177 protein-coding genes, 4 tRNA genes, 3 rRNA genes, 2 pseudogenes and 2 riboswitches (1 of these 188 only partly in view) are annotated in these 201708 nt (G+C 36.4%); of the genes and pseudogenes, 111 read left to right on the top strand and 75 right to left on the bottom strand.

Translation table 11 applies throughout. The features are described 5' to 3' along the window. Nucleotides 1-956: 956 nt before the first annotated feature. From CHSO_RS24800 to CHSO_RS24770, 7 genes are all read left to right on the top strand, one after another. Nucleotides 957-2473 (top strand): 16S ribosomal RNA (locus CHSO_RS24800). A gap of 213 nt (nucleotides 2474-2686) precedes the next feature. Further along, nucleotides 2687-2760: transfer RNA gene (locus CHSO_RS24795), tRNA-Ile, on the top strand. 92 nt (nucleotides 2761-2852) lie between these two features. Next, a tRNA-Ala gene (locus tag CHSO_RS24790) sits at nucleotides 2853-2926 on the top strand. Between the two features lie 205 nt (nucleotides 2927-3131). After that, nucleotides 3132-5889, top strand: a 23S ribosomal RNA gene (locus tag CHSO_RS24785). Nucleotides 5890-6034: 145 nt separating this feature from the next. Then, nucleotides 6035-6142: ribosomal RNA gene (gene rrf, locus CHSO_RS24780) — 5S ribosomal RNA — on the top strand. Together the 16S, 23S and 5S rRNA genes with 2 tRNA genes alongside form the textbook arrangement of a ribosomal RNA operon. A 912-nt stretch (nucleotides 6143-7054) precedes the next feature. Next, nucleotides 7055-7444 (top strand): hypothetical protein, encoded by a 390-nt coding sequence (locus CHSO_RS24775; protein WP_045501608.1) that lies wholly within the window; start codon nucleotides 7055-7057, stop codon nucleotides 7442-7444. Between the two features lie 26 nt (nucleotides 7445-7470). Further along, nucleotides 7471-7752, top strand: a complete 282-nt coding sequence (locus CHSO_RS24770; protein WP_045501606.1) for a transposase — start codon at nucleotides 7471-7473, stop codon at nucleotides 7750-7752. 32 nt (nucleotides 7753-7784) lie between these two features. Here CHSO_RS24770 and CHSO_RS24765 read toward each other — a convergent pair. Then, nucleotides 7785-7858 (bottom strand) — tRNA-Asn (locus tag CHSO_RS24765). Between the two features lie 1107 nt (nucleotides 7859-8965). Next, entirely contained in the window at nucleotides 8966-9343 is a 378-nt protein-coding gene (locus CHSO_RS24755) for a hypothetical protein (RefSeq protein ID WP_045501600.1), read from the bottom strand. A gap of 485 nt (nucleotides 9344-9828) precedes the next feature. Here CHSO_RS24755 and CHSO_RS26705 point away from each other — a divergent pair, with 485 nt between their 5' ends. After that, nucleotides 9829-9996: a transposase gene (locus CHSO_RS26705; RefSeq protein ID WP_185114279.1), complete on the top strand. Its 168-nt coding sequence runs from the start codon at nucleotides 9829-9831 to the stop codon at nucleotides 9994-9996. 26 nt (nucleotides 9997-10022) lie between these two features. Continuing rightward, nucleotides 10023-10229: a transposase gene (locus CHSO_RS26485; protein WP_171817688.1), complete on the top strand. Its 207-nt coding sequence runs from the start codon at nucleotides 10023-10025 to the stop codon at nucleotides 10227-10229. Between the two features lie 189 nt (nucleotides 10230-10418). Here the strand turns inward: CHSO_RS26485 and CHSO_RS24740 are convergent. The 3 genes from CHSO_RS24740 to CHSO_RS24730 form a co-directional block, all read right to left on the bottom strand. After that, nucleotides 10419-10492, bottom strand: a tRNA-Asn gene (locus CHSO_RS24740). A gap of 80 nt (nucleotides 10493-10572) precedes the next feature. After that, the gene (rseP, locus tag CHSO_RS24735) at nucleotides 10573-12054 is read right to left on the bottom strand and encodes an RIP metalloprotease RseP (RefSeq protein ID WP_045501596.1); all 1482 of its coding nucleotides are present in this window, start codon (nucleotides 12052-12054) and stop codon (nucleotides 10573-10575) included. 106 nt (nucleotides 12055-12160) lie between these two features. Continuing rightward, nucleotides 12161-12601 (bottom strand): DUF6646 family protein, encoded by a 441-nt coding sequence (locus tag CHSO_RS24730; protein ID WP_045501594.1) that lies wholly within the window; start codon nucleotides 12599-12601, stop codon nucleotides 12161-12163. A 187-nt stretch (nucleotides 12602-12788) separates the two neighbouring features. Between CHSO_RS24730 and CHSO_RS24725 the strand changes: the two genes are divergently transcribed. Beyond that, a complete protein-coding gene (locus tag CHSO_RS24725) occupies nucleotides 12789-13541 on the top strand; it encodes a nitrilase family protein (RefSeq protein WP_045503389.1) in 753 nt (250 codons plus the stop codon). A gap of 43 nt (nucleotides 13542-13584) precedes the next feature. On the opposite strand, the gene CHSO_RS24720 is transcribed toward CHSO_RS24725, so the two are convergent. From CHSO_RS24720 to CHSO_RS24710, 3 genes are read right to left on the bottom strand one after another with little or no spacing between them, the layout of a single operon-like run. Further along, on the bottom strand, nucleotides 13585-13884 hold the full coding sequence (locus tag CHSO_RS24720) for a thioredoxin family protein (protein ID WP_045501585.1): 300 nt from the start codon (nucleotides 13882-13884) through the stop codon (nucleotides 13585-13587). Between the two features lie 17 nt (nucleotides 13885-13901). Further along, a complete protein-coding gene (locus CHSO_RS24715; protein WP_052480720.1) occupies nucleotides 13902-14273 on the bottom strand; it encodes a rhodanese-like domain-containing protein in 372 nt (123 codons plus the stop codon). A gap of 4 nt (nucleotides 14274-14277) precedes the next feature. Next, nucleotides 14278-15687: an MBL fold metallo-hydrolase gene (locus CHSO_RS24710; protein ID WP_045501583.1), complete on the bottom strand. Its 1410-nt coding sequence runs from the start codon at nucleotides 15685-15687 to the stop codon at nucleotides 14278-14280. A 359-nt stretch (nucleotides 15688-16046) separates the two neighbouring features. Between CHSO_RS24710 and CHSO_RS24705 the strand changes: the two genes are divergently transcribed. The 15 genes from CHSO_RS24705 (at nucleotide 16047) to CHSO_RS25250 (ending at nucleotide 35192) form a co-directional block, all read left to right on the top strand. Next, nucleotides 16047-17573, top strand: coding sequence for a helicase HerA-like domain-containing protein (locus tag CHSO_RS24705; RefSeq protein WP_045501581.1), 1527 nt, complete (start codon nucleotides 16047-16049; stop codon nucleotides 17571-17573). 70 nt (nucleotides 17574-17643) lie between these two features. Beyond that, entirely contained in the window at nucleotides 17644-19182 is a 1539-nt protein-coding gene (locus tag CHSO_RS24700) for a T9SS type A sorting domain-containing protein (protein WP_144429033.1), read from the top strand. A gap of 6 nt (nucleotides 19183-19188) precedes the next feature. Beyond that, the gene (locus CHSO_RS24695; RefSeq protein WP_045501576.1) at nucleotides 19189-21621 is read left to right on the top strand and encodes a delta-60 repeat domain-containing protein; all 2433 of its coding nucleotides are present in this window, start codon (nucleotides 19189-19191) and stop codon (nucleotides 21619-21621) included. 152 nt (nucleotides 21622-21773) lie between these two features. Beyond that, nucleotides 21774-22997 (top strand): PolC-type DNA polymerase III, encoded by a 1224-nt coding sequence (locus tag CHSO_RS24690; protein WP_045501574.1) that lies wholly within the window; start codon nucleotides 21774-21776, stop codon nucleotides 22995-22997. A 259-nt stretch (nucleotides 22998-23256) separates the two neighbouring features. Next, nucleotides 23257-24459: a diaminopimelate decarboxylase gene (gene lysA / locus CHSO_RS24685; RefSeq protein ID WP_171817687.1), complete on the top strand. Its 1203-nt coding sequence runs from the start codon at nucleotides 23257-23259 to the stop codon at nucleotides 24457-24459. A 330-nt stretch (nucleotides 24460-24789) separates the two neighbouring features. Beyond that, nucleotides 24790-26523 (top strand): thiamine pyrophosphate-dependent enzyme, encoded by a 1734-nt coding sequence (locus CHSO_RS24680; protein ID WP_045501563.1) that lies wholly within the window; start codon nucleotides 24790-24792, stop codon nucleotides 26521-26523. Nucleotides 26524-26659: 136 nt separating this feature from the next. Further along, nucleotides 26660-27139 carry an energy transducer TonB gene (locus tag CHSO_RS24675; protein ID WP_045501561.1) on the top strand — a complete coding sequence of 160 codons (480 nt, stop codon included), beginning with the start codon at nucleotides 26660-26662 and terminating at the stop codon, nucleotides 27137-27139. Nucleotides 27140-27185: 46 nt separating this feature from the next. Further along, nucleotides 27186-27599, top strand: coding sequence for an energy transducer TonB (locus tag CHSO_RS24670; protein ID WP_045501559.1), 414 nt, complete (start codon nucleotides 27186-27188; stop codon nucleotides 27597-27599). A 171-nt stretch (nucleotides 27600-27770) separates the two neighbouring features. Further along, nucleotides 27771-29207, top strand: coding sequence for a tRNA (N6-isopentenyl adenosine(37)-C2)-methylthiotransferase MiaB (miaB, locus tag CHSO_RS24665; protein WP_045501557.1), 1437 nt, complete (start codon nucleotides 27771-27773; stop codon nucleotides 29205-29207). A gap of 9 nt (nucleotides 29208-29216) precedes the next feature. Beyond that, on the top strand, nucleotides 29217-29732 hold the full coding sequence (locus CHSO_RS24660) for a hypothetical protein (protein ID WP_045501555.1): 516 nt from the start codon (nucleotides 29217-29219) through the stop codon (nucleotides 29730-29732). Continuing rightward, nucleotides 29704-30501, top strand: coding sequence for a tetratricopeptide repeat protein (locus CHSO_RS24655; RefSeq protein WP_045501553.1), 798 nt, complete (start codon nucleotides 29704-29706; stop codon nucleotides 30499-30501). The genes CHSO_RS24660 and CHSO_RS24655 overlap by 29 nt, the downstream gene beginning before the upstream one ends. Before the next feature lie 36 nt (nucleotides 30502-30537). Continuing rightward, a complete protein-coding gene (locus CHSO_RS24650; RefSeq protein WP_045501551.1) occupies nucleotides 30538-31824 on the top strand; it encodes a sigma-54 interaction domain-containing protein in 1287 nt (428 codons plus the stop codon). Nucleotides 31825-31839: 15 nt separating this feature from the next. Further along, nucleotides 31840-32544, top strand: coding sequence for a hypothetical protein (locus tag CHSO_RS24645; RefSeq protein WP_045501549.1), 705 nt, complete (start codon nucleotides 31840-31842; stop codon nucleotides 32542-32544). Continuing rightward, the gene (locus CHSO_RS24640) at nucleotides 32534-33085 is read left to right on the top strand and encodes an LptE family protein (RefSeq protein ID WP_045503382.1); all 552 of its coding nucleotides are present in this window, start codon (nucleotides 32534-32536) and stop codon (nucleotides 33083-33085) included. The genes CHSO_RS24645 and CHSO_RS24640 overlap by 11 nt, the downstream gene beginning before the upstream one ends. Nucleotide 33086: 1 nt before the next feature. Next, nucleotides 33087-35192: a tetratricopeptide repeat protein gene (locus CHSO_RS25250; RefSeq protein ID WP_052480719.1), complete on the top strand. Its 2106-nt coding sequence runs from the start codon at nucleotides 33087-33089 to the stop codon at nucleotides 35190-35192. 48 nt (nucleotides 35193-35240) lie between these two features. On the opposite strand, the gene CHSO_RS24630 is transcribed toward CHSO_RS25250, so the two are convergent. The 4 genes from CHSO_RS24630 to CHSO_RS24615 form a co-directional block, all read right to left on the bottom strand. After that, nucleotides 35241-35846: a DUF4126 domain-containing protein gene (locus CHSO_RS24630; RefSeq protein ID WP_045501548.1), complete on the bottom strand. Its 606-nt coding sequence runs from the start codon at nucleotides 35844-35846 to the stop codon at nucleotides 35241-35243. Between the two features lie 367 nt (nucleotides 35847-36213). Continuing rightward, nucleotides 36214-36585, bottom strand: a complete 372-nt coding sequence (gene rnpA, locus CHSO_RS24625; protein WP_045501546.1) for a ribonuclease P protein component — start codon at nucleotides 36583-36585, stop codon at nucleotides 36214-36216. Then, entirely contained in the window at nucleotides 36585-37310 is a 726-nt protein-coding gene (locus CHSO_RS24620) for a ThiF family adenylyltransferase (protein ID WP_045501544.1), read from the bottom strand. The genes rnpA and CHSO_RS24620 overlap by 1 nt, the downstream gene beginning before the upstream one ends. Next, nucleotides 37303-37929 carry a TatD family hydrolase gene (locus CHSO_RS24615; protein ID WP_045501542.1) on the bottom strand — a complete coding sequence of 209 codons (627 nt, stop codon included), beginning with the start codon at nucleotides 37927-37929 and terminating at the stop codon, nucleotides 37303-37305. The genes CHSO_RS24620 and CHSO_RS24615 overlap by 8 nt, the downstream gene beginning before the upstream one ends. Nucleotides 37930-38025: 96 nt before the next feature. On the opposite strand from CHSO_RS24615, the gene CHSO_RS24610 reads away from it, so the two are divergent. From CHSO_RS24610 to CHSO_RS24570, 9 genes are all read left to right on the top strand, one after another. Then, nucleotides 38026-38655, top strand: a complete 630-nt coding sequence (locus tag CHSO_RS24610) for a TetR/AcrR family transcriptional regulator (protein WP_045501540.1) — start codon at nucleotides 38026-38028, stop codon at nucleotides 38653-38655. A 103-nt stretch (nucleotides 38656-38758) separates the two neighbouring features. Then, on the top strand, nucleotides 38759-39754 hold the full coding sequence (locus CHSO_RS24605) for an outer membrane protein assembly factor BamD (RefSeq protein WP_045501538.1): 996 nt from the start codon (nucleotides 38759-38761) through the stop codon (nucleotides 39752-39754). A gap of 42 nt (nucleotides 39755-39796) precedes the next feature. Continuing rightward, nucleotides 39797-40120 carry a DNA-directed RNA polymerase subunit omega gene (locus tag CHSO_RS24600; protein WP_002983982.1) on the top strand — a complete coding sequence of 108 codons (324 nt, stop codon included), beginning with the start codon at nucleotides 39797-39799 and terminating at the stop codon, nucleotides 40118-40120. A gap of 123 nt (nucleotides 40121-40243) precedes the next feature. Further along, complete coding sequence (gene coaBC / locus CHSO_RS24595) at nucleotides 40244-41449, top strand: bifunctional phosphopantothenoylcysteine decarboxylase/phosphopantothenate--cysteine ligase CoaBC (protein WP_045501536.1); 1206 nt, start codon at nucleotides 40244-40246, stop codon at nucleotides 41447-41449. Nucleotides 41450-41485: 36 nt separating this feature from the next. Beyond that, nucleotides 41486-42391, top strand: coding sequence for a DUF4835 family protein (locus CHSO_RS24590; RefSeq protein WP_045501534.1), 906 nt, complete (start codon nucleotides 41486-41488; stop codon nucleotides 42389-42391). Further along, on the top strand, nucleotides 42379-42912 hold the full coding sequence (locus CHSO_RS24585; RefSeq protein ID WP_045501533.1) for an SMI1/KNR4 family protein: 534 nt from the start codon (nucleotides 42379-42381) through the stop codon (nucleotides 42910-42912). Before CHSO_RS24590 ends, CHSO_RS24585 begins: the two co-directional genes overlap by 13 nt. A 97-nt stretch (nucleotides 42913-43009) precedes the next feature. Further along, entirely contained in the window at nucleotides 43010-44659 is a 1650-nt protein-coding gene (locus tag CHSO_RS24580; RefSeq protein WP_045501531.1) for a DNA repair protein RecN, read from the top strand. 50 nt (nucleotides 44660-44709) lie between these two features. Then, nucleotides 44710-46176, top strand: a complete 1467-nt coding sequence (locus CHSO_RS24575) for a DUF5687 family protein (protein ID WP_045501529.1) — start codon at nucleotides 44710-44712, stop codon at nucleotides 46174-46176. 3 nt (nucleotides 46177-46179) lie between these two features. Further along, entirely contained in the window at nucleotides 46180-46896 is a 717-nt protein-coding gene (locus CHSO_RS24570) for an ABC transporter ATP-binding protein (RefSeq protein WP_045501527.1), read from the top strand. A gap of 101 nt (nucleotides 46897-46997) precedes the next feature. Here the strand turns inward: CHSO_RS24570 and CHSO_RS24565 are convergent, their stop codons facing one another. Then, the gene (locus tag CHSO_RS24565) at nucleotides 46998-48980 is read right to left on the bottom strand and encodes a T9SS type A sorting domain-containing protein (RefSeq protein WP_045501525.1); all 1983 of its coding nucleotides are present in this window, start codon (nucleotides 48978-48980) and stop codon (nucleotides 46998-47000) included. A gap of 194 nt (nucleotides 48981-49174) precedes the next feature. Beyond that, entirely contained in the window at nucleotides 49175-50569 is a 1395-nt protein-coding gene (fumC, locus tag CHSO_RS24560) for a class II fumarate hydratase (protein ID WP_045501522.1), read from the bottom strand. Between the two features lie 198 nt (nucleotides 50570-50767). Between fumC and CHSO_RS24555 the strand changes: the two genes are divergently transcribed. Together CHSO_RS24555 and CHSO_RS24550 are read left to right on the top strand one after the other, a co-directional pair. Next, a complete protein-coding gene (locus tag CHSO_RS24555) occupies nucleotides 50768-52375 on the top strand; it encodes a fumarate hydratase (protein WP_045501520.1) in 1608 nt (535 codons plus the stop codon). A gap of 172 nt (nucleotides 52376-52547) precedes the next feature. Further along, entirely contained in the window at nucleotides 52548-52832 is a 285-nt protein-coding gene (locus CHSO_RS24550) for a hypothetical protein (protein ID WP_171817686.1), read from the top strand. 93 nt (nucleotides 52833-52925) lie between these two features. Here the strand turns inward: CHSO_RS24550 and CHSO_RS24545 are convergent, their stop codons facing one another. Continuing rightward, nucleotides 52926-53798 (bottom strand): helix-turn-helix transcriptional regulator, encoded by an 873-nt coding sequence (locus CHSO_RS24545; RefSeq protein WP_045501518.1) that lies wholly within the window; start codon nucleotides 53796-53798, stop codon nucleotides 52926-52928. A 143-nt stretch (nucleotides 53799-53941) separates the two neighbouring features. Between CHSO_RS24545 and CHSO_RS24540 the strand changes: the two genes are divergently transcribed. The 10 genes from CHSO_RS24540 to CHSO_RS24495 all read left to right on the top strand — a co-directional run bounded on the left by CHSO_RS24540 (nucleotide 53942) and on the right by CHSO_RS24495 (nucleotide 72730). Continuing rightward, complete coding sequence (locus CHSO_RS24540; RefSeq protein ID WP_045501516.1) at nucleotides 53942-54973, top strand: T9SS type A sorting domain-containing protein; 1032 nt, start codon at nucleotides 53942-53944, stop codon at nucleotides 54971-54973. 196 nt (nucleotides 54974-55169) lie between these two features. Further along, the gene (locus CHSO_RS24535; RefSeq protein WP_045501514.1) at nucleotides 55170-58004 is read left to right on the top strand and encodes an alpha-amylase family glycosyl hydrolase; all 2835 of its coding nucleotides are present in this window, start codon (nucleotides 55170-55172) and stop codon (nucleotides 58002-58004) included. 99 nt (nucleotides 58005-58103) lie between these two features. Then, nucleotides 58104-58209, top strand: a riboswitch (SAM riboswitch). A gap of 94 nt (nucleotides 58210-58303) precedes the next feature. After that, nucleotides 58304-60757, top strand: a complete 2454-nt coding sequence (locus CHSO_RS24530) for a TonB-dependent receptor plug domain-containing protein (RefSeq protein ID WP_045501512.1) — start codon at nucleotides 58304-58306, stop codon at nucleotides 60755-60757. A 7-nt stretch (nucleotides 60758-60764) separates the two neighbouring features. Beyond that, nucleotides 60765-62063 carry an APC family permease gene (locus CHSO_RS24525; RefSeq protein WP_045501510.1) on the top strand — a complete coding sequence of 433 codons (1299 nt, stop codon included), beginning with the start codon at nucleotides 60765-60767 and terminating at the stop codon, nucleotides 62061-62063. Nucleotides 62064-62211: 148 nt separating this feature from the next. Next, a complete protein-coding gene (gene prfA, locus CHSO_RS24520) occupies nucleotides 62212-63297 on the top strand; it encodes a peptide chain release factor 1 (protein ID WP_045501508.1) in 1086 nt (361 codons plus the stop codon). Between the two features lie 81 nt (nucleotides 63298-63378). Continuing rightward, complete coding sequence (locus CHSO_RS24515) at nucleotides 63379-64041, top strand: hypothetical protein (RefSeq protein WP_045501506.1); 663 nt, start codon at nucleotides 63379-63381, stop codon at nucleotides 64039-64041. Between the two features lie 104 nt (nucleotides 64042-64145). Continuing rightward, a complete protein-coding gene (locus CHSO_RS24510) occupies nucleotides 64146-66248 on the top strand; it encodes a prolyl oligopeptidase family serine peptidase (protein ID WP_045501504.1) in 2103 nt (700 codons plus the stop codon). Nucleotides 66249-66386: 138 nt separating this feature from the next. After that, nucleotides 66387-69440 (top strand): reprolysin-like metallopeptidase, encoded by a 3054-nt coding sequence (locus CHSO_RS24505; protein ID WP_045501502.1) that lies wholly within the window; start codon nucleotides 66387-66389, stop codon nucleotides 69438-69440. Between the two features lie 138 nt (nucleotides 69441-69578). Then, on the top strand, nucleotides 69579-71699 hold the full coding sequence (scpA, locus tag CHSO_RS24500) for a methylmalonyl-CoA mutase (RefSeq protein WP_045501500.1): 2121 nt from the start codon (nucleotides 69579-69581) through the stop codon (nucleotides 71697-71699). A 44-nt stretch (nucleotides 71700-71743) separates the two neighbouring features. After that, nucleotides 71744-72730 carry a M28 family peptidase gene (locus CHSO_RS24495; RefSeq protein WP_084221103.1) on the top strand — a complete coding sequence of 329 codons (987 nt, stop codon included), beginning with the start codon at nucleotides 71744-71746 and terminating at the stop codon, nucleotides 72728-72730. Nucleotides 72731-72770: 40 nt separating this feature from the next. Here the strand turns inward: CHSO_RS24495 and CHSO_RS25245 are convergent, their stop codons facing one another. Continuing rightward, entirely contained in the window at nucleotides 72771-73613 is an 843-nt protein-coding gene (locus CHSO_RS25245) for a hypothetical protein (protein ID WP_052480718.1), read from the bottom strand. A gap of 438 nt (nucleotides 73614-74051) precedes the next feature. On the opposite strand from CHSO_RS25245, the gene CHSO_RS24485 reads away from it, so the two are divergent. From CHSO_RS24485 to CHSO_RS24465, 5 genes are all read left to right on the top strand, one after another. Next, entirely contained in the window at nucleotides 74052-74801 is a 750-nt protein-coding gene (locus CHSO_RS24485; RefSeq protein ID WP_045501498.1) for a hypothetical protein, read from the top strand. Nucleotides 74802-74812: 11 nt separating this feature from the next. Then, nucleotides 74813-76204 (top strand): RtcB family protein, encoded by a 1392-nt coding sequence (locus CHSO_RS24480; protein WP_045501495.1) that lies wholly within the window; start codon nucleotides 74813-74815, stop codon nucleotides 76202-76204. A 233-nt stretch (nucleotides 76205-76437) separates the two neighbouring features. Beyond that, entirely contained in the window at nucleotides 76438-76983 is a 546-nt protein-coding gene (locus CHSO_RS24475; protein WP_045503367.1) for a hypothetical protein, read from the top strand. A gap of 2 nt (nucleotides 76984-76985) precedes the next feature. Next, entirely contained in the window at nucleotides 76986-77684 is a 699-nt protein-coding gene (gene prfH / locus CHSO_RS24470) for a peptide chain release factor H (protein WP_045501493.1), read from the top strand. Continuing rightward, nucleotides 77671-78186 (top strand): tetratricopeptide repeat protein, encoded by a 516-nt coding sequence (locus CHSO_RS24465; RefSeq protein WP_045501491.1) that lies wholly within the window; start codon nucleotides 77671-77673, stop codon nucleotides 78184-78186. Before prfH ends, CHSO_RS24465 begins: the two co-directional genes overlap by 14 nt. A 194-nt stretch (nucleotides 78187-78380) precedes the next feature. On the opposite strand, the gene CHSO_RS24460 is transcribed toward CHSO_RS24465, so the two are convergent. Beyond that, nucleotides 78381-79262: a DMT family transporter gene (locus CHSO_RS24460; protein WP_045501489.1), complete on the bottom strand. Its 882-nt coding sequence runs from the start codon at nucleotides 79260-79262 to the stop codon at nucleotides 78381-78383. A gap of 96 nt (nucleotides 79263-79358) precedes the next feature. Between CHSO_RS24460 and CHSO_RS24455 the strand changes: the two genes are divergently transcribed. Continuing rightward, a complete protein-coding gene (locus CHSO_RS24455) occupies nucleotides 79359-79805 on the top strand; it encodes an Lrp/AsnC family transcriptional regulator (RefSeq protein WP_045501487.1) in 447 nt (148 codons plus the stop codon). Nucleotides 79806-79870: 65 nt separating this feature from the next. On the opposite strand, the gene CHSO_RS24450 is transcribed toward CHSO_RS24455, so the two are convergent. Continuing rightward, nucleotides 79871-80158, bottom strand: a complete 288-nt coding sequence (locus tag CHSO_RS24450; protein ID WP_045501485.1) for a c-type cytochrome — start codon at nucleotides 80156-80158, stop codon at nucleotides 79871-79873. Nucleotides 80159-80182: 24 nt separating this feature from the next. Next, entirely contained in the window at nucleotides 80183-80476 is a 294-nt protein-coding gene (locus CHSO_RS24445) for a c-type cytochrome (RefSeq protein ID WP_045501483.1), read from the bottom strand. 197 nt (nucleotides 80477-80673) lie between these two features. Here CHSO_RS24445 and meaB point away from each other — a divergent pair, with 197 nt between their 5' ends. Further along, nucleotides 80674-81666: a methylmalonyl Co-A mutase-associated GTPase MeaB gene (gene meaB, locus CHSO_RS24440; RefSeq protein ID WP_045501481.1), complete on the top strand. Its 993-nt coding sequence runs from the start codon at nucleotides 80674-80676 to the stop codon at nucleotides 81664-81666. On the opposite strand, the gene CHSO_RS24435 is transcribed toward meaB, so the two are convergent. Then, nucleotides 81663-82214 (bottom strand): DUF4251 domain-containing protein, encoded by a 552-nt coding sequence (locus CHSO_RS24435; RefSeq protein ID WP_045501479.1) that lies wholly within the window; start codon nucleotides 82212-82214, stop codon nucleotides 81663-81665. The two genes, meaB and CHSO_RS24435, sit on opposite strands and share 4 nt — an antisense overlap. A 106-nt stretch (nucleotides 82215-82320) precedes the next feature. Here CHSO_RS24435 and CHSO_RS24430 point away from each other — a divergent pair, with 106 nt between their 5' ends. Both CHSO_RS24430 and CHSO_RS24425 read left to right on the top strand, forming a co-directional pair. Further along, on the top strand, nucleotides 82321-83127 hold the full coding sequence (locus CHSO_RS24430) for a M48 family metallopeptidase (protein ID WP_045501477.1): 807 nt from the start codon (nucleotides 82321-82323) through the stop codon (nucleotides 83125-83127). Nucleotides 83128-83342: 215 nt separating this feature from the next. Then, nucleotides 83343-83654 carry a hypothetical protein gene (locus tag CHSO_RS24425; protein WP_045501475.1) on the top strand — a complete coding sequence of 104 codons (312 nt, stop codon included), beginning with the start codon at nucleotides 83343-83345 and terminating at the stop codon, nucleotides 83652-83654. 37 nt (nucleotides 83655-83691) lie between these two features. Here CHSO_RS24425 and CHSO_RS24420 read toward each other — a convergent pair whose 3' ends face one another. From CHSO_RS24420 to CHSO_RS24365, 12 genes are all read right to left on the bottom strand, one after another. After that, a complete protein-coding gene (locus CHSO_RS24420; RefSeq protein ID WP_045501473.1) occupies nucleotides 83692-84303 on the bottom strand; it encodes an outer membrane beta-barrel protein in 612 nt (203 codons plus the stop codon). Further along, nucleotides 84287-85096 (bottom strand): ABC transporter ATP-binding protein, encoded by an 810-nt coding sequence (locus CHSO_RS24415; protein WP_045501470.1) that lies wholly within the window; start codon nucleotides 85094-85096, stop codon nucleotides 84287-84289. Before CHSO_RS24415 ends, CHSO_RS24420 begins: the two co-directional genes overlap by 17 nt. Continuing rightward, complete coding sequence (locus CHSO_RS24410; RefSeq protein ID WP_045501468.1) at nucleotides 85096-85848, bottom strand: MlaE family ABC transporter permease; 753 nt, start codon at nucleotides 85846-85848, stop codon at nucleotides 85096-85098. The genes CHSO_RS24415 and CHSO_RS24410 overlap by 1 nt, the downstream gene beginning before the upstream one ends. Nucleotides 85849-85944: 96 nt before the next feature. Next, nucleotides 85945-87315: an exopolysaccharide biosynthesis polyprenyl glycosylphosphotransferase gene (locus tag CHSO_RS24405; RefSeq protein WP_045501466.1), complete on the bottom strand. Its 1371-nt coding sequence runs from the start codon at nucleotides 87313-87315 to the stop codon at nucleotides 85945-85947. 43 nt (nucleotides 87316-87358) lie between these two features. After that, nucleotides 87359-87988, bottom strand: a complete 630-nt coding sequence (locus CHSO_RS24400) for a 7-carboxy-7-deazaguanine synthase QueE (RefSeq protein ID WP_045501465.1) — start codon at nucleotides 87986-87988, stop codon at nucleotides 87359-87361. Between the two features lie 7 nt (nucleotides 87989-87995). After that, entirely contained in the window at nucleotides 87996-88880 is an 885-nt protein-coding gene (locus CHSO_RS24395) for a bifunctional 5,10-methylenetetrahydrofolate dehydrogenase/5,10-methenyltetrahydrofolate cyclohydrolase (RefSeq protein WP_045501463.1), read from the bottom strand. 25 nt (nucleotides 88881-88905) lie between these two features. After that, a complete protein-coding gene (locus CHSO_RS25240) occupies nucleotides 88906-89730 on the bottom strand; it encodes a class I SAM-dependent methyltransferase (protein ID WP_052480717.1) in 825 nt (274 codons plus the stop codon). A gap of 3 nt (nucleotides 89731-89733) precedes the next feature. Then, nucleotides 89734-91374: a glucose-6-phosphate isomerase gene (gene pgi / locus CHSO_RS24385; RefSeq protein WP_045501461.1), complete on the bottom strand. Its 1641-nt coding sequence runs from the start codon at nucleotides 91372-91374 to the stop codon at nucleotides 89734-89736. A 206-nt stretch (nucleotides 91375-91580) separates the two neighbouring features. After that, a complete protein-coding gene (locus CHSO_RS24380; RefSeq protein ID WP_045501459.1) occupies nucleotides 91581-92186 on the bottom strand; it encodes a hypothetical protein in 606 nt (201 codons plus the stop codon). Next, the gene (locus tag CHSO_RS24375; protein WP_410493413.1) at nucleotides 92176-92610 is read right to left on the bottom strand and encodes an RNA polymerase sigma factor; all 435 of its coding nucleotides are present in this window, start codon (nucleotides 92608-92610) and stop codon (nucleotides 92176-92178) included. Before CHSO_RS24375 ends, CHSO_RS24380 begins: the two co-directional genes overlap by 11 nt. A 98-nt stretch (nucleotides 92611-92708) precedes the next feature. Beyond that, the gene (locus CHSO_RS24370; RefSeq protein WP_052480716.1) at nucleotides 92709-93584 is read right to left on the bottom strand and encodes a TraB/GumN family protein; all 876 of its coding nucleotides are present in this window, start codon (nucleotides 93582-93584) and stop codon (nucleotides 92709-92711) included. Nucleotides 93585-93725: 141 nt separating this feature from the next. Next, a complete protein-coding gene (locus tag CHSO_RS24365) occupies nucleotides 93726-94646 on the bottom strand; it encodes a DUF4349 domain-containing protein (protein ID WP_045501455.1) in 921 nt (306 codons plus the stop codon). 210 nt (nucleotides 94647-94856) lie between these two features. On the opposite strand from CHSO_RS24365, the gene CHSO_RS24360 reads away from it, so the two are divergent. Further along, nucleotides 94857-96215: an acyl-CoA dehydrogenase family protein gene (locus tag CHSO_RS24360; RefSeq protein WP_045501453.1), complete on the top strand. Its 1359-nt coding sequence runs from the start codon at nucleotides 94857-94859 to the stop codon at nucleotides 96213-96215. A gap of 54 nt (nucleotides 96216-96269) precedes the next feature. On the opposite strand, the gene CHSO_RS24355 is transcribed toward CHSO_RS24360, so the two are convergent. Beyond that, nucleotides 96270-96647, bottom strand: coding sequence for a MauE/DoxX family redox-associated membrane protein (locus tag CHSO_RS24355; protein ID WP_045501451.1), 378 nt, complete (start codon nucleotides 96645-96647; stop codon nucleotides 96270-96272). Between the two features lie 153 nt (nucleotides 96648-96800). On the opposite strand from CHSO_RS24355, the gene CHSO_RS24350 reads away from it, so the two are divergent. Continuing rightward, the gene (locus CHSO_RS24350; RefSeq protein ID WP_045501449.1) at nucleotides 96801-97043 is read left to right on the top strand and encodes a bacteriocin-like protein; all 243 of its coding nucleotides are present in this window, start codon (nucleotides 96801-96803) and stop codon (nucleotides 97041-97043) included. Between the two features lie 82 nt (nucleotides 97044-97125). On the opposite strand, the gene CHSO_RS24345 is transcribed toward CHSO_RS24350, so the two are convergent. Together CHSO_RS24345 and lon are read right to left on the bottom strand one after the other, a co-directional pair. Beyond that, nucleotides 97126-98238 (bottom strand): AI-2E family transporter, encoded by a 1113-nt coding sequence (locus tag CHSO_RS24345; RefSeq protein ID WP_045501447.1) that lies wholly within the window; start codon nucleotides 98236-98238, stop codon nucleotides 97126-97128. 191 nt (nucleotides 98239-98429) lie between these two features. Then, nucleotides 98430-100835, bottom strand: a complete 2406-nt coding sequence (gene lon / locus CHSO_RS24340; RefSeq protein ID WP_045501445.1) for an endopeptidase La — start codon at nucleotides 100833-100835, stop codon at nucleotides 98430-98432. 260 nt (nucleotides 100836-101095) lie between these two features. On the opposite strand from lon, the gene CHSO_RS24335 reads away from it, so the two are divergent. From CHSO_RS24335 to serS, 11 genes are all read left to right on the top strand, one after another. Next, nucleotides 101096-103249, top strand: coding sequence for a peptidylprolyl isomerase (locus CHSO_RS24335; RefSeq protein WP_045501443.1), 2154 nt, complete (start codon nucleotides 101096-101098; stop codon nucleotides 103247-103249). A 130-nt stretch (nucleotides 103250-103379) separates the two neighbouring features. Beyond that, nucleotides 103380-104330: an MlaD family protein gene (locus CHSO_RS24330; RefSeq protein ID WP_045501441.1), complete on the top strand. Its 951-nt coding sequence runs from the start codon at nucleotides 103380-103382 to the stop codon at nucleotides 104328-104330. An 8-nt stretch (nucleotides 104331-104338) separates the two neighbouring features. After that, nucleotides 104339-105667 (top strand): (Fe-S)-binding protein, encoded by a 1329-nt coding sequence (locus CHSO_RS24325; RefSeq protein ID WP_045501439.1) that lies wholly within the window; start codon nucleotides 104339-104341, stop codon nucleotides 105665-105667. Nucleotides 105668-105757: 90 nt separating this feature from the next. After that, nucleotides 105758-106543: a (Fe-S)-binding protein gene (locus tag CHSO_RS24320; protein ID WP_045501437.1), complete on the top strand. Its 786-nt coding sequence runs from the start codon at nucleotides 105758-105760 to the stop codon at nucleotides 106541-106543. Nucleotides 106544-106602: 59 nt separating this feature from the next. After that, nucleotides 106603-107712, top strand: a complete 1110-nt coding sequence (locus CHSO_RS24315) for a hypothetical protein (RefSeq protein WP_144429032.1) — start codon at nucleotides 106603-106605, stop codon at nucleotides 107710-107712. Between the two features lie 146 nt (nucleotides 107713-107858). After that, nucleotides 107859-108674 carry an FkbM family methyltransferase gene (locus tag CHSO_RS24310; RefSeq protein ID WP_045501433.1) on the top strand — a complete coding sequence of 272 codons (816 nt, stop codon included), beginning with the start codon at nucleotides 107859-107861 and terminating at the stop codon, nucleotides 108672-108674. Nucleotides 108675-108756: 82 nt separating this feature from the next. After that, complete coding sequence (locus tag CHSO_RS24305) at nucleotides 108757-109245, top strand: hypothetical protein (RefSeq protein ID WP_045501431.1); 489 nt, start codon at nucleotides 108757-108759, stop codon at nucleotides 109243-109245. Nucleotides 109246-109429: 184 nt separating this feature from the next. Beyond that, nucleotides 109430-110578, top strand: coding sequence for a glycosyltransferase (locus CHSO_RS24300; protein ID WP_144429031.1), 1149 nt, complete (start codon nucleotides 109430-109432; stop codon nucleotides 110576-110578). Further along, nucleotides 110575-111819, top strand: coding sequence for an oligosaccharide flippase family protein (locus CHSO_RS24295; protein WP_045501428.1), 1245 nt, complete (start codon nucleotides 110575-110577; stop codon nucleotides 111817-111819). Before CHSO_RS24300 ends, CHSO_RS24295 begins: the two co-directional genes overlap by 4 nt. 27 nt (nucleotides 111820-111846) lie before the next feature. Next, entirely contained in the window at nucleotides 111847-112350 is a 504-nt protein-coding gene (locus tag CHSO_RS24290; RefSeq protein ID WP_045501426.1) for a hypothetical protein, read from the top strand. Nucleotides 112351-112413: 63 nt separating this feature from the next. Further along, nucleotides 112414-113682, top strand: a complete 1269-nt coding sequence (gene serS, locus CHSO_RS24285) for a serine--tRNA ligase (protein WP_045501424.1) — start codon at nucleotides 112414-112416, stop codon at nucleotides 113680-113682. A gap of 52 nt (nucleotides 113683-113734) precedes the next feature. On the opposite strand, the gene CHSO_RS24280 is transcribed toward serS, so the two are convergent. The 9 genes and pseudogenes from CHSO_RS24280 to CHSO_RS24240 form a co-directional block, all read right to left on the bottom strand. Further along, nucleotides 113735-114478, bottom strand: a complete 744-nt coding sequence (locus CHSO_RS24280) for a hypothetical protein (RefSeq protein WP_045501422.1) — start codon at nucleotides 114476-114478, stop codon at nucleotides 113735-113737. Between the two features lie 19 nt (nucleotides 114479-114497). Then, nucleotides 114498-115223, bottom strand: a complete 726-nt coding sequence (locus tag CHSO_RS24275; RefSeq protein ID WP_045501417.1) for a sulfite exporter TauE/SafE family protein — start codon at nucleotides 115221-115223, stop codon at nucleotides 114498-114500. Next, nucleotides 115214-115666, bottom strand: coding sequence for a FixH family protein (locus tag CHSO_RS24270; protein ID WP_045501416.1), 453 nt, complete (start codon nucleotides 115664-115666; stop codon nucleotides 115214-115216). The genes CHSO_RS24275 and CHSO_RS24270 overlap by 10 nt, the downstream gene beginning before the upstream one ends. 9 nt (nucleotides 115667-115675) lie before the next feature. Further along, entirely contained in the window at nucleotides 115676-117130 is a 1455-nt protein-coding gene (gene ccoG, locus CHSO_RS24265; RefSeq protein ID WP_045501415.1) for a cytochrome c oxidase accessory protein CcoG, read from the bottom strand. 95 nt (nucleotides 117131-117225) lie between these two features. Further along, entirely contained in the window at nucleotides 117226-118107 is an 882-nt protein-coding gene (locus CHSO_RS24260; protein WP_045501413.1) for a cbb3-type cytochrome c oxidase N-terminal domain-containing protein, read from the bottom strand. 10 nt (nucleotides 118108-118117) lie between these two features. After that, nucleotides 118118-118318, bottom strand: a complete 201-nt coding sequence (locus tag CHSO_RS24255; RefSeq protein ID WP_045501410.1) for a cbb3-type cytochrome oxidase subunit 3 — start codon at nucleotides 118316-118318, stop codon at nucleotides 118118-118120. Nucleotides 118319-118336: 18 nt separating this feature from the next. Then, a pseudogene (gene ccoN / locus CHSO_RS24250) lies at nucleotides 118337-120599 on the bottom strand (cytochrome-c oxidase, cbb3-type subunit I). Nucleotides 120600-120630: 31 nt separating this feature from the next. Beyond that, the gene (gene ccoS / locus CHSO_RS24245; RefSeq protein ID WP_045501408.1) at nucleotides 120631-120822 is read right to left on the bottom strand and encodes a cbb3-type cytochrome oxidase assembly protein CcoS; all 192 of its coding nucleotides are present in this window, start codon (nucleotides 120820-120822) and stop codon (nucleotides 120631-120633) included. Between the two features lie 109 nt (nucleotides 120823-120931). Next, nucleotides 120932-123310 (bottom strand): heavy metal translocating P-type ATPase, encoded by a 2379-nt coding sequence (locus tag CHSO_RS24240; RefSeq protein WP_045501405.1) that lies wholly within the window; start codon nucleotides 123308-123310, stop codon nucleotides 120932-120934. A gap of 89 nt (nucleotides 123311-123399) precedes the next feature. Between CHSO_RS24240 and CHSO_RS24235 the strand changes: the two genes are divergently transcribed. The 11 genes from CHSO_RS24235 (at nucleotide 123400) to CHSO_RS24185 (ending at nucleotide 132250) form a co-directional block, all read left to right on the top strand. After that, entirely contained in the window at nucleotides 123400-124113 is a 714-nt protein-coding gene (locus tag CHSO_RS24235; protein ID WP_045501403.1) for a Crp/Fnr family transcriptional regulator, read from the top strand. A 62-nt stretch (nucleotides 124114-124175) separates the two neighbouring features. Beyond that, the gene (gene panB, locus CHSO_RS24230) at nucleotides 124176-124991 is read left to right on the top strand and encodes a 3-methyl-2-oxobutanoate hydroxymethyltransferase (protein ID WP_045501401.1); all 816 of its coding nucleotides are present in this window, start codon (nucleotides 124176-124178) and stop codon (nucleotides 124989-124991) included. 3 nt (nucleotides 124992-124994) lie between these two features. After that, the gene (locus CHSO_RS24225) at nucleotides 124995-125318 is read left to right on the top strand and encodes a hypothetical protein (RefSeq protein WP_045501399.1); all 324 of its coding nucleotides are present in this window, start codon (nucleotides 124995-124997) and stop codon (nucleotides 125316-125318) included. 5 nt (nucleotides 125319-125323) lie between these two features. Then, a complete protein-coding gene (locus CHSO_RS24220; protein ID WP_045501397.1) occupies nucleotides 125324-126001 on the top strand; it encodes an RluA family pseudouridine synthase in 678 nt (225 codons plus the stop codon). An 82-nt stretch (nucleotides 126002-126083) separates the two neighbouring features. After that, a riboswitch (TPP riboswitch) is annotated at nucleotides 126084-126179 on the top strand. Between the two features lie 57 nt (nucleotides 126180-126236). After that, nucleotides 126237-126443 (top strand): sulfur carrier protein ThiS, encoded by a 207-nt coding sequence (thiS, locus tag CHSO_RS24215; protein WP_045501395.1) that lies wholly within the window; start codon nucleotides 126237-126239, stop codon nucleotides 126441-126443. 24 nt (nucleotides 126444-126467) lie between these two features. After that, complete coding sequence (gene thiC, locus CHSO_RS24210; RefSeq protein WP_045501392.1) at nucleotides 126468-128279, top strand: phosphomethylpyrimidine synthase ThiC; 1812 nt, start codon at nucleotides 126468-126470, stop codon at nucleotides 128277-128279. After that, complete coding sequence (locus tag CHSO_RS24205; protein ID WP_045501388.1) at nucleotides 128276-128863, top strand: thiamine phosphate synthase; 588 nt, start codon at nucleotides 128276-128278, stop codon at nucleotides 128861-128863. The genes thiC and CHSO_RS24205 overlap by 4 nt, the downstream gene beginning before the upstream one ends. Nucleotides 128864-128956: 93 nt before the next feature. Then, nucleotides 128957-129574, top strand: a complete 618-nt coding sequence (locus CHSO_RS24200) for a thiamine phosphate synthase (protein WP_045501386.1) — start codon at nucleotides 128957-128959, stop codon at nucleotides 129572-129574. A gap of 49 nt (nucleotides 129575-129623) precedes the next feature. Further along, on the top strand, nucleotides 129624-130400 hold the full coding sequence (locus CHSO_RS24195) for a thiazole synthase (protein WP_045501384.1): 777 nt from the start codon (nucleotides 129624-129626) through the stop codon (nucleotides 130398-130400). Between the two features lie 11 nt (nucleotides 130401-130411). Continuing rightward, a complete protein-coding gene (gene thiH, locus CHSO_RS24190) occupies nucleotides 130412-131530 on the top strand; it encodes a 2-iminoacetate synthase ThiH (RefSeq protein ID WP_045501383.1) in 1119 nt (372 codons plus the stop codon). 9 nt (nucleotides 131531-131539) lie between these two features. Next, nucleotides 131540-132250, top strand: a complete 711-nt coding sequence (locus tag CHSO_RS24185) for a HesA/MoeB/ThiF family protein (protein WP_045503358.1) — start codon at nucleotides 131540-131542, stop codon at nucleotides 132248-132250. A gap of 200 nt (nucleotides 132251-132450) precedes the next feature. Here CHSO_RS24185 and CHSO_RS24180 read toward each other — a convergent pair whose 3' ends face one another. Together CHSO_RS24180 and CHSO_RS24175 are read right to left on the bottom strand one after the other, a co-directional pair. Then, nucleotides 132451-134694 (bottom strand): TonB-dependent receptor domain-containing protein, encoded by a 2244-nt coding sequence (locus CHSO_RS24180; RefSeq protein ID WP_045501381.1) that lies wholly within the window; start codon nucleotides 134692-134694, stop codon nucleotides 132451-132453. Nucleotides 134695-135075: 381 nt separating this feature from the next. Then, the gene (locus tag CHSO_RS24175; RefSeq protein WP_045501379.1) at nucleotides 135076-137202 is read right to left on the bottom strand and encodes an outer membrane beta-barrel family protein; all 2127 of its coding nucleotides are present in this window, start codon (nucleotides 137200-137202) and stop codon (nucleotides 135076-135078) included. A gap of 179 nt (nucleotides 137203-137381) precedes the next feature. On the opposite strand from CHSO_RS24175, the gene CHSO_RS24170 reads away from it, so the two are divergent. Beyond that, entirely contained in the window at nucleotides 137382-138389 is a 1008-nt protein-coding gene (locus CHSO_RS24170) for a sensor histidine kinase (RefSeq protein ID WP_045501377.1), read from the top strand. Next, nucleotides 138379-139056, top strand: coding sequence for a LytR/AlgR family response regulator transcription factor (locus tag CHSO_RS24165; RefSeq protein ID WP_232509127.1), 678 nt, complete (start codon nucleotides 138379-138381; stop codon nucleotides 139054-139056). Before CHSO_RS24170 ends, CHSO_RS24165 begins: the two co-directional genes overlap by 11 nt. A gap of 303 nt (nucleotides 139057-139359) precedes the next feature. Here CHSO_RS24165 and CHSO_RS24160 read toward each other — a convergent pair whose 3' ends face one another. Both CHSO_RS24160 and CHSO_RS24155 read right to left on the bottom strand, forming a co-directional pair. Then, entirely contained in the window at nucleotides 139360-141627 is a 2268-nt protein-coding gene (locus CHSO_RS24160; protein WP_045501373.1) for an aconitate hydratase, read from the bottom strand. 316 nt (nucleotides 141628-141943) lie between these two features. Beyond that, a complete protein-coding gene (locus CHSO_RS24155) occupies nucleotides 141944-144727 on the bottom strand; it encodes a bifunctional aconitate hydratase 2/2-methylisocitrate dehydratase (RefSeq protein ID WP_045503355.1) in 2784 nt (927 codons plus the stop codon). A 289-nt stretch (nucleotides 144728-145016) separates the two neighbouring features. Here CHSO_RS24155 and CHSO_RS24150 point away from each other — a divergent pair, with 289 nt between their 5' ends. From CHSO_RS24150 to CHSO_RS24125, 6 genes are all read left to right on the top strand, one after another. Beyond that, nucleotides 145017-145790 carry a WG repeat-containing protein gene (locus CHSO_RS24150; RefSeq protein WP_232509126.1) on the top strand — a complete coding sequence of 258 codons (774 nt, stop codon included), beginning with the start codon at nucleotides 145017-145019 and terminating at the stop codon, nucleotides 145788-145790. Between the two features lie 461 nt (nucleotides 145791-146251). Continuing rightward, nucleotides 146252-148369, top strand: a complete 2118-nt coding sequence (locus CHSO_RS24145; RefSeq protein WP_045503349.1) for a TonB-dependent receptor — start codon at nucleotides 146252-146254, stop codon at nucleotides 148367-148369. Between the two features lie 179 nt (nucleotides 148370-148548). Further along, nucleotides 148549-149301 carry a hypothetical protein gene (locus CHSO_RS24140; RefSeq protein WP_045501372.1) on the top strand — a complete coding sequence of 251 codons (753 nt, stop codon included), beginning with the start codon at nucleotides 148549-148551 and terminating at the stop codon, nucleotides 149299-149301. Next, on the top strand, nucleotides 149289-149840 hold the full coding sequence (locus CHSO_RS24135) for an acyl-CoA thioesterase (RefSeq protein WP_045501370.1): 552 nt from the start codon (nucleotides 149289-149291) through the stop codon (nucleotides 149838-149840). Before CHSO_RS24140 ends, CHSO_RS24135 begins: the two co-directional genes overlap by 13 nt. Nucleotides 149841-149923: 83 nt before the next feature. Beyond that, a complete protein-coding gene (locus CHSO_RS24130; protein ID WP_316932460.1) occupies nucleotides 149924-150310 on the top strand; it encodes a GxxExxY protein in 387 nt (128 codons plus the stop codon). 45 nt (nucleotides 150311-150355) lie between these two features. Continuing rightward, on the top strand, nucleotides 150356-151288 hold the full coding sequence (locus tag CHSO_RS24125) for a 2-hydroxyacid dehydrogenase (protein ID WP_045501368.1): 933 nt from the start codon (nucleotides 150356-150358) through the stop codon (nucleotides 151286-151288). 210 nt (nucleotides 151289-151498) lie between these two features. Here CHSO_RS24125 and CHSO_RS25235 read toward each other — a convergent pair whose 3' ends face one another. After that, on the bottom strand, nucleotides 151499-152917 hold the full coding sequence (locus CHSO_RS25235) for a BspA family leucine-rich repeat surface protein (protein ID WP_052480714.1): 1419 nt from the start codon (nucleotides 152915-152917) through the stop codon (nucleotides 151499-151501). A 339-nt stretch (nucleotides 152918-153256) separates the two neighbouring features. Here CHSO_RS25235 and CHSO_RS24115 point away from each other — a divergent pair, with 339 nt between their 5' ends. Genes CHSO_RS24115 through CHSO_RS24105 form a run of 3 tightly spaced genes read left to right on the top strand, consistent with a single transcriptional unit; the run spans nucleotide 153257 to nucleotide 156786 of the window. Then, entirely contained in the window at nucleotides 153257-154519 is a 1263-nt protein-coding gene (locus CHSO_RS24115; protein WP_045501366.1) for a serine hydrolase domain-containing protein, read from the top strand. A 25-nt stretch (nucleotides 154520-154544) separates the two neighbouring features. Further along, entirely contained in the window at nucleotides 154545-156323 is a 1779-nt protein-coding gene (locus CHSO_RS24110) for an Ig-like domain-containing protein (RefSeq protein WP_045503340.1), read from the top strand. A gap of 4 nt (nucleotides 156324-156327) precedes the next feature. Further along, nucleotides 156328-156786: a heme-binding domain-containing protein gene (locus CHSO_RS24105; protein WP_045501363.1), complete on the top strand. Its 459-nt coding sequence runs from the start codon at nucleotides 156328-156330 to the stop codon at nucleotides 156784-156786. Between the two features lie 192 nt (nucleotides 156787-156978). On the opposite strand, the gene CHSO_RS24100 is transcribed toward CHSO_RS24105, so the two are convergent. The 5 genes from CHSO_RS24100 to CHSO_RS24080 form a co-directional block, all read right to left on the bottom strand. Further along, nucleotides 156979-157491 (bottom strand): NUDIX hydrolase, encoded by a 513-nt coding sequence (locus CHSO_RS24100; RefSeq protein WP_045501360.1) that lies wholly within the window; start codon nucleotides 157489-157491, stop codon nucleotides 156979-156981. 35 nt (nucleotides 157492-157526) lie between these two features. Next, nucleotides 157527-158447 carry a site-specific tyrosine recombinase XerD gene (gene xerD / locus CHSO_RS24095; RefSeq protein ID WP_045501358.1) on the bottom strand — a complete coding sequence of 307 codons (921 nt, stop codon included), beginning with the start codon at nucleotides 158445-158447 and terminating at the stop codon, nucleotides 157527-157529. A 6-nt stretch (nucleotides 158448-158453) separates the two neighbouring features. Continuing rightward, nucleotides 158454-158876, bottom strand: coding sequence for a deoxycytidylate deaminase (locus tag CHSO_RS24090; protein ID WP_045501356.1), 423 nt, complete (start codon nucleotides 158874-158876; stop codon nucleotides 158454-158456). A 50-nt stretch (nucleotides 158877-158926) separates the two neighbouring features. Beyond that, on the bottom strand, nucleotides 158927-159694 hold the full coding sequence (locus CHSO_RS24085; RefSeq protein ID WP_045501354.1) for an enoyl-CoA hydratase/isomerase family protein: 768 nt from the start codon (nucleotides 159692-159694) through the stop codon (nucleotides 158927-158929). A gap of 104 nt (nucleotides 159695-159798) precedes the next feature. Continuing rightward, the gene (locus tag CHSO_RS24080; protein WP_045501352.1) at nucleotides 159799-161286 is read right to left on the bottom strand and encodes a catalase; all 1488 of its coding nucleotides are present in this window, start codon (nucleotides 161284-161286) and stop codon (nucleotides 159799-159801) included. Nucleotides 161287-161419: 133 nt separating this feature from the next. Between CHSO_RS24080 and CHSO_RS24075 the strand changes: the two genes are divergently transcribed. From CHSO_RS24075 to CHSO_RS24035, 9 genes are all read left to right on the top strand, one after another. Then, nucleotides 161420-162370, top strand: coding sequence for a LysR substrate-binding domain-containing protein (locus CHSO_RS24075; protein WP_045501350.1), 951 nt, complete (start codon nucleotides 161420-161422; stop codon nucleotides 162368-162370). A 236-nt stretch (nucleotides 162371-162606) separates the two neighbouring features. Then, complete coding sequence (metK, locus tag CHSO_RS24070) at nucleotides 162607-163887, top strand: methionine adenosyltransferase (RefSeq protein WP_045501347.1); 1281 nt, start codon at nucleotides 162607-162609, stop codon at nucleotides 163885-163887. 85 nt (nucleotides 163888-163972) lie between these two features. Then, complete coding sequence (locus tag CHSO_RS24065; RefSeq protein WP_045501345.1) at nucleotides 163973-164464, top strand: hypothetical protein; 492 nt, start codon at nucleotides 163973-163975, stop codon at nucleotides 164462-164464. A gap of 195 nt (nucleotides 164465-164659) precedes the next feature. Next, nucleotides 164660-165250 carry an RNA polymerase sigma factor gene (locus CHSO_RS24060; protein WP_045503337.1) on the top strand — a complete coding sequence of 197 codons (591 nt, stop codon included), beginning with the start codon at nucleotides 164660-164662 and terminating at the stop codon, nucleotides 165248-165250. Between the two features lie 203 nt (nucleotides 165251-165453). Next, entirely contained in the window at nucleotides 165454-166149 is a 696-nt protein-coding gene (locus tag CHSO_RS24055; RefSeq protein ID WP_045501343.1) for a YjjG family noncanonical pyrimidine nucleotidase, read from the top strand. A 371-nt stretch (nucleotides 166150-166520) separates the two neighbouring features. Continuing rightward, nucleotides 166521-166970: a PepSY-like domain-containing protein gene (locus CHSO_RS24050; RefSeq protein WP_045501340.1), complete on the top strand. Its 450-nt coding sequence runs from the start codon at nucleotides 166521-166523 to the stop codon at nucleotides 166968-166970. 34 nt (nucleotides 166971-167004) lie between these two features. Beyond that, nucleotides 167005-167211, top strand: a complete 207-nt coding sequence (locus CHSO_RS24045) for a PepSY-like domain-containing protein (RefSeq protein ID WP_045501338.1) — start codon at nucleotides 167005-167007, stop codon at nucleotides 167209-167211. Between the two features lie 181 nt (nucleotides 167212-167392). After that, a complete protein-coding gene (locus CHSO_RS24040; RefSeq protein WP_045501336.1) occupies nucleotides 167393-168064 on the top strand; it encodes a response regulator transcription factor in 672 nt (223 codons plus the stop codon). Further along, entirely contained in the window at nucleotides 168064-169350 is a 1287-nt protein-coding gene (locus CHSO_RS24035) for a sensor histidine kinase (RefSeq protein WP_045501330.1), read from the top strand. The genes CHSO_RS24040 and CHSO_RS24035 overlap by 1 nt, the downstream gene beginning before the upstream one ends. A 58-nt stretch (nucleotides 169351-169408) precedes the next feature. Here the strand turns inward: CHSO_RS24035 and trpS are convergent, their stop codons facing one another. The 7 genes from trpS to ileS all read right to left on the bottom strand — a co-directional run bounded on the left by trpS (nucleotide 169409) and on the right by ileS (nucleotide 176338). Next, nucleotides 169409-170377 carry a tryptophan--tRNA ligase gene (gene trpS, locus CHSO_RS24030; RefSeq protein WP_045501328.1) on the bottom strand — a complete coding sequence of 323 codons (969 nt, stop codon included), beginning with the start codon at nucleotides 170375-170377 and terminating at the stop codon, nucleotides 169409-169411. A 286-nt stretch (nucleotides 170378-170663) separates the two neighbouring features. Then, entirely contained in the window at nucleotides 170664-171308 is a 645-nt protein-coding gene (locus CHSO_RS24025; RefSeq protein WP_045501326.1) for a vancomycin high temperature exclusion protein, read from the bottom strand. Between the two features lie 14 nt (nucleotides 171309-171322). Next, complete coding sequence (locus CHSO_RS24020; RefSeq protein ID WP_045501324.1) at nucleotides 171323-171964, bottom strand: lipoprotein signal peptidase; 642 nt, start codon at nucleotides 171962-171964, stop codon at nucleotides 171323-171325. Further along, complete coding sequence (locus CHSO_RS24015) at nucleotides 171964-172161, bottom strand: DUF2683 family protein (protein WP_045501322.1); 198 nt, start codon at nucleotides 172159-172161, stop codon at nucleotides 171964-171966. Before CHSO_RS24015 ends, CHSO_RS24020 begins: the two co-directional genes overlap by 1 nt. Nucleotides 172162-172178: 17 nt before the next feature. Further along, nucleotides 172179-172424, bottom strand: a complete 246-nt coding sequence (locus CHSO_RS24010; protein WP_045501320.1) for a DUF6576 domain-containing protein — start codon at nucleotides 172422-172424, stop codon at nucleotides 172179-172181. A 78-nt stretch (nucleotides 172425-172502) separates the two neighbouring features. Then, nucleotides 172503-172883, bottom strand: coding sequence for a TraR/DksA family transcriptional regulator (locus CHSO_RS24005; RefSeq protein WP_045501318.1), 381 nt, complete (start codon nucleotides 172881-172883; stop codon nucleotides 172503-172505). A gap of 59 nt (nucleotides 172884-172942) precedes the next feature. After that, nucleotides 172943-176338, bottom strand: a complete 3396-nt coding sequence (gene ileS, locus CHSO_RS24000) for an isoleucine--tRNA ligase (protein ID WP_045501311.1) — start codon at nucleotides 176336-176338, stop codon at nucleotides 172943-172945. A 433-nt stretch (nucleotides 176339-176771) separates the two neighbouring features. Here ileS and CHSO_RS26550 point away from each other — a divergent pair, with 433 nt between their 5' ends. The 3 genes from CHSO_RS26550 to CHSO_RS23985 all read left to right on the top strand — a co-directional run bounded on the left by CHSO_RS26550 (nucleotide 176772) and on the right by CHSO_RS23985 (nucleotide 180518). Further along, a complete protein-coding gene (locus tag CHSO_RS26550) occupies nucleotides 176772-178460 on the top strand; it encodes a M23 family metallopeptidase (protein WP_045501309.1) in 1689 nt (562 codons plus the stop codon). Nucleotides 178461-178545: 85 nt separating this feature from the next. Then, on the top strand, nucleotides 178546-179838 hold the full coding sequence (locus CHSO_RS23990; RefSeq protein WP_045501307.1) for a phenylacetate--CoA ligase family protein: 1293 nt from the start codon (nucleotides 178546-178548) through the stop codon (nucleotides 179836-179838). A 77-nt stretch (nucleotides 179839-179915) separates the two neighbouring features. Beyond that, the gene (locus CHSO_RS23985) at nucleotides 179916-180518 is read left to right on the top strand and encodes a hypothetical protein (RefSeq protein ID WP_045501305.1); all 603 of its coding nucleotides are present in this window, start codon (nucleotides 179916-179918) and stop codon (nucleotides 180516-180518) included. A gap of 36 nt (nucleotides 180519-180554) precedes the next feature. Here CHSO_RS23985 and CHSO_RS23980 read toward each other — a convergent pair whose 3' ends face one another. Then, the gene (locus CHSO_RS23980) at nucleotides 180555-181805 is read right to left on the bottom strand and encodes an NAD(P)/FAD-dependent oxidoreductase (protein WP_045501303.1); all 1251 of its coding nucleotides are present in this window, start codon (nucleotides 181803-181805) and stop codon (nucleotides 180555-180557) included. A gap of 98 nt (nucleotides 181806-181903) precedes the next feature. Between CHSO_RS23980 and hutH the strand changes: the two genes are divergently transcribed. The 9 genes and pseudogenes from hutH (at nucleotide 181904) to CHSO_RS23935 (ending at nucleotide 191831) form a co-directional block, all read left to right on the top strand. After that, on the top strand, nucleotides 181904-183424 hold the full coding sequence (hutH, locus tag CHSO_RS23975) for a histidine ammonia-lyase (RefSeq protein ID WP_045501302.1): 1521 nt from the start codon (nucleotides 181904-181906) through the stop codon (nucleotides 183422-183424). Between the two features lie 79 nt (nucleotides 183425-183503). Beyond that, a complete protein-coding gene (gene fabG, locus CHSO_RS23970) occupies nucleotides 183504-184235 on the top strand; it encodes a 3-oxoacyl-ACP reductase FabG (RefSeq protein WP_045501301.1) in 732 nt (243 codons plus the stop codon). 107 nt (nucleotides 184236-184342) lie between these two features. Further along, nucleotides 184343-185563, top strand: a complete 1221-nt coding sequence (locus CHSO_RS23965) for a beta-ketoacyl-[acyl-carrier-protein] synthase family protein (protein ID WP_045501299.1) — start codon at nucleotides 184343-184345, stop codon at nucleotides 185561-185563. Between the two features lie 4 nt (nucleotides 185564-185567). Then, nucleotides 185568-185822 (top strand): acyl carrier protein, encoded by a 255-nt coding sequence (locus CHSO_RS23960; RefSeq protein WP_045503334.1) that lies wholly within the window; start codon nucleotides 185568-185570, stop codon nucleotides 185820-185822. Nucleotides 185823-185927: 105 nt separating this feature from the next. Then, a pseudogene (locus CHSO_RS23955) lies at nucleotides 185928-186813 on the top strand (lipid A biosynthesis acyltransferase). A 178-nt stretch (nucleotides 186814-186991) separates the two neighbouring features. Beyond that, nucleotides 186992-188509: a phytoene desaturase family protein gene (locus tag CHSO_RS23950; RefSeq protein WP_045501298.1), complete on the top strand. Its 1518-nt coding sequence runs from the start codon at nucleotides 186992-186994 to the stop codon at nucleotides 188507-188509. A gap of 95 nt (nucleotides 188510-188604) precedes the next feature. Continuing rightward, nucleotides 188605-190209 carry a C45 family autoproteolytic acyltransferase/hydolase gene (locus tag CHSO_RS23945; RefSeq protein WP_232509125.1) on the top strand — a complete coding sequence of 535 codons (1605 nt, stop codon included), beginning with the start codon at nucleotides 188605-188607 and terminating at the stop codon, nucleotides 190207-190209. Further along, nucleotides 190206-190571: a hypothetical protein gene (locus CHSO_RS23940; protein ID WP_045501296.1), complete on the top strand. Its 366-nt coding sequence runs from the start codon at nucleotides 190206-190208 to the stop codon at nucleotides 190569-190571. The genes CHSO_RS23945 and CHSO_RS23940 overlap by 4 nt, the downstream gene beginning before the upstream one ends. A gap of 6 nt (nucleotides 190572-190577) precedes the next feature. Next, on the top strand, nucleotides 190578-191831 hold the full coding sequence (locus CHSO_RS23935) for a DUF3887 domain-containing protein (RefSeq protein WP_232509124.1): 1254 nt from the start codon (nucleotides 190578-190580) through the stop codon (nucleotides 191829-191831). A gap of 51 nt (nucleotides 191832-191882) precedes the next feature. On the opposite strand, the gene CHSO_RS23930 is transcribed toward CHSO_RS23935, so the two are convergent. The 13 genes from CHSO_RS23930 to CHSO_RS23870 all read right to left on the bottom strand — a co-directional run. Further along, nucleotides 191883-193055, bottom strand: coding sequence for a DUF2062 domain-containing protein (locus tag CHSO_RS23930; protein WP_045501294.1), 1173 nt, complete (start codon nucleotides 193053-193055; stop codon nucleotides 191883-191885). A 4-nt stretch (nucleotides 193056-193059) separates the two neighbouring features. Continuing rightward, the gene (locus tag CHSO_RS23925; protein ID WP_045501293.1) at nucleotides 193060-193536 is read right to left on the bottom strand and encodes a hypothetical protein; all 477 of its coding nucleotides are present in this window, start codon (nucleotides 193534-193536) and stop codon (nucleotides 193060-193062) included. Further along, a complete protein-coding gene (locus CHSO_RS23920) occupies nucleotides 193533-193913 on the bottom strand; it encodes a 3-hydroxyacyl-ACP dehydratase (RefSeq protein ID WP_084221059.1) in 381 nt (126 codons plus the stop codon). Before CHSO_RS23920 ends, CHSO_RS23925 begins: the two co-directional genes overlap by 4 nt. Nucleotides 193914-193989: 76 nt before the next feature. Continuing rightward, on the bottom strand, nucleotides 193990-194625 hold the full coding sequence (locus CHSO_RS23915; RefSeq protein WP_052480713.1) for a hypothetical protein: 636 nt from the start codon (nucleotides 194623-194625) through the stop codon (nucleotides 193990-193992). Next, on the bottom strand, nucleotides 194591-195217 hold the full coding sequence (locus CHSO_RS23910) for a LolA family protein (RefSeq protein WP_045501292.1): 627 nt from the start codon (nucleotides 195215-195217) through the stop codon (nucleotides 194591-194593). The genes CHSO_RS23915 and CHSO_RS23910 overlap by 35 nt, the downstream gene beginning before the upstream one ends. After that, the gene (locus CHSO_RS23905; protein ID WP_052480712.1) at nucleotides 195210-195965 is read right to left on the bottom strand and encodes a polysaccharide deacetylase family protein; all 756 of its coding nucleotides are present in this window, start codon (nucleotides 195963-195965) and stop codon (nucleotides 195210-195212) included. Before CHSO_RS23905 ends, CHSO_RS23910 begins: the two co-directional genes overlap by 8 nt. 204 nt (nucleotides 195966-196169) lie before the next feature. After that, nucleotides 196170-197231: a beta-ketoacyl synthase N-terminal-like domain-containing protein gene (locus CHSO_RS23900; protein ID WP_045501291.1), complete on the bottom strand. Its 1062-nt coding sequence runs from the start codon at nucleotides 197229-197231 to the stop codon at nucleotides 196170-196172. After that, the gene (locus CHSO_RS23895; RefSeq protein ID WP_045501290.1) at nucleotides 197228-198427 is read right to left on the bottom strand and encodes a beta-ketoacyl-[acyl-carrier-protein] synthase family protein; all 1200 of its coding nucleotides are present in this window, start codon (nucleotides 198425-198427) and stop codon (nucleotides 197228-197230) included. The genes CHSO_RS23900 and CHSO_RS23895 overlap by 4 nt, the downstream gene beginning before the upstream one ends. Before the next feature lie 192 nt (nucleotides 198428-198619). Continuing rightward, complete coding sequence (locus tag CHSO_RS23890) at nucleotides 198620-198877, bottom strand: phosphopantetheine-binding protein (protein ID WP_034692439.1); 258 nt, start codon at nucleotides 198875-198877, stop codon at nucleotides 198620-198622. 86 nt (nucleotides 198878-198963) lie between these two features. After that, nucleotides 198964-199503, bottom strand: coding sequence for a 3-oxoacyl-ACP synthase (locus tag CHSO_RS23885; RefSeq protein WP_084221102.1), 540 nt, complete (start codon nucleotides 199501-199503; stop codon nucleotides 198964-198966). Between the two features lie 10 nt (nucleotides 199504-199513). Then, entirely contained in the window at nucleotides 199514-200674 is a 1161-nt protein-coding gene (locus CHSO_RS23880; RefSeq protein ID WP_045501289.1) for a beta-ketoacyl synthase N-terminal-like domain-containing protein, read from the bottom strand. Continuing rightward, nucleotides 200671-201099 carry an acyl-CoA thioesterase gene (locus CHSO_RS23875; protein ID WP_045501288.1) on the bottom strand — a complete coding sequence of 143 codons (429 nt, stop codon included), beginning with the start codon at nucleotides 201097-201099 and terminating at the stop codon, nucleotides 200671-200673. The genes CHSO_RS23880 and CHSO_RS23875 overlap by 4 nt, the downstream gene beginning before the upstream one ends. Nucleotides 201100-201169: 70 nt before the next feature. Next, nucleotides 201170-201708, bottom strand: the 3' end of a protein-coding gene (locus CHSO_RS23870; protein ID WP_045501287.1) for an ABC transporter permease. The gene runs 730 nt beyond the window's last position; the window shows 539 of its 1269 coding nt (coding positions 731-1269); the start codon falls outside the window, past its right edge; it ends in the stop codon at nucleotides 201170-201172.

Below are 201708 nucleotides of genomic sequence, written 5' to 3'. Positions count from 1 at the left end.
ACATTTTATAACTATCCTTCCATGCTGTAATCTCCCATAATAAACATTGTATAGACTATTGATATTATATAGTCCCTTTATTTCTCATTCTGCTCTGCACCATCCTTGTCATCCTGTAAGGATCTCAACAACGCTTAGGGCAATGTATTATTAAAAAAGCCTTTCATCATTATTTATAAACCACTAGAAGTACATCAGTAGGAGTGGGCTATAATCCTGAGCTTAGTCGAAGGGAGCCCGCTCAAACAAATTAAGCCCCTTCCACTGGCTTTAGCCAAAACCTATACAGCCTAAAGACTCACATCATATCTATTATATAGGAGCGTATCTATTATATATATGTATAAAAACCCCTTTATCTCCCCCTCAAAACAATATTCCAGACCTTTTAAAAAACAATTCCACCATTGTGGATAAGTGTTAATAACCGTGTAAATATAAAACTATCAATAAGTTAAGATGTCTATTTACCCACAATTGCTATAGTAATGTAAACTTTATGTTAAATAGATTTGTGTGGTATGGTATAAGTCTCTATCTTTGCCCCACTGAAAAACGAAAGAGATTCAGTAAGCGCAGAAGAGCTTTTAGATAAGCATTAAACATTTATTCTACTTAATGAAACGAACGGAAAAAGCTTTTAAATTTTAGTAAATAAAATTTGCTGGTTAAAATAAAGTTAGTATCTTTGCAATCCCAATTAAGGGAGCGCAGGAGTAGAGAGATTGAGTGTTTAGGAAGAATTAAGGTTACTTAAAAAACTTTAAAATTTCTTTCAAAAACATTTGGTCAAATGAAAATAAATTTTTACTTTTGCACTCGCAAATATGGAGTACCACTGACAGAGAAGAGTGCTTCATTAAAAAGCGAAAGATATAAAGATCATTGACATACAATATAACAACCAAGTAAGGAAAAACTAAAGCGTTAAAACTTTGAGTGAGTCAGACAAACATACAATGGAGAGTTTGATCCTGGCTCAGGATGAACGCTAGCGGGAGGCCTAACACATGCAAGCCGAGCGGTAGAGTCTCTTCGGAGACTTGAGAGCGGCGCACGGGTGCGGAACACGTGTGCAACCTGCCTTTATCTGGGGGATAGCCTTTCGAAAGGGAGATTAATACCCCATAATATATCAGATGGCATCATTTGATATTGAAAACTCCGGTGGATAGAGATGGGCACGCGCAAGATTAGATAGTTGGTGAGGTAACGGCTCACCAAGTCTGCGATCTTTAGGGGGCCTGAGAGGGTGATCCCCCACACTGGTACTGAGACACGGACCAGACTCCTACGGGAGGCAGCAGTGAGGAATATTGGACAATGGGTGAGAGCCTGATCCAGCCATCCCGCGTGAAGGACGACGGCCCTATGGGTTGTAAACTTCTTTTGTATAGGGATAAACCTAGATACGTGTATCTAGCTGAAGGTACTATACGAATAAGCACCGGCTAACTCCGTGCCAGCAGCCGCGGTAATACGGAGGGTGCAAGCGTTATCCGGATTTATTGGGTTTAAAGGGTCCGTAGGCGGATCTGTAAGTCAGTGGTGAAATCTCACAGCTTAACTGTGAAACTGCCATTGATACTGCAGGTCTTGAGTGTTGTTGAAGTAGCTGGAATAAGTAGTGTAGCGGTGAAATGCATAGATATTACTTAGAACACCAATTGCGAAGGCAGGTTACTAAGCAACAACTGACGCTGATGGACGAAAGCGTGGGGAGCGAACAGGATTAGATACCCTGGTAGTCCACGCCGTAAACGATGCTAACTCGTTTTTGGTTTTTCGGAATCAGAGACTAAGCGAAAGTGATAAGTTAGCCACCTGGGGAGTACGTTCGCAAGAATGAAACTCAAAGGAATTGACGGGGGCCCGCACAAGCGGTGGATTATGTGGTTTAATTCGATGATACGCGAGGAACCTTACCAAGGCTTAAATGGGAAATGACAGGTTTAGAAATAGACTTTTCTTCGGACATTTTTCAAGGTGCTGCATGGTTGTCGTCAGCTCGTGCCGTGAGGTGTTAGGTTAAGTCCTGCAACGAGCGCAACCCCTGTCACTAGTTGCCATCATTAAGTTGGGGACTCTAGTGAGACTGCCTACGCAAGTAGAGAGGAAGGTGGGGATGACGTCAAATCATCACGGCCCTTACGCCTTGGGCCACACACGTAATACAATGGCCGGTACAGAGGGCAGCTACACAGCGATGTGATGCAAATCTCGAAAGCCGGTCTCAGTTCGGATTGGAGTCTGCAACTCGACTCTATGAAGCTGGAATCGCTAGTAATCGCGCATCAGCCATGGCGCGGTGAATACGTTCCCGGGCCTTGTACACACCGCCCGTCAAGCCATGGAAGTCTGGGGTACCTGAAGTCGGTGACCGTAACAGGAGCTGCCTAGGGTAAAACAGGTAACTAGGGCTAAGTCGTAACAAGGTAGCCGTACCGGAAGGTGCGGCTGGAACATCTCATTTTAGAGCGTCTTTTGACGATAAAAAAAACAGTACGCAAGTACAAAATACTTACTTAAAGTATAGCTTTAGTTTTTTGTTTGGTTGCTTATATTAAAAATACAACACCCACTAGAAATTAGTAAAGGGATAGAGAGATTTTAGATTATAAATTATAGATTTTAGATTTAAATAATCATTTAAAATTTTCAATTTAAAATTTAAAATTAATAATGAAGTCTCGTAGCTCAGCTGGTTAGAGCGCTACACTGATAATGTAGAGGTCGGCAGTTCGAGCCTGCCCGAGACTACTAATTATAGGGAATTATAGATTATGAATTATAGATTTTAGATTAAAAATAATTTAAAATTTATAATCTAAAATTTAAAATTTCTACTAGAGGGGGAATTAGCTCAGCTGGCTAGAGCGCCTGCCTTGCACGCAGGAGGTCAAGGGTTCGACTCCCTTATTCTCCACAGTTTTGGAAGACTGATTTAAAAGTTACGGATGGAGCCAAAAACAACATCTGTTCATCAGTTGGACAAGAAGACATTAAGATCATTGACATTAACGGTAAAGACATCACAAAGAGATAACCGAGCACTTTCGAGTGCCGAGTTTATAAAAATATCGATAGACGAGAGTTTATCAAAAAAATACTGAACTAATATAATTATTAGGAAAGAAATCGTTAAGGGCGTATGGCGGATGCCTAGGCTTTCAGAGGCGACGAAGGACGTGGTAAGCTGCGAAAAGCTGCGGGGATTGGCACACACGAATTGATCCGCAGATGTCCGAATGGGGCAACCCGGCTGGTTGAAGACCAGTCACCTCTTAGGAGGAGCAAACCCGGAGAACTGAAACATCTAAGTACCCGGAGGAAAAGAAATCGAAGAGATTCCGTAAGTAGTGGCGAGCGAAAGCGGATTAGCCCAAAAGTCTTTATATATTTAGAAGAACGTTCTGGAAAGAACGGCCGTAGACGGTGATAGCCCGGTATTCGAAAGGTATATTAAGATGATAAATGAGTAGGGCGGGACACGTGAAATCCTGTCTGAATATGGGGGGACCATCCTCCAAGGCTAAATACTCCTGAAAGACCGATAGTGAACAAGTACTGTGAAGGAAAGGTGAAAAGCACTTCGAATAGAAGGGTGAAATAGAACCTGAAACCGTACGCCTACAAGCGGTCGGAGCCCACATGTTGGGTGACGGCGTGCCTTTTGCATAATGAGCCTACGAGTTAATTTTACTAGCGAGGTTAAGGTATTAAGTACCGGAGCCGGAGCGAAAGCGAGTCTGAATAGGGCGTATAGTTAGTAGGATTAGACGCGAAACCTTGTGATCTACCCATGGGCAGGTTGAAGCTCTGGTAACACAGAGTGGAGGACCGAACCGGTTGACGTTGAAAAGTCTTCGGATGACCTGTGGGTAGGGGTGAAAGGCCAATCAAACTGGGAGATAGCTCGTACTCTCCGAAATGCATTTAGGTGCAGCGTCGTATATAAGTTTATTAGAGGTAGAGCTACTGATTGGATGCGGGGGTTTCATCGCCTACCAATTCCTGACAAACTCCGAATGCTAATAAATGTTCTACGGCAGTGAGGGCATGGGTGCTAAGGTCCATGTCCGAGAGGGAAAGAACCCAGACCAACAGCTAAGGTCCCAAAATATATGTTAAGTTGAAGCAACGCGGTTGGACTGCATTGACAGCTAGGATGTTGGCTTGGAAGCAGCCATTCATTTAAAGAGTGCGTAACAGCTCACTAGTCGAGCGGTCCGGCATGGATAATAATCGGGCATAAACATATTACCGAAGCTATGGATTTGTACTTTATGTACATCTGGTAGGAGAGCATTCTATTTGCGCCGAAGCAGTACTGTGAGGTATTGTGGAGCGGATAGAAAAGAAAATGTAGGCATAAGTAACGATAAAGCGGGCGAGAAACCCGCTCACCGAAAGACTAAGGTTTCCTCAGCCATGCTAATCAGCTGAGGGTTAGTCGGGACCTAACGCGAACCCGAAAGGGGTAGTGGATGGACAATGGGTTAATATTCCCATACTTGCTCACACTAAAAAGGGGACGGAGTGCCGTACTTACTGGAGACTGACGGAATAGTCAAGGCCTAGCCTTCGGGCGAAGCTGCTGTAGGGAAAGTGCTTCCAAGAAAAGCCGAAGTGAAGCAACCCGTACCAAAACCGACACAGGTAGTCGAGGAGAGAATCCTAAGGTGCTAGAGTGAATCATGGTTAAGGAACTAGGCAAAATAGTCTCGTAACTTCGGGAGAAGAGACGCCATCAGCAATGGTGGCCGCAGTAAAGAGGCCCAGGCGACTGTTTATCAAAAACACAGGACTCTGCAAAATCGAAAGATGCAGTATAGGGTCTGACACCTGCCCGGTGCTGGAAGGTTAAGGAAGGTGCTTAGGGTTAAACCGAAGGCATTAACTGAAGCCCCAGTAAACGGCGGCCGTAACTATAACGGTCCTAAGGTAGCGAAATTCCTTGTCGGGTAAGTTCCGACCTGCACGAATGGTGTAACGATCTGGGCACTGTCTCAACCATGAGCTCTGTGAAATTGTAGTCTCGGTGAAGATGCCGAGTACCCGCAATGGGACGAAAAGACCCTGTGAACCTTTACTATAACTTCGTATTGACTTTGAGTAAGTAATGTGTAGGATAGGTGGGAGGCTTTGAAGCTTGCACGCTAGTGTAGGTGGAGCCAACGTTGAAATACCACCCTTTACTTACTTGGAGCCTAACTTCTTTTAGAAGGACATTGCGTGGTGGGTAGTTTGACTGGGGTGGTCGCCTCCAAAAGAGTAACGGAGGCTTTCAAAGGTACCCTCAGCACGCTTGGTAACCGTGCGTAGAGTGTAATGGCATAAGGGTGCTTGACTGTGAGACCAACAAGTCGATCAGGTGCGAAAGCAGGACATAGTGATCCGGTGGTTCCGTATGGAAGGGCCATCGCTCATAGGATAAAAGGTACTCCGGGGATAACAGGCTAGTCTCCCCCAAGAGCTCACATCGACGGGGAGGTTCGGCACCTCGATGTCGGCTCGTCACATCCTGGGGCTGGAGAAGGTCCCAAGGGTTGGGCTGTTCGCCCATTAAAGTGGCACGCGAGCTGGGTTCAGAACGTCGTGAGACAGTTCGGTCTCTATCTATTGCGGGCGTTAGATGTTTGAGAGGGCTTGATTCTAGTACGAGAGGACCGAATTGAACAAACCTCTGGTGTATCAGTTGTACCGCCAGGTGCACTGCTGAGTAGCTACGTTTGGAAGAGATAAGCACTGAAAGCATATAAGTGCGAAACTCGCCTCAAGATGAGACATCTTTTAAGGGTCGTGGGAGATGACCACGTTGATAGGCTATAGGTGTAAAGACAGTAATGTCATAGCCGAGTAGTACTAATTACCCGTAGATTTATAGCCTAATATGGCGCACGGAAGTGCAGCAAGGTTAGCTCTTTGTGAAAGTTTTTATCGCTTAAAACAGATGTCAGCTGTAAGACATTAGATAACAGACGAATACGTCTGAACTCTGATATCTATAGACTGATATCTTATATACAACCTTTAGGGTGGTTTTAGCGGTGGGGCTCACCTGTTCCCATTCCGAACACAGAAGTTAAGCCCACCAGCGCCGATGGTACTGCTAACGCGGGAGAGTAGGCCGCCGCCAGTTTTTATTTTATTTTTAAAAATCCTTTATCGAAAGATAAAGGATTTTTTTTGCGTTATACCCAACGAATAAAGCAGACCTAATCCACAACTCAAGGATACTCAATCCAACGACAACCCTAACCACTTATTCTTAAGTTTTGGCTAAAGTCACTGGATTATTCTTTTTTATTTGAACGGGCTCCCTTCGACTAAGCTCAGGACTACTGCCCGTCCCTATTGAATATTAGCTATATCAATACCTTTGTTTTTATCACGGAGATTCCTTGGGGTATCATTACTATTCTTTTTCCTATAGTCTATTGTCATTGACTACATCTCATCTTGGATTTCTGGAAGGATCCTTAGCAATTATAAGGCTATGCGGTAAGCAATCCATAATCAGTAGAATAAGATTACGAATCCCATTGTCTGGATCTCTACGGAATGACAAAGTGTTAGGATTACTGGCACATTAAAGGATCATACAATGATCTTCATGGTAAATTACTTATTGCTCATTTTCCAATATAAAGAGTATTCATTTATTTTATAAGAAAAGAGTCATTTGCCATCCATTATTCTTAAGCTTTTTTAGGCCATGAAAAATGGGTTATCATGTAATTTATGGGTTTATAGTTTCGTGATTTGAATTGTAATAAAAATAAGGCTTATTTGAAGTTATAGAGAAGAATATTTAATTTGTTTAGCCGTTTTGAAGAAGCAGAGCACTTCATAGAGGGATACGAAATGTGTGACAGATTTTGATTTTTTATCAGGTTTGAATAAAGACTTTGTTAAAATAGAATTTAGAATGATAGAATATTTATAATAGTTTGAAGTAAGATTGCTTGAATTCACCAATTATTGACCTTGGATTTAGAATGGGCCAGTCTTAAAAGTTTTGGAGAATGTTTAGTGGTTGTATCTTTGTATAATGGTAAGGGATCACGAACTTCTTAAATTATTACTTCCGGAATTTTTAATTGAACACTTTGATATCTTCAAAGCAGAAGAGTATCGTGACGAACTTCATATTTATTTTGAAGAAAAAGGTAGTATTCCTGATGAATTCAAGGCAAGGCTATTGGAATCTAAAGGCTTTTTACCTGAAATTACTGTAGATGACTATCCATTATGGAGTAAAATCGTAAAGCTTCAGGTGAAAAGAAGAAACGGTAAATTCTCAGGAGAAATCCTTCAAAGAGACTGGCATCTTGTATCTAAAGGTACCCGCATGACACAGGAATTTGCAGGTTTTTTAAAAAAATTAGCAGACACTAAAGCGCTCCCCCCAAAAAATTATAGCAGAGTTTTTCGGAATTAAAGACAATATTTTCCAAAGACAGTGCCATGACCAAGCTTGCTCATTGGTTCAGAGAAGTGGAAGAATCAGATTTACGATCATTTAATATGTTAAAAAAAACCTTCATGGTACATTACAACGACATTCTCAATTATTTTAACAGCAGAAGCACCCATGCTTCTGCTGAGTCTTTCAATGTTAAAGTTAAAAACTTCAGATTGCAGTTTCGAGGAGTAAAAGACAAAACTTTCTTTCTATTCAGATTAACTCAACTTTTGGAACTGATCCCAAAAAAAGGGCTTGAAGATGCTAATTTTTTACGTAAATAAAAAAAGACCTACATTTCTGTAAGTCTTTTTTGCTCCTCCTGCTGGGCTCGAACCAGCGACCCTCTGATTAACAGTCAGATGCTCTAACCAACTGAGCTAAGGAGGAATTTCCTTTGTTTTAAGTGGTGCAAATATAATATGAAAATCCGTACCAAGCAAGTTTTTATCCTTTAAAATTTAACAAAAAATGCTATTGTTTTATTTTTCAATAAATTAAATTTCATAAAATAATTAAAATTTGAGATACAAATAGCAAAAGCTGTTTTTAAAGATACTATTTCTAGGGAAAAGATATCTTTTATTTCAATAAAATGGAGGCTGTAAACTTGTTAATGAGTATCGGACAGTCAAAGCCTTCCGATCTATTTTTAGGACTAAACTCATCTGGTTTACTCATGAAGCCTGTGATTCTGAAGTCTAATTCTTCAATAAACCATTTCAATTTTTCTTTATTTTCCTTCTTTATTTTCTTGATCTCAAGGATAAAATAAGGTTCGTTAACGGAATTCAGAAAGTATTTATAAGTTCTTGTATATGGTTCTGGTGTATCATAAGCTGTTAGCCCATTTTCTCCTTTTTACAGTATATTGATTTGAATGAAAGGCAAAGCCTATTGCTGTATAATCTTTACCTAATTGTTCAGATAGGTATTTTCTCATACAGGCAGAGGTTTCTTATTGATGAGCCCAAAGAACCATCTTTGAATTCGGATTATGGATCTATTTATCCATAAAACATTTTCAGTCATGAATTGGTCTCTCGTTAAGATATTTAATTCAGTGTTTTGCTCTAAAAGACAAATGCATTGATTGAGCCATATTAGATCCGTTTCAACAGACTTGGCAGCACCAGTCTCTTTTTTAATAGTTGTAATAATTGAGTTTTCAGTAGCTTTACCCTTCTTATCCATTACTGCTATACTGCTCTTTTTTTTTATCTCTGAATTTGGCTAATAGACAGCTCAATTTGTTATTTTTTTAATGATTGAAGAGTTGGGCCTTACATTCTTTTTTAAGCTTATTTATGGCGATATAAAAACCATGCATGTCAATCCTGTAAAATATTTCTATTGTTCAATTCATTGTATTTTTTCATCCATTTTTCCATACGTAAAACCTCTTGGGATTTCCATGTTCAGAGGTTCATCTTAATGTAATTACTGAGCTGAAAGGATTCCGGTTTTCTTGCCTCAATAGAAAAGAAATTGAAATTGTTATTTTGTGCCAGATATCTGTTGATATGATCTTCCATTTTTGAAAATCTCCGAAGATCCACGGGGGAATTCTCCCAAGTCAAGGATTTTTGAATTTCTGATAAGTTTGTTCAATATTTCAAGATCATGGGTATTGCCAATACTAGGATCATGAGTTTTTAAAGGATAAATATATTTTTTAACAGGGTGATTTTTTCTTTTTTTGAATGTATTTTCAATTAGTTGATGATCTGGAGTTATCCTGAAATCATCAAACCATACAATACCTACTCCTTCAAAAATACCTTCAACTATAATTTTTTCAGCATCTGGGCTTATTTTCATACTAAGAGATAGCTCTTTCCAGTCTGTAGTTCCCTTAATTCTTGTGTTTTTCATATTGTTGAAAGAAATGATAGCTTTTTTGCATCAGTCCCTTTGATCCAAAGTCCTGCATTTCCACCTGATGGGATTGTACTTTGATTTTGGCTGTAAGATTTAATAATTCTTTCCCTTTGAAAAGATGAACCGAAAGAAGTGTGTAAATTGATGAGAAATTAGAACTGTCAGCAGAATGACTGTCAATCTGCGTACTTTTTCCCGATAAATTTGGTATTACGATCAATTTGATAATAATAGCGACTGTTCTTAAAGTCTCATTTCAAGGATAAGTTATTTGAATTGGTTTCTTCAAAATCAAAATTCAGAAAATTTTGTGCAAAAATTATTTAGAAAAAGAATATACGAATTACAGGCAGATATTTTCTTAGAATCATCTTAAAATGGTTATAGTTTTGTAAAATAAAGCCATCGAGGAATCAGCAGAAGGAAAATATAGAGGGTGTATAGAAGTTTTTGAAAACGGAGATTCCCTGAAATAGCTTCTGGTAAGAAACAGGTCTCTGGTTTATAAAAAGCGCAGTAAATGGAGTAAAGTTCAAAGGAAGAGAGTCGATATTCTTTTCAGGGAATATCCTGACCTTGAAAAAGCGTATCAGTTATCTGATGACTTAAGAAAAATTTATAATCAGTCTATTAATCTGTTGCTATAACTAAGCTTGCTCATTGGTTCAGAGAAGTGGAAGAATCAGATTTACGATCATTTAATACGTTAAAAAGAACCATCATGGTACATTACAACGACATTCTCAATTATTTTAACAACAGAAGTACCAATGCTGCTGCAGAATCTTTCAATGCGAAAATCAAAAACTTCAGATTGCAGCTTCGTGGAGTAACAGACAAAACTTTCTTTCTATTCAGATTAACAAAACTTTTTGCTTAGCCCCCAACTTTTGCACTTGATCCATTTTTTGCCTAGTCCACAACTTTTGGAACTGATCCTTATCCATATTCAAATTAGAATTTTTGATTTTGTACAAAGGCTATACAAAGTGAATACAAAAAAGGGGATTGAAGATGCTAATTTTTTGCGTAAATAAAAAAAGACCTACATTTCTGTAAGTCTTTTTTGCTCCTCCTGCTGGGCTCGAACCAGCGACCCTCTGATTAACAGTCAGATGCTCTAACCAACTGAGCTAAGGAGGAATGTCCTTTGTTTTAAGTGGTGCAAATATAGGACGAATATTTATACCCTGCAAATATTTTTAATAAAAATTTTCAAAAAATTATAAAGTTCCTGTAATGGCTTTAATAATGTCGCTTCCAAAAATAAGAGCCATTAATCCTAAAAGGAAGATAACTCCCACCATTTGGGCATTTTCCAATACTTTTTGAGGAACGGGTTTTCCTACAATCATCTCGTATAGTGTAAATATAACATGGCCACCATCAAGTCCAGGAATAGGAATAAGGTTAAGGAATGCCAGCCATACAGAGAACATTGCTGTAAAGCCCCAGAATGCAGTCCAGTCAATAGAAACACCTCCTTGGGCATCCTTACTTACCGGCATGTTCTTTACAATAGCAAGCGGACCACCTACTTTTTTATACCCCTGGATTTTCTTGTTAAAGATTAATTTGAACTGCTTAATCTGATAGGTTAAGCTCTCAATAGTTAATGTAAATCCTCTTTTTATAGAGCCAAAGAAGCCATATTCGCTATGAACCATAAATTTCTCTGCTTCCTTGAAAGAAAGAATTCCAATGGTTCCTTCTTTAGATACCGGGATTTTAAGATCTGTAAGCTGATTGTTTCTTGATACTTGGAAATCTACTACTTTTCCTGCATTAGGAACAACTAAAGGTTTTACTTCATCATAATAAGAAACAGGTTTCCCATTGATGGCAACAATTTTATCCCCTAATTTTAAACCTGCATCCATTGTGGATTGACTAACAATAGTATCAATAATAGGAGACATTCTTGGTGTCAGGAATGATCTTGGCTCCGGATCATGAAATGCCATTACCTTTCCGTCATCGCTGGTTGGGAAAGTAACTTCTTTTCCATTTCTGGAAACTGTTATTTCGTCGCTTAATAAAACGTCTAATGCCAGTTTTTTGAAATCTTTCTGAACTTTTCCGTCTACCTTCAATATTTTATCTCCATCCTGGAAGCCCATTTTCTTAGCTGCAGCAGTATAATGAAGCGGTGTATTGATTTTATCTGCATCAAAAATGGTCTCTCCGTTTTTTCCAACTAAAGCTGAGAATATAATCCATGCCAAGAAGAAGTTTACGGTAACCCCACCCAACATGATGATCAGTCTCTGCCATGCTGGTTTAGACCTGAATTCCCAGGATTCAGCCGGTTTTTTCATTTGGGCTGTATCCATACTTTCATCTACCATTCCGGCAATTTTCACATAACCTCCAAAAGGAAGCCATCCGATCCCGTATTTGGTTTGCTCCGGATATTTTCTCCAATCGTCGTCAGAAAGTTTTGATATATCGATAGGAACTTCTTCCTTTTTTCCGTTTACCTCTATCACTTCAGTATCTGGCAGATTCTGAGATAAGAATTTATACCTCCATTTTCCGTTAACTTTCTTCATAGAGAATATGGAGAAGTAAGGATCAAAAAACAGGAAGAATTTCTCTGCTCTGGTCTTGAACCATTTTGCCGGTAAGAAGTGCCCAAGCTCATGAAGAACTACAAGTATAGAGATACTCAGAATGAACTGGAAGAGTTTGATTGCTATTTCCATTAATAAATTTTAGATTTTAATTTGCAAAGGTAACAATTATCAAAACTATGCCAAATAAAAAAGCCCCTCTAAATGAGAAGCTTTGTCATATTTTAGGACTATTTGATTATAAATTGAATGAAACTCCAAGACTGCCGTTGTTACCCACCTCTGCAAATACACCAATTCTTTCTGTAAAGAAGTAACGAGCGCCAATGTGAGCACCTATTCCAAAGTCTTTCCCAACCACTCCTATATCAACACCGGGATAAATATCCAACTTGGGTGGAAGGCTTAAAGCTTCCTGCAGGTGGAAATTCAGTCTTCCGAAAACAAATACCCGGTTATCCTTATCATTGTTCTTGTAATTACTGAAATACCCGTTAAGGCCGGCTCCCACAGATATAAGTTTATTCAACCCGTAGTCGTAAGTTCCCGTTATTCCGGTTCCATATCCCCAGGCACTAAGTCCCAATTGAACCTTTTGATCTCCCTTTCCAGTCCATGCTTGAGCATTAGCCGTGATTCCGAAAAAGAACATCATCATCATAAAAACCAATTTCTTCATAAAGTTTATAATGTTTAATGATATTAATAAAAATTACCTGCATCAAAAATGAAACCGAAAGAGACTGAATACTACAAAAATAGCAGACTTTAATAAATATTAAGAATTATAACTCTCTTTTCCTTATTCAACATAAAAGCTGTATTTTTATATTTCAGATATGGAAATAATTAAAAAAGTAAAAAAGATGAAGATTGTAGGGCTCAATTTGGATATCATCTGGAAAAATAAAGCTGAAAATTTTAAAATAATAGAACGGGAGCTTCAAAATCTTGAAGCAGATTTATTTCTGCTTCCTGAAATGTTTTCAACAGGCTTCTGTATGGATGCATCAGAAGTTTCTGACAGAAATGGAGAATCTCTGGAATTTTTGAAGAAGATTTCAAAAGAAAAAAATGCTGCATTCTGTGGAAGTGCACCAGTAGAGGAAAATGGTAATTTTTATAACAGGATGTATTTTGTACAGCCGAATGGAGAAGTTACTTTTTATGATAAAAGACACTTGTTTTCCTTTTCTGGAGAAGATAAAGTATATACTCCAGGTAAAAAGAGAGTTATTGTAGAGTATAAAGGAATCCGTTTTTTACTTCAGGTTTGCTATGATCTTCGTTTTCCTGTATTTGCAAGAAATAATGATGATTATGATGCCATTTTATATGTAGCGAATTGGCCCGAAAAGAGAGTTGGAGCCTGGGAGCATCTTTTAAAAGCCAGAGCCATTGAAAATCTTTCTTTTGTGTTTGGGCTTAACAGAATAGGAACAGATGGAAATAATCTGTTCTATCAGGAAAGTTCTCATTGTTTCTTTGCTGATGGAAGGGAAATTTCAAATAAGAATGAAAATATTGCATCAGCAGAGCTGGATATGAATGTACTGAAGGATTTCAGAACTCATTTCCAATTTTTAAATGACCGAGATCATTTTTCAATGGATTTATAAAAAATAAGGCTGAGTTCATGTAAACTCAACCTTATTTTTAGTCTTATATATATTGTTGCAGAAGTTGCGTTAATGTATTTACATCATGCACTCCGCTTTCTTTCCAAAGAAGTTCTCCATTTTTAAAAACAGCTAAAGTAGGTACTCCTCTTACTCCGTATTGTGCTGCGATAGCAGGGTATTGGTCTACATCTACTTTGATGATTCTGGCTCCTTCGCCTATATTTTCTTTTACCGTGGTTAAAACCGAAGACTGAACCTTGCAAGGCTGGCACCACGTGGCAAAAAAGTCAATAAGTACCGGTCTTTCGGAATTGATGATTTCCTGAAATTTTTGTGACATAGTTTGAATTTATTAGTTTACTTTTTATCTGCTTCGTCCTGGATTCCTTTTACATTTTTCCAACTCGTTCCATCGTAGGCTTCCACTCCGTTTTTCTTTAAAATTTCCATTGCCTGATCTGCCTGTACTCCTTTATTACAGAAAACAACTACTTTTTTGCCCTTCAGGGTTTCAATATTGTTCTGAATTTCTGCCAATGGAATGTTAATCGCATTTTTAGCTGTTCCGGCAGCATATTGTTCCGGAATTCTTACATCTACCAATGTTACATCTGAACTGGTTACCACTTCTTTAATGTTAGCTTTGGGAGCCTTCATAGAATGCGTTGTTTTACAGCTGCTTAGTGCTAAAATAGAAGTTAAAGCTATTCCAAAAAAACTAAGTTTCATGATATTATGATGTTTTGGATTGACATACAAAGTCCGTTGTCGGAAGTTTTTCTGTTTTTTTTATGCCGTTAAATCCTCCTTCTATTTCAGTGAAGTTTCTGATTCCGTGTGAATTAAGTATGCTTGCGGCAATCATACTTCTATATCCGCCGGCGCAATGTAGGAAGAAATGTTCAGAGTCATCAAGATTACGGGCCCAATCACTGATGGAGTCCAAAGGTCGGTTGTATGCATTGTCAATATGTTCTGCAGAATATTCTGTTAGTTTTCTAACGTCAATTATTTTTGCATCTGCTGTGAACTGATCTGCGAACTCAGCTGGAGTGATTCTTTTCACTTCATCAATTTCTTTCCCTGCATTTTTCCAGGCTTCAAAACCTCCTTTCAGGTAGCCCACCACATTATCAAACCCTACTCGGCTTAATCTGATGATAACTTCTTCTTCGGTTCCTTCATCCGCTATCAATAATAAAGGATGCTTTACATCTACGATTAAGGTTCCAACCCAAGGCGCAAAATCGCCTTTTAAACCAATATTAACGGAATTAGGAACAAAACCTTTATGGAAATCTGCTGCTCCTCTTGTATCAAGAATTAGAGCGCCTGTTTCTTCTGCCATTGCTTCAAAATCTTCAGGGGAAACAGGCTGCAATCCTTTATCCATCACTATATCCAGACTTTCATAACCCCCTTTGTTCATAGCTACGTTCATTCCGAAATATTTTGGAGGTGCAGTAAGCCCGTCAAGTACTTCTCTGATGAAAGAGGCCTTATCCGGTTGGTTAAGTGCATAGTTCGTTCTTTTTTGATTTCCCAGAATATCTACTGTTTCTTTCTGCATATTTTTTCCACAAGCAGAGCCTGCTCCGTGAGCCGGATAAACAGTGATACTGTCGTCCAACGGCATAATTTTGTTTTGAAGACTGTCATACAGAATTCCTGCAAGATCTTCCTGAGTAAGGTTCGTAGCCTTCTGGGCAAGATCTGGTCTTCCTACGTCTCCTAAAAACAGAGTATCCCCTGTAAAGATGGCTGTTTCCTTCCCATTTTCATCAATTAAAAGATAAGTAGTACTCTCCATCGTATGTCCGGGAGTATGAAGTACCTTTATTTTTATTTTTCCAATCTCAAAAACCTGATTGTCTTCAGCAATAATGGCTTCAAATTCAGGAGCTGCCGTAGGCCCGTATACAATCGGAGCATCGGTTTTTTTGCTTAGGTCTAAGTGCCCTGACACAAAATCAGCATGGAAGTGAGTTTCAAAAATATATTTTAAAGTGACATTGTCTTTTTCCAGACGATCCAGATACGGCCTTACCTCTCTTAAAGGATCAATAATGACAGCTTCATTTTCTGATACAATATAATAGGCACCCTGAGCCAGACAGCCCGTATATATTTGTTCAATTTTCATTGGGTATTTTTTTAATAGTTAAAGATACAAAGTATTAGATAAATTCTAAATCAAATGTTAAATTCAATCGATAGTTTCTTTCAATACCTTTGTTAAACATATGTTTAATGTTCTTTGCTTTTTCAGCAAAAAGAATGCCTTACATAATGTTGATGGGTAAATGCTGTTTTTTATCATGTTTTGCTTCTTAGAGAACAGTTTTTTAACAATATAGTTTTTTTATTTCAGATACCATGGTTTGAATTTTGCTTAAATAGCCGCAAAGCTGTTTCCTCAGGCTATTAATAAAAGTTAGAGAGGAAATATTACAAAATATTTTACAGAAAATTTTATATTTATAAGTTTAAAAAAGCAATCAGATGGCAGACAAAGCACAATTTATTGAAGAATTAAATGCTAGATACACTCCAAAAGGAGAACATATTATATTAGGAAAAGGAATGCTGGACGGAGAGGTGGTTCCGGAAGTGAATGTAACCATTCCTTTAAAAACAATTAACCGTCACGGGCTTATTGCCGGAGCAACGGGAACGGGAAAGACCAAGACTTTACAGGTATTTGCAGAGCAGCTTTCTCATCAAGGAATTCCGTCATTAGTTTTGGATATCAAAGGTGACTTTTCCGGAATTGCAGAAGCTGGTCAGATGAATTCCATCATTGAAGAAAGGTATGCAAAAACTCAGCTTCCTTATACCCCACAAGGGTTTCCTGTAGAATTGATGAGCATTTCCGGAGGAAAAGGAATAAAGCTAAGAGCTACCGTAACAGAATTCGGTCCTGTTTTATTAAGTAAAATTCTTGAGCTTAATGATACACAGCAAAGTATCATGTCTATTGTCTTTAAATATTGTGATGACAAAGGACTTCCTTTGATTGATCTTAAAGATTTAAAGAAAGTTCTTCAGTATGTAACAGATAACGCTCAGGGAAAAGCTGAACTTGCGGCCAATTATGGATCAATAGCACCGGCTTCATTGGGAGCTATTTTAAGATCTATTGTAGCATTGGAGCAGCAGGGAGCGGGAGACTTCTTTGGAGAGTTGAGTTTTGATGTTCAGGATTTGCTGGAAATCAGAGATGGAAAAGGAGTTGTTAATATTTTAAGAGTATCAGACATTCAGAATAAGCCACAGCTGTTTTCTACCTTTATGCTTTCTCTTTTTGCCGAAATCTATATGACTTTCCCCGAGGAAGGAGATAGTGGAAAACCAAAGTTGGTGCTGTTTATAGATGAAGCACATTTACTTTTTGATGAAGCTTCAAAAACACTTCTTTCACAGATTGAAACGATGGTAAAACTTATCCGATCAAAAGGGGTAGGGATTTATTTTATTACCCAGATTCCTGGTGATGTGCCGGAAAGCGTTTTATCTCAATTAGGATTAAAAATACAGCATGCTCTGAGAGGGTTTACAGCAAAAGATAAAAAAGAAATTTCCAAAGCTGTTGAAAATTATCCAACTACAGAGTTTTATAACGCTTCCAATCTGATTCAGAATTTAGGAATCGGTGAAGCATTTGTAACTGCTTTGGATGAAAAAGGGATTCCAACACCATTGGTTCATACTTATCTTATTTCTCCTGAGTCAAGAATGGATGTTCTGAGTGAGGCTGAAATTACAGAATTAACGTCCAGCTCAGCCATGGTAGCTAAATATGAACAGGCGATAGATAGAGAGTCTGCTTATGAAATGTTAACCAACAGAATGGAGCAGGCAGCTCAGAACCCAACAGCTAATCAAAGAACAAAACCGGTAAAGGAAGAACCGGGAATGTTTGAACAGGTATTGCAAAGCCAGGCGGGTAGAACCTTTACCAATACATTAATGCGGGAAGGCGCGAAAGCTATTCTTGGTATGTTTGGTTTGGGAGGTAGAAGAAGATAATAAAAATAAAATAGGGAAAAGAAATTTTCCCTATTTTTATATATCTATAGTAACACAAATTAAAACGCATATGAGAATACAATTATTTATTGTGCTTATGTCGCTATCCCTATCAAAAGCGCATGGGCAGAGTCAGTATCTAGACTCAAATTTTAACGATGCCGGTTTTTTGCAAACCGATTATAAATCTAAAAGTTACGATGAACTTTCCAATATTAAGCTTTCTAACAATGCCCTGTATGCATTCGGGAGAGTGGCAATAGAAGATTACAAGTACTATGAAAGTGGTGTGGGAGTTCTGAAACATAATTTTACTTCTGGGTTGAATTCTACATTTGGAAATCAGGGAAAAGCCCATTATTATTTTGATTCTTATCATTACACTAGTGCAAGCAAAGATGTCTACGCCTATGCCGATGGATCATTTTTGATTCTATCTGAATTAGGATTAACTAAAATAGATCAAAATGGAATTTTAGATCCCAATTTTGCTTTTCATGGAAATCAGGAATTTGAATACGGTCAAAAAACATACACGAAGTTATTGGTTTTACCAGACCATAAAATTTATGTTTTCGGACAGAATGGAGATGACCTTTATATTGAAAAATACAATTCAGATGGGTTTTTTGATTTTTCGTTCGGTAATCAAGGAACCCTCACTATAAATATAGGTTCACTTGATATTATTAATGATGCTAAGCTTTTGAATGATGGTAAAATTCTGATTACAGGATACAGCCAAAAGCAGGTTAATAATAACTCTTCAGGAAATACAAGGTACAATTTTATAAAAAAGATCAATCAAGATGGCACACTTGATCCTAGTTTCAATTATGATGATATTCCAAGTATGTATGATAATCCGGGATATTTCAAAAAAATGCTCGTAGATGATTCCAATACCTATGCTTATATTATTAATAAGGTCACGGAATGTAATCAAAGAGTTTTAAAAATTAACTTACAGACATTGACTGCCTCCAACGTTTTTGTAAACCCAATCGGAGCTCCATGGTTGTGCAGTAATCTAACTCCTAAGTATATTATTAATGATATTGTTCTTGATGGAAATAAGATATACATTGCCGGAACTGAAAAAATAGGTGCAGATAATACGATGTGGGTCACTCGTTATAGTCTTGATGGAGTGATGGATACAACGTTTGCTAATCTGGGGAAGTTCAATTATTTTACTTATTCAGGAAACCCGAACTCTCCTTCAGATGATATTGTGAATCTGGAAAGTATATTGTTGGCTCCAGACGGAAGCCTTTATGGCGGAGGACGATTAAATAATGATTTTCTGGTTTTTAAAATTTTAAAAACACTTACGCTGGATGTAAATGAATCAAAATCTAATAAAACCAACATTCTTAATGTGTATCCTAATCCTGTAAAAGATCTTTTGTTTGCTGAGAATAAGAATCTTACAGGGATTATTCAGGTCTCAGTGTATGATATGTCCGAAAAACTGGTGAAAAAACAAAGTTCCGATTCTCGCAATGCTAAAGTGTCAACTGATCTTTCTGATCTGATGTTAGGAAATTACGTAATAAAGTATGAAGCTAAAGACTTTTCTCAGTCTGTAAGGATTATAAAAAAATAACACAAAATGAAAAGAAATCTACAATTATTCCTTTTTTTAGGGATTTCTCAGCTGGCTTTTTCTCAGCAGGGAATCCTTGATTCTAGTTTTGGACTTGGGCAGTTCAGCTATGTTGAAAATGATAATGAAAAGCAGATTCTGACTGCCATTGAATATACTAATGACACTGTTTTTGCCGCAGGATACGCAGGGCCAGGAGCAGATGTTTCTTTCCCTAATGCAGAAGGACGTTTTGTCTATAAAGACCGTTTCTTTTACTATAATGGCAAAAATCATAATAAAGCTTTTGTTTCTATTGGCGATGAAGGTTCTAGAGCTAATGCAATCAAGCATTATGGAGCATATGTTTATCTGGCGGGGTACTCAAAGGATAAAAAAAATAAAAGTATTGCTGTAGTAAAAATTCTTGCAAAAGAAGCAAAGCTAGATCCGTCACAAAAGTTTAACAGAGACAGTAAGGTGATTACCGATTTTACAGACGATGACGAAGCCCATACCATTGATATCAAGAATAACAAAATCTGGGTAGGAGGTAAGGCCGGAAATAAATCTGTAATTGTACGCTATAATCTTGCTAATGGATATGTAGACAAAACTTTTAATCAAAAAGGGTTTATATTTTATCCGATAGGAACCCAGTCTGAAATTAAAAGCCTCAAAATTCTTTCAGATGATAAAATATTAATTGCCGGAACAACAAATAATGGAAGCCAAACTGATTTCTTTATTGCAAGACTGAATCCTGATGGAACTTATGATGCTTCTTTTGGGACTAATGGCATTAAAACTATAGATTTCTTTGGCCAAAATGACCAGTTGAATGTGATGAAAATTCTATATAATGGTAAAATTATGCTGGGAGGCTCCTGTACAAGAACACTCTCTAATATTGATGCGGCTTTGGTAAGGCTAAATGCAGATGGTAGTTTTGATACCTCTTTTGGTGGAGCAGGAAAAGTTACTTATGATGAAGGAACTAAAGAAGATGTAATAAATCATGTAGATGCTAAGGTAAACTTAAGCAATCAGGAAATTATTTATGCAATAGGATATAAAAGGCCGGGGATATATAAAGATGTTTTATATCGGGAATTTGATTCTGATGGGAGCACTTTTGCTAATGGCCCGGCGGTTAATACCTTAAGTTATTATGATGATTATCTGATTGGTGGAGCTTTTGATGTTTTGCCGGCAGGGAACTTTACGAGTCCAATGACAATGTATGGCAATTGGTTTTGCAGAGAAGCAACCGGAAATTATACTCAGTTTAATAAGCTGGGAGATGGTATGACTGCAATTCCTTCTGAATGTGGCTCTTCTTATGCCACAGAGATAAAAAACATTAAAGTAAGACAAGATGGGAAAATCTATGTATTGTACCAGAACCAGCTGAAAAGATACCTGAGCAACGGCACGCCTGATGTATCTTTCGGAATTAATGGAACTTTTACCGGAATGGGGACAAGTGAATTTGATATATTGCCCAACAACAAAGTTGTAGCCAATGTTTTTGTGTATGGAACCAATACTCAGCGTTACAGTGTTATTTTAGATGATAATGGAAAAATTATAGATAATTTTCAATTTGAGAACCTGACAGGTGCGGATCAGAGGTATATCAATAAAATTATTTATTCCCCTTCAAAGAATAAAATGTATGCCTATTATTCCTCATATGGTACTCAGTTTTCAAGTCCTGCAATGTGCAAATATAACTTAGACGGAACCATTGATGGTTCATTTGCTAATAATAACAAATATATCCCTGTTATTTCAGAATACGGTTCATATGATGCTGATTTGACTAAAGTAGACATAAGCACTCAAAGAATTGTAACCATTGATTTTACAACGGATAAAAAAATCATTAAACAATACAATCTTGATGGGAATCCGGTAGCAGGCTTCGGAAATATGGGAACTGTAGAAATTCTTTCTCCAAATTCAGCTTCTGGTTTTAAGAAAGTTGTTCTGGATAATTTAAATAATGTCTATATTATTAGAGAAAAAAATGAAAATTTCAATACTACTTTGCTCGTAGAAAAATATAACTCAACAGGTGTTTTAGATACATCATATGGCAATGGAGGTATTTTCGAATATGCTTACAATTCTGCAGATTCAGATACGAAATTTTATTCTGTTACAGTTCAGGGTGATAATAAACTGTTGATTGCAGGAAAGCGTAGAAAGTTATTCATAGATAACGACGGATATGTTATAAGATTAAATATGAATGGTACTTTAGATACCAGTTTCAGTATCCAGAATGACGGCGTATTCTCCGATATGGAAGATGATAATCCTAATGACTTTTTTGAAAATATAAGCGCTATGGGAATCACTCCAAATAACGAAATAATTATTGGTGGACTTAATAAGAATAGAAGTACTGGAAATGCAATAACTTATACCGCAAAAATCAAAAAATTGAAATAAATTTATATATTAGTGCCTAAGTGGTAAGCTTTTTGGGTACTTGTTTTGATATATTTTTTACTATTTTAGCAGGTTATCTTACTGATGGGAAAAGAATATCGGATTAAAGAGCTAAAACTTTTAATAATAAACACAGCAGTTAATAGAAATCAATGTATTCAATTATAGACATAGAAAGTAATGGTGCAGGTTATAGAAATGAATGCATTATAGATATCGCCATTTACAGATATGACGGGCAGAAAATTACAGATCAGTTTATATCCCTTGTCAATCCGGAAGGAGACATTACTCCTTTTGTACAAAAGCTGACCAGTATCACACCAAAAATGGTGAAAACGGCTCCTAAATTTCATGAAATAGCCAAAAGAGTTATTGAAATTACCCAAAACACAACATTGGTAGGGCATAATATTGATTTCGACTACAGAATGCTTCGCCAATCGTTTAAAAGGCTTGGTTATGATTTTAACATCAATACTTTAGATACAATTCCTCTAGCTAAAAAACTAATTCCTGATGAAGTAAGTTATTCTTTGGGTAAATTGGTGAAATCACTGGGGATTCCTTTGACTAATCATCATAGAGCCGACGGAGATGCCAGAGCAACGCTGGAGCTGTTTAAACTTTTAGTATCAAAAGATACTGAGAACGAGATTATTCAAAAACAGCACGATGAAACCAATGCGAAAACCTATATCAATAAGATCAAGCTCCTGACACAGGATCTTCCGAACGATAAAGGATTTGTGTATTTTCAGGATGAGAGCGGAAGGATCATCTTCTCAGATTATGTTCAGGATATCAATAAGTTTTCCAAAAAAGTATTCAATTCCAAGTCCAAAAAATGGGAACAGGTTCAAAAGGGTGTTGAGCAAATCAATTTCGAGCTTGCCGGAACGGATATTATTGCTAAGCTGATCCTGAATTCTAAAAATGTTAAGAAAAAAGAAGTTTTGCCATTCGGTCTTTATTTCAGAAACAATAAATACGTTGTTGAAAAAAACAAACTGAATAAAACTGAAAAACCGATCCTGAAATTCAGATCATTTACTCAAGGGACAAAAGCGGTTCAGTTTATTGGTGCTCAGGAAGAATACAATGATGTAGAGGTATTGAAACAAACAATAGAATTCAGAAAAAGAAATGAACTTTGGTTGGGAACCGGAAGAAGATTAGGTGAGAAATTATTTTTAATTATTGAAAACGGAAAGGTAATGTCGTTTGGTTTTTATGAACTGTTTACGCAGATACAGACACTAAGTAAACTTGCCAAATTAAAAATAGATCTTCAGCTGTCTTCAACAGATTTGAACAATGAACTGCAGCTAGCACTTCTGCGTGGTGATTTTGAGACGTTGCCACTGCCTAAATAATTAAAAATTTTGATCTTAAATTTTGATTAGAAAGAAGATACTTTTCAAATCAATTTTCTCAGAATAAAAAATAAATAGTATTTTTGCAAAAAATAAATAGAAGCAATGCAAATTTTTAAACAAATAAAAACTGGAAAAAAGGGAGCTGTTAAGTTCTCTAAGGTTTGGAATATTTGAAAGACTTGTCTTGCATAAAAAATAATCAATGTGGCAGGCTCTTTTTCTAAGAATCTGCCTTTTTTTATGTTAAAATGAAATTATGAATTCACAAGAATTATTAAAGATCGCCAATGAGTTTGGCACACCAGTGTACGTTTACGATGCTGAATCCATCAAAGTTCAATACGAAAAACTTACATCTTCTTTTTTAAAACATACTAAGTTCTTCTATGCAGCGAAGGCGTTGACAAACATCAATATCCTTAAATATGTCAAGAAGCTGGGTGCATCTTTGGATTGTGTATCTATTAATGAAGTCAAATTAGGATTAAAGGCAGGATTTCCAAAAGAAAAAATATTATTTACGCCCAATTGTGTTGACTTAGCTGAAATAGAGGAAGCAATGACATTCGGAGTTCATATTAACATTGATAACATTTCCATTCTTGAGCAATTCGGAAATAAATACGGAAATTCTTATCCTATTTTTGTTAGAATCAACCCACATATCTTTGCTGGAGGGAACTATAAAATTTCAACAGGTCACATCGACAGTAAGTTTGGAATTTCTATTCATCAGCTTCGTCATATTGAAAGAGTGATGAAGAGTACCAACCTTAATGTTGAAGGGCTTCATATGCATACAGGAAGTGAGATTAAAGATCCTGAGGTTTTTCTTCAGGCACTGGATATCATGCTTGAACTTTCTGAGCATTTTCCTAACCTGAAATATCTGGATATGGGAAGTGGTTTCAAAATTCCTTATCAGGATAGTGAAGAAGAAACTGATGTTAAAACATTAGGAAGAAAAGTAGAAAAAGTTTTAGGTGAGTTTGCAAAAACAACGGGTAGAAAATTCGAACTATGGTTCGAACCGGGAAAATTCTTAGTAGGAAAAAGCGGATATCTATTAGTAAAAGCTAATGTAATCAAACAAACTACGGCTACCGTTTTTGTTGGGGTAAATTCAGGATTTAACCACCTGATTCGTCCAATGTTCTACGATTCTTACCACGCTATTGAAAATCTATCCAATCCAAAAGGAGCAGAAAGAATTTATACTGTGGTAGGAAACATCTGCGAGACAGATACCTTTGCATGGGATAGAAAATTACATGAAGTAAGAGAGGGGGATATTCTTGCATTCCACAATGCAGGAGCTTATGGTTTTGAAATGAGTTCAAACTTCAATTCAAGATTAAAGCCCGCTGAGGTTCTATTCCTTGATGGAAAAGCTCATCTGATCCGTAAAAGAGATGAATTTGAAGACTTACTAAGAAACCAGATTGAAGTGGTTATCTAGTCAATAGAAAATAATATGTGAGCGGCTGTCCCTTGGGATGGCCGTTTTTATTTTTAATACAAAGATTGTAATGTTTTGTATCGATATGCTTTTTGAGTTACAAAGAAACTTCTCTTTGCCAAGGAAAAGAGCTTTGTGCTCTCTTTTAAATCGTGTATTTTTAAAGGATCTTGTGAACTCTGTGTTAAAATCTGGAACATTATGAAAGATTTACGAGTTTTTTAATACTGAATCCCCTTCAGTTCTGCTATTAATTAGCTAAATTTGATAGGCTTGGGATAGATGCATTCCAAGCACTATAAAGAAAAATAACTACCAAATCTATAAATTATGGCTAAAAATATAGCAGAGCAAATTGTTGAAATGCTCGAAAATGCCAATGTGAAAAGAATTTATGCAGTAACAGGAGACAGCCTCAATCACCTAAATGTTGCGGTGAAGAAAAGCAGCATTCAATGGATACATGTACGGCATGAAGAAGTAGGAGCTTATGCCGCCGCCGCAGAAGCCGAGCTTGATGGCTTTGCCGTATGTGCAGGAAGCTGTGGCCCGGGACACGTTCATTTGATTAATGGAGTATATGAAGCACACAAATCTCATGTTCCAATGCTGGTGATTGCTTCTACGATTCCCAGTGACGAAATGGGAATGGATTACTTTCAGGAGACCAATACCATAAAGCTCTTTGATGATTGCAGTTATTATAATCAAATGATTACACGTCCCGAGCAGGTACAGAGAACCATTCAAACAGCTATTCAGCACGCTATTTCCAAAAAAGGAGTAGCAGTAATCGGTCTTCCGGGTGATGTTTCAGAACTTGATGCACAGGAAGCAACAACTTCCACCCAGATTTTTAGAACCAATCCTGTAATAAGACCATCAGATAATGAACTGAATAATCTGGCAACACTCATCAATGAAAGTAAAAAAGTAACCCTTTACTGTGGGATAGGAGCTGCTGAAGCCAGTGCTGAGGTAATAAAGTTATCTCATTTATTAAAAGCTCCTGTTGGCTATTCATTCCGGGGAAAAATGGCCATTCAGCCTAATAATCCTAATGAGATCGGGCTTACTGGTTTACTAGGTTTTCCCTCTGCCTATCATGCAATGCACGAAGCCGATCTTGTCATCCTTCTGGGAACCGATTTTCCTTATCAGAAATTTATGCCTGTAAAAAATAAAATTGTTCAGATTGATGAAAGTCCGGAAAGGCTGGGAAGAAGAGCAAAACTTGAATTAGGTCTTACAGGAGATATTAAAGACACCATTATGGCCTTGCTTCCTCTGCTGGATGAGAAAACAGATGTAGACTTTCTCAATGAGCAGCTGGCCTTTTATGATAAAGTAAAAGAAAATCAACTGGAATATGTGAAGGACTCGGGAAAAGAAGATGCTATTCAGCCGGAGTATGTTGCCCATACGTTGGATAGGTTAGCTAAAAAAGATGCCATATTTACTGTAGATACCGGGATGTGCTGCGTTTGGGGAGCAAGATTTATTACTGGAACCGGAGAACGAAAGATGCTGGGATCCTTTAACCACGGATCAATGGCCAACGCTATGCCTATGGCTATTGGGGCTTCTTTATCACATCCGGATAAGCAGATTATTGCCATGTGTGGGGATGGTGGCTTATCCATGTTGTTAGGAGACATGGCTACCATTTTCCAATATAAGCTTCCTGTAAAGCTGATTGTATTCAATAACAGAACCCTGGGAATGGTAAAACTGGAAATGGAAGTAGGAGGAATGCCAGATAATGAAACAGATATGATTAACCCGGATTTTGCATTAGTGGCCCAGGCCATGGGGTATCCCGGAAAAAATGTACATCAACCTGAAGAAGTAGAAAATGCCATTAAAGAATGCCTGGAGCATAACGGACCTTATCTTCTCAATATCTTTACCAATCCTAATGCATTGGCTCTTCCTCCAAAAATTGAACTGGATCAGGTGTTGGGAATGACCAAATCTATGGCTCAGTTAATGCTGGGTGGAAAAATGGATGAGGTGCTAGAAACCGTTAAAAGTAATTATAAACACATTAAAGGCTTGTTATAAAGGCGGTTTTGAGAATTTTCGTAAACAAAATATGAAACCTCTTTTATAAAACTTCATACATTGTGTGAAGTTTTTCTTTTTGGTAAGACCGCTAAATATTTACCTTTGTTTATTAATTTAATGAACAGATCAAGCTATGAGAACGATACTTTTATTTTTTGCCTTATGTTTTGCCCACTTTTCTTTTGCACAGGAGCTTGAAGACAGAGATGATTCCTTTATTGTAGAAAATAATAAAAATCTTTTTAAAATAGATATTAAAGAACCTTTTCTACAAGTTGCTGTAAAGTGTAATGATTTTAAGCCTGCAGCTTTTGAAGGAGGAGCTTCAGCATACAGAGACATTCTTAATAAATATATGTATACCTATTTGAATGCAGATTTCTATACATTGAGCGGAGATTTTACATTTACCTTAATAATCGATGAATCAGGAAAGGTAAAAGATGCTGTTGGGGCACCAAAAGTCTTACACAGTGAAGCTTTCTTTGATGATATGCAATATGTAGTGAGAAGAATTAAAAGAAATTGGAAACCTGCAACTTGCAATGGACAACCGGTAAAATCAGAAATGAAAGTAAAAATGAATTTCTCTTCATTATCAATAGATATGTAAAGCTATTACTGTAGAGATATTTTGGATTAATAACTATATCATAACCATGAAAAAAAACATTGTAATCCTGTTCCTGTTCTTTGGGTTTATAGGATATTCACAACAATCACCAGCTTCAAAAGAAGATGTGATGACTTCACAAAATGCAGAATTTCCGGGAGGAGATGATGCTTTTACCAAAGAATTTTTACAGATGATCCATGCCTATATTGATTTGAAAAAATATGCAGTAAACGGAAAATTTGTTTTTGTTTTTGATGTGAATACGAGTGGTAAAGTAGAAAATCTTGATGTATTACCCAAAGTGAAGAATAGCGAGATGTTTATTGATGACATGAAGTTTGCCATTAAAAAAGTAAAGAAGAAATGGAAACCTGCAATGAAGGATGGGCAGCCGGTAATTTCTAAGAAGATTATCAAAATTAACTTTACTTCAGACCATTTTGACCACGGAGATTAATACCTAATTTTGAGAAAGGAAAATAATTGCTCTTCATGAGTTTAACAGATCATAATAATCCTCCTGCCATTCTGTCACAATATTTTGTATCTTTGCAGACTCATCTGTTCGTAGTTTAAAATTCACGGAAAGAATTCCTGTGTTTTAACCCCGAACCTTAAATTGATTATCGTGCAGGAAAAATATATAGACGAAACAAAACAGGGCGAAGCATTTGCTATTGCCGAAAGACCCGAGAATTCTAAAAAACTGTTTTTAGAAAGCTATGGCTGTCAGATGAACTTCTCGGATTCCGAAATTGTTGCTTCTATTCTTAATGAACAAGGATATAACACAACAATGAAAGTTGAAGAAGCTGATTTGATTCTGTTAAATACCTGTTCTATCCGAGAGAAAGCAGAGCAGACGGTTAGAATGCGTCTTTCCCAGTTCAAAAATCTTAAGAAAGAAAAACCGAACATGACGGTAGGTGTTTTGGGGTGTATGGCGGAAAGATTAAAAACCAAATTCTTAGAAGAAGAGCAATTGGTGGATCTTGTCGTGGGACCAGATGCTTATAGAGATTTGCCAAACCTATTAAAGGAAACAGACGATGGTAGAGATGCCATCAATGTAATTCTTTCCAAAGAAGAAACCTATGCAGATATTAATCCGGTTCGTTTAGGCGGAAACGGAGTTACAGCTTTTGTTACTATAACGAGAGGTTGTGATAACATGTGTACATTCTGCGTAGTCCCATTTACCAGAGGAAGAGAAAGAAGCCGTGATCCACACTCCATTATCGACGAATGTAAAGACCTTGCAAATAACGGTTATAAAGAAATTACTCTTTTAGGACAGAACGTAGACTCTTACCTGTGGTATGGTGGTGGTCCTAAAAAAGACTTTGCCAAAGCATCTGAAATGCAGAAAGCAACAGCCGTTAATTTTGCTCAGTTATTAGATTTGGTTGCTAAGGCAGTTCCGGAAATGAGAATCAGATTCTCTACATCAAATCCTCAGGATATGAGCCTAGATGTATTCAAAATGATGGCAAAGCACGATAACATCTGTAAATATGTACACCTTCCTGTTCAGAGTGGAAGCAACAACATGCTTGAAGCAATGAACAGACAGCATACCCGTGAAGAATATCTTGAACTGATCAGAAAAGCTAAGGAAATTGTTCCTGAAGTAGCCTTCTCTCAGGATATGATTGTTGGATTCTGTAATGAAACAGAAGAAGATCACCAGGATACATTAAGCCTGATGAGAGAAGTGGAATATGATTACGGTTATATGTTCGCTTACTCAGAAAGACCGGGAACTCCGGCTCATAAAAAAATGGAAGATAACATTCCGGCTGATGTAAAGCAGAGACGTCTTGCTGAGGTGATTGCGCTTCAGGGAGAGCTTTCCAGAATGAGAATGGAGTCTTATGTAGGAAGAGTTCATCAGATTTTGATCGAAGGAACTTCCAAAAAGAATCAGAACCAATGGAAAGGAAGAAACTCTCAGAATGCAGTTTGTGTCTTCGATAAGCTTGAAGGGCAGCAAATAGGTGACATTGTGGACGTTTTTGTATATGATAACACCCAAGGCACACTTTTAGGGAAAATCACAGAATAAATATAAGTTTTGAAAGCGGTTTATCTTTTTACCTTATTTTCTTTTGCTCTGTTTTCATGTCAGGCAGAAAAAAAAACAAGTAAATATCCGGATACCGTGGGTGATATAGCTTTTGATGATAGGCTGGATGAAGCAGGCTTTAAGAAATGTGGAGCAGGAAAAGACAGACCTTTCAGTTTTCAATATTATCATGGACCCAAGATGTTCGATTATAAAGGAGAAAAAATTGCTGTCAAAGAAAAACTTAAAAAAGAAAATATATATTCAGAAAAGAAAGTCAACGGGTATATTACCGTTAGATTTTTAGTAAATTGTGAAGGAAAAACAGGCCTGTTCAGACTCAAGCATATGGATTCAGATTTGAAAGATGTTGTTTTGGATGAAGAACTGGAAAATAAGCTGTTGGAGTTCACAAAATCATTAAATGGCTGGATGCCGAAAGAGATAGAAGGTTTAAAAGTAGATTACTATCAGTATTTAACCTATAAAATTGAAGATGGAAAAGTTTCAGAGGTATTACCTTAGCTTTTTGTTACTTATAGTGTACACCAATACTATTGCACAGGTTAACTGTAACGCAATAGAGGGTGAGGACTGCAAAAAAGCCTGTGAACTTTACAACACAGCTTCAGATTTACAAGGCTTTAAGGCATCTCAGGAAGGCTTTGATAAAGCAATAGAGCTGTGCCCGGATTTCTCCAGTGCTTATATGGAGAAAGCAGTCCCTTATCTCAAAAACGGAGATTTTGCAACCTGGAAAATTCTGATTGATAAAGCCGTTGCTTTAGATCCCAAAAAACATCTGGGGTATAGAGGTTGGTGCAAGTTTCAGTTTTTAAGAGACTATAAAGGAGCTATTCTGGATCTGGAAGAGCTTAAAAAATATTATCCGGAAGACTTAGGAAGGTCGCAGAACGGAGATTATAATCTGGATGTAGTAAAAGCTATGTCCTACAGTGCTTTAGGGCAGAAGGAAAAAGCAACCGGAATTATTGAACGGCTGCTGGCCACAAGAGGATATGTAAAAGGCATGTTCGATCATTACCAGCTTGGCGTCACTTATTTTGAGCTGGGTAAATATGATAAAGCCCTTGAAAATTTTGAAAAACAAAGCAAAGAATACAATTTTGCTGAGAATATATACTTTAAAAGTAAAGTTTCTAAAATTAGAAACAAAGATTATTTGGATTTGAAAATGTTAGCCTTAAAAACGTATGATGAAGGAAAGACTATGAAAGATGTCTATACTCATCATTTTAACAAAGTCTACAGACAGCAGATGGAAGAACTGTAGAATAGTAACATTTAATCAATAATCAAAAATTTACTTATGAGCAACGAGTTACAAAACATAAAAAACCGCTTCGGAATTATCGGGAACTTTCCGGCACTCAACAGGGCCCTGGAAAAATCGATACAGGTTGCCCCTACAGACATTTCCGTCCTTGTTATCGGAGAAAGTGGAGTAGGGAAAGAATTTATTCCGAAGATCATCCATTCGGAATCCAGAAGAAAGCATCAACCCTATATTGTTGTCAATTGTGGAGCTATTCCGGAAGGAACAATAGACTCAGAATTATTTGGGCACGAAAAAGGGGCTTTTACGGGAGCTACTGCCACCAGAAAAGGATATTTTGAGGTAGCAGACGGCGGAACCATCTTCTTGGATGAGGTAGGAGAACTTCCTTTACAGACGCAGGTTCGTCTTTTAAGAGTACTGGAGAGTGGCGAATTTATGAAAGTAGGATCTTCACAGGTGCAAAAAACCAATGTAAGAATTGTAGCAGCTACTAACGTTAACATGATGAAGGCCATCCATGACGGAAGATTCCGTGAAGACCTGTTTTACCGTTTGAATACCGTTCAGATTGATATGCCGCCTTTAAGAGAAAGAAAAGGAGATATCCATTTGCTGTTCAGAAAATTTGCAATAGATTTTGCAGAAAAATACAGAATGCCTGAACTGGAACTGGAGCAAAGTGCCGTTCATTATATAGAAAATTACGCTTTCCCGGGTAACGTCCGCCAATTAAGGAATCTTGTTGAGCAGATGACCGTTGTGGAAAGAAACAGAAATATCACTGCAGAAAAGCTTGCAGAATATATTCCGATGGAAACCCACCTTCCCATGGTGGTAAATAATCAGAATAGCCCAAAACAAAATGATTTCGGAAGCGAAAGAGAAATCATGTATAAGATCCTCTTCGATATGAGAAACGATATTAATGATTTAAAATCCTTAACTTCGGAATTGATAAAGAACAGAGGAACAGCAGATCTAAGTAATCATGAGAAAAATCTGATTAACAGAATTTATACTCCTGAAACTCAGCCGCAAATAAACTCAGGCTCTTTACTGTATTTTGAGAATAATGACGCGCCGGCAGTACAGACGCCTACCATTATTTCTAGCCCGGATGACAGCTACGAAGATATTGAGGATATTGAAGTAGAAGAAAACAGACCGGAATCACTCTCTCTTCAGAATAATGAAAAGGATTTGATTATCAAAGCACTGGAAAAGCATAAAGGAAGAAGGAACAGAGCTGCAGACGAGCTTGGAATTTCACAGAGAACTTTATATAGAAAAATAAAACAGTATAATCTGGAAGATTAGTAAAGCACAATAAGTATGAATGTAAATTTAAAACCTAAGCCGATTAATTTTAAATTCGGACCATATATTAACAGTGGGTTCGAATTCTTAAAAAAAGATTTTGGAAATATTTTTGTTGCATTTTTAGTGTGCATTATCATGTCAATCATCCCTTTTTGTGGAATGCTGGCCATGGGCAACATGTACAAATATCTTCAAAAATTGAATAAAAACCAGGTTGCTAGCCCCGGAGATATTTTCGACTTTAAAGACTTTATGCCTTATTTTATTTTGCAGCTCATTATTTTTGGAGCCGTTTTAATCATTTACATTCCGCTGATTATTGTATTGGCATTAACAGGAGCATTGTCTGGTAATGATGATCCTAACCCGATGGCAGCGTTTTTTATGTTTCCCTATATACTTGTAGTAATGATAGCGATCTATTATTTTGCGTTAAAAGCGTTCTACATTACCCCTTTAATCAGTCTTAAAGGAATTAAAGATTTAAAAACAGCCTGGAATATTTCAAAGGTAATGACCAAAGGAAATCTTATATCAATTCTTCTTTTCTCATTTGTAATCGGCCTTTTAGCTCAGATCGGTGTTCTTGCTTGTGGGATCGGAATTTTTCTTACCATTCCATTTGTATATACTGCTAATTATTTTGCTTACGAAGATGCTATTCAACAAATTGAATTTGATGAAATCACTGAAATTGGATCTAAAAATGAATTTTAAAATTAAAAATATCAGTCCGAAACAGCCATTGCGAATGATGGTGCTCTTTGTTTTGCTGGGAGTATTAAACTCATGCTATAGCTTTACCGGATCATCTCTTACAGACGAAAAAACAGTTCAGATCAATGAGTTCCCGAACAATGCATCTCTTGTAAACCCAACATTGTCCCAACAGTTTTCAACAGATATTCAGAACAGGTTTGTACAGAGAACCACTCTGAAAGGAACAAAAACAAATCCTGATATTCTGATAGAAGGAGAAATTTCAGATTATGCCATTACGCCTACTACCATCAGCTCCAATACGCAGACAAACCCTGCCGGGGGAGTGGTACAGCAGGCTCAGAATAAACTTACAATTACTGTAAAAGTACATTATGAAAATAAAGTACATCCAGACTCAAGTTTTGACAGAACGTATTCGGATGAAGCAGCTTTTAACAGTAGCTTATCACAGAATGAGATCGAAAGTTCTCAGGTTAAGATTGTGACAGAAAGAATTATTAATAAGATTTTTAACGACATTGTAGCGAATTGGTAAGATGAATCCCAGAGTTTTAGAATTAATAAAAAATCCGAAAAATATTCAGTCAGAAGACCTTGGCCTTTTGAAGGAAGAGATTCATGCATTTCCCTATATTCAAAATATCAGGGCACTTCATCTGTATGGAGTACACTTGTATGAAAAGGAAAACTATCAGAAAGAACTTTCGATAACAGCAGCTTATACCACTGATAAAAAAATTCTTTATCAGCTGATAAATGGGAAAATTCAGCAGGAAATAAAAAAGGAATTACCTGAAGATAAGCCATCTGTAATAGCAGCTGAAAAGCCTGTAAAATACAACTATAATGTTAAAGGCTTCCCGATAAAAAGAGAAGAAACGGCTCCTGCTCCTGAAAAAGAAGAGGCAGAAGACAAAGAAATATGCATATTACAAACAGCACAGGAAGTTAAACATCTCTATGTAAATGGAGAACGTAATAGAATTCTTTTTGAAGGCGAAGAGAACTTCCTGAATGAAAAAAATTCTGAAACGATAGATTTTGAATCTACATTAGAATCAGGAACGCTTGTAACCCAGAAATCTGAACCGGAAACGGCGGTGTCGGTTCAAGAAGAAATAGAAGAAAGTACTGGAGAAAACTTTACCCCGGAGACTGTTATTAATGAAGATCAGATTACTTCAGAAGTGGTAGAGGAAAAAGTTGAAGAAGAGGAAAATCTGAGTTTTGAAGGAACCGAGGCTTTATTACCAGAAGCGGGCGTAGAAGAAAATACTGTGGAAGTTCCAATAGAAGATGATGAAGCCAGTGCTGATGAAGAAGTTCCTGTTTCTGAAACTAAAGAAGATAAAGACCTGAATTTTGAGGAGGCAGAGCCCTTATTACCGGAAGCAGTTGTTGAAGAAAGCATAGCTGATGTTCTAACAGAAGATGCTGAAGCGATTGCTGATGAAGAAGCTCCTGTTTCTGAAGTTGAAGAACAAATCGCTGATGAGACGAATGCAGAGTTAAGTTTCCATGGAACAGAGGCCTTCTTGCCAGATGTTAAAATTCAGGCTAATAATGATAAGGTTACTGAAGGTATTGAAACTCCTGTACTCAATGTAAATAAGCATGAGGATGAAATGAGGCGTCTGATCGAAGAGGTTGAGAAAAAGATGAAGGAAACTAAATCTGCTCAACAAGAAGAACAGGTAGAGCCGGAAGCTGTTGAAGATCATGAGATAAGCTTCGCAGAGACACAAAGTTTCCATTTCTGGTCAACTGATCAGGAAAGCTCAGAAGAAACGGACGAGATAAAAGAAGAGAAGGTACTGGCAGAAGTGGCTGTGCATATAGAGCCGGAAGTAGACGTTACAAAAGAAGAAGTTGTAGAAGAACCTGTTCGTGAAGTTCAGGCAGCATGGAAGCCTATGAGCCTTGAATCTAATGTACCAGATTCTTTAATTAATAAACCGGCAGAAACCGTTGTTCCTGTAGTAAATATTCCTGAAGTATTGGAAGTGCCTTCTACAGAGACAAAAGCTGAAAATATAGAGGTTGTTGAAGAACCTGAAACACTAACAGAACTTTCTGTGGAAGACGTTTCTGTAGAAAAAGAGGAAGAACAACCTGAAACTCCTGAAGCCGTTCCTCAGAAGGATGGAGAAGTTCCGGTAATGAATGTTTCATTCTTTGGTACAGATATTTCGAGTTTGAAAGTAGGAGAATCAAAGGAAACTAAAGAAGAGCCTATAAAAGAAGAACCAATGAAGGAAGCAGTAGTAGAAAGTATTCCCCAGTCTCCAATTAACAGCAACGTTCCAGGATTTATCAATACATGGCAGAGCTGGCTGAAAATCGGCAGAACAGACGAGGTTGAAAAAGAGAAAGAGGAGGTCAAAGAAAAAGCGATTGAAGCCTTTATTGAAAACAATCCTAGGATCAGTCAGCTGAGAGAGGAAAGTACCTATGTTGTCAAAGAAAAGAATGATGATATTTCCCATTTGATGACTGAAACATTGGCTAATCTTTATTTCGAACAGAAACTATATGCTAAAGCAATTAAAGCATTTGGAATACTGATTAAAAAACATCCGGAAAAGAAAGAATATTTCGAAACCAGAATTAAAGAGATCAAAGATTTTAGAAGTAAAAACTAAGATATAAAATAAAAGGTACAGCTCTATGGGACTGTACCTTTTATTTTTTTATTCAGTGGAAGCGGTTTTTTTACCCCTGAGCTTCCTCCATGCTTTTCGTCCATATACAACTACCACAACCAATAAGATAATGGCTAGAATAGCTGCAATAATAGGTGCTACCATTGCAAGTACAGTCATAATACCGGCTCCTGCTGTTTCAGTAGTTCCCACGACAGAGTTTCCCAATCCTCCTGTGGTGGCAGTAGAAGCGGCCCGTATTCCTGCAAAACCGGAGCTTATGGTCGCAGCCGTTCCTCCGCCTGCAATTAAAGCCAGTGCCCATTGCGGAAAGGTTCCTAATTCGGCAAACTGGCTGGCGAATAAGATAGAGCCTGCTACAGTGGCCATAGGAACAGAAACAGTATCCAGTAAATGATCTACGAATGGAATATAATAAGCTAAAATTTCAACAACCGTTGCGATTCCTGTAGTGATGAGCGCAGGCAAGCCCGCCAGCCATTCAAAACTTTCACTCATTGGAATCCAATGAAAATAAGACGCAAGACTTACGGCGAACAGAGGAAGAAAAACCCTGAAGCCGGTAGCAGCAGATAGTCCAATGCCAATAAAGGCACTGATGACATACGAAAAATAGGGAACTTGATCCAACATATTAATTTTCAGATTTATTGTTTCCTATAAAACTACAAAAAGTATGCGAGATTTGAAATCAGTAAGTTGTGAGGTTCAGGGCTTAGGTTATGAGATACATAGTTTAGTGTTATCAACAAATATAAAAACCTATAAAATATAGACTTTATAGAAGCTTATATACGCAATCATTAGTGTCCATCTGTATAATCTGTGGTAAAAAATATAACGTATGAAAAATAGAATCTGTGAAGAAATAGCAACCACAGATTATCGCGCATTTTCACAGATATTTAGGAATGTTTTTAAAGTATGATTTGTGCTAATCTGTGTTGTCTGTGGGAGAAAATTAAATATTATCCTAACCGTTAGGCTTCTCTATAAAAAATTATTTTTTCTGAGTCTCGCAAAGCTTGATAAATTGTGCTTCCACATCCTGAAATTTTTGTGGCATTTCTGAAGAAACCCAAAATAGCATGGCTATAGTTTTTTCCCCAAAAGATTCTTTGAATAAACCTTTATTTAATCGATAGCACTCTCTTAACAACCTTTTAATACGGTTTCTGTGAACCGCTTTTTTGAAATATCTTTTAGAAACAGAAACTCCAAACTTTCCGCTTTCAATTGGGGTGGTGGGTTTATCTTTCAGAATAATGATTCTCAGATTTCCAGAAGTCCGCCATTTACCTTTTTCAAAAAGTAAACCGATCTCTGTATTTTTTTTGAGTTTTTCCGCTTTCGGATATTTGGTATTTTGCATTAATCTTGTTTCACTAGAGAGTTGATAACTTCAGCAGCAGCATACAAACCGAAAATTGCAGGCATATAGCTTATTGTTCCATAAAAAGACCTTTTATAATTGGTTCCGTCAGTCATTTTCAAACTTTCTTCATCCTGAATATCATTAGCAAAAACACAACGAACCCCTTTGTCAATTTTTACTTTTTTCAACCTTTTTCTTACTTGTCTTGCAAGGTGGCAATGTTCGGTTTTGCTAATGTCTCTCACCAATACTTTGCTTGGGTCGGTTTTTCCACCGGCTCCCATTGAACTTACAATTTTTATCCTTCTTCTTTTGGCTGCTATAATCAAACAAAGTTTTGGAGTAACACTGTCAATGCAGTCCAAAACATAATCAAATTTTGCAGAATCCAAAACTTCATCCATTCTTTCAGGATTCAGAAACTCATTAATTTTAGTTAAATTAAGATCGGGGTTAATATCTAAAAGTCTTTCTGCAACAACTTCTACTTTATGTTTTCCGACAGTAGACCGTAATGCTGGTAACTGTCTGTTTACATTGGTGATATCTACTGTGTCACCATCTACGATCGTCATGGTTCCTACCCCGGCTCTTGCCAGAAATTCAGCAGCAAAAGAACCTACACCACCTAAACCAACAACCAAAACAGTGGCTTTATTCAATTTTTCCAAACCTTCTTCTTTTACCAAAAGTTCCGTTCTTTCCAACCAGTATTTATCCATTTCTTATCGTGTGTAAATTTTCTAAAATGTGTTCATTGAGTTCTTCCAAAGAAATTCCTTTTATTTCCGAAACCTTCAGATACAATTCTTCGATCTTAAAATCTTCATTGTCAGTTTCTAAAAAGAATTTGTCTAAGGGAGTATTTTTTAAAATATCCTGCAAAGATAAATTATACAAAACAGCTTTTCCAAAACTCAGATAAAAATTATTGGCCAGAAGATCTTCTGCAATTTTCTGTTTTTTATTAAAACCATGAATAATCATAGGCTGTTCCGCCCTTTTTTTAAGAGAAATTACCTCGTAAAATTTTCTAACGCAGTGAACGATAACAGGCTTTTTTACTTCATTGGAAATATTGATCTGCCTTAAAAAAATTTCCTGCTGGATTTTTTGGTCAATAGAAACAAGAGAATCTAAACCACATTCTCCTATGGCAAAACAGTTCTGAAACATCATGCTTTTCATCCAGTTCAACTGGTGATCTATGTTATTAATATCAATATTATTGGGATGTATTCCTATTGAATAAGGGGAATCCGGCGGAATTTGTCCAATATCCAAATTGTAAATTCCGTCTCGGATGTATTTTTTATGATGATGAAAATCAAAAAATTCCATAGTCAAAAATACTACTATTTGGAATTAATATAAAATTATTAAACGATCGTTTACAAATGTGTTAAAAATTTCTTAACTTTACTCAAAGTACACTTTATGAAAAAAAAATTTACTGAAAAACAGATTCACATACTGGATATTGCAGAAGAATTAATTGCAAGGAAAGGGTACGAAGGAACTTCTGTGAGAGATATTTGCTCGAAAGCCAATATCAATGTTGCGATGATCTCTTATTACTTCGGTTCTAAGGAGAAAATGATGTCTTATCTTTATCAATATAGAGTATTAAAGACCAGGGAAAATTTTTCAGAATTTGCTGATACCATTAAAGAGGGAAAGCCAGAAATGCAGATGCGCGAAATGATAAAATATATTGTTTCCCAACTGTTCAAATACAATTATTTCCATGGGTTTGTTACCCAGGAACTCCGTCATACAGAGAATTTAAAGGATGAATTGCTGGATTTTTACCAGCTGTTTGTCAAAAAACTGGATGAAGTCATCAAAAAAGGAGTGGCTTCAGGAGTATTTACCTTTACCCCCAAGCCGGAAGATATTCTTACGATGATTATCGGTTCTACTTTATTTGTGATCCGGAATAAAAATTTTTATGAACTTTACGTACCAAGTAAAAACGAAGAAGCCTATACTAAAGAGGCTGAAAAGAAAGTGAGAATGAATCTTTTATTAAGTGTTTTTGCAATTTTAGGATATGCTGCAGACTAAAATTACGTTAAATATTCATAAAAAAAAATCTATTGACAAAAAAGTTATATTTTTGCAAATTAGTAAATCGGCTGTATAATCCGAAAACTGTTGAATTTTTTATATGAAAAAATATATTTTAGGTCTTTTTGCTGTAGCAGTGATGGCATCATGTGTTAGCCAGCAAGAAAGAGCAATGAAGAGTGCTGATAAAGATTTTATCTTAAAAGCTGCCAATGAAAACTTCGCTAAGAAAAAGTGGAAAAATGCATTGGCTCTTTATGACAGACTAGCGAACCTTGTAGCGGGAACGGATGACTTTCCTAACGTTGGTTTCAATACAGCTTATGCCAATTACTACGATAAAAGTTATAAACTGGCGGGGCATCAGTTTAAAAACTTTGCGGTAAACTTTCCAAAAGATCCAAGAGCAGAAGAAGCAGCTTATATGTCTGCATTATGTTACTATGAAGGATCTATGGATTACAACCTGGATCAGTCAAGTACAGAATTAGCGGTTAATGAGCTTCAGGACTTCCTGAACAATTATCCAAATTCAGAAAGATCAAAAAATATTAGTCAACTTATTGACGAACTTTCTTATAAGCTGGAGTTTAAAGCTTATGAAAACGGAAGACAGTACTTTAAAATGGGTGAGTACAAAGCGGCTAACGTAGCTTTAGAAAATGTATTGGAAGATTTCCCAAGTACAAAACTTCGTCCGAAAATTTATGATTATATCATGAAATCTCGTTATGAATTAGCCATAAAGTCTATTTATAGCCTTAAAGACGAACGTATTGAAAGCGCTTTAACCTATGTGAAAATGGTTGAAAAGGAGCTTCCTAATACAGAATATTCTAAAACAGCATCTGATCTAAGAGCAAAGCTGGAAAAAGAAAAAGAACATTTTGTAATTGTTAAAAAAGAAACAGAAGCAAAAATTGCTGCGTTAACAGCCAGACAAAAGAAAGAAGCTGAAAAGCTTGCCAGCCAGGATAAAAAAGAACAGCAGATTAAAGATCAAATCAGTAACGAAAAGCAGGCAAAGCAGATGCAGAGGGATAGTGCGGCACTTAAGACCCCTCCGCCAGCAGCGACTTTCAAAATTAAAAGATAATTCGTAAATTTGCCATCTTAAAATAAAAATAAATTTCTCAAAATGAGTGTAAAAGATACAAAAGCAGAAGTAAATACTATTACTTACGACAAAGATAAGATTGAAGATAAAGTAGGTTCAATCTACGAAGCTATTGTTATCATGGGAAAGAGAGCAGAGCAAATTAATGCGGAGATCCGTACGGAACTCCACAACAAATTAGATGAATTTGCTGTTCACAATTCTACATTGGAAGAGGTTTTCGAAAACAGAGAACAAATTGAGATCTCTAAACATTACGAAAAACTTCCAAAGCCAACTTCAATTGCTATTGAAGAATGGTTAAACGATGATGTATATTTTAGAAAAACAGAAGAAAGAAAGTAATCATCTGTGTTTTTTATAAACAAAGGTCATAAAGGAACTAAGTTCTTTTATGACCTTTGCTGTTTTAAACCCTGATTGTGGGAAAAAATAAGTATTTTAGTATTTCAAAAAAATTAAAGCTAAATGAGTGTTTCCGGTAAAAAGATCCTTATTGCTGTTTCTGGCGGAATTGCAGCCTATAAAGTTCACTTTTTGATAAGAGATTTTATAAAGCAAGGAGCCGAAGTACAGGCGATTATGACCCCCGATGCAGAACATTTTGTAACCCAATTAAGTTTGGCCACGCTATCGAAGAAGCCAGTTTATTCTGATTTTTATGGTGATAACGGAACCTGGAACAGCCACGTGGAACTTGCTTTATGGGCAGACGTGATGATTGTGGCCCCATGTACAGCCAATACCTTGTCTAAAATGATCCACGGAATGTGTGATAATCTCGTGATCGCAACTTATATGTCTGCAAAATGTCCGGTATTTATTGCTCCGGCAATGGATTTGGATATGTATGCACACCCTTCCACGAAAAGAAATCTAGAACTGGCAGAAAGCTATGGGCATATTATCATTCCTGCTGAAAACGGAGAACTTGCAAGTGGTCTGATCGGGCAGGGAAGAATGTCTGAACCGGCAACCATTTTTAATACCGTTGAAAATTATTTTACAGATCATATTATTGAAAAAAGTCTTGAAGGAAAAACAGTCTTAATTACAGCAGGACCTACCTATGAGGCGATTGATCCGGTAAGATTCATAGGAAATCATTCCTCAGGAAAAATGGGGTTTTCCTTGGCTGAAGAAGCTTCAAAAAGAGGGGCTAAGGTGATTCTGATCTCAGGACCAAGTTCCCAAACCCTTACCGATAAAAATGTAGAGCTGCATAAGGTAACTTCTGCAAAAGAAATGCTGGCTAAAGTATTTGAGTTTTATGATAGAATAGATATTGGGATTGCAAGTGCTGCCGTGGCAGATTATGCACCAAAGGATGTGGCTAAGGAAAAGATCAAGAAGAATGATGAAAACCTTACCATTGAGCTGGTGAAAAACCCTGATATTCTTAAAACGATGGGAGAAAAGAAAACCCATCAGTTTCTGGTAGGATTTGCTTTGGAAACTCAGAATGAAGAAGAAAATGCCAAAGGAAAACTGGAAAAGAAAAACCTTGATATGATTGTTTTGAATTCTTTACGTGATGAAGGAGCAGGATTTAAAAATGATACCAACAAGATCAAGATATTCACCAGAACAGAGAAAAGAGAATTTGATCTGAAGTCCAAAGATGATGTAGCAAAAGATATTCTCAATTTTGTTGAATCTCAGCTTTTAAAATAATTTTAATAAATTTCCGTTCTCAATTTTTAATAGACAATGAAAAAAATTATAAGTTTATTTTTTCTGTTATTTATCTTTAATCTTGGTTTTTCCCAGGAGTTGCTGGCAACTGTTCAGGTAAACTCCCAGCAGATAGGAGGAAGTAATCAGCAGGCTTTTAAAGCTTTGGAGAAAAGTCTTAGAGACTTCATTAACAATACCAGCTGGACGGGGAAGAAGTTACAGAATTTTGAAAAGATCAAATGTGGTTTTTCCATTGTTATTGCTGAAAGAGATGTCAATAAATTTAAAGGAACCATTGTAGTTCAGGCAGTACGTCCTGTCTATAATACCACGTATGAATCTCCTTTGCTGAATCTTCAGGACCAAAGATTCAGCTTTGAATATATTGAGAACGAAAACCTTATTTTCAACGAGAGACAATTTTCCGGGAAAAACCTTACCGATGTAATCAGTTTCTACATTTATCTTATTTTAGGCTATGATGCTGATAGTTTCCAGTCAATGGGAGGAACTCAGTGGTTCACAAAAGCACAACAGATTGCTCAAAACTCTCAAAACAGAAACTATGACGGTTGGAATACCATCAACGAACCGAGAAGCCGCACCATATTGATTAACGAAATTATGAATCCAAACTGGAGCCAGTTGAGATCTACGATGTATACTTATCATAGATCCGGGATGGATAATCTTTTTAATCCGGACCAGACACCAGGGAAAAAAGTGATTTTTGATGCCCTGATGCAGCTTAAAATGTATGAGAATTCTTTCCAGCAAGGCTTTTTCTTCAACCTTTTCATGGATACTAAAAGTGATGAGATCTTTAACGTCTTTAATTCCGGAAATAATGGCGGGCTTATCCTTAATGATCTGAAGCAGACCATGATTATTCTTTCTCCAAAAAATATTGATAACAAGTGGAATAAATGGAAGAATTAAATCATGAGGAAATAAAAATTAAAGAAATAGTTGACAGAACGCTTAACTTTTGGGTTGAGAATGAACTCAATCAACTTCCTTGTGATATTGAAAAAGAAATGCTTGCCCAGGACCAGCCCGATGAAGAATGGAAATTCTGGCTTCCTGTTACAAGTACGGTTACCGATACTGAACTTCAGGAATTTGAAGCAGAGACCGGGTTTGTTTTTCCAGACAATTTTAAAATATTCCTGAAACATAAACATTTTTATGAGCTTCAGATCTCGGAAGTTTCCTTTTGTTCACTTCCTGTCAGTTCGTGGAGAGCCTCTCTTCGTGAAATGATGTTCGAGACCTACTCAAGAGAATTCCTTTTTGATAAGGGGTATATTCCTTTTGCTGTATATAGTGACTGGGGACTGTTGTGTTTTGATAGCCATAACAATAATGCTGTTGTTCTTTGGGATCATGAAGATGAAAATTCTTTTCAGTATCAATACTCAAACTTTTATGAACTGCTAACAGAAATTTCAAAAGCATAAGACTTGCCTATTTAATCATTATCTGCCATTTCTGTTTTCATTAAAAAACCCTATTTTTACAACCAATATTAATATCTGATAAAAACACGGATTATCCATGCTTTCAAGAATTTACATTAAGAATTTCGCCCTGATTGATACCCTTGAAGTATCATTAAATAACGGTCTTCAGGTAATTACCGGAGAAACCGGAGCAGGGAAATCCATTATTTTGGGTGCATTGCGTCTTATTTTGGGCGAAAGGGCAGATGTAAAATCCATTTCAAAAGCAGAAGAAAAGAGCGTTGTAGAAACAGAGTTTGCATTAAACAATCAATTCAAGAAATTTTTTATTGAAAACGATCTTGATTATGAATTGCAGACCATTATCAGAAGAGAAATATTACCATCCGGAAAATCAAGAGCATTCATCAATGATGTTCCGGTAACATTAGATATCTTGAAAGAGCTTTCTTCTCAGTTAATTGATATCCATTCTCAATTTGAAACATCCAATCTTTTTACCTCAGAATATCAGTTTAAAATTATTGATGGCCTTTCTGAAAATAAAAAAATCATTGAAGACTATCAGCAGGAGTTTTCAACTTTTCAGAATCTGAAAACATTGCTAAAAAAGTTGAAAATACAACTTTCGGAAGCCAATAAAGAAAGTGATTATAAAGATTTCTTACTTACTGAGCTTGAAGAATTGAACCTGGATGATGTAGATTACGAAGATATTCAAAACCAGTTATCTATTCAGGAAAATGCAGGTATGATCTCTGAAAACGTTGGTCAGATTCTGTCCAGATTTCATCAGGAAGAGATTGGAATCCTTTCATTCTTTAATGAAGCAAAGACTAAGCTTTCCAAAATTTCAGGTGTTTCAACCAGTTTCGCAGAGCTGGATCAAAGATTTGATACTTCATTTGTAGAGTTGAAAGATATTATTTCTGAGCTTGAACATGAAGCTGAGAAGCTGGAGATTAATCCGGAAAGCCTTCTTGTTCTTACAGAACTGAATAATAAGATTAATGCGTTATTTCTCAAACATAATGTTTCAGAGCTTAAAGAGCTGATAGAGATCAGAAATGATCTGGCGGGAGATCAGAAGGGTGCATCAGAACTTGAGACACAAATTATTGAAACTGAAGAGAATATTGCTGAAAAAGAAAAATCTCTTCAGGTTCTGGCGGAAAAGCTTTCCAAAAACAGAAAAAAGAATATTCCTGTTTTCATTAAAAAGGCAGAAGGACTTCTTAAAAAACTGGGGCTGGAAAAAGCCAGAGTAGATATAGAATTGCAGGATGTGGAAGAGTTTAATCAATTCGGAAAAGAAAATATCCAGCTTTTATTCCAGGCTAATTCAGGATTTCCTTTGAAGCCAATCCAAACAGCCATTTCAGGCGGTGAAAGATCAAGAGTTATGCTTGCGGTAAAAAAGATTATTGCTGAAAGTGATGAATTGCCAACGTTGATTTTAGACGAAATTGATACAGGAGTTTCAGGAAAAGTAGCCGAGGAAATTGGAAACCTGATGCGCGAAATGTCTGAAGATATGCAGCTGATTGTTATTTCTCACCTTGCACAGGTTGCCGCCAAAGGAAATGATAATTATAAAGTGGTAAAACAGGATATTGCCGGGAAAACCCAATCTACCATCATTCCTTTAAGCGATGAAGAAAAACTCAATGAAATCGCCCAATTGCTATCAGGAAGTAAAATTACTGAAGCAGCACTCGCTCAGGCGAAAGAACTTATTGGCTAAGAAGCTGTAATGTTTTTTACGTTATATTTACTAATGTAAAAAACTAAACTATGTTTCTAAAGTTCCTTAATCTTGAAATTAAAAGCTTTTTCCGTGGTACCTCTTTAGGGGTTAATCTTACCATGAAAATTTTAAGATTCATTGCGATTCTTTATTTTATGGGATGCCTTGTAGGTGGAGCTTTTCTGGTCTTTATGTATGTGAAGAATGAAATACATCAGGATCCTTTAAAGATTGTTTCCACATTTTTACTCATAGGCTGGGTTGCAGATTTAGCGATCAAATACCTCTGGCAGGAAATTCCAACACAAAATATCAAGCCTTTCCTTACTTTGAATATTAAAAAGAGGACATTGGTCAATTATCTGTTGGTAAAAACTTTTTTTTCTGCCTTTAGCTGGCTTAATTCTCTGTTTTTCATTACATTTTCGGGGATTGCCCTGTTTTACGGATATAGTTTTCCAGGAGTTTTATCATGGTTAATAGGAATCTCTGCTTTATTTTATCTAAATAGCTTTCTCAACATTTTTCTCAACAGCACAGAAAAGGTTGCTATTGTTGTAGCTGTAGTTATTGCAATAGTAGCAGCGTTGGGCTATTATAATATTATCCCAATATTTTCTTACTCAAACATGGCTTTCTATGGCCTATATGAGAAACCATATCTTTCCCTAATTCCTGTTTTCATATTTGTTGTAATGTGGGCGTTTTGTTTTAGATATATCCGTAAAGAATTCTATCTGGATCAAGGCCTTGAAGCAAAAAAATCAGTAGGTAAAACAGAAAATATTGCTTTTCTAAATAAATATGGAGTCATAGGAGCATTCATTAACAATGATATAAAGATGCTGAAACGTAATAAAGTAAACAGAGGTATTCTTTTGGGAAGCTTTATGTTTCTTTTCTATGGATTGCTGATGTATACTTCTAAAACGTACAAAACTCCTGCAATGACAATGTTCATGGGGCTTTTTGTAACGGGAGGATTTCAGTTTCTGTTTGGACAAAGAGTTCCTGCCTTTGACAGCTCTTATTATCCTCTGATGATGACTCTGAATGTTCCCTACAAAGAATATTTAAAGGCCAAATGGTGGCTGATGAATATTGTAACTGGGGTGTCAATCATTATAGCTGCATTGTATAGCTATTTTGGCTGGGAAATTTATGTTACTTTTTTTGCGGCCGGGCTTTATAATATCGGAGTGAATTCACAATTTACACTTTGGTCTGGAGCATTCAATAAAACTCAGATTGACCTTAATTCAAAAGAAAAAAGATTCGGGCAGAAAAATAGTTTCAATTTGAAATCGATGCTGTTGATGGTTCCTAAAATGCTGCTTCCTATGGCTGTATTTGCCGGTGCAAAATCTCTTTTTGGAATTACTGCAGGGGTGATAAGTATCGCCATCTTGGGGCTGATAGGGTTTTTACTGCGGGAGAAAATCTTTGATATCATTGTGAAACACTATAAAAAAGAGAAATACAGCACACTGGATGCATTTAAAAATAAAGACTAAGCTATGATTACTATAAATAATTTATCTAAAACATACGGAACGGCAACCGTTCTTAATATTGAACATCTTGAAATTTCTAATGGTGAAACTTTTGGTCTGGTGGGAAATAACGGAGCCGGAAAGACCACTCTTTTTAGTCTGATGTTAGATCTTATTCAGGCAAGTACTGGGTTTGTAAGCGTTGATGGGATTAAAGTAAATGAATCCGAGGTTTGGAAAAACAAAGTTTCAGCGTTTGTAGACGATTCTTTTCTTATTGGCTATCTGACTCCTGAAGAATACTTTTACTTCATTGGTGAATTGAGAGGCCAGAATAAGGCATCTGTAGACGAATTTTTAAAACCTTTTTATGATTTTTTCAATGGTGAAATCCTTAAATCCAATAAATATATCCGGGATCTTTCGAAAGGAAATCAAAAAAAAGTAGGCATTGTAGGAGCCATTATTGGAAACCCACAAATCATCATTCTGGATGAGCCTTTTGCTAACCTGGACCCGTCTACACAGATTAAACTTAAAAATCTAATCAAGGAATTATCAAAGCAGGATGGGGTAACTTTTCTTATTTCCAGCCACGATCTTTCACATACTACAGAAGTTTGCAACAGAATAGTAGTGGTGAACAAAGGACAGCTTGTAAAAGATATTCAAACAACACCTGAGACATTGAAAGATCTTGAGCAATATTTTGCGGATCAGGTTTCTGATCCGATAGTGTAATCATACAATGGATTTAGGTGAAAAATAAATATACTATAAAATAAACCTGCCTTATATAAAGGCAGGTTTATTTATTATAGGGATAAAAAGTTATGCTTCTTTTATCTTGTTAGATAAATCTTTTGACTGTATACTTTATTGTTGCTGGTTTGTAGTGTAAGAATATAGACCCCGTTTGATAGTGTTGCAGGCAAATCAATCATGTTAGATTTCGCTTTGGAGCGGTAAACTTCAGTTCCAAAGGTGTTTCTTACAGATATATTTGCATTTTCCAAAGGAATATTCCCTTTTAATGTAACCTGTCCTCTTGTTGGGTTAGGAAATACAGTGAATATTTCTTCTTGAGGATTGGCTTTAACTTTATTGGATGCCAGAAGCTGAGGTTGTTTTGTGAATGTTGTGTTCGTAATAGCGCTATAAGAGTGGGCTAGCAGACGTATTTCACTTTCACTAAGGGCTCTGTTATAAATTATCAGTTCGTCAATATCTGCCCGGTCAAGAGCAAGTTTAATCTTTTTATGGTTACTTCTTTCCTGCTGAGTCCAGGATGTGCAAGTTCCATTTTCATCCGTAGAACCACCCCCTGGTATTCCGTTAATATAAATACAGGCGTTGTCGAAGTTAGAATTATCAGCTTGTAATACGAGTACATAATGAGCATAACCTCCCGATTGGGAAATTTGCCCGCCATCAAAATCTTCACCAATCATAAGGCTTCTGGGGGTCATGTGAAACTTCTCTCCAAAAGCTTCCAGTTGAAGAAAAGGTTGTGGTTTTGTAGGTGGAAGATATTCTTCAGGGTCATTCGGATCTGGAATAAGTGGATCGCCGGGCCTTATATTAGCCCAGAATGAAACGGTAATGTCACCGGTATAAAGAGAAGGTGAAATATCTGAGCTTTCAAGGGTGTATGATGAAGTTGTTGAAGTAAGCCCTTGCTGGCAGGCTATATTATTTTTGAATTCAGGAAAAAGGACTGACGGATGAAGATTAAATCCAAATTTTGTGCTGCTGGTATTTCCATTAAAGGAAAAATAATAAAATGGATCATAAGGAACATTTTTGCATGCGTCAAGACTGATTTCTTCCTGGTAAGCGTAGTAGATTTTCAAGTCAACAGTGGGCGCCATACTGGAATTGGCACCGCGTAATCTAAGATTGATTCCCTTATATGGTACAGTTGTGATAAGTTCTATTGTTCCGCGGTTGGGATTTTGAGGATCTTTTTTAATTTCATGGAAACGTTCTGCAGTCATATCGTCATCTTTAATTGTTTGAATATAAACCCTATCTTTTATCATTTGGTCTATAGGCATACTATCGCTACCAACGCCCACTATAAGTTTAGTAAATGTTCTGATTTTTGGGAATAAGAGTGTTTGCTGAATATCTGTTTCATTCATGTAGAAACCTGTTGTTAAGGTGGAATAGTCATTTTCATTTGGGCCAACTGCATTCTGTGGATTTATAAGACTACAGTTATTGCAGCCGAATGAAGAAGCGATGTGGGTTTCACTACTTGCATAAACTCTGTTATCCAGTTGATAGGCATAATATAAATTCAGTCCTCCATTGAGGTTTAATAATCCCGCATTTAAACTTATCCGTATTCGGTCGTAAGGCTTTGTTGTGAAAAACTCAATAGTTCCTTTTTCTGAATTAGTGCCTATTAATCCGATTTTGAGTATTTCGTTATTAACAATCTTATAATCGTTATTGGATACATTTCCGTTAAAGGTTTCTACAGAAACCCCTGCAAGTAGTTGAACTGATAAACCGGAAATATTGGTTCCTATGCCAATAACAGCTTTTGTATGGGTTTTTACAGAAGGGAAAATAAGATCTTGCTCAATTCTTGAGCCCAGTCCCAGAGGAATTACTAAGGAGGTGTAATCACTTTCATCAGGCCCTACAACATTTTGAGGATTCAGAACAGAGCAGTTACCACATGGCCCATACTTTTGTGAGCTCTGGCTGCTTATGTAAACTTTCTGTGCATATAATAAAGTGTTCATCATGAACATAAAGAGGGGCAGATACATGGCTTTTCTAAGAACAGACCATGCTGGTAAATAAATTTTCATATCTTGAGATTTAGGTTTTTAGTTTTGATATAAATTTATAAATAATTTTATTATGTTATTTATTTTATTTTTTAAAGTATTGTTTTTTGATTTTTTTACATTGCCTTTTTTACGTAGATACAACTAAATGCAAAAAAAGAGATTGCTCTTAGAACAATCTCTTTTTATCATTTAATTCAGAGAGGAAATCAAAACTATTTTAGGCTACCCACCATATCTTCCGGTTTTACCCATTCATCAAACTGTTCTGCGGTTAACAATCCAAGATTAATTGCTTCCTCTTTCAACGTTGTCCCGTTTTTATGAGCAGTTTTTGCAATTTTGGCAGCATTTTCATACCCGATATGAGTATTTAAAGCCGTTACAAGCATTAAAGATTTAGCTACAAGCTCTTTAATTCTCTCATGGTTCGGTTCAATACCTACAGCACAGTGGTCATTGAATGAAATACATGCATCAGCAATAAGTTGTGCAGATTGCAGGAAGTTGTAAGCCATCACCGGTTTGAAAACATTCAGTTCATAATTCCCTTGAGTTCCGGCAAATGAAATAGTAGTGTCATTTCCAAGAACCTGAGCGCAGACCATTGTCAGAGCTTCGTTTTGAGTAGGATTTACTTTTCCAGGCATGATGGATGATCCCGGTTCATTTTCAGGGATGTGGATCTCTCCGATTCCGGAACGAGGTCCGGAAGCCAGTAATCTGATATCCTGAGCAATTTTGTATAGAGAAACAGCAAGTTGCTTTAATGCTCCATGGCTTTCAACAATAGCATCGTGTGCTGCTAATGCTTCAAACTTATTTTCAGCGGTGATGAACGGATGGTTGGTGAATTCTGCAATGTATTCAGCTACTTTTACATCATAACCATTTGGAGTATTCAATCCTGTTCCTACTGCGGTACCTCCCAATGCAAGCTCAGAAAGATGAGGTAAGGTATTTTTTAAAGCTCTTAGTCCGAATTCCAGTTGAGCAACATAACCTGAGAACTCCTGTCCTAAAGTCAATGGAGTAGCATCCATCAGGTGGGTCCTTCCGATTTTCACTACATCTTTGAAGGCTTTGGCTTTTTCAGCAATGGTATTTTTCAGCTTTTCAACAGCAGGAATAGTCACTTCCACTACTTTTTTATAGGCTGCAATATGCATTGCTGTTGGATAAGTATCATTGGATGACTGAGATTTATTCACATCATCATTTGGATGAATTTCAGATTTTTCACCTAAAGTTCCGCCATTATTAACATGGGCACGATTAGAAACCACTTCATTAACGTTCATGTTGGATTGAGTTCCGGAACCGGTTTGCCAGATCACTAAAGGGAACTGATCATTTAATTTGCCCTCAAGAATTTCATCACAAACCTTAGCGATCATATCTCTTTTTTCAGCCGAAAGTACTCCTAAATCTGTATTGGTGTAAGCTGCAGCCTTCTTTAAATAAGCAAAGGCTTCAATGATCTCATGAGGCATAGAACCTTCAGGACCAATTTTGAAATTATTTCTTGAACGTTCGGTCTGTGCACCCCAAAGTTTATCTGCAGGGACCTGCACTTCTCCCATGGTGTCTTTTTCAATTCTGTAATTCATTGTGGTTGAAATTTTATAGTCTTTTTAATTTTGAAGTTGCTTTTTTGCCTTTTGCCACTTCATTATTTAGTTAGTATAAAGGTACTTATAAACTCATAAACCCGCAATTTATAATCATTATAAATATCAATTTTAATGACTGATTTTACTCATCTTTTTTTAATGGAAGCCGTATTTTTGTACAAACAAAAAAATTGAATGGAATTTAGATATCAGGATCCGTATCCAATTCAGAAAGATGATACGGTGTATAAAAAGCTTACATCAGATTATGTAAAGATTGAAAAACTGGGAGACAGAGAAATTCTAACTGTTGATCCAAAAGGGTTGGAATTATTGGCTGAAGAGGCTATGGCGGACGTTTCTTTCATGCTGCGTTCTTCCCACCTTGAAAGCCTTAAAAGAATCATTGATGATCCTGAAGCTACCGACAATGACAGATTCGTTGCCTATAACTTATTACAAAATGCTGCTGTAGCGGTTGAAGGAGCTCTTCCTTCTTGCCAGGATACAGGAACGGCAATCGTAATGGGTAAAAAAGGAGAAAACGTATACACTGGAGTGGATGACGGTGAATTCTTAAGCCGTGGAATCTACAATACTTACCAAAAAAGAAACTTAAGATATTCTCAAGTCGTTCCTTTAACGATGTTTGAAGAGAAAAATTCAGGATCAAACCTTCCGGCACAGATTGATATCTATGCTAAAAAAGGAGATTATTATGAGTTCTTATTCTTAACAAAAGGAGGGGGTTCTGCTAACAAAACCTTCCTTTACCAAAAGACAAAATCTTTATTGAACGAAAAGTCTCTTGAAGAATTCGTGAAGGAAAAGATTTCTGATCTTGGAACAGCAGCTTGCCCGCCCTATCACCTGGCATTAGTCATTGGAGGAACTTCTGCTGAAGCTAATCTTGCAGCGGTGAAAAAAGCTTCTGCAAAGTATTTTGATAATCTTCCAACAGAAGGAAATGAAGCCGGACAGGCTTTCAGAGACCTTGAATGGGAAGCTAAAGTTCAGAAGATCTGTCAGGAAAGTGCTATCGGAGCACAGTTTGGTGGAAAATACCTTACTCACGATGTAAGAGTAATCAGACTTCCTAGACACGCAGCATCTTGTCCGGTAGGAATGGGAGTTTCATGTTCAGCAGATAGAAATATCAAAGGAAAAATTACAAAAGAAGGGATCTTCCTTGAGCAGTTGGAGCAAGATCCAAAAAGATTCTTACCAGCAACGCCACCACATCTAGAAGAAGCTGTTGAAGTTAATTTGAATAAGCCAATGCCAGAAATTTTAGCTGAACTTTCAAAATATCCAATCAAAACAAGACTAAAACTTAACGGGACATTAATCGTAGCAAGAGATATTGCTCACGCTAAGATCAAAGAAATTATCGACAGCGGTAAACCGATGCCGGAATACTTCAAAAATCACCCAATCTACTATGCAGGACCGGCAAAAACACCGGAAGGAATGGCTTCAGGAAGCTTCGGGCCAACAACAGCAGGAAGAATGGACGTTTATGTAGATGAATTCCAAAGCCATGGTGGAAGTATGATTATGCTGGCAAAAGGAAACAGAAGTAAAGATGTTACCAATGCTTGTAACAAATACGGAGGTTTCTATCTTGGATCTATCGGTGGGCCTGCAGCAATCTTGGCAAAGGATAATATTGTATCTGTAGATATAGTAGATTTCCCGGAATTAGGAATGGAAGCAGTAAGAAAAATTGAAGTGAAAGATTTCCCTGCATTCATTATTACGGATGACAAAGGAAACGATTTCTTTGCAGATCTTGCTCATTAATCAGATAAAAAAAGACCATGAGAATGGAGGTATGAGATCATTATATAAGTCTAAAATCTCCTTTCTCATCGCCTCAAAATCTATATAGAATTAAAATAAATTTAAAAATAGAGCCTGTATCTTTTGTGTAAAAAGGAAAAAAGCTTTATTTTTGCCTAAAATCTTTAAGAGAATGATAACTATTTTATCAGCATTTTGGCCGTTCTACCAGTTCCTTTGGACCGTATTTTTCATTACTATGTTCCTAGTAGGATTCTGGTGTATTTTTATGTTCTTCGGATTAGTAATCCCAATGTGGCTAACTGAAGGTTTGAAAGAGTACTTCGGAAAAGTGAAGCCTTTCGATCCTGAAGATATCAGAAGAAAGCTTATTACTGAGCAGGAAGGTGTAGAAATAATCTACAACCAGCCTAAAGGAAACGGACCTTTCCTACACGATCACGGACATCATCATTAATTGATTGTCATTGCTTTTTCACCTGAATTCTGAAAAAGCAATATCAAAGCAAAACAACATATATAAACCGCTTAATTTTTTTAGGCGGTTTTTCTATTTATTATTTCTCAGATGTTCCGGAGATACACCAAACTTCTTTTTAAAGGCACGGGTAAAATTCTGTAGATATTCATAGCCGCATTCAATGGCTATTTCTTTAATCATAATGTCCTTATCCGTAATAAGTTTCCTGGCTTTCAGCATTCTCAACTCAGAGATGTAATGGTTGATTGTTGTATGGAATTCTGCTTTGAACTCTTTTCTGATGAGGTTTTGATTTACTCCTATCCATTTTCCGATTTCCTCTGCTTTAATATTCCGATGATAATTTTCATCAATGAATTTTTTAATAATTTCAGGAGTCTTTGATGCTGTTTCAAAATTATTTTTTTCATTAAACTGTTCAAAAATGAGAAGCAGCAACTTGATAATATTGGCTTCAATAAACAGTTTCTGCATCACACCTTTTTTAGAATAGCTTAAAATCTCTTTTAATATAATATGCATTTCAACTGTCATGTTGGGAGGAGTGGCTTTTTGAAGAAAGACGAAGTTGTTATGGATCATATTTTCCAAAATTTCGGCTCCCTCTCCGTTCATTTCCGGATTAATAAGATTTGAAATGTACTGGTAATTGAGTTGAATATGCAGATATTTCAGAGGTTCTTCACTGTCTGTCCATAATTCAGCTTTGCTTTTCTTTGGTGAATAATGAAGGATGTATTGATTTTTTTTGAATATGAATTCTGTATCATAATCATGAGCCTTCAAATGAATGTCCGGACTTAATAAGAACAGAAGATTAAAACTAGATGAGGATTCCAGAAGGTATGATCTTGAAGCCCCTTCAAATGCTGATGAATCCTGCGTGGTAATTTCAATATTCTCCGATTTGAAAACGATCTCATTTTTTTGTTGATTCCCCATACAACACATTTTTGCAGTCATAGTATCATTTAAAGTACTCTTATAGGATAACTAAAAGGTGGGGAATGATAACCCGAATTTAATTTAGTAAGGGACTTTTGCGCAAAATTAAATTAAATTTAGAATAAATAAAAATAATATTTATGATTGGAGATTTATCTTTTGCAGTACGAAATCTGGGAATAGGGATTATGCTGATGGCTGGAAGTGCATTAAGTGCCCAACAAGGCTGCAATAATACTGATCCTGGAAATAATGTTGGTGATTGGGGATGTGTAACCTTTACCTATCGTGGGCAGCCAGTTACCTATACTACCGTAAGAGCAGCAGATGGAAATATCTGGCTTCAGCAAAACCTTGGAAGTGGAAGAGTAGCAGAGTCTTTAGATGACGAACAGTCTTATGGGGATATGTTTCAATGGGGAAGATGGGATGATGGACATCAGTTGAGAAACTCTTCCGTAATATCTCCTCCTTCTGATAATACTCCCGAAGGATTGCAAGGAACGGATTCTTTTATCACAGGGACGCCAGCATGGTGGGCATCTAACGGAGCAGACGATAAATGGACAGGTACAGGACTATCTGATGTTACAGAAACAGTGGGAATTGATCCCTGCAAAGCAGTTGGCTTGGGGTGGAAACTTCCTTCCCAAACAGATTGGGAAAATATTGCTCAGGGGGAGAATATTATTTCTCCTGCAAAGGCTTATGGTGGAAATTTAAAGCTGCCAATGGGAGGCTATCGCAGCAGTTCAGATGGTGGTTTTACATTTGTTGGAAAAAGAGGATATTTCTGGAGTTCTACTGCTGCAGGAATCGGGGGTAAATATTTGTACATTGGTGCAACAGTAGCTAATGCAGCAGCAGGAGCTTCACGAGGGCAAGGCTCATCAGTAAGATGTATTAAAACAGAGGCAGGCTTGGGTACATCAGATATTATTCTAAACAAATCGGCAGTTAATGTATATCCAAATCCAGTCAAAGGAATTCTTACACTCAAAAGTGATTCTATGATTGAAGAAGTAAAGATGATTAACGCTGTCGGAGAACGTGTAGTAGTGTTATTTTCAGATGGTCAGATTGATATGAATAGCCTTCCTTCAGGGTTATATATGATAGAGTTAAAATTAAAGAACGGAGAATCTGTAGTTAAGAAAATTATGAAAAATTAATTTTTTTAACATTTGAATCAATATATAGGCTAGATTTCCGTTACATACGGTATAGTTCATTACAATTACTTTTATTGAAAGGCTCATGAAATTTTTCATGGGTCTTTTTTTTGATTTGACTGGGTATCTATGGTTAAATAAAATAAAATCATTCACGTAAAGAAAAATTAATATTATATTCGATAAAAATAAAGATATGAAAAAGTTCTATTCTGTTGTTTTGCTATTCATTACAATGGTTGTTTGGGGGCAGATCAACTATACGATTTCTCCCAATCCATTTAATGAAACAGATGCAATTACCCTTACAATTTCCGGAGATCAGATTGATGAATCGGCTTGGGGATTAGCTGATAATTCAATTTACATCTGGTCCTGGTCTTTTGATGCTAATTATCAGAACAGTCAGAATTGTCCTACCAATGGAAACTGGAACAATTCTAATGACCTCAATAAGCTTATTTACAATCCTGTTAATGATACATATTCACTGACATTTACACCAACAACCTTTTTTGGAAGAACCGGAATTGGGAGATTTGGGTTTTTATTAAAAGATAAGACCGGATCACATCAAACTTCACCCGATATTTTTGTCAATGTAGGAATCCTGAGTTTAAACTTGACAAATCCTGTTGCAAACAGTCTTACCTCAGTTCCAGCTGGAAATTCTGTCAACATTACAGCAGCAACAAATGTAAATACTACTTTTCAGCTTAAAGCTAATGGAATTGTGGTGAACTCTAGTTCTATACCATCTCAATCTTACTCCTATAATTATACGGTTTCACAGGATTCGAACATGGAACTTATTGCGACAGAAGGAAACAATTCTAAAAGCGCAACTTTCATTCTACAGGTTCCCCGAAGTGTGGTTTCTGAAGCCATTCCGAATTGGATTAAACAAGGAATAAATTATGATCCTACAGATCCTACAAAGATTGGTCTGGCTTTGTATGCTCCCCACAAAAACTTTGTTCACGTAATCGGTAGTTTCAATAACTGGACAGTGAATGATACATATCTGATGAAAAAGGATACTGCAAATCCGGATCTTTACTGGATTGAAATGAATGGATTAACTCCGCAACAGCTGTATACCTTTCAGTACAGAACGAATGATTTGAAAAAAGTGGCTGACCCTTATTCTCCTCAGATCTTATCGTCTTATGATGATCCATGGATTTCCTCTTCTACTTATCCGAATCTTCCGGCATTTCCGGCAGGGCAGGGTTTTGAAGTTTCAACATTCAAAACAGGACAAGCTCCTTATAACTGGCAGGTGGGTAATTTTCAGAGACCCGCAAAAGAAGATCTTGTGGTATATGAGCTCTTGTTAAGAGATTTTACACAGGAAAAAAACTGGCAGTCTTTGATTAATAAAATTTCTTATTTAAAAAACCTAAAAATCAATGCCATTGAATTACTTCCTATTATGGAGTTTGATGGAAATCTTTCCTGGGGATACAATACTTCCTTTCATTATGCCTTAGATAAAGCCTATGGAACTCCGGAAAAATTTAAAGAATTTGTAGATCTATGCCATCAGAACGGGATTGCTGTGATTCTGGATGTTGCTTTTAATCACGCCACAGGACGTTCTCCTCTGGTAAGGCTTTGGAATGTAGATCCAGATGGAGACGGTTATGGTGATGTGGCCCCAAATAATCCTTATTTCAATCAGATGCCGAAACATTCATACAATGTATTTAATGATTTTAACCATTCCAGTCCTTCAACTCAATATTACGTTGAAAGATGTCTTGAACAATGGTTGAAAGAATATCATATTGACGGTTTCCGTTGGGATTTAACCAAAGGCTTTACTCAAAACTGTTCTGAGAATGACGAAAATTGTACCAATAGCTATCAGCAGGACAGAGTAGATGTTTTAAAGAATTATGCAGATAAGCAATGGGCAATTGATCCTAATTCTTATATGATCTTTGAACATCTGGGAACAGATCAGGAAGAACTGCAATGGGCCAATTACAGAGTAGCAGAAGGAAAAGGAGTGATGCTTTGGAATAAACAGACAGAGCCTTATAATCAGAATACGATGGGCTATAAGGAAAACAGCAATTATGACCGTATGAATCATAATCTTCATGGATTTACCAGTATGAGAGCAGTAGGATATGGTGAAAGCCATGATGAAGAAAGGCTGATGTTTAAAAACCTGAGTTATGGTGCTGTCAATGGAGGGTATAGTGTAAAGAACCTGAATACGGCCTTAGAAAGAATGAAAACATTTGGAGCAACATTCTTTACCATTCCCGGTCCGAAAATGATCTGGCAGTTTGGAGAATTAGGTTATGAATTCAGTATCAACAGATGTGCAGATGGAAGCATTAACAACGGATGTAGAACTGATGAAAAACCGGTAGCTTTTACATTAGGATATGATACCGATGCCAACAGAAAGGCTGTTTATGATACATGGGCGAAGATTATTAATATCAGAAATACCAATCCTATATTCAAATCAAAAACCTATAGCATAGAATCAAACAATCTGGCCAATGATCCTGATGGATTAATTACAAGAATTTATGTATATGACAACACAATTAACGGAATGAAAAACGTGGTAGTTCTTGCCAATTACTCTACGGCAGCACAAAATGTGGTTCCTTATTTCCCATATGTTGGTCAGTGGAAAAATCTGATGGATGATACCATCTCAAATATTAGCTCTACAATAGCTCCCATTACGTTACAGCCTGGAGAATTCAGGATTTTTGGAAACTATGCCGGAGCTTTATCTGTTTCAGATGTAAACGCAGGAAATAAATTGTCTCTTCAGATTGCAGATAACCCTATCAAAAGTGGATCAGCAAAATTGATTTTTAATAAAGCTAAAAATGGAGAAATTATGATCTTCGATATGACGGGTAAAAAGCTGGATTCGTTTAAACTGGAAAAAGAAAATGGGACTTATGAGCTAAAGGTAAATTATCCACCGGGAACGTATCTGGTTCATTTGAAATCAGAAACCGGAATAGCTATTCAAAAGATGATTGTAAAATAAATACAAAGGCAAACTTGCAAATCAGCAAGTTTGCCTTTTTTTCTTCAAGGGAATGAGTCACTTTTTGCATATTTGAAAAATAAGTCTACCTTTGCACTAGATTTATCAAGAAAGGTGGAGGGATTTGGCCCAATGAAACCTTAGCAACCAACACAATTCCAGAAGTGTAAAGGTGCTAATTCCAACCCGGTGGGGGAGATAAGTGAAGTCAATATTTCTTATACGAATTCCATTTCTTGAAGTCTTGTATATCTGCAGCATGATCTGCGGAAGAATATTATTAATTGGCAAGAACAAAGATGAAAAAATTAAGTACAGCTGTATTATTACTGGGAACAATTTTAGTAGCTGCTCAGGAGCAGGAGGAAAAAGGAAAACAAATTGAAGACATCATCATCGTCGGAAACCGTAACGTTAAAAGAACAAAACTGGAGACTCCGGTGCCTGTAGATGTTATCAATATCGATAAAGTTCAAAGATCATCTCCGCAAATGACGGCTCAGGATCTTCTGAACTATGTTATTCCTTCATTCAATTCCGTAAGACAATCTGCTTCTGATGGAACAGAGCATATTGATCCTGTAACCCTAAGAGGAATGGGGCCGGATCAGGTTTTAGTATTGCTTAACGGGAAAAGAAGACATACCACTTCACTGGTTAATTATCAGAATACAGTAGGAAACGGATCTGTAGGAACAGATTTAAGTACCATTCCTGTTATTGCCATAGAAAAAATTGAAGTGTTAAGAGACGGTGCGGCAGCACAATATGGTTCTGATGCCATTGCGGGAGTCATTAATATTATTTTAAAAAAGAATGCAGGCGCTTCTGCAAGTTTAACCTATGGATTAAGTGGGAGAAATGATGGTGACACTTATCAGGCAGGCGTAAACTATGGAACTTCTTTGGGTAAAAATGACGGGTTCATCAATCTTTCATTACAGTTAAGCCACAGAGGAAAAACAACGAGAACTCAAAATCATAATCTTGATATTTTCGGGAATAATTTTGCGTATGAGTTTGCTGGTGATGCTGAAGCTATACAAGCTGCCAGAGATGCAGATGATGCGAAGATTAAAGAAAGAGGATTAACGAGAGATGACTTCAATTTCCAGATTGGAGATGCACAGATCAGACAAGGACAATTGTTTTTCAACTCAGAATATCCTTTGAATGATCATTTTAAATTCTATTCTTTTGGAGGTTTCAGTATTAAAGAAGGAAAAGGATATGGCTTCAGAAGACTCCCTAATGAAGACTTCAATATTGTGAAAGCAATTTATCCTAACGGTTTTCAGGCTGTTCTGAATTCTCAGATCTATGATATTTCCTATGCCGCAGGAGCGAAATATAATGTAAACGATTGGCTGATTGACCTTAGTAATACCTTTGGAAGCAATACCTTCAATTATAACGTAAGTAATACCAATAATGCCTCTCTGGGGATCAAATCACCAACCCGTTTTTATGCAGGAGCTCATAGCTTCTTGCAAAATACAGTGAATCTTGATGTTTCAAAAAAGATAAAGAACTTCAATATTGCATTCGGGGGTGAATTCAGATTTGAACAATACCAGATCAAAGCAGGAGATGAGGCTTCTTACACTCAATATGACGAGAATGGAAATGTTGCAACAAAAGGTTCTAAAGTGATAGGAGCAGGAGGCTCACAATCTTTCATAGGTTTTTCACCGGATAATGCCTTGAAAAAAGACAGGCATTCTACAGCTGTGTATGCAGATCTCTCCTATGATTTGGATAAAAAGCTGAATATTGATGCTGCTGCCAGATTTGAAAATTACTCGGATTTTGGAAGTACCCTGAACGGAAAACTAGCCGTAAGATATGAATTTGTAAAAAATTATGCAGTAAGAGCTGCCGTTGGAACGGGATTCAGAGCACCATCCCTTCAGCAACAGTACTTTAATAACTCTTTTGCCGATATTTCAACCTCAGGTTCCGGAATTGTAAGGAAAGGAATTTTTAATAACGATAGCCAGGCTGCCCAAGTTCTGGGATTTGATAAATTAAAGCAGGAAACATCCGTTAATGGCAGCGCAGGATTTACCTTACAGCCTGTTAAAGGTCTCTTTATTACGGTAGACGGATATATCATTAAAGTGAAAGACAGAATTGTCATTACCAGCAATATCTCAGATCCAAGATTGTCTGATCCTAAAGTAGTAGGAGAAGGAAATGCAGTGGAAAGCGGCAGGTTCTTTGCTAATGCCGTTGATACCGAAACAAAAGGAGTAGATGTAGTAGTTTCCTATGACTGGAAGCTGGCTGGCGGAAATTTAAATATTAATCTTGCCGGAAATTATACGGAAACAAAAATTACAGATTTTCACTTCCCTGAAAACCTGGGAACTCCCCAAAATGAATTCTTTGGCCCGGATCAGATCAATATTATTGAAACCCTTTCTCCTAAAACAAAAGCTTCATTGGGGCTAACGTATGGAATAGGTAAATTTAATTTTTTTGTGAGAAATACCTATTTTGGCAAAGTCATAAGAGACGGTTATCCTTTCGGAGAAGTTCAGGAGTTTTCTCCAAAGGTAGTTACTGATGTTAGTGTAGGATATGATATCACAAAAAATATCAATTTTACCGTAGGAGCCAACAACGTATTTGATGTTTTCCCGGATCTTCAGAGCTATAAAAATTCATATTATGGAGTATTTAAATATGCGCCGGTTCAGATGGGAACATTGGGAAGTTATTTCTTCGGAAGACTTAATTTTAATTTTTAATGAATAAATGAGTACTGCTTCAGATCAGATCGGCTGGAAAACAGCTGCAGCCATCGTAGTTTCCAATATGATAGGAACGGGGATTTTTACAACCCTGGGATTTCAGTTATCCGATATTACCAACACCTACAGTATTTTTCTGTTATGGGTAATCGGAGGAATTCTGGCTCTCTTTGGTGCCTTTTGCTATGCGGAATTAGGATCCCATTTTAAAGGGAATGGTGGTGATTTTATCTATCTTAAAGAAACCTATCATCCTTTATTCGGATATCTGATAAGCTGGGTTTCCCTGATTATCGGATTTTCTTCACCTGTTGCATTGGCCGCACTGGCTATGTCGAAATATCTATCCGTATTTGATTACTCATTTGGAAATGGTTTTGCGATTGCGGCCATATTTTTGGTGGCTATAACGCTATCATTTAGTTTAAAGACTTCAAGCCGGTTTCATAATTTTTTCACGTTTATCAAAATCGCTTTTATCATTGTATTGGTGATTCTTGGGGTGGGATTATCGGGATCACCACAAATTGGAAACAGTCTGAATTTCAGTGACAGCTGGCAGCATGAAATTATGCTTCCTGCCTTTGCTACGTCATTAGTTTTTGTTACCTATTCCTACACCGGATGGAATTCAGCATCTTATATTGCAGGGGAAATAAAAGATGTTCAGAAGAATCTTCCTAAATCATTGATTATAGGAACTGTTTTTGTGACCATAAGCTATATTCTTGTGAATTACATCATGCTGAAACATGCTCCTGTAAATCAATTAGCAGGAAAGGAAGATGTAATGGGAGAAGCTGCAGTAAACATGCTGGGACTTTCCTTCGGGAAAATTGTAAATATTTTTATTGCATTACAGCTCATTGCAACCATCAGTGGATATTTATGGGTAGGATCAAGGCTTACACAGGCTTTTGCAAAAGACTCCCGTATCTGGAAGCCGCTTTCTGTGGGAAATAAAAAAGGAATTCCGGTAAGAGCCATCTTTGCTCATGCGGTTATCGCAACGATCATTATTTTAACAGGAAGCTTCAAGGAAATCTTTGTGTATACCGCATTTATCCTTCAGTTATTTGCCAGTTTAGCGATTTCAACCGTGTATTTTCTTAAAAAGAAGGATCGGAAAATATTTAAATCCAGCGCCTTTTATATTTTCCCGACCGTTTTCTTACTCTTCAGTATTTATATCCTGTACTTTACCTTTATTCATAACCCTAAAGAAAGTTTAATAGGACTGGGAATTATTGCGGTAGGACTTATTTTATATTGGATAGACAGAAGACTTTCCAAAGGAGTTTAAAAGAAATATTAAAAACATAAAAAAGCGGATAAGGCAATTTGTAAACGGATCTTTTTATGGTTTTGTTCCTTTGATCCCTAATGCTCAAAAATTTATACTTTAATTTTGAATTTTTAATTCTTATCTTTGCACCCACAAAAATTCGACAATGTCTAAATCATTAATTCCAAAATTAGAAGCTATAAAACAAAGATATAATGAGGTTGCAGACCTTATTATACAGCCTGATGTTATTTCAGACCAAAAAAGATATTCTTCTTTGAACAAAGAATATAGTGATTTGGGTAAAATTGTAAGAGTTTACGATCAGTATAAAGGTGCTTTAGACAGCATCGAAGAATCTGACGAAATTATTGCTGATGGCTCAGACAGAGATCTTGTAGATCTTGCAAAAGAAGAAAAATTAGAAGCTCAATCTAAACTTCCCGGATTAGAAGAAGAGCTTAAAGTTCTTTTGATTCCTAAAGATCCTGCAGACGACAAAAACGTTATCGTTGAATTACGTGCCGGAACCGGAGGTGATGAAGCAGCAATCTTTGTGGAAGATATTTACAGAATGTATACCATGTATTTTAAAACTAAAGGATGGAGACATGAGGTAACCGATTCCAATGAAGCCGCAAAAGGATATAAGGAATTGATCATGAAGGTGGAAGGAGAAGGCGTATATGGAATCATGAAATTCGAATCCGGTGTTCACCGTGTACAACGTGTACCTGAAACAGAATCTCAGGGAAGAGTTCATACATCTGCCATTACAATAGCGGTTTTACCGGAAGCAGAAGAAGTAGACTTCGAACTGAATCCAGCTGATATTGAAATGCAGACTTCCCGTTCAGGAGGTGCCGGAGGTCAGAACGTAAACAAGGTTGAAACTAAAGTACAGTTGACACACAAACCTTCAGGGTTAGTGGTAGTTTGTCAACAGGCTCGTTCTCAGCTGGCAAACCGTGAATTGGCAATGGAAATGCTAAGAACCAAGCTTTACGATATCGAATTACAAAAAGTACAGGGAGATATTGCAGCACAACGTAAATCTATGGTTTCTACAGGAGACCGTTCCGCAAAGATCAAAACGTACAACTATCCACAGGGAAGAGTAACCGATCACAGAATCAACAAATCGATGTATAATCTGGATGCTTACATGAACGGAGATATTTCTGAAATGATTGATGCCGTAATTATGGCAGAGAATGCAGAAAAAATGAAGGGAGAAGAAGAAAACTACTAAGAGTTTACAAAAATAAAACAAAGCCTCTGATTTTTTCAGGGGCTTTTCTTTTAAGCACAACAATTATTCAAATTATAAATTATGAAAAACTACAAAATTATTTTTTTGCTATTGCTTACCATGGTGGGGCAATACGTTTCTGCACAAGAGGTAAAGAAGCCTAAAGAGGTCTTTGATCTGTACTTCCGGACTTTAGTAAATAACGATGAAGCAGCTTTAAATAAGCTTAATGATTATTTAAGACCTACAGTAGAAGGACAGGATGCTTACCAGATCAATTTTAAAGAATCTTCACAGGAAATGATCAACAGCAGTGTAGAGAATTTCCTTTCTGCTTTTTCTAAAGCCACGGCTTCAGCATGTAAAAAAGAAGCGGAAGACTATTTCATGGCAATGATCGGAAACTTTAAAAAAGCAAAAGTAACCGTTAATAACGTAAAAATTACTCCTAATGAATACCTTGAAGGAGAAAAAATTGCAGAAATAAGCTATACCGTAAGTTTTCAGCTGCCTTCAAAATTGACACATGGTCCCGAAGGTGACACGAAGAAAGTAAAGGCTGAAGAGTTAAAAAAATATTTAATTCAGGTCGTTGAAGATTTTAAAAATGCAGATAAAACAGTAACCACAGACCAGAACTTTAGCCTGTATGAACTGAAAGAAGGAGGCAAAATATACTATTGGAATGGAAGCCCGGATCAAATTGTTACCAATCTTACTGATTTCTATTTTGACAGCTTTTAATTGGCTGAGAACTGATTAATAGCTTATTGAATGAGTAAAAGTCCCAAAAATAGGGGCTTTTTTTATTTCACATACTTTATGTATTTTTGAGAAAACCGTTCAGTATGAATTTTAAACCTATGTTATTAACTGCTGGAGTTCTGTTTTCAGCATCTTTTTATTCTCAAACAATGAATTATCCAAAAGCATTAAAGGGAGCTCAATCCGATACTTATTTTGGAACTGCAGTTTCTGATCCGTACAGAGATTTGGAAAATGATTCTGATGCTACCAAAAAGTGGGTAGATGAGGAAGTTGCGTACAGCCAGAATTATCTTTCGAAAATTCCATTCAGAGATAAAATTAAAGAACAATTGAAGGAGATCTGGAATTATGAAAAAATTTCTGCCCCTTTCAAAGAAGGAGAATATACATACTATTCTAAAAATGATGGCTTGCAGGCACAGTCTGTTTTATACAGAACAAACAATAAGACTAAAGCTACAGAAGTATTTTTAGATCCTAATAAATTCTCAGAAAAAGGAACCACTTCATTATCTAACCTTTCTTTCAACAAAAAAGGAACACTTGCCGCATATTCTATTTCTGAAGGCGGAAGTGACTGGAATAAGATCATCATTATTGATGCTATTACCAAAAAACAGATTGATGAGACCTTAGTAGATGTGAAATTCAGTGGAATTTCATGGCAGGGAGACGAAGGTTTCTATTATTCAAGCTACGACAAACCGAAAGAAGGAACTGTTCTTTCCGGAATGACAGATAAACATAAGGTTTATTTTCACAAACTGGGAACAAAGCAGTCTGAAGATAAACTGATCTTCGGTGGAGAAAAAACTCCAAGAAGATATCTGGGAGCTAGCGTTTCAGACGATCAGAGATATTTAATTATTTCAGCAGCCAATGCAACCAACGGAAACGAGTTGTTTATCAAAGATTTGAAAAAAGGAGGAGACTTTGTGCAGATTAATAAAGGATTTGATATCAATGCTCACATCGTAGATACACAGGGAGACGATCTTTTCATTTCTACAGATAAAGATGCTCCTAATATGCGTCTTGTAAAAACAACCATCAGCAACCCAGCTCCGGAAACATGGAAAGATGTTATTCCACAAACAGAAAACGTGTTGGGAATCTCTACAGGAGGCGGATATTTCTTCGCCACTTATATGGTGGATGCCATAGATCAGGTAAAGCAATACGATAAAACTGGAAAACTGATCAGAGAAATTACTCTTCCGGGGAAAGGAAATATTTCAGGTTTTGGCGGAAAAGAAAAAGAGAAAGAATTGTATTATTCTTTCAGCAACTATATTACACCGGGAACTACCTATAAATTCAACGTAGATTCAGGGAAGTCTGAAGTATATCAGAAACCTAAAGTGAAGTTCAATCCCGATGATTACGTTTCTGAACAGGTATTCTATACATCCAAAGATGGAACAAAAGTTCCTATGATGATTAACTACAAGAAAGGAACTAAGCTTGATGGTAAAAATCCAACCATTCTATACTCTTATGGAGGTTTCAATATCAGCCTGCAGCCATCTTTCTCGGTTGTGAATGCAATCTGGATGGAAAATGGGGGTATTTATGCTGTTCCAAACATCCGTGGAGGAGGTGAATATGGAAAAAAATGGCATGATGCGGGAACAAAAATGCAGAAAAGAAACGTTTTTGAAGACTTTATTGCCGCAGGAGAATACCTACAGAGTAAAGGGTATACTTCAAAAGAATATATGGCCCTTTCAGGAAGATCAAACGGTGGTTTATTGGTAGGTGCAACAATGACTTTACGTCCAGACTTAGCAAGAGTAGCATTCCCTGGAGTTGGGGTATTGGATATGCTAAGATATAACAAGTTTACAGCTGGTGCAGGATGGGCTTACGATTACGGAACCGCAGAAGACAACAAAGAAATGTTTGAATATCTGAAATCATATTCTCCGGTACACAATGTAAAAGCGAAAACATGTTATCCTTCTACAATGATCATTACCAGTGATCATGATGACAGGGTAGTTCCGGCTCACTCTTTTAAATTTGGAGCAGAGCTTCAGGAAAAGCAAGCTTGTAAGAACCCTATTTTGTTAAGAATTGAAAAAAATGCAGGACACGGTGCCGGAAGATCAACAGATCAGGTAATTGGTGAAAATGCAGATTTGATATCATTTGCTTTATATGAGATGGGAATAAAGAAATAGGTTTTAAAAAGTGAAATATTTAAAAAATGACTAATTTTATTTAAAATCAGTCATTTTTTTTACGTCTTGTTATGTTTATAATTCTTATTTTTATCGCGGATATTTAAAGTTTATTAATCTTAGAATGATTAAGTAATTATGAAAAAAAGAATTTTACTAGTTTGTGCATTGGCAGCAGGTTTGTCTAGCTTTAATGCACAGAGGTGGACGCCGGCCTCACAAAAAACGTCCGAAGTAAGAAAAGAAGTAGAAGTTCAGTATTCTTATAGATTGGATTTACAGTCTCTTAGAAATACTTTAAAAGACGCTGTAGAAACAGGAAAAGGAGCTCAGGCAGTGATCATTTCTTTACCTACAGCAGAAGGAAAAATTGAAAAGTTTGCTGTATATAGTGATCCTGTGATGGAAAAATCTATGGCAGACAGATATCAGTTGGGTTCTTATGTGGGAGTTGGTGTAGATGATCCTTCTAAATATTTAAGATTCAGTACTTCTCCGAATGAAATGCAATCTATGATTATTAAAGATGGAAAGTTCCAGTTTATAGAACCTATTACTGCTGATAATCAGGTGTATGGGGTTTTCTATAAGACTAAAAGAACAGAAGGAGAGCATGGGTTTGAATGTACAACAGATGAGAAAAATCTTTTGGACATAAAAGGATTAGAAGCTTACGGGAAAAAAAACCTTTCTAATATTAATGCAGGGATTACGAATAGACCTGCTAGCACAAAGTTCAGAACCTATAGACTAGCCTTGGCAGTTACAGGTGAATATACTAAAAAGTTTGACCCTAGCGGAGGGACAACAAATACTGTAGCGAAAATGAATGCTACAATGAACCGTGTAAATGGTATTTTCCAGAAAGACTTTGGAATTAAGCTGATTATTCAAGACCTTCCTAATATTATATATACAGATCCTAATACAGATTTCTATACGCCTCCGGTTGTTCAGGGTGATCCTTCACTAAACCTTCAGCTTCAGAGAATGCTTACCCAAGATGTTGGGAATGCTAATTATGATATGGGACACGTATTTAATGCAGCAGGAGGAAACGGTAACGCAGGGGGAATCGGAACAACATGTGTGAATCCTGCAAATAATAATTCTTTAGCAAAAGGATCCGGATTTACTCAGATGGAGACTCCAACAGGAGATGCTTTTGATATTGATTATGCAGCTCATGAAATGGGACACCAGCTGGGCGCAAATCATACATTCTCTCATACTTCAGAAGGATCAGGGGTAAATATTGAGCCAGGAGGAGGTACAACTATTATGGGATATGCCGGAATTACTGGTGATAATGTACAGGCTTTCACAGATGCTTATTTCCATTATTCATCCATTAACCAGGTGTTAAACAAGTTGGATAGTAAAACAACATGTGGAGTATGGCAGGATATAACAACTAACACAGCACCAGTAATTTCACCTCTTAATGCAGTGTACAGTATCCCTAAAGGAACTGCATATTATTTGGATGCTACAGCTACAGATGCTGATCCGCTTACTTATACATGGGAACAATATGATAGTGTTGATAATGTACATTCTATTTCAGGAGATACAGGTTGGGGATATAATTCTCAGGGAGCATTAACAAGATCTTATTTTGGAACGACTAGTGGAAGAAGATATTTCCCAAGTCTTCCTATTGTAATGTCTGGAAATTTAACTGATAAAGCTAAATGGGAAAGTGTATCTTATGTTCCTAGACTCTTAAACTACGCTGTAACGGTTAGAGACGGAAATGCAACAAATCCAATGTTAGTTTCTGCGGAAACAAAAGTGGATGTTAAGCAAGATGGCCCTTTTAAATTTAAAGGACTTACTGATGCTTCAGTATTATATAATAACGCTACTAATACAATTTCATGGGATGTAGTAAATACCAATAATGCACCATATAACGTAGCTAATGTAAAAATTGAATATACAACAGATCTTGTAAACGGTGCATCATGGACTGAGCTTGTAGCTTCTACTGCGAATACAGGTAGTTATACTGCTCAAATGCCCTCTTCTTTAACAGGTCCTATTAAATTAAAAATTTCTGCAATTGGAAATATATTCTACGCTGTATCACCTAAGGTAACTGTTGGTATGGCTCCAACTTCAACTACAGCTGCACCAACTGGGGTAGCTGCTACTGCTACAGACATATTGAAAAATTCTGCTGTTGTAGGTTGGAACTCGGTTCCTGGTGCTACCTATTCTGTTAAGTATAGAAAAGTGGGTGCTACAACTTGGGTAAATGCAACGAGTCCTGCTAACTCACTGTCAATAAGCTCTCTTGAAGATGAAACGAACTATGAAATTCAGGTTGCTGCAGTAGTTAATACCGTTGTAGGAGCATTCTCTCCTAGTTACACATTCAAAACAAAAGGATTGAGAACAGGAGCAGATTATTGCCTAATGAGCAGTGGAGGAAACAGTTTTGCAAGTTTTTCTCTTAACAGTGGTTTGGCTAAGCTGAATGTCGCTAATTTGGCGTATTTAGATGCTACTTATAAGAGTATTTTTAGTAGCTATTTAGATTTTAGTGAAGATGCAAGTAAATTGATCAATCTAACCAAAGGAACACAATATAATTTATCTTACATTACCATTGGTAACGAAATTGGTGATCCAAGTTATCCGGATGTTTTAGAAGTATGGATTGACTACAATAGAAATGGTGTTTTCGAAAGTACGGAGAAAATTGGTACTAAAAATGGGGTGCCTGATACGAATTCTTTACATTCCGGAACAATAACCTTTACAGTTCCAGCTGATGCTTATGAAGGAGATAAAACATTAAGAATGAGAGTGGCAAGTTCATCATTTGTTCCATTTAGTGGACCATGTGGTAGCCCAGCATACCTAGAAGGAGGAGGTTTATATTCTTATGGGTCATTTAAAGATTTCTCAGTGAAGATTGCTGCAGGAAATCTTGCTACAGATGAAGTAAGAGGTACAAAATCATCAGAAATATCTATCTATCCTAACCCTGCAGATACTTTCGTAGAGGTTAAAAATCTTAAAGGTAAAGCAGATTACAAAATCTACTCTGCAGACGGAAGATTAGTTCAGGAGGGTCAGATTGACGGACAAAGAATTAATGTTGCTTCATTAATTAAAGGTATGTATGTAGTAACTATCAAAGACGATAAAAATACTTACAATACTAAGCTTATTAAAAAATAATAAGATAAGATAATTTGCATATAGGCCAGGCATTTGCCCGGCCTTTTTCTTTAGATAAACTTCAGAAAAACTGAATGTTAACAGAAGTTTCATGTTTCGTTCAAAAAAATTAACTTTACGGGGACAAAAATTATTGGAATGCGAAAAACAATTTCTGTGAAAAAGCCCGATTTTAGTGTATCTCCTCAGGAAAGAGAAATTTACAACTTTGAAAAAGACGGGTTAGAACTTAAGTCATCCTATGAAAAAAAGGATGTAAAAGATGAATCATTAACACAGACTTCCCCAGGAATTGAACCTTACCTGAGAGGACCGTATTCCACCATGTATGTTCAAAAGCCATGGACGATCCGTCAGTATGCCGGATTCTCCACAGCTGAAGAATCCAACGCCTTTTACAGAAGAAACCTTGCTGCAGGGCAGAAAGGACTTTCCGTAGCTTTTGACCTTGCTACGCACAGAGGATATGATTCTGACCATGCAAGAGTAGTAGGAGACGTAGGAAAAGCAGGAGTGGCTATCGATTCAGTGGAAGATATGAAGATTCTTTTTAACGAAATTCCGTTAGATCAGATCTCAGTTTCCATGACAATGAATGGGGCTGTACTTCCAATTTTGTCTTTCTATATTGTAGCAGCAGAAGAACAGGGAGTAAAGCAGGAGCTACTTTCAGGAACCATTCAAAATGATATTCTGAAAGAGTTCATGGTAAGAAATACTTATATTTATCCACCTGCACCGTCCATGAAGATCATTGCAGACATTTTTGAATATACTTCGCAAAACATCCCGAAATTTAACTCTATTTCCATTTCAGGGTATCACATGCAGGAAGCAGGAGCTACTCCGGTACTGGAAATGGCATACACCCTTGCAGATGGTCTTGAATATGTAAGAACAGGAATTAAAGCGGGAATGAATGTGGATGATTTTGCTCCACGTTTATCATTCTTCTGGGCAATCGGGATGAATCACTTCATGGAAATTGCTAAAATGCGTGCGGCAAGATATATTTGGGCAACACTTTTAAAGCAGTTTAATCCTCAGAATCCAAAATCTTTAGCATTAAGAACCCACTCTCAAACTTCAGGATGGTCATTAACAGAACAGGAACCTTTCAATAATATTACAAGAACTGCCATTGAAGCATTATCTTCAGCACTAGGAGGAACACAATCATTACACACCAATGCATTGGATGAAGCTATTGCCCTTCCTACCGATTATTCAGCTAAAATTGCAAGGAACACACAGATCATTCTTCAGCAGGAAAGTGGAATATGTGATGTAGTAGATCCGATGGGAGGAAGTAACCTTGTAGAAAGCCTTACTCAGCAGATGATTGAAGAAGCGATGAGGTATATTGATGAGGTAGAACAGGAAGGCGGAATGACCAAAGCCATTGAAGCAGGGATTCCAAAAATGAGGATTGAAGAAGCTGCTGCTAAAAAGCAGGCTAAAATTGATAGCGGTGAAGAATTCATCATTGGGGTAAACTCATTCAAATCCTCATTAAAACAAGATGCCATAGAGATTCTTGATATTGATAATACAGAAGTTCGAAGAAAGCAGATCGAACGATTAAATACTATTAAAGCAGAAAGAAGTGCTGACGCAGTAACGGAAATCCTGAATGAAATCCGTGAAAGTGCGAAAACAGGAAAAGGAAACCTGCTGGCACTTTGTATTGAAGCGGCGAGAAGAAGAGTTACCCTTGGCGAAATGAGTGATGCTATGGAAGAAACCTTCGGAAGATATAAAGCCAACATTAAAACAATCTCTGGAGTATACGCTATGAATGCCGGTAAAAACGAATATTTTGAAAAAGCCCTTAATCTGACTCAAAAGTTTGAAGAAGAAGAAGGCCGTCGCCCAAGAATTATGGTGGCTAAAATGGGTCAGGATGGGCATGACAGAGGTGCAAAGGTAGTGGCAACCGCATTTGCAGATATGGGATTCGATGTTGACGTAGCTCCATTGTTCCAAACACCGGAAGAAGTAGCAAAACAGGCTGTAGAAAATGATATCCACATTCTGGGAGTATCCTCACTGGCTGCCGGACACAAAACATTAGTGCCTCAGGTAGTAGGAGAACTGAAAAAGCTGGGTGCAGATGACATTACCATTGTAGTTGGAGGTGTTATTCCACAACAGGATTATGAATTCCTTTATGCGAATGGAGCAGATTTCATTTTCGGTCCGGGAACCAATCTTCCCAAATGTGCGGTGGAGATCCTAGAAAGATTTTTAGAAAACTAATCCCAAAAAGCTTTAATTTTCAAAAAGAAAGTAAAAGCACATCTATGGGTTTAAAAAACATACTAAAGCCTACGAAGAAAAAGCTGATTTTCTTTGTAGGCTTTCTCTTTATAAGTATAGTATTGCTCTTTTCAGGAGGTAAAAAGGAGCAGACAGTACAAGTTTCTCCTGTTCCTGCAGATAGTGCACAGGTTAAAAAACATCTGGCAGCACTTACCCAGACTCCACAATTCCGGAATCATAAAAATATAGATCAATTAAATACTGTTGCAGATTATATTCATCAAACTTTCACGACTTATGCCGATAGTACAGCATTTCAGGAATATACAGTAAATGGACAGGTCTATAAAAACGTAATATGCTCTTTTGGTACGGGAAACAGCAAAAGAATCATCATAGGAGCTCATTATGATGTTTGTGGAGATCAACAGGGAGCAGACGATAATGCTACCGGAGTTACCGCACTTCTGGAGCTGGCAAGAATGCTTCAAAACCAAAAACTCAAGTATAGAGTAGATCTTGTGGCTTATACATTAGAAGAGCCTCCTTATTTTAGAACAGAAAATATGGGCAGCTATGTTCATGCTAAATATTTAAAAGACAACAATATCAATGTCTATGGAATGGGCAGTGTAGAAATGATTGGTTATTTTAAAGACGAAAAAGGATCTCAGGATTTTCCTATAGGTGCTCTTTCCTGGATTTATGGTGACAAAGGTGATTTTATTACTTTAGTGAAAAAGTTCAGCGGAGCAGGGTCATTCGTAGGAAACTTTATAGAACAATTTAAAAAATCAAATCAGATAAAAGCAGAAACATTTCCAGCTCCGAAATTTGTTGGTGGTGTAGACTATTCCGATCATTTGAATTATTGGAAGTTTGGCTTTCCAGCACTCATGATTACCGATACGTCCTTCTTTAGAAACAAAAATTATCACAAAGCTACAGATACTTTAGAAACATTGGATATCAAAAGGATGACAAAAGTTATTGATGCTATTTTTCTAAGCATTATTCACCTCAAGTAAAAAAATAAAGGCTGTTTCAAAAATTGAAACAGCCTTTATTTTATTTTTTCTGAATGATTTTACCATCATCCGTAATCTGATAATACGCTTTAGTTATCTTTTGAGAATTTCCATCAATCTGATGATCCGTTGTTACAGTAATTTCCCCTGTTTTATTGATTTCATAACTGCTGAATTCTTCTTTCTTGTCATCTTTTCCGGGATCAAACCAAATACCTTCTACATAGGCTTCACCAACGATGCTGTTATTCAATACAGTAAGCAGATAATAACGGTAATCAAAATCTCCGCAATCCATAGGGACAAGAATTAGTTCAATATTTTTGTATCGGGTTAAAGGAAAATATCGGAATGTAGGCTCTCCACAGCTGTACTTTTGTGAGCCTTCCACCGCAAAATCAGTTTCTATAAACTTTACATCTACCTGTGGAAGACTTTCAATTGGTAAGCTGTAAAGCCCTTGCTTTAATAAAGATTCCATTGGTGCAGGTTCATCTTTACCCTTTCTCCATTCCTCAATAGAAATATATTCTCCGGATATAGGTTCTAATACGGTTAACACATTACATTTATCACCTGAAGCATGAAAAATATGATAGGTTTCAAAACGATCCGGACCGTTATATCCAACAGAAATAGAATAATCCCAGCCATTATTTACTTTTGTACTGTCTACAAGAAAACCGATCTTGCCTTTTCCTTTGGTCTCTGATTCGAGAAACTTAGCTTGGTCTTTCATTTCCTCCAACGCCAGGATTTTTTCCATAAAATGAGGAGAAAAACAACCTTTCTCTACTACTTTCACCTCTTCTTTTTTTACAGGTTCCTCTTTCTTACATCCTATGAAAAGTAATGGAAGTAATGCCAATAAAAATCTATGCATAAAACTCGTTTTTCACAAAAATAAGATTTAAATAATTGATGATTAAAAAAATAATTCTATATTTGCACCTGAAAATCAAGTTTAACCATTTAAAAACAACGAAGCAATGTTCAGAACTAATCAGAATTCTACAGTTGGATTACCCCTTATGGTGGTAAGGCTTCGCGGTTTGGTACACTCTTAGAAAAATAGTACAATACATATCAAAACCCGAAGTCGTAGAGATTTCGGGTTTTTTTATTGCGCAATATTTCAAACTCATGTTTCCCCGAAATCTTTTTAAGTGTTTTTTAAGAACAAAATAGTTGAGGTTTTAGCCTTAAAACTATACCCGTTCATCATTATTAATTCATTCAACTAATATTTTAGTTGATTAGGAAAATAGACTAGGAGCAAATCCGATATTTCGGGTCTTGTATCTGATACCTTGTGTCTTACATGGAAAATGATAACCTTCTGTCTTACCGGCTGAGAAGCCTGAGAAGCAGAAAAAGAATAATAAAAAAAGATGTAGAAAAACAGATAAGAAAAAAGTATAAACGTAGTAAGGAAGTCTGGCATATAAGAAAAAATATTCCACTTATTCCTCTGGAAAATCCCTATCAATTAGGATTCGTAAGGTTCTTTGTAGTAAGGGATGATGTCATGAGAAGTAGTGATGGAGAGTTCTTTGAAGAGATTTTGAAGAAAATCAATACCTACATGTATTCCGGAAGCCGCCAATTTTTGAAAAAGAAAAGAAAATTTGGACGAAGAATATATGTAGAAAGAGAGCAGAAGCTTAACCGTGTTTCTTCATACTCCTGGGGCAGTCCGAAATTTGGGCTTACCCCAAGAGAAAGACAATATTTCCTGAAAAAGGAAGAATACTGTCCCTTCCGGAAATACAATGAAACTTACTACGAATTTACGGAACCGTGGAGATTTACCTTGAGGACAAGACCTCATATGATAACTCATTACAAGCCTATAGATGCAGAATTGAAAAAAGAGGAGGCAGAATTAGACGCGTATTTAGAACAGTACAAAGTGACTGGAATTATCAACAAAAAAATTCATGGTAAATCATACTCATGGGATTCGAAAACTGAAGATACCGATCTTATTAAAAGCAGGAAATATGTTACCTGCACAATGTCTGCAACAGAGATTGCAGAAAGTTTTTTGGACGATGCGTCCTTTATTTAAAAACAAAAACAATGGGAAATTTAAAACTAAAAGGAAAAGATATATTAAAACTGGGCTATCCAAATAATCAAAGTGTAAATGTAGCCTTGGAAGTAATGAAGAGAAATTTTGCAACCAAAAATATCCATTATGTGAAATCTCTTTTAAAGGAAATTCTGATTCATCCGGAACAATTCGAAAAAGACTTAACCTTCGGACAGATTGCAGAAACTTTAATGTCGTCCAAAAAAACAGAAAAAAGGATGTTGAATTCACAGCGTGCAGACTTTCAGATCTTCGGGAATAATATTTCAGAAGAAGCAAAAAATCAACTGTACACAGCTTTGAAACTTCCGGTTTCTGTTCAGGGCGCATTAATGCCTGATGCTCATAGCGGATATGGCCTTCCGATCGGAGGGGTTTTAGCTGTAGAAAATGCAGTGATTCCTTACGGAGTAGGAATGGATATCGGTTGTAGAATGAGCCTCAGTATTTTGGATACACCCGTTTCATATCTGAACGGAGCAAGGGATAAATATGAAAAAGCCCTTGCCGAACATACAAAATTTGGGATGTATGAGACTCACAAATCTCAAATAGACCACGAAATCTTCGAGAGAGATACATTTGATTTAATTCCAATCCTAAGAAGATTAAAAGGAAAAGCCATCAAACAGATGGGGTCTTCAGGTGGGGGAAATCACTTTGTGGAGTTTGGAGAAGTGGAAATTACCGAAGAAGATGAACAAATCGGATTACCAAAAGGAAAATACCTTGGTATTCTTTCACACAGCGGCTCAAGAGGATTGGGAGCAGAGATTGCTCAATATTATTCAAGAGTCGCAGTAGAACAATGTCCGCTGCCTAAGGAAGCACAGCAATTCGCGTGGCTGGACTTGAGTACTCACCTTGGATTGGAATATTGGACAGCAATGAACCTTGCAGGAGATTACGCTTCAGCCTGTCATGATGATATCCACAGAAGATTGGTGAAAGCAGTAGGCGGAAGAGTAAAAGCTCGAATCGAAAACCATCACAACTTTGCATGGAAAGAAATTCACAACGGGAAAGAAGTAATTGTCCACAGAAAAGGAGCTACCCCAGCCAATGAAAATGAATTGGGTATGATTCCGGGATCTATGACAGCCAAAGGGTTTATTGTCCGTGGAAAAGGAAATCCGGATTCACTGAATTCAGCTTCGCACGGAGCTGGCAGAGCACACTCAAGAGGAGAATGCAGAAGTCTTTTCACTCAGAATGACATCAAAAAAGAGTTAAAGCTTAAAGATGTTACGCTAATGGGCGGAAATACAGAAGAAGCACCAATGGCCTATAAAGATATTCATGAAGTCATGAATGCACAAAGTGAATTGGTAGATATTCTGGGAACATTCCAGCCAAGAATTGTAAGAATGGACAGATAGCCAGTTAAATATTAGGAGCTTAATCCCGCTTTCCGCACTCGCTATTTTTCTTTTTGCAAAAGAAAAATGAGCTCAGACAATTGCTGCAATCGGGGCTAGGCATAAATTCAGTCATTCTGAATTCAGTTTCAAAACGAAGCGAAGAATCCCACTGTATAAAAACAGATTCTTCCTTCGTCAGAAATTGCAGATTCAGCGTAGTAATGACAAATAAAAACCACACAAAACAAAAAATGGGAGCACCTCATAATATAAAAAGATATGGAGAACTCTGGCCGGAATTCAGAATTCGGTTAGGGCTTGAAATATTAGAAAAACTAAAGGATAAAATCATTATATCTGGTGGATGGGCATGGCATTTTATGTCTGAAACAGGGCATCAAGAATACAAGCATGCTCATGACCATAAGGATATTGATGTCTTTGTAAAGAAGGAAAACGTAGCTGAAGTTGTCATTATTCTTCAACAGGAAGGGTTTCAGAAAGTCTGGACTCGTTATGACCATCTTCCGAGTGAAGAAAACTTCAGACGCTATGAAAAAACAGTAGAATTAGAAAACGAAAAATATCACAGGATTACCATCGATTTTTTTGAAAGAAATGACCTTGAGACGATCGAAGCCAACGGATTCACGGTGGTGAAACCTGATCTTTTACTTTCATTCTACAGGAATATTCACTCCAGCGATAAATGTTGGGCAGTAATGGCTGCAAAAGAATTATTACAAAAGGGAATAGATCCTGTTGGGCATCCCTTATTAAGCAAAATGCCAAAATAACAATGGAAAAATTAATACAGATCACTTCCGGAAGAGGACCTTTAGAATGCCAATGGGTAGTATCCAAGGTATTAAAAACCTTTCTGGAAGAACTAAAAGATAATACTATAGATTACGAGATTATTCATCGCGAAAACGGAGATGTAAATATGACTTTGAAGTCGGTAACCGTGCTTTTAAAAGGAAAGAACATCAGAGAATTTCTGGAAACATGGTTGGGAACCATCTGCTGGGAAGGGAAAAGTACGTTCAGAAAACTGCATAAAAGAAGCAAATGGTTCATTGGTGTTTTTGAATTGGAAAATCAGGAAATGGCTAATTTCAATGAAAAAGATATCAGGTTTCAGACCGCGAGAAGTCAGGGAAGTGGTGGGCAGAATGTCAATAAAGTGAATACGGCTGTCCGTGCTACCCATATTCCTACCAATGAATCCGTATTTGTACAGGATACAAGATCACAACTAAACAATAAAAAGTTATCCATTATCAGATTAAAAGAAAAAGTAATGGGAACCTATATTCAACAATTGGAAAATAGAATGAAGGAAACCTGGAATCATCATCTTCAGGTAGAACGTGGAAATCCGGTCCGTACATTCTCCGGAACAGATTTTAAAAGCAACTATCAGGATAAATCCTTTAAAAAACAAAGGAATGTCCTTAAACAGAATTTAAAAAGTTACAGCAATGACCTTAACTAAAAATAAATACTATTTTGAAGCCTTGGACTACTTTCCTTACAATATGTCCGAGTGTCTGGACGCCCTGAACTATGCTCTTTCCTACGAACCGGAAGATGCAGATAGCCTGTGTCTGATGGGAAGAGTATACTCAGAAGTATTAAGAGACTATGAAACAGGGAAAAAATATTTTGAAGAAGCAATGCAGTTCAATATTGGAAATGTAAATACGCCTAAATATTATATTGAATGTCTGCTGAGCAATGAAGACTATGAAGAAGCAGAAAAACTCATTGAATATGCTCTAAAAATGAAAGGAATAGATAAAGCAGAAATTCTGAATGGTAAATCACTTTTACTGGAAAGAAAAGGAGAATATAAACAAGCTATGGAACAGCTTAAAGAGGCAAAAAAATTTAGTTTTTGCAGAAGTTCACTTGACGTTTTGGAAGATAGAGAGAAACTTCTTCAGAACAAAATGCCTAAAACAAGGCTAAGGAAAAAAACGGAGGAATCACATTGAATATACCCAATAAGATCTATAGTGCATATCCAACAGGGAGATAAAACTCAGGTCGAGAAGCTTATTGTTAGATAGTTGTAAAAGACATTTACAAACTAAAAAGTGATGGTAACTTAAAAAAGAGAGATCTTTGAAGGTCTCTCTTTTTAATGGTTTTGAATATATAAAATTGTGTTTTTTTAAAATAAATGCAGTTATTCGTAGGAAGATACAGGCTTGGCGGGTATTTGTTTGGCTCGGTATACTCCGGCTAATATTATGATGATGCCTAATATTTCTTTAATAGTTAATGTTTCTGAAAACAGGAAGTATGCATAAATTGCAGCGAAGACAGGCTGGCTCAGAATAATAACAGAAGAAAGCAGAATACTTATTTTTCCAAGACAATAGCTCAGTAATCCCTGTCCTAATATTTGAGAACATAAAGCAAGACCAAGCAATATTCCTACTTCTCTAAAGGTCTGAGGATACATAATTCCTTCAAACATTCCTGCTGTAAGAAACAACACAGGAATTGAACCAAGCCCGCTAATAAACATAATGGAAGCCGCATCCACTTTTAATCTTACCTTGTAAACACTTAATAAGAACAATCCATAAAAAACTGAGGCCAGAAAGGCGAGCAGATCCCCTTTATAACCACTACCGCCACCGGAAAGACTAAATTTTCCCCACATCAAAACAACGATCCCTATAACAGATATACTCAGACCTGTCAGAAAATTTCTCCCAGGCTTTTCTTTAAAAAGAAAATAAGATAAAGGAACTGTAGTAAAAGGGACCAAATTTACAAAAAGGTTGGCATTCGCTACAGAGGTGAACTGAAAGGAGGTGTTCCAAAGAATAAGGTCTATAGCAAGAAATACTCCACTGAACAAAATAATGATCCAGGATTTTCTGTCAATAGTTTGTATTTTTTTATAAACAAAAGGAAATAAAAAGATTAGGGAAAACAGAATTCTGTACAAAGCAGTATTGATAGGAGACAGGCTGCTCAGCTTTACAAAAATTCCGCCGGTAGCAAGACTCATAACGGCTAAAAATGCCAAAAGTATATTGATATTCGATTTCATCATATGTTTTTTTTGTGTTGCAAATCTCTATATTTGTTGAAAACAAATTACTTTTGTAACTAAAGATTTTAATCAAAAAACTTTCATTTCTAAATAATTATGCAATTAGACTCATTACATTATGCTATTTTGAATGAACTGCAGAAAAACTCCCGTCTGTCCAATACCGATATTGGACGCATAATAGGACTTACAGCACCGGCGGTAGCTGAAAGAATTAGAAAAATGGAAGAAGCTCGGGTAATAAAATCATTTACTGTAAATCTGGATTATGAGCAGCTTGGGTTTAATGAAAATGTTATTATAGGAATCGATATTCCATATTGTGATATTCCCCCGTTCTTAAAAGAAATTGAGAATATAAACGGTATTCTGAAGGTGATGAAATCTACAGGCGATTTTTGCCTTATTGTTCATCTGGTAGCTAAAAAAGTTTCCGAATTGGAAAATATAATTACCCGTTTCAGTAACCATGGAAACACTTCTACATTTCGGATATTGGCTTTCCCTTTGGAGAGAGATTCCGTATGGTTAGATAAAAGCTGATCGCAGCGTTTGAATGTCTGATAAGAATATGATATTATAGAAAAAATAAGCTTTCATTTGAAAGCTTATTTTTTATTGACAGAGATCAGATAGTCATAAACCATTTGATGCTGATCATCACTAAGTTTGGCTTTAGGGGCCATTCTGCTTAAAGTATTGATCCAGCCCTGATTGTCGTGTTTGGTAGGTTCAGGCAGCTTATGGCATTTTGCACAGGAATTCTCAAAAATGGTTTTTCCTTGAGCCAACTGCTCAGATGAGGTATACTTAGGGCCTGTTACAGCCGTACTTTTTGGTCCGCAGGATACCAGGAATGCTGATGCTGCAATACCACTTAAGATTAACTTTTTCATACCTTTATTATTTTGTTGGGTGAATTACTTTTTCGCAGAAACAATATAATCATAAACCCATTTGTGCTGTTCATCCGTTAGCTTAGCCTTAGGAGCCATGGCATTCATAATTCCTACCCATTGTACAGAATTATGTGACGCAGGGTCAGGCAGTTTATGGCACTTTCCACAAGAGTTTTCAAAAATAGTTTTTCCCTGGGCAATCTCCTCAGCTGTAGAAGTTGAAGTTCCAGCACTAGTCGCAGAAGTTGAAGCTTTAGGAGTACAGGAAACTAATAGAATCGCAGTGAATGATGCCGCAGCAATGATTTTTTTCATGTTTCTTATTTTGATCTATAACAAATGTAATAAATTCCGAAACCTCTTGATACTGCGTGTTGTAGTTTTAATTTAGAAGAAATAAAAATTAATGCAATGCCAATAATGCAATGTGAAAATTTTTATTATCATTCTTTTATTCAGTCTTTGAGTATGAACTCTTGACCATTCGCTTTTTAATTGTTAATTTTGAATCAATGAAATTTTCTACAGAAGAACTTATTGAGGGAATACAGTCAGGGAATAAACGTCTGATTGCAAAAGCTATTACTTTAGTTGAAAGTAAAAAAGCGGAGCATAGAGTACAGGCAGAGGACCTTCTGAAAAGAATTATGCCTTTCACAGGAAACTCCATAAGAGTAGGAGTAACTGGAGTACCAGGTGCCGGAAAATCTACTTTTATTGAAAGTTTCGGTAGATTGGCAATTGCTCAGGGAAAAAAGGTTGCTGTTCTTGCTATTGATCCCAGTTCTTCAATCAATAAAGGAAGTATTCTGGGAGATAAAACCCGTATGGAAGAGCTTGCAAAAGAAGAGAATGCGTTCATACGACCTTCACCAAGTTCAGGTTTTTTAGGAGGAGTAGCCAATACAACCTTTGAAACTATGATGATCTGTGAAGCTGCCGGTTATGATTATATTTTAATTGAAACTGTTGGAGTAGGGCAATCAGAGGTTTTAGTGTCAGATATTACGGACGTTTTTCTATTCCTTAAAATTATTGGTGGTGGTGATGAACTGCAGGGAATAAAACGCGGAATTATGGAAATGGTGGACATTGTTTTTATTAACAAAGTAGATCAGGATAATCTTCAGAAGGCCAAAAATACAAGACAAGAATTAAAAAGAGCATTAGATTTTATTCCTCCAAAAGAAAAAGGATGGAAAATCCCAGTATTATTAGGTTCTGCTTTACACAATGAAGGGCTTCAGGAAATCTATGACAAAATCTCAGAGTTTATTGATTTGAAAAAGAAAACCGGACGTTTTGATGAAATTCGTACCCAACAGGCAGAAAAACGCTTTGAATATTGGGTTCAGGAATATATTTTATCCTTAATGAAAAAAAGTAATGCGGTAGAAGAAGCCTATCAGTGGCACAAAAAAAATGCTTCAGAGATGGTTTCTAATCCAAGCACTGAAGCAAAATTATTTGTTGAAAAATTCTTATCGGGAGAAAACAGAAATTAAAGTTTTTCCTTTTCCTGTTTTACTTCACTTTTAGAAACATATCCGTCATAAGTGATTGGTTGCCTGTCATTGCTTTTCATAGAAACGAATGCTTTCCCATTTTTAAAGATCTCAATATTGATCTCTTCCACAGTACTCACATCCTTAGGCTGGATTTTTACAGTCCAGGTTCCTTTTTTATTCTGAGATTTATTGATGACAAAATCCTTTGAGGTAAATCTGTACCCATTTTTATCGGTATTTCCGTAACTTGGATTGAATACCCTTCCAAAATAAGGTAATACTACATCTACAGTGTTCTTACTGACATCAATAGTATAATTATCTGAATTCAGATCCAGCATTCTGGTCGAAGTAGTATTCGGAAGAGAATTCATAACATTGATAACATCATAATTGGTAGGATTAGCCTTTTGTGCATAGAAAGTAAATTCCTGAGAATCCACTAGTGCGTTTACTATTGTTGGATCTGATGAACCCTGTGATGCACAGCTCTGAAAGCTGAACAAAAACCCGAATATCATCAGAATAGAAATATACTTTTTCATGATCGAGATAATTATTAAATTTAAACAGCAAAATGTATGCAAAAATTTCAAATTAAAAATATTTTGGAATAAAAATTGTTAAGGTTGAATTATTAACACTCAAACTATGAAAGTTACACATCTATTAGGAATGGGAGCATTTGCTCTATTGGTTGCTGCCTGTACTACCAATCCAATTACAGGAAGATCGTCTTTACAGCTGGCCAATAATTCAGAAATTTTAACAATGTCTGCACAAGAATACAAAACGACATTGTCTAAAGGTAAGCTTATTACCGGAACAGCAGATGCAAAGAGAGTGGTAAATGTAGGAAACAGAATTAAAAGTGCAGCAGAGAGATATTATCAGAGTATTGGAAGATCAGCAGATCTTGCCAATTATAGCTGGGAGTTTGCTCTACTGCAAAGCAATGAATTGAATGCATGGTGTATGCCTGGAGGTAAAGTAGCTGTTTACACAGGAATTTTACCGGTTACCAAAGATGATAACGGGCTTGCTGTAGTAATGGGACATGAAGTTTCTCACGCATTGGCAGGTCATGGAAATGAAAGAATTTCTCAGGCTATGATGGCTCAGTATGGCGGAGCAATCCTTGGCGGAGCTATTTCAAATGCACAGTGGGCAAGTGTTTTCCAGAAGGTATACCCTATCGGATCACAGGTTGCTCTGCTAAAGTACGGTAGAGGTCAGGAATCAGAAGCTGATGAAATGGGATTGTATCTGATGTCTATGGCGGGATATGACCCAAGAGCAGCTATCCCTTTCTGGAACAGAATGGAAGCCGCTTCTTCAGGAGCTAGACAACCGGAATTCTTATCTACTCACCCGAGTCCGGATACAAGAATTTCAGATATTAATAAAGACTTACCGAAGGCTTTAGAATATTATAAGGCTGCTGGAGGAAAAATGTAATTAATCGAGTAGATTATTATAAAAAGGCGGACTGATTTGTAAAATAAGTTCGCTTTTTTATTTGATACTATTTTTTCTTTTCACAAAATTTGGAATAATTATGGTTGTATTCTTATTGAAAACACCATTTAAAATGTCAACCCAGAGTGAAGGCTTACTAAATTTTTAGTAAATTTGGTATAGCTTGTATCACATAATTACTTAAACACAATATTATGAAGAGTTTATCAATTACCGGACTTATCCTTTTAGCAGTTTCTGCTTTACTATTTTATCTTACCACTGATTTTGCCGTAGAACAGATCAAGATTTCTCATATCATGGGAATCATGGCTGGGGTAGGAATTGGGCTTATCATTGGAGGAATGGTTGGATACCTGAGTAAAGGAAGCGCTATAAAGGCTGAACAGAAGAAAAAAGAATTCAAGCAGCTTCAGAAAGAAAAAGAAGACTTAGAAAAGCAAGCTGCAGAAATTGCAAAACGTCAGGCTGAGCTTGAAAATCAAAATAAAAATCCTCAAATTTAATATTTGAGGATTTAAAGTTGTTATTTTCGATTGTTGATTAAAATTTATATCCCAAACCAACCATAAATAGGTTAGGTCTGTTATCATATCTGATCTCCGAACCGGAAACTTTGTTGATGAAGTTTCTTTCGTCTTTACTGAATGCCCCTTCGTATTTTGCATTTACAATAAGCTTTTTAATTTCAAGCTGGGCTCCGAACTGGTAACCTACTGTAAAGTTATTTTTTGCATTTTCTTTAAAATCGTTGTAAGTATTGTCTTTGCTTAGGTTAAAGCTTCCTACCGGACCTACGAAAACCCCTAGCATATTACCTAAAACGTTATATCCTAAAAGAACAGGAACATCAATACGGTTGCTTTTCACATCAAAAGTAGTATTCTCTGTAGTAAATTCATTCTTAAAGTGAGTGTAATACACTTCTGGCATTAAGAAAAGTGAAGTAGGTAATGCTACTTTTAATGAAAGTCCTGCATTGAAACCTACATTGTTTTTTCCTGTTCCTTCTATGGCATCATTCACTGTTCCTTTAATGTTGGACCATGAAGGTGAACCTGTAGGAAATATTAAGTTGGCTTTAGCTGCCAGTGAGATCTGTGCAGAAGCCCACATTGAAAACCCTAATAACGCTATACTAAGTACCTTTTTCATTATCTTCTAATTTTGTATTCTCAATCGTTTTATTATTCTCAAGTAAATATTCTCGCAGTTCTTTAAAGAGTTCTGAAGAATAAACGAAGTCGATCAGGTTTTTATTGCCTGCTGTAATCAGGATGTCTTTATTCCCTTCCCACTCCTTGATTCCGAGTCTTAGGTATACAATTTTCTCGCCAATCGTCATTACAGAGTTCATATCATGGGTATTGATGATTGTAGTCGTATTATATTCCTTGGTGATTTCATAAAGAAGATCATCAATAACCTTTGATGTATAGGGATCCAGCCCTGAGTTAGGCTCATCGCAGAATAAATATTTCGGATTGTTTACAATTGCTCTTGCAATGGCAACCCTTTTTTGCATCCCTCCTGAAATTTCAGAAGGATATTTTTTATCAGCTTTGTCAAGGTGTACCCTGCCTATAACCTCAAAAACTCTTTTCTTCTTTTCTCTATAAGTAAGGTTAGTAAACATATCCAGTGGAAACATAATATTTTCTTCCACTGTTAAAGAGTCAAAAAGAGCACTTCCTTGGAATACGGTTCCAATTTCTGAGCGAAGATTCTGCTTTTCATCACGGGTCATGGTATTAACATTACGACCGTCAAATAGTATTTCTCCAGAAGACGGCATATAAACATTTAACAGACTTTTCAGAAAAACTGTTTTTCCGGAACCACTTTGTCCAATAATCAGGTTTACCTTTCCTTTATCAAATGAGGTTGAAATTCCCTTAAGTACTTCAACATCACCAAAACTTTTCTTAAGATCTTTTACCTCAATCATTAGCTTAATATTAATTGGGTTAAAATTAATTCAGAGATGATAATGAATACCATTGTCCATACCACAGCCTGTGTACTGGCTCTACCTACTTCCAGTGAGCCTCCCTTTACAAAATATCCGAAATAAGACGGAACTGTTGCAATGATGAAAGCGAAAACAGTGGTTTTGGTAAATGCATAATAAATGAATAAATTAGGCATATACATTTGAATACCAGTGATATAATCGTTTGCCGTCCAGTTTCCCGTCAAAAGTCCGGCAATATAACCTCCGCAAATACCAAATACTATACTGATGGCAATCAAAAGAGGATTAAAAATCATACAGGCAATGATCTTTGGAAATATCAAAAAGTTGGGTGAATTTACTCCCATGATATCCAAAGCATCAATCTGTTCAGAAACTCTCATTGTTCCGATACTGGAGGCAATGTATGAACCTACTTTACCCGCTAAAATTAAGCTGATGATGGTAGGGGCAAATTCCAATACAAGTACAGCTTTTGTTGCATATCCTACAAATGAAGGTGGGATGGGAAACGAAGACGCATCAAAGTTGTTGAACATCTGAATAGCCACAACAGCCCCCACAAAGATTGATGTGAAGACTACAAGTCCGAAAGAATTTACTCCCAAATCATTAATTTCTCTCATGAACAGCTTCCAAAAAACCCTCATTTTCTGGGGTTTCTGCAGGGATTTTCCTAAAAGAATAATATATTCCCCTATTGCTGTGAAAAACTTTTTTAACATACCGCTAAATTAGACTTTTTTATTGAATTAGGCTAAGGTTGAAATGAAGACAGAAGTCCGGAAAATGTTAAAATTATCCTAACCTTAGCGATTGCTTTATTTTGCATTTTTGTCTCCGCCGATAACCAGTAAAACAGTTTTTAATATGATAATCAGATCCAGAACAAAACTCCAGTTCCTTACATAGAATGCATCTGCGAGAACCCTTTTTTTCATTTCTACTTCCACATCTCCTAGATCACCTCGTAATCCGCTTACCTGTGCAAGCCCTGTAATACCAGGGGTTACCATGCTTCTTAAGCTATATCTTCCGATTTTTGGCTTGTAATAATTATCAACAGCTAACATGTGAGGACGTGGTCCAACCACAGACATTTCGCCTTTCAGTACGTTGATAAATTGCGGAAGCTCATCAAGGCTGGTTTTTCTTAGAAATTTACCCACCTTGGTGATTCTTGTATCATTTTCTTTGGTTGTACTGGTTGTAGATTCATCATTTACCACCATGGTCCTGAATTTTATGCAGCTGAATACCTCTTCATGGAAACCGTATCTTTTCTGCAAGAAAAAAACAGGTCCTTTAGAACTTATCCGGATTAAAATAGCAATAATTGGGAATAGCCAGGTACAGACGAAAACCAATACGAATATGGAAAAAAAGATGTCAAAAAATCTCTTCATCAGGAAATTGGAATAATAATCCAATGGGTATCTTGCCTGATTAAGAATAGGTTGAGTTTGTATATAAGCAAGGTCATACAGAAAAAAATCACTCTGAGTAATACTCGGGATCAATGAAATATGAACCTTATTGTCTTCTGCCAGTTTGAAAATCTCCGATTCTATGTTTTCACTATAAGAGTTTTCTGTAGAAAAAAACAGGGTGTGTATTCCATTTTTTTTCCAGAAATTAACCAGCTCTGCTGTATTGGCGTCTGCATTCTCATGTTCGAATATCCTGTATCCATAATCTTTACGCTCCTTAAAAATATTTTTAAGGATCTCAGTAGAATCACCATCTCCTAAAAACATGATATTTCGGTAGTTAACCCCTAAAGACCGTAAGTATTTAATAGAGAAATAGATCAATGATTTTGCTAAAAAGATAAATATAAGCAGATAAAAAGACAGCCAATAAATATCTGAACTGAAGAATACATTATTACTGACCTTCCCAATGAGCAGAACTCCAAGTATAAAGGAGATGAAATGGATCATAAGCCTTTCCAGAAAGAGCGTATAGGTGAGGTTCCTCGGAATATTGTATATTTTTGTCCTACCGCTGAGAAGCACCCAGAACAAAAACAGCAAAACCAGAGAAAAAGTGTTCTGGTACCAGGTTTCCTTATGATACTTCAGATTTTCGTTTCTGCTTATAAAAAAGAATATGAAGATAGATGCAATAACCATGAGGTCAAGCAAAATAATGATCGATTTCAGGTATCTAGAGTATCGAATTCTCTGCATCTATCGGTATTATTACAGGAACAGCCAGCTAATGTACGTATTTTTAAGGTATATTCAGATATTTGTGGGTTTGTACTGAAGCCTGCCATTCCGGATGTTCCAGAATAAAATCTGTAATCTTAGGATACATATCATCTCTTTTGCTCCATTCACTTTGAAGATAAAGTTTACAGTTTTCAGAAACTTTGGCAGCCTGCTCCTGTGCAAACGCAAAGTCATGATTATTGAAAACGATGACCTTAAGCTCGTGAGCCTTTTGATAAATCTCTTCTTTCGGTAATCCTGTTTTCTTTGGAGAAAGGGTAATCCAGTCCAGATGTCCACTCATAGGATATGCTCCTGAAGTTTCAATGTGAATAGTACAACCAAGTTCCTTTAATTTAGACGTCAGGATTTCCAGATTCCATGTAAGAGGTTCACCTCCTGTAAGAACGATGGTTTTGCAATGCTTAGCAGCTGTTTCTGCAATTTCCACTGCATCCATTAGTGGATGAAGCTCAGGATTCCAGCTTTCCTTTACATCACACCAATGGCAACCCACATCGCAGCCTCCTAATCTGATAAAATAAGCGGCTTTTCCTGTGTGTGCTCCTTCTCCTTGTAAAGTGTAAAAATGCTCCATTACAGGGAGCATTTTACCTTCTTTTAATAAAATATCTTGTTCTTTATTCATTTTAAAATTAGTCGTTATAGACCGAAGTTTTATAGGCAATGATGGTGTTTTTCATCAACATTGCTCTTGTCATTGGGCCTACTCCTCCAGGAACTGGTGTAATCCAGCTTGCTTTTGCTGCACAGCTGTCAAAATCTACATCACCGGCAAGGTAATATCCTTTTGGAGAATCATCATCTACTCTTGTGATACCAACGTCAACAATTACAGCACCATCCTTAATCATTTCTCCTTTTAAGAAATGTGGATCACCCAAGGCTGTAATAACGATGTCTGCCTTTTTAGTATATTCTTCAATGTCTTTTGTGTATGAGTGGGTAAGAGTCACCGTTGAGTTTCCAGGGAAATCTTTTCTTCCCATTAAGATACTCATTGGTCTTCCTACAATTTTACTTCTTCCGATGATTACACAGTCTTTTCCTTTAGTCTCAATATTATATCTTTCCAATAATGTTAAGATCCCGAAAGGTGTTGCCGGTAAAAAAGTATCCATCTCAAGAGCCATTTTTCCGAAGTTTTCAGGGTGGAATCCGTCCACGTCTTTTCTTGGATCAATAGCATTGATAATTTTCTCCTGGTCAACTTGATCCGGTAAAGGTAACTGAACGATAAAACCATCAACAGCTTTAGATTTATTCAGTTCGTCAATTGTCTCCAATAGTTCAGATTCCGAAACTGTGCTAGGGAACTTGATTAAGCTGGATTGAAATCCTACTTCTTCACAGTCTTTTACTTTAGCATTTACATACGCCTTACTTGCTCCGTTGTTTCCTACAAGAATTGCTACCAAATGAGGTGCTCTTCTCTTGCTTGCAAGGATTTTTTCAACTTCAACTTTAATCTCTGCTTTAATTTCCTTGGATACTTTAAGTCCGTCAAGAATTTCTGCCATTTTTACTTTTTACTTTTATTTAGATTTAGATTTTTTCAAATACTACAATATCCTGAAATTCATCGGCACCTTCCTTTTCTACATCATTTCTCCAGAAACCTCCTTGTATTGTTTTCACTTTCAGACCTGCCTCATGAGTCATTTGATTCAGTAATGGAGCACTCACGGCAATATTGGCAGCGGTTACTTTATCATCCATTAATCTGTAGCCCTCATATTGATGTGGGAAATGCATGCTGCCTCCTTCTTTTTTAGACTCATCATAAAGAAAGAAGGTGGCCAGACATTGTCCGCCGCTTTTTAAAACCCTGCTGATCTCATTCAGGTATTGTCTGATTTCAGGAATCTGCATGTGGGTGAATACAGAAAATAGAAATACTTTATCAAACTGAGCATCATCATAAGGGAAGGTGAAATTTTCCGCTTTCTGGCTGAAAGTATTATACAGATCATTATAAATCGGTGTAAACTTAAAGTTGAAATTCGGATATTTTCTATGAACGTGTTTGTCACACCATTTAATTCCTTTTTCTACTGCATCAAAACCATCATAAGTACCTTTATCTATAAATCCGGACAGGGCAACAGCTGTTCTTCCGATTCCGCAGCCAATATCCAGAACATGGTCTGTGTTTTTAAGGGCGATATGTTTTTTCAGAACATTCATCTGACGGATCCCATGGGGAATAAAATCGCTGCTCCCCACATAAATGTCTCCTTTTTTAGGCTCATTTTTAGCTCTTTTTCCGGTGATCCCTTCATAGAGGTCTATAGGAAAATAATAGAGTTTTCTTCCTAAAAGTCTAAAACCGGGAGGCAGTTTATAATAATATGATCGTAATGCAGACATCTGCTATTTATTTCCTTTATAATAATTAATCAAGCCATTCGTAGAGCTGTCGTGTGAAGTAACAGTCTCGTTGCTTTCAAGCTCTGGTAAGATTTTGTTAGCAAGTACTTTACCTAATTCCACTCCGAACTGATCGAAGCTGAAAATATTCCAGATAACCCCCTGAACGAAGATTTTGTGTTCATACATGGCAATTAGCTGTCCTAATGAAAAAGGAGTTAATTCCTTGAATAATATTGAGTTAGTAGGGGTGTTTCCATGGAAAACCTTAAAGTTTAATAATCTATCTATTTCCTCATCAGATTTTCCAGCATTTCGAAGTTCTTCTTCCACTTCTTCTTCTGTTTTTCCGAAAGCAAGGGCTTCTGTTTGTGCAAAGAAATTGGCTAATAATTTATCCTGATGGTCAGAAACCTTATTAGAGCTTTTAGCATAAGCAATAAAGTCTGCAGGAATCAATTCTGTACCTTGGTGGATCAGTTGATAGAATGCATGCTGTCCATTCGTTCCGGGTTCACCCCAAATGATCGGTCCTGTTTCGTATTCTACAAATTCACCATTTCTATCCACACATTTTCCGTTGCTTTCCATGTCTCCCTGCTGAAGATAAGCTGCAAATCTGTCCAGATATTGGGAGTAGGGAAGAATTGCATAGCTGGTTGCTGCATAGAAGTTACGATACCAGATTCCTAAAAGTCCCATTAATACAGGAACATTTTCTGAAAAATCTTCTGTCTGGAAGTGTTGGTCTGTATCAAAAGCTCCTTTTAAAAGCTGTTCAAAGTTTTCATAGCCTACAGCCAGCACAATGCTTAATCCAATAGCGCTCCAAAGCGAGTATCTTCCGCCTACCCAGTCCCAAAACTCAAAAATGTTCTCCTCTGCAATTCCGAAGTTTTTAACAGCTTCAATATTAGTGGATAGAGCTACGAAATGTTTTGCTACATCTTCCTGTTTTCCAGCTTTAAGGAACCAGTCTTTTGCTGAATTAGCATTCGTCATTGTTTCCTGAGTGGTAAACGTTTTAGAAGCAATAATGAATAGAGTAGTTTCCGGGTTTAAGTTTTTAACAACCTCTGCAATATGATTTCCGTCCACATTGGAAACAAAATGAACATCCAGTCTTGTTTTAAAATGCTTTAAGGCCGAACAAACCATTACAGGCCCCAAATCTGAACCTCCGATTCCGATGTTTACGACATCTGTAATTTCTTTTCCGCTGAAACCTTTGTGTTCTCCTGAAATGATTTTTTCAGAAAAAGCTTTCATGTGATTCAATACTCTTTTAATCTGTGGCTTGATATTTTCACCATCCACAAGAATTTCACGATCGGAAAAATCCCTCAAAGCAGTATGTAAAACTGCTCTTCCTTCCGTTTCGTTGATTTTATCTCCAGAGAACATTTTAGAAATAGCATCTTTTAACTGACATTCTTCTGCCAATTGTAATAAAAGTGCTTTTGTTCTGGAATCAATAAGGTTTTTAGAATAATCGAAAAGGTAGTTATCCTTTTGTAGAGAAAATTCTTCAAAACGGTTTGGGTTGTACTGGAAAAGGCTTCTTAGTTCAAGATCGTTAGATGCAAAATGTTCGTCAAGGGCTTTCCAGCTGTTGGTTTGTATAGGGTTTATTTTTGATAGCATGTTGTTGAGAATTTATAATTCAGAAAATAATGTACCGGATCAAAATCTTTATAAATCCATAGCGATTTATTTCTGATCTGCAAATTTAAGGAAAAATAAAACCTCAAATAAATTTGAAGATGATAAATAACAATTTTTTAAATAACAAAACCTCAGAAATGATCTGAGGTTTACTTTTTATGGGTTTAAAAATGCTCTTTTGAATGTTATTCGTCCATTTCATTCAGAATGTTTTCCAATTGTTTAGCCTGGCGTCCATAAATATACTTTGTCCATAAAATAATGCTTATTACAACAAAAAGGGTTCCTATCAAAACAGTCAGAATTAAAGAATACTGATGAGCGTTGGTGAGTTCAGATAATGTCTTCCCTTTTTCTTCCAAAGTATTATAGATTGTCAGTACAATAGTGAGCAGGAAGTGGGGCAGGAGTAAAAATCCGAATGACTGGTATCTTTCCATATTCAACCTAAGCTCATGGAAAATTTTCCAAAGACTGCTCTTGGTGTTTCCTGTGTAGAGTTCCGTTTGCTTATAGAACTTATAAAATCCATAAAGATAATAGGTTGATATAACAACCATCAGGGTGTAGGATATATAATAAATAAGATATTGAGAAGCAGAAAAATTAAACTGAAGAGGGAAAAATCCGATAAGAATAATCGCCAGAACCTGTGCCGGGAATTCTTTTTTCATGTTTTTTTGGATTTTTTCAATAGGGTGCTTACTTTCCTTTAATTGTTCTATAGTGTCCGGAATATGAACATTGCTGTCTTCATTATTCCACTGTTCTTTTAATTGATCAAAATTCATAACCTGATTTTTTTATGATTTGCTGTATTTTTTCTTTTGTTCTGTTGAGTTTTACACGGGCATTGCCTTCGCTAAGCCCGAGGTTGTTTCCAATTTCTTTATGTGACATTCCTTCCATGAAATAAAATATAACAGCCTTTTCCAAAGCATTTAATTCCTGAACGGCACGATAGAAAATTTCCAGTTGTCTATCCTTTGTAGGATTGTAATCTTCCTGTTGCACTTCAAAATGATGGGGCGAGTCTGTATGGTTTTTTGCTCTCTGTTTTTCTTTCTTTAAATAAGTAATAGCAGTATTGATGGCAACACGATACATCCAGGTAGAAAATTCACTATTTCCTTTAAAATTTTGATAAGATTTCCACAACTGGATAAGGATTTCCTGCTGAAGGTCTTCCCGGTCTTCTAAGGAATCTGCATAGATCCGGGAAGCTTTGTATAAAATGCCTTTGTGCTGATTAACAAGCTTTAAAAAGGCTGTTTCAGTGGGATTACTCACAATAGTTTTATGGTTGGTTATTGTTATAGGCTATGTACGGGTTTTACTGTATATCCTTTTGACTGTAAAAGTGGGATAACTCCGTTTTCTCCCATTAAATGGGATCCTCCTACTGCGAAAAATGAACTTCCGGCCCTCATCATTTCTGGAATTATTTCTACCCAGTTTTTATTTCTGTCTGTAAGCATCGCTTTTTCCTGCTTAGCATTCATAAATCTTTCATCCTTAAAAAGAGTGTATAATGACTGAGCATCTTCATTTTTAAAAGCTGCGATCATACTTTTAAATAATGTTTCATATTCTTTACCTAATTTTAACTGGGCAATGGTAGCTTTGAGATCATAAGCATTATTGATTGATTTCATCTGATCATTTACTTTCTCCAAACCTTTGATATTCTTTTTTCCTTTAATAGCATTCTGAAGAAGCTCGATCTCATACATCTTCATTTCAGTTTGAGGACATGGGATCGCTTTCATACTAAGAAGTGCGTAAAGAGCCTGAGGACTGGAGTTATTTGTTTTTTCCAGATTTGTCCCATAATCTGCAAGAATTTTATCCAATTCTTTAGCTTCATTGGGTGAAAGCTGATCGGATATTTTCTTATCGTTCTGATACATTTTTTGTAAGTCAGTCATTTCGCTGGGATCTGTATAATTGATTTCCATGACAAAGTTTTCTGATTTATCTAGTGCTTTCAGTACTTTAGGTTTTATTTCAAAATCTTTACTGCATAAGATATGAAAAGTTCCGGTAATATAAGAGGGTTTAGAAAGTCCGTTTCCGGATATTTCCCAAAGCAGGCTGTTTTCATTTCCTGTGTTCTTATTCTGTGCAGTTGCTGTTGTGAAATGTATTGACAGTAATGCTGCGAATCCAAGTTTTATTAAATTTTTCATAGTATTTATTTTTTGATTTTCTTTTCTTTTAAACAGTAGGTAAGGGGTGGGTGACAATCGTTACAGTTTTTTTTAAAAAAAATAAAAACCTCCTGAAAACAGGAGGCTGTAAAATCTAAAATTATGATGATAACCCATAGGTTAGGAGTTCTGTTCCGAAGGTTTAGGAAGTTCAGGCCTTTTTGCTTTTCTTTTTCTTAACAAATAAACCACTCCGGCTGCAATTAATACAATGGGCCAGATATTGATAAGACCTACGATTATTCTCTGAATCAGATAAAACCCATAAACAAAACCGTCTTTTGCATCATATATAAAGTTGTATTTATATTTATTATCAATGCTGTCTGTATTGGTTACAGCAATTTCAGCAATGCGCAGTTTTGGCTCTTTGATGTAGATGTCAATTGTGCTGTATTTCAGGTTGTCGGCCATACTCATGGTATTCAGTTTTTGAAGATTTCCTTCAGACATATTATTGTCATCTAAGGATACTTTGTCTTTGTTGGTTTTTATCTTGTCAATATTTTCTGAAGTCTTTTGGTTTCTTTTCGCTTCCAGTTCAGAATATTTAATATTAGCAGTAACATCTTCCGCATTGATGGTTCTCGAATTAAGAAATAACTTGTTGGTATTGATGAACGTTAGAAATTCACCAAGTTTTTCAGTGGGTACACGCACCTGCATTGTGTTTTCAGTCTTGTACTTTTTGATGAGCATGGCTTCAGTGTCAGAAGTATTGTAAGTGTCTTCATAAACAACATTGCTCTGAAGATTGCTTTTGGTAACAAAACCTCCAAGATCCTGTGCCGATTTTTCAATCGCAATTGTAGCATTGTAAACATCCTTTACTTCCATGTTGACATCTGCCGTTTTGATGAATTTTTTATCCTTAACTTCCATGCTGGCAACGGATGAAACACTGTCTGCTACAACGGCAGCAGAATCTGTTGATGCTTCATAGTCTTTAAGTTCGCTGCTGGTAGCTTCTACTTTTTTACATGAATAAATTCCCAGTAAAAGAACAGCAGATAATGATAATGTAATGTAATTCGTTTTCATAGCGTAAGATTTTTGAGGTTTTGCTTGAGTCAAAGTTCAGTCAGGATTTTTTGTAATTCTTGAAAATGGGAAGTAAAAAACTTGTAAAGAGAATATTCTCGTTTAACGATTTGAATATTAATGTTTTGTAAAATAAGTGGTGAGTTGATTGTTTGCTTTCGGAGTAATTTTTGCTTATCTTTTTACAAACCAAAATCACAATATATCATTATGTCAAATACCTTTTCTAAAATCAGAAATGCAATAGGGCTATTTACGTCCATAGATTTTGAGCAGCTAAGTGCTATTTCACAAAAAGTAGATTTGCCCAAATTGATGCATAATTTTTCAAAGCTTGATGATAAACAACTCTCAGGGCTCATGAAAATGCTTGATCCTGATAAGAAAAAGAAAGAACTTCCTCCCATTGATGGTGATTTTTATGATATCTACCATACTTTATCTCCTGAACAGCGGGAAATCCAGCTGAAAGTAAAAGCCTTTATGGAGAAAGAAATAAAACCTTTGGTCAACCATTACTGGCTTAGAGATGAATTCCCTTTTGAATTGATTCCAAAATTTCAAAAGCTGGATATTTGCGGAGTAACCTATGAAGGATATGGCTGTCCGGGAATGCCTTTTCTGATGGAAGGGGTTATTGCTATGGAAATGGCAAGAATTGATGCCTCTATTGCTACCTTTTTTGGAGTGCAGTCAGGATTAGCAATGGGTTCTATCTATATCTGTGGTTCAGAAGAACAAAAACAGAAATGGCTTCCGCAGATGCAGAAGTTTGAAAAAATAGGAGCCTTTGGACTTACCGAGCCGGAAGTAGGCTCCGGAGCTGCGGGCGGACTTACCGTTACTTGTAAGAAAACGGATGAAGGCTGGGTTTTAAACGGTCAGAAAAAATGGATAGGAAACGCCACCTTTGCAGATCTTGTTATTATCTGGGCAAGAGATTTAGATAGCGGTGAAGTAAAAGGATTTATTGTTGAAAAAGACAATCCGGGATATTCTGTAGAGAAAATCAAAGGAAAAATGGCTTTGAGAATAGTCCAGAACGGATTAATTACCCTTAAAGACTGTCTGGTTACAGAAGAAAACCGCCTGCAGAACGCTAATTCATTTAAAGATACAGGAAAAGTGCTGAGAATGACAAGGGCAGGAGTAGCCTGGATGGCAACCGGATGTGCAAGAGGAGCTTATGAAAGCGCTTTGGCATATACCCGAACAAGAGAACAGTTTGGAAAACCGATTGCTTCCTTTCAGATGATTCAGGGGCATTTGGTGGAAATGTTATCCAATCTTACTGCTATGCAGACTATGGTTTTCAGGTTGTCTGAAATGCAGGATGAGGGGATTTTAAAGGATGAACATGCTTCATTGGCTAAGGTTTTCTGTACATTAAGAACCCGGGATATTGTTTCCAGAGCGAGAGAAGTGATGGGCGGAAATGGTATTCTTCTGGAATATGATGTTGCCCGTTTTGTCGCAGATGCCGAAGCTATTTATTCTTATGAAGGAACAAAAGAAATTAACTCGCTCATTGTAGGACGATCAATTACCGGATTTAGCGCTTTTATATAATGGAAGATAGCAGATGATGTTTGATGTCATCTGCTATCTTTGAAGTTCTAATTGCTATCCAACCAGATTTTTATATTTCTCTCGGTTATCAATTAATATCCAGATATTAATCAGAAATAGAATGCCGGAAATACAAATACCAGTGGTGGAGGGATCTCTGTATACGTTATGAATCAAAATTCCTGTTAAAACTGGCAGAATAATGATGGCTCCTAATGCTCTTGTTTTTGGAAAGATAAATAAAAGGCCGCCAATTACTTCTACAGTTCCTACGAGTGGCAATAGCCATCCTATTTCTCCAAATGCTGCGTATATTTTCATTTGTGCATCGGTGAGTGGAGGAACCGGGTTGTAATGAAAGAACTTGTCTAATCCCGCATTAATAAACATAACCCCAAATAAAATACAGATGATAAATTTGATGATTTTCATAATAAATATTTTATATCAAATGTAGAATAAAAATACAATTCTAATGTGATTTTTTTAATGAAAGGTTATATTGGTTGGGTTAATGGTAGGTTAATGCGAACTTTTGCATCGTTTTATTATTTATATTTGAAAACAAACTAAACTAATAATATTATGTTGAAAAATCTTAAAAAACTAAATCGAACAAACTTAAGAGAAATCCAGGGTGGAGTTGGTATTGGAAAATGTGATATTGGCCCTATAGGATGCCCATGTAAAATTCCACCTGGTGATCCTTGTTTAGGAGGTACTGGTGGTGGAGGGCAGGACTATGGATACTGTCCGGATATACAGTCTAATATTCTTTGTACAGAAACCTGTCCAAATGGAATGCACCCATATTGCGCTTTACCATAAATCGAATAATACAACGGCTGTCCTGTTTAAGGGCAGCCGTTTTTATTGAGATTGATTTTTTTATTACTCATCACTCATAATATCAGTCCATTTCTTTCAAAGTGATATTTTTTGAAATCTTATAGCTTTTCTTCTTTTTGTTAGGTTTTTCTTCTTCTCCAAGTAGTTTTCCCCAAGGTCTTAAATCTTCAACTTTTTCGCAGATAATCTTAATAATGGCAATGGCGGGAATACAAAGGAACATTCCGGCAATTCCCCAAAGGTGTTCTCCTAAAAGAATGCCTATGAAAGAAAATAAAGCATTGATTTTCACTCTGGAACCTACAACAAATGGAAGTACAATATTTCCATCTATGGCATGAATGCCAATATATCCGATGGCTACATAAATACATGTTGAAGGGCTGCCAGTAGCAAATGCGATAAAACAGGAGATCAGTAGCGATGTGAAAATACCCAAATAGGGAATTACATTTAATAACCCTGTTAAAACCGCTAAAAGGATAGCATATTTTACGCCTAAAACGGTAAGTACAATAGAGGTTAGGATAGATACAATAATAACCTGAAGACAAAGTCCGAAGATGTATTTCTTGGTCATGATACGAATTTCATTCACAGCATCTTGAACCCTTGATTTATGTCTTTCTTTAAATACAGTAATAATAAAGTTATTCAACAGTCTTCTGTAATTTAAGATAAAGATGAAAAATAGAGTAAAGAATATGATAAACCCAAATCCTGTTGAAAAAATCCCGAATGTAAAACCTAAAATGGCACCGGAAGAAGATAAAAGCTTATTCAGTGCCTGGTTGATGTAATCTACCTGCTCATCTACCTTTACATTGAAAGTTTTGGAAACCCAATGTTGGGCATTGTTAAAAACGGTAGTAAGCTGCTCTCTCAGATGAGGAAGATCCTTGCTGAAATCAGATAGCTGATTGGTGAAAAAGTAAATGATTCCTGCTAAAATTATCAACATAATGAATACGGAAGTCATTGTTGATACAGATCTCGGAAATCTTAGTGTTTTTTCCATAAAAGTGGCTGCCGGTAAAAACAGCATAGCCATCAGGAATGCAAAGAAAAAAGGGGCTAAAATGGTCTGGCCCAATGCTAAAAGATACCCGATCCCAATAATCGAGATAACAACAAGGGTAAGTTTAACAAGGAAAGGAAGTCTAAGAAAATTCATAATCTAAAATCTGCAGTAAGGAATAAAAATAAGAAAAACCCATCGAACTTAAGAGTTTTTTATTCAAACAGTGTGGATTTTTATTTCTGCATATCAAAATTCACTCTTAAAATCACCTGTAAAAACAGAAACACGCCCTGAATTTCAGAACGTGTTTCTTATTGAGAAGTTAATATGTAAATAAGTTGTTTTTATTTTTCAATGGCAATGTCTATGACTTCTTCCATTCTGTTAACGTAGTGTACTTTCAGATTCTTTAAATAATCCTTCTTAATCTCTTCTACATCTTTTCTATTGGCTTCACAAAGAATAACATCCTTTACTCCTGCTCTGGTTGCAGCAAGAAGTTTTTCCTTGATTCCTCCTACAGGAAGTACTTTTCCTCTTAAAGTAATCTCTCCTGTCATGGCAAGGTGAGGTTTGATCTTTTTATTTTTAAAAGAAGAAACCATTGAGGTCAACATAGCAATACCGGCAGATGGTCCATCTTTTGGCGTAGCCCCTTCAGGAACGTGAACGTGGATGTTTTTCTTGTCCAGATCTTCCTGAGGAATTCCCAATTCATTATGTTTAGCCTTAATGTATTCTAATGCAATAGTAGCAGATTCTTTCATAACAGTTCCCAGATTTCCGGTCATCGTTAACGCTCCTTTTCCATTGCTTAGGATGCTTTCAATATATAAAATGTCACCCCCTACACTTGTCCAGGCAAGACCTGTTACTACACCTGGGGCATCTGTAATTTCAGATAAACTTTTCGGTCTTGGAACTCCAAGAATTTCATCTACTTTTTCCAATGAAATCTTTGGATCATATTCTTTTACCAAAGCAGTTTGTAATGCTACCCATCTTGCAACAGAAGCAATTCTTTTTTCTAGGGTTCTTACGCCGCTTTCAGAAGTATGTGCCTCAATAATATGTTTAAGTTCAGCATTTCCAAGTTTGAAAGATTTGGCATCCAAACCGTTCTCTTCCTGCTGTTTTTTGATTAAGTGCCGTTTTGCAATCTCAATTTTTTCTTCCAGAGTGTATCCTGCGATCTGAATAATTTCCGTTCTGTCCAAAAGTGGAGTCTGAATGGTTGAAAGAGAGTTTGCTGTGGCAATAAACATTACTTTCGACAGATCATATCCCATTTCAAGGAAGTTGTCGTAGAACGCTTTATTTTGTTCAGGATCAAGAACTTCTAAAAGTGCAGAGCTTGGGTCTCCGTGAAGTCCCTGTCCAATTTTGTCAATCTCATCCAAAACAATTACCGGATTTGAGGTTCCCGCCTTTTTAATAGACTGAAGAATTCTTCCAGCCATTGCACCAATATAAGTCTTTCTGTGTCCACGGATTTCACTTTCATCATGAAGACCTCCTAAAGATAATCTTACGTATTTTCTGCCTAAAGCATCCGCAATAGATTTTCCTAGGGAAGTTTTACCTACTCCCGGAGGTCCCACCAACAATAGAATGGGGGATTTCATGTTGTTTTTCAATTTTAAAACAGCCATGTGTTCCAGAATTCTTTTCTTAATATCTTCAAGTCCGAAATGGGCTTTATCTAATACTTTTTCAGCCTTAGCAATGTCAAAAATATCTTTGGTGTAAGTTTCCCATGGAAGATCTGTGAAGAAATCCAGATAATTTCTCTGTACATTATAGTCCGGAGAATTAGGATTCTGTCTTTGTAATCTTCCAATTTCCTTCAGGAAGTGATCCTCAACTTCCTGGTTCCATTTTTTTGTTTTCGCCTTAGCGATAAGATCTGCAACATCACTCTCCGGTCCACCGCCTAATTCTTCCTGGATTGTTCTGATCTGTTGGTTTAGAAAATATTCTCTTTGCTGCTTATCAAGATCTTTTGAGGTTTTCTGGTGGATCTGATTTCTCAATTCCAGTTTTCTGAAGTCCTCATGCATCATTTCATAGCATTTATTAGCTCTTTCCATCATGCTTTTTTCTTCAAGCAGTCTTTGCTTTTCCAAAGACGGGAAGCTGGCATTGGTACAGATGAAATTCAGCAGATCATCGTTGTTGTTAATGTTTTTGATCGCAAAATTGGCCGCATTCGGAATGTTAGGATCCAGCTCAATAATTTTTAAAGCAAGATCTTTGATGTTTTCCAACAAAGCTTCATATTCCTCCTGATTTTTGGGTTTATTATCCTTCAGTTTGGTTATTTCAGCTCTGAAATAAGGTTGGTTTTCAACGATTCTCTTGATTTTAAATCTATGGAAACCTTTGGTGATAGCAGTAATGTTACCTTCAGGAAGTTTTATAATCTTAATAATCTTTGCTAGTGTACCGGTTGTATAGATATCCTTTTCGGTAGGTTGCTCAAGATCAGAATTCTTCTGGCTTACAATTCCGATGAAATCTCCGTTTTTCTGCGCTTCCTCAAGGAGTTGTATAGAGGTTTTTCTTCCTGCAGTAATAGGAATTACCACATTAGGGAACATAACCATATTTCTTACCGGAAGTATTGGGAATATTTTCTGTTCGGAATTTTTTTCAGTCTCCCCAAAATCGGAAAGATTGATTTCTTCAGTAACGATATCAAAACCGTCGCCGATCATTTCTTCTAAACTTATATCTTCAAATTCTGTCATAATGGAAAGAATGACAAATTGTCATTTTCGTATTTAATCGTTAAATGGATTTTTTATAATAAGCGCTGAAAACGTGTGCTATATTATAATGTTCTAGATTGCACAATACTTATGCCATTTGTTTTTTGCTAAAAAATATGGTCAAAATTTCCTTTTTTAGATAATCTTTAGGAATTAAAATGAAAATAAAGAACTTCTGCTTCTCTAATTTCTTAAAAATGTGTATTTTCGCAAACTGATAAAAAACTATAATTTATAAAATGGCAATTTTAGGACAGATTAGGAGTAAGCCTTGGCTTTTAATGGGAGTAATAGCCTTAGCGCTTTTGGCGTTCTTGGTGAACCCAGATAGTATCGACAAGGTTTTTGGTAAGAATCCTGACGTTTTAGGAAAAGTAAACGGTGAGAAAATCACCCGCGAAGAGTTTAATGATCAACTTTTCGTGCTGCAACAACAGGCTGAACAACAAGGTCGTCCAAAGAATGGTCTTGAAGAGCAGGCTTGGCAGTTACTTGTTCAATCTAAACTTATCAAGCAACAGTTTGAGAAATTGGGCTTTGAAATGACTGATGATTATTTCTGGAATCAAATCCAGTATGATCAGATGTTCGCTCAAAATCAACAGTTTTTTGATGAGAAAGGGAACTTTAAAACTCAAGACCTTAAAAAAGAAATTGAAACATTAAAGAACACTAATCCTCAGGGATATGCTCAATGGTTGAAAACTAGAAAATCAATCGAGTATAGACTGATGGCAAGACAGGTGTTTACCAATATTTCAGCAGGGATTACTACCGGTAAGAAAGAAGCTGAAGAATTGATGAAAGAAAGAGATCAGCTTGCTGACATCGACTTTGTAAAGGTAGACTATGCAGCTTACCTTCAAAAAACAAAGATCAATGTTACTACGGAAGATCTTGCGAACTACATCAAGCAGCACCCGGTAATGTTCAAAGCTGAGCCTAGCAGAAACTTAGGTATTGTGTTTTTCCCTTCTAAGCCAAGTGCAGCAGATGATGCAGCCGCTTTAAAGGAAATTACAAAATTATACTCAGGAGGGACAGATGCTAGTGGAGGTACTGAAAATTTCCAGAATACAAAGAATGACTCTATGTTTGTAATGGCAAACTCAGATTCACCTTTCAATCCTCAGTATGTTAAGCCTACACAATTGCCTGCTACGATACAAGGTCAGATCGCAACAGCTGCGGTGGGACAGACATTTGGTCCATATAAAGAACAAAATTTCTATGTAGTTTCTAAGCTGGTAGGTAAGAAGACTTCAGATTCTACATTGTCAAGACATATTCTGATTGCTTTCAAAGGAAGCCCGGCAGGAGAAGGAGTATCTAGATCTAAAGAGCAGGCTAAGAAATTAGCAGACTCTATCGGAGCTATCGTAAAAGCAACGCCGGCTAAATTTACAGAATTCCTTAAGCTTTCAAATGATCCAAACTCTGCTGCACAAGGGGGTAGCCTTGGATGGACAACTCCGGAAACACCTTTTGTTCCTGAGTTCCTTACTTATCTTGCCAACAATCCTAAAGGAGCAACAGGGGTTGTGGAAACTCAGTTTGGTTACCACATCATCAATATTGAAGATAAAAAATCTGGATCAATGGGGTATAAGGTGGCTAATCTTGTAAAAGAAATCAAGCCTTCAGATGCTACAGAAGCTGAAACAGATAAAAACGCTAGAAAATTCATTCAGCAGGTTCAAGGGAAATCTTTCAACGATTTCGTGAATATTGCTAAGAAAGGAAACTTCCAGTTCACTAATCCTAAAACGGCGAAGAGATTTGAAGGACAACTTCAGGGATTAGGTACTGAAAAAGATGGTGAAATCCTTACTTGGGCTTTTGATAAGAAAAGATCTAAAGGAGATACAGAATTATTCAATGTAGAGGGAACAGGAGACAAAATTGTTGTATTCATGAACGGAAAACAAGAAGCTGGTCTTGCTGATCCTGAATCTGTAAGAGATCAGATTGAAGTGATTGTTAAAAACAAATTGGCTGCAAAACAAATTTCTGATAAAATTGCAGGAGCGAAAGCTTCAGGTTTAGATCAGATTGCTGCATTGTTTGCTACTACAAAACAAACTGCTCAGGTGAACCTATTAAACCCTTCAGTTAATGGAGCTATGGAACCTAAAGTTGCCGGTGCAGCGTTTGGCGTTGCAAAAGGTAAACTTTCTAACCCCGTTGAAGGAGGAACAGGTGTTTATGTACTGATTAAAAAATCAGAGACTGTAAACAAACAGCCAGGTGATATTAAGCAATTTACAGAGTCTATTTCTCAAAGAAATGCAGGAATGTTCGGACAGGCTTGGTTGAAAAGTCTTCAGGATAATGCAGATATCCAGGACTACAGAATCGAGATCTGGAACAAGCTGGGAAATCAGCAACAATAAGAGATTAAATATCTATCAATATAAAAGCGACAATTTTTTTGTCGCTTTTTTTTTGTATTTAACGCAGAATAATAAAGGAAAAGATTTATTTAAAATGTATTATATTTGCTTATTAGAAAAAAATTAGCAAGTGAAGTTCAGTAAAGAATTAAAAGCGGGTGTGATTGCACTTCTAGCTATCGTAGGCTTTGTGGTGTTGTTTCAATTTATGAAAGGGAAGAGCCTTTTTACTACCGACAATATCTTTTACGCAAAATATGACAATGTAGAAGGCCTTGCGCAGTCTTCAGCAGTCTCTATTAATGGTCTTAAAGTAGGCCAGGTTGATAAGATCATTCCTCAAACAGCAAAGGATGGTAAAATCAGTTTTGTTGTAAAAATTACAGTTGATAACAAGTTCGAATTTTCAAAAAACTCATCACTGGAAATTTTCGAACCGGGATTAATGTCCGGTAAAGAAATGAGAGTAAATCTGGTTTATGGTGGAGTTACAGCAAAAGATGGAGACACTTTGAAAGGAGCTTTCAAACTGGGAATGATGGGGAGTTTGTCTTCTCAGGTAGGCCCGGTAAAAGATCAGTTACAGGTTGTTTTACATAGAGTAGACTCTTTAATGGCGAATGCCAACCTGCTTGTAGATGCTCAGAACAGAGCAGAAATCAAAGCGTTATTATCTAACCTTAATAAGACAGTAGGAGCATTGGAAACAACGGCAGGAAGTGTAAACAGCCTTGTCGGTCATAATGATCCTAAACTACAGAAAGTATTGGACGATGCGAGCCTTACTATGCAGAGTGGTAAAGTAACATTGGATAAATACGGAAATCTTGCACAAAGTATCGATACGAAGCAATTAAATGCAACAATTGCTAATCTGGATGCTACTGTAGGAAAACTGAATCAGGTAATTGGCGGAATAGACAAAGGAGAGGGAAGCTTAGGAAAGCTGATGAAGGATGATAAATTATACAACAACCTGAATTCAGCATCTTCTAACTTGAATTCATTGATTGAAGATATGAAAGCGAACCCTAAGAGATACATCAATTTCTCAGTTTTCGGTAAAAATAATAAAGACTAATACGCCTTATGCAGTACATCGATAACATTATTTTCCTGATTTTATTAGTGGCCGGATTTGGACTGTTTGCCAAAAGCCTGCTGAAGATCTATAGAAATATCAGACTTGGTCACGAGATCAACAGAAACGATAGAAAATCTGAACGCTGGAGTACCATGGCTAGAGTAGCTATGGGACAAAGCAAGATGGTGAAACGTCCTGTTGCCGGTATTTTACACCTTTTCGTGTACGTTGGTTTTGTTATTATCAATATAGAACTTATTGAAATTATTGTTGATGGACTGTTTGGAACACATCGTTTCCTGGCTTCAGTTTTTGGAAACGGATTCTATAGTTTCTTTACAGCGACATTAGAAATTCTTGCTCTTCTTGTTGTGATAGGAGTGGTGGTGTTTTTCATCAGAAGAAACTTTTATGGAGTGAAGAGATTAACCATGAAAGAACTTTTCGGATGGCCAAAACATGATGCTAACTGGATTCTTATTATTGAGTTTGCTTTAATGATGGCTTTCTTTAAAATGAACGCTGCCGATTGGGTACTGCAACAAAGAGGGGTGATGCCTGTACTGGGCAGCTTCCCGATCAGTTCAACTATTCTTGGACCTGTTTTTACTAATTTCGGAGACGGATTTTTACATTTTACAGAAAAAGGGGCCTGGTGGTTCCACTTTGTAGGAATTTTGTTCTTCATGAATTATCTGTATTATTCAAAACATTTACACATTATTTTAGCCTTCCCAAGTACTTGGTATGCTAATCTTGATAAAAAAGGAAAATTCAACAACCTTGATTCTGTAACTAAAGAGATCAAGCTGATGATGGATCCTAATGCAGATCCTTATGCTGCACCAGCAGAAGGAGCTGAAGCAGATGCCCCTTCCAAATTTGGAGCTGAAGATATTTTTGATCTTAATCAGGTGCAATTGCTGAATGCGTATTCATGTACAGAATGCGGACGTTGTACTTCTGTTTGTCCTGCCAATATTACAGGCAAAAAACTATCTCCGAGATTAATCTTAATGAAGACAAGAGACAGATTGGAAGAAGTAGGAAGAAACATTGATAAAAACGGAAAATTTGTAGACGACGGCAAAAAGCTGTTGAATGACTATATCACTAAGGAAGAACTTTGGGCTTGTACTACATGTAATGCATGTACGGATGCTTGTCCGGTATTGTTGGATCCGCTTTCTATTATCTTCGAAATGAGAAGATTCCTGGTAATGGAACAGTCAGCTGCTCCACAGGAATTGAATCTGATGATGACAAATGTGGAGAACAATGCTGCTCCTTGGCAGTATAACCAGGCAGACCGTCTGAATTGGGCCAATGATTAATAAATGTACCAATGTATCAATTTAAAAATTTACCAATAGATTGTTACATTGATATATTGCTAGATTGTTACATTATTTAATTTAAAAGAAATGGATTTCAATATAAAAACAATGGCAGAATATGCTGCCGAAGGAAAATCACCGGAAGTTTTATTTTGGGTTGGATGTGCAGGTAGTTTTGACGACCGTGCCAAAAAAATTACTAAAGCATTTTGCAAGATATTGAATAAAATAGGGGTTGAATTTGCAGTGTTGGGACAGGAAGAAAGCTGTACCGGAGATCCTGCGAAAAGAGCCGGAAACGAATTCGTTTTCCAGATGATGGCCCTTACCAATATTGAAGTTCTGAATGCTTACGAAGTGAAAAAAATTGTAACAGCATGTCCACACTGTTTCAATACTCTTAAAAATGAATATCCAAGCCTTGGAGGTCACTTTGAAGTAGTTCACCACACTCAATTCCTTAAAACCTTAATGGAAGAAGGAAGATTGAAAATTGAAGGCGGAGCATTCAAAGGTAAAAAGATTACCTTCCACGATCCTTGTTATTTAGGACGTGCGAATGATGAATATGAAGCACCAAGAATTTTACTTGAAAAGCTTGATGCAGAGCTTGTAGAGATGAAGCGTTGCAGAACAAACGGTCTTTGTTGTGGAGCTGGTGGAGCACAGATGTTTAAAGAGCCTGAAAAAGGAAATAAAGACATCAATATCGAAAGAACCGAAGAAGCTTTATCTTTTGAACCTAAAGTGATTGCTACAGGATGTCCATTCTGCAATACGATGATGACAGATGGGGTAAAGCATTTCAACAAAAATACTGAAGTGGCAGTAAAAGATATCGTTGAGCTTCTTGCTGAAGCAGACGATCTATAATCTTACCCGTCACCAGACTGTAATATTGTTATATGAGGGTTAAATGGGGTATATCCTTTTTGTTCATAATATCCATATTAGCGTTTCTGACCTATCGGAATTATAACAACAGAGTATATGATTGGGATATGCCGGGATACCTGGGGAGTATGTTCACAACTGAGTTTCCGGATTCTCCAGATAAAGTTCGTGAACTTACATTCTCACATATAAAAAAAGAGGCCCCTGCAGATCAGTATAACAACCTTATAGGGGTTAAACCCTGGGCCATAGCCAGGCAATATTTTGCAAAAAATACACAGTCTTTCACAGAACAATTACCCTATTTTCAGATAAAGATAGGGTATGTCCTCATGATTACTCTTTTTTATAAGCTGGGGCTTTCACCACCAATGTCTGTATTATTTACCGGTTTTATCTCTTACTTTATTTCAGGGGTATTACTCTTTTATATATTAAAATTACTGTTTCCAGAAAAGTATATTCTTGCAGCCCTGTTAACAGCTGGGATTATGTTTATGCCAACAATTACTTTTATGGCAGGGGAGTCTACTCCGGATATGTTTATTTTTCTGTTTATCTTAATGTTTGTGATAGGGCTTATAAAAAAATGGGGGCAATGGAGAATGTTCTTACTTCTTCTGATCATGACCTTTATACGGCCTGATTATATTACATTTGCCTTAACCTACCTTGGTGCCGTTTTTTTATTTGATTACTTTACAGAAAAGAAAATTGATATTGTTCTTATGGCACAAGGCATTGTGATCTTATCAATCTATGTATTCGTCATGAGATTTTATAATTATCCGGGTTGGGTAGATCTTTTTTATGACTCATTTATCCATAGAAGACCTATCATCTCGGCCCAGCCGGCTCATGTGAGCTTGTCTGCTTATTTACAGGTTGTTTACAGCAAAATTATTGCTTTTAAAAAAGTAACTCTTGCTGTTTCTGTCATGATAGGCTTAATTTTTTGGATGTCGAAAGAGGCTAGGGTAAGAATGATTTCGGTTCTTTTTCTTGGGAATGTGTACATCAAATTCTTTTTCTTTCCACAGTCAGCAGACTTAAGACTTTTCTTCCCGTTTATCTTCCCTATTTTTATTATGACTCTTTATGTATTGAGCCAAAAATATAATAATACTAGACTCTCAACCATTGTATAATTTTATCTTTAAGAAAAGGAGTGAAGTTATATTATTGGTTACTATTTACTGTAAAAGCAAATGTTATAATATCGAATCATAAACTTCAGAAACAATCTCAATTTTTTTATTCAAAATGCTGTATATTGCGGACAGATAAAACTAGTATGGGAAGTCTTCTAGCTTCATTTTTTAAAATTATTTTAAGCATCCCTTTTTTCAGACAAAAATATTTTACTTTTCATAAGTATATTTTCAATCCATACCATCTTTTTGATGGGGTAAAGAAAAATATTGTTTACAGAGGCTCCATCCAACTTAATTTAGATCTCGGTGACTGGATTCAACAGCAGCTTTATTTCGTAGGAGACTATGAAAAGAATGAGATAGATTATCTGTATTCTGTTTTGAAGAATGGAGATACCTTCATAGATGTGGGAGGAAATATTGGCCTATTTTCATTAAATGCATCTAAAATTGTTGGAAAAGAGGGTAGAGTGTACGCTTTTGAAGCCTTTAAGCCTAATTATGAAAAATTTTCTCAACATCTTTCCATTAATCACTTCAAAAATGTTACGCTCGAGCATCTGGCTGTTGCAGATAACAATGATTATATTGAAATTTTGTACGACGAAAGTTATGGAAATGTAGGAATGGCTTCGTCTTATCTTAAGAATTTCACTGCAAAAGAGAAGGTGAAAAGTATTATTCTGGATGAATATGTGGAAAATCAACAAATTACAAAGATTGATCTTATTAAAATAGATATTGAAGGCGGTGAGTTTTCCGCATTACAAGGGATGCAGAAAATTCTTGCTCATTATCAGCCTAAAATTATCATAGAAATAAACAATATTGCGTTGAAAAGTTCAGATCATAGTGAAGAAGAACTAATTCGTATACTCCTTGATAAGGGCTATTCTAAGACAAAAGTATTGAGTAGAAACGAGAACTCTTACAATGCCGTATTTGAATCTCTTTAACAGGGAAGAATCTCTTTACAGGATATAAGTCACGTTCTGTCTGAAGAAAAAATCGTAATTTTATCCTCTAAATTGATTAGATATGAAAATTGAAGAATCAAACGTTGTAGAAACAAACGACTACAGAGTCATTATATATCCGGCTTCAAGACCATTTGAAACTAAAGAAGCAAAGGCTATCACGGAAAAACTATTTGATTTCCTTGCCACTTGGGCTGCCCATGGAAAACCGCTTTCTTCATCATTTAAAATTGAAAAAAATCAATTCATTATTGTATGTGTTGATGAAGAGAAAGAAATGGCATCAGGATGCAGTATTGATGCTTTAGGAAAGGTGATGAGAGAGATTGATGAAGAGTATCAGTTGGGATTATTTGACAGGATGAAAGCCAGCTTTGTAGAAAACGGAGAAGTAAAAACATTAAAACTTCTTGATTTCAAGAACAAATTAAGAAATGGTGAATTGTCTAAAAACATTGAAGTTTTTGACTTTTCTAAAAATACTTATCTTGATTTTTTAAGCCATTTTCTTCTTCCATTGGAGAAAAGTTGGGCTGGAGGGATCAGTTAAGTGTTTTACAATCAAGAATAACATAAGGATGATGTATATCGTCCTTTTTTTATACCCGGAATTATAGAAATTTTGATATTCTGAACTTGTTCGGATAAAAGAGGGAAATTGATTACCTTTAACCATTGTTTGCTGTGATGTGGTTTGCATTAATAGCAAAACACAGATACAACTCAATAACATTTTGAAAAGAAAAAAGATACTCTTCATCTCGTCATGGTTTCCTAATACATTAGAACCTACCAATGGTAATTTTGTGCAGCGACACGCGGAAGCCGTTTCATTATCATGTGATGTTGAAATACTGCATGCTATAGGTAATTTTGAGCAGGAAGAGCTGTATTTTTATGATGACAGAATAATTAATGGGATCAGAACCTTAATCATTTATTATAAAAACTCAAAAAATCCGGTTCAGAACTTTTTAAGAAGAATGAGAGCTTATTTTAATGGATTTGCCAAACTGAATACACCGGATCTTGTTCATGCTAATGTTTTGCATAACAATATGTTGTTTGCTGTTTATCTGAAAAAGAAATTTAAAATTCCATTTGTAGTTACGGAACACTGGACGGCTTTACAAAAGCAAAATCTTTCCCAAACATCAGGGAATATTAAACGTATTGCAAAATATATTGCTAAACATGCCGGATATATCTTACCGGTTAGCTATAACCTGAAAGAGAGCCTGAAACAGTTGGGAATTTCCACACCAATGAAAGTTATTTCGAATGTGGTAGATACTGAAGTTTTTACCCTTAACCCTAAAACTAAGGTGTCAAATCATGTGAAGTTTCTTCATGTATCAAGTTTGATTCCCCGTAAAAGGCCTAAAGACATTATCAATGCCGTTCATCTGTTGCATCAAAACGGATATCAGGTGAGTCTGGAGATAGGAGGAGATGGTGATTCGGAATCTTTGCTGGCTTTGGTTAAAAAGCTATCAGCAGAAGAGTATATAGAGGTTTTTGATGCTATAAGTTATGCTGAAGTTGCTGGAAAAATGCAAAACTCAGATTATTTTATCTTATTCAGTGAAAATGAGACTCAGGGGTGTGTCATTCTGGAATCCTATGCATGTGGAAAACCTGTGATCTCAACTATGGTGGGCGGAGCCGCAGAATTTATTATTGAAGGGTTAGGAATTGGAGTAGAAAAAGATAATACAGATCAGCTTTATCATATTTTGGAGAAAGTTTGTAAACAGGAATATCTCTTTAAAAGTGAAGCTGAAATCAGGAATTTTTGTGTTGATAAATATTCCAGAAAGGCTATTGCCGAACAGTTTACAGCCGTTTATGATGAAGTTATTTCTAAAAACAGCATCTCATGAAAAGTCTGATAGATTTTTTAAGAAGTTTTTTCAGTAATAGTGGACATCATGTTTTCTTTTCGTTCCTTATTGCAAAAATCAGTAGTTTTTTTGGGTCTTTATTGATTATCAGATTATTGCCTGAAAATGAGTTTGGAGTTTTAAGTATTGTCCTTTCTGTTCTCACTATTTTTGCCCCTTTCACTGGTTTTGGAAGCAGCCAGAGTTTAATGCGTTTTGGATCTATTTCACCCGATAAAGAAGAGAAATTAAAGATATCGTCTTACTTTTTTTTCAAAGGATTTCTTTTTGAACTGATCCTTATTATCCTGTTTTTGAGCGCTTCTGTCTTCTATTTTCATAAGTATGAAGATATCTTCATTATTTTTACTGCCTGTGCTGTAAGACTTGGAGGGTTTTACTTTCTCAATCATATCCAGGTTTTTTATAGAATTACCGGTAGCAATCAGATATTTGCAAGAATCAACAATGTAGTGAATATTGGTGGATTATTACTGGTATTGGTTCTTACCTACTTCTTTAAATTTTACGGTTATCTTATTGCCATCAGTATTGCTCCATATTTATCTTTACTGTGGTTAAAGAAAGATATTTATTCTCATCAGGCACTCAAGCTTGAGAATTATAAAGAAATGTGGAGATATGGGATCTTTACAGCGTTTACCTCCCTTACTTCAGATGCTCTGTATTCGTTGGATATCATGTTACTTGGATTTATGATGAATGAAAATGCCGTTGCCAATTACAGAACTGCTATTCTGATTCCTTCTAATATTATTTTTTTAGCGACCAGTTTTCTGCAGAGTGACTTCCCGGTTCTTTCAAAAAATTTTAAGGATAAGAAGTTTCTGCAGTCCTATGTGGTAAATTTTAATAAATTTTTTATTCCCATTTGCCTGGGCATCCTGCTTTTCTTTTATCTATTTAAAAAGTATATTATTATTTTCTTCTTTGGAGAAGCATATGTAGAGAATACAACACTATTTATGATCTTATCAGTGGGATTCACTTTAGGAATGCTAACCAGAAATCTGTATGGAAACCTTTTGCCGGCGGTAGGGAAAGTTGAAATTAATACCTGGCTCAGCAGTGGTTCTCTTATATTTCTGGCGGTGCTTGCTTATCTATTGGTTCCTGCTTATGGTGCTATTGGGATGGGAATTGCAATGACGGCTACACTTCTTATTTCAGGGTTGGGGTTTCTGTTTTTTTTCTTTTCCTACTTAAGGAAACTGCCTTAATGGCAAAATCTTTTTATCTTTGCTGGAATGAAAAATATCTTTCTTTATATCTTATTATTAAGCGGTGTGCTTATCAGCTGCGGAAGTGATGACGATTCTTTACAAAGAATTGATCAGATTCTGAATATCTATATGAAGTCTGATACCAATCCGGATTTATTGAATGCTAAAAAGAGCGGCTCTTTTACCAGTTTTTCAGTAAATGATATGTTGGGAGCTAAGGATATCTCTCCTGTTACCTCTATTCCTCTGAGAATGAGACAGGATTCTGTTTTTTATATCGAATATATTGGAGGAGCCCAAAGAAAGAAATTTGATTCTGCCGGTACCACTTATTATTCAAGGATGGCACTTACCTTAAACAAAACCGTTAATAATACGACTCAGTCGATTACGGATATTCTTGAAATCCGTTATAGAAACACACCGGAATTATTTCAGGTTTCTGAAGTTTTATACAATAATAAATCTGTATTTTCAAAAGATGCAGGCGCCCCCAATTCGATAAATAACGTGACTATCACAAAATAGTTTTAAATTTGTAAAATTATTAGCTTATATTAGGCTGAATTTAATATTTAACATCTCAATAAAATGTTACAAGTCAATTTTTTACGCGACAACAAAGAACGCGTTTTAGAAGGTCTTCAAAAAAGACAATTCAAGAATCTTGAGTTGGTAGACGAAGCTATTGCTACTGACGACGAAAGAAAAAGAATCCAATTTGAATTAGATTCCCAGCTTTCCGAGATCAATAAAATCTCCAAGGAAATTGGACTTTTAATGAAGGAAGGAAAGAAGGAAGAAGCGGAATCGGCAAAATCTAAAACAGCACAGTACAAAGAGTCGAGTTCAGAATTGAAATCTCAACTGGAAGTAAAAGAAACCGAATTATTAAACATTCTGTATCAGCTTCCTAACATTCCAAATGAATTGGTAAAAAGCGGTGCTTCTGCTGACGATAATGAAACTATTTTTCAGTCTCATACAGTAGAAGGTCTTGGTGAAGGAGCTATTCCTCACTGGGAACTGGCTAAAAAATATAACCTTATTGATTTCGAATTAGGAGTAAAAATTGCAGGAGCAGGTTTCCCTGTTTATTTAGGAAAAGGAGCAAGACTGCAAAGAGCTTTGGTTCAGTATTTCCTTGATAAGAACGTTGAAAAAGGATATACAGAAGTAAATCCGCCTCACGTAGTAAATGAAGCTTCTGGTTTTGGAACAGGACAGCTGCCTGATAAAGAAGGACAGATGTACTATATCAGCGAAGATAAATTATACCTGATTCCTACTGCAGAAGTTCCTGTAACGAACCTTTACCGTGATGTATTATTGGATGAAAAAGATCTTCCGATTAAAAATACGGCTTTCTCACAATGCTACAGAAGAGAAGCAGGAAGCTACGGTGCTCATGTAAGAGGGTTGAACCGTCTTCACCAATTTGAAAAAGTAGAGATTGTAAGAATAGAAAAACCAGAAAATTCTTATGCTGTATTAGAAGAAATGGTAGAGCACATCAAAGAAATTCTTACAGATCTTGAACTTCCATTCAGAGTATTAAGACTGTGTGGTGGAGATACAGGTTTTGCTGCGGCAATGACTTATGATTTTGAAGTATGGAGTGCTGCACAGGAAATGTGGTTAGAAGTAAGTTCTGTTTCCAACTTTGAAACATTCCAGGCTAACCGATTGAAGTGCCGCTACAAAGCCGATGGTAAATCTCAGTTGGTTCATACCCTGAACGGATCTGCAATGGCTTTGCCAAGAATTATGGCTGCGTTATTGGAGAACAATCAAACCACGGAAGGAATTAAACTTCCTAAGAAAATTGCGGAATACGCGAGGTTTGATATCATTAACTAATTGATGATTTAATTTAAAGTAAAAACCCACCGAATTTCGGTGGGTTTTGTTTTTATTCAGTGACAATGATAATCTTTTTATCAGCATTTTTCAATTTTGAATCCTTCTCATTTATAGCTTTTAGATCGTATTCTACTCTTACCGAGTAGTCATCAAGCTGTTTTAGCCAGTCATGTTTGCCGGTGATCGATTTTATTTTTGTTTCAAACTTTAAAGTTGTTCCGATATTTTTAAGAAACATCATCATCATACCTTCCATTTTTTCCGTCTCTTCTTTTGATCCTTGAGATCGAAGTACTTCTTCAATGTTTTTAATATTGAAAAAATCCGTATTAATGGTTAATGTTTTTCCATCCCAGGTATTGAGTATGTTTTGATCAAAGGGTAATTTTTCGTCTTTATTGAAATTTTTAATAATTTCATAATCAGTGGGGGTGATGTGATCTAATTTAAAGGAAAATCCAATAGGGACGGGTTTATTGTCTTCTTTTGTAGATTTTATAAAAACCTTTTTTATAATCCTGATCGTGTCCTGATTTTCCGTTTTCAGTTTTCCTTCTTTTTTTAGAAGATCATACATGCTTGTCCACACCGTTGGGAACCTGTCCATCTCCTTAAACTTGTCTTGTTTTAATGAATCTGGTGTCATAGCTTGCATCTCTGCCATAAACTCTCGGGTATCTACATCCGTAATCATAGATGCAGCTGAATCTTTATGATAGATAACTTCGGTATTGATGCTGCAGGATTGTAGAGTAAACAGACTTATTAAAAATAAGACGATTATTTTCTTCATGGTATATTATAAATTCTAATTAATGGCAGTTAACAGCTCCGTTAGGATCTTTTGAAATCGTCATGGATTCGGCTTTTGGAGAAACATAAGGAATTCCAAGCTCTAAACCTCTGAGAATGAAAAGTCCGCCTAAAATAATCATAATGATAGGAACTGCCTTTAAAACCTTTGTTCTGAAAGCCTGATTCATAAGATTTCCGGCCAGAACGATGGCGAACATGAACGGAAGGGTTCCCAAACCAAATAAAGCCATATATAAGGCTCCCTGCCATATTCCTCCGCCAGCTAGACTTGCTGTAAGGGCCATATAAACCATTCCGCATGGTAAGAATCCATTAAGAATTCCGGTTGTAAATCTTGAACGGTAATCTGCCTTTTGGAGCAAGCGCCCTAAATTAGATTTAACAGAGTATAAAAATTTGGACAGGAAAGGAATCTTTGAAGCAAAGTCTTTTCCGCCAAATGAGAATACAGCCATAATAATAAGCAGAACGCCGGCAGTGATGGTCAGGTATTTCTGAAAACCAGCCATCTCAAATCCTTGCCCTATAATTCCAAGAAGTGCACCTAATAATGAATAGGTAAAAATTCTTCCGAACTGATAGGTAAGATTTTGAAGATAAAAATTAGCTGCCTGTTTCTTGGTTAATCCCATCGATAAAGCAATAGGCCCACACATTCCGATACAGTGAAAACCGGAAGCAAAGCCTAAGGCAATAGCCGATACAATAAGTCCTATTTCCATATCACATCATAATCCATTCTATAGTCTGTTTTATCTTTTGTCCAGCTCAGTCTTAAGGTATAATTCCCCATTTTCAATACCTGTGCAGGGATAATGAACGTGTGGTTGGCATCAAGTTCTACAGATTTTTTGATATCTAAATTCTGGTCGTCGGTTCTGTTTAAAACAAATTTTACCGTTGTGTTTGAATGAGTATAATCCTTTGGAAAAGTGATTTTAATTCCATTGGTGTCTTGGCTGAATACAGGTTTTTCCTGCAGTTCGTCAGCTCTTTTCTTAGAGTCAATTACATCCTGGTATTGCAATTCCTCTTCGTAATAATTATCTGTTACCATTTCAGAGTTTTTTTGCCCGTTCGGGAAAAGAAACATCATGGATAATATAAAAATAATAAATGCTGCTAATGCAATTACAACACCGTGTCCCCAACTAAAGTTCTTCATTTTGTCTAATTAAAATTGTAATTTGAATGGTCCTTCAAAATAAGTTTGATAAGAATCGATAAGCTTACCTTTCATGTCATAAACTCCGATTGTGATGTTCTGTTTAGAAAGTTTCATTTCATCCTCAGGGAAACTGATATTAATTGTTCCTTTGGAAATTTTATCTCTGTCTACCGGAATTTTGCTTGAAGCACTATAAGTAATCTCCCCATGAGCAGGTGCAATGACCTTGATGGTAACCATTTTCTTCTCATTGGTTTTATTCAGGAAGGTATAATTATAGGTATTGATGATTTTTCCTTCTTTCACGAAGAATGTACTTCCTGCCGGTTTAATGAATTTAGCTTCCATTTCTCCACGGCTGTAAAGAAGATATCCTAAGAATCCTACCAAAAGGAATAAGAAGATACTGAATCCTTTCATTCTTCCGGTAAACTTGAATGGAATTTCTTTCTCAATTTCATTTTCAGAAGCATATCTGATGAGACCTTTCGGAAGGCCTACTTTTTCCATGACTTCATCGCAGGCATCAATACACGCTGTACAGTTGATACATTCCAGCTGTTGTCCGTCTCTAATATCAATTCCGGTAGGACATACCACTACACACTGATGACAATCAATACAATCTCCTTTACCTGCAGCTTTTCGATCTTCTCCCTTTCTCCATTTTGATCTTCCTTCTCCTCTTTTGAAGTCATAGAAGACATTGATGGTATCTTTATCAATTAATACACCCTGAAGTCTACCGTATGGACAAACCAATGTACATACTTGTTCTCTGAACCATGCAAATACAAAGTAAAATGCGGCGGTAAGGAGAATCATTACGATAAAATTGGTAGGATGCGCAAACGGCCCTTCAGACACAATCTTGAATACTTCTTCATAGCCCACAATATACATGAACATAAAGTGAGTAATGATTAATGAAATAACAATGTAAACAGACCATTTTAAAGTCCTTTTCCAAATCTTTTCACTGTTCCACTCTTGTCTGTCCAGCTTCATTTGCTTGTTTCGGTCACCTTCAATCAGATATTCGATTTTACGGAAGATGGATTCCATAAAAATTGTCTGAGGGCAAATCCACCCGCAGAAAATTCTTCCGAATGCAATCGTAAAAACGATAATAAAGATTAATGATGCGATGGCACCTAAAGTAAGGATAAAAAAGTCCTGTGGATAGAAAGGCTGTCCAAAAATGAAAAACTCTCTGTCTATCACATTGAATAACAACAATGGATTACCATTGATTTTGATAAATGGTAATGAAAAATAAATAATTAATAATAGATAGCTTACAATGTTTCTATAGTTGGTGTATTTTCCTTTTGGTTTTCTCGGAAATACCCATCTTCTTTTACCGGATTGCTCCATTGTCCCGATAGAATCTCTGTAAGTTTCAGGGTCCAGAACCTGTCCCTGTCCGCCTCGTACTTCTATTTCTTCTATGTCTGACATATTGTAATGTATTTAAAAAAGAAAAAACATAATTCGTTACTATTTTTAAGGTAATAACAAATTATGTTTTTTTCATATGTTTCTAATTTTTTAGATTATTCTTTTTCCCAGTGTGCTTCAGTTCCTTGAGGAGCAGCTCCTCCTTGAGCCGGAGTTACTGGTGGTAATTCCTGGTTGATGTGATATACATAGGCTGCAATCTTTTCAATTTCAGCTCCAGAAACTTCTCCGTTTTTACCGAATGCTCTCATCGCAGGGTTAGTAGGAGAACCATTCCAGTCCATATGGAATACGTTTTTGAATAACGTCTTCTCAGGTTGGTTGATCCAGTGGTTATCCGTTAAGTTCGGACCGATACCTCCGCTACCATCTTCTTTGTGACAAGATGCACAGTTTGTTTTGAATAATTCTTTACCTTCTGCAATGTTATCTGCTGAATATTTAGCAGTTTCAATTGTTACAGGCGGCTGGCTTGCTTCATAAGCTGCAATGCTTGCCAATTGCTCTTTATATTCTTTTTCATACTCGCTTAACGGGTGAGCGAAATCTGTAAATGAATAGGCTGCAATATATACAATACAAAAAGCAGTCCCAAAGTAGAATAAACCTACCCACCATTTTGGTAATTGGTTATCCAACTCCATAATTCCATCGAATCCATGGTCAATAAGGATATCTTTTTCTTCTGTATCAGATTGCTTTTTAAAGGCAGCTGCATACATTCTTTTGAAGAAAGGAATTTTCTTTTCAGCTAAATAAGCCGCTTTCTCTTCCGGAGATAATTTTTTGAATTTGTTGTTTTCAATCAAGTCTCCAATAGCACTGTGGATAAAGGCAAGGATACTACCAATAACAACAGTTCCCCAGAAGTAAGGCGAAGCTAGGAACGCGTAGCTCTGCACAAACAAATAATAAAAAACTATTAAAAGTCCGATTATTATCAAGATGTTTACAACAACAGGTGTTCTTTGTTTCATAAAAAATAGTTTAATTTTTTAAATTAAAATCGTCGTCTTCATCCTCTCCAAGGGGAGCCTCTTCTTCCTCTTTGTAATATTTCTTAGGCTTGCTAAAAACATAGATTACCAGAGCTACGAAGAACAGCATAAAGAAAATCAGAGCCAGGGTCTGGTAGAAGCCAGCATTTTCTGTATTGGATAATATATCTTTAAAGTTCTGAGGAATCATACTAACCTTTTAATGTTTTTAGTTATTACTTGCTGTTTTAATTTCAGTTGTTTTAATATCTGTTCCTAATCTCTGTAGGTAAGAAATAAGAGCTACAATTTCTTTTTTCTCTAATTCTCCCTGAGGTTTCTTAGCATAAGCCTCTTTCAAGTCATTTGCTTCAGAGAAGATATCTTTTACAATTTTTAGCCGATTGGTTGTTTGCCCACTTATCTGCAGAATCGATTTCAGCCTTTGTATAAGGTACATCAAATGTATTCTTCATAAGCTTCATCTTATCTACCATTTTAGATCTGTCTAAGTTAGTAGCAATTAACCAAGGGTAACGAGGCATAATAGAACCTGCCGATGTAGATCTTGGGTTATACATATGCTTGTAGTGCCAAGAACTTGGGTTTTTACCACCTTCTCTATGTAAATCCGGTCCTGTTCTCTTAGATCCCCAAAGGAATGGTCTGTCATATACGAATTCCCCTGCTTTAGAGTACTGTCCGTTTTTACCGTTAAATCTTGTAATCTCATCTCTGAACGGTCTGATCATCTGAGAGTGACAAGCGTTACATCCTTCACGAATATAAATATCTCTACCTTCAAGTTCAAGCGGAGAATAAGGCTTCACTGCTGAAATGGTAGGAACACTTTTCTTAAGCGATAAAGTAGGAATGATTTCTATCATACTTCCGATGGAAATAGTAAATAATGATAATACTGTTAAAAGCATTGGCATTCTTTCTAACCAAAGGTGGAATCCTTCTCCTTCTTTACGTTTGTTTCCGATATTTGCTAATGCAGGTGCTTCAGCAGGAACTTCTTTCTGGAATGATCCTTTTCTTACAGTAGCAATTACGTTAACGATCATTAGGATAGCTCCTGAAATATAGAATAGCCCTCCTAAGAATCTCATTTTAAAGTAAGGAATAATTGCAGTTACTGTATCCAACCAGTTTTTCCATAATAATGTTCCGTCTGGGTTGAATTGTTTCCACATTAATCCTTGTGTGAATCCTGAAATATACATTGGTACTGCATAGAAAATGATTCCTAATGTTCCTAACCAGAAGTGCCAGTTAGCTAATTTTACAGACCAAATTTTTGTTCTCCACATAATGGGTACCAAATAATAGATAACTCCGAATGCCATGAAACCATTCCATCCAAGAGCTCCTAAGTGTACGTGACCGATAACCCAGTCTGTAAAGTGACCAATTTTGTTGATGTTTTTAGTTGCTAAAAGCGGTCCTTCAAATGTTGCCATCCCATAACAGGTAACAGCTACTACGAAGAATTTAAGGATAGGATTTTCTCTTACTTTATCCCAAGCTCCTCTTAAGGTAAGAAGACCATTTAACATTCCTCCCCAAGATGGTGCGATAAGCATGATAGAGAAACCAGTTCCTACTGCCTGTGCCCATGCTGGAAGAGCGGTATACTGAAGGTGGTGAGGACCAGCCCAGATATATACGAAGATTAGTGACCAAAAGTGAATAATAGACAGTTTATAAGAAAATACAGGTCTGTCTGCTGCTTTTGGTAAGAAGTAATACATTAAACCTAGAACCGGAGTTGTCAATATGAATGCTACCGCATTGTGACCATACCACCATTGTACGATGGCATCTTTTGCTCCTGCATATGCAGAATAAGACTTCCAGCCAGAGAAAGATAATGGAACTTCAAGGTTGTTGAATATGTGAAGCATTGCTACGGCTACCCAAGTCCCAAGATAGAACCAAATAGCAACATAAAGGTGTCTTACTCTTCTCTTTGAAATAGTGAGAATCATGTTTGCTCCAAAAATGATCCATGAGAATGCAATCAAAATATCGATCGGCCACTCATGTTCAGCATATTCCTTAGAAGTATTAATACCCATAAAGAACGTAATGAACGTAGCAACGATCATAAACTGCCATGTCCAGAAGTGAATCCAAGATAATGTATCGCTGTACATTCTTGTCTTCAATAATCTTTGCGTAGAGTAGTATACTCCTACATAAACAATATTACACACGAACGCAAAGATCACGGTATTGGTGTGCAACATCCTGATTCTACCAAAACCAAAGGCTCCATGAGTGTTTATTAACCCTTGAATATTACCCGATGCTAAACTTTTAATGGTTGTATCATCTGTACCGAATAAGAATTCAGGTAATTCAGGGTAGAAAAGCATTAATGCCGCCGTAAGCCCGAACGTAAATCCTATGAAACCAAAGATAATGGTTGCATAGAGGAACGCACGGACAATACTATTGTCATAACTAAACTTTTGTGTTTCCATATCAACTATTCACTATTTTTCTCAATTTTTATTATTTTTCTTTTTCGTCTTTATCCTTGTTGCCAGTTTCATTTTTTTCTTTGACTTCATCATCGAAAAGAATTCTAACAGCCGGAGATTCATCATCTTCAAACTGCCCTTTTTTGGCATACACTATAAATACGACCAGGAAGATCGCAGCTAAAGAAACACTGCAGACGATCATTAAATATAGAATATCCATTGGACAACAAAATTAACCTATTTTCGGGGTTCAAATTTAGTGAAAAATAATGACATTCATCACGAAATGCCGATTTCAGCTAATTTAAAATCAGTCTAAATAAGAGGATTTAAGCCCGTTTTTTGAAGTATTTTCGACCCAGTATCCAAGTTGAAACTGTAGTAAATGTAACTACTGTGATGGAGCTTACTGGCATGATGATAGCCGCGAAAAGCGGATGCATGTGTCCTGTAACTGCGTAACTTAACCCGACGATATTATAAAGAAAACTGATTATAAATGTCATTTTCACAATGGTGATAGAGCCTTTGCAGACGTTCAGATAGTTGTCTAAAGTAACTACTTTATCCCCGTTCATGATAACGTCAGAAGATGGAGTAAAACTGTTGGTGTCATCTGCAATAGCAATTCCTACATTACTCTGTTTTAACGCTCCTGCATCATTCAGTCCGTCCCCAAGCATAGCCACTTTCATGTGCTGATCCTGAAGTTTTTTGATGTAGTTCAGCTTGTCTTCCGGGCTTTGGTTGAAGGCCATTCCTTTATAGTTTGGAATAAGTTCTTTAAGCTGGTTTTCTTCTGAGGAATTATCTCCACTCAAAATAAATATTTTGTAGTTGGTGAGTTTATTAAATAAGTCTCTAAGTTTAGGCCTGTACTCATTCTTAAAGATGAATTTTCCTAAAAATTCGCCATTTTTGCTGATGTAAACAGCGGTTTCAAGATTTTTAGGCTCCTGATTGTTATAACGGGCAGAACCAATTTTGTAAACGTTTCCTCTTACGTTGGCTACATATCCTTTCCCTGAAATTTCCTGAAAGTCTTCCACCGGGAAATAATTGTCATTAAACTCTATATACTCATAAAGAGACTTAGACAGGGGATGATTGGAATTTTTTAATAAGGTTTTGATATTCAGTTGATCGAATTCATTGATCTCGGAACCCTGATACTTGATATTTGATTTTTTTCTGTGGGTAATAGTTCCGGTTTTATCAAAAACAATCGTGTCTAATTTTGCAATTTTTTCAATCGTTAGAGTATCTTTTACGTAAAACTTATTTCGACCTAAAATCCTCATAATGTGTCCGAAAGTGAAAGGTGCGGACAATGCAAGAGCGCAAGGGCAAGCGATAATCAGAATCGCTGAAATTACTTGGAACATTTTTTCTAAATCGATGAATGCCCAGTAAATTCCTGAAATAAGCGCAATGCCTAAAATAATGAATGTAAAATATTTACTGATGTTGTTGGTCAGGGTATCAAGACCTGTTTCGTGTTTTTTGAAGGCTTCTTTATTCCAAAGTTGAGTAAGGTAACTTTGGTCTACATCTTTAATAACTTCAAGCTCTAAAGATGATCCTACCTGCTTTCCTCCGGCAAAAATTTTGTCTCCGGGTTGTTTGCTGATGCTTTCACTTTCTCCGGTAATAAAGCTATTGTCGATGTTTCCTTCTCCATTGATAAGGATTGCGTCTACCGGAATGATTTCCTGATTTCTAACTAAAATTCTGTCACCAACTTTTACCTCGGAAAGAAGGATGTTTTCCTGTTTTCCTTCGAAGTCAACCTTCGTTACAGCAATAGGGTAGAACGATTTGTAATCTCTGTCATAAGAAAGAGCACTGTATGTTCTTTTCTGGAATAGTTTACCCATTAACATGAAGAACAGAAGCCCGCAAAGCGTATCAAAATATCCCGGACCGTAATCTGTTGCTACTTCGTAAACACTTCTTCCGAATAGAACAAATATTCCTAATACAATAGGAACATCAATATTGACGATTTTATTTTTTAATCCATACCAGGCAGATTTATAATAGTCGGAAGCAGAATAAAAAACAACCGGACATGCTAATAAGAACATCAGAACCCTGAAAAGACCTTTATAATGCTCCATCCAATAATCTTCACCTCCTACATATTCCGGGAATGCTAAAAACATTCCGTTTCCGAAAGCAAAACCTGCAATCGCAAATTTTACAAGAAGAGATTTATCAAGATGATCTACATTTTTTTCAGCGGTTTCAAGGCTGATAACAGGTTTGTATCCTAAATTCGTTAAAAAATTAGCTAGTTCACTTAATTTCAGGTCGTTGTGGTTGAATGAGATCTGTAAAGTCTTTCTTGTAAAATTAACCTGAGAGTACTTGATATAAGGATTAAGGGTATGAAGACTTTCTAATAGCCAGATACATGAAGAACAGTGAATTACAGGGATCTTAAAGGTAACAAGGCTGGTATTTCCCTCAGAAAAGTCGGTGACTTTTTCAAAAATTTCCGGAGTATCTAAATAATCGAACTGGGTAGAACTTTCATCACTTGGACGAATTCCTGCCCCTTTATTAAGCTCATAGAAATTACTTAAATTATTTATATTCAGAATTTCATAAACAGACTTACAGCCATTGCAGCAGAAAGTCTTTTCATCAAACAAAATTCTCTCTTTTTCTATCCCTTGGCCACAATGAAAACAGTTCTCGCTCACCTCCCTAAATTATTGAACTACAAAATTATAACAATTTTTTTTGTTTATCGAGTTAAAAAGTTCTATTTTTGTGATAAATATCATATAAAATGCCGCAGGAACAACAGATAGCAATTGAAGAGAGGTTCGCCAGAGTTTTTAATGATAAATCATTTAAGGAAAGACTTTCTAGCGCAGATTTTGAAAAATATATTAACGGTAAAAAAAGATTGAGTTTTCAGAAACACGATACTATTTTCGAAGATGGGGAAACACCAAAAGGTGTGTTCGTACTTGAAAAAGGAGCCGCTAAATTATCAAAATCGGGAGCATTTGGGAAAGATCAGATTTTAAGATTTATCAAAGAAGGGGATATCATCGGCTATCGTTCTTTGCTTTGCGGGGAAAACTTCCAAGCCAAAGCAGAAGCTATGACAGACATTGAATGTGTTTTCTTACCAGCAGATATCTTTATGTATCTTCTGGAGGTAGATCCACAGTTGTCTTTTGTAATGCTTCAAAAAATTTCTTACGAATTAGGAGAATCATCCAATACCATAACGTTCCTTGCCCAGAAAACGGTAAGAGAAAGGCTGGCTGAAATATTGCTGCTTTTGGAACAAAAATTAGGGGTAGATCCGGAAGGCTTCATCAAAATCTCCTTAACCAGGGAAGAAATTGCCAACATCATTGGTACTGCTACTGAAAGTGCCATCCGTCTGATCTCAGAATTCAAACAGGATAACCTGATAGAAGTTGACGGGCGAAACATCAAGATTCTAAATCACGATAAACTCATGAAACTCGGTCACGTAGTTTTATAAAAATCATAAAAACTTAAGTCGGCTACAGGCCGACTTTTTAACTTTTAAAAAATAGATAAATTATGTCTGTTCACTCTGAAATTAAAAAAGTTACGACTGAAACCTTGCGTAAAATGAAATTCGACAAGGAAAAAATAACAATGCTTACTGCTTATGATTTTACCACGGCAAAGATGGTAGATGCCGGTGGAGTAGATGCTATTTTGATTGGCGACTCTGCAGCCAATGTAATGGCAGGTTTTGAAACGACATTACCTATTACATTAGACCAAATGATCTATCATGCTCAAAGCGTGGTAAGAGGAACTGACAGAGCTTTAGTGGTGGCAGATTTGCCATTCGGAACGTATCAGAGTAATCCTGAAAAAGCATTAGAGTCTGCAGTAAGAATGATGAAAGAAGGAGGTGCTCATGCTGTGAAAATTGAAGGGGGAAAAGAGATTTCGAAATCTATTAAAAAAATCATCAATGCTGGGATTCCTGTAATGGGGCACTTGGGATTAACGCCACAGTCGATTTATAAATTCGGAACTTATAAAGTAAGAGCAAAAGAAGAGGCAGAAGCTGAAAAACTGATTGCTGATGCGCAACTTTTAGAAGAATTAGGATGTTTCTCTGTAGTGTTGGAAAAAATTCCTGCCGAATTAGCTAAAAAAGTTACTGAGAGTATTTCTATTCCTACCATCGGAATTGGAGCAGGAGCAGATTGTGATGGTCAGGTTTTGGTGTACCACGATATGGTAGGAATGAACAAAGGTTTCAGTCCGAAGTTCCTGAGAAGATACCTTGATCTTTACACAGAAATCACAGGTGCAGTTTCTCAATATGTAAAAGATGTAAAAAATGTTGACTTCCCTAACCAAAACGAAAGTTATTAATTCATGCAAAATCAACAACAATCTATCCAGGGAATACTATCTATTGCTGCATTAATCTGTCTTGCTATAGGCTGGTTCAATTTATTTTCACCTGAGATCAATCATTTACTTTCAAGAAAAGTCTTCTATGTTCTGATAGGAGCAAGCTTCTTTATTCAGGCACCTATGCTGACTAATAAAAACTTTATGTATGCGATGTATGCAGCCGCAGGAGTTTGTGTGGTCGGAGCTTTATTGCCGGATAGTTCAATGATTTCAGGACTTAAAACAATTGGTCTTTTGGCGGGGATTATTCTTTCAATGTCAAATAGAAACAGAAACAGATAGACTGAATGAAGGAGCAGATTGTATATGAAGACAACCATCTTCTGGTAGTGAATAAAAAAGTCGGTCAGCTTGTACAGGGCGATAAGACCGGTGATGAATCACTATTGGAATCTATTAAAAATTTTATAAAAATAAGAGATGCTAAGCCGGGAAATGTTTTTCTCGGCTTGGTTCATCGTATAGACCGTCCCACTTCAGGGCTGGTTATTTATGCTAAAACCTCAAAAGCACTTTCCCGTCTTACTCAGATGGTGAAAAACCGTGAGGTTAAAAAGACCTATTGGGCGGTAGTTGGGAAAGAATTAATTCCACAAAGTCAAAGGCTGGTTCATTATTTAAAGAAAAACGAAAAGAACAACAAGGCGATTGTTTTTCCAAAAGCTACAGAAGGCGCTAAGGAAGCTATTTTAACTTATAATATTATCAAAACTTTAGATAATTATCTGCTTCTTGAAATAGATCTTGAAACCGGAAGACATCACCAAATCAGAGCTCAGTTATCTAAAACTGGGATTCCGATCAAAGGAGATTTAAAATACGGTTCTCCACGTTCCAATCCGGATGGTGGAATTAATCTCCATGCCAGAAAACTGGAATTCATTCATCCTGTGACTAAAGAAAAAATTGAAATTATAGCTCCTGTTCCACAAAACGATGCTGTTTGGAGAGCCTGTGAAGAATAAATTAATAAAATCCTGCTATAAGCGGGATTTTTATTTTCATAAAATTTGATTTTGCCCATTCTCAAAAAATAACTACCTTCGTCACACACTTTAGGGGTGTCTGTGTTTACAGACTGAGACTTTACCCTTTGAACCTGATCTGGATTATACCAGCGTAGGGAAAAGTAGATGACTTTTGCTGTACATTCTATTGTACAATAATAGCCATTCCTAAAGTATATTTAAATCATTAGGAATGGAACTTATAATCAACCACACCCGAAAAACATTTGATATACTTCCCGATAATCTGGAAGCATTATTGGCTATGGAGCTGCCCGGGAAAAAGAAAGGTATTGCCGTAGCACTCAACAATCGTATTATTCCGCTGTCTGCCTGGGCGGAAACCTCCCTTAACAATCTGGATTCAATTTTAATCATTACTGCCACTCAGGGCGGATAATTCTCATACTTAATACCAATATCTATGGCTCATTCAATTACATGTTCGCCATTTCCGAACTCAAAGAAAATCTATGTTGAAGGAAAAATTCATCCTATCAATGTAGCAATGCGTGAAATACAACTTAGCCCTACCAAGCTGACAAACGGAAATTTTGAAGAAAATGCTCCGGTAACAATCTATGACACATCGGGGCCTTATACCGATGAAAATGCAACAATCGATATTCAAAAGGGGCTTCCAAGGATAAGAGAACAATGGATTCTGGACAGAGAAGATGTTGTAATTCTGGAGGGAATCACCTCAGAATATGGAAAAGCCCGGCTGGCAGATCCTAAACTTGATGCATTACGTTTTTCCTACGATCATAAACCGAAAGTTGCTCAGGAAGGAAAGGAGCTGACTCAGCTTTATTATGCAAAACAAGGCATCATTACTCCTGAAATGGAATATATTGCTATCAGAGAAAACCAAAGAATAGAACAATTGCAGTCGGTCCCAAAAGAAATGGCCTGCCAGCATGTTGGAAACAGTTTTGGTGCCAATACCCCGAAAAGCAAGATCACTCCGGAGTTTGTAAGAGATGAAATTGCTGCAGGAAGGGCTATTATTCCGAATAACATCAATCACCCTGAAAGTGAACCGATGATTATCGGACGAAACTTCTTGGTGAAAATCAATGCGAATATCGGGAACAGTGCTGTTTCATCAAGTATAGATGAAGAAGTGGAAAAGGCTGTTTGGGCTTGCCGATGGGGAGCCGATACAATTATGGACCTTTCCACAGGAAAAAATATCCATGAAACGAGAGAGTGGATCATCAGAAACAGCCCGGTTCCCATTGGTACAGTTCCAATTTATCAGGCGCTGGAAAAAGTAAAAGGAGTACCGGAAGATTTAACGTGGGAGGTTTTTAAAGATACTTTGATTGAACAGGCAGAACAGGGAGTATCTTATTTCACTATTCATGCCGGAGTTCTACTAAGGTACATTCACCTTACAGCCAATAGAGTAACAGGAATTGTTTCCAGAGGAGGCTCTATTATGGCAAAATGGTGTCTTTATCATCATAAAGAAAACTTTTTATATACTCATTTTGAGGAGATTTGTGAGATCATGAAGAAGTATGATGTGGCTTTCTCTCTGGGAGATGGTCTTCGTCCGGGCTCTATTGCTGATGCCAATGATGCCGCTCAGTTTGCAGAGCTGGAAACCTTGGGTGAACTGACAAAAATTGCATGGAAGCACAATGTACAGGTGATGATTGAAGGTCCGGGGCATGTTCCAATGCATATGATCAAAGAAAACATGGAGAAACAATTGGAAGTATGTGACGAAGCACCTTTCTATACCTTGGGGCCTTTAACCACAGATATTGCACCCGGTTATGATCATATTACATCAGGAATCGGAGCGGCTATGATCGGTTGGTTCGGATGTGCCATGCTTTGTTATGTGACCCCGAAAGAACATCTAGGCCTTCCGAACAAAGACGATGTGAAAGTAGGAGTAATTACTTATAAATTAGCTGCCCATGCCGCAGATTTAGCAAAAGGACATCCGGGAGCACAATACCGAGATAATGCGTTAAGTAAAGCAAGATTTGAATTCAGATGGGAAGACCAGTTCAATCTTTCATTAGATCCGGATACGGCAAGAGCTTATCATGATGAGACACTTCCAGCTGACGGAGCTAAAATCGCTCACTTCTGTTCTATGTGCGGACCAAAATTCTGCTCGATGAAGATTACCCAGGAAATCCGTGAATCTGCGGAACAGGGAATGTTTGATAAGTCGCAGGAGTTTATTGAAAAAGGAAAGGAAATTTATATATGATTCTCGTCATCACTCCTGAAACGATAGTTCCAAACGAATCAAAGATCATCAATCAGATGTTTCACGATGGATTGGATCTGCTTCATATCAGAAAACCATGGATCAGCCGGGAAGAAATGACTTGTTTTATCAACAGTATTGATGAACGGTTTTATAAGCAATTGGTGCTGCACAGTCATTATGATCTTGGGGGAAATTATGGGATTTCAAGATTTCACTTCAGAGAAGAAGACCGAAAGGAAGGAAAATATAAACCTTTTATGAAGGGAAATATAGTTTCAACCTCTGTTCATGAAATTACTACCTATAATACGCTGGAAAGAGAATGGGAATATGCTTTCATAAGTCCATTCTTTCCAAGTATTTCCAAAAAAGGATATGGAATTGATTCAACAGTTATGGAAAGCTTGAGTCAAAGAAATAATCCGGATGTAAAGCTGATCGCCTTAGGAGGTATTTATTTCAACCGTATTCAGGAAGTTTTTGATCTTGGGGTAGATGGTGTGGCTTTATTAGGAGCAGTTTGGGAGAGTGACGAACCTTTAAGCGTATTTAGAAAATGCAGGAGAGCTATCAAAAGGTGAAAACCTGGAAATTGCTTACAGAAAAGGGATATTATATATCGAACAATTTTTAAAAAGCAATCCCTCTTTATTGGGAACACATTCATAGTTAATATGGAAAAATTACAATACATCTCACAGGGAAGTACAAGGCAGGAACAGGAACAGAATATCCACAAAGCCTTAGATAATGGGATCAAATGGGTACAGATCCGTTGGAAAAATGCACCTGAAAATGAATTAATAAACCTTTGTGAAACTTCAAAGCAGCTTTGCTCAGAATATCAGTCAATCTGCATCATCAATGATCATGTTCAACTAACGAAGACGATAGATGCTGATGGAGTCCACTTAGGATTAAATGATGGTTCCATTGAAGAAGCAAGAATTATTTTAGGGGATAATAAGATCATTGGCGGAACGGCAAATACCCTTTCAGATGTTCTTCAAAGAATGAATGAATCATGCAATTATATTGGGTTGGGGCCATTAAGATTCACTTCTACAAAAGAAAAGCTTAGTCCTATTCTTGGGTTTGAAGGGTATCAGAAAATAATAGATCAGCTTCATGAAAAATCAATGGAAATTCCTAAAATTTTTGCTATTGGAGGAGTCAGTCTTGAAGATATTCAGACCTTACAGCAGATCGGAATTTATGGTGTGGCAGTTTCAGGGCAGATTACTAACCAGCCGTCCATTATTAATGAGTTTAAAGCCTTGTCAATGTTTTAAACCTTGACAAGACTGGGACAATGCCCTTCAAAAAAATAAATAATTACATATGCATAATCAAAAATTATTAATAGCAGACAGAACTTTTGAATCCAGATTGTTTTTAGGAACAGGAAAATTCGGAAGCCTTGAAGATATGGCAGCCTCTGTGGTGGCCTCAGAATCCAATATGGTTACGATGGCTTTGAAGAGAATTGATGCTCAGTCAGCCGAAGATGATTTACTAGATTCATTAAAAGGAACGAATGTTCATCTTTTACCCAATACTTCAGGAGCAAGAACAGCTAAAGAAGCAGTGTTGGCAGCACAGTTAGCCAGAGAAGCATTGGAAACCAACTGGGTAAAACTGGAAATTCATCCGGATCCTAAATATCTATTACCAGATCCTATAGAAACATTGTATGCCACTGAAGAATTGGCCAAATTAGGTTTTGTAGTGATGCCTTATATTCACGCTGATCCGGTTTTATGCAAACGGCTTGAAGATGCAGGAACTGCTGTGGTAATGCCCTTAGGAGCGCCGATCGGAACCAACAAAGGTTTGAGAACACTGGATTTCTTAGAAATTATCATTAGCCAAAGTAAGGTTCCTGTTGTTGTAGATGCGGGAATTGGCGCACCGTCAGATGCTGCAAAAGCAATGGAAATGGGAGCAGATGCGGTTTTGGTTAATACTGCTATTGCTGTTGCCAGAAATCCGGTGAATATGGCTGTTGCTTTTAAAGAGGGCGTTATTGCCGGAAGAAGAGCCTTTGAATCTGGTTTGGGAGCTATAGCCAATCATGCAGAAGCATCAAGCCCGTTAACTTCGTTTTTGTTTGAATAAAAATAAGAATCATGAATAGTTTTAAGGAGGTTTTCGAACAGTATCAATGGGATGAAGTAAAAACCAGACTTGAAAAAGTAACGATTTCCGAGGTTCGGAACAGTCTCCAGAAAAGAAAGAGAACACTGGATGATTTTCTGAACCTGCTTTCGCCAGTAGCTTCACAGGAATTGGAACTCATGGCGAATATGACAAGAACTCTTACCCAGAAGCGTTTTGGGAAGACCATTCAGCTGTATGCGCCTTTGTATTTGAGTAATGAATGTCAGAATATCTGTACATATTGTGGATTCAGTCTGGATAATAATCTTAGGAGAAAAACACTCACTGATGCAGAACTGATGATAGAAGTTTCAGTATTAAAGTCAATGGGAGTCAACCATGTTCTTTTGGTAAGTGGAGAAGCTAATAAAATTGTAGGTGTTCCTTATTTTCAGAATGCAGTTCGTTTGCTGAAGTCTCATTTTTCCAATATTTCTATTGAGGTACAGCCTTTAGAGGAGGCTGAGTATAAGCTTCTTCATGAGGAGGGAGTTCATTCAGTGTTGGTATATCAGGAAACCTATCATCAGGAGGTCTATAAAGAATATCATCCGAAAGGTAAAAAATCCAATTTCCATTTTCGCTTAGATACACCTGATAGAATTGGACGGGCTGGAATTCATAAAATGGGACTTGGAGTGCTGCTTGGGTTAGAAGATTGGCGTGTAGACAGCTTTTTCAACGCCCTTCACATCGATTATTTACAGAAGCAATATTGGAAAAGTAAATTTTCAGTGTCTTTTCCAAGGTTAAGACCGGCAGAAGGAATTATTGAGCCTAATTTTATCATGGAAGATAAAGACTTGCTGCAACTGATCTGTGCTTACAGAATCTGGAATGAAGATCTCGAAGTATCAATCTCCACAAGAGAAAATGAAACTTTCAGAAATCATATTGTAGCATTGGGTGCTACTACCATGAGTGCAGGTTCAAAAACTAATCCTGGTGGATATGCGGTGGACAAGGAATCTCTGAAACAATTTGAAACCAGTGATGAAAGAAGCATGGAGGAAATTAAAGATATGATTAAAAAATCAGGATATGATCCGGTGATGAAGGATTGGGATTCTGTTTATAGTGGATTTTAAATGTTCAATATGCAACAAGAAGATCTTTTTAAAAGATACAGCCGCCAGATCTTTATGGATGAAATAGGATTAGAGGGGCAAAAGAAAATAATGGCTTCAAAAATTCTTGTTATAGGAGCCGGCGGACTTGGAAGTCCGGTGATTCAATATCTGGCAGCGGCAGGAGTTGGAACTATAGGTATTGCAGATTTTGATCAGGTGGAACTTCATAATCTTAACCGCCAGATTATTCATACCGAAAATGAAGTAGGAGCATTGAAGATCAGGAGTGCTGAGAAGTTTGTGAAGAATCTTAACCGTCAGGTAAAAGTAAAAGGAATCGAACAAAAGATTGGTGCTGCCAATGTCTCAGAAATACTTTCTCAATATGACATTATTGTAGATGGCTCCGACAATTTCCTAACAAGATATCTGGTGAATGATACTTGTGTCGCAATGGATAAAACATTGGTTTATGGAAGTATTTTAGGATTTTCCGGACAGGTAGCCGTGTTCAATCATCACGGAAGCAAAAATCTACGGGATATTTTTCCTGAACCTCCTTTTGATGAAGAATTGCCGGATTGTGATAGTCTTGGAGTTTTGGGTGCTTTACCAGGGATTGTAGGAAGTATGATGGCTCTTCAAACCCTAAAAATAATTACAGATCTTCCTGTAAATATCAATCAGTTAACTTTGATTGATACACTGAATTGGAGATTTCAGACCTTAGATTTCTAGAATGAACTATATTTTTGTTTCTCGCAAATCACACAGATTTCGCAGATCTTAGTGTAAGAATATTATTATTTGATAAAGAAAAAATCTGTACTATCCGAATAATCTGCATGAGATATAACTTCAGTATTATAAAATGAATAGAAATAAAAATGAGGCAGTAATCTATCACTGCCTCATTTTTGGTTATTAATCATTTAAATCTATTGCTGTCCTTGCTGCATAACGCCGCCGTTATCCTCTTTCTTGGTTTGATTCAGGATGTTTGGATCCTCTTTCGCCAATTTGTTTCTCGTTGGAATTTTATAATTGATGGAAATTCCAAAGTTTCTTGAATCATATTTCGTTCTGAGCATTACACTTTCTCCTGATGGTGGATTGGAACGTACCTGCATGATCTGGCCATTGAAAATATCATTCGCAAAAACTGAGACTGTAAGACGATTGTTCATAAACTTTTTCGTCAGGGTAATATCTAAATTATTGCTAAATGGCTTCTCTGCAGTGAAGTAAAAATATCCTGCTTTTGGTGTCAGATAGCTGTAATTCGCTGTCAGTTTAATATCTTTTGGAAGAATCAACTGGGTCATCAGGTTAAGAATCCAGAATCCTTTATTGTTGAGGTTATCAATCTCATGTTTCTGATACCCTGCATAAATGTACATGAAATTCATTTTGTCAGGATTGAAGTTCGATTTCATAATCTCACCTATGGACTTGGTGAAAATCTGGAATGGAACAGGAAGCCCAACATTGAAATTATGAATTTTCATATTAGAGATATTAATCTGCTCATTGTAAAGATTTCTACCATCTTTTCTAATGATCTGTGCTACCTGATTGCTGGCTGAACTTACACTGTATCCGATGAATGCATAATCAAAAGCTGAAATTTTCAACTCATAGTTATCAAAGATGGTAGGCTGAAGATTGGCATTACCTGTAATTTGAGTATTCGGACCGCCAAATGTGGTATTATTCGGGTTTAGGGCAGAAATACTTGGTAAGGTGATCTTTTTATTATAATTCGCAGCCACATATACCTGGTTCATCAGGTTGTACTGTATGCTGGCATTCGGAAAGAATTTAAACTTATCAAATGGAAGCAAATCATCCTGAACAAGCTTTCCATCTTTATCAAAATATCTAGTGATTCCTGAAATGTCATAGTTTTCAAAACGTGATCCCAAAGTGAAGTCAAACTTTTTCAATTTAGCCTGAAATTCAAGGTAAGTGGAAGCAGTCTGTCTTTGGTATTCAAGGTTTTTTAATCCCTTACTTTCCGTATCATAATCCTGTCTTTCATATAATCCTCCGGCACTCACTTTTCCTCCATCAAGAAGCTTGATAGGTTGTGAATAATCAACTTTGAAGTTGGCGATTCTCATATCAGAATTATTACTTAACACATTTCCCAGAGTCGTTGTTGGCAGGCGTTGTTCAGGCAGAGTAGAAGTTTTTTCAAAAGTCTTGTCAAAGAATATATTATCCTGTCCAAATTTAGTGTAGGCTTTTGTATATCCAAACTGGAAATCTAATTTCTGAGATTTATCAGAGAAGCGTTTCTGATAGGTTACCACAGCTTCCTGCCTTACTGTATTAGTTCTTGCAGCATCTGAAGATCCGAAAGTATAGTCTCTGATATAAATTTTATTAGGTGAATTCTCATCGTAGGTTCTGTCACCTTTACCATTACTTAAAGTATAATTATCATTGTTATTGTGATAAATATCGTAGTTCAGCAATAATCTGTCCTGTCCAAGATCAAAAGTTACTCCTGCCTTAGCAAAATAAGTACGGGCAAATCGATCCGTATTACCGTTCAATAAGTCATCCTGCTGTGTATTCATCATACTTTCACGATAATTTTGTCCCACATTAAGCTGCCATCCAAAATATTTATTTCTGGCATTTAAATTAATGGAATTGGTGGTTCTGCTTCTGTATTTATCGTAATTGGTGAAGGTGTAATTTCCAGAATATGTGGCGCTTAGGTATTTGTTGGCGTTTTTATTCGTAATAATATTCATCACAGCACCTCCTGATGTAGCTGGAAATTCTGCTCCGGGCTGCGTAACGACTTCAATTCTCTCTACAGAATTGGCCGGCATGCTTTCAAGAAAAGAATTTAATTCATTGGAGGTAATGTTTAAAGGTCTTCCATTAAGGTATACATCCAGCATCTTTCCCTGATACATCATTCCCGCAATATCTGTGGCTACAAGCCCCGGAAGCTTTTTAATTCCTTCTAAAACGTTCCCGTTATTAAGCTGGGGTTGTTCAGAAAAATCAAAAATGGTACGGTCTGCTTTTTGTTCAACGGCTTTTTTAGTTTTAGTAATGACAATGCCGTCAATTTGTTTCTCTTTATTGCTGTTATTGGCTTTTTCCTGCGCAAATGCGAACACTGAGCTTACCAGTGATATCGCAAATAGAGTTTTTTTCATAATGTTTTTACTACTATCCGGTTAGACGCTAAAAAAGAAACTTTGTTACAGGTATTTAGATAATTTTATTTATTTCAGAACAGAATACCTCGCTGCTTTGCCATGAAAGGTATTTTTAGAGTATCTGGAAAACAATAATAAGCATTTAAGTGTATTTGTATGCAAGATTTATGAATTTGAAACTGGAGCCGGAAGTTATAAAGACCCTAAAATGGTTGTGTTTTTATCCTTTTTTAAAGGTAGTTTTATGGTCATAATCAGTCGTTGTATGACTAAAATTAACTTCCAGCTTTTTTCCAGCTTCCCCTTTCTAACTTCTCTGTTAATTACAAATTCTTATGGTTATTAGTTTTTGTATAGAGAAGGTTAAAAGTTTTTTAGTTATTGAGCTCTTTGTTTTTCTTCAAAATTCACAGCTCTTGTGTTGGATTTTACTTTCTGATTTCCAAAATTATAAGTCACGCTTACACTCAGCCTTCTGGCATCCCAATAATTATTAAATGACTGAGTGTTATCGGCATAATAAGCATCACCTACAAATCTGCCCTGTTTAAAGATGTCCGTTACGGAAAGATTAACCTGTAATGCTTTTTGCATTAAATTCATTTTTATCCCGGCATCCAGGCTTCCCATGTTCTTTTGATACGTATTTCCATCTCTGGCTGGTAATGTTTCCCAATAGTTTACGAATAAGAAAAATGTTTTAGCCTTATTAAGCTGAAAAGTATTTTTCAAAGAATAATAAAATGACTGCCCGCTCTTTGGGATAAGGTTAAACTTCGTAATCTGCGTTTCATTATAACTAAATGAAGTAGAGATATTACTTTCCCAGAATTTAAAAAATGTGTCTGTGTAATTGACATTAATCCCATAAGTATCCTGATTGTAATAATTATAATAGCTGCTGGTAACAGATAGGTCATCAAGAAATAAGATTTGGCCATAATTATTGGTTGTTCTCTGATAATAAAGATTGGCAGAAAACTTATTTTTAAAAATATAATTAAACTCAATATTATCATTAAAAGAAGGCTGTAATTCAGGATTTCCGGAATAATAACTGCGTGGGTTAGAATACCATCTGAATGGATTCAAAGCATGGAAACCTGGGCGGTTAATCCTTCTGGAATAGTTAAGACTGAATTGGTTACTGCTATTGGCTTTATAAGAGATATAAGCAGTAGGAAATAATTTTCCATAATTGTTTTCAGTCTTTGACAGTGTAGTAGGAGAGAAACTGTTTGTCTGAACATACTCATAGCGGATTCCGGCCTTAGCTGACCACTTTTCACCAAAATCTTTACTGACGCTGATATAGGCCGCATAGTTCTTTTCATTATATTTAAACTGATTGGTTTTACCCAAATCAATTTCATACCTATCATTTTTAAGATCAAAATATTCAATATTGGAATTGTTGGAGAACTGGCTGTATTTTGCCCCTGTTTCCACCTGAAGTTTTTTGAAATTTAAGGTAAGATCTGCCTGTGCGGACGAGATCTTATAGTCTACGGCAGAAAGATTTCGAACTGTTTCCTTAGAATAATCCGAAAGATCTGTGGTGATAAAGTTAACCTGAGTATCCGGAACATTTCCATAATAATTATATCCTAGGCTTAATTTATGATCTCCAAATTTATGATCGAAATAAGTATTCAACATTTGTGTGGTAAAAGGGGAGCGGTGTTTAGAATCCGTCTCCGTCAATAAAGTTGGTATATTTCCAGTGAAATAATTTTGAATGGAGTAGATATCCATATCAATATTTCCTTTTGTAATATCATAAATGACCCCAACAGTAGATTTGTCAGAAAGAGAATAATCAACATTGGCATTAAACCCCAGTCCATTATAGATGTCCTTTCTTTCATCTCTGCTGAAAGACGATTCTTTTCCTACGATCTGATAATTTTCTACAGAACGTTTTGCTGTATCAAATCCCTGAAGTTTTACCGTAGCCTTTATCTTTTTGTCCTGATAGTTAATCCCTGTTGCTCCTCCAAAGCTGCCGTAAGTTCTTTGAGTATAATATGTATTTAAATAGCCGCTCCAACCAAGATCTATATTCTTCTTTAATACAATATTGATAATTCCACTGTTTCCCTGAGCCTCATATTTTGCCGGCGGAGTGGTAATTACCTCAATTTTCAGAATGTTTTCTGAACGAAGGTTTCTTAAATAATTGATAAGCTCAGTACCAGAAAGGTTAAGCATTCGGTCATTCACCATCACAGAAACACCATTTTTCCCGGCAATAGAAACAGTTCCTTTGTCTTCATCTATTTTAAGCAATGGAGTGCTTGCCAATACTTCAGTTCCGCTGCTTCCGTTGGATAGCATAGAATTTTGAACATTGTAAACAAGACGGTCTACTTTACGCTCTACTAATGCTTTTTTACCATTTACGATTACCGTTTCAATAGTTTTTACAGGATTGGCAGAATCTTTTGCTTGTCCGGCTGCAAAAGAGCTTAATAAAGTGGCGATAAGAAGAATATGTTGTTTCATATGAGTATCAGGTTATGTTTTCGTTATTTTCTGAAGCAAAGGTATTATCCATGCCTTTTCCCTGAAATAGCCTTTAGATAAAGGGCGAATTTTATACTGTAAATTTATTTTCATCGATAAAATGAGCAGGTTTATCGAAAATCTGGCTTTTGATAGAGTGGATCAATTATTTTTGTGCTATGAAACCAAAACAACTGCTTTTTCTGCATATCTTTTATTGGGCTATGTTTTTAGTAGGGACAATCATAGTTCCTGCTTTTGTTTATAAGAAAGGATATATTGCATTTAAACTAACTTATCTTCTGACCAGTTTTGTGTGCTTTTATTTCAATTACTTTTTTATTGTTCCTAGGTTTTTTGATATCAAGAAATTGTATAAGGCTATTGCAGGTTTTTCTATTAGTGTAACCTGTTTTGTTGTAATTCGCTATTTTACAGAAGAGATCTTTCTTCCTCACTTTTTCGGGATCAGAAATTATCCTGAAGGAACAGAATTTGGATATTATTTTTTTGATAATATCTATAATAGTGTGACCTCCATCTTTATCAGTACGGTTTTCTGTTTATTTAAAATATATTCTTCGCTTGATGCAGAAAGACTTCAGCTGGTAGAAGAAAAGAAAAACGCAGAACTGAAAGCCTTAAAAACCCAGATTAATCCTCATTTTATCTTCAATACCTTAAATAATATTTATTCACTGGTTTATCAGAAGTCGGAGAAAGCTTTGCCTGCGATTGAAGAACTTGGACAATTATTGAGATACAGTACAAAAGACCTGGAAGAAGATTTTATTTCTTTGGATAAAGAGATTGGATATATTGATAGCCTGATTGAGCTGGAAAAGCTGAGACTTAGAAATCCGGAATTGATTCTTGTGAAAAAAAATATTAAGCATCCTCATCTGAATATTTCACCGATGCTTTTGGTACCATTTGTTGAAAATGCTTTTAAACACGGAGACCTGCGTGGTAAAGGATTTGAGCTGAAAATTTCCGACCAGAATAAAGTATTGCATTTTTACCTTTTAAACTTTAAAAAAGATAAGATGAAAGACTCCGTTTCCGGAATTGGTATTCAGAATGTGAAAAAAAGACTGGAAATATTATACCCTAAACATGAGTTGAGTATAAAAGATTCCGAAACAGAATTTATTGTAGATTTAAAAATTGATTTGAATGATGAATAAAATAAAATGTATCATCGTTGATGACGAACCTCTGGCCATTTCACTTCTTGAACAGTATGTACAGAAAATTCCATTTCTTGAACTGGTTTTTTCCACAGAAAATCCCATTGAGGCACTGGAATATATTCAAAATAAAGATTCAGATCTTATTTTTCTGGATATCCAGATGCCGGAACTTACAGGAATCAATTTCATGAAGATCGTGGGTTCTAAACAAAAATATATTTTAACAACAGCTTATTCAGAATATGCCCTGGAAGGGTATGAACATAATATTGTTGATTATCTTCTGAAACCAGTATCTTTTGGAAGATTTCTGAAAAGCGCTATGAAGGCTCAGGAACGATTTTCTTTTCAGGAAGTAGAATCCCATTTTTTTGTTAAATCTTCAGGACAGCAGCATCGAATCAACTTTAATGATATTCTTTATATTGAAAGTATTAAAGACTATGTGAATATCCGAACTGCCGGAGAAGAATATATTGTTCTTGATACCCTTAAATCTATGGAAAATCAGCTATCTGATAAGTTTGTAAGGATTCATAAGTCTTTTATCATTAATCTGGATAAAATCAAAAGTATTGGAGCGAAAAAGCTGATGGTATCAGAACAGGAAATTCCAATTGGAGATAGCTATAGATCTAATCTTTTAGATAGGTTGAAATAAAATAGGGGAGCAACTGAACCTATAAGGGTTAGTTTAGAAATATCTAGCCATCCACAATCTGCGTGAGAATAAATTTTAAAAATCTTATGCAGATTTCGGAGATTGAGCATTTTTTTTAGGTTTTGGCTAAAGCCAATCGATGATTTATTTTATGAAAAGCGGACTAAAGTCCGCTCCTATTGAATAGGTCATCACATTTTAATCGTAATACGGATGCATCATATACAGAAGGGTAAGAATAAAATAAAAAGCAGGCTTCCATAGAAGCCTGCTTTTATAATTAATCGATCTAACAATTAATTTTTATTTCTCTTGTTGTTTAATCAAGTTCAGTGCAGAACCAGCCTTAAACCAATCAATTTGTTGGTCGTTATACGTGTGGTTGGCCATGATGATGTCTTTAGTTCCGTCTTTGTGAACAAATTCTAAAGTCAATTGCTTTCCTGGAGCAAACTGGTCAAGATCTAAGAAGTTAACGGTGTCATCTTCCTGGATTTTATCATAATCAGCCTCATTAGCGAAAGTAATTCCCAGCATCCCTTGTTTTTTAAGGTTTGTTTCGTGAATTCTTGCGAATGATTTTACCAATACAGCTTTTACACCAAGGTGTCTAGGCTCCATGGCAGCATGCTCTCTTGAAGAACCTTCACCATAGTTTTGGTCTCCTACAACAATGGTTGGAACCCCTGCAGCCTTGTAAGCTCTTTGTACAGCAGGAACTTCTCCATATTCACCTGTTAATTCATTTTTAACGTGGTTGGTCTCCATATTGTAAGCATTTACAGCACCAATCAGCATATTGTTTGAAATATTGTCTAAATGACCTCTGTATTTCAACCATGGTCCAGCCATAGAAATGTGGTCAGTTGTACATTTTCCGAATGCTTTGATTAGTACCTTCGCTCTTGTAATATTTTTACCGTCCCAAGCCGGGAATTCTTCTAACAACTGAAGTCTGTCTGAAGTAGGGCTTACGTTTACCACAACGCTGGAACCATCTTCTGATGGAGCCTGATATCCGTTGTCATCTACAGCAAATCCTTTTGCAGGAAGTTCGAAACCTTTAGGCTCATTAAGTTTTACCTGTTCGCCAGCTTCGTTAGTTAAAGTATCAGTAATCGGGTTGAAGTCTAATCTACCAGAAATTGCCACAGCAGCTACCATTTCAGGAGAAGCTACAAATGCGTGGGTATTTGGGTTACCATCAGCTCTTTTCGCAAAGTTTCTGTTGAAAGAGTGAATAATAGAGTTTTTCTCCCCTTTTTCAGCTCCTTCTCTGTCCCATTGTCCAATACAAGGTCCACAAGCATTGGTAAAGATTCTGGCATTCTCAAATTTTCTGAATGAATCTAAAAAACCATCCCTTTCCGCTGTGAATTTCACCTGCTCAGAACCTGGGTTAATCCCTAAAATTGCTTTAGGTTTTACTCCTTTGGATACGGCATCTTCTACGATGGAAGCCGCTCTTGATAAATCTTCATAAGAAGAGTTGGTACAAGAACCGATAAGCGCCCACTCAACTTCCAATGGCCATCCGTTAGCTTCAGCTTTAGCTCTGAATTCAGCAACTGGAGTTGCTAAGTCTGGAGTGAAAGGTCCGTTTAAGTGTGGAGTAAGTTCAGTAAGGTTAATTTCAATTAATTGGTCAAAATATTGTTCTGGGTTTGCGTATACTTCAGCATCACCCGTTAAGTGTTCAGCAATTTTATCTGCTGCATCTACAACATCCTGTCTTCCTGTAGCAGAAAGATATCTTCTCATGGAGTCATCATATCCGAAAGTAGACGTTGTAGCTCCGATTTCAGCACCCATATTACAAATGGTACCTTTACCCGTTGCAGAAAGAGATTCTGCCCCTTCACCGAAATATTCTACGATACATCCTGTACCTCCTTTTACGGTAAGAATTCCTGCTACTTTTAAGATAACATCTTTAGCAGAAGTCCATCCATTCATTTTACCGGTTAATTTAACCCCGATAAGTTTAGGCATTTTAAGCTCCCAAGCCATTCCTGCCATTACATCTACTGCGTCAGCACCTCCTACACCAATAGCAACCATTCCTAGTCCGCCGGCGTTTACTGTGTGAGAGTCGGTTCCAATCATCATTCCTCCAGGGAAAGCGTAGTTTTCCAATACCACCTGGTGAATGATACCTGCTCCCGGCTTCCAGAATCCGATTCCGTATTTATCACATACAGAACTTAAGAAGTTGAATACCTCGGAGTTTTTGTTGATACCTTCCTGTAGATCTTTATCAGCACCTACCTTCGCCTGAATCAGGTGATCCGCGTGAGCTGTTGAAGGTACAGCTACTTTAGTTTTTCCAGCCTGCATGAACTGTAAAAGTGCCATTTGCGCTGTTGCATCCTGCATTGCTACTCTATCCGGTGCAAAATCTACATAAGAGTTTCCTCTTTCATATGCTTGTGTAGCATTTCCTTCCCAAAGGTGGGTGTAAAGAATTTTTTCTGAAAGGGTAAGAGGTTTTCCCACAATTTGTCTTGCCGCAGCAATTCTCTCTGGGTAACGCTCATACACCTTTTTGATCATATCAATATCAAAAGTCATATCGTATTTAGTTTTGTTCTTTGTCCGTTAATGTTTCTTTCTCTGATATTTTAAAAGAGAAAAATCGTTTTTTATACATCAAAAAATGTTCCTATAATCCATAAATAGGGCAGTTTTGATTCTAAAACCAAGAGATTTTATAACTTTCAATTTAAGAAAAAATAGATTCTATTTTCGCGATTTTCTCGGAAAAAAATCGTATTTAAGTTAAAATAGAACGATTCTAAACAAAAAATGGAAGATTTTAGATCCAAAAGGACTAAAATCTTCCATTGATATGATTTTCAATAGTCTTACGACTTATTGGTCTATGCTGTTAGTGAGCACTTGTACTTGTCAATTCCTTGATAGAAGGTACAAAAGTAGTAAGGTCAATACCTTCAACAGCTGCTTTGTATTCCTCAATACTTGGAATTCTTCCGATGATGGCAGAAAGAACAACAACCGGAGTTGAAGCTAATAAAGATTCTCCTTTTTTACGTTCAGAATCTTCTACCACTCTTCCTTGGAATAGACGCGTTGAAGTAGCCAATACCGTATCTCCTTTAGCTGCTTTTTCTTGGTTACCCATACAAAGGTTACATCCAGGACGCTCAAGGTACATTACATTTTCGTATTCTGTACGAGCTTCACCTTTTGGTGCATTGTCATTAAATTCAAAACCTGAATATTTTTCGAGTAATTCCCAGTCACCTTCAGCTTTTAACTCGTCAATGATGTTGTAAGTAGGAGCTGCTACTACAAGAGGAGCATTGAATTCTACTTTGCCTTTTTGTTTTTCAAGGTTTCTTAACATCTGAGAAACAATCTTAAGGTCTCCTTTGTGAACCATACAAGATCCAACGAAACCAAGATCTACTTTTTTCTCACCACCGTAGTAAGAAAGATCTCTGATGGTGTCGTGAGTATATCTTTTAGAAACATCATCGTTGTTTACATCCGGGTCAGCAATCATAGGTTCTACAATTACATCAAGATCTACAACAACTTCAGCGTAATATTTAGCGTTTGAATCTGGAGTAAGAGCAGGTTTTTCACCTGATCTGATCTCTTCAATTCTCTTATTAGCTTTGTCAATTAATCCCTGAAGAACTTTGTTATGGTTATCCATTCCTTTGTCAATCATAATCTGGATTCTGCCTTTAGCAATTTCCAATGATTCAATTAAGGTATTGTCTTCAGAAATGTTGATAGATGCTTTAGCCTTCATTTCAGCAGTCCAGTCTGTAAATGTGAATGCCTGATCCGCAGGAAGTGTTCCGATGTGAACCTCAATGATTCTTCCCTGGAATACATTCTCTCCTCCGAATTGCTTCAACATCTGAGCCTGAGTAGCATGAACCACATCACGGAAATCCATGTGAGGCTTCATTTCACCTTTGAAAGTTACTTTTACAGATTCTGGGATTGGCATAGATGCCTCACCTGTAGCTAATGCAAGAGCAACCGTTCCAGAGTCAGCTCCGAAAGCAACTCCTTTAGACATTCTTGTGTGAGAGTCACCACCAATGATGATCGCCCACTCGTCTACAGTGATATCGTTAAGAACTTTGTGAATAACGTCAGTCATAGAGTGGTATTCACCTTTCGGGTCACGAGCTGTGATCAAACCGAAATCGTTCATGAATTTCATTAGCTTAGGAATGTTCGCCTGAGCTTTTTTATCCCAAACTGAAGCGGTGTGACAACCTGATTGGTAAGCACCGTCAACAACTGGAGAAATTACAGTAGCAGCCATTGATTCAAGCTCCTGAGAAGTCATAAGACCTGTCGTATCCTGAGAACCAACAATGTTTACCTGTACACGAACATCAGAACCAGCATGTAATACTTTTCCTGGTGTAGTTCCTACAGCATTTCTGTTGAAGATTTTTTCAACTGCCGTAAGACCTTGTCCTTCGTGAGAAATTTCTTTTGATGGAGCAAAAACAGCCGGAGCTTCAACCCCTAAAGTCTGGGCAGCAAATGTCTGTAGCTTCTTACCGAATACGATGGCATAAGATCCTCCAGCCTTGATGAATTCCATCTTTTGTGGCGTGAAAGATTTCGTAAGGTCAATCAGTTCCTGATCTCCGTTATATAATTTCTTTTCTTTTGTATTGATCGTTAAAACAGTTCCTGTAGCTACTGAATAAGCTTCTTCAAGAACGATATCACCATTTTCATTACGAACTGGGTTTCCGTTTTCGTCTACTTTCTTCACCCAGTTCTTAAGGTCAACACCAATCCCTCCGGTAACGTCCACTGTGGTAAGGAAGATTGGAGAAATACCGTTTGTTCCTCCTACGATTGGAGCGATATTTACAAATGGTACATAAGGGCTCGCTTGTTTACCAGTCCATAAAGCCACATTGTTTACCCCTGACATTCTGGATGATCCTACACCCATTGTTCCTTTTTCAGCGATAAGCATAACGCTGGCATCAGGATGTTGTGCCTGTAAAGCTTTGATTTCTTCCTGAGCTTCAGGAGTAATCATACATTTACCGTGAAGTTCACGGTCTGATCTTGAGTGAGCCTGATTACCCGGAGAAAGTAAATCGGTAGAAATATCTCCTTCACCAGCAATATAAGTAACTACCTTGATTTCTTCAGCTACTTCAGGTAGCTTAGTGAAGAATTCAGCTTTTGCGTAGCTTTCTAAAATTTCTTTAGCGATTGCATTTCCGCTTTTGTAGGCCTCTTTTAGTCGGTTAGTGTCCGCTTCATAAAGGAAAACCTGAGTTTTAAGAACGTCTGCAGCTTGTTGAGCAATCGCCGTATCGTTACCTAAAGCTAGGTTTAATAATACTTCGATTGATTTACCTCCTTTCATGTGAGATAATAATTCGAAAGCAAAAGCTTGAGAGATTTCTTCTACTATGGATTCACCCAGAATGATCTCTTTTAAAAATTTAGCTTTTACACCAGCTGCGCTTGTTGTTCCCGGTAGGGTGTTGTAGATGAAAAATTTAAGAGAGTCCGTTCGATCTGCATTACCTGAATCTTTGATTTGTGCGATAATTTCGCTTAGTAATTCAGCACCATCAATTGGCTTTGGATGAAGCCCCTGGTTTTTTCTTTCTTCAATCTCTTTGATGTAATCCTTATAAATATTCATAATAGAAGGTCTTTCAATATTAAAGGTAGAGTATTTCGCTGCTTCTTTACTGGTCTGTATAATACAGTTAATGACATTTTGAGATCTCGCATGTGATGCAACATTAACCAAAGAAGGTCAGCATAATCTACGTTTTTTTAAAAGTTTTTTAAATGATTAAACAATTCAAAATGTTCCCCAAAATTACGAAATTTTACGATTTTATGAGAATGAAATTATTTAGATTCTTTATAAATATGAATTTGATAATTTCTATTTTTGGCCGTAATATTGCAGACAAATGGTGAATATGAAAAATATCCTGAATGTTTTGTGCGTTTTTATTTCGATTTCTGTTTTCTCTCAGACCAAATCGGTGAAGAAACCTGTGATTAAAAATGGGGCGAAAACTACCGTGAAGAAAGAGAGAAATGTCGTAGCCAAGCATAATCCGGATCTGGTCGTGATTAATAAAGACCTTCCCCTTCTGATTCCCAAAAAGAAAGGAGATAGTTTCGGGTATGTCAATCAAAACGGGAAATATATAATTCAGCCGGAGTATCATATTGCCGTATTCTTCTATGAAGACTGTAATCTGCTTAATTCTCCTAATGAAAAAGTGAGAAAATATGGGTCGAAAAATTATGCAACAGTAGAAAAGAACATGATTTCTTACCGTGTAGACCATTCAGGGAAAAGAGTATATCAGTTTAAAGATTCCGATCTTGGAAAATGTAAGTTTGAAGAGTACAAACAACAGCTTTTCCAGGCCTATGTTCTCAATGGCTTCTATGGAATCATTGAAAAATCAAAATTCGTTAACGCTGCAGATTATCGCCAATACCAGATCTATCCGCAATATCAGTATCTCTATATTATGGAAGGTGATGATGTTGCTGATCCGATGATTGTTGCTTCAAATAATGATAAATTTGGGGTTATTGATGTCAATAATAAAGTTATTATTCCTTTCGAATATTCCAATATTAAAAGAAACTTCAGCTGGAAGCTTGGGAAAATGTTCGAAGTGACCAAAGATGGACAAAACTATTATTACATTGATGCAAATAACAAAACATACTAAATTATAAGTGATGAATGATAGATGATAAATTATGATTGCTCATTACTTATGAGGTTTTATAACGTCTATTGAGTCATACACAACTTTATATTAATCTTAACATGCTCTGTCATTCTGAATGTAACGAAGTGAAATGAAGAATCTCATTTATAAAATAGATTCCTCCTTCGTCGGAAAGACAAGTGATAAATAGGTTTTATAACTCTAATTTTTTCATACCTCTAACACTTTAATAATAGTCTTGTAGGTAAGGAACCCTAACCTCGAATCCCAAATCCTTCATCTCATATATTTTTCGTAATTTTGCAGCTGAAATAAAGGGGTGCTTTAACAGGCTGAGATTATACCCACTGAACCTGGAACAGGTAATGCTGTTTAGGGACATCAACTCTACGGAGGGTTGAATTTGTATAATATCTTATCGATCCCCTTTTATTCATTAAATGTTAAAGATTTATAGAATGAAAGGATTATTTTTTTTAGGGCTTACTGTAGGCTCTGCAGCCTTTATTCAGGCTCAAAACACAGATTCTCTGAAGATCAGAGAGATAGAAGCGGTAAGCTTTACGAAAAGACTTCCTGTTGCTAAGGAAATTATCAATGTTCAGAAAGATTTAGACGGTAAAAATTTAGGACAGGATCTTCCTGTCCTCTTGAAAAATCAAACTTCAATCATTTCCACTTCAGATGCCGGAAATGGTGTAGGATATACAGGTTTTAGAATTCGTGGAGTTTCCGGAACGGCTATCAACGTGATGATGAACGGAGTTCCTTATAATGATTCTGAAAGCCAGGGGACCTTTTTTGTGAATGTTCCGGATTTGACGAGTTCTGCCTCCCAGATTGTGATTCAGAGAGGAGTAGGAACTTCCAATAACGGGGTTTCTGCCTTTGGTGCAAGTATCAATGTGATTTCAAAGGAACCGGAAGAGAAGTTTTATTTTAAAACCGATGATAGCTACGGTTCTTTCAATACCTATAAATATTCAGCTGAGGTAGGTTCCGGAAAATTCTGGAAAAATCGTCTTTCTGTAATGGGGAGATACACCAATATCCATTCGGATGGATATATAGACAGAGCTTCTTCTGATCTGCATTCTTACAACTTTACAGCTTTGTTTGAGGAAGGAAAAACCAAATTGCGTTTAATGGCTTTTGGGGGAAAAGAAAAAACCTATCAGGCATGGAACGGGATCAGCAGGGATACATGGGAGACAAACCCAAGATTCAACAATTCTGGTGCAATTAAGGATGCCAATGGGAATATTGCAGGTTTCTATGATAACGAAACAGATAATTACAGACAAAACCATTATCAGTTGCTTTGGGAACAGAAATTCAATGACCGATGGAGCCTTGAAACCACTTTCCATTATACAAAAGGAAAAGGATATTACGAAAATTACAAACAGGCAAGTTCTTTCTCGAAATATCATCTTCCTAACATTATTGAAGGCGGACAAACCATTACAAAATCTGATTTCATCAGAAAAAAATGGTTGGATAATGATTTCTACGGAGTAGTTTCTACCCTTTATGGGAAGTTTGAAAACCTGGATTTAAATTTTGGAGCTGTAGCCAATCAGTACTATGGAAAACATTTCGGAAATGTTACCGGCGTGTTCTATCCTCAGATCAATGAAAGTGAATACTACAGAAACCGTTCAATAAAGAATGAAGTCTCTGGTTTTGCAAAGGCTCTATACAGAATGGATAATTTTGAATTTTTTGGTGATTTACAGCTTAGAAGCATCAATTACAATACAAAGATCATTATGGCAGGAGATGATGATGGAGCTGATCTGGACAAAAGCTGGCTGTTCTTTAATCCAAAAGCGGGTGTGAATTATAAAATTAATGACGGGAAAATATTCCTGTCTTATGCGCATGCTCAAAGAGAACCTAACAGGGCTGATATTATGGCTAATAATGATGTGAAGCCTGAAAAACTTCATGATTTTGAAGCCGGATTTGAAAAACAATTTGGGTTTTTATCTTTAACGGCGAATATTTATTACATGTATTATGTTAATCAATTGGTTTTGAATGGTCAGCTTAACAGTGTTGGAGCGTTTATCAGAACCAATTCAGGGAAAAGTTACAGACGTGGAGTAGAGGTTGGCGCTTTGGCAAAACTTTCAAAGCAATGGGAAGTTTCCGGAAACCTAACTGTAAGCCAGAACCGAAATCAGGATTTTAATATAGAAGTTGGAAACTCTCCGGTAAGTTTGGGGAACACTCAAATCTCGTTTTCTCCAAATATGATTGCTAATTTAGGAGTAAGGTTTAATCCCAATAAAAATTTCCAGTTTGCTTTAATGAATCAATATGTTGGAAAACAATACTTGGATAACACGGAAGATAAGAACTTGGAGCTTAAAGACTACTTACTGACAGATTTTAATGCACAGTATCAGTTCAAGATTGGTCACAATGATATCGCTTTAAAACTATTGGTGAATAATCTGTTCAATAAAAAATACGTGAATAATGGCTCTGTTAATGAAGATGGCAGTCCATTATACTTTGCGCAGGCAGGAACGAATTTTATGTTTGGAATCAGTTGGAAAATTCAATAACGGAAAAGAAAGTAAAGACTGTAAATAAGTGAATTGCAAATTTATCTTAAAAAAGATTAGGGATAATGAACAGTGAACCTATTTTAATATGAAATACTCAAAAGGCTGCTTCGGCGGTCTTTTTTATATCCGTTAAATATCTTCAAAAAGTCATGAAAAAGTTATAAATTTGCCACCAAATGAATATTTCAGCATACATTTTAGAATATTTAAAACAATATGGAACTGTCACGGTTCCAGGCTTTGGAGTGTTTTCTCTTAAAAATTCTAAAGCGATTATCAATTCCGAAAACGGAAGTATCCTGCCTCCTGCAAGTCAGATTGAATTTACAATTGACTATGAAGTACAGGCTGAAGATCTTACTGTTTTTATTGCTAAAGAAAAGCAGATGTCTGTAGAAGCTTCCAGAAGTGATCTGAAGATACAGACTGATTTCTGGAAGAAAAAGCTTCAGGCAGAACAGGTTCTTGAAATTCAAAATCTGGGAACGATCTTTATTGAAGAAGGACATACTCATTTCAAAGGGAAAAGAGTGGAAGCAGGGCGTCCGGATTTTTTCGGATTGGAAGAGATCAGATTCTCCGATATTAATAATGGAGAGAAAGTAAGTACTTCAGAGAACCGTGAAAAAGATTATAAGTTCAAGAAGACCATTCTTTGGTTTTTCCTGTTGATCATTCCGATTCTCGGTATCTTATACTTTGCATTTACCCAAAAAGAACTGCTCTTCGGAAAGAAATCCTTTAATAAAGTGTCTGTACAGACTTCTACCCACCGAATTGTAAAAGACACGGTGAAAGTAATGGTACATGCTACTGAAACTCCGATTTCAGATTCCCTGAAGAAAGATTCATTGGTAAAACCTGCCGGAAAAACAACTAAAACAGTTCCGGCTGCTCCAAAAAACACTAAGAATAAATGGCAAAAATAAAAACGGCGTCAGAATCCCTGACTATTATGACCAATATCGTTCTTCCGAACGAAACTAACTCTCTAAGAAACCTTTTTGGTGGTGAACTTTTAGCAAAAATGGACAGATGTGCTTCCATTTCTGCAGCAAGACACTGTGAAAGAAGAGTCGTAACAGCATCTGTGAACCACGTTTCATTCAATCATCCGATTCCTGAAGGTGGAGTTGTAGTGCTGGAATCTAAAGTTTCCAGAGCATTCTCAACTTCTATGGAGGTGTATGTGGATGTGTGGTCTGATGATCCTATCAATCAGAAAAAAATTCATACCAATTCTGGAATCTATACTTTCGTTGCGGTAGATGAATTTAACCGCCCGATTCCAATTCCTGATATGGTTCCGGAAACAGAAGAAGAAAAAGAAAGATATGCAGCAGCATTCCGCAGAAAAGAACTTTCTCTAATCCTTTCCGGAAGAATGAAACCTTTGGAATCTGTAGAGCTTAAGAAATTATTCCAGGAACCGGAGGAGCCACAAACCTCTAAGAAAGATAAAAAATAAAAAATATAAACACTAATAACACAAATGTTCGGCACAAATTTTCACAAATGATTTGTGCCGGATAAGATGAAAAAAATAATATAGTGGACATTTCAGAAAATGATATCTCAAGACTTGTTTACGAAGCAGGTTATCAGGTTCATGAAGTTTTAGGTCCGGGACTTTTGGAAAGTGCCTATGAAGAATGCCTATTCTATGAATTGAATAAACATGATATTCTTGTTGAAAGGCAAAAACCAATGCCATTGGTATATGAAGAAGTGAAGCTAGATGTTGGTTACAGGCTTGGTTTTTTGATTGAGAAAAAGTTTGTGTTAGAAATTAAATCTATAGAATCATTGAACGATATCCATTTGGCTCAAATACTTACCTATCTTAGATTAAGTAACTGTAGACTTGGAATGTTAATTAACTTTAACACGCTCCAGTTTAAAAACGGAGTGAAAAGAGTTATTAACGGCACTTTATAATTTGTGTTATTTGTGAAACTAATTCGTGTCATTTGTGTTTAAATTATGAAAATTCTCCTTTTAGATAAAAACCATCCTCTTATCACCGAGCAGCTTTTAGCCAAAAACTTTATATTGGAAGAAAACTTTACCTCTACTTATGATGAGCTTTGTGATAAAATTAAAAATTATGATGGTATCATTATAAGAAGCCGTATTCCTTTAGATAAGAACTTTCTTGAGCAGGCACACAATCTGAAATTCATTGCGAGAGTAGGAGCAGGAATGGAAAATATCGATATTCCTGTAGCTGAAAAATTAGGTATTCAACTAATCAACTCTCCGGAAGGAAACAGAGATTCAGTCGCAGAACATGTTGTTGGAATGCTGTTGGTACTGATGAACAGACTTTTCATTGCTTCTCAGGAAGTAAAGAACGGAATCTGGAAGCGTGAAGAAAACCGAGGTGATGAATTGCTTGGTAAAACCGTTGGATTAATCGGATACGGAAATATGGGGAAAGCTACAGCTAAAAGACTTTCTGGCTTTGGGTGCAAAGTAATCTTCCATGATATTCTTCCCGGGCTTTCTGATGAATTTGCCACCCAGGTTACTTTGGACGAACTGAAGCAGTCTGCAGAAGTGTTGAGTCTTCATATTCCTCTGACTTCTGAAACCCATTATCTTATTGATGAAGCATTCATGGCTGAGATGAAAAATAACTTCTATTTTGTGAATACAGCAAGAGGAAAAAATGTAAAAACTAAAAGTTTAGTAGAAGCATTGAAATCAGGGAAGGTAAAAGCTGCCTGTCTAGATGTATTGGAGTACGAGAAGTCTTCTTTTGAGCATCTGGAAACGGATAATGATGATTTGAAATATCTTTTAGAATCAGAAAAAGTTATAGTTACCCCTCATATTGGAGGCTGGACTCATCAGAGTAAAGAAAAACTTGCTCAGGTAATTGTAGATAAAATTGTGGAGAAATTTGCAAGGTAATTAATATCATCCCTACTGAATTTAATGATTGGTGTTAGAATATAGCTGCAAATCTATTTTTGACATAGCGTTTCTAAAGGAGTTTCAGTAAATGATGATTTTATTTTTAAAAATAAAATTATAAAAAAGCACAGATCGCAAGATCTGTGCTTTGTCGTTTATTCCCCAAAAGCCAGTATATTTATTTAGCAAAAGGAAATTGGCTGTTTTTTATTTTTTTATGAGTTTGTGTATACTCTCAAATCCGTCGGCTGTTGCAATCTTAATAAAATAGATTCCAGTAGGAATATGTCGCAGGTCTAATTGATTTGTTTCTCCAGCTTTAATCAATGTTTTTCCTGAAGCATCTAAAACTTGTACCGATTTGGTTACATATTCTGATTTTATAAAGATCTTTTCTGAGGCAGGATTTGGGTACAGTAGTAATTTTGTTTTGCCTGATTTTATTTCTTCAACATGTAAAGAAGGCTCCGAGCAGTTTGGAGAAAAACTGTCTCCAACAAATGTCCAGCCCTTATCATTAATTAATTGATTACGGTATATTTGGCCACCGTTGCCATAAATCCTTCCAACTGCTCCAACAAGTCGCCCAAGTGGAGAATTAGGATTTTCAGCCCAGCCTTTTAATGTTGCCCCATAATTTTCACAATCTAAACCACTATAACCAAAAATCTCTGTTAAATTGACTATTGGAGAAAGTGTCCAATTGCCTAAATTCTTATTAAAACTACTGTTAGACCAAAACATGTGAGACATATTTGTAACATTAGAAACATCCCAAGAGGAAATGTCCTGGTTAAAACTTGGATAAGAAAACATCTGAGCCATATTTGTGACATTTGAAGTATTCCAGTTGTTTAATGGTTGGTTAAACGACTGAGATGCCTCGAACATCATTGACATATTCTGAACATTGGAAACATTCCAATTATTAATATTCTGATTGAATGCTTTAGCACGATTAAACATGGAACTCATATTAGTTACATTGGAAACATTCCAATTGCCAATATTCTGATTGAAGGTGTCAGCATAAAAAAACATCTGGCTCATGTCTGTAACTTTTGATGTATTCCAATTACCAATTGGCTTATTAAAAGCTTTAGCATTAAAAAATAAACTGCTCATATTAGTCACGTTACCAACATTCCAATTATTAATATTATTTACAATTGATAAGTTTGTACAGCCTGAAAAGAATGAGCTGAGGTTAGTAACGGCTGAAAAATCAGGAATATCTGTTGCCGTAATTTGAATATTTGCATATCCCAAAAACATTCCTGATAAATTAGTATTCCAGGTAATTTGCCCCCATTGTGTTAGTTCTACAATTTTATCTGCATCAAGTCCAGAGTTAAGTCTAAATGTACCAGTAGGCGTGATTGAAACATTATATGTTCCTATTGAGGGAACGCTTATCTCTGTTAAACCCGTGTTTCCTGTTCCATTGCCTGTAATAGCAGAATTGTTGGTCTTTACATATGAATAGTTGTAGACCCCTTGAGTGTTTAATTTTATTTTTGGGTTGCTAGCATCGCTTACCAAAAATTTTAATATAAGTGGAGACTGTGCATTTAGAGCATTAATAACCAAAAATAGGAAAGAGAAATAGTAAATTTTTTTCAACATTTAATTTTTTTTGGTTGTAAAAATACATATTTCCCGCAAATATGACATTAATTGAAAATTAAAAATGCAAATTTGATACAAATTATTTTTTTTTGCATGTTCTGGATTCTATTTAAAATAGGTATTTCTAAAAAATCTCTTCTTAGTAAGTTTTACCATTAAAAAAAACAGATACTTAATCTAAATTATAAAGAAGTGTTTCAGCATTGAGAAGATTTATGTAAAGTGATTTTTATTCTTCAAAAAACTACTCAATAATGTTAAATAATTCATAATCTATACTGTTCCTTCATAATTTATTTTTGACTTTTATTAAATTGCCGCTCATTTTTGAATCTTATGAAGATGCGTAATTTAGTACTTGCTGTAACGGTTGTTTTATCCCTTTTTTCCTGTAAAAATAAATCTGAATCCAAAGCGGCTTCAGCTGAAAATACAACCAACCTTCCCAATTACGGAAGTGTTGACCTAACCCATGTTTTTACCAAAGAAGACGGGCTGCTTTCCAATAAAGAATCTATAACCGGTTATATTGACCAGTATTATAAAAAAATATGGGAAGGTGGTGATCTTAGTGGCGGAATTTTAGTAGCAAAAGGCGATGAGATTTTATACGAAAACTACAGAGGTTTCGGAAGAGAAGGCAATCAGATGCCAATTGATAAAAATACACCATTACACGTGGCTTCGGTTTCAAAAACATTAACAGCAATGGCTATGATGAAGCTGGTAGAAGCCGGGAAAATAAAACTTACGGATCATCTTACCCAGTTTTTCCCTGGTTTTCCTTACCCAAATGTAACCGTTCAGACTTTACTGGATCAAAGAAGCGGACTGCCAAAATACGAATACTTTATTACTAAAATACAACCTGCTCCGGCAGAACTTTCCAAGCAGTTTATTACCAATCAGGATGTATTGAATATGATTATCAAATATAAACCGGATCTGGCAAGAGATACCGATACCGGATTTATGTATTGCAATACCAATTTTGCTTTATTGGCTTTATTGATTGAAAAAGTAACCAAAACTCCTTTTCCTCAAGCAATGAAAGAGATGGTTTTCACACCATTGAAAATGACTAATACTTACATTTTCCAGGAAAAAGATATTCCAACAGCTTCACAGTCTTTCTATTACGGTGCTAATAAGTTATATCCTTTAGACCGTCTGGATTTGATCTATGGAGATAAAAACGTTTATACTACCCCAAGAGATTTATATAACTTCTCAAAAGCAATGTTCTCAAAAGATTTCCTGAAGCCGGATCTGATGCAGATGGTATTTACGCCTTACAGCAACGAAAAAGCAGGAATGAACAATTATGGGCTTGGCTTTAGAATGAAAATCTTTGATAACGGTGAAAAATTAACCTATCACAATGGATGGTGGCACGGAACCAATTCTGTATTTGCCCATCTTTTAAAATCTAAAGTGACTATTGTGGCCATCGGAAACAAATATTCAGGTAAAGTTTATACAGCCCTTGCATTGTCCGGATTATTTGAAAATTTCCCTTTACAGCAGGAAAAACTCCAGACCGTAATGAACGGTAGCAAAGATAGTTTGAATAGCGGACATGAAGTTTTTGGAGAATAATGTTTACTTTTGCTTAAACATTTTCATGAAAAGGTTTCTTTTATTATTCGTTATCTGTTTTCTTGTACACTCTTGTGCAAGGGTTGGATCTCCTGTTGGTGGTCCAAAAGACACACTGGCCCCAAAGTTTTTAAGTTCAAATATTGATACAACAAGAATCAACGTCAAAAGAGATATCCGGGAACTCCGTCTGGATTTTGATGAATACGTGACCTTAAAGGATATCAATAAAAACCTTATCATTTCTCCGCCTATCAAGAATATCAAGAGAATTTTGCCATCGAATATTGCGAATAAATTTGTTCTTATCCAATGGACGGATACACTTCAGGCCAATACCACGTATAATTTCAACTTTGGTAATTCTATTGCGGATAATAATGAGTCTAATATTCTTCGCTATTTTAATTTCGCGTTTTCTACAGGAGATAAGCTGGATGATCTGTACGTGAGTGGTGAAGTAAAAGATGCCATGCAGATTAAGAAGAAAACCGGTACTAATGAAAATAAGCTGGTAGTTGGATTGTATCAGGTAAAAGATACCATGAATTACAAGCAAAAGCCATATTATATTACCAAGGTAGATGATGACGGATATTATGAGCTTAATTACCTTTCTCCGGGAAAATATAAAATCATTGCTTTCGAAGATGAAAATGGAAACTCTGTGTATGATCCTGGAAAAGAAAAAATAGGATTTAAAAAAGAAGTTATTGATGTTGAAAAATCAATTTCGGGCTTAAATTTAAGTGTTTATCCATCAAAGAAGCCTTTGAAATATTTAGAGATGAAGGAGATTGCCGGTGGAGTTCTTATGACATTTGAAGGACATCCCGATGAGGTGAAAGTTCAGTCACTCAATGATAAGCTTAAAGATATTAAAGTAACACACACGCCGAAATCAGATTCCGTTAGAATCTGGTTTGATGCAGTTAAAAATAATATAGGACAGGAAACCAATGAAAAATTGTTGTTTAGCCACAATATTGGACCTAAAAAAGATACGGTGTATTCAGTTTCTCTATTCTATAAATACAATAAGAAAAATGTAATGGATGTTTTCAGTGATAATGGGGGTGGTTCATTGGCCCCAAAATCTGATTTTAAAATTTCATCCAATTACTTTATAGATAAAATTGATGCTTCAAAGTGGAAACTTGCTGCTAAAGGAGATTCTTTGAGTACTCTGCCATTTACGGCTAAAATTTCAGAGACCAATCCTTACCAGATTCAGGTGAATTCTGACTTTGTCAGCGGGAAAGATTATCAGCTTACAATTCCTAAAGAAACAGTTTCTTCTTTCTATGCAAAGAACTCCCAATCTAAACGTTTTGACTTTACTGTTGATAAAATAGATCAGATTGGCAGCCTGGAATTTACGTTGTCCAATGCACCTGCATCGAACTATTGGATTCAGCTGCTGGATTCTTCAGACAAGGTAGTGTATCAAAAATATACCAAAGGAGATAAAGTAAAATTTGATTTCCTGAAACCTGAGGAGTACGTTGTTAGAATACTAGTGGATAATAATAACGACAAGTATTGGGGGGAAGCGGATTTCTCTACCGAAACCTTCGCAGAAGATGCCTATATTTTCTATAAAAAAGCTTTGATAAAGGCATTATGGGAAACAAGAGAAGAATGGGATCTTAAAGATACCAGAACACTAGATAATCCTAGAGGAGCTACAGCACCTCCGGCACCCGTTACACCTCCGGCGTCAGAAGAAAAAGGAAAAGCTGTAATACAGGAAAGTAAAAAAGAGCTAAAGTCTGAAAACGCAGTGATAACTCCAGTAAAATAGATAGATGAAGACGGCAAAGAAAATAATCTTATGGACTCTGGTAACATTTGCTCTTATCCAGTTTTTCCCAATTGATAGAATAAATCAACCGGTTGATTCCAAAGTGAATTTTGTTCAGATGAAGCAAGCTCCTGAAAAGGTAAGCACGCTTCTTAAGAATGCCTGTTATGACTGTCATTCCAATGAAACGGTATATCCTAAATATGCGTATGTAGCACCTATTTCCTGGTCTGTAAAAAGCCATGTGAATGACGGACGCCAGCGTCTTAATTTTTCTGTTTGGGGAACCTATAATAAGGAATTAAAAGAGAATATGCTGGATAGGTCTATTGAAGCTCTTAAACATAAGACAATGCCACTACCTGGTTATATTGTTTATCATGACAAGGCTAAGCTTACAGAGGCAGAAAGAACCATACTTATTCAGTATTTTGAAGAAATGCTGAAATCTAAGACATACTAAAATATAATTCCCACAGATTCCACAGCTCATTGCAGAGCTTTTACGAAATGCATCTGTGTAATTTGTGAAATCTGTGGGAAAATTGTTTTTCAACATAAAAAAAACTCCCGCAGATTTTACAAAATAAGCATTTGGTAAAAACCAGTAATTTGCTGTATCTGCAAAATCTGCGGAAGCATATATTTACAAAAATTATTTCTTCAGATAATCCTCAAAAAATCTCTTCTGAGAATCAAAAGCAATCTCATCAAGGTTGAACTCCTCTAAAGGAATCCATACCGCTTCAGAGATCTCTGAAAGCTCAAGATTTACCTCAAACTTCTCCGAAACATTATACTCATAAAAAAGATCAATCGTATTGTAATCAATTTCTTTATATTGATAAACGTTCGGAAGGCTGGTAAGGTATTTCAGATTAGAAATATCAATATCAAGCTGAAGCTCTTCAAAAAGCTCTCTTTTACAGGTTTCCTCTGCACTTTCCTTAGGGTCAACAAAACCTCCGGCCAGATCCAGTTTTCCTTTTTTAGGATCCCTGTTTCTTCGGGTAAGATAAATTTCGTTACCACATCTGATAACAACCGCCACAGCGCCTGCTACATTATTGTACAGTGTAAAACCACATTCAGGACAACTCCATTTTTTTTCATTATCCCAATGTAAGGTCTCTTTGCCACAGCTCGGGCAATATTTCAATACTTTCATCCGTCTATAATTATTTTTCAAAGGTCAGATAGACCTTAGCTTCCCTGAGTAATATTAATATTTCTCGGGTGATAGCTTAAGATAACATCCCTTAGCTCTTCTGTCTTGAGGTGAGTGTAGATCTCTGTTGTAGTAATGCTGGAATGGCCCAACATTTCCTGAATATAACGGAGATCAGCTCCATTCTGCAGCAAATGTGTTGCAAAAGAGTGTCTGAAGGTGTGTGGGGAAATTTTCTTATTAACTCCTGCTTTATCTGTAAGTTCTTTAATAATAAGAAATACAATAACTCTTGACATAGAAGTACCACGACTGTTTAAAAACAGCGTATCCTCATATTTCTTATTGATTTTTCCTTTAGAGCGTACCTCTTTGATGTAACTTTCCAGTAATTCAGCCGTATAATCAGCTAAAGGCACAAAACGAGTTTTATTTCCCTTTCCGTGTACCTTAATATATTGCTCTTTGAAGTTGATATTGGAGATCTTCAGATCAATCAGTTCAGATACACGGAGTCCGCAACCATAAAGTACCTCTATGATACATTGGTTTCTTTTTCCGAGATCTGTATTGACCTCAATGGCAGCAATAATTTTATTAATATCTGTCAGGCTTAACGTGTCCGGCAGATATAGTCCCAGTTTAGGACCTTCAAGTAACGCTGCAGGGTTGTCTTCACGATATTCATCTTCCAATAGAAATTTGAAGAAAGCTTTAATGGAAGATATCCACCTAGCCTGTGATCTCTCACTGAATTTCTGTTTAGAAAGATTGAAAATGTATTCCTGCAGGTTTTCGTAACCGATAGAATCTGGACCGACGTTTGCCAGATCTTCTTCTGCGTAATCTTTTAGTTTCTTAATGTCCCGAACATAGGCGTCGAGCGTGTTGTCTGAAAAATTTCTTTCGAAGCGAAGAAATATTTCAAAATCTTTGATCTTTTCATCCCAAGTCATTTGTGCTTATTTTTTTAGTTCACAGTCCGATATTTGTTCTATTTCAATGTTATGGTTTCTCAAAAACGATATTCCATCGTCATCCGAATACTCATTAATATACACCAGTCTTGCAATACCTGCCTGTAGGATCAGCTTACTGCATTCCTTGCAGGGTGACAATGTTAAATATAACGTTGCTCCTTTAGCAGATTGTGTAGAAGCTGCCAGCTTTAATATAGCGTTGGCTTCTGCATGCAATACATACCAGTGCGTTTTCCCTCCTTCATCTTCACAGCAGTTTTCGAATCCCATAGGAGTCCCGTTGTAACCATCTGAAATAATCATCCTATCTTTCACGATAAGAGCTCCTACCTGTTTTCTCTTACAGTAGGAGAGTTTTGCCCATTCCTGAGCCATTTTTAGATAAGCTTTGTCAAACTTATTCATACCGCATCATTAGTTTTTTCGAAATAATTGGATTAAAATCTTTTGAAAGATTAGAAGTTCGGCTTTCTTTTCTCAAGGAAAGCAGCTACTCCTTCTTTCTTATCTTCCATTTCGAAAAGTTCCCCGAAATATTTAATTTCAGTTTCAAAACCTTTCTCCGTGTCAGATAAATTGACGGCGTTAATAGCCTTTGATATTGCCATTGGTGAATTATGAGCAATAGTGTTCGCTAATTCTTTCGTTTTGGTTAATAATTCTTCAATAGGGTATACTTCATTCACCAGTCCGATCTCTTTTGCTTTTTGAGCAGGGATCATTTTGGCAGAGAAGATCATTTCATTGGCAATACCTTTTCCGACAAGTTTTGGAAGCCTTTGAGTTCCCCCGTATCCTGGAATTAATCCCAGTGTTACTTCAGGAAGCCCTAATCTGGCGTTTTCCGACGCATATCTGATGTGGCATGCCATGGCAAGCTCTAAACCTCCTCCTAATGCAAAACCGTTTACAGCTGCAATGACAGGTTTGGATAGGTTTTCAATTTTGTTGAACAATGTATTTTGTCCATTTTTTGCAAGTTCCTCAGCTTTTTCCTGTCCGAAGTCACTGAATTCCTTGATATCAGCTCCAGCTACGAAGGACTTTTCTCCACTACCTGTAAGGATAATTGTCCTGCAGGATGGGTCAGAATTAAGCTCATCCAATGCTGCACTGATCTCCTGAATTGTCTTTGCATTCAATGCATTTAAACTCTCAGGTCTGTTTATGGTAATGATAGATAATTTATCTTCCTTTTTTAATAATATATTTTCGTAACTCATTTTTCCACTTTAAAATATCATCCTTCGCAAATTATGAATTTTTTATAAAAAAAAGGAAAAAATATTATTTTTTTTCCTTTTTTTTGATTTATTGTTCAATATGATTATTTGGAGTGATTCATCATATTTGCATCAATATTGATGTTTAGTTGTGAAGCCACTTTCATGCCAAGCTCAATATTTGCGCGGAAAAAGTGACATAATTGTCTATTGATAATTTCCTCTCTTTTCGGTCCGGTAATTCCTTTCATACTTCCTATAATATTTTGGATCAGATTATTTCTGTCTTCAGCATTCATCGCTTTCGAATAAAGAAGCCCCGGTTGAGTATAATGATCGCTGTCATTGTCATTTCTGTTATAATTGGCAACATGAGCACTATCTAATTCATACTCATAGTTTTTATAAGAAACATCCGGTTTAATATCATCAAAACTGTTAGGATAATAGTTCGGTTTATCCTGATATTGACTAGAATCAGCCATATAACCGTCTCTTTGATAATTATTAACAGCAAAAGGACATCTGTTCACTTCCAATTGGTGTGCATTTACACCCACTCTGTATCGGTGTGCATCCGGATATGAGAATAATCTTCCCTGTAGCATTTTGTCCGGAGAAAAACTGATTCCGTTGATAAGGCTGCTTGGTGAGAAGGTAGATTGCTCTACATGAGCAAAATAGTTGACAGGAACTTCATTCAATTCCATTTCTCCTACTTCAATCAACGGGAAATCATCGTGGAACCATACTTTTGTTATATCAAAAGGATTCCATCTAAAATCTTTGGCCTGTTCTTCTGTCATCACCTGGATGTACATGGTCCATTTAGGGAAATCTCCGTTTTCAATAGCGTTGCAAAGATCTTCCTGTGCAAAGTCAGGGTTTTCTCCTGCCATTTTTACGGCCTCTTCATCAGTGAAGTTTTTTACTCCCTGTTTTGTTTTGAAGTGGAATTTCACCCATACTCTTTCATTTTGATCATTAATCATGGAGAAAGTATGAGATCCGAAGCCATGCATATGTCTGTAGCCATAAGGTGTTCCCCTGTCTGACATTAATATAAGAACCTGATGAAGAGATTCCGGATTTAAGCTCCAGAAATCCCACATCATAGTAGCGCTTTTCAAATTGGTTCTTGGAAGTCTTTTTTGGGTATGAATGAAATCCGGGAATTTCTTGGCATCTTTTATGAAGAATACCGGAGTGTTATTGCCTACAAGATCCCAGTTTCCATCTTCAGTATAAAATTTTAAAGCAAATCCTCTTGGGTCTCTTGCGGTATCTGCACTCCCTTTTTCTCCGCCCACTGTAGAAAAACGGGCAAACATTCTGCAGGAGTTGCCCACTTTTGAAAATAATTTAGCCTTTGTGTATTGGCTGATGTCATGCGTTACGGTAAAAGTTCCGTACGCTCCACTTCCTTTGGCGTGTACAATTCTTTCAGGAATCCTTTCCCTAACGAAGTGTGCAAGATTTTCCTGAAGGACAAAGTCTTGCAGCAATACCGGGCCTCTTGGTCCTACCGTCTGGGAATCCTGATGCTCAAAATAAGGTGCGCCGTTGCTTAACGTTAATTTTTTAGAATCCATATATTGATGATTTGAATAATTGTTCTCGTGTTTTCTAAATCCAACTGTAAAGGTACTAATTATCAAATTTACTTGAATTTTTAATTGCTAATAACAAAAACGTTATATCTTTGTAATAGATAATATTAATCAAATGAATATTCAGCAACTGGAATATCTTATCGCTGTTGATAAGTATAAACATTTTGGTAAAGCAGCTCAGGCGTGCTTCATTACCCAGCCTACCTTAAGTGCCATGATACAAAAATTTGAGGATGAATTGGATGTGAAGGTTTTCGACAGAACTACACACCCGATCCGTACCACAGATGTAGGGCTTCAGATCATCGATCAGGCGAAAGTAATTATAGAATCTGTCAATGAGCTGAAAAACAAAGCTAACCTGTTGAATAACATTTTAGGAGGAACCATTAATCTGGGAATTATTCCTACAGTTTCTTCATTTATCTTACCTACGGAGATCTTCAAATTCCTTGAAGCTAATCCGAAGATACAGATGAATGTAAAGGAAATGACTACGGATAATATTATTAAAGCATTGAAAGCAGGAGAACTGGATGCGGGAATTATCTCTACACCTTATGATACCGCTGATGAGTTTTACCAGGATTTCCTTTTTAATGAAGAGCTGATGATCTACAGTTCTAATACGGAAGCAAACAAAAAGAATTCTTATATTATTCCTGAAGAGCTGAATGTAGAAAAAGTATGGTTGCTTGAAGAGGGAAACTGTTTGAGAAATCAGTTCGAAAATATCTGTCATCTGAAAGAAAATACACTGAAACCTAAGAATTTAGATTTCTTAGCTTCCAATATCCAGACTTTGGTGCACATGGTAGACAAAGTAGGGGGAATCAGTATTCTTCCGGAATTGGCATTAAGTCAGCTTTCTGAAGAGCAGAAAAAGAATGTATTCAGGTTCAAGAAGCCTTTCCCATACAGAGAGATCAGTATTATTTACTATAAGCCGACCTTTAAGCAAAAGATTATTGATGAATTATCACATTCCATCAAAAATTCTTTGGAACTTAAGTTGAATTACCACGAAAGTCCAAAAGAATTTGTAAGCATAAAGCCTCAGTAATTAAGAGACTTTAAAATGATATAAATCATTAATTTAAAGAAAATTATAATTAGTAAACAAAAATTTTGAGTATTACAAAAATAGTGCTTAAATTTGCTGACGTTTACGAACGAGGAAAAATTTGACCTGATTGCAACCTCTATAAAAAAATGCTAAAACAGTATTCTTTTTTCTGGGCAATTGTTATTCTTATTTTTCTTTATAGCTATTTTTAATCTAAAAAAACAAAGAATAATATGTCTTATTTATTTACATCTGAATCAGTTTCAGAAGGACATCCGGACAAAATTGCCGACCAAATTTCCGATGCATTAATCGATCATTTCTTAGCATACGATAAAAGTTCAAAAGTAGCATGTGAAACTCTTGTAACTACCGGACAGGTAGTATTGGCAGGAGAAGTTAAATCTGATGCTTACCTTGATGTTCAAACGATTGCCAGAGAAGTAATCAATGGAATTGGCTATACAAAAGGTGAATACATGTTCAATGGAGATTCTTGCGGAGTAATTTCTGCAATCCACGAACAGTCTCCTGATATTAACCAGGGTGTGGACAGAGCGGTAAATGATGAGTCATTTGAAGCTAAAGCAAACGCTCAGGGAGCTGGAGACCAGGGAATGATGTTTGGATATGCTACCAATGAGACTGCTAACTATATGCCTCTTGCTTTAGACTTAGCGCACACTATCCTTAAAGAACTTTCTGCAATCAGAAGAGAAAATAAAGAAATTACTTACTTACGTCCTGATGCAAAAAGCCAGGTAACGATTGAATATTCTGATGATCATAAGCCAATCAGAATTGATTCTATCGTAGTTTCTACTCAGCACGATGACTTCGGAGCAGAAGAAGAAATGTTGAACAAGATCCGTGAAGATATCAAGAACATTCTTGTTCCAAGAGTAGTTGCTCAGCAGACAGAGGAGATCAAAGCTTTATTTAACGATCAGATCAAATATCACATCAACCCTACAGGTAAATTTGTAATTGGTGGTCCTCACGGAGATACAGGTCTTACAGGTAGAAAAATTATCGTTGATACTTATGGAGGTAAAGGTGCTCACGGTGGTGGTGCTTTCTCTGGAAAAGACCCATCAAAAGTAGACAGAAGTGCTGCATATGCAACAAGACACATCGCTAAAAACCTTGTAGCAGCTGGTGTTGCTGATGAAGTTTTGGTACAGGTTTCTTATGCAATTGGAGTAGCTGAACCTTGTGGTTTATACATCAATACTTATGGAACGGCAAAAGTTGACCTTCACGATGGAGAAATCGCTAAAAAAGTATCTGCTATTTTTGATTTAAGACCTTACGCTATTGAGCAGAACTTAAAATTAAGAAACCCTATCTATCAGGAAACGGCTTCTTACGGACACATGGGTAAAGAGCACTATGTAGCTGATAAAACATTCAACAAAGGTCACAAGAATGAGCTTACGCTGGAAGGCCTTGAGTTCTTTACTTGGGAAAAACTAGATAAAGTAGACGAAATTAAAGCTGCTTTTGGTATTTAATTTTTTCTCCAGACTAAATATTATGAACTGCTTTACCTTCCAGTAAGGCAGTTTTTTTTAATTTTACACCTTAATAAATTGAGAGATGATGAATTTTCGAACCGCAGTTGCCCTTCTATCCCTGTTTTTGCTGAGTACGTTGGTAAAAGCCCAATATACTATGCATAAAATGATTAGTGTAGGATATACCTATCAGAATCAAAGTTTTGGAGAAGTGGGTGGAAAGCTGCTTTTTCTTAAAAATGATGATGTAATTTACAGATTGGGTGGCTCTGCCTTAATGGGTGTGGCAGACTCGAAATTTGCCATCATGCCGAAGCTGCAGGCGGACGTTTTACTTAATTTTGAAAAGAATGTGGACTTCTATCATTCCTATTACTTTTTAGTGGGAGCGGAAGGAACCAACAAATATATTGCTCCCAAAATAGGGGTTACCTTATTTGGGATGCTTGACCTTACCGGAGGCTATGCTTTCCCTATTGGAGACACCCGATTAAATGGAAAAGAAATGAAAGGGTTAAATGTTAATTTTACATTAAATATCCCTACTGTATTCATTCATGATATGTTTAAGTGATTTTTTTTAAATTTTTATAGCGAAAATTTAATAATTGCTTAACAGTTATTAAAAAATTATTATATTTACGTCATAATATAATTGTACCACCTATCGACGAGACTCTACTCTGAAGAACTGTTTTGTATATACAGCAAAAACCAGATAATGTATCTGGGCGATAGCTGGGCTGCAAATATTATATTGAGAAGAGTTATGAAATCAAAATCGGATAGTTTACTAATTTCGCTTTACCAGAAAGGTGACGAGGGCGCATTATCAACCCTTATTCATCGCCATCAGAGAGAACTGTTTACATTCATTTTTTACAAAATTAATGATGAAGATTTAGCCAACGATATCTTTCAGGATACATTCATGAAGATCATTGTAATGCTAAAAGAAGGACGTTACAACGAAGAGGGTAAATTTATCCTTTGGGCCAAAAGAATCTCACACAACCTTATCATCGATCATTTCAGAGCAAAATCTAAGAATATCAAAGTTTCAGAGACTACTTTTGAAACGGATGAATATTCTATTTTTGATTTGATCAGAGAGCCATCTGAAAATATTGAGGATCAGCTGGTGACTAATCAGATTCAGGAAGATCTGTTGAGAATGCTGCAATTTCTTCCATTGAACCAGCAGGAAGTAATCAAATTAAGATTCTTTGATGGATTAAGCTTTAAGGAGATCGCTGATCATACTGATATGAGCATTAATACCACATTAGGCAGAGTAAGATATGCGCTAATAAACCTGAGAAAAATCATGGATGAAAATAACATAATATTAACCAGATAAATAATATTTTGTAAAATTTCACGTTTTTAAGGAAAACATACTTCGCTTATGAAAAAAAATGACTCCTTAAAAGTGAAAACTTTGAAACCTAAAAAACAAACCATCGATTTTCTGCTCAATTTTTCTAAAAGCCTTGAAATTGTGAAAAGCAAGAGCAAGAATTATCCTATTACAAAAAATTAAAATTATTAACTTTGTGCTGTATGAAAATGCAGCACGTTTTTTTTGACCTGGACAATACGCTCTGGGATCATCGCAGAAATGCCTATTTAACGATCAAAGAACTTTTCGAAAAGCAGGAAATCAATTCGAAGTATAATATCGACTTTGAAGAGTTTCATGCGGTTTACCATGATATCAATGAAGAATTATGGGAAAAAATCAGAGATGGAATGATAGGCAAAGAGTATTTGAGAGAACACCGTTTTTATGACTCCTTCATGCATTTTGGAGTAAACAATAAAGAACTTTCCCTTTATTTTGAAGAGAACTTTCTGGATAATATTGTAAGTTATAATGAATTGGTGGAAGGGGCTGAAGATATCCTTGAATATCTGAAATCGAAGAATTATACACTTCATATTATTTCCAACGGCTTTCAGGAAGTAACAGAAAGAAAATGTACCCTATCCGGAATTGCACCTTATTTTGAAACCATTACCAGTGCGGATGCGGTAGGTGTAAGGAAGCCAAATCCTAAAATTTTTGAATATTCCCTTGGACTTTCTGAAGCAAAGAAAGAAGAAAGCATCATGATTGGTGATGACTGGATTGCTGATGCTATAGGAGGAAGAGATTTCGGTATGGATACCATCTTTTTTGATGTATACAAAGAAGATAAACAAGAAACCGGATTCAAGTCTATTACCCATCTTCAACAGATTAAAGAATACTTATAATCTTTTTATATTTTTAAAGTTGAAATAAGGCTTTGAAAATTTTTATTGAACCATTAAGGCTATTGAAGCTATTAAGACAATTAAGATAACTGTCATTGCGAGCCGAAGGCGAAGCAATCTCAACAGAACTGCACTTAATGCTCTTAATATCTTATCTCTGTCTTAATGGTTTACTTCTTTTATGATTGATAAAAGATAATTGATAAGAGATTCTGTGTCAATCTGATAAATCTGTGGTTAATTATAAGATATCACAACACTATCAACAGTCTGTATTTACATTTTGATTTCTACAAATTAAGCTGTTCCCAATTCTTTCCTAATTTGATTTGGAACTTTGCTCCATAATAATAACAGAAAAATTTAATATTATGAAAAATGTAAAGAAAATCACAAGCGTATTTATTTTAATTTTCTTATTGATCGGTAGCTTGGTTTCAGCACAGGACAGAGCGATCAATCCTAATCATTTACCTAAGACTGCTAAAACCTTTCTTGCAGGTCATTTTAAAGGCATTCCTGTATCCTCTGCCATTGAAGACAGAGAAATCTATGGTGTGGATGAATATAAAGTCTATCTGAACAATGGAATGAAAATGGAGTTCGACAGTAATGGAAACTGGAAAGAAGTAGATGGTAACCATCAGAAAATCCCTTATGGTTTTATTCCTGCCTCAATTAAGAACTATAGCAGCAGAAACTTCCCGAATACGCATATCGTTAAGATCGAAAAGAAGAGATGGTCTTATAAAACAGAGCTTTCCAACGGACTGGAACTGGAGTTCGACCGAAACGGAAATTTTAAAAAAATTGATGATTAGATCAAATGAAGATTAACAATAAAATTTTATGATTATGGTAAACTGGAGTGTAATAAACAGTAATGGAAGAAAAGCTTCTTCCGCTAAGATTAGAAAAAATATTGTGTCTTTTATGACCAAGCATCACCCATGCAGTGTGATTGATTCTATTGAGAAAAAATATAATGCCTATAAGATTCATCTGATGAATGGGCTGTGCCTGATCTTTGATGCAGATGGACATCATGTAAAAACAAATTAATTTTTGAAGTAAGGAAGCTGGGAGTGGGAAGAGGGAAGTTGCATAGGACGATTTTGAAATTGTTTGCCACTTAGACACGGATAGTTGTAAATGGTACAAAAGTAACTTCCAGCCTCGCTCTTCCAGCTTCCAACCTTATAATTTCATATATTTGATATACGTTATCCAAGCAGCAGAGCCTATGAAGATTTTAATAGTAGAAGATGAACCGGACCTAAGGGATACTGTACAGAAATTTCTGGAAGCAGAACATTTCATTGTAGAATATGCAGAAGATTACAGAGCCGGACTGGAAAAGATTATATCCTATGAATATGACTGTATTCTGTTGGATATTATGCTCCCGGACGGTAATGGAATAGATCTGTTGAGGGAGATTAAAAAAATGCATAAAAAAGACCCTGTAATTATCCTGTCTGCTAAAGATTCTGTAGATGATAAGGTAACAGGGCTGGAAATAGGAGCCGATGATTATCTGGCAAAGCCATTTCACCTTGCAGAACTGATGGCAAGAATAAGATCTGTAATAAGAAGAAAAAATCAGGATGGTGAGAATATCATCAGGTATAAAAATATCAGCATTGATCCGGAAAACAGAAATGTTAAGATAGGAAACGAAGACCTGGTGCTTAACCGAAAAGAATATGATCTTTTGTACTACTTCGTTATTCATCCGGAAAAAACTTTACAGAAAACCACTCTTGCAGAAGCCATCTGGGGAGATTATATCGATCAGGCAGACAGTCTTGATTTTATTTATTCACAAATTAAAAACCTTCGTAAAAAACTGAAAGCCCTTCATGCCGAGGCAGATTTTCAGGCTGTTTACGGAATAGGATATAAATTCGTCTGATGAAGGTTTCATTAAAATATTATACGATAAAATACCTTATCATGATCCTGCTGCTGATTATAGCAGTCTGGGCAGGGCTGTTTTATGCCTATATTCTGGATGAAGTGCATGATAATGTAGATGATGGGTTGAAAGATAGAAAAATACAGATTATCAAAGCCGTGTATCTTAATCCGCAGCTGTTGAAGAATAATGATTTTGGATTCAATGAATTTAAGATTATGCCGATAACTGCTGCAGAATACAAGAACAAAAGCAGACTCTATAATAAGATGTATTATATGGAGTATGATGATAAAGACCAGCCTTATCGTGTATTGGAGGCCGATTTTATCGATCAGTATAAAAACCATCAGAGGCTTGTCATCAGAACATCAACGGTAGAAGAAGATGAGCTTATCTATGACCTTACAACAGCTTTAATTGTTCTTTATATTCTTTTGGTGATAAGTATTGTTGCTGTTAACAGTTATCTACTGAATAAAGCAATGCGGCCCTTCTACCAGATTCTTGATAAGCTGAAGAAATACCAGTTTGGGATTCCTTTTTCTCAGGCAGAACAGAATTATTCCATCAAAGAATTTGAGGAACTGAATGTGGAAATCAATGAGATGATCGACCGTAATGAACTTGTTTTCTACCAGCAGAAACAGTTTATAGAAAATGCTTCTCATGAGCTTCAGACACCACTCGCAATTGTTATTAATAAAATAGATCTTCTGATTCAGAATGATAATCTTGATAAAAAGAATCTGACCTTTCTCACGGAAGTTAAAAACGATCTGAGAAGAATGGTAGGATTGAATAAATCTCTGTTAGTGCTTTCCAAGATTGAAAACAGTCAGTTTAATGCAATATCAGAGGTTGATTTTAATGCGATGGTGAATAAACTTGTAGAGAATTATGAGGACTTTATCGCCTTTAAAAATGTAGAGGTTAATATTATTGAGAAGGGAATATTTAAAGCAGACTTTAATCAGGATCTTGCTGATATTTTATTGTCTAACTTGCTTAAAAATGCTGTTAAATATAATAACGAGGAAGGAACTTTAAATATTTTTATTGAGAACAACAGAATTATCTTTCAAAATAGTGGAATGCAGGCTCCGTTAGATAAATCCAGGATTTTTAACCGTTTTTATAAACAGAGCTCCGACCACACTTCTACAGGTTTAGGATTATCCATTATTAAAACAATCATCAAACAATATCCGGGTTGGGATATTACCTATGAGTTTGAAGATCAAATGCACTACTTCATCCTTACAAAAAATAAAATATCATAAAAAATAATCGGCTGACTCAATTCTGAGTCAGCCGATTTCTTATATCTAAAGTTTAGAATTAATATCCTAAGCTTGTTCTTACTCTTTTCAGCGTTGCCAGAGCAATCGGTTTTGTTTTTGCAGCACCTTCCTGAAGCTTAGCTTCCAGTTCATCAAGATTGTTCATATAATAATTGAACGTTTCTCTTTCCTTCTCAAAACGGGTTAAAATAAGGTCTAATAGCTCTTTTTTCGCATGACCATAACCGAAGTTACCTGCTAAATATTTTGCTCTTAATTCCTCAGTCTGCTCAGATGTAGCGATAAGCTCATAAATCTGGAATGTTTTATCTGTTGCAGGATCCTTAGGCTCTTCTAAAGACTTAGAATCAGACTCAATACTCATTACCTGTTTCTTCAATTCTTTTTCAGGCAGGAAGATATTGATGATATTTCCCATTGATTTAGACATTTTACGACCATCTGTTCCGGGAACATATTTGGTGTCTTCCTGAAGTTCAGATTGTGGCAGTACAAAAACTTCGCCCATCTGGTTGTTAAACCTTGAAGCTACATCTCTTGCAATTTCCAAATGCTGAAGTTGATCTTTTCCAACAGGAACAATCTCTGCATCGTATAGTAAAATATCTGCAGCCATCAAAATAGGGTAGGTAAACAAACCGGCATTTACATCCTGAAGTCTGTCAGCCTTATCCTTAAATGAATGCGCTAATGTTAATCTTTGATAAGGAAAAAAACATGATAAATGCCAAGATAGTTCACAGGTTTCAGCGATATCACTTTGTCTGTAGAAAAATGTTTTTTCGGTATCTAATCCACAAGCAAGCCAAGCCGCAGCAATCTCGTAGGTATTCTGTCTTAAAGTCTGCGCATCTTTAATCTGGGTAAGCGTATGAAGATTCGCAATAAATAAAAATGATTCATTTCCTTCCTGCTTAGAAAGTTCGATCGCAGGAATAATAGCCCCTAATAAATTTCCAAGATGGGGTGTTCCGGTGGCTTGAATGCCGGTAAGAATTCTTGACATTTGTTTAAAATTTATATTTAAAAATTAATGAACTGCAAATTTACGAGGTTTAACGCGAATAATGCATGAAAAACAGTAAAAGATTTAGTTCTTAAATATCTACGATTTATTTTCTATGCTCATATCAACATCAATAGGGGTGGGCTTTAGCCCGCCTTACAATAGAAAAACAATTCCATGGGCTTTAGCCAAAACCTCAATATAACCTGTCGCAGATTCGGCAGATTTCGCAGATTTTTTATCCATAACCATCTGTGAAAATCTGTGTAATCCGTGGTTAAAAAAGTTACGGAATAATAATCTTTTCCCCACCAAATTTAGGCTCCACTCCAAAGATCAAATCCCAATACACTTTAGCTTTGGCAAGATACTCTCTTAAATTGGTCTTTAACCCCGCGTATTTATTCACATCTTCCGCATTATACCCAAAGGCCTGTATTCCGTTTTTCTGAGCAAGAAAGACCGCTCTTTCGTTGTGGAACTTTTGAGAGATGATGATCAATTTGGTTTGCCCGAAAATATCCTTTGCTCTTACCACTGAATCCAAAGTTCGGAAACCTGCATGATCCAGAATGGTTTTGTTCTGTGGAATACCTTGCTGCACCAACGCCAACTGCATATCTTCCGGTTCATTATACTCCTTGCTGCTGTTGTCTCCACTTACAATGATGTATTGAACTTTTCCGCTTTTATACAGATCCGTAGCCGCTTTGATTCTGTTATAGAAATAGGCATTGGGCATTCCGTTGCTTAACATTTTTCCAGTTCCTAACAGTAAAGCCGTTTTTGCTTCAGGTACATCTGCGATATTGTAAGATACAGAAGCTGCACTTTCCTTTCTAATGCTGTAATTGGCCCAGGCAATAAAAATAATTCCTGCAACCAGAAGAAGCAGGAAAAATTTAAAAATATTTTTGATTATTTTTCTCATTCTAAATACATCTGTTAGAATTCAAGTCCGTTAGGGAATGCTTTTTTTCTGAAGATTAATAGGAAAGCAGCTCCTACAGTAATCGCCGAATCGGCAACATTGAAAATATATTTAAAGAATTCAATATGCTTTCCGCCTATGATAGGCCAGCTATCCGGAACATACCAGTCTACTACCGGAAAGTGAAGCATATCTACAACACATCCTTTCATAAAAGTGGAATATCCTTGTCCAAACGGAACAAATTTTGAAACTCCGCCGTAGCCAATCCATCGGTCAGTGCTGGCATCATAAACTGTTCCGCTATCGAAGATCATTCCGTAGAACATTCCGTCAATAAGATTTCCGATAGCTCCGGCAAAGATGATCGCCATTGGAACTAAAAGATAGTTGGAAGCACCTTCTTTCAACCATTTTTTAAACATATAAACCATTCCTCCAATCAGAAAAATCCTTAGGATAACAAGGAAATATTTTCCGATAATGCCACCAAAATGAAAGCCATAAGCCATTCCTGGATTTTCAACAAAAGTTTTATTAAAGAATCCTTCTATAACCGGAATGCTCTCATTCAGTTCGAAATGAGTTTTAATATAAATTTTTGAGGCTTGGTCTATCAACAACACCAAAAATGTGATAGCTAAGATCTTTTTCATTACTGTTGTCCTTTAGGTTTTGAAGGTTTTGCAGCTGGTTTTACATTTTTATTATCGCTCGCTTTCTTAATCACTTTTTGTCCGTTATATGAACTTTTCACATGAGCTTTCTCAAATTTAATGTTCATTTCTTTCAAAACACTTTTCAGTGCGCTAAGCTCCATTGCATTTTTTGGATGTACTATGATTGATTCCATTTCTTAGTATTTTAATTTTACATTTTAGACAGCTCATCAAGTCTTTTCCGGTCTTTTTCGGAAAGATCATTAATTCCGTTTTTGCCCATTTTACTTAAAAGTCTGTCTATTTCTTTCTCCCTGTCGCGTTTATCAGAATTAAACTGGTCATCAATGGTGTAGTAAGTGTGCTTCTTTGGAGAAAATCTGTTTCTGATCCATTCTCTGTTGAAAAAAGCCAGCACTGCTGTTACAATGATTACCAAAATCAATACTTCGCTCATGGGTATACATTAAAAATTAGGTTTATAAAGTATCCACAGATACAATATAAACCCAATATTATTTTACAAACCTTACGGCTATTTTTGCATGTTTTTCGCTTCGATGCTTAAAGTAGCATGAGGAACGGCTAAAAGTCTTTCCTTAGGAATTAATTTTCCTGTTACTCTACAAACACCGTAAGTCTTGTTTTCAATTCTGATTAAAGCATTCTTCAGATCACGGACGAATTTTTCCTGTCTTCCTGCAAGAATAGAGTTCTGCTCTTTGCTCAAAGTTTCTGCACCTTCCTCAAATGCTTTGAATGTAGGTGAAGTATCATCAGTCCCATTATTCTGGTCATTGATGAAACTTTCTCTGATTAGCTGAAGATCTTTCTCTGCCTTTTCTATTTTTTCTTTTATGATCGCTCTAAATTCCTGTAAATCAGCATCGCTGTATCTAACTCTTTCGTCTGACATATTCTTTTCTCTTTTTTAATAAAATTATGAAATGGAATTTGAAATACAATAATTACATGTTAATTTTTTTCGACATTTATCTTAAAATTAACCTCATCTATTTCGATTTCGTTAAAATTTGAAAGTGAAGATACAATTTCTATTTTATTTGACAAGACTTCAGAAGAAATATATTCCTCATTTTTCTTAATATCTTCAAGGAATGGTGAGTTTTCTTCAATGGAGATATTAATTCGGTCTGTCAGTTCAAAATCTTTCTCTTTTCGCAGGTTTTGAATTCTGTTAATAAACTCTCTTGCAACACCTTCTGATTTTAACTCATCGGTTAACGTCAAATCTAATGCCACAGTTGTTTTACCATCTGAAGTTACTGTCCATCCCGGGATATCTTTAGTAGAGATTTCCACGTCGTCAAGCGTGATCTCATAGCCCTGAACATCCAGCTTTCCTTCTTTTTCAAGAGCGGCAATCTGTTCTGTGGTAAGATTCGTAATCTCGGCACCAACCACCTTCATGTCTTTTCCTAATTTAGGACCAAGCGCTTTGAAGTTTGGTTTTATCTGTTTTACAATTAAGTGAGATGCTTCTTCGGCATTAATTAACTGTAATTCTTTCACGTTTACTTCCTGTTTGATAAGATCTGCAACAGCAAGAATCTGCGCTTCTGTTTTAGCATCCAATACAGGAATCAATACTTTTTGTAATGGCTGACGAACTTTCACGTTTTCTTTCTTTCTTAAAGAGAAAACCATACTCGTAATGTTCTGAGCTAAGTGTGTTTTTTCAACCAGATCCTGATCGATTAAACTTTCATCAGCAACCGGGAAGTCTGTTAAGTGTACAGATTCACAGTTTTCTTTTCCTGTTACTTTATTTAAGTCCTGATATAACTGATCCATAAAGAACGGAGCAATAGGAGCAGATAATTTTGCTACTACTTCAAGACAAGTATATAAAGTTTGGTAAGCAGAGATCTTATCATCAGAATAATCTCCTTTCCAGAAACGTCTTCTGCATAATCTTACATACCAGTTACTCAAGTTATCGTTTACGAATGTATTGATTGCTCTTGCTACTCTTGTAGGTTCGTAATCTTCATAGAATGCTTTTACTTCCTTGATCAATAAGTTCAGCTCAGAAAGGATCCATCTGTCAATTTCAGGACGGTTTTCCACTTCTTTTTCTGAATAATTGAATCCGTCAACATTCGCATATAATGAGAAGAATGAATACGTATTGTAAAGAGTTCCGAAGAATTTTCTTCTTACCTCATCAATTCCTTCAATATCAAACTTCAGGTTTTCCCAAGGATTGGCATTCGAGATCATGTACCAACGGGTAGCATCCGGTCCGTAAACAGAAAGTGTTTCAAACGGATCTACTGCATTTCCTAAACGTTTGGACATTTTCTGTCCGTTTTTATCCAAAACAAGACCGTTACTCATTACATTTTTATAGGCAACAGAGTCAAAAACAGCCGTTCCGATCGCATGTAATGTATAGAACCAACCACGGGTCTGGTCAACACCTTCTGCAATGAAGTCAGCAGGGAATGCCTTGTTGCTGTCGATCATTTCCTTGTTCTCGAAAGGATAATGCAATTGAGCATACGGCATAGAACCTGAATCGAACCAAACGTCGATCAAGTCACTTTCACGTTTCATGGCTTTTCCGGAATCAGAAACCAATACAACTTTATCCACTACATTTTTGTGAAGATCTACCAATTCATAGTTAGATTCAGACATATTTCCTACTTCAAAACCTTTGAATGGATTTTCAGTCATTATTCCTGCAGCAATAGATTTTTCAATCTCGTTGTAAAGTTCCTCTACAGAACCGATGATCTTTTCTTCTTTCAGATCCTCTGTTCTCCAGATTGGCAACGGAATACCCCAGTATCTTGACCGGGATAAGTTCCAGTCGTTCACATTTTCCAACCAGTTGGCAAAACGTCCTTCTCCGGTAGCTTTTGGTTTCCAATTGATTTCTTTGTTCAGATTAACCAATCTGTCTTTTACAGCAGTCATCTTCACAAACCATGAATCCAACGGATAGTATAATACCGGCTTGTCTGTTCTCCAGCAGTGTGGATAGGAGTGAACATATTTCTCTACTTTGAAGGCTTTGTTCTCTGTTTTCAATAAGATCGCCAATTCTACATCCCAAGATTTCTCAGGAGCAGTTCCTTCATCGTAATATTCGTTCTTGATATATTTTCCTGAGAATACTTCAGGAACATTTTCTCCCTGAATAAATTTACCCTGTAAATCTACCAATGGAACAAGATTGTCATTGTCATCCTTTACCAACATTGGCGGAATCTCTGGCTGAGCCATTTTAGACACTCTCGCATCATCAGCACCAAAAGTAGGAGCTGTGTGTACGATACCTGTACCATCCTCTGTTGTAACGAAATCCCCTAAGATTACTCTGAAAGCATTTTCAGGGTTATCATTTGGCGTAAACCAAGGAACTAATTGCTCATATCTTGTATCAACAAGTTTTTCTCCGGTAAATTCTTTTAAAATTCTAAATGGAATTACTTTAGTTTCCGGAGTGTAGTTGGCAAAATCCTCGTCTGTACCTTCAGCGTATTTCTTACCGAATACTTTAGGTAAAAGAACGCTTGATAATACAACCTTTACGGGCTCAAATGTATATTGGTTGAATGTTTTAACAACAACATATTCAATATCTCTACCTACTGTAAGTGCGGTGTTGGATGGCAACGTCCATGGAGTCGTCGTCCATGCAAGGATATGTACATCTCCGTCAACATCGTTGAATAAAGCAGATGAATCTTTCTTAACTTTAAACTGAGCCACAACCGTTGTATCTGAAACATCACGATACGTTCCAGGCTGGTTCAATTCGTGAGAAGAAAGTCCTGTTCCTGCTTTCGGAGAGTAGGGCTGGATTGTATACCCTTTATACAACAAGCTTTTGTCATATAATTGCTTCAACAACCACCAAACAGTTTCCATATATTTTGACTTGTACGTGATGTACGGATCATCAAGGTCTACCCAATATCCGATTTTTTCTGTAAGGTTATTCCATACATCGGTATAACGCATTACAGCTTCACGACAAGCTTTATTATAATCTTCAATAGAGATTTTTTTGCCAATATCTTCTTTTGTAATTCCTAATTCTTTTTCTACACCCAGTTCCACAGGAAGACCATGCGTATCCCAGCCTGCCTTACGGAAAACCTGCTTTCCGTTTTGAGTCTGGTAACGGCAGAAAATATCCTTCAATGCTCTTGCCATTACGTGGTGAATTCCAGGCATACCGTTTGCTGAAGGCGGACCTTCATAAAAAACAAACTCAGGATTTCCCTGACGAATCTCAACACTCTTATTGAAAGTTTTATTTTGTTTCCAAAATTCCGCTACATTCTCTGCTACGTCAATAAGGTTGAGGTTTTTGTATTCTTTAAATTGGCTCATTGTAAATATCTCAATATTCGTTGATAAATTAAGTCTGCAAATTTACTAAATTTTGTCGGTTTATAAGATATGTTTTCTGTAGGTAATTTCTATTAAAAACTTCAATTTCAGAAATATAAATGAAAAGAGGAGGGAAAAGTGAATAATGAGTGAATTTTCAACTTTATTTTTTAGATGAATTTTCATTCTTTTTTATTCAATAGAAGCGGGCTTTAGCCTGCTTAAAAAATAGATAACGATCTGTTGGCTTTAGCCAAAACCTAAATATAATCTCTCGCAGATCACACAGATTTCGCAGATTTATCCATAATCATCTGTAAAAACTCATGCTATTTGTGTGTTAAAAATAAAAACATCCAATCTGAAACAGTACAATAGCACGATCATTGCTTGAAATCTCGTATATTTAAACAGAACTAAACCCAAATGCTGTATGAAAATCTTCTCCAAACTGATGGTTGCTATTTGTTTAATCACTACAATTATCACACAGGCCCAAAATAACTATCCACAAAACTATTTCCGTAACCCACTGAATATTCCTATGCAGTTGGCTGCCAATTTTGGTGCGGTAAGAACCAATCATTTCCATATGGGATTGGATCTGAGGACGAACAGTCAGGAAAATTTATCTGTATTGGCTGCAGCAGATGGCTATGTAAGCAGAATAAAAGTAGAACGATATGGCTTCGGAAATGCGGTGTACATTACCCATCCGAATGGTTTTACTACAGTCTATGCCCATTTGAATAAATATTTTGATAAGCTGGATGAGTATGTAAAGGAGAAGCAATACAAAGATGAAAAATGGGAACAGGATATTACCTTCCAGCCGGGACAGTTTCCGGTGACAAAAGGGCAGCTTATTGCTTTGAGTGGAAATACCGGTGGTTCAGCAGGACCACACTTACATTTTGAAATACGAGATACCAAAACAGAAGAATGTCTTAATCCGCTATTATTTGGATTTAATATTCCGGATTCTGTAGCCCCTATTGTCAGTGGATTGTATTGGTATGACCGTAGATTCAGTACTTACGAGCCCGGAGCTAATGGAATTGCCGTTAAAAAAGCTGGAAATGTTTACACAGCTGATGTTGTAAAAGTTAATTCTCCAATGATAAGTTTTGGAATTAAAGCCGTAGATAAAGCCAACCAGGGATTTAATCTGGGGATTTATAAGGCCGAAATCTTGATGGATGGAAAGTTAATCTATGGTTTTAGCATTGATAAGGTAAGCTATGATGATACCCGTTATCTGAATGGCTGTATAGATTACACTAAATTTATTAGGGATAAAGTAGGAGTTCAGCATCTGTCTGCATTGCAAGGAATGAAACTGCAAAATTACAGTGCGCCCAATCTGTCAGGAATTATCAGCCTTCAGGATGAAAACGTTCACAATATTGAAATTGTTTTAAAAGATGTAAAAGGAAATACCAGCCGATTAATTACAAAAGTTCAGTTGACTAATGCCGGAAGCGGAATTGCAACTTCCGGAAAAACAATTTTAGCCAATGAAGAGAAAACTCTTACCACTGAAAATGCAGAAATCAACTTCAGTAAAAATGCTGTGTATGATGCTGTGAATTTTAATATGTACGAAAAAAACAGTTCGGATGGGAACGCCGTTTCCAATACCATTGTTTTGCAGAATCCATATCTTCCGGTTCAGGATTATTACACCTTGAAAATAAAACCTAACAGGAAACTTTCCAAAGAAGAAAAAGAAAGAGTAGTGGCTTTGTTTAATTATGGAAGTGATAAAGATGCTGTAAAAGCAAAATGGAATAGTGATCAGGCAGAAGCTCAGTTCAACAGGTTGGGCACTGCGGAATTGATATTGGATAACAGCCTGCCATCAGTTTCATCAAACTGGAAAGAAGGAGCTATTGTAAACGGTGGTCCTTTACGGTTAAAAGGAAGCACAAAAGTGGGTGATATTGTTTCATTCAGAGCGGAATTAGATGGTAAGTGGCTTCGGTTTGCCCGTGAAAAAAATGATTTTGTGTATGTTTTTGACGAGAAATGTCCAAAAGGCTCAGGTTCTCATACTTTAAAAGTCACAACCATCAATAGCGCAGGAAATACGAATACACAGAATTTTACATTTCAGAGATAAATGATTGGGAAGGTGTAATCTTTTGATTTTTTACTGTTTCAATCCTTTAATTTTAAATAAATTTGTCCTTTAAAAATTAAAATCATTGGAATTTCATCCATTCATCGAACAATCGAGCACACAGGAAATAAAGGCATTTCAGGAAGAAAAACTTCAGCAGCTTCTGGTTTATCTTGAAGGTAATTCACCTTTTTATCAGAGACTGTTTAAAGAAAATAATATCAATGTAAGAGAGATCCAAACATTGGAAGATCTGCAGAAGATTCCTGTGACAACAAAGAATGATCTGCAGCAGTATAATCATGATTTTTTCTGTATTACTCCTGATAAGATTGTAGATTATAGCACTACTTCGGGAACGTTGGGGGATCCGGTAACTTTCGGGTTGTCTGATGGAGACCTTGAGAGGCTGGCATACAATGAAGCCATATCTTTTGCCTGTGCCGGAATTCAGAAAGGAGATGTAGTACAGATGATTACTACCATTGATAAACGTTTCATGGCAGGACTTGCTTATTTTTTAGGATTAAGAAAGATGGGTGCCAGCGTTGTCAGGATGGGACCGGGAATACCTGAGTTACAATGGGATTCTATTTTCAGATACAAACCGAAATACCTGATTACTGTACCTTCATTTTTACTGAAGATGATCGATTATGCTGAAAAACATGGCCTGGATTATAAAAATTCAAGTGTTTATGGAGCAGTATGCATTGGGGAAAGCATCAAAAATCAGGACTTTACAGATAATATTCTTTCGCAGAAGATCAAAGAAAAGTGGGATATTAAGCTCTTTTCCACGTATGCTTCTACAGAAATGAGTACAGCTTTTACCGAGTGTGAGTTTCAAATCGGAGGACATCATCATCCTGAGTTAATCATCACAGAAATTCTGGACGATGAAGGAAATATTGTAAAAGAAGGGGAGAGTGGAGAACTTACGATTACTACTTTAGGTGTAGAAGCTATTCCTTTGCTGAGGTTTAAAACCGGGGATATTGTAAAAGCGCATTATGAACCATGTGAATGTGGAAGGAATACGATGCGACTGGGGCCTGTGATCGGAAGAAAACAGCAGATGATCAAATATAAAGGTACAACACTGTATCCGCCTGCTATGAATGATATTCTGAATGATTTCAGCAATATTCTGTGTTACCAGATCGTGATTCAGGCTAATGAGATCGGACTGGATGAAATTATCATCAAATTAAGTACAGATCAGGAAACTGAAAACTTTGTGAATGAGGTAAGAGATCATTTCCGTGCAAAACTGAGAGTAAGCCCAAAAATTGAAATCATCGATTTTAATATTCTTTCTAAAACTGTTTTTAATCCAAATAGCAGAAAACCAATTACTTTTATTGATTTAAGATAAAACTAAGAATAAAGAATGATAAAAAATTGATTTTTATAATATCTTTAGGCCCTTAAATAAAAAGCTAATAAAAAAATATGAGAAAATTATTATTGCTATTCTTTATGGTAATAGGTGTAGTAACCTTTGCTCAAGACCAAATTAATGTTGAATCTGGAAATTTTGACTTTTTAAAGGATCAGACAGAAGTAAATGTTCAGGTGAAATTTGAAAATGTTGCTTTTCAGGTAGAGAATTATACTGAAACGCAATATATAGAAAAAAGAAAGACAGAAACTATAGCTAAAAAGGGTGAAGAAGCCTGGGGGAAATGGATTGGAGAATGGGATAAGTTTAAAAGCACAGAATATCTAGATTATTTTCTGAAAGGAATTAACAGAAAGTCTAAAAAAACTGTTTTCAAAAAAGATGCTCATGCTAAGTATACACTCATTGTTGATGCAAAATGGATTTATGCGGGATGGCATGGTGGATTAATAGGACAGGAAGCTAAATTAACATCAGATCTCACTTTCGTAGAAACAGACAATCCATCAAATGTTGTGATGAAGCTTAAGGGAGATAAAGTTCTTGGAAAACCACAGAATAAAGATTTCGTTATGGAGTATGGAAGGATTGCAGGAGCCTACGAACAAACAGGGAAATATTTAGGAAAAAAAATTAAGGAAGTTATAAAGTAATAAAACAAAAAACGGTCTGAATTTCAGACCGTTTTTTTATTCTTGAGTTTGTTCTTTTTCAAGTTTGATGAGGTTGGCAAGATTCTTAATCACTGTATCATGCTTTTTCACAAAAGGATTGTCCTTATTCCAGACATATCCGGCTAATACTGCGCAGATCTTTTTCTTTACATCCGGGTTTTCAGGTTGATGGAAGAATAATTCCTGAAGATTTCCGGTGTACCATTCTTTTACATAAGTAGTGAAGACATCCACACCATATAAAATATAATCCGTGTATTCTGTTTGCCAGTCGATTTTTTCACCATTCAGCTGTCTTAATGCCAGTTTAGCAGCCAGCATTCCTGATTCTGTAGCGAAAGCCATTCCCGAAGAAAAAACAGGATCAAGGAATTCCGAAGCGTTACCGGTTAAGGCGAATCCGTCTCCGAATAATGTCTTTACAGAACATGAATAGTCTTTCAGGTGTTTGGGCTCAAAAAGGAACTCTACGTCACCAAAACGTTTTACATAATAATCTGAAAGGGAAATTGCTTTTCTTAAAGCCTCGGCAGTATCTCCGTTCTCAGATAATTTATCAATATATTCAGTTGGGCCTACAATCCCTAAACTTGTATTTCCATTAGAAAAAGGAATCACCCAAAGCCATACTTCGGTTTCAATAATATCAAAAGAAATCAAAGTGCCTTCCTCTCCAGGCTCTCTGTTACTATCATTTACATGAGAAAATATTGCAGAATGAGGTGAAAGTTTTGAAGGTTTTTCAAGATCAAGCAAACGGGGTAAAACTCTTCCGTAGCCGCTTGAATCAATCACGAATTTTGCGTGGATTTCTTTAGTTTCTCCGTCTTTAGTTTTTACCGTTGTGATAGAATCTGTACCATCAAACTTGATATCGATAACTTCCGTTTCAAATTCAAGGTCTACTCCTTTATTAATTACTTCCTGAGCCAGGGTATTATCAAAATCAGCTCTAGGAACCTGCCAGGTCCAGTCCCAGCCTTCCCCGAATTTATTGCTGAAATCAAAAATGCAGACTTCGTCACCACGAAGGAAACGGGCACCCAGTTTTTTTTCAAAGCCCATTTTATCTAATGCAGGAAAAAGTCCCGCCTCGTCAAAGTGGTCCATTACCCTTGGAATTAAGCTTTCACCAACTACCAGTCTTGGGAATTTTGTCTTTTCAACAACTTTTACGCTGACGTTATTCTTCTTTAAGTATGATGAAGAAACGCATCCGGAAGGTCCTGCTCCGATTACAAGAACGTCAACAAATTCTTTGCTCATCTTTGATTTTTTATTTTAATAATAACTTTTATCTTTGCCGCAAAATTAGTGACAAATAATTAATATTTTACAAAATTATCAACTATTACTTTTAATTGATGAAAATAAATAACTTTTTAGAACTGAAAGACTTTCAAAAAATTATCATTGGAAATGAAAAAATAGAACTGGATGAATCACTTTTATCAAGAGTGAATACAAGTTTTCAGTTTTTAAAGGAATTTTCAAAAAATAAAGTAATATATGGTGTGAATACCGGTTTTGGACCAATGGCCCAATTCAAAATCAGTGATGAGGATACACACCAGCTTCAGTATAACCTAATTAGAAGCCATTCTTCGGGAATCGGAAATCCTTTACCTGCTCAGGAAGTGAAAGCTTGTATGCTGGCAAGACTGAACACCTTATCATTAGGAAATTCAGGAGTGCATGAGTCTGTTATTTACCTTCTTCAGGAACTTATTAATAGAGATATTACACCATTAATTTTTGAACATGGAGGAGTAGGAGCAAGCGGTGATCTTGTTCAGTTAGCTCATCTTGCCTTGGTATTGATTGGTGAAGGAGAAGTATTCTATAAAGGAGAAAGAAAATCTACCAAAGACGTTTTTGAAATAGAAGAGCTGCAACCAATACAGGTTGAGATCCGTGAAGGACTAGCTTTAATGAACGGAACTTCTGTAATGTCAGGAATTGGTATCGTTAATGCTTATAAAGCGAATCAGTTAACAGATATTTCTATTAAGCTTTCCTGTGCCATCAACGAAATTGTTCAGGCTTATGACGATCATTTATCAGAGGCTTTAAACGGAACAAAAAGACACTACGGTCAGCAGAAAGTAGCAGAAAGAATGCGTGCGCACCTTGCAGACAGTAAACTGATCAGAAAAAGAGCAGATCATTTATACACCCACTTTGAAGAACAGGAAAAGGTTTTCAAGGAAAAAGTACAGGAATATTATTCTTTAAGATGTGTACCGCAGATTTTAGGCCCGGTATTAGATACATTAGAATATACGGAGAAAGTTCTTGAAAATGAGATCAATTCTGCTAATGATAATCCGATTATCAATGTTGAGGATCAGCATGTTTACCACGGTGGGAATTTTCACGGAGACTACATCTCTCTGGAAATGGACAAACTAAAAATTGTGGTAACCAAGCTTACGATGTTGGCTGAGAGACAGCTGAACTATCTTTTAAATGCTAAAATCAACGAAATTTTGCCTCCTTTTGTAAATTTAGGTAAATTAGGATTCAATTTCGGAATGCAGGGTGTACAGTTTACAGCAACTTCCACTACAGCAGAAAGCCAGATGTTGTCTAATCCTATGTATGTTCACAGTATTCCGAATAATAATGATAATCAGGATATTGTAAGCATGGGAACCAATGCGGCGGTAATTTGCAGAAAGGTGATTGAAAATGCCTTTGAAGTATTAACAATTGAAGCCATTACAATCATTCAGGCTATTGAATATCTTGGTTTCCAGAATGAAGTTTCATCGTCTACAAAAGAATTGTACGATGCGATTAGAAAAATAATTCCTGCATTCTCAGATGATATGGTGATGTATCCGTATCTGGAGGAAGTGAAGAAATATTTAAAGACAATGTAATTATTATCTGTAATCAATTGTCTTTAAAAAAGAAAAACGAGGTAACTTAAAAAAACTAAAACAAAATAAACACTAACGCATGAAATGTGCAATTGTAACAGGAGGCTCCAGAGGAATCGGGCGGGCAATCTGTATAAAACTGGCTGAAGAGAAGAACTACCATATATTGATTAACTACACTTCCAATGAAGCTGCAGCAAAGGAAACTTTGGCAAAAGTAGAAGAGTTGGGTGCTACAGGAGAAATTCTTAAGTTTGATGTAGGGAATACAGAAGAAGTACAGCAGGTATTAACAGCATGGCAGGAGAGTAATCCTGAAGCTGTGGTAGAAGTTATTGTTAATAATGCCGGAATTACTAGAGACGGGTTGTTTATGTGGATGCAGAAAGAAGACTGGAATAGTGTAATTAATACCAGTTTAGACGGTTTCTTCAATGTTACTAATTTCTTTATTCAAAAATTGCTTCGTAATAAATACGGAAGAATCATCAATATGGTTTCAGTATCCGGAGTAAAAGGAACAGCCGGTCAAACGAACTATTCAGCAGCTAAGGGAGCATTGGTTGGCGCTACAAAAGCTCTTGCACAGGAAGTTGCTAAAAGAAATGTTACTGTAAATGCAGTCGCACCAGGGTTTATTAAAACCGATATGACTCAGGAGTTCAATGAAGATGAATTGAAAGCAATGATTCCTGCCAACAGATTTGGTGAAGCAGAGGAAGTTGCAGATCTTGTAGCGTTTTTGGCATCCAGAAAATCTTCATACATTACAGGAGAAGTCATTAATATTAACGGTGGAATTTACTCATAAATAATCTAACAATATACCAATGTACCAGCGTACCAATGTTGATTGAATATCAATAAAAATATTGTTACATTGCTAGACTGATACATTGTTAAATTCAATATGAACAAATGGAAAATAGGGTTGTAATTACCGGAATGGGAATTTATTCCTGCATCGGGACGTCTTTAGAAGAGGTCAGGGAATCCCTATATCAAGGAAAGTCCGGAATTGTCCTGGATCAGGACAGAAAAGAATTTGGTTTCAGGTCAGGGCTTACAGGAATTGTTCCAAAACCTGATTTAAAGAACCTTTTGAACAGACGCCAGCGTGTAAGCATGGGAGAAGAAAGTGAGTATGCTTATCTTGCTACCCTTGATGCACTGAAACAGGCCAATCTTGATGAAGCCTTTTTAGATACCCATGAAGTTGGGATTTTATACGGAAATGACAGTGTTTCTCAGGCAGTAGTAGAGTCTATTGACATTGCAAGAGAAAAGAAAGATACTACATTGATGGGATCGGGCGCGATTTTTAAATCAATGAACTCAACTGTAACAATGAACCTTTCTACGATTTTTAAACTGAAAGGAATTAACCTTACCATCAGTGCGGCCTGCGCAAGCGGTTCACATTCCTTAGGGCTTGCTTATATGATGATTAAGAACGGGTTTCAGGATATGATCATCTGTGGTGGTGCTCAGGAAACCAACAAATATTCTATGGCGAGCTTTGACGGATTAGGCGTTTTTTCAGCAAGAGAAGATGAGCCTACAAAAGCATCAAGACCTTTTGATGCTAACAGAGATGGCTTAATTCCAAGTGGTGGAGCAGCCTCTTTAATTGTTGAAAGCCTGGAATCTGCTCAAAGAAGAGGGGTTCCTGTTATTGCTGAAATCATAGGATATGGTTTTTCATCAAACGGAGGTCATATTTCAACTCCGAATGTTGATGGGCCGGCTTTAGCAATGGACAGAGCCTTGAAACAGTCAGGGTTAAAAGCTTCAGATATAGACTATATCAACGCCCATGCTACTTCCACTCCAATTGGTGATGCCAATGAAGCCAAAGCTATTTACGAGATTTTTGGAAGTGAAGTTCCGGTAAGTTCTACGAAATCTATGACGGGACACGAGTGCTGGATGGCTGGTGCAAGTGAAGTTATTTACTCAATCCTGATGATGCAGAATGATTTTGTAGCTCCGAATATTAATCTGGAAAATCCTGATAGTGAAGCACAAAAGATAAATTTAGTCTCCAAAACAAAAAATCAAAAAATTGATGTATTTTTGTCGAATTCTTTTGGGTTCGGGGGAACCAATTCTGCACTAATAGTTAAAAAATTTGATTAAAAACATGGAAAGGGAAAAAATTGTTGCTATTGTTAATGATTTTCTGGTTAACGAATTTGAAGTTGACGGAGATGAAATCAGTAATGATGCTAACCTTAAAAATACACTGGGACTAGACAGCTTAGATTACATTGATATGGTCGTAGTGATTGAATCCAATTTCGGAGTGAAATTAGGAGAAGCAGACTTCAAGAAAATGGTGACATTTGATGATTTCTATACAACGATTGAAAGAAAGATCGCTGAGAAAAAAGCATAGTTATTAAGTAATCTATATTCCTTATAAGGTACCAATGTAATAATAGAAGAGGATACTCAGAGATATTGTTACATTGGTACTCTGTTATATTAGCAAACTGTATTTATGAACAAGTGGAAAGGTAAATCTAAAGGGACGGTTCTGGGCTACAGAATATTCGTCTGGTGTATTAGAAATATCGGCATCAGAAGTTCATATTTTGTCTTATACTTTGTGGCTGCTTATTATGTTCTGTTTCAGAAAAAAAGCAACCAATACATTCTCTATTACTTCCAGAAAAGACTTCATCTAGGCTATTGGAAAGCCAAACGCTCCATTTTTAAAAGCTACTTCACTTTCGGACAGATTTTAATTGATAAAACGGCTATTTCTGCCGGCTTGAGAGAAAAATACACCTATGAATTTGATGGTATTGAAAATCTGAGAAATCTTTTGGCTGCCAAGAAAGGAGGAGTTCTGATCAGTGCTCATATCGGTAACTTTGAAGTAGCAGAACATTTCTTTGCAGATATTGATTTTGACTGTCAGATCAATCTGGTTACTACAGATCAGGAAATTACTGTCATTAAGGAATACCTGGAAAGTGTTTCTGTAAAAAAGAGCAATATCAAATTCATTTATGTCAAAGAAGATATGTCGCATATCTTTGAGATTAATCAGGCATTGTCCCATAATGAATTGATCTGCTTTACCGGAGACCGCTATTTTGAAGGTTCAAAATTCCTGGAAGCTGATCTGTTGGGAAAAAGTGCCAAATTTCCGGCTGGCCCATTTCTTATTGCATCCCGATTGGGTGTACCTGTTGTGTATGTCTACGTAATGAAAGAAAAAAATCTTCATTATCACTTGTATGCAAGGGTAGCTCAGAATATCAAGAACAGGGATTCTCAAGGACTTTTACAGTCTTATGTTCAGAATCTTGAAACCATGGTGAAAAAAATATCCGCTTCAGTGGTTTAATTATTTCGACTTTTGGGATGATATTGATTAATTTTTCTATTTTTATTCCCTGAAAACTAATAATAAAACTCAAAATCACTAAGGAATATTGAGAGACTGAATTTTAAAAATGATATTGTTCAAATAGGACTTTCCTGTATAGTAATCACAAAATAATATCCAAATTTCTTAAATTCCCAATCTCTTAATTAAAAAAAGCACACCCTCTTTTGAAAAAAGAATATGACATACTTGTAATCGGCAGCGGATTGGGAGGTCTTGTTTCGGCTCTTGTTTTGGCAAAAGAAGGCCTGAAGGTTTGCGTGCTGGAAAAAAATAACCAGTATGGCGGAAATTTGCAGACTTTTTCAAGGGATAAACTTATTTTTGATACCGGAGTTCATTATTTGGGTGGGCTTTCAAAAGGCCAGAATCTGAACCGTTTCTTCTCCTACTTGGAGATCATGGAGGAACTGGAACTTCAGAAGATGGATGAAGACGGATATGACAGAATTTCCTTTGGAGATGATAAGATCGAATATCCGCATGCTCAGGGCTATGAGAATTTTGTAGAGCAGCTATCCACCTATTTTCCTGAAGAAAAGGAAAATCTTGAAAACTATTGTGAAGAACTTCAGTATGTATGCAGCCAGTTTCCGAGATATCATGTAGTGGGAAAAGAGAATTACAATGAAGAAATCCTGCATTTAAATACCAAAAGATTTATAGAATCTGTAACACAGAATAAAACTCTTCAGGCAGTCTTACTAGGTTCCAATTTCCTATATGCGGGAGATTCTGAAAATGTTCCTTTTTATGTTCATGCTTTAACGGTGAATTCTTATATACAAAGTGCCTATAAATGCTTAAAAGGGGGAAGTCAGATTTCAAAGTTACTGATTAGAAAACTTCGTCAGTATGGAGCTGAAGTTCACAAACATTCAGAAGTTTCCGAATTTATTTTTAATGAAAATAATACGCTGACCTCTGTAAAAACAAAGTCAGGGAAAGAATATGCCGCTAAGCAGTTTATTTCCAATATTGAAATACGTTCTACTATTAAGCTGATTGGAGAAGGAAGATTGAAAAAATCTTTTCTGAACAGGGTTTTAAGCTGGCAGCCGGTTTCGTCATGCTTTAGTATTTATATTGTCTTAAAACCTCATTGTTTACCCCATTTTAATTACAATATCTATCATTATTCTTCGGAAAGTAAGGTTTGGAATGCATCCCGTTACAACAAAGAAGACTGGCCGGAGACCTATATGCTTTCATCTACACCTTCAAAGCATCACCCCAAGTTTGCAGAAAGTCTCACCGCTATTTCTTACATGGATTTTGATGAGGTGAAACAATGGGAAAGTACGGTGAATACAGTTGCGGATGAACATGAAAGAGGAGAACAGTATGAGAAGTTCAAACTGGAAATGACTGAAAAAATGATTGATGCCCTAGAGAAGAAGCTTCCCGGGTTAAGGCATGCAATCCAATATATATATACCTCTTCTCCTTTATCTTACCGCGACTATATCGGCAGTTTTGAGGGAAATATGTATGGCTATATGAAAAACTCAGAGAACCCTCTTAAAACTATGGTTTCTCCCCGTACAAAAATTGATAATCTTTTTCTGACAGGGCAATCTGTAAATATGCACGGAATTTTGGGTGTAACCATCGGTGCCTTCAATACCTGTGCTGAAATTCTGGGAAAAGAAACTATTGACAGCCGTTTGGACTCAATGACCTAATAAAAACAACCGTGAAAAAAACTGAGATCCATAACCTGTCATATAAAAGACTTCTCTTATATTTCTTTTTTTCCTGCCTCCTGAGCGCATGCGGAGTGTCTAAATCTGTTCATCATCTTCCTGATGTAAAACAATATACTCTGGAAGTTCCGAAGGTTAATAAGATCAATGACAGTACATTCAGCTATAAACAGAATTTTCTCACCAAAAATAAACAACAGCTTTGGGAACTTTATATTAAAGGAAATCCTTTGCAGTTGGGTTATAATAACGGAGCATTAACCCAGGATCTGATGCAGAAACAAGAGGGTATCTTCTTCTCCAAAGTGGAGGATTTTGTTCCTTCGAAGTTTAAACAGAAGCTTTTAAATATCTTCCTAAAATGGTACAACCGTAAAATGTATCTGAATATAAGAGAGGATTATCAGGCCGAATTGTATGGCTTGTCACAATATTCTTCAGGTCAATATGATTTTATTGCCCCAAGATATCTGAGAAATTTATATTTACATGGTGCTCATGATATTGGGCATGCCATGCAGGATCTGGCAATGGTAGGCTGTACTTCCCTGGCAGTCTGGAATGAAAATACAGAAGACGGTGATATGTTGATCGGAAGAAATTTTGATTTCTATGTAGGAGACGAGTTTGCCCAAAATAAGCTGGTTGAATTCGTGGAACCGGAAAATGGGATTCCTTATATGTCTGTAAGCTGGCCGGGAATGATAGGTGTGGTTTCGGGGATGAATAAGGAAGGAATTACCGTGACCATTAATGCCGGAAAATCAAGAATTCCTTTAACGGCAAAGACTCCGATTTCCCTGGTTACAAGAGAGATTTTACAATATGCTAAAAATATAGAAGAAGCGATTGCCATTGCTAAAAAAAGAAAGGTATTTGTTTCAGAATCCATTCTTGTGGGAAGTGCAGCAGATAAAAATGCAGTCATTATTGAAGTTTCACCTGAGAATTTCGGAGTGTACAGAGTACAGAATACCAGCAGAGTTCTTTGCACCAATCATTTCCAGTCTGAAGCTTATAAGGATGACAAAAGAAATCAGAAGCAGATTGAAGAAAGCCATTCAGAATACCGTTATGAAAAACTTCAGGAGCTTTTGCAGAAAGAAAAGAAGATCACTCCCGAAAAGATGGCTTCTATTTTAAGAAATAAATCCGGCTTAAAGGATAAAAGTATAGGTTATGGAAATGAAAAAGCACTCAATCAGCTATTGGCTCACCATGCCGTTATATTTTCACCTCAGAAAAAACTGGTTTGGGTTTCTTCCAATCCTTATCAGCTTGGAGAATTTGTTTGTTATGACCTGAATGAGATTTTTTCCGGTAAGCAGTTATCACAAAGTCTGCTGGCGAAAACAGAATTGAATATTGCAAGAGATCCATTTGCAGATTCTGAAGCATTTCAAAACTATGAACTGTCCAAAATGTACGGGAAAGAAATTAATGAGGCTGCTGATTATAAAAACACGCTGTTGACAGATGATGTAATCCCATCCTATCAGGCTATGAACCCCGATTTTTGGCTGGTCTATTATCAATCAGGAAAGTATTATTTTAGCAAAAAAGAATATTCAAAGGCAAAAATGGAGTTTGAAAAAGCATTGACAAAAGAAATTACAACAGTTCCCGACAGAAAAAATGTTGAAAAATACCTGAGGAAAACTTTAAAGAAACTGAAATGATCCCCAAATATATAAAACTGCTGTTCTGTATTCCTTTTGTTATTATCATCTGCTATTCTGTGTATTTGTGCACTGTTTACAGCTCAATACCTGACACCATCACTATTCATGGGTACGGAAGTATGAAAGACAATTATGGAAGCAAGATCTTTCTTGTATTTCCCGTACTGATGAATCTGGCTGTTCTTGTGTTTATTTGGTTGATTATCAGAAGACCTGATAAAATAAAATTTACTTTTGAAATCAATGAGGAGGAAAGAGAAAAAATATACCATATCACCCAGCTAGCTCTGGTTATTATTTCGATATTTGTTACCATAATGATGACACCACTATCATTTGCTGATGTGGTCTTTAAATAATTGATTATGAAAAAACTTTTAACCTTATTCTTTACCGCATCTACTCTTTTATTCTTTTCTCAGGATAGAAAAGAGATCGGAGATACTTTCATTAAAGCTTTGCTTGTAGATAAAAATGCAGAAAAAGCACATTCTTATTTCGATCCTTCCGTAGCAGGACAAATTCCGGTGGATCAGCTTAAAGCTATTCCAGACCAGCTTCAGAGTCAGGTTGGAGGATTGAAAAATATCCTTGAAGTAAATAATGAAGGAAACACCTACTATTACTATTCCGAATTTGAAAAAACAAAACTTGACATTCAAATTACTTTTGGAGAGAATAATAAGCTGATGGGTTTCTTTCTGGTTCCTCATAAAACATTTGAAAAACCAGATGAGAAAACCACACTTAAAATAAAAAGTGATGGAATTGAACTGAATGGAACGCTGTTGCTTCCTCCTTCCAACAATAAAAAGAAACTGGTTATTTTCGTTCATGGCTCAGGAGCACATGACAGAGACGAAACCATTGGGGAAAATAAACCGTTTAAAGATATAGCAGAATACCTTTTAGCCAACGGAATTGCTTCTTACCGATATGATAAAAGAACCTATTCCTACCCTGAGACATTTAATGAAAAATCTACTGTAGAAGAGGAGACGGTCAATGATGCAGTAAACGCAGCTCTTTATTTTAAAAATAATGCTGATTACAAAGGATATCAGATTATCATTCTTGGGCATAGCCAAGGAGCGTATATGATGCCAAAAATTGCAGAAAAGGCTCAGGTTTCAAAATATGTTTTTATGGCCGGGAATGCGAGACCATTACAGGATTTATTAGTGGAACAGTATGATTATCTTCATGCTATAGATCCAGCTAAAGTTCCAGCTGAGGCTGTACAGGAAGTAAAAAAGCAGGTATCATTTTTAAACTCGCCTAAATTTAATGTAAGTTCACCCTCATCAGAACTTCCTTTGGGACAATCTGCACCCTATTGGAAATATTTGAAGGATTACAATCAGCTTAATGAGGTTAAAAAAGTAAAAGCTCCTATGTTTTTTGCACAAGGGGGCAGAGATTATCAGGTAACTGAGAAAGATTTCAGCCTTTGGAAAGAAACATTAAAAAATGATAAAACAGCAGTTTTTAGGTTTTATCCTGCATTAAGTCACTTATTTATTTCCGGCACCGGTAAACCATCTCCAAAAGATTATGAAATAAAAGGGAAGGTGGATGAACAGTTCTTGAAAGACCTGACACAGTTTATCCTGAATTAATTGAATTACAAATTTTGTTATAATGAGCCTGGAACTTTATTCCAGGTTTTTTTAATTGCTTTCCGGACTTACTTTATTTAAAAATAAAAAAGAAGCTATTCCTGCAACAGCAGAAAGTGTGGTACTTAAAATAAAGCTGCCGATAATATATTGCAGAAGATTGTTCTTAATCAGCTCAAAGTTTAAATCCTGATTTAAAATATCACTATCACCACTTACAAATGGTGCTCCCAGAAATAGAGAGGCAGCAATAATGAAAGGAATAAAAGGAGGGAGACTCACATTGGAGGCTACAAATGCAAGGACTTTATTGAGCTTAAAAAGTACAGATAAGCTGATCACCAGAAGCGTCTGGAATCCCCAGAAAGGTGAAAGGCCAATAAAAACTCCCAATGCTATAGAAAATGCTTTCGTACGGTTACTTCCGTCACTTTCTAACACATCTTCCTTTATGAACCTTTTAAAGCTTTTTTTTTTGAAATTATTCACGAAGTTTCTCGGAATAATGTAGAATAGGGTAATGGTTACCAAAATTGTATTCAGAATACTGATTCGGGTAAAATCCTTAAACGGTCTGAAGTGAGAAACACGCTCCGCAGGATCATAGAGAACTTTAATGGGAACATTTTTTACAGGAACATGCCTCCAGGCAGTTCTTACGATAATTTCAATTTCAAATTCAAACTTAGGGGTAAAATATTTTTTAGGAATTTTATGCAAAGGATAAAGCCTGTATCCGGATTGAGTGTCTTCCAGTTTAATTCCGGTTTCAAACCAGAACCAGAAATTGGAAAATCTGTTTCCGAAACTGCTTTTCTTTGGAATCCCATCCTGAGACATATTTCTGTTTCCAATCAGCAGAACATCTTCATCTTCCTGAAGAAGAGCTTCTACAAATACAGGGATATCGTCGGGATAATGCTGCCCGTCAGAATCAATGGTTACGGCATAAGCATACCCCAATTCTTTTGCCTTTCTGAAGCCTGTTTTAAGCCCGTTTCCTTTCCCTTTATTCTCAGGTAAGGAAATTATTGTAATCTGAGGATATTGGTTCAAGATCTGAGGTGTGGAATCGGTGGAACCATCATTAACCACAATAATACTTTCGGTGTAATCTAAAACACCGTCAATTACCCTTTTCAGGGTCTTCTCATTATTATAAGTAGGTATTAAAATGCAGATTTTCCTTTCGGAAATTGCATTTTGTACTTCAGCAAGGGACATGTTTTTATTTTAAAGTGGCTCTTTCAGCCTCGGTAATAGTTTTAGACTGCAATGCAAACCTTTTGATATAGTTTTTTAAAGCAGCATTCTGTTTACTGTAATTATTCAGGAGAAATGTTTTATCATCTTTTAAGCTTCCTCTGTATCCCACAATTTTAGGGATGTTTTCCTGAACACTTAATCTTATCAGACGAAGTTCAGCGTTATTGGGATTGCTTTTAATGATGCCCTCAAGGTTAGTAGCACCAGTCTTTACAAGTGCTTTTCTGTTTCCTTTAGATACCTTTGCTTCCATAATTTTGGCAGCTGCTTTATACCCTAAAGTGATCGGATCAGAACCTGACTGCTTTTCTGCAACGTCAATGAAATTCGAGGTATTGGTACTGGAATCATTAGCCTTGGCATAGCTGTTTCTGAGTGCTTCAAGATCAGACTGAAAGAAAAATATAAATGCCGCTACGAAGGATAAAATAAGTTTCATGACATTAATTTTTTATAGCTTACAGACAATTTCAATGCAATAGTCTCGCCAAAAGAGGTTACGTTTTTTACTTTAACATCTTCTCCATCCTCTGTAATATCCAGTTGAAGTTTAAGATCAGGAGTTTCAAAAGGATTGATAATAGCCATGAATTTTACATTTGAGGCCGTTTTTAAAAATAATTTTGAACCTGTCAACTCTTCAGTCAGTTCTTTAATAATCTGCATCATACAAACTCCTGGAGTTACAGGGTTTCCTGGGAAATGCCCCTTGAAAATGTCGTGGTTCTTATTTAAATGGATTTGAGCAATAAAACTTCCGTTCTCGGTCTTTTCGTATGAAGTAAGGGTGTAAAAATCTGTAAGAATGGTCTGCATGATCTTATTTTTTAAGATTAAATGGATGATGAATTTCGGTTTGAAAACGATATTACTCTGTTTTTCATGTTGGAAATCATTCAGTTTCGGTTATTTGAAATAGTTTTATATTGATCTTAAAATCCTTATGTTTTAAGTTTAAACTGTCTGCGAAGATATGCTTTTTTGCATCAAAAGTAAAATCGATCTTTTCCCTGTTGTTTTTTGTGTAAATGATCTGCTTCAACATATTATTGTCTTTATTGAAGAACAGATAATAGCTTTTATTGTCAATCTTAGAGAGATAGATTGCAGCATTTTCATTTTCAAAGCTTTCACTCACCGGATATTGTCTTTTTAAGAGCTGCTGAAAATCATTTTTCAGAAAGTTAATAACAATTTTCTTATCCAGGTCAGGAAGTACATAGTTGAGCTTAAAATTTTGATCTGAGATTTCAAAATCAATTAGTTTATTCCCGAAATCAGAAGTTAACGCGACACGATGCGTGGTTTCATTCAATTTTTTGATAATCAGAATCCCGCTTACATGATTTTTATAAATATCCATCTGACATTTATAAACATAGTCTTCAGCAGACGAAAAATATAGATTTTCAACTGTTTTTTCTTTTGCCGGAACTGGCTTCACATCAGTAAGCTGATAGGATTTGCAAGAAACAGCCAATACCAGAATAAGGCTATAAAGTAAATTCTGACGCAGGAATGGAAGCATTGATCTTTGTATTTTTGAAAACAATATTAGTTGTATCTCCCGAAGCTTCGGTCATATTCACCTGAGAAACCGTAGACTGGGTTTTAGGGAAGAACAGTTCAATTTGCTTAATGTATTTTAAAAGCTGTGAAGTCTTTGGAACAAATTTCGCCACATTGTAATTTCCGTTTTTGAAATAAGTTACTGTAAACTCAGGATCATTGAACATTGTTCCGTTTGAGCTTCCGACAATCAGTTTATTGATCTTTTCGAAAGTTTTGCTTTTGGCATCTACAGACGATTTTTTCCCCTGGTCATTGATGTAGATCTTGTTGCTTTTAAAAACAATACTGTACTGATAAGGTTTGGTGTATTTCCAGCTTAGCATATTAGGAGTCTGCAAAGACATTTTTCCATAAGTAACAATGCTTTTATCCAGAAAATCCATTTTTTTGGTCTGGGTAAAATCACTCTGTAAAGTTTTGATTTCCTTAGTGTCTGCAGTAACCTTGGATACAAATGCTTTAGCTTCTGCTCCGGCCATGGCTGTATTTTGAGCAAAAAAGAAACCGGATACCAGTAAAAATGCTCCGAAAGCAATATTTTTAATCATTTTTTCTTGAATTTGTAATGGAATCAACCGTAAAAGTTGAATACTTTTTATCTGCCAAAAATACTAATAAATCAGCCAGTACACGATACGTTTTTTCTGAAGTATCGTGAAGGAGAATAATGCTTCCTTTTCTTAAACTTTTAGTTACTCTTTGATAGATTTTCTTTTCATCATCAATAATGGTGTCCAGAGAACGAACATTCCATCCGATGCTGGTTTTATGAGTCCTTTGGATTGCTTTAGCAATACTCGGATTGGTTACTCCGAATGGGGGTCTGTATAAATTGGTTTGTATATTCCCAATATCCTTCATGATTGTATCACAGTTTTCAATTTCTGCAATCATTTTTGAAGTCGATAAAAAACCTGTTGAATTGGAATGTGATAAGGTATGATTCCCGATGGTATGGCCTTCTGCAATAATCCTTTGGAAGGTTTCAGGATATTTTTCAATCTGTTTTCCGATACAGAAAAAAGTTGCCTTAATCTCGTGTTCTTTAAGCAAGTCTAAAAATTTCGGGGTGAATTCAGTAGGGCCATCATCAAAAGTAAGAGCCACTTCCTTGATTTTCGTTCTTTTATGAGTAATACTGTTGACGAAATATCCCAGCTCAATAGCAAATGATCCCCAAACCACTACTGCTGAAAAAGCAAGGAAACATGCAATATACACCCAAATGCTTCCCTGAAACGCATAGATAAAAACGTTACAGAAGAGATAAAACAGGATGAATGAATAATGTCTCATGATTGGGTGTTTTTTTATTTCTGACAGAAATTCTTGCTTCGTCAGAATGACAATTGTAACCAATTTATGTCTGTTGGATCTATTTTAGAACTCTTTTTATCACTCTGTAAGATTCTGACCAATAAATTTAAATTACCTATGCTGAGATTTCACGCTTCACTTCGTTTCGCTGTGAATAACAACAATTACTTTATAATAAAATGATTATGCTCTTTCCAATAATACCAAGCTATGATCGCTACCTGCCAAGTGATTGTAAAGAATTACATTTTTCACTTCTCCTTTTGTCGCTGTATTAATCATCATCACTTCCGGGATCAGCTGTTCCTTAAGAATCTGACAAGCGATAAACGTAGAGAAACCACTCGCTGTATTAAACTCTCCACTCAAATGTTTGTAATATAATAATGCCGAATCTGGAAACAGATCCATGGCTTTTGTATAATAAGCATCAGAATCTTTATCTCCGCTGAAGCCTAAAATTACGGCATTAATATCTTTTGCGGAGAGATTGTTCTTTGTTAAAAACTCCTGTATAAAATCTGAAGTTTCCTCCAGTTCCAACCTGTTACTGATTTTAATATCGGTAAGTTTTGCGTAGGAATTTTCGGTTTTATCTTTTCCAACAACGAAAAAACTTGCTCCTTCCCCCCAAATAACACCCTTGGTCGTAGAATTCAGATAATCAGCAGGAAGATCTGATTCTTTTTTAATGGTATTATTCAGACAGTAGAGTTCCATGGTCCTGTCAGTTTGTTCATCAGTAGACCCAACCAGAACATTTTGAGCTTCACCATCCTTAATCTGAAGTTGGGCATCCAAAAATGAAAACTCCAGCGATGAAGACGTATTAACATAGGTAAAGTTGTAGGCATGGCATTGCAATCCAAGAGCAATCTGACCTGCAACGGTATTATGAGTGGACTGAATAAAAAATGTAGGAGTTAAAAATTCCTCATGATTATCAATCACATTTTTCAGAAATTTTTCAGAATCCTGTGAACAGCCCATTCCGGTTCCCACAATAATAGCATCCGGTTTTTCAATTCCTGCTTCTTTTAAAGCGTAATGTGAAGCTACAGAGCTCATTTTTACGGTTTTAGACATTCTTCTGATCATGGCCGGAGGAATGAATTCTTTGTAATTAGGTTCTATGGCCTTAATGATCTTCGCCGAATTTTCCGGAGTAAGATTCTGAAGGATATTTTCTTTTAAAGTGTCCTGAACTGAGATACAGGATGCACTATTGATGTATACTGTACTCATGATTTCGAGAAAATTAAGGTTGAACAGTTTCCGCCAAATCCAAATGAATTGGAAAGAACATGATTGATGTTTTTCTCCTTTAGTTCTGTAACAGGACTGAGATCAAATTCTTCCATTTTGGTTTTGAAATTCAGGTTCGGAAAGATAAGGCTGTGCTGCATGGCTAAAATTGAAAATACAGCTTCAATTCCGGCAGCGGCAGCCAGTGTATGTCCTGTAAATGCCTTTGTAGAACTGAATTCAGGTACCTGATTTTCTCCGAAAATTCTGATCATGGCAATTCCTTCAGATAAATCATTATTAGGTGTTGCTGTTCCATGAACATTGATATAATCGATATCTTCTTTTTGTAAACCTGAAATTTTCAGAGCTTGCTGCATGGCTAAAAATGCACCCTGTCCGTTTTCAGAAGATGCGGTCTGGTGATGGGCATCATTAGCATTTCCGTACCCGGAAAGGTAAGCCAACACCTTTTTATTTTCCTTTTTAACGATTTCTTCGGATTCAAGTACTAGGAAAGCGGCTGCTTCTCCAAGGTTCAATCCTTTTCTGTCATTATCAAAAGGAGTGTTATAAGAGTCTGTAAGAATCATCAGGGTATTGAACCCATTCAGTGTAAATTTTGATAGGGAATCTGTTCCACCAACAATGACACGATCCAAAACTCCGTTTTTAATGAGTTTGGCTCCCATCATAATAGCATTCGCAGCAGATGAGCAAGCTGTACTGATGGTGGAAACCATGCCTTTTAATCCCAAATGATCGGCAATCACCAAAGAGGAATTTCCAGCATCATGAGCATCAATATATTTTTGCTTTTCAGGAAAGTTTTCGTAAGAATAGAAATATTTTTCAGTAATATCCATTCCTCCGACGCTGGTAGAGGAGATCAGTCCGGTTCTGTACCCATTAATATCAGATATTCCTGCACTTTCTACAGCCTCTTTAGCAGCAACCATACCTAATAAAGAAGTTCTTGTTACATTGTTGTCCTCACTAAGCTGAAGTTTTTGTACAAGCTCCTCATTGGATAATTTTATTTCACCTGTTTTAATGGCTCCGGCATGGCGGGTTTCAAACATCTGAATATCTGAAATACCATGTTTTCCGGACTGTAGTGAAATAAAATTTTCCTCCACATTGTTTCCGATGGAGGAAATGATGCCCATTCCTGTTATGGCAATATTTTGATTCATTAATTAGTTTTTCTATGAATTATTTAAACGCAATGAGCGCAAAGCTTTATTTTCAAATTGTTTTTAAGCTCGCAAGGGCGTTTCACTCAGCCAAGAAAATACGATTAGTGTTCATTGCTAAGCGAAGCGCCTTTGCGACCGAAAATATTTCCGATGTTTAAAAAGCTCAGCAAACCTAGCGTTTGAAAAAAATTATTTTGTTCTGTTGTCTTCGATGAATTTAGCCATGGTATCGATAGATTGGAAAATTTCCTTTCCTTTTTTAGGATCGGCTAATTTTATTCCATAATCTTTATCAAGAAGAACGATTAATTCTAGGGCATCAATAGAGTCTAATCCTAATCCACCTCCAAATAATGGATCTGTGTCTTTAATTTCCTCTACAGAAACGTCTTCAAGGTTAAGTACTTCAATAATTTTGTGCTTCAATTCAGTTTTTAAGTTTTCCATAATTTAATTAATTTACCAATGTGTCATGTACCAGTTTACCAATAGCTAAAATTGTTACATTTCTACATTGTTATAGTGTTCCATTTTTACAAGGTTAGCAAATATACAAAAGCTTTGTAATTTTCCTGAAATAATTCAACCCAGCCACACAATACTTTATCCGCTTTTCCGGATTGGAGAATCTGTTCAGCATAATCGTTTAAAAATTTTTCATCAAATTCATCCAAAACAAAAAAAGCATTCTCTGTCTGCATTTTGTGTTTAATGCTGATCTCACCTACACAGATGTTAGGTAAGGTATAAACAAAGACTGCCGGGCTAGGGAAGTAGTTCTCCTGAGAATTAATGCTTTCCTGGTATTTGAAATCAGTATCCAAACTGGAAGATTTGTTGGCAAAAACTAATGCAGTTCTGCTGTGATCTTCTTCTTTTAAAAGCATTTCAGAAGCAAGAAAGGCCAATTTACTCAGGCTGTCCATTTTATGAAATTTCGGATAACTGAGTTCTAAGCTTTTATAGGCTTCTTTGGCAAATTCCGGGAATGTATTGCTTTCGGTTTCAAAAATAAGGTTTTCATCAAGGATTATTTTTGAATGTTCTATGGTACAGCTGCTTATTTTCTTCATTACATTCATTTTAGCATTTTTCCAATACAATCGCCGCATTACAACCTCCAAAACCAGATGCGGTTTTCAAAATATATCTTACGGTTGCAACCTGATTTTCTTTGATAATATTCAAGGGCTGAGATACTCCCATCTCTTCAAAATTTTTAGAAGGGAGCAGGGTGTTTTGAAGAGCAGATTCCATAGAAATAATACTTTCCAATAATCCGGAAGCTCCCAGACAGTGTCCGTAATATCCTTTCATGCTGTTTAGTGGGATATTTTGAAGCTCCATTCTGCTGAAAGCGATACTTTCCATTTCATCGTTATATAATGTTGCCGTTCCATGGGCTGAAATAAAAGCGATTTCTTCTGCAGAAACATGGGCTTCCATCATAGCGTTTCTGATGCTTCCGTATAAACCGTCTCCTGTTCTGGATGGGCCTGAAATATGGTTGGCATCATTAATGGCTGAATCTCCCAAAACTTTAAATCTGCATTTATCATCTTGTGAGATTCTTCCTTCGTCAGAATGACCATTGGTGATATAAACCGCTGCTGCAGCTTCACCAATATTAATTCCGTTCCGGTTTTTATCATAAGGTTTGCAAGGCTCTGAGCCAATAGCCTGAAATGAATTGAACCCAGAAATGACAAATTCAGAAATTTCATCTCCTGCAATAACAAAGGCATCTTTATATTTTCCTGCCTGAATCATATTCTTGGCAACTGCAATAGCCATAACTCCGGAAACACAGGCATTGGAAACCACAATAGGTTTGGTTTTAAATCCGAAAAAATCAGCAATTTTATGGGCTAGTTGTGATAGATAGATACCTTCCGGTAATTCAGTCTGGTTTTTTAATAAGCTGATATTTCCTTTTGTTGTAGAAAGGATAAGAGCAGTGTCTTCCGTTATGTTATGTTTTTCAACCAGAGGTTTAATGCTTAGAAGAAGCATTTTTTCCAGTCTTGTGAATGGCAAAGTGACCTCTTGAGTAAAAACTCTATTGAACTCTTCATTCAGTTTTTCAGAATCAATCACAGAGGCATAAAAAGCATCCTGGGTTTCTATAATTTTATATAAAGCAACTCCCGATTGTCCGGTTAAAAGCGCCTTCCAGTTAGAATTAACATCAAAACCAAGGGGAGTTACGCAGTTGTAGTCTGTAATATAAATTTCCTTCTTCATGATAACCCCATTTTATCTTTCCAGGCTTGAAAAAACTCCGGATTGTATAAACATAAACTTCCGTTGCTATCCAAAAACACCTGAATGGTTTCTCCACTGCATACCAATTTATCTTCCTGATTGAAAAGCTCATATTTATAAATAAGCTTTGCGGAAACAGAATTCACGAAAGTGGTTACAATTCTGAATGTATCCCCATATTTTAAGGGAAGAAAATGTTCGCAGGTACTTTTTACAATAGGCGTTACATAGCCTGCCTTCTGAATATCAAGATAAGTAAGGCCATGCTGACGTCCGAAAGCTTCTCTTCCGTCTTCAAAATAGACAATGTAATGCCCATGCCAGACAATACCCAGCGGATCTGTCTCATTGAATCGTACTCTTACCTCTTCAGTACAGGTTAATATATTTTCGTTAGACTGCATGTTTTTTCTTCCTGAGTTTTGTTTTTATGGATGTCAGAAACTTCCTGACAATATTAGTAATAAAAATAGATTAAATATTATGAAGCTTTCTTTCGTAGAAAATAGAAATGGATACGGTTGCAATGTAAAATAAAAACAGGAATACCAGTTCTTTGGCAATGCCTCCGATTCCGCTGTTTCTTAAAATAATATCATAATAAGCGTTTAGTCCCCAGTTCATAGGAGAGAACTTGGCTACAGTCTGCATAAATTCAGGCATTAAAAATACCGGAACCCAGATTCCACCGATTGCTGCCAAGACTACGACAGATGTTGCTCCAAAAGGTGCTGATTGTTCCTGTGTGTCTGCAATAGTTCCCAATAATACTCCAAACCCAATGGCTGCAAGTCCTGCAAATAAGGTTACCGTAACAAGCTGAAACATTTTTCCGGATACATCAAATGCCGGAAGGTCCATATACGGGAAAAGATAGATTCCTACAGCCACCATCAGCAAAAACTGAATAAGGCAGATAATAAGATAAGTAAATGTCTTTCCTAAAATATGTACGAAATAGGGAGTAGGGCTTATTCTTGCTCTTACACTTGTTCCCTGGCTTTTTTCTTTTA

This window comes from Chryseobacterium sp. StRB126 (genome assembly GCF_000829375.1).
GTDB lineage: Bacteria > Bacteroidota > Bacteroidia > Flavobacteriales > Weeksellaceae > Chryseobacterium.
Note: the sequence above shows the minus strand (reverse complement) of the source record. Positions and strands in the feature narration are given on the sequence as shown.

What these genes read in the sequence shown, in the direction of transcription:
- CHSO_RS24775 (WP_045501608.1), top strand. Translation starts at nt 7,055, where the DNA reads ATGGTAAGGGATCACGAACTTCTTAAATTATTACTTCCGGAATTTTTA.
- CHSO_RS24770 (WP_045501606.1), top strand. Translation starts at nt 7,471, where the DNA reads ATGACCAAGCTTGCTCATTGGTTCAGAGAAGTGGAAGAATCAGATTTA.
- CHSO_RS24755 (WP_045501600.1), bottom strand. Translation starts at nt 9,343, where the DNA reads ATGAAAAACACAAGAATTAAGGGAACTACAGACTGGAAAGAGCTATCT.
- rseP (WP_045501596.1), bottom strand. Translation starts at nt 12,054, where the DNA reads ATGGAAATAGCAATCAAACTCTTCCAGTTCATTCTGAGTATCTCTATA.
- CHSO_RS24730 (WP_045501594.1), bottom strand. Translation starts at nt 12,601, where the DNA reads ATGAAGAAATTGGTTTTTATGATGATGATGTTCTTTTTCGGAATCACG.
- CHSO_RS24725 (WP_045503389.1), top strand. Translation starts at nt 12,789, where the DNA reads ATGAAGATTGTAGGGCTCAATTTGGATATCATCTGGAAAAATAAAGCT.
- CHSO_RS24720 (WP_045501585.1), bottom strand. Translation starts at nt 13,884, where the DNA reads ATGTCACAAAAATTTCAGGAAATCATCAATTCCGAAAGACCGGTACTT.
- CHSO_RS24715 (WP_052480720.1), bottom strand. Translation starts at nt 14,273, where the DNA reads ATGAAACTTAGTTTTTTTGGAATAGCTTTAACTTCTATTTTAGCACTA.
- CHSO_RS24710 (WP_045501583.1), bottom strand. Translation starts at nt 15,687, where the DNA reads ATGAAAATTGAACAAATATATACGGGCTGTCTGGCTCAGGGTGCCTAT.
- CHSO_RS24705 (WP_045501581.1), top strand. Translation starts at nt 16,047, where the DNA reads ATGGCAGACAAAGCACAATTTATTGAAGAATTAAATGCTAGATACACT.
- CHSO_RS24700 (WP_144429033.1), top strand. Translation starts at nt 17,644, where the DNA reads ATGAGAATACAATTATTTATTGTGCTTATGTCGCTATCCCTATCAAAA.
- CHSO_RS24695 (WP_045501576.1), top strand. Translation starts at nt 19,189, where the DNA reads ATGAAAAGAAATCTACAATTATTCCTTTTTTTAGGGATTTCTCAGCTG.
- CHSO_RS24690 (WP_045501574.1), top strand. Translation starts at nt 21,774, where the DNA reads ATGTATTCAATTATAGACATAGAAAGTAATGGTGCAGGTTATAGAAAT.
- lysA (WP_171817687.1), top strand. Translation starts at nt 23,257, where the DNA reads ATGAATTCACAAGAATTATTAAAGATCGCCAATGAGTTTGGCACACCA.
- CHSO_RS24680 (WP_045501563.1), top strand. Translation starts at nt 24,790, where the DNA reads ATGGCTAAAAATATAGCAGAGCAAATTGTTGAAATGCTCGAAAATGCC.
- CHSO_RS24675 (WP_045501561.1), top strand. Translation starts at nt 26,660, where the DNA reads ATGAGAACGATACTTTTATTTTTTGCCTTATGTTTTGCCCACTTTTCT.
- CHSO_RS24670 (WP_045501559.1), top strand. Translation starts at nt 27,186, where the DNA reads ATGAAAAAAAACATTGTAATCCTGTTCCTGTTCTTTGGGTTTATAGGA.
- CHSO_RS24655 (WP_045501553.1), top strand. Translation starts at nt 29,704, where the DNA reads ATGGAAAAGTTTCAGAGGTATTACCTTAGCTTTTTGTTACTTATAGTG.
- CHSO_RS24650 (WP_045501551.1), top strand. Translation starts at nt 30,538, where the DNA reads ATGAGCAACGAGTTACAAAACATAAAAAACCGCTTCGGAATTATCGGG.
- CHSO_RS24645 (WP_045501549.1), top strand. Translation starts at nt 31,840, where the DNA reads ATGAATGTAAATTTAAAACCTAAGCCGATTAATTTTAAATTCGGACCA.
- CHSO_RS24640 (WP_045503382.1), top strand. Translation starts at nt 32,534, where the DNA reads ATGAATTTTAAAATTAAAAATATCAGTCCGAAACAGCCATTGCGAATG.
- CHSO_RS25250 (WP_052480719.1), top strand. Translation starts at nt 33,087, where the DNA reads ATGAATCCCAGAGTTTTAGAATTAATAAAAAATCCGAAAAATATTCAG.
- CHSO_RS24630 (WP_045501548.1), bottom strand. Translation starts at nt 35,846, where the DNA reads ATGTTGGATCAAGTTCCCTATTTTTCGTATGTCATCAGTGCCTTTATT.
- rnpA (WP_045501546.1), bottom strand. Translation starts at nt 36,585, where the DNA reads ATGCAAAATACCAAATATCCGAAAGCGGAAAAACTCAAAAAAAATACA.
- CHSO_RS24620 (WP_045501544.1), bottom strand. Translation starts at nt 37,310, where the DNA reads ATGGATAAATACTGGTTGGAAAGAACGGAACTTTTGGTAAAAGAAGAA.
- CHSO_RS24615 (WP_045501542.1), bottom strand. Translation starts at nt 37,929, where the DNA reads ATGGAATTTTTTGATTTTCATCATCATAAAAAATACATCCGAGACGGA.
- CHSO_RS24610 (WP_045501540.1), top strand. Translation starts at nt 38,026, where the DNA reads ATGAAAAAAAAATTTACTGAAAAACAGATTCACATACTGGATATTGCA.
- CHSO_RS24605 (WP_045501538.1), top strand. Translation starts at nt 38,759, where the DNA reads ATGAAAAAATATATTTTAGGTCTTTTTGCTGTAGCAGTGATGGCATCA.
- CHSO_RS24600 (WP_002983982.1), top strand. Translation starts at nt 39,797, where the DNA reads ATGAGTGTAAAAGATACAAAAGCAGAAGTAAATACTATTACTTACGAC.
- coaBC (WP_045501536.1), top strand. Translation starts at nt 40,244, where the DNA reads ATGAGTGTTTCCGGTAAAAAGATCCTTATTGCTGTTTCTGGCGGAATT.
- CHSO_RS24590 (WP_045501534.1), top strand. Translation starts at nt 41,486, where the DNA reads ATGAAAAAAATTATAAGTTTATTTTTTCTGTTATTTATCTTTAATCTT.
- CHSO_RS24585 (WP_045501533.1), top strand. Translation starts at nt 42,379, where the DNA reads ATGGAAGAATTAAATCATGAGGAAATAAAAATTAAAGAAATAGTTGAC.
- CHSO_RS24580 (WP_045501531.1), top strand. Translation starts at nt 43,010, where the DNA reads ATGCTTTCAAGAATTTACATTAAGAATTTCGCCCTGATTGATACCCTT.
- CHSO_RS24575 (WP_045501529.1), top strand. Translation starts at nt 44,710, where the DNA reads ATGTTTCTAAAGTTCCTTAATCTTGAAATTAAAAGCTTTTTCCGTGGT.
- CHSO_RS24570 (WP_045501527.1), top strand. Translation starts at nt 46,180, where the DNA reads ATGATTACTATAAATAATTTATCTAAAACATACGGAACGGCAACCGTT.
- CHSO_RS24565 (WP_045501525.1), bottom strand. Translation starts at nt 48,980, where the DNA reads ATGAAAATTTATTTACCAGCATGGTCTGTTCTTAGAAAAGCCATGTAT.
- fumC (WP_045501522.1), bottom strand. Translation starts at nt 50,569, where the DNA reads ATGAATTACAGAATTGAAAAAGACACCATGGGAGAAGTGCAGGTCCCT.
- CHSO_RS24555 (WP_045501520.1), top strand. Translation starts at nt 50,768, where the DNA reads ATGGAATTTAGATATCAGGATCCGTATCCAATTCAGAAAGATGATACG.
- CHSO_RS24550 (WP_171817686.1), top strand. Translation starts at nt 52,548, where the DNA reads ATGATAACTATTTTATCAGCATTTTGGCCGTTCTACCAGTTCCTTTGG.
- CHSO_RS24545 (WP_045501518.1), bottom strand. Translation starts at nt 53,798, where the DNA reads ATGGGGAATCAACAAAAAAATGAGATCGTTTTCAAATCGGAGAATATT.
- CHSO_RS24540 (WP_045501516.1), top strand. Translation starts at nt 53,942, where the DNA reads ATGATTGGAGATTTATCTTTTGCAGTACGAAATCTGGGAATAGGGATT.
- CHSO_RS24535 (WP_045501514.1), top strand. Translation starts at nt 55,170, where the DNA reads ATGAAAAAGTTCTATTCTGTTGTTTTGCTATTCATTACAATGGTTGTT.
- CHSO_RS24530 (WP_045501512.1), top strand. Translation starts at nt 58,304, where the DNA reads ATGAAAAAATTAAGTACAGCTGTATTATTACTGGGAACAATTTTAGTA.
- CHSO_RS24525 (WP_045501510.1), top strand. Translation starts at nt 60,765, where the DNA reads ATGAGTACTGCTTCAGATCAGATCGGCTGGAAAACAGCTGCAGCCATC.
- prfA (WP_045501508.1), top strand. Translation starts at nt 62,212, where the DNA reads ATGTCTAAATCATTAATTCCAAAATTAGAAGCTATAAAACAAAGATAT.
- CHSO_RS24515 (WP_045501506.1), top strand. Translation starts at nt 63,379, where the DNA reads ATGAAAAACTACAAAATTATTTTTTTGCTATTGCTTACCATGGTGGGG.
- CHSO_RS24510 (WP_045501504.1), top strand. Translation starts at nt 64,146, where the DNA reads ATGAATTTTAAACCTATGTTATTAACTGCTGGAGTTCTGTTTTCAGCA.
- CHSO_RS24505 (WP_045501502.1), top strand. Translation starts at nt 66,387, where the DNA reads ATGAAAAAAAGAATTTTACTAGTTTGTGCATTGGCAGCAGGTTTGTCT.
- scpA (WP_045501500.1), top strand. Translation starts at nt 69,579, where the DNA reads ATGCGAAAAACAATTTCTGTGAAAAAGCCCGATTTTAGTGTATCTCCT.
- CHSO_RS24495 (WP_084221103.1), top strand. Translation starts at nt 71,744, where the DNA reads ATGGGTTTAAAAAACATACTAAAGCCTACGAAGAAAAAGCTGATTTTC.
- CHSO_RS25245 (WP_052480718.1), bottom strand. Translation starts at nt 73,613, where the DNA reads ATGCATAGATTTTTATTGGCATTACTTCCATTACTTTTCATAGGATGT.
- CHSO_RS24485 (WP_045501498.1), top strand. Translation starts at nt 74,052, where the DNA reads ATGGAAAATGATAACCTTCTGTCTTACCGGCTGAGAAGCCTGAGAAGC.
- CHSO_RS24480 (WP_045501495.1), top strand. Translation starts at nt 74,813, where the DNA reads ATGGGAAATTTAAAACTAAAAGGAAAAGATATATTAAAACTGGGCTAT.
- CHSO_RS24475 (WP_045503367.1), top strand. Translation starts at nt 76,438, where the DNA reads ATGGGAGCACCTCATAATATAAAAAGATATGGAGAACTCTGGCCGGAA.
- prfH (WP_045501493.1), top strand. Translation starts at nt 76,986, where the DNA reads ATGGAAAAATTAATACAGATCACTTCCGGAAGAGGACCTTTAGAATGC.
- CHSO_RS24465 (WP_045501491.1), top strand. Translation starts at nt 77,671, where the DNA reads ATGACCTTAACTAAAAATAAATACTATTTTGAAGCCTTGGACTACTTT.
- CHSO_RS24460 (WP_045501489.1), bottom strand. Translation starts at nt 79,262, where the DNA reads ATGATGAAATCGAATATCAATATACTTTTGGCATTTTTAGCCGTTATG.
- CHSO_RS24455 (WP_045501487.1), top strand. Translation starts at nt 79,359, where the DNA reads ATGCAATTAGACTCATTACATTATGCTATTTTGAATGAACTGCAGAAA.
- CHSO_RS24450 (WP_045501485.1), bottom strand. Translation starts at nt 80,158, where the DNA reads ATGAAAAAGTTAATCTTAAGTGGTATTGCAGCATCAGCATTCCTGGTA.
- CHSO_RS24445 (WP_045501483.1), bottom strand. Translation starts at nt 80,476, where the DNA reads ATGAAAAAAATCATTGCTGCGGCATCATTCACTGCGATTCTATTAGTT.
- meaB (WP_045501481.1), top strand. Translation starts at nt 80,674, where the DNA reads ATGAAATTTTCTACAGAAGAACTTATTGAGGGAATACAGTCAGGGAAT.
- CHSO_RS24435 (WP_045501479.1), bottom strand. Translation starts at nt 82,214, where the DNA reads ATGAAAAAGTATATTTCTATTCTGATGATATTCGGGTTTTTGTTCAGC.
- CHSO_RS24430 (WP_045501477.1), top strand. Translation starts at nt 82,321, where the DNA reads ATGAAAGTTACACATCTATTAGGAATGGGAGCATTTGCTCTATTGGTT.
- CHSO_RS24425 (WP_045501475.1), top strand. Translation starts at nt 83,343, where the DNA reads ATGAAGAGTTTATCAATTACCGGACTTATCCTTTTAGCAGTTTCTGCT.
- CHSO_RS24420 (WP_045501473.1), bottom strand. Translation starts at nt 84,303, where the DNA reads ATGAAAAAGGTACTTAGTATAGCGTTATTAGGGTTTTCAATGTGGGCT.
- CHSO_RS24415 (WP_045501470.1), bottom strand. Translation starts at nt 85,096, where the DNA reads ATGATTGAGGTAAAAGATCTTAAGAAAAGTTTTGGTGATGTTGAAGTA.
- CHSO_RS24410 (WP_045501468.1), bottom strand. Translation starts at nt 85,848, where the DNA reads ATGTTAAAAAAGTTTTTCACAGCAATAGGGGAATATATTATTCTTTTA.
- CHSO_RS24405 (WP_045501466.1), bottom strand. Translation starts at nt 87,315, where the DNA reads ATGCAGAGAATTCGATACTCTAGATACCTGAAATCGATCATTATTTTG.
- CHSO_RS24400 (WP_045501465.1), bottom strand. Translation starts at nt 87,988, where the DNA reads ATGAATAAAGAACAAGATATTTTATTAAAAGAAGGTAAAATGCTCCCT.
- CHSO_RS24395 (WP_045501463.1), bottom strand. Translation starts at nt 88,880, where the DNA reads ATGGCAGAAATTCTTGACGGACTTAAAGTATCCAAGGAAATTAAAGCA.
- CHSO_RS25240 (WP_052480717.1), bottom strand. Translation starts at nt 89,730, where the DNA reads ATGTCTGCATTACGATCATATTATTATAAACTGCCTCCCGGTTTTAGA.
- pgi (WP_045501461.1), bottom strand. Translation starts at nt 91,374, where the DNA reads ATGCTATCAAAAATAAACCCTATACAAACCAACAGCTGGAAAGCCCTT.
- CHSO_RS24380 (WP_045501459.1), bottom strand. Translation starts at nt 92,186, where the DNA reads ATGAATTTTGATCAATTAAAAGAACAGTGGAATAATGAAGACAGCAAT.
- CHSO_RS24370 (WP_052480716.1), bottom strand. Translation starts at nt 93,584, where the DNA reads ATGAAAAATTTAATAAAACTTGGATTCGCAGCATTACTGTCAATACAT.
- CHSO_RS24365 (WP_045501455.1), bottom strand. Translation starts at nt 94,646, where the DNA reads ATGAAAACGAATTACATTACATTATCATTATCTGCTGTTCTTTTACTG.
- CHSO_RS24360 (WP_045501453.1), top strand. Translation starts at nt 94,857, where the DNA reads ATGTCAAATACCTTTTCTAAAATCAGAAATGCAATAGGGCTATTTACG.
- CHSO_RS24355 (WP_045501451.1), bottom strand. Translation starts at nt 96,647, where the DNA reads ATGAAAATCATCAAATTTATCATCTGTATTTTATTTGGGGTTATGTTT.
- CHSO_RS24350 (WP_045501449.1), top strand. Translation starts at nt 96,801, where the DNA reads ATGTTGAAAAATCTTAAAAAACTAAATCGAACAAACTTAAGAGAAATC.
- CHSO_RS24345 (WP_045501447.1), bottom strand. Translation starts at nt 98,238, where the DNA reads ATGAATTTTCTTAGACTTCCTTTCCTTGTTAAACTTACCCTTGTTGTT.
- lon (WP_045501445.1), bottom strand. Translation starts at nt 100,835, where the DNA reads ATGACAGAATTTGAAGATATAAGTTTAGAAGAAATGATCGGCGACGGT.
- CHSO_RS24335 (WP_045501443.1), top strand. Translation starts at nt 101,096, where the DNA reads ATGGCAATTTTAGGACAGATTAGGAGTAAGCCTTGGCTTTTAATGGGA.
- CHSO_RS24325 (WP_045501439.1), top strand. Translation starts at nt 104,339, where the DNA reads ATGCAGTACATCGATAACATTATTTTCCTGATTTTATTAGTGGCCGGA.
- CHSO_RS24320 (WP_045501437.1), top strand. Translation starts at nt 105,758, where the DNA reads ATGGATTTCAATATAAAAACAATGGCAGAATATGCTGCCGAAGGAAAA.
- CHSO_RS24310 (WP_045501433.1), top strand. Translation starts at nt 107,859, where the DNA reads ATGGGAAGTCTTCTAGCTTCATTTTTTAAAATTATTTTAAGCATCCCT.
- CHSO_RS24305 (WP_045501431.1), top strand. Translation starts at nt 108,757, where the DNA reads ATGAAAATTGAAGAATCAAACGTTGTAGAAACAAACGACTACAGAGTC.
- CHSO_RS24295 (WP_045501428.1), top strand. Translation starts at nt 110,575, where the DNA reads ATGAAAAGTCTGATAGATTTTTTAAGAAGTTTTTTCAGTAATAGTGGA.
- CHSO_RS24290 (WP_045501426.1), top strand. Translation starts at nt 111,847, where the DNA reads ATGAAAAATATCTTTCTTTATATCTTATTATTAAGCGGTGTGCTTATC.
- serS (WP_045501424.1), top strand. Translation starts at nt 112,414, where the DNA reads ATGTTACAAGTCAATTTTTTACGCGACAACAAAGAACGCGTTTTAGAA.
- CHSO_RS24280 (WP_045501422.1), bottom strand. Translation starts at nt 114,478, where the DNA reads ATGAAGAAAATAATCGTCTTATTTTTAATAAGTCTGTTTACTCTACAA.
- CHSO_RS24275 (WP_045501417.1), bottom strand. Translation starts at nt 115,223, where the DNA reads ATGGAAATAGGACTTATTGTATCGGCTATTGCCTTAGGCTTTGCTTCC.
- CHSO_RS24270 (WP_045501416.1), bottom strand. Translation starts at nt 115,666, where the DNA reads ATGAAGAACTTTAGTTGGGGACACGGTGTTGTAATTGCATTAGCAGCA.
- ccoG (WP_045501415.1), bottom strand. Translation starts at nt 117,130, where the DNA reads ATGTCAGACATAGAAGAAATAGAAGTACGAGGCGGACAGGGACAGGTT.
- CHSO_RS24260 (WP_045501413.1), bottom strand. Translation starts at nt 118,107, where the DNA reads ATGAAACAAAGAACACCTGTTGTTGTAAACATCTTGATAATAATCGGA.
- CHSO_RS24255 (WP_045501410.1), bottom strand. Translation starts at nt 118,318, where the DNA reads ATGATTCCTCAGAACTTTAAAGATATATTATCCAATACAGAAAATGCT.
- ccoS (WP_045501408.1), bottom strand. Translation starts at nt 120,822, where the DNA reads ATGGATATTCTATATTTAATGATCGTCTGCAGTGTTTCTTTAGCTGCG.
- CHSO_RS24235 (WP_045501403.1), top strand. Translation starts at nt 123,400, where the DNA reads ATGCCGCAGGAACAACAGATAGCAATTGAAGAGAGGTTCGCCAGAGTT.
- panB (WP_045501401.1), top strand. Translation starts at nt 124,176, where the DNA reads ATGTCTGTTCACTCTGAAATTAAAAAAGTTACGACTGAAACCTTGCGT.
- CHSO_RS24225 (WP_045501399.1), top strand. Translation starts at nt 124,995, where the DNA reads ATGCAAAATCAACAACAATCTATCCAGGGAATACTATCTATTGCTGCA.
- CHSO_RS24220 (WP_045501397.1), top strand. Translation starts at nt 125,324, where the DNA reads ATGAAGGAGCAGATTGTATATGAAGACAACCATCTTCTGGTAGTGAAT.
- thiS (WP_045501395.1), top strand. Translation starts at nt 126,237, where the DNA reads ATGGAACTTATAATCAACCACACCCGAAAAACATTTGATATACTTCCC.
- thiC (WP_045501392.1), top strand. Translation starts at nt 126,468, where the DNA reads ATGGCTCATTCAATTACATGTTCGCCATTTCCGAACTCAAAGAAAATC.
- CHSO_RS24205 (WP_045501388.1), top strand. Translation starts at nt 128,276, where the DNA reads ATGATTCTCGTCATCACTCCTGAAACGATAGTTCCAAACGAATCAAAG.
- CHSO_RS24200 (WP_045501386.1), top strand. Translation starts at nt 128,957, where the DNA reads ATGGAAAAATTACAATACATCTCACAGGGAAGTACAAGGCAGGAACAG.
- CHSO_RS24195 (WP_045501384.1), top strand. Translation starts at nt 129,624, where the DNA reads ATGCATAATCAAAAATTATTAATAGCAGACAGAACTTTTGAATCCAGA.
- thiH (WP_045501383.1), top strand. Translation starts at nt 130,412, where the DNA reads ATGAATAGTTTTAAGGAGGTTTTCGAACAGTATCAATGGGATGAAGTA.
- CHSO_RS24185 (WP_045503358.1), top strand. Translation starts at nt 131,540, where the DNA reads ATGCAACAAGAAGATCTTTTTAAAAGATACAGCCGCCAGATCTTTATG.
- CHSO_RS24180 (WP_045501381.1), bottom strand. Translation starts at nt 134,694, where the DNA reads ATGAAAAAAACTCTATTTGCGATATCACTGGTAAGCTCAGTGTTCGCA.
- CHSO_RS24175 (WP_045501379.1), bottom strand. Translation starts at nt 137,202, where the DNA reads ATGAAACAACATATTCTTCTTATCGCCACTTTATTAAGCTCTTTTGCA.
- CHSO_RS24170 (WP_045501377.1), top strand. Translation starts at nt 137,382, where the DNA reads ATGAAACCAAAACAACTGCTTTTTCTGCATATCTTTTATTGGGCTATG.
- CHSO_RS24165 (WP_232509127.1), top strand. Translation starts at nt 138,379, where the DNA reads ATGATGAATAAAATAAAATGTATCATCGTTGATGACGAACCTCTGGCC.
- CHSO_RS24160 (WP_045501373.1), bottom strand. Translation starts at nt 141,627, where the DNA reads ATGACTTTTGATATTGATATGATCAAAAAGGTGTATGAGCGTTACCCA.
- CHSO_RS24155 (WP_045503355.1), bottom strand. Translation starts at nt 144,727, where the DNA reads ATGAATATTTATAAGGATTACATCAAAGAGATTGAAGAAAGAAAAAAC.
- CHSO_RS24150 (WP_232509126.1), top strand. Translation starts at nt 145,017, where the DNA reads ATGAAAAATATCCTGAATGTTTTGTGCGTTTTTATTTCGATTTCTGTT.
- CHSO_RS24145 (WP_045503349.1), top strand. Translation starts at nt 146,252, where the DNA reads ATGAAAGGATTATTTTTTTTAGGGCTTACTGTAGGCTCTGCAGCCTTT.
- CHSO_RS24140 (WP_045501372.1), top strand. Translation starts at nt 148,549, where the DNA reads ATGAATATTTCAGCATACATTTTAGAATATTTAAAACAATATGGAACT.
- CHSO_RS24135 (WP_045501370.1), top strand. Translation starts at nt 149,289, where the DNA reads ATGGCAAAAATAAAAACGGCGTCAGAATCCCTGACTATTATGACCAAT.
- CHSO_RS24125 (WP_045501368.1), top strand. Translation starts at nt 150,356, where the DNA reads ATGAAAATTCTCCTTTTAGATAAAAACCATCCTCTTATCACCGAGCAG.
- CHSO_RS25235 (WP_052480714.1), bottom strand. Translation starts at nt 152,917, where the DNA reads ATGTTGAAAAAAATTTACTATTTCTCTTTCCTATTTTTGGTTATTAAT.
- CHSO_RS24115 (WP_045501366.1), top strand. Translation starts at nt 153,257, where the DNA reads ATGAAGATGCGTAATTTAGTACTTGCTGTAACGGTTGTTTTATCCCTT.
- CHSO_RS24110 (WP_045503340.1), top strand. Translation starts at nt 154,545, where the DNA reads ATGAAAAGGTTTCTTTTATTATTCGTTATCTGTTTTCTTGTACACTCT.
- CHSO_RS24105 (WP_045501363.1), top strand. Translation starts at nt 156,328, where the DNA reads ATGAAGACGGCAAAGAAAATAATCTTATGGACTCTGGTAACATTTGCT.
- CHSO_RS24100 (WP_045501360.1), bottom strand. Translation starts at nt 157,491, where the DNA reads ATGAAAGTATTGAAATATTGCCCGAGCTGTGGCAAAGAGACCTTACAT.
- xerD (WP_045501358.1), bottom strand. Translation starts at nt 158,447, where the DNA reads ATGACTTGGGATGAAAAGATCAAAGATTTTGAAATATTTCTTCGCTTC.
- CHSO_RS24090 (WP_045501356.1), bottom strand. Translation starts at nt 158,876, where the DNA reads ATGAATAAGTTTGACAAAGCTTATCTAAAAATGGCTCAGGAATGGGCA.
- CHSO_RS24085 (WP_045501354.1), bottom strand. Translation starts at nt 159,694, where the DNA reads ATGAGTTACGAAAATATATTATTAAAAAAGGAAGATAAATTATCTATC.
- CHSO_RS24080 (WP_045501352.1), bottom strand. Translation starts at nt 161,286, where the DNA reads ATGGATTCTAAAAAATTAACGTTAAGCAACGGCGCACCTTATTTTGAG.
- CHSO_RS24075 (WP_045501350.1), top strand. Translation starts at nt 161,420, where the DNA reads ATGAATATTCAGCAACTGGAATATCTTATCGCTGTTGATAAGTATAAA.
- metK (WP_045501347.1), top strand. Translation starts at nt 162,607, where the DNA reads ATGTCTTATTTATTTACATCTGAATCAGTTTCAGAAGGACATCCGGAC.
- CHSO_RS24065 (WP_045501345.1), top strand. Translation starts at nt 163,973, where the DNA reads ATGATGAATTTTCGAACCGCAGTTGCCCTTCTATCCCTGTTTTTGCTG.
- CHSO_RS24060 (WP_045503337.1), top strand. Translation starts at nt 164,660, where the DNA reads ATGAAATCAAAATCGGATAGTTTACTAATTTCGCTTTACCAGAAAGGT.
- CHSO_RS24055 (WP_045501343.1), top strand. Translation starts at nt 165,454, where the DNA reads ATGAAAATGCAGCACGTTTTTTTTGACCTGGACAATACGCTCTGGGAT.
- CHSO_RS24050 (WP_045501340.1), top strand. Translation starts at nt 166,521, where the DNA reads ATGAAAAATGTAAAGAAAATCACAAGCGTATTTATTTTAATTTTCTTA.
- CHSO_RS24045 (WP_045501338.1), top strand. Translation starts at nt 167,005, where the DNA reads ATGGTAAACTGGAGTGTAATAAACAGTAATGGAAGAAAAGCTTCTTCC.
- CHSO_RS24040 (WP_045501336.1), top strand. Translation starts at nt 167,393, where the DNA reads ATGAAGATTTTAATAGTAGAAGATGAACCGGACCTAAGGGATACTGTA.
- CHSO_RS24035 (WP_045501330.1), top strand. Translation starts at nt 168,064, where the DNA reads ATGAAGGTTTCATTAAAATATTATACGATAAAATACCTTATCATGATC.
- trpS (WP_045501328.1), bottom strand. Translation starts at nt 170,377, where the DNA reads ATGTCAAGAATTCTTACCGGCATTCAAGCCACCGGAACACCCCATCTT.
- CHSO_RS24025 (WP_045501326.1), bottom strand. Translation starts at nt 171,308, where the DNA reads ATGAGAAAAATAATCAAAAATATTTTTAAATTTTTCCTGCTTCTTCTG.
- CHSO_RS24020 (WP_045501324.1), bottom strand. Translation starts at nt 171,964, where the DNA reads ATGAAAAAGATCTTAGCTATCACATTTTTGGTGTTGTTGATAGACCAA.
- CHSO_RS24015 (WP_045501322.1), bottom strand. Translation starts at nt 172,161, where the DNA reads ATGGAATCAATCATAGTACATCCAAAAAATGCAATGGAGCTTAGCGCA.
- CHSO_RS24010 (WP_045501320.1), bottom strand. Translation starts at nt 172,424, where the DNA reads ATGAGCGAAGTATTGATTTTGGTAATCATTGTAACAGCAGTGCTGGCT.
- CHSO_RS24005 (WP_045501318.1), bottom strand. Translation starts at nt 172,883, where the DNA reads ATGTCAGACGAAAGAGTTAGATACAGCGATGCTGATTTACAGGAATTT.
- ileS (WP_045501311.1), bottom strand. Translation starts at nt 176,338, where the DNA reads ATGAGCCAATTTAAAGAATACAAAAACCTCAACCTTATTGACGTAGCA.
- CHSO_RS26550 (WP_045501309.1), top strand. Translation starts at nt 176,772, where the DNA reads ATGAAAATCTTCTCCAAACTGATGGTTGCTATTTGTTTAATCACTACA.
- CHSO_RS23985 (WP_045501305.1), top strand. Translation starts at nt 179,916, where the DNA reads ATGAGAAAATTATTATTGCTATTCTTTATGGTAATAGGTGTAGTAACC.
- CHSO_RS23980 (WP_045501303.1), bottom strand. Translation starts at nt 181,805, where the DNA reads ATGAGCAAAGAATTTGTTGACGTTCTTGTAATCGGAGCAGGACCTTCC.
- hutH (WP_045501302.1), top strand. Translation starts at nt 181,904, where the DNA reads ATGAAAATAAATAACTTTTTAGAACTGAAAGACTTTCAAAAAATTATC.
- fabG (WP_045501301.1), top strand. Translation starts at nt 183,504, where the DNA reads ATGAAATGTGCAATTGTAACAGGAGGCTCCAGAGGAATCGGGCGGGCA.
- CHSO_RS23965 (WP_045501299.1), top strand. Translation starts at nt 184,343, where the DNA reads ATGGAAAATAGGGTTGTAATTACCGGAATGGGAATTTATTCCTGCATC.
- CHSO_RS23960 (WP_045503334.1), top strand. Translation starts at nt 185,568, where the DNA reads ATGGAAAGGGAAAAAATTGTTGCTATTGTTAATGATTTTCTGGTTAAC.
- CHSO_RS23940 (WP_045501296.1), top strand. Translation starts at nt 190,206, where the DNA reads ATGATCCCCAAATATATAAAACTGCTGTTCTGTATTCCTTTTGTTATT.
- CHSO_RS23935 (WP_232509124.1), top strand. Translation starts at nt 190,578, where the DNA reads ATGAAAAAACTTTTAACCTTATTCTTTACCGCATCTACTCTTTTATTC.
- CHSO_RS23930 (WP_045501294.1), bottom strand. Translation starts at nt 193,055, where the DNA reads ATGTCCCTTGCTGAAGTACAAAATGCAATTTCCGAAAGGAAAATCTGC.
- CHSO_RS23925 (WP_045501293.1), bottom strand. Translation starts at nt 193,536, where the DNA reads ATGAAACTTATTTTATCCTTCGTAGCGGCATTTATATTTTTCTTTCAG.
- CHSO_RS23920 (WP_084221059.1), bottom strand. Translation starts at nt 193,913, where the DNA reads ATGCAGACCATTCTTACAGATTTTTACACCCTTACTTCATACGAAAAG.
- CHSO_RS23915 (WP_052480713.1), bottom strand. Translation starts at nt 194,625, where the DNA reads ATGCTTCCATTCCTGCGTCAGAATTTACTTTATAGCCTTATTCTGGTA.
- CHSO_RS23910 (WP_045501292.1), bottom strand. Translation starts at nt 195,217, where the DNA reads ATGATTAAAAATATTGCTTTCGGAGCATTTTTACTGGTATCCGGTTTC.
- CHSO_RS23905 (WP_052480712.1), bottom strand. Translation starts at nt 195,965, where the DNA reads ATGAGACATTATTCATTCATCCTGTTTTATCTCTTCTGTAACGTTTTT.
- CHSO_RS23900 (WP_045501291.1), bottom strand. Translation starts at nt 197,231, where the DNA reads ATGAGTACAGTATACATCAATAGTGCATCCTGTATCTCAGTTCAGGAC.
- CHSO_RS23895 (WP_045501290.1), bottom strand. Translation starts at nt 198,427, where the DNA reads ATGAATCAAAATATTGCCATAACAGGAATGGGCATCATTTCCTCCATC.
- CHSO_RS23890 (WP_034692439.1), bottom strand. Translation starts at nt 198,877, where the DNA reads ATGGAAAACTTAAAAACTGAATTGAAGCACAAAATTATTGAAGTACTT.
- CHSO_RS23885 (WP_084221102.1), bottom strand. Translation starts at nt 199,503, where the DNA reads ATGAAGAAAATAAGCAGCTGTACCATAGAACATTCAAAAATAATCCTT.
- CHSO_RS23880 (WP_045501289.1), bottom strand. Translation starts at nt 200,674, where the DNA reads ATGAAGAAGGAAATTTATATTACAGACTACAACTGCGTAACTCCCCTT.
- CHSO_RS23875 (WP_045501288.1), bottom strand. Translation starts at nt 201,099, where the DNA reads ATGCAGTCTAACGAAAATATATTAACCTGTACTGAAGAGGTAAGAGTA.